Raw genomic sequence first — 230,686 nt, 5'->3', positions numbered from 1 at the left:
CGAGCTGGGGCTGCGCGGCTTCCCGAAGACCTCGGGCGGACGCGGACTGCACGTCTTCGTGCCCATCGAGCCGCGCTGGGACTTCGCCGGGGTGCGCCGCGCCGCGATCGCGGTGGGGCGCGAGCTGGAACGCCGGATGCCGGGCAAGGTGACGACGCACTGGTGGAAGGAGGAGCGCGGCGAGCGCATCTTCCTCGACTACAACCAGAACGCCAGGGACCGCACCATCGCCGCCGCCTACTCGCTCCGCGCCCGCCCGCACGCCCCCGTCTCCGCCCCGCTCACGTGGGACGAGGTCCCCGACGCCGATCCGCGTGACTTCGACCTGCGCACGATGGTGACCCGCTACCGCGAGCGCGGCGACGTGCACGCGGACATGGACGAGCGCCGCTACTCGCTCGAACCGCTCCTCGACCTCGCGGCGCGCGACGAGAGCGAGGGGCTCGGCGAGCTTCCGTACCCGCCGGACTACCCGAAGATGCCGGGCGAGCCCTCGCGGGTGCAGCCGAGCCGCGCCAAGAAGGAGACGGACTGAGTCATGGCCGACCCCGGCAGCCCCGGCCCCGACGAGGACACCGGGCGCCACTCCGGCGCCCACCCCGACCACGCCCACCGCCCCTCCGCCCGCGAGCGGTGGGCCGACTTCCGCACCTCCGCGTACTGGCCCGCCGCTGTGCTGTGCCTCATCCTGGCCGCCGCCGCCGGGCTCTTCGCCGGCTCGTACACGTACCAGATGGCGAAGCCGACGCCCCGCCACGTGCCGATCGCCGTCGTCGGCGAGCACCGCTGGCCGCAGGGCCTGCGGTTCGTGGACGGCATGGAGCGCGCGCTCGACGCGGGGCTGAGCCTGCACGCGTACCGCGACGACGGGGCCGCGCGCGACGCGATCGAGGAGCAGAAGGTGTTCGCCGTGCTCAGCCGCGACGGCGAGCGCGCGCGGCTCGACCTCTCGGGCGCCTCGGGTGCCTCGGTCGCCCAGCTCCTCGCCGAGGCCGCGCCGAAGGTCGGCAGGGCGACGGGGACGCCCGTAACCGTCCGGGACGTCAATCCGCTCCAGTCGGGGGACCCCCGCGGCCTCGCGCTCTTCTACATCTCGCTCGCCGCCGTCATCGTCGGCTTCGTCGGCGCCATCCAGCTCAGTGTGCACGCGCGGGGTCTGGACCCGCTGGAACGGATCGCGTGCACGGCCGTGTACGCGCTGCTCGGCGGGTTCACGATCGCGGCCGTCGTGGACTGGTGGCTCGGCGCGCTGCGCCTGCCCTTCACGCAGTCCTGGCTCATCCTCGCCTTCACGATGTTCACGTGCGGCATGGTCTTCACGATGTTCAACACCCTCGTCGGGCGCTGGGCGATGCTCCCGACCTGGGGCGTCATGGTGCTGCTCGGCAATCCGTCCTCGGGCGGCGCGGTCTCCTGGCCGCTGCTGCCCTCGGTCCTCGGGCACATCGGGCAGTGGCTGCCACCGGGCGCCTCGGTCAACGCGCAGCACACTGCCGTGTACTTCCGAGGCCACCAGCACCTCTTCCCCTACCTCGTGCTCGCCGCCTGGGCCCTCGTCTCCTGCGCGGTCTTCTGGATCTGGCGCCACCGGCACCCGGGTGGGCGCACCCCGAAGGCGGCGGCGCACGCCGCGCGCGGACAAGGGAGCGGCGACGGTGGGGGTGCCACCGCCGCCGCTCCCGGCTGAACCGTGCCGCGCGTCCGCGCCGGACTACAGCTCCTGAATCCGGATGTCCCGGTAGGAGATGACGTCGGACGTGCTGTGCACCTGGAGACCGACGTAGCCGGAGGCGTAGCGCCGCCCGTCGGTGCCCGGGTCACCGGACCGGGGCGGCTCGAAGAGCTGACCGCCCGTGTTGTCGAACTCGTTGATCAGCACCCCGTTGCGGAAGATCTGGAAGTGCTGGTCGACGGCCCGGATCTCGTAGTCGTTCCAGGTCCCCTTCTCGGTGACCCCGGCGCCCGCGAGACCGACCCGGTCGAAGCCGTACACGGACCCGGTCTTGTACATGTCCCCGGAGGGGGAGTCGAAGATCTGGATCTCGTGCCCGTAGTTGATCGCGACCCACTCGGGCCGCGACTCCTCCGGGTGGTCGTGGACGTTCGGGAAGCGGACGAAGACCCCGCCGTTGGCGTTGGCGGTGCCCGGCCCGTCGTCACGGAAGCGGAGCTTGAGCGAGAAGTCGTCGAACTTCCGCTCCGGGAACCACAGCATGCCCATGCCGTCGACGTCGGTGGAGCTGGTGATCGAGCCGTCGTCGTTCAGCTTGAACTTGCCGCCGCCCACCTGCTCCCACTTGTCGAACTGGGCCTGCGAGCCGTCCATGAGGTCCTTGTAGCCGGTCGTCTGCCCCGGCTTGCCGATCCCGGACGCCTTGGCGGCCTGGTTGATGGCCTTGCGCTCGCGCGCGTCGATGACGTTCTCGGCGCGCAGCTCGTCGAGCACCTTGGTGACGTGCTTGAGGAACAGGGCGTTCGACGACCAGTCCTTCTCGTCCTCGATGCGCTCGTTGATCCGGCAGCGGTTCTCCGTGATGCGGTTGGGCACCCCGGAGTCGACCGTGCCGACGAAGACGGTCTTCCGCTCGTCGAACTCGGCGCAGCCCGGCGCGGGGACGCCGCCCCCGGCCGCGACGGTGAAGGCCACCTGCCGCGCCTCGGAGGTGTTGCCCGCCTTGTCGCTCGCGCGGTAGTCGACGGTGTGCCGGCCGACGCGGTCGACCACGACCGGCTTGCTGTAGGCGAGGTAGGGGCCCGCGTCGAGCGAGTACTCGACCTTGTCGACGCCCGACTCCTCGTCGGTCGCGTTCAGGGTGAGCTTCGCCGAGGCGAGGTAGGCGCCGTCCGAGTTCTTCGAACCGGTCACCTCCGCGCCCACCACGGGCGCCGTGGTGTCCTGCGCGGGCGGCTCGACGACGGTGAACGAGACGGTCTTCTCGGCCGCCGCGTTGCCCGCCTTGTCGGTGGCCCGGTACCGCACCACGTGCTCGCCCGGCTCGTGGACCATGACGGGCCCGGTGTACTCCTGCCACGCCCCGTCGGCGCCGAGCGCGTACTCGATCTTGTTGACGCCGGAACCGGTGTCGGAGGCGGTGACGGTGACGGTCGCCATCCCGAGGTAGGCACCGTTCTCGTCCTTGTCGCCCGCGACGGTCGCCGAGGTCTCGGGCGCGTCCTGGTCGTCGGTCGGGGGGCCCGCGACGGTGAAGGAGACGGACTTCTCCTCGGCCGCGTTGCCCGCCTTGTCGGTCGCGCGGTAGCGCACGACGTGCTCGCCGACCTGGTCGACGACGACGGGCGCCGTGTACGGCTGCCAGGCGCCGTCCGCGCCGATCGCGTACTCGACGGTGTCGACGCCCGCGCCCTCGTCGCTCGCCTCGATCGCGACGGACGCGGAGCCGACGTAGGCCCCGTCGGCGTTCTGGTCGCCGCTCACCTTCGCCGAGGTGGTGGGCGCGGTGGTGTCCTCGCCGCCCCCGCCGTCGGTCACCACGAGGGTGCCCTCCATCGAGAGGTGCCCCGGGATCGTGCAGTGGTAGCGGTACGTGCCCGGGGTGAGCACGACGTCGACGCTGTGCTTGCCGCCCTCGGCGTCCGAGGGGTTGGCGAGGATGTTGACGTTGACGTCGTTGTTGTAGTCGGGGCTGGAGACGTCGAAGGTCAGCGTGTGCGGCATCCCGGTGGTGTTGCCGGTGGCCGCGCTGTTCTCGAAGACGATCGTGGCGGGCCCGGCGACCGCCTTCTCGGGCGCGGAGACGTAGTGCGTGATGTCGTCGCCCGCGCTCCAGTTGAGCACCTGCGCCGCCTTGGGCGCGGCGTCCTTCTCCGGGGCGGCGGTCTTCTGGGCGGCCGTGGTCCTGGCCCCCGTGTCGCTCGTCGCGCTGGTCGCGCTCAGTCCGAGGACGAGCCCGAACGCGGCGAGCAGGGTCAGCAGCAGCCGGGGGGCCCGGTGCCGCGCTCTCGTACGCCGTCGTGGTCGCACCGCTTACCTCCTCACGAGCTGGTCGGCGGCGGGGGTGGGGCCCCCGCCCTTGTAGGTCACGCGCCACAGCGCGGAGTGGCTGTCCGAGGTGAAGAAGCCGCGTCCGTAGTCGAGGACGTAGAGCGAGCCGTCGGGCGCGAACTTCCAGTCCATCAGGTTGCGGATGCCGTTCTCACCGACCGGGACGATCTTCCGCAGCGACTCGGCGTGGACGGGCAGTCCCCCGTCGCCCTGTGTCTTCGGGTCCATGAGCACCGCGTGCCGGGGCTGCGTGTCGTCGTAGAAGTCGCCGACGAACCACTTGCCGTCCCAGTACTCGGGCCACTTGACGGAGCTGGCGCTGTTCTCGTCGTACCGGTAGACCGGGCCGTCCATCGTGGCCTGGCCGCCGCCCTTGAGCCACGGCAGCTTGTACGTGGCCTCGCTCTGCTTGTACGAGGGCACCCCGGCCGCGTTGCGCGGGTAGTCCGGGCCGCCGCCCTGGGGCGAGTACCAGATGTTGTTGCCCGTGACGGGCGGGAGGTTGACGAGCCCGTCGTTGTTCGGGGACTCGTTCTTCGGGTGGTCGCAGTCGTACCAGCCGAGCGGCTTGCTCGGGTCGGGCAGGTTGCGGTCGCGGTACGGCTGCTTGTTGCCCATGCAGTACGGCCAGCCGCGGTTGCTCGCCTTCGTGATGACGGCGAAGGTGTCGTACTTGGCCGGGCCCCAGGTCTCGCTCGGGGCGCCCGCGTCGGGGCCGACCCAGCCCGCGTAGAGGGTGTCGGTCTTCTTGTCGATCGAGATGCGCGCCGGGTTGCGCACGCCCATCACGTAGATCTCGCCGCGCGTCTTGCCGCCGCCCTCGGCGGTCTCCTTGCCGGTGAAGAGGTTCCCCTCGGGGATGGTGTAGGTGCCGTCCTGCTCCGGGTGGATGCGCAGGATCTTCCCGTTGAGGTTGTTGGTGTTGCCCGCCGTGCGGCGCGCATCCGCGAAGGAGACGCCCTTGTAGTTGGGCTGCGGGTTGTTGCCGGAGTAACCATCGCTGAACTGCGAGGAGTTGTTGTCACCTACGGCGATGTACAGGTTGTCGTGCGAGTCCCAGGCCAGGCCGCCGCCCGCGTGGCAGCAGGAGTGCACCTGGACCGGCCAGGAGAGCAGGACCTTCTCGGAGGAGAGGTCCAGCTTGTTGGTCTTCTTGTCGAGCGTGAAGCGCGAGACCTGGCGGGTCGCCATCTGCTTGTCGCGGTCGAGCTTGGAGTGCGGCGTGTAGTGCAGGTACACCCAGCCGTTGTCCTCGAAGCGCGGGTCCAGCGCGATGCCGAGCAGCCCCTCCTCGACCTTGACCAGCTCGTCGCCCCCGCCCTTGTTGCCGAAGACGGAGAGCTTCCCGGCGAGCGTGACCTGCTTGGTCTTCGGGTCGTAGATGTGGATCTCGCCCTCGCCCTTGCCGACGTCGGGGTCGTTCCAGTCGGTCACGACCGGCTGGCTCCCGTCCTTGCCGCCGCGCCCGATGTAGAAGACGCGGCCGTCGGGGGCGGTGACGAGGCCGTGCGGCTCGCCGATCTGGTCGTTCTCGCCCGCCTTGTTCGGCTGCGTGAGCCGCTCGGCGACGTAGTTCGACTCGATCGTCGCCTTGCAGTCCGCTTGTACGAGACGCGTCGTCCACAGCAGGGCGCCGCGCAGGTGGGCGCGGAAGTCGGTCTCGGCGAAGCTGTCCGCCGTACCGCCCATCGCGGAGTAGAAGGACCGCCCGCCGTCGTAGTCGCGGCACCACGAGACCGGGTGGTCGGCGCCGTTGGCGCCCGCACCCGGGCTGTACGTGGACTCGCGGACCCGGGCGACGGTGTGCACCTTGCCGCTCGGGTTCGTCTGCCAGTTGAGCCACTTGTCGGGGTGCTTCCACTCCAGCGGCAGGTCCTTCGTCGCCGGGTTGAGCCGGTCGCCGACCTCGACGGTGGCGCGCTGGGCCTTCGCCCCGCTGCCCTCGACGGGCCGCGCCCCGATGAGCCCGGTGTACCAGTCGGAGTACGGCTCGGTACGCGCCGCGTCGTTCAGGCCGACGAAGCCGCCCCCGGCCTTGATGTACGCCTCAAGTCCCGCTTCCTGATCGGCGTTGAGGACGTCGCCGGGCCCCGTGAGGAAGACGACGGCGTTGGTCTTCCCGAGCTTGGTCGCGTTGGTGAAGACCTTCGCCTTGTCGGTCGCCTCGATCGTGAAGCGCTGACCGGCGGGCCCGGACTGGCCGATCTTCTCGATGGCCTCGATCCCCGCGTTGACCGCGGGGGACTCCGGGGCGGTGCTCCCGGTGTAGATGAGCACCTTGACCTCGTCCCCGCCGGGCGGCGAGGGCAGGGCGAGCGTGGCCTTGCCCGCGGCGCCGGCGGGCGGCCCGGTGAGCAGCCCGGTCGCGAGCGCGGCCGAGGCGAGGACCGCGGCCCCGGCGAGCCGTGCTCGCCGGCGGGCCCGGACCCGTGTGGGTGATGTTCTGGTGGCGCCGGTCCGTGTGGTTCCCGTGGGGGATGCGGAGTGTGTTCTCTCGGTGCCGGACACCTGAGTCGATGTCCGGTGGTGCGGTGTGAACCGCATGTGGTCCTCCACCCTCGTCAGTCGCAGCAACAGCGCCGCCGAAGCTAGACCCCTTTGCCCGGGAGGCCAATACCTATGACCTGAATGGCACAAACTTTGTCCTCACCGTGGATAAACGAGGCCCGCGCGGCTACCGTGTGCCCGTCCCTGGGGCCCTTGGGGTCCGGCAAGTCCGCACATCGGAAAAGGAGTTCGTGATGGCTTCGACGGACGAGGGCTCGGGAGGACGGCGCATCGGCAGGCGCTACCTGCTCGGCGGAGCAGCCGCGGCGGCCGGCCTCGGCGTGGTGGGCGCGAGTGCGACGAGCGGTACGGCGCAGGCCGCCGTGACGGCGCCGACCGCGCCCGCGGGGGGCGAGGTGCGCCGCATCACGATGTACGCGGAGCGCCTGGCGAACGGTCAGATGGGCTACGGCCTGGAGAAGGGCAAGGCGAGCATCCCCGGGCCGCTCATCGAGCTGAACGAGGGCGACACGCTGCACATCGACTTCGAGAACACCATGGACGTCGACGCGAGCCTCCACGTCCACGGCCTGGACTACGAGATCACCAGCGACGGCACCCGCATGAGCGGCAGTCACGTCCCGCCGGGCGGCCACCGCACGTACACCTGGCGCACCCACAAGCCGGGCAAGCGCGCCGACGGCACCTACCGCCCCGGCAGCGCGGGCTACTGGCACTACCACGACCACGTCGTGGGCACCGACCACGGCACGGGCGGCATCCGCAACGGGCTCTACGGGGGAGTGGTGGTCCGCCGCAAGGGCGATCTGCTGCCCGACCGCACGTACACGATCGTCTTCAACGACATGACGATCAACAACCTCAAGCAGGGCCCCGACTTCGAGGCCGTCGTGGGGGAGCGCGTCGAGATCGTCATGATCACGCACGGCGAGTACTACCACACCTTCCACATGCACGGTCACCGCTGGGCGGACAACCGCACGGGCCTGCTCACGGGCCCCGACGACCCCTCGGCCGTCATCGACAACAAGATCGTCGGGCCCGCCGACTCCTTCGGCTTCCAGGTCCTCGCGGGCGAGGGCGTGGGCGCCGGGGCGTGGATGTACCACTGCCACGTCCAGTCGCACTCCGACATGGGCATGGCCGGAATGTTCCTGGTCGCGAAGGAGGACGGCACGGTCCCGGGGCACGAGGGCCACACGATGAAGAAGAGCGGCGCCACGGGCAAGGGGACGGCGTCCGGGAAGAGCCCGGCCGGGGAGCACGCGGGGCACGGAGGCTGAGGGGCGGCGCCTGCGGGCGGGCGGGTCGGGCCCGTGGGTACGGGCTCTGAGAGGGGTCCCGGCCGCAGGCTGGGCGCGGGGGCCCCGTGCGGGGTTCGGGCGGGGTGCGGGGTTCGGGCGGGGGCCCGGAGGACGCCCCCGCCCACCGGCCGTCCGGGGGGGAAGGGGCGGCGCGGCGCCTGCGCGGGCGGGGGTCCCGCTCGTCGCGCGCCTCGCGGGCGGCGGTGCCAGACTCGGAGGGAGGGCGTCCGCCGTGCCCGTACCCCGTGGCGGCGGGCTCACGAAGCGAGCGAGGGAAGTTCCGCCATGCTCAACAGCGCACACTACGCCGACGGCGAGCCCGTCTGGCTCGAACTGTCCACGCCCGACCTCGACCGGGCCGAGGAGTTCTACGCGGGGCTCTTCGGCTGGTCGCTCCAGCGCATGGGCCCGGACATGGGGAACTACGGGCTGTTCAAGCTCCACGACAAGACGGTCGCCGCCGTCATGCCGATGCCGGCCGACAAGGTGCCGCCCGCCTGGACGATCTACTTCAAGACACCCGACGCGGCGGCGAGCGCGCGGACCGTCGAGCGGAACGGCGGCACCGTGACGACCTCGGCGACGGACGTCATGGACCTCGGCAGGCTCGCCGCCTGCACCGACCCCCAGGGCGCCGCCTTCGCCGTGTGGGAGCCGGGCACCAACACGGGCCTGGAGATCGTCACCGACACGAACGCCTTCTTCTGGGCCGAGCTGGAGAGCCCCGAGCCCCCCGCCGCCGTCACCTTCTACGGCCGGGTCTTCGGCTGGGAGACGACGACGATGCACATGGAGGGCGGCGACTACCTCATGCCGCACCCCGCCGGAGGCACCCCCGAGGACATGTTCGCCGGGGTCGCCCCGCTCGACCCCGCGACGAGCGGGCGCGGCCCGTACTGGCTCCCGTACTTCAACGTCTCCGACTGCGACGCGACGGCGGCGAAGGCGCTCGCGGGCGGAGCGAGCACCGAGGTGGAACCGCTCGACATCCCCGACGTGGGCCGCATGGCGCGCTTCACGGACCCGCACGGGGCGGTCTTCGCCGTGATGACGCCGAACCCGCGTAACTGAGCAGCGGCTTCGGGCGCCGCCGGGCGTGCCTCCGGACGACGCGGGGCGAACCGGCCCCGGTCCGCGCGGGGGCCTGGTCACCCGGTCCCGCGCCCTCTACCGTCCTGCCATGTCCGCACCAGCCGCCACCCCGCGCCCCCTCGCCCCCGCCGCCTTCGACCACGGCGACCCCGCCTTCCTCGCCGACCCCTACCCGGTCTACGCCGCGCTGCGCGAGGCGGGCCGCGTCCTCCACTACGCGCCGAGCGGCCAGTGGCTCGTCCCGCACCACGCCGACGTCTCCGCGCTCCTGCGCGACCGCCGCCTCGGCCGGAGCTACCAGCACCGCTACACGCACGAGGAGTTCGGCCGCACACCGCCCCCGCGCGCGCACGCGCCCTTCCACGAGCTGAACGACCTCGGGATGCTCGAACTCGAACCCCCGGACCACACCCGCATCCGCCGCCTCGTCTCGCACGCCTTCACCCCGCGCACGGTCGAGGCGCTGCGCCCGTACGTGACCGGGTTGGCCCGCGATCTCGCCGACGCGCTCGCCGAGCGGGGCGGCGGCGACCTCCTGACCGACGTCGCCGAGCCGCTGCCCGTCGCGGTCATCGCCGAACTCCTCGGCGTGCCGGAGGCCGATCGCCCGCTCCTGCGCCCCTGGTCGGCGGCGATCTGCGCGATGTACGAGCTGAACCCGTCCGAGGAGACGGCGCGTCGGGCGGTCGCCGCGTCGGCCGAGTTCTCCGCGTACCTGCGCGCCCTCATCGCGGACCGCGCGCGCCGACCGGGCGACGACCTCGTCTCGGCGCTCGTCGCCGCCCGCGAGGCGGGGGACCGGCTCAGCGAGGCGGAGATCGTCGCGACCTGCGCACTGCTCCTCAACGCGGGGCACGAGGCCACCGTGGGCGCGACCGTCAACGGCTGGCACGCGCTGCTCACCCACCCCGACCAGCTCGCCGCCCTCCGCGCCGACCACGGCCTCGTCCCCACCGCCGTGGAGGAACTGCTGCGCTACGACACGCCGTTGCAGCTCTTCGAGCGGTGGGTGCTCGACGACATCGAGATCGACGGCGTCACGATCCCGCGCGGCGAGGAGCTGGCCCTCCTCTTCGGCTCCGCCAACCACGACCCGACCGTCTTCGCCGAGCCGCACCGCCTCGACCTCACCCGCCCCGCCGTCCCGCACGTCTCCTTCAGCGCGGGCATCCACTACTGCGTCGGCGCCCCGCTCGCCCGCCTCGAACTCACCGCCTCGCTCGCGGCCCTGCTCGACCGGGCCCCGGGCCTCCACCTCGCGGGCGAGGCGAGGCGGCGACCGAACTTCGTGATGCGGGGGTTCGCCGAGCTGCCGGTGGGCGTGTGACGCCGTCGTGTCCAACCTCGACACGCCGCCCGGGACTCGGCGTTGAACGCGCGTTGATCGTTCGTCGATCGTTTGTTTCCGCGCCCACGGCAGCATGCTCGTCATGAGCGATCACGGGGACAGCACGAGCACGGGCGAGGAGCCCGAGGACTGGCAGGAAGCGGCCCTGTGCGCGCAGATCGGCCCGGACTTCTTCTTTCCCGAGCCGGGCGGTTCGGTCCAGGACGCCAAACGCGTCTGCCGCTCCTGCCCGAGCCGCCGCGCCTGCCTGGAACACGCCCTCGCCCGCGACGAGCGCTACGGGGTGTGGGGCGGCCTCTCGGAGAAGGAGCGGGGACGGCTGCGGAGGCTGCGGAGGGCGTGAGGGTGGGGACGGCGTGGGGGAGCCCCGGGCGGTGTGTGCGAACGGGGCGCCGGGCCGGAGTTCCGCGCGCCGCGTGAGGGTGGCAACGGTGCGGCGCGGGGTACCCCCTGCGCCGCGCGAGGGGGGAAACGGTGCGGCGCGCGGGGGTGTTCCACGCGCCGCGTGAGGGCGGGGGCCGTGCGGGGAGTTCCCGACTGCCGGGGGCGCCGCCGCCGCGTACCACCGCCCCCGGACCCGTACCGCCGCCCTCGTCCCGCCCGCTCAGCCCTCGGCCGCCGCCTTGGCCGCCAGTCGCGCTTTGCGCGCGGCGAGCTTCTCGTCGAACTCGCTCGCCTTGTCGTCGAGTCCGCCCATGAAGTAGCCCAGCTCCTCCTGCGCCTTGAGCCCCTCGGGGCCGAGCCCGTCGCGGTCGAGGACCTTGAGGTAGCGCAGCACGGGGGAGAGCACGTCGTCGTGGTGGATGCGCAGGTTGTAGACCTCGCCGATCGCCATCTGCGCCGCCGCGCGGCCGAAGTTCGGGATGCCGTGGCCCGGCATGCGGAAGTCGACGACGACGTCGCGGATCGCGGAGAGCGCGAGGTCGGGGGCGAGGTCGAGCGAGGCGCGCAGCAGGTTGCGGTAGAAGACCATGTGCAGGTTCTCGTCGGTCGCGATGCGCGCGAGCATCCGGTCGCACACCGGGTCGCCCGACTGGTGGCCCGTGTTGCGGTGCGAGACGCGCGTGGCGAGTTCCTGGAAGGCCACGTAGGCGACCGAGTGGAGCATCGAGTGCCGGTTGTCGGACTCGAAACCGGCGCTCATGTGCTCCATGCGGAACCGCTCCAGCGCGTCCGGGTCGACGGCGCGGCTCGCGAGCAGGTAGTCCCGCATCACGATCCCGTGCCGGGCCTCCTCGGCGGTCCAGCGGTGCACCCACGTGCCCCAGGCGCCGTCGCGGCCGAAGAGCGCGGCGATCTCGTGGTGGTAGCTCGGCAGGTTGTCCTCGGTCAGGAGATTGACGACGAGAGCGGTCCTGCCGACCTCGGTGACCTTCGACTGCTCCGGCGCCCAGGGCTCCCCGTCCACGAAGAACTCGGGGAAGTTCCTGGCCTCGCCCCACGGCACGTAGTGGTGCGGCATCCAGTCCTTCGTCACCGAGAGGTGCCGGTTCAGCTCCCGCTCCACCACCTCCTCCAGGGCAAGCAGCAGACGGCGGTCGGTCCAGCCGCCACTGAGGTCGTCGGGGGAGCGGCGCGGGGACACCAGACTCACGGATTCTCCTGGGGACGGAGGGGTGGGGAGCGGACGCAGGCGGGGCCGGGGCGCGGGGTGCGCGCGGCTACCTACGGACCCGTAGGTTACGACACCGTAGGTTAATGAGATGTAAGTGCCTGGCGCGGGGATTGTGTGTGCGATGCACGCGAGCGGGGTATGAGCAACTTTTCCGCGCGCGCGATTTCCCTCCCCCAGGGTCCCCGCTCACCTGCCGGATGTCACCCCCGTGCCACGCCCCACATCCTCCCTGCGCTCCCGCGCCTGTGCCTGTGCCTGTGCCTGCGCCTGTGCCTGTGCCTCCGCGCGGGCGGTGAGCGGGCCGGAGGCCGCGCCGGTGGCGAACCACATACGGGCCGGACGTGAGGGCGTCATGCGTCCACGCCGCCACCCGGGCGGAGCACCAAACTGGATTTGACAGTCCAATCTTGACGGCGCACAGTGGATCACGTAATCCATTCGCAGTTCCCCGCGACGCCCCAGGAGCATTCCGTGAGCGGACGACTGGCCGGAAAGACGGCCCTTGTCACAGGTTCCACCAGCAACATCGGCCGTGCGACCGCGCGGGCGCTCGCCGCCGAGGGCGCCCACGTCGTGGTCAGCGGGCGCAACGCCGAGCGCGGCAAGGAGGCCGTCGAGGCGATCCGCGCGGCCGGGGGGACCGCCGATTTCGTCGCGGCCGACCTCGACGGCAGCGCCGCCGCCTCGCGCGCGCTCGCCGAGGAGGCCACCCGGGTGCTCGGCGGTCGCGTCGACATCCTCGTGAACAACGCGGGGATCTACCCGCCGAACACGACGGAGACCGTCGACGAGGAGACCTTCGACCGGGTCTACGCGGTCAACGTCAAGGCCCCGTACTTCCTCACCGCCGCGCTCGCGCCCGCGATGGCCGCCGCGGGCGGCGGCGCGATCGTCAACCTCGGTTCGTGGATCGCCCGCCTCGGCGTCGGGGTCAGCTCGCTCTACTCCTCGACGAAGGGCGCCGTCGAGACCCTGACCCGCGCCTGGTCCGCCGAGTACGGCCCGCGGGGCGTCCGCGTCAACGCGGTCTCACCCGGCGTCGTGCACGAGCCCCTGCCCGAGGGTGTCGCGTCCCCGGGCGACGTGATGATGGAGGGCACCCCGGCGGGCCGCCACGGCCTCCCCGAGGACATCGCCGCGGCCGTCGTCTACCTCGCGAGCGACGAGGCCGGCTTCGTGCACGGCACGGTGCTCGACGTGGACGGCGGCAGGGTCGCGGCGGCGGTGGTACGGAACTGACAGCGCGACGCTGCGGGCGGGGGCCCGGGACGAGGTAGGGGTGCCGGTAGGCGGAACGGGCACGGGTGCCGATCCGGCGCCGGGGCCCGCCCCAACCCGTACCGCTGCCCCCTCCCCGTCCCGCCGCCCCTCAGCCCTCCCGCATGAGCGCCGCCAGGCACCTGTCGAGGTCCACCGTGATCCGCTCCTCACCCGGCGCGACGACGGCGGCCGTCCGCTCCAGGAAACCGCGCACCTCCGCGCTCGGCAGGTGCACGACGGCCATCCCCTCGGGCGCGTGGAACTCCACGATCAACCGTTCCCAGCCGTGCGGGCGCACCCGCACGTCACCCGTCCCGACGGGCCCCGTGAGGCCCTCGCGCAGGAGTTCGCGCGCGAAGGTCCAGCTCACCTCCGTGCCCTCCAGCGTGGCCGAGGCGGGGAAGTCGACGCGGACCGCGAAGGGGTCGCGCGCGTCGTAGTGGAACGTGGCCTCGACGGTGGGCAAGAAGGCGGCGGCGGCCACGACGTGGGCCTTGACAGCTTGTTCGATGGTGAGGGACAACGCCTGCTCCCCTGGTTGTCGACGGGCGGGACCTTCGGCCGTACACCAGGTAAAGACGTCGGAACGCCCCATTCAGTGGCCGGTCGGGGGCAGTGAACTTCGTCACCGCGCTCCCGGGAACCGCGTACCCCCAGGTGACGGCGGTCATGATGGGCGCGTGGAGATCTTGCGCACACCCGCCGACTGGCCACGTACCGAGACGGAGGCGCGCGCCGCGCAGGAGATGCTGCGCGCGCGACTCGTGCGCGACGAGGCGGGCCCCGCACCCGGCACCGTCCCCCTGACGGGCGTCGACGTCGCCTACGACGATGCCCGCGACCTCGTCGCGGCGGCGGCCGTCGTCCTCGACCCCGGGGGCCGCACCGTCCTCGGGCAGGCGACGGCCGTGGGACGCGTCGCGTTCCCGTACGTGCCCGGACTCCTCGCCTTCCGCGAACTCCCCGCCGTGCTCGCGGCCCTGGACCGCCTCCCCGTCGCTCCCGGCGTCGTCGTCTGCGACGGCTACGGCGTCGCCCACCCGCGCCGCTTCGGGCTCGCGGCGCACCTCGGCGTCCTCACCGGGCTGCCCGTCTTCGGCGTCGCGAAGAACCCGTTCCTCTTCACGTACGCGGCGCCCGGCGAGGAACGCGGCGCCCGCGCCCCGCTCCTGGACGGCGCGGAGGAGGTGGGCGCGGCGCTGCGGACCCGTACCGGCGTCAAACCGGTCTACGTCTCGGCGGGCCACCGCGTCACGCTCGACACGGCGTGCGCCCACACCCTCGCCCTGACCCCGCGCTACCGCCTCCCGGAGACGACGCGCCGCGCGGACGCCCTGTGCAGGGCGGCGCTCAAGGAGGCGGTGGGGAACTGAGGCACCGGCACGTGCCCGCCCGGAGGGCCGGGCCGCCTAGCGTGGGGGACGAACCTGCCCTCGCTGCCCGGGAGTCCGCCGCATGACCGCACCCCGCCCGCTTCCCCTGGAGGACGTCACCCTCCGCCGCGTCCCCGTCAACGGGGTCACGCTCAACGTCGCGCTCGCGGGCTCGGGGCCCGCCGTCCTCCTGCTGCACGGCTTCCCGCACACGTGGGAGCTGTGGCGCGTCGTCATGGCGGACCTCGCCGACCGGTACACGCTCATCGCGCCCGACCTGCGCGGGCTCGGGGCGAGCGACAAGCCCGCGAGCGGCTATGACGCGGGCACGCTCGCCGAGGACGCCGAAGCGCTCCTCGCCGCGCTCGGCGTGACGTCGGCCGCCGTCGTCGGCATCGACGCGGGCACCCCGCCCGCCTTCCTCCTCGCCCTGCGCCGCCCCGCGCTCGTCCGGCGGCTCGTCGTCATGGAGTCGCTGCTCGGACGGCTCCCCGGCGCCGAGGACTTCCTCGCGGGCGGCCCGCCGTGGTGGTTCGGCTTCCACGCGGTGCCGGGCCTCGCCGAAAGGGTCCTGGAGGGCCACGAGGCCGCCTACATCGACTGGTTCCTGACCGAGGGCACCCTCGGCGAGGGCGTCCCCGCCTGGGCGCGCGACGCCTTCGTCCGCGCCTACACCGGCAGGGATTCCCTGCGCGCCGCCTTCGCCCACTACCGCGCACTCCCCGAGAGCGCCGCCCGCATCGCCGAAGCGATCACCACGACCCGCCTCACGGTCCCGGCCCTCGCCCTCGGCGCCCACCCGGTGGGCGGGGCACTGGAGCACCAGCTGCGCGGCTGCGCGGACGACGTCACGGGCGGCCTGGTCGAGGGCTCGGGCCACATCATCCCGCTGCACCGGCCGGAAGCGCTGCTCGGACGGCTGCGGGGGTTCTTGGCGGGGTGAGGGGGCTTCACGGCGCGCCTCCTCACCCCGCTCAGCCCTCCCGCCGTGCCGCCTCCCTGATCACCAGCCCCGACCTCCGCAAGCGCTCGGTCAGCGTCTCGCCCATCGCCACGGCCGGTGTCAACTGGCCCGACAGCGCCGGGAGATCGTCCAGGGCGAGGCACAGGGCCGACTCGCCGAGGATGCGGGCCGTCTCGTCGTAGCCCGGGTCGCCGCCCCGCACCTCCGTGTACACGCGCCGGCCGCCGCCCTCCCCGATGAAGCGGAGCGAGAAGCTGCTGCGGGCGCGGCGCTCCTCGCTCGGGCCCGTGCCGGGGACGAGGCGCGCGGAGAGGGCACGGCGCAGCGGCGGGACCTGGGCGGCGGCGAGGAGAGCCGCCGCGCCCGCCAGTCCCGCGAGCGCGGTGGGGAGGCGGCGCGCGGTCACGTGGTGGCGGTAGCGGAAGTCCGGGCCGTAGCGGGGCAGGGCGCGGGCCGAGCGGGCGACGAGCAGCGGGTCGAGCACGGGCAGCGGCAGCGCCCAGGCGTCGAGTTCGCCCACGTAACGGGGCGGTCCCGGCGGGGCCGTGACGCGGCGCCCTGGCTCGGGCGGCGCCTCGACGGCGGCGCGCTCCCGGGCCGCGCGGGCCAGCGCGAGCGGGCGCCCGAGGGCGGTGAGCGTCGAGTCGACCGTGCCGCCCGAAGGCGCCGCGTCGACCGAGAGGAAGCCGTCGACCCGCAGCGGCACCCCCTCGGGCAGCAGCCCCACGGTGAAGTGCGCGCCGAGATCGGCGGGCACCGAGTCGAATCCGCAGCCGTGCACGAGCCGCGCCCCCGTGGCCCGCGCCCGCGCCTCGTGGCGCAGATAGCTCCGGTCGATGAACTCCGGCTCCCCGGCGAGGTCCGCGTAGTCCGTGCCCGCGTCCGCGCACGCCCCGACGAGCGCGTCCCCGTACCGCAGGTAGGGGCCCACCGTCGTCGCGACGACCCGGGTCCGCGCCGCGAGGGCGCGCAGCGCGGTCGCGTCCTCGGCATCGGCGGTCAGGACGGGCACGCTCTCCAGCCCCAGCGCGGCGCGCGTCCGCTCCAGCTTCTCCTCGCCGCGCCCCGCGAGCGCCCAGCGCAGCGAGGGCGGCGCGTGTTCGGCGAGGTACGCGGCGGTCAGCGCGCCGACGAAGCCGCTCGCGCCGTAGAGCACGAGGTCGAACTCGCGGTCCCTCCGGGCGGTTTCGTGGGGACGGCCGGGCAAGGTGTTCGGCTCCATGCCCCCACTCTCGCAGCTCGCCCCGGAATCGCGGAGAGCCCGGCCCGTGCCGTGGGCCCGGTTCCCCGCCGCGCGCTGTGCCCGGTCTGCTCCCCGGCTCGGCCCGGTCCCAGGGCCCGGCCTACGCCTTGCGGGCCAGGAGGTGGAGTGTCTGGAACTGCCGCTTGTCCGTGGGCCGCGGCTCGATCACGGTCCGGGCCGACTCGCGCAGCCCACGCTCGGCGAGGAGTGCGGCGAGGCGGTCGGGGGACCAGCGGTAGGCGGTGGTCACCGCGTGGTCGTACGACTGCGTCTCGTGCTCGGGCCCGTCGGTCGCCGCGAGGGAGAGCAGGAGGTGACCGCCCGGGGCGAGGACGCGGGCGAACTCGTCCAGGACCGCCGGTACTTCGGCCGGGAGGGTGTGGATGAGCGACCACCGCGACAGGACGCCGCCGAGCGCGCCGTCGGCGAGGCCGAGCGCGGCCGTCGAGCCGACCTCGAAGCGCACCCCCGGGTGGGCCTCGCGCGCGAGCCCGATCATCGCGGGCGAGGCGTCCACGCCGAAGGCGCGCAGGCCCAGACCGCGCAGGTGCGCCGTCACGTAGCCGGGCCCGCAGCCGAGGTCGCCGACCTCGCCGTCCCCGCCCGCCCGCACCAGCTCGGCGAACGCGCTCAACAAGGCGCGCTCGAGCGGGACGTCGCGCAGGGAGTCGCTGAACCGCTCCGCGTAGACGGGCGCGATGGCGTCGTAGGCGGTACGGGTGGCGGGCAGGCTCGCGAGTTCGGTCATCCGGTGAGGGTACGACCCGGACTACGCGGCGGCCTCGGCGACGACGACGTGGAGGGTCACGGCGGCGTGGAAGGGCTCCGTGGCGAGGTGGCCGAGCCACCGCTCGGCCTCCGCGGCGCTCAGCCGGCCGGCGGCCACGGCACGCTCGGTGGTGCGCCGCAGGCCGAGCACCCGGTCGGCGGCCTCGACCTCGCGGAAGACCGAGGTGACCGGGACGACGCCGCGCACCGCGAACCCCGCCTCGCGCGCGAGCCGGGGCAGTTGCCGCCCGATGACCCCGTTGCGCACGATCCGGTCCGCCACGTGGCGCGTGTAGGCGCGCGCGAGGCCGAGGTCGGGGTGGTCGATGGCGAGCGAGTCCCAGTCGGGTTCGCCCATGACGAGCCTGCCGCCGGGACGCAGGACACGCCGGATCTCCGCGAGGGCGCGGGCCGGGTCCACGACGTGCTGGAGGCCCCGGTCGGTACGGGCGAGGTCGGCGGAGCCGTCCGGGAACGGCAGGGCGTGGAGATCCCCGGCCACCACGCCGATGTGCGCCGTGGCCCTCGTCCGCTCGCGCGCCCGCTCGGCCAGGCCGGGCAGGAGTTCCACGCCGACGACCTTGCCGGTCGGGCCCACCGCGTCGGCGAGCGGGCCGAGATCCGCCCCCGAACCGCAGCCCAGGTCGAGCGCCGTCGCGCCCGGCCGGGCGTCCAGCGCGTCGAGGATGACGGCCTTGTAGGTACGCGCCGCGTCGGTCGCGGCCAGCCGGTCGAGGTAGGCGGCCGGGTCCGGTACGGCACGCTCGAACAGGTCGGTCATGGACGTGGCCCTCCGTCGGCGAATCCTCCGCTCCGAGGGCGAAGCCGTTGCCGCACGCCTCCCGGAACCCGGACCACGCTACGCCCGCCGCGCGTCCACGTCCTCGTCCACGTCCCCCAGATGCTCCACCACCGGCCAGTCCCCGCGCGCTCCCGCCGCGAGCAGCGCGGGCAGCCGGTCCGCGATCCCGCGCGGGCGCACCGTCTCCGCCGTCGTCGCGAGGGCCTCCGCGCTCCACCAGCGGTGGCCGTGCGTCGCCTCGCGCGTGTCGACACGCACGGCGGCGGTCTCGGCCGCGTCCAGGACGACCACGCGGAACTCCTCGTCCTGGTCGATCCGCACACCGTCCACCGTGAAGAGGGCCCGCCGCGTCCACACCACGGGGCCGAGCCGGCCGGACCGCAGCACGAGCCCCGTCTCCTCGGCCACTTCGCGCAGCGCCGCCTCCTCGGGCGACTCGCCCGCCTCGATGCCCCCGCCCACCGTGAACCACCACGCCGCGCCCGGCGTGCGCGGGTCGCGGGCGCACAGCAGGAGCAGACGCCCCCCGGGGTCGGTGAGCAGGACGCGAGACGTACGGCGCCTGCGGACGGCCGGGGTGCCACTCATACGCCCGGAGCCTCCCGTACGGCGATGCCGTGCCGCCTCAGCAGCGCGGCCGTCACGCCCTCGCCCGCCGTGAGCGTCCCCGTGAACGCGCCGTCGTAGACCCCGCCCGCGCCGCACGAGGGGCTGCGCGGCATGAGGACGGCCTCCGCGCAGCCCGTGCGGCGGGCCGTGGCCAGGGCGCGTTCGGCACCGGCGACGAAGGCCGCCGTCACGTCGTCCCCCGTGTCCTCCACGACCCGGGCCGTGCCCTCCAGCACCCCGTGCCCGTCCCCGCCGCGCAGTTCGGCGGGCCGGCGCGGCGTCGGAAGGCCCCCGGCCTGCTCGGGGCAGAAGGCGACGACGCGGCGCCCCGCGAGCAGTTCGTCCAGCGCCCCGCTCCGTTTGTCGCGCCCGTCGTAGCGGCACGCGACGCCGCGCAGGCAGGCGCTCACGAGGACGGGGGAGGGCTCGTTCAAGGTGTCCACGCCTTCACCGTACGCACCCCGCGCCCCTCGCGTACGACACTTCTGAGCGCTTGCTTTCCCGGGGCTTGTGCCGGGACCGCGCCGTTCATAGCATCGCCGGTGTTACATCAGTTGTGTCACAAGCCCTGGAGTCGTGCGGATGAGCGGAACAGCGGAGCGGGGCGGGCCCCTCGGCGGAGTGCGGGTCCTGGAACTGGCGGGGCTCGGCCCCGGGCCCTTCGCCGCGATGCTCCTCGCGGACCTCGGCGCGGACGTCGTACGGGTCGACCGGCCCGAGCGCGGCGGCATGTTCGGCATGGACCCCGCGCTCGACTTCACCAACCGGGGCAAGCGCTCCGTCGAACTCGACCTCAAGACCGAGGAGGGCGCCGCCGCTGTCCTCGCGCTCGCGGAGCGCGCCGACCTCCTCGTCGAGGGCTTCCGGCCCGGCGTCGCCGAACGCCTCGGCGTCGGCCCCGAGCAGGCGCTCGCCGCCAACCCGCGCCTCGTCTACGGGCGCGTGACCGGCTGGGGCCAGGAAGGCCCGCTCGCCCACCGCGCCGGGCACGACCTCACCTACCTCGCTCCAACCGGGGCCCTCGCGCTCGGCGGCGACCCCGAAGCGCCCCCCACCTTCCCGGCGAACCTCCTCGGCGACTTCGCGGGCGGCTCGCTCTACCTCGTCGTCGGTCTCCTCGCCGCGCTGCGGCACGCCGAGCGCACGGGCGAGGGCCAGGTCGTGGACGCCGCGATCGTCGACGGCGCCGCACACCTCACGACGCTCCTGCACGGCCTCATGGCGGCGGGAGGCTGGCAGGACCGGCGCGGCAGCAACCTCCTCGACGGCGGCAGTCCCTTCTACGGCTGCTACGAGACCGCCGACGGCAAGCACATGGCGGTCGGGGCCCTGGAGAAGCGCTTCTACAACGAGTTCACCGAACGCCTCGGCATCGCCGGAACGGCCCCCGCGCGCGAGGACTTCGACCACTGGGACGAGCTGCGCGCACGGATCGCGGCGGCCTTCAGGACCCGGACGCGGGCGGAGTGGACGAAGGTCTTCGCCGATTCGGACGGCTGCGTCGCACCCGTGCTGTCCCTGCGCGAAGCCCCCCACCACCCGCACCTCGCCGTCCGGAACACCTTCGTCCCCGGCCCCGACGGCACCCCGCAACCCGCCCCGGCCCCCCGCTTCTCCGCGACCCCGGCCCCGGCCCCCGGCCCGCTCCTGACCCCGGGCGCGGACACGGCGGCGGTGGCGGAGGAGTGGGGAGTCGAGGGCCTGACCGACCAGAGAAACAGCCCTTCCGGCGCTTGAGGAGCGGGGCCCGGGGCCGGAGCCCCGAAACGGGGCCGGGGGCAGTGCCCCGGCTTCGGGCCAACCCCTCGCCGGCACCCGCCCGCCCCCTCCCCGAAAGGCCGAGATGACCACCGAAGCGTACGTCTACGACGCCCTCCGCACCCCCCGGGGCCGCGGCAAGCAGTCCGGCTCCCTCCACGGCACGAAGCCGATCGACCTCGTCGTCGGTCTCCTCCACTCCCTCCAGGACCGCCTCCCCACCCTCGACCCCGCCGCGATCGACGACATCGTGCTCGGCGTCGTCTCGCCGCTCGGCGACCAGGGCTCCGACATCGCGCGCATCGCGGCGATCGCCGCCGGGCTGCCCGAGACCGTTGCCGGGGTGCAGGAGAACAGGTTCTGCGCCTCCGGGCTCGAAGCGGTCAACCTCGCCGCGGCGAAGGTCCGTTCGGGCTGGGAGGACCTCGTGATCGCGGGCGGCGTCGAGTCGATGTCGCGCGTCCCGATGGCCTCGGACGGCGGGGCCTGGGCGATGGACCCGATGACGAACCTGGAGACGGGCTTCGTCCCGCAGGGCATCGGGGCCGACCTCATCGCGACCATCGAGGGCTTCACGCGCCGCGACGTCGACGAGTACGCGGCCCTCTCGCAGGAACGCGCCGCGACCGCCTGGAAGGAGGGCCGCTTCGACCGCTCCGTCGTGCCCGTGCGCGACCGCAACGGCCTCGTCGTCCTCGACCGCGACGAGCACCCGCGCCCCGGTACGACGGCCGACAGCCTCGCGAAGCTCAAGCCGTCCTTCGCGGACATCGGCGAACTCGGCGGCTTCGACGCCGTCGCGCTCCAGAAGTACCACTGGGTCGAGGAGATCGACCACGTGCACCACGCGGGCAACTCCTCCGGGATCGTGGACGGTTCGGCGCTCGTCGCGATCGGTGGCGAGGAGGTCGGGCAGCGGTACGGGCTCCGCCCCCGCGCCCGTATCCTCTCCGCCGCCGTCTCCGGCTCGGACCCCACGATCATGCTCACGGGGCCCGCCCCCGCCTCGCGCAAGGCCCTCGCCAAGGCCGGTCTCACCGCCGCCGACATCGACCTGTACGAGATGAACGAGGCGTTCGCCGCCGTCGTCCTCCGCTTCGCCCGGGACATGGACGTCCCGCTCGACAGGATCAACGTCAACGGCGGCGCGATCGCCCTCGGCCACCCCCTCGGCGCCACGGGCGCGATGCTCCTCGGCACGCTCATCGACGAACTCGAACGCCAGGACAAGCGCTACGGCCTCGCCACCCTCTGCGTCGGCGGCGGCATGGGCGTCGCCACCGTGGTCGAACGCCTCTGACGGGCCCCGCCCCGCCCCCATTCGTACGCAACGGAGCCCAGGAGCCCACCCATGAGCGAGCCCACCCCCATCCGCTGGGAACGCGACGACACCGGCGTCCTCACCCTCGTCCTCGACGACCCCGCCCAGTCCGCCAACACGATGAACGCCGCCTTCCGCGCCGCGCTCGTCGCCACCGCCGACCGCCTCGAAGCCGAGCGCGACAGCGTCCGCGGCATCATCCTCACCTCCGCCAAGAAGACCTTCTTCGCGGGCGGCGACCTCCACGACCTGCGCGCGGCCCGCCCCGAGGACGCCGAGCGGGTCCTCGCCGACTCACTCGCGCTCAAGAGCGCCCTGCGGCGGATCGAGACCCTCGGCAAACCTGTCGTCGCCGCGATCAACGGGGCGGCGCTCGGCGGCGGTTACGAACTCGCCCTCGCGAGCCACCACCGCGTCGCGCTCGACGCCCCCGGCTACCGCGTCGGCCTCCCCGAGGTCACCCTCGGCCTGCTCCCCGGAGGAGGCGGCGTCACCCGCTCCGTGCGCCTCCTCGGCATCACCGACGCCCTCCTCACCCTCCTCCTCCAGGGCACCCAGCACACCCCGCGGCGCGCCCTGGAGAAGGGCCTCGTCGACGAACTCGCCACCGACCGCGACGACCTGCTCGCCAAGGCCCGCGCCTTCATCGACGCGCACCCCGAGTCCGCGCAGCCCTGGGACCGCCCCGGGTACCGCATCCCCGGCGGCACCCCCGCGCAGCCGAAGTTCGCCGCGAACCTCCCCGCCTTCCCCGCCAACCTCCGCAAGCAGACGGGCGGCGCTCCCTACCCCGCCCCGCGCGCCGTCATGGCCGCCGCCGTCGAGGGCTCCCAGGTCGACTTCGAGACCGCGCAGACCATCGAGGCCCGCTACTTCACGGGTCTCGTCACCGGCCAGACCGCGAAGAACATGATCCAGGCGTTCTTCTTCGACCTCCAGAAGGTCAACTCCGGTGCCGCGCGCCCCGCCCACGTCCCGCGCCGCGAGGCCGCGAAGGTCGCCGTCCTCGGCGCCGGGATGATGGGCGCGGGCATCGCGTACGCGTGCGCCCGCGCGGGCATCGAGGTCGTCCTCAAGGACGTCGACCCCGAGGCGGCGGCGCGCGGCAAGGCGTACTCCGAGAAGCTGCTCACGAAGGCCGTCGCGAAGGGCCGCAGGACCGAGGCCGAGAAGGCGGAACTCCTCGCGCGCATCACGCCGACCGCCGAGGCGAAGGACCTGGCGGGCTGCGACACCGTCATCGAGGCCGTCTTCGAGAACACCGCGCTCAAGCACCGGGTCTTCCAGGAGGTCCAGGACGTCGTCGCGCCCGACGCGCTCCTGTGCTCCAACACCTCCACGCTCCCCATCACGACCCTCGCCGAAGGCGTCGAGCGGCAGGCCGGCTTCATCGGGCTGCACTTCTTCTCGCCCGTCGACCGCATGCCGCTCGTCGAGATCATCAAGGGGGCGCGCACCGGCGACGAAGCCCTCGCGCACGCGGTCGACCTCGTGCGGCAGATCAACAAGACCCCGATCGTCGTCGCCGACGCGCGCGGCTTCTTCACCTCGCGGGTCATCGGGCAGTTCATCCAGGAGGGCGTGGCGATGGTCGCCGAGGGCGTCGAGCCCGCCTCCGTCGAACAGGCCGCCGCCCAGGCCGGCTACCCCGCGAAGGTCCTGTCGCTCGTCGACGAACTCACCCTCACCCTGCCGCGCAAGATCCGCGACGAGAGCCGCGCCGCCGTCGAGGCGGCGGGCGGCACATGGGCGGGACACCCCGCCGACGCCGTCATGGACCGCATGGTGGACGAGTTCCGGCGCCCCGGGCGCGCGGGCGGCGCGGGCTTCTACGAGTACGAGGACGGCAGGCGCGGGCGGCTGTGGCCCGGACTGCGCGAGCACTTCACGAAGCCGGGCACCGGGATCCCGTTCCGCGACATGAAGGAGCGGATGCTCTTCTCGGAAGCGCTCGACACCGCGCGCCTCCTGGACGACGAGCACGTGCTCGGCTCCGTCGCCGAGGCCAACATCGGCTCGATCCTCGGCATCGGCTTCCCCGGCTGGACCGGCGGCGTCCTCCAGTACGTCAACGGGTACGAGGGCGGACTGCCCGGATTCGTCGCCCGCGCGCGCGAACTCGCCGCCCGCTACGGCGAGCGCTTCGAGCCGCCCGCCTCGCTCGTGGCGCGGGCGGAGCGCGGGGAGCCGTACACCGACGAGGACTGACGCCGTACGGGGGAGTGGAGCCGGTCAGTCCGCGTCCGGCTCCCCTTCGCGCGCGCTCCCGCCCGCCGGGAACGCTCCCCGCAGCTCCGCGTTGAGCGAGCGCTGGAAAGCGGTGAGCAGCGCCTGGAGCACGAGCGGCTGCATGTGCGCCGACAGCGACCGCGCCTCGCCCGCCTCCCGCACCCCCACCTCGCCCCGGAACACCTCGCTCAGCTCGTGCGCCGTCCGCGCCGCGTTGCGCAGCAGCACCTCGCGCGCGCTCGCGATCGCCTCGCGCGACATGGGCAGGTCCAGGAGGCGCACGGCGAGCCCGACGAGGACGGTGTCGAGCACGTACCGCTCCCCGGCCCCCGGCACCGGCGTGAGCACCCCCATCGCCGCGAGCCGCTCCAGCTCGTCCGCCCCGAGGGGCCGCCCGATCCGCTCCTCCGCCTCCGCGCGCCCGCACTCCACGGCCGCGTCGGGCAGCCAGGAGGCGACCATCGCGCGGTGGATGGCCAGCTCGTACGCCGTCGTCTCCTCGGGAAGGCGTGCCACGTACCGCTCGATCGCGGCGAGCGTGAGGCCCTGCCGCCGCAGGTCGTCGACGAGCGCGAGGCGCGCGAGGTGCCCGGGGCCGTAGAGCCCGACGCGGCGCGGCCCGATCCGGGGCGGCGGGAGCAGCCCGCGCGTCGCGTAGAAGCGCACGGTACGGACCGTGAGGCCCGCGCGCGCCGCCAGCTCGTCGACCGTGTACGTGCGCCGCTCCTCCGGCTCGGGGGCGCCCGGCGTCGCGGGCGTGCGCGCGGTGCGGGTGACTGCCACGATCCTTCTCCCCGGGGGCTGCGGTGCGTCTGTGCGGTGGAACACTATTGCTGTCTCACCGATGTTGTGAAGATCCAGTCCGTCACCGAGGGTTGCGCACCCGCTCGTGCCGGGTAGCTCTTGGACATGCACCTGCTCCTCGCGGGATCGCTCCTGATCGCCTCAACCCTGCTCCTCGCCCGCGCGCTCTCCGTCCGCAGGCGCGGGCGCTGGGGCGCACCCGCCGCGGCGGCGCCCGCCGCGCCGCTCGCGGGCATCGTCGTCGCCGCCCCTGGCCCGCTGCCCCCGCCCGGTGGCCCCCGCCACACCGACCAGGCCCGCCGCGAGGCGGCCCGGGTCCGCGCCGAGGCCGAACTGCGCGACCGCGCGTCGGAACTCGCGGCCCTCCTCGCGGCCCGGAGCGCCTGAGCCCCGCCCGCACCTCCGGTCACTGCCCGTACCCGCCCCCCACCCCTGCCCTGGCCCCGCCCGCACCCCCGTCCCCCGGCCGTCACCGCCGCAACCCGCGCATACTGGAGGCACCCCGACCACCCCGAGGAGAGGTGCCCCGTGCCGCCCAGCGCCCCGCCGCCCGAGCCGCCCCCGCCCGGCGGGGTGCTGTGGAGTCTCGCCGGGGACGTGCGGATGCTGCTCGTGCTCCCCTCCGCGCTGCTCCTCCAGGTCGCGCACCCCGCCGTCGGCGCGGGCGTCGACACACACTCCGTCTTCCGCACCGACCCCTGGGGCCGCGCCGCGCGCTCCCTCGACTCGCTCCTGCTGTGGGTCTACGGGGGCGAGGCGGCCCGCGCCGAGGGCCGGAGGCTGCGCCGGATGCACCGCGACATCAGCGGCACCGACACCCGGGGCCGTGCCTACCACGCGCTGCGCCCCGAGACGTACGCGTGGGTGCACGCGACCGGCTACCCGGTCAACCGGCGCGGTCTCGCCCTCCTCGTCCGCCCCCTCACCCCGGCCCAGGACCGCGCCCTGTACGCGGAGTGGCTGCGGGTCGGGCGGCTGCTCGGGCTGCGCGAGCGGGACATGCCCGCGACGCCGGAGGAGTTCTGGCCGTACTACCGCCGGATGCTCGCCACGGAGGTGGAGACGAACGCGGTCGTGCGCGACCTCCTCGCCACGGACACCCGCGTCCCCGCCCCGGACCGCGGCCCGCTCGCCCTGCGCCTGACCCTGCGCGCCCTGTGGCCGCTCCTGCTGCCCCTCGCCCTGCGCGCCCGCCGCTTCCTGACGATCGGCTTCCTCCCCGCCGACGCCCGCGCCGCCCTCGGCCTGGACTGGAGCCCCGCGCGGGAACGCCGCCTCCGCCGTCTCGCGACGGCCTTCCGCCTCCTGACCCCCGCCCTGCCCGAACGCCTCCGCTATCTCCCGTACGCGCGCCGCGCTCGCGCGGAGGCCAGGCGGGGCCGCGCCTGAACCGCGGGCCCCCTCAGGCCCCCGGCACCTCCGTCACGAGCCGCGCGGCCTCCCGCGCGCACCCCCACGCCACCGTCACGCCCGCCCCGCCGTGCCCGTAGTTGTGCACGACCGGTGTGCCGTCCGCCAAGTGCTCCGCCGTGAGACGGACGCCGCCGGTGCGGGCGGGGCGCAGGCCGACGCGGTGGGCGAGGACGCGGGCTCCGGTGATCTCCGGGCGCAGCGCGGCGCAGTCGCGGACGATCGCCTCCGCCGTGGCCGGGTCCGGGCTCTCGCGGAAGTCGTGCTCCTCCGCCGTGCCGCCGAGGAGCAGCCCGTACGGCTGCGGTATGTAGTAGACCGAACGGTCGCCCCCGCCCGCCGTGGACGTGAACCACGTCGTCACGCCGGGGTTCTCGACGAGGACGAGCTGCCCGCGCACCGGGTGCACCGCCTCGTCGGGCACGAGGGAACGCGCGCCCAGGCCCGTGCAGTTGACGACGGCGCGCGCCCCGTCGGCCGCTTCGGCGAGCGAGGGGGCGGTACGGGGCAGGAGGCGGCAGCCCGCCGCGCGCAGCCGCTGCTCCAGCCAGGCCAGGTGGTGCGGCATGTCGACGACGGGCAGCCGGCCGAAGAGCCCGGGGGAGTGCGGGGACTCCGCCGCCGTCGCCGTGCGCAGACCCCGTACGGACCCGGCCCACGGCCCCAGCGTGTCGAACGACGTCTCCGCGTGCACGCCCTCGACGAGCCGGACGCCGGTCTGCTCGGGCTCCGCCGCCCACTCCTCGTACACCGCGAGCGTCTCCAGCGCCCACGCGCCGACCCGCTCCTCCGGCTCGATGTGGTACGGCCACCACAGGCCGCCCGCGACCGCCGACGTGGCCCGCGCCGCGGGCCGCTGCGCCCACACCTCCACCTCGTGCCCGGCGGCGCGCAGCTCCAGTGCCGTACTCAGCCCGATCACCCCCGAGCCGAGGACGCGGACCGGGGCCGAGATGCCGACAGAAGGTGAGGTCATGGCCCAAGACCGTACCGCCGGGGTGCTCGGCACACCCGGCCCACCCCTGGAGAGAGCCCGCCGCGCGGCACGACGCGTGCGGGAGCGCCGCCTTTGTCCCGCCTTGTGGCCGTGACGAGCCCGGGGGCCGCGAGGCCGGGCCCGTCGAAGAAGCGGTCTTCGGCGGTGCGGGTAACGGGCTTGCCGGGCCCGCGCACGTCGGCGGGCAGGCAGCGCGTCGCGCCGTCCGGACGCGGGACGAGCGGGGCCTGTGCGTGCGCGAGGGCGGTACTCGTCGACTCCTGCCCGAACACGGCCGCATACAGGGGCCGTTGGAGGCAAGACGCAGGGCAGGGGACGGGGGCGGCTCGTACGGGAGCCGCCCCCTCGTATCCCTTGTGCGGGGGGAGTCGTACGGGCTCAGCGCCCGGAGCGCCCCCCGCGCCGCTGACCGCCCTGGCCCCCCTGGCCGCCGTTCTGGCCGCCGCCGGTGAGGCCCGCGCGCCGCAGCGCGTCCGCCATCGCCGAGTTGACCGGCGCGGGGCCGCCCGCACCGCCGGAACGCGTCGAGCCGCCGGAACGCCCCGCTCCGCCGGAACGCGCCGCGCCGCCCGCGGTCCCCGTACCGCCCCCGCCACCGCCACCGCCACCGCGCTGGCGCGGCGGGCGCTGACCGCCCCCGCGCCGCTCGCCGCCGTTGGCGTCCTGACCCTGCGGGGCGCGCGGTCCGCGCTCCTGGCGGCCGGCGCCGCCGCGCCGTCCGCCGCGCTCCGCGCCGATCTCGTCGTCGAGCCGCAGCGTCAGCGAGATCCGCTTGCGCGGCAGGTCCACGTCGAGGACCTTGACCTTCACGATGTCGCCCGGCTTGACGACCTCGCGCGGGTCCTTCACGAACTCCCGCGAGAGCGCCGAGACATGCACGAGCCCGTCCTGGTGGACGCCGATGTCGATGAAGGCCCCGAAGGCCGCGACGTTCGTCACGACACCCTCCAGGACCATGCCCGGCTCCAGGTCGGAGAGCTTCTCCACGCCCTCCTTGAAGGTCGCCGTGCGGAACGCGGGCCGCGGGTCGCGCCCCGGCTTCTCCAGCTCGCGCAGGATGTCCGTCACGGTCGGCAGACCGAAGGTCTCGTCCACGAACTCGTCCGGGCGCAGCGAGCGCAGCGTCCCCGTGTCGCCGAGAAGCGCGGCGACCTCGCCGCCCGTCGCCTTCGCGATCCTGCGCACGACCGGGTACGCCTCGGGGTGCACGCTGGAGGCGTCGAGCGGGTCGCTGCCGCCGCGGATGCGCAGGAAGCCCGCGCACTGCTCGTACGCCTTGGGGCCGAGCCGCGCGACCTTCTTCAGCTCCGCGCGGGAGCCGAAGGGGCCGTTCTCGTCGCGGTGCCGCACGATGTTCTCGGCGAGCGTGGCACTGACCCCGGAGACCCGCGACAGGAGCGGCGTGGACGCGGTGTTGACGTCGACGCCGACGCCGTTGACACAGTCCTCGACGACCGCGTCGAGCGAGCGCGAGAGCTTCACCTCGGACAGGTCGTGCTGATACTGGCCGACGCCGATCGACTTCGGGTCGATCTTGACCAGCTCGGCGAGCGGGTCCTGGAGGCGGCGCGCGATGGAGACGGCGCCGCGCAGCGAGACGTCCAGCTCGGGGAGTTCCTGCGAGGCGAAGGCCGAGGCCGAGTAGACCGAGGCGCCCGCCTCCGAGACGACGACCTTCGTGAGCTTCAGCTCCGGGTGCGCCGCGATGAGTTCGCCCGCGAGCTTGTCGGTCTCGCGCGAGGCGGTGCCGTTGCCGATCGCGACGAGGTCGACGTGGTGCCGCTCGGCGAGCCGGGCGAGGGTCGCGAGCGATTCGTCCCAGCGGTTGCGCGGGGCGTGCGGGTAGATCGTGTCGGTCGCGACGACCTTGCCCGTCGCGTCCACGACGGCGACCTTCACGCCCGTGCGCAGGCCCGGGTCGAGCCCCAGCGTCGCGCGGGTCCCGGCGGGCGCGGCGAGCAGCAGGTCGCGCAGGTTCGCCGCGAAGACCGTGACGGCCTCGTCCTCGGCCGTCGTACGGAGGCGGAGGCGCAGGTCGATGCCGAGGTGCACGAGGACGCGGGTGCGCCAGGCCCAGCGGACCGTCTCGCGCAGCCACGCGTCCCCGGGCCGCCCCCGGTCGGCGATCCCGAAGCGGTGCGCGATGACGCCCTCGTACGAGGAGGGCGTGCCCGGCTCGGCGGGCGGCTCCTCGGGCTCCAGGGTGAGGTCCAGGACCTCTTCCTTCTCGCCGCGCAGGAGAGCGAGGACGCGGTGCGAGGGGAGCTTGGCGAAGGGCTCGGCGAAGTCGAAGTAGTCGGAGAACTTCGCGCCCGCCTCCTCCTTGCCCTCACGGACCGTCGAGGAGAGGCTGCCGCGCGTCCACATGCGCTCGCGCAGTTCCCCGATGAGGTCGGCGTCCTCGGCGAAGCGCTCCGAGAGGATCGCGCGGGCCCCGTCGAGCGCGGCCTGCGTGTCCGCGACGCCCTTGTCCGCGTCCACGTAGGCGGCGGCCACCTCGGCCGGCTCCCGCGAGGGGTCGGCGAGCAGCCCTTCCGCGAGGGGTTCGAGCCCGGCCTCGCGGGCGATCTGCGCCTTGGTGCGGCGCTTGGGCTTGAAGGGGAGGTAGACGTCCTCCAGGCGCGCCTTCGTGTCCGCGCCGAGGATACGGGCCTCGACCTCCTCGGTGAGCTTGCCCTGCTCCCGTACGGAGTCGAGCACCGCCGCGCGCCGCTCCTCCAGCTCCCGCAGGTAGCGCAGCCGCTCCTCCAGGGTCCGCAGCTGGGCGTCGTCGAGCGTGCCCGTGACCTCCTTGCGGTAGCGCGCGATGAAGGGCACCGTCGAGCCGCCGTCCAGCAGCTCGACGGCCGACCTCACCTGCCGCTCCTGAACTCCGAGTTCCTCGGCAATGCGTCCCTCGATGGACGCTGATTCGGTGGACCCCGTGCGGGCTGTCGTCACGTTCCCGTACCGCCTTCTGACTTGCGAAGCTTGGGGCCATTCTGGCAGGCGGCACCCGGACGGCGGGGCAGGGCCGAGGGGCTCAGGCGCGGTGGGCGGTGCTGGAGGCGCCGCCGAAGAGCCGTGCGACGGCGCGGAACGGCAGCGTGACGACGGTGGCGATGGCGGAGCCGATCTGTCGCAGGACGTCGGCGATGGCGCGGAACATGGTGTTCTCCTTCCGGGGGTGTCGCCGGGGGAGTCCCCTCTCCGGCGTACGGAACGGGTTGCCCCGCGCCGTACGCCTAAACCCCCGGTGATCACAAGCCCCCGCGCGGGCCTAGTCCTTGCCAAAGATCCCCGCAGGGAAGGCCCCCGCCGCGATGCCCGCGCGCGTGAAGCCGGTCGCGAGCTCGGTGAGGCGGGCGACGTCCTCGGCGCCGAGGTGCGCGTACGGGGCCTCGTCGAGCGCGTCCGTCTCCGTCTCGACACGGGTGCGCAGGGCCTGCCCCGCCTCGGTCAGTTCGCCCTCCGCGTCGAGCAGACCGCGCTCCCGCAGCCGGTCGGCCGCCGCCTCCCAGTCGGCGCGGCGCCAGCCGCGGCTCGCGATGACGAAGCGCGGCACCATGCCGCGTCCGGTGGCGGTGTGCGTCACGAGTGCCTCGACCGGGTCGAGCCCGGCCCGGAGCAGGACGTGCACGTGCCCGTCGCCCCGGTGCTCGCGCAGCAGCGTCGCCGCGTGCCAGTACGCGAGGTGCGGCTCCTCCGGCACGGGGAGGTCGGCGTGCGCCGCGTAGAGCGGGCGCCCCTCGGGACGGCACGCCTCGGCGGCCCGGAGCGCGAGCCGCGCGGCGTCCTTCATCTCGGCCGACTCCACGGCGTCGTCGCCGAGCAGCCGCCGCAGCAGGCGGTCCACGGTGCGCAGCCGGGCCGCGAGCACGACGTCGGGTGCGGCCGTGTCCCACGCGGCGGGCAGATGGCGGGCGACGAGTTCCGGCGAGAAGTTGTAGAAGCTCGCCGTCACGGCACCGGCCCCGACCGGGCCGAAGGCGGCGGCGCGCGTGGCGAGGTAGACGGCGGAGGAGTCGGTGAGCCCGGCCTCGCCCATCTCGGCGGCGAGTTCGGGCGAGAAGTAGTGGAAGGAGTGCAGCGGATTGACGGCGTTGTGACAGCGGCGCGCGGCACGCTCGGGCAGCGGGGTGCGGGTCGGTTCGCTCATACCCGTACGTTACCTACTGGTAGGTACGTGATGGCAGTGGCCGGGAGGACGGGATTCCCGTTGTCGCCGCGCGGACGGCCCCCGGGCACGTACCGTCGCGCCGTACCCGCACCACCCGAGAACCGGGAGCCCCCGTGCCGCTCATCGCCCTCGCCCTCTTCGACGGCTTCACCGCGCTCGACGCGATCGGCCCGTACGAGATGGTGTGCCGCGTCCCCGGGGCGCGCACCGTCTTCGTCGCCGACCGCCCCCGGCCCGTCCTCGCCGACCGCGGCGAGGTGACGTTGGGCGCGACGCACGCGTACGAGGACGTCGCGGCGCCCGACCTGCTGCTCGTCCCCGGCGGCCCCGGGCAGAGCGCGCACATGACCGATCCCGCGCTCCTCGGCTGGCTGCGCGCCGCGGACGCGCGCACGCGCTGGACGACCTCGGTGTGCACGGGCGCGCTGCTCCTCGCGGCGGCGGGCCTCCTGACCGGGCGGCGCGCCACGACCCACTGGCTCTTCCCCGACGTGCTCCGGGAGTACGGGGCCGAGCCGGTCGCCGAGCGCGTCGTGCGCGACGGCAAGTACGTCACCGCCGCAGGCGTCTCGGCCGGGATCGACATGGGCCTCGCGCTCGTCGGCGAACTCGCCGGGCGGGCCCGTGCCGAGGAGGTCCAGCTCGCCACCGAGTACGACCCCGAGCCGCCCTACGACGCGGGCTCCCCGGCGAAGGCCCCGGCCGCGCTCGTGGCGCGGTTGCGCGCCGGGCGCAGGCCCGTCGTCGACGACGGGACGTACAGTCCTGTGCGGGCGGCCCGGCCTGGGGCGGTGAGCGAGGGACGGCGGGATGAGTGAGGTGGCGGGGGGCTGCGGGCCCGCGGGGACGGGTCGCGCGCCGCTCGGCGCGATGGTGGTGCGCGTGGCGCGGCTGCACCGGGTGCTCGCCGGGCAGTTGCTGCGCGAAGTGGGGCTCCACGTGGGCCAGGAACTCGTGATGCTGGAGCTGTGGGAGCGCGGCAGGCTGCGGCAGGTGGACCTCGCGGAGGTCCTGGGCGCGGAGGCGGCGACCGTGACCCGCACCGTACGGCGCCTGGAGCAGGCCGGGTTCGTCCGCAGGGTGCCCTCGCCGACCGACCGGCGCTCCGTCCTCGTGGAGGCCACCGTCGCCTCGCTCGGCGTACGGCGCCGGGTCGAGGAGCTGTGGGACGAGCTGGAGTCCTGGCTGACCGAGGACCTCGGCGAGGACGAGAAGGCGGAGAGCGTCCGGGTCCTGGAACGCCTGGAGGAACGCTTGCTGCGGCGGGTGGAGCCGGGCGGGAGGGACTGAGCGGGCGCGCGGGCGGGGGCTGGGCTGATGGGGCCCGAGCGGGGCGTGCGCCGCGTCGCGTTCCGGGCGCTCGCCGCGCGCCGGGCCGGGCGGGAAGGGACCGGCCCGGCCGGGGAGCGTGCGTCCCCGGTGTGCCGACAGGCGGTCCCGCCCGGCCGCTCGGTCAGGCGCCGAGGGGCGGGTAGTCCGTGTAGCCGCGCGCGTCGCCGCCGTAGAAGGTCGTCAGGTCCGGGGTGTTGAAGGGGCCCCCGGCCCGCAGGCGGGCCGGGAGGTCCGGGTTGGCGAGGAAGAGCGCGCCGAAGGAGAGGAGGTCCGTCGTGCCGTCCTCGACGAGCTTCAGGCTCTCGGCGCCGGTGGGGGACCCGGCCGTGAAGGGGTTGAGGACGAAGGCCCCCGGCCACTGCTTCCGCAGGCGCAGCAGCAGCTCGCGCACCCCGGGCGCCTCCATCTGGTGCAGGTAGGCGAGGCCGAGCGGGGCGAGCGCGTCGACCAAGGCGGTGTACGTGGCCTCCAGGTCCGCCGGGTCGGTCTCGGCGATGTCGTTGAACGGGTTGCCGGGCGAGATCCGGAAGCCGACCCGCTCGGGGCCGATCGCCCCGGCCACGGCCTTCGCGACCTCGACCGCGAAACGGATGCGCCCCTCGGGACCGCCGCCCCACGCGTCGGTGCGGACATTGGAGTTGGGCGCGAGGAACTGGTGGACCAGGTAGCCGTTGGCGCCGTGGATCTCGACCCCGTCGAAACCGGCCTCGATCGCGTTCCGCGCCGCGCGCGCGAAGTCCGCGACCGTCTCCTCGACCTCCGCCCCGGTCAGTGCGCGCGGCTCCACGAAGTCCTGCGGGCCCTCGCCGGTGAACACCTGCCCGGCGGCCCTCACGGCCGAGGGCGCCACGGGCGTGAGCCCGGTCAGGCTCGGGTGGCCGATGCGGCCCGTGTGCATGATCTGGAGGAAGATCACGCCGCCCTCGGCGTGCACCGCCTCGGTGACCCGGCGCCAGGCCGCGACCTGCTCGGCGGAGTGGATGCCGGGCGTGGCCGGGTAGCCCTGGCCCGCGGGGGAGGGCTGCACCCCCTCGGTGACGATCAGCCCGGCGCTCGCCCGCTGCGCGTAGTAGAGGGCGGTCAGCTCGGTCGGCGTACGGCTCTCCGCGTCGGCGCGGCTGCGCGTCATGGGGGCCATGACGACGCGGTTGGCCAGGGTGGTGCCGGCGAGCGGGAAGGGCTCGAAAACCTGGGACATGGGCTGCTCCTCAACGTATTTCCTGTCCGGACAAGTGAAACCGCCCGGAGAAGCGGCGGGCAAACGGCCCGTGGACGCTTGGCACCTCAAGCGGTGCTGCGATGAGCGAAGTTATCGCGTCGGTCCCAGGTGCGATCCGTACGGGAATAGAAAGCTGACCGGGCAAGTTGAAGCCCCGAAATCGGTACGGGTTCCCGGGCGACCGGGGCGGCGACCGGGCGATCCGGACCGGGCAGCATGCGACCCGTATCGTTCAGCGCGTGGCCAAAGATGGTCGAAGACCGTCGATCCCCGGCCATTTGCTGTCAGTGGGGTGGTACGGACCTGCGAGGTGCCGACACTCGGGCGCGTGGTGACTACCGAACGCGACGACGACGAGCCGGACATGGACACAGAAGGGAACGGGGGCGACGGGCCGAGGCCCTGGGAAGGGGTGTGGCGCTTCACCGCCCCCGCCGTCGACGTCTCCGTGCCGCAGGCCAGGCACGCCGTACGCGACCTGCTGCGCCGCCAGGGCGTTCCGCTCGCCCCCGACCTCGCCCAGGGCCTCCTGCTCATCGTCTCCGAACTCGTCACCAACGCGGTCCGGCACGCGGCCGTCGTCTCGCCCGAGCTGGCCGTCGAGGTCGCGGCGGGCGCGGACTGGGTACGGGTCGCCGTCGAGGACGGCCACCCCTACCGGCCCACCGCGCTGGAGGCCGACGCGGGACAGACCGGGGGGCGCGGGCTGCTCCTCGTCCGGGAGATCGTCCGCGAGGAGGGCGGCGCCTGCGACGTCGAGCACACGGCGGGCGGCGGAAAGGTCTGCTGGGCCGCCCTGCCGCTCACCCCGCGCACGTGAGGACCGCCGCCGTCACGACCCCGGGCGCCGCGCGGGCGCGGGTCACACGGGCGCGGGCCACGCACGCGGGGGCCGCCGTTGTACGGACCGCGACGGCGGGAGCCGCCGCGGGGCGGGCTCACCAGTCCGCCGTACCGCCCGTCAGCTCCCGCACCGCGGGCCGCACCGCGTCCAGCACGGTCGGGAACCATGTCGAGAAGGTGTCCCGCGCGTGCCGCTCGGCCAGTTCCCGCGGCGTCACGAAGACGGTCTCCGCGATCTCCTCGGGGTCCGGCGCCAGCGTGCTCGGCGAGAGCCCGACGAAAAGGTGGTTGTACTCCTGCTCCACGAGCCCGGAGAGCGGGTCGGGGTGGTTGTAGCGGACCGTGCCGGCCTCGGCGAGCAGCGTGGGGGCGACCCCCAGCTCCTCGAAGGTGCGGCGCGCGGCGGCGGCGAAGGGGGCCTCGCCCGGGTAGGGGTGGCCGCAGCACGTGTTCGACCAGACGCCGGGGGAGTGGTACTTGCCGAGCGCGCGGCGCTGGAGCAGCAGCCGCCCCTCGCGGTCGAAGAGGAAGACGGAGAAGGCGCGGTGCAACTGGCCCGGGGGCTGGTGAGCGGCGAGCTTCTCCGCCGTACCGATGGTGGCCCCGCTCTCGTCCACCAGCTCCAGGAGGATGTCCTCGGTGCTGGTGGAGGGGGAGGAACTGTCGGCCGCGGTGGCTGATGAGATCGGCATGCGCATCCTTCGCTTCTGGCTTGCCCCAAGTCTGCCGTACGCCGCGCGCGCGCCCCGCAACCGCCCGCCCACGCGTCGTGCCCGCCCCGACGGGTCCCGCGAGGGCGCGGCCCCCGCCTACAGACAGCTTCCGGCCTCGTGCTCCGCGTGCCCGCCGGGCTCCAGCTGGAAGGTGCAGTGCTCCACGTCGAAGTGGTGCCCGAGGCAGCCCTGCAGCTCGTGGAGCATCTTCTCGTGGCCGACCGAGTCGAGGACGGCCGAGTCGACGACGACGTGCGCCGAGAGCACCGGCATCCCCGAGGTGATCGTCCACGCGTGCAGGTCGTGGACCGCCCGCACCCCGGGCGTGCCGAGGATGTGCGCCCGTACCTCCGCGAGATCGACCCCGCGCGGCGCCGCCTCCAGGAGCACGTTGAGCGTGTCCCGCAGCAGCCGCCACGTGCGCGGCACGATCATCAGCCCGATCAGCAGCGAGGCGATCGTGTCCGCGTACGGCCAGCCGGTGAGCCACACGAGGAGCGCCGAGACGATCACGGCGAGCGAGCCGAGCGCGTCGGCCATGACCTCCAGGAAGGCCCCGCGCACGTTGAGGCTCTCCTCCTGGCCGCGCAGCAGCAGGCCGAGCGAGACGCAGTTCGCGACGAGACCCACGACCCCCACCAGGAGGGCGAGCGAGCCGTCCGTCTGCGCGGGGTCCATGAACCGCCGCACCGCCTCGTAGACGACGTACCCGCCCACCCCGAGCAGCAGCAGGCAGTTCGCGAGCGCCGCCAGGATCTCCGCCCGCGCGTACCCGAACGTCGCCGTGTCGCTCGGCGGGCGCGCGGCGACGTGCACCGCGAGCAGCGCCATGCCGAGGCCGAGCGCGTCCGTCGCCATGTGCGCCGCGTCGGCGACGAGCGCGAGCGAGTGCGAGAGGAGGCCGCCCGCGATCTCGACGACCATCACGGCGAGGGTCAGGACGAGGGCGAGGCGGAGCCGGCCGCGGTGGGCGTGCGTCGCGGTGCCGTGCGCGTGGTCGTGACCCATGGGTGCCTCCCCTTCTCGCGGTCAGTGAACCCTTACCCGCCCGCGTGAGGCAACACGAGGCTGAACACCGTTGTCATTGCGCTCATCAGCGGCTTTGGCGGAACGCCGCCCCGCACTCCGCTCCCCGGGCGCCGGAGGGGCCTGATCAAAGGGAATCCCCTTCGTCCGGATACGCCCCCGCGCGTTTGGGAACCCGCCACCCGATCGCGCATGATGATCACGCGCTTCGGCGGTCCTCGGGCCGTGAACGGGTGGTGAACCCCCGGTACACGGCATCGGATAACCTCAGCCGACGCCCGCCCCTCACGCTCCCCCCGGTGTGGTCCGCGGTGCACGTCACCCCCTTCGCTGCCCGGCCCGGCGCCGGGCCGGCCCCCAAGGAGTGAGTTCCTCTGTCGACCGCCATCCTCACCGGTCCGCCGGTGCCCGGCTCACCCCTGGAGGGTGAGCTGCGGGCGCTCGGCTTCGGGGTGCGGGTCGTCACCGAACCGTCGCAGACCCCGAGCGCCCTCGCGAGTGTCCCCGCCGGGGAACGCGTCGCGCTCGTCGACTCCCGGTTCGTGGGCCACACGCATTCCCTGCGGCTCGCACTCACCGACCCCCGGTTCCCCGCCGCCGCCGTCCCCGGCGCCGTCACCGCGCAACCCGAGGCCCGCCCCGCCCTCGCCCACGCGCTCGACACCGCCGTACGCGGAGCGGCCCCGGCCGTCCCCGGCGCCCCCCTCGCGCCCGCCGCGCACCCCCTGCGCCAGCCGATGCCCGCCGAGGGCGGAGCCCCCGGCACCGAGGTACTCCCCCAGACCGACACCGGCGACCCGCTGCCCGACCGGCTCGCCGGACTCCTCGACGCGGACGGCACCGCCGTGCACCGCCCCGACCTCGGCTCGCTCGTCGCCGCCGTACCCGCGAGCCCGCAGCAGCGCAACGAGGCACGGCAGTCCGTCGAGGCCGTCGATGAGGAGGCGGTCCGGCTCCGCTCGGCCGTCAAGGCCCGCGACGGCTTCTTCACCACGCACTTCATCAGCCCGTACTCGCGCTACATCGCCCGCTGGTGCGCGCGCCGCGGCCTCACCCCGAACCAGGTCACGACCGCCTCGCTGCTCACCGCGCTCATCGCCGCCGCCTGCGCGGCCACGGGCACGCGGCCCGGGTACGTCGCGGCCGGCGTGCTGCTCCTCGCCTCGTTCGTCCTGGACTGCACCGACGGCCAGCTCGCCCGCTACTCGCTCCAGTACTCGACGCTCGGCGCCTGGCTCGACGCGACCTTCGACCGCGCCAAGGAGTACGCGTACTACGCGGGCCTCGCCCTCGGCGCGGCGCGCGGCGGGGACGACGTCTGGGCGCTCGCGCTCGGCGCGATGGTCCTCCAGACCTGCCGCCACGTCATCGACTTCTCCTTCAACGAGGCCAATCACGACGCCGCGGCCAACACGAGCCCGACCGCCGCGCTCTCCGGCAAGCTCGACTCGGTCGGCTGGACCGTGTGGCTGCGCCGCATGATCGTGCTGCCCATCGGCGAGCGCTGGGCGATGATCGCCGTGCTCACCGCGTGCACCACGCCGCGCGTCACCTTCGTCGTGCTCCTCATCGGCTGCGGCCTCGCCGCCTGCTACACGACCGCGGGCCGCCTGCTGCGCTCGGTGACCCGCAGGGCCACCCGCACCGACCGCGCCGCCCAGGCCCTCGCCGACCTCGCCGACTCCGGCCCGCTCGCCCGCGGCCTCGCCCGCGCGCTGCGCCCGCTCGGCCGCGCCCTGCCGCGCGTCGCCGTGCCGCTGCTCGCCCTGCTCGGCGCCGCCGCCGTCACCGCGAGCGCCGCCTTCACGTCGTACGGCTCCGCCTGGCCCGTCCTCGGCGCCGCGGTCTACACGCTCTTCTCCGCGCTCGCCGTCTCGCGCCCGCTCAAGGGCGCCCTGGACTGGCTCGTACCGCCCTTCCTGCGCGCCGCCGAGTACGGCACGATCCTGCTGCTCGCGGCGCGCAGTGACACGCACGGCGCGCTTCCCGCGGCCTTCGGGCTCGTCGCGGCGGTCGCCTACCATCACTACGACACGGTGTACCGCATCCGCGGTGGCACCGGCGCTCCGCCCCGCTGGCTCACCCAGGCCATCGCCGGACACGAGGGCAGGACCCTGCTGGTCGCCCTCCTCGCGGCGGTCCTCGGCGGGAGCGGTTTCGCCACCGCGCTCACGGCCCTGGCCGTGCTCGTGGCCCTCGTGGTGCTCTTCGAGAGCATCCGCTTCTGGGTGTCCGCAGGGGCACCCGCCGTACACGACGAAGGAGAACCCGCATGATCGGCCTCGTGCTCGCGGCCGGCGCCGGAAGGCGTCTGCGCCCGTACACCGACACCCTGCCCAAGGCGCTGGTGCCGGTCGGGCCCGAAGGCCAGGAGGAGAGCCTCACGGTCCTCGACCTGACCCTCGGCAACTTCGCCGAGATCGGCCTCACCGAGGTCGCGGTCATCGTCGGCTACCGCAAGGAGGCCGTCTACGCCCGCCGCGAGGCCTTGGAGGCCAAGTACGGGCTGAAGATCACGCTGATCGACAACGACAAGGCCGAGGAGTGGAACAACGCCTACTCCCTGTGGTGCGGCCGTGACGCGATCAAGCACTCGGTGATCCTCGCCAACGGCGACACCGTCCACCCCGTCTCCGTCGAGAAGACGCTGCTCGCCGCGCGCGGCGAGGGCAAGAAGATCATCCTCGCCCTCGACACGGTGAAGAAGCTCGCCGACGAGGAGATGAAGGTCGTCGTGGAGCCCGGCAAGGGCGTCCGCAGGATCACCAAGCTCATGGACCCGGCCGAGGCGACCGGCGAGTACATCGGCGTGACCCTCATCGAGGGCGACGCCGCCGAGCAGCTCGCCGACGCGCTGAAGACCACGTACGAGCGCGACCCGCAGCTCTACTACGAGGACGGCTACCAGGAGCTCGTCAACCGCGGCTTCACCATCGATGTCGCCCCCATCGGCGAGGTCAGCTGGGTCGAGATCGACAACCACGAGGACCTGGCCAAGGGGCGGGAGATCGCGTGCCGGTACTGACGCGGCTCATTCCCTCGCCGCTCGCCGTCGACATCCGCCCCGGCGCCCTGGACGATCTCGCGACCGTCCTGTGCGACCAGCGGATCTCGGCGTCGGGCAAGCTCGCCATCGCGATCAGCGGCGGTTCCGGGGCCCGGCTGCGCGAGCGGCTGGCCCCGGCCCTGCCGGGCGCGAGCTGGTACGAGGTGGGCGGCGGCACCCTCGACGACGCGATCCGGCTCGCCGACGCGATGAAGTCGGGGCACTACGACGCGGTCGTGGGCCTCGGCGGCGGCAAGATCATCGACTGCGCCAAGTACGCCGCCGCGCGTATCGGGCTGCCGCTCGTCGCCGTCGCCACGAACCTCTCGCACGACGGGCTCTGCTCCCCGGTGGCGACCCTCGACAACGACGCGGGCCGCGGCTCCTACGGGGTGCCCAACCCGATCGCCGTCGTGATCGACCTCGACGTCATCCGCGAGGCCCCGGCCCGCTACGTGCGCTCCGGCATCGGCGACGTGATCTCCAACATCTCCGCGGTCGCCGACTGGGAGCTGTCCCACCGCGTCACCGGCGAGTCGATCGACGGCCTCGCCGCGGCGATGGCGCGGCAGGCCGGCGAGGCGATCCTGCGCCACCCCGGCGACGTCAGCCAGGACGACTTCCTCCAGACGCTCGCCGAGGGCCTCGTCATGACCGGCATCTCGATGTCGGTCGCCGGGGACTCGCGCCCCGCCTCCGGCGCCTGCCACGAGATCAACCACGCCTTCGACCTGCTCTTCCCCAAGCGCGCGGCGAGCCACGGCGAGCAGTGCGGGATGGGCGCGGTCTTCGCGATGCACCTGCGCGGCGCGGGCGAGCAGGCCGGCTACATGGCCGAGGTGCTGCGCCGCCACCAGCAGCCCGTACTGCCCGGCGACATCGGCTTCTCGGTGGACGAGTTCGTCCAGGCCGTCGAGTTCGCCCCGCAGACCCGACCGGGCCGCTACACGATCCTCGAACACCTCAACCTGTCGACAGACCAGATCAAGGACGCGTACGCCGACTATGCCAAGGCCATCGGTAGCTGAACTCCGCCCCGTCGTCCACCCCGCCGGGGTCAAGGACCGACGCAGCGGCGAGCACTGGGCCGGCCGGATCTACATGCGCGAGATCTCGCTGCGCATAGACCGGTACCTGGTGAACACCAAGGTCACGCCCAATCAGCTGACCTACCTGATGACGTTCTTCGGTGTCCTCGCCTGCCCGGCGCTGCTGTGGCCGGGCATCCCGGGGGCCGTGCTCGGGGCCGTCATGGCCCAGCTCTACCTGCTCCTCGACTGCGTGGACGGCGAGGTCGCCCGCTGGAAGAAGCAGTTCTCGCTCAGCGGGGTCTGGCTCGACCGCGTCGGCGCCTACCTCACGGACGCCGCCGTCCTCGTCGGCTTCGGGCTGCGCGGCGCCGACCTCTTCGGCACCGGCCGCATCGACTGGCTGTGGGCCTTCCTCGGCACGCTCGCCGCGCTCGGCGCGATCCTCATCAAGTCGGAGACGGACCTCGTCGGCGTCGCCCGCCACCAGGGCGGACTGCCCGTCGTCAAGGACGCCGCGGCCGAGCCGCGCTCCTCCGGGATGGCGCTCGCCCGCCGGGCCGCCGCCGCCCTCCAGTTCCACCGGCTGATCCTCGGCATCGAGGCCTCGCTGCTCATCATCGTGCTCGCGGTGATCGACCAGGTCCGCGGCGACCTCTTCTTCACCCGTCTCGGGATCGCCGTTCTCGCCGCCATCGCGCTCGTGCAGACGCTGCTGCACCTCGTGTCGATCCTCGCCTCCAGCCGGCTGAAGTGAAGCTGTCCGTGACGAGCGAACACGTGCGACGAGCGATATGAGCGCCGCGTCCCGGGCACCGGGTTGTCCCGGGCTCGGGGGCGCAAGAAGGAAGAGGAAGCAGCCATGAGTCAGTCCGCGCCGACGGTGGGCGCCGTCATCATCACCATGGGCAACCGGCCCGAGGAGCTGCGACTGCTCCTCGACTCGGTCGCCAAGCAGGACGGCGAGCCCGTCCAGGTCGTCGTCGTCGGCAACGGCTCCCCGGTGCCCGAGGTGCCCGAGGGCGTCCGCACCGTCGAGCTGCCCGAGAACCTCGGCATCCCCGGGGGCCGCAACGTCGGGATCGAGGCGTTCGGCCCGGCCGGGCGCGAGGTCGACATCCTCCTCTTCCTCGACGACGACGGGCTCCTGGAGCGGACCGACACCGCGGAGCTGTGCCGCGAGGCGTTCCTGGCGAACGAGAAGCTCGGCATCATCAGCTTCCGCATCGCCGACCCCGAGACCGGTGTCACGCAGCGCCGGCACGTCCCGCGCCTGCGGGCCTCGGACCCGATGCGCTCCTCCGAGGTCACGACGTTCCTCGGCGGCGCCAACGCGGTCCGCACCCGGGTCTTCGCCGAGGCCGGACTGCTGCCGGGGGACTTCTTCTACGCGCACGAGGAGACCGACCTCGCCTGGCGTGCCCTGGACGCCGGCTGGTCGATCGACTACCGGGCCGACATGGTGCTCCTGCACCCGACGACGGCCCCCTCGCGGCACGCGGTCTACCACCGCATGGTGGCCCGCAACCGGGTCTGGCTCGCGCGCCGCAACCTGCCGCTGCCCCTCGTCCCCGTCTACCTCGGAGTGTGGCTCCTGCTCACCCTCGCGCGGCGCCCGAACGGTGCCGCGCTGCGGGCCTGGTTCGGCGGTTTCCGCGAGGGCTGGGCGAAGGGCTGCGGTCCGCGCCGCCCGATGCGCTGGCGCACGGTGTGGCGGCTCACCCGGCTGGGCCGTCCGCCGATCATCTGACACGCTGTCCCGCACAGCCGTACCGCGGCGGTGCCGGTGCCCCGGACGCGAGCGCGCCCGGGGCACCGGCGGACCGCAGTCCCCGCAGTCCCCGCAGACGAAGGTTCCCCCGTGAGTGACACAACGCAGGAGAAGGGCGTCACGGTGAGCACACCCACGCTCCCGCCCTCGCCCGACGAAGGGCTCAGCCGCCCCGAGCTGGCGGCGAAGTACGGGCTGACGGTGAGCGGCGCCCGGCCGGGGCTGCTCGCGTACATCCGTGAGCTGTGGGGCCGCCGCCACTTCATCCTGGCGTTCTCCCGGGCGAAGCTCACCGCCCAGTACAGCCAGGCGAAGCTCGGCCAGCTGTGGCAGGTCGCGACGCCGCTGCTCAACGCGCTCGTCTACTTCTTCATCTTCGGGCTGCTGCTCGGGGCGCGGAAGGGCATCGACAAGGACATCTACGTCCCCTTCCTCGTCACCGGCGTCTTCATCTTCTCCTTCACGCAGTCCTCGGTGCAGGCGGGCGTACGGGCCATCTCGGGCAACCTGGGTCTCGTGCGCGCCCTGCACTTCCCGCGCGCCTCGCTGCCCGTCTCCTTCTCGCTCCAGCAGCTCCAGCAGCTCCTGTACTCGATGATCGTGCTGGTCGTGGTGCTCTTCGCGACCGGCTGCTGGCCGAACATGCGCTGGCCGCTCGTCGTCCCCGCGCTCGTGCTCCAGTTCGTGTTCAACACGGGGCTCGCGCTGATCTTCGCGCGGGCCGGGGCGAAGACCCCCGACCTCGCGCAGCTCATGCCCTTCGTGATGCGCACGTGGATGTACGCCTCGGGCGTCATGTTCAGCCTCCCCGCCATGCTCGCGGACAAGGACGTGCCCGGCTGGGTGGGCGACGTCCTCCAGTGGAACCCGGCGGCCGTCTACATGGACCTCGTGCGCTACGCGCTCATCGACGGCTACGGCAGCAGCTACCTGCCGCCGCACGTGTGGGCCTTCGCGCTGGGCTGGGCCGTGGTCGTCGGGGTCCTCGGGTTCGTGTACTTCTGGAAGGCGGAAGAGCGGTATGGCCGTGGCTGAGGGACGCAACGCGGGCCGTGAGCACATGCCCACGGTGATCGCGGACGAGCTGCACATCGTCTACCGGGTGCACGGGGCCAAGGGCGGGAAGGGCAGCGCCACCGCGGCGCTCAACCGCATCGTCAAGCGCGGCGACTCGCCCGGGGTGCGCAAGGTGCACGCGGTGCGCGGGGTCTCCTTCACCGCGTACCGGGGACAGGCCATCGGCCTCATCGGCTCCAACGGCTCGGGCAAGTCGACGCTCCTGCGCGCGATCGCAGGGCTGCTGCCCGCCGAGAGCGGCAAGGTCTACACGGACGGGCAGCCCTCGCTGCTCGGCGTCAACGCGGCGCTCATGAACGACCTCACGGGCGAGCGCAACGTGATCCTCGGCGGCCTCGCGATGGGCATGAGCCGCGAGGAGGTCAAGGCCCGCTACCAGGAGATCGTGGACTTCTCGGGGATCAACGAGAAGGGCGACTTCATCTCGCTGCCGATGCGCACCTACTCCTCCGGCATGGCGGCCCGCCTGCGTTTCTCCATCGCGGCGGCCAAGGACCACGACGTCCTGATGATCGACGAGGCCCTCGCGACGGGCGACCGCTCCTTCCAGAAGCGCTCCGAGGCCCGGATCAGGGAGCTGCGCAAGGAGGCCGGGACCGTCTTCCTCGTGAGCCACAACAACAAGTCGATCCGCGACACGTGCGACCGCGTGCTGTGGCTGGAGCACGGGGAGCTGCGGATGGACGGGCCCACGGCCGAGGTGATGAAGGAGTACGAGAAGTTCACCAGTAAGTAAATAGCTGAAATGCCGTAAGAGAGCTTTTCGTCCCCTCTTCGCGGCATCAGGAGCGAAAGCGGAACCCCTGCCGGACAAATCCGGCGGGGGTTCCGTCGTGTCACGGCGGCGGGCGCCGTTTATTCCCCGCGCGCGGCCGAGCGGGTCAAAGATCAGTCAACTAAGTCGCAGGTCGGGAAGGTTGACGGCAATCGGTGTGTTCTTGTGACGTGCCGAACACCCCGCCGTGAGCGGTTGAGTTGTACAACGTAAGCTGTGCCGGTGCCGAATCGCGACGAGTGGTGCGATACCGCACAGGGGAACATGCTGCACCGAAACGCCTGGGCGGCGGCCGGGCGGCGTGTCCGAAATAGTGAGTTTTGTGTGCGCAGTGTAGAACGGGAGATGTGACGGCATTGGCTACGGACGACCTCCGCCTCCACGCTGTACCCGCCGTCCCCGCGACGGGCGGTCGCCGATGAGCGCCCCCCGCCCCGCGGCGCCCGGCGCCGGGACGGCGCACGCCACCGCGACGGAGAACGCCACGCTCGGCAAGGCCGGAGCGGAGAACTTCCCGGTGGCGCCCTTCTTCGTGCCCGGATCCTGGCGCGCCGACCTCATGGCCGTCTACGGATTCGCCCGGCTCGTCGACGACATCGGCGACGGCGACCTGGCCCCCGGCGGCGCCGACGCCCGCTACCTCGACGTGCCCGAGGACCAGGCGGGCGACCGCCTCGTCCTCCTCGACGCGCTCGAAACCGACCTCGCCCGCGTCTTCCGCTCCACCGGGACCCCCCACCACCCCCTGCTGCGCGCCCTGCGGCCCACCGTGCGCCGCCGCGGCCTCGTCCCCGAGCCCTTCGAGGCGCTCATCGGCGCCAACCGGCAGGATCAGAAGGTCGCCCGCTACGCCACCTGGGACGAACTGGCCGCCTACTGCGAGCTGTCCGCGAACCCGGTGGGCCGCCTCGTCCTCGGCCTCACCGGGACCGAGAGCGACGAGCGAGTGCGCCGCTCGGACGCCGTCTGCACCGGGCTCCAGCTCGTCGAGCACCTCCAGGACGTCGCCGAGGACCTGCGGCGCGACCGTGTCTACCTGCCCGCCGAGGACATGACGCGCTTTCACGTCACCGAGGCGGACCTCGCGGCCCCGCGCGCGAGCGCCCCGGTCCGCGCCCTCATCGCCTTCGAGGCCGACCGCGCCCGCGCCCTGCTCGACGAGGGACTGCCCCTCGTCGCGAGCGTGCGCGGACGCCTCCGGCTCCTGCTCGCCGGTTTCGTCGCCGGAGGCCGCGCGGCCCTGGCCGCGATCGCCGACGCGGGCAACGACGTACTCGCCACCACGCCGAAGCCCACCAAGGCCCGGCTGCTGCGCGAGATGGGAGCAGTACTGCGAGGAGAGGGGTGAGTCCGACGATGAAGGAGCAGGACGTACTGCCCGCGGCGGTGAGCGCCGCCTACGGCTACTGCGAGACCGTCACGGGCGCCGAGGCGAAGAACTTCGCCTACGGCATCCGCCTGCTGCCCGGCGACAAGCGCCGCGCCATGTCGGCCGTCTACGCCTTCTCACGCCGCGTCGACGACATCGGCGACGGCACGCTGGCGCCGGAGGAGAAGACGCGCCGGCTCAACGAGTGCCGCGCGCTCCTGGAGCGCGTACGGACCAAGGACGTCGCCGAGGACGACACCGACCCGGTCGCCGTCGCCCTCGCGGACACCGCGCGGCGCTTCCCGGTCCCGCTCGGCGCCCTGGACGAGCTGATCGACGGCGTCCTGATGGACGTACAGGGCCGCGCCTACCGCACCTGGGACGAACTCGCCGACTACTGCCGCTGCGTCGCCGGGGCGATCGGCCGGCTCTCGCTCGGCATCTTCGGCGTACGGCCCGGCGCGCGCGACCGCGTGCGCGCCCCCGAGTACGCCAACACGCTCGGTCTCGCGCTCCAGCTCACCAACATCCTGCGCGACGTGCGCGAGGACGCCGCGAACGGCCGCACCTACCTGCCCGCCGAGGACCTCGACAAATTCGGTTGCTCCGCGGGCTTCGGCTCGGCGACGCTGCCCGAGGGCGCGGACTTCCCGGGTCTCGTCCACTTCGAGGTGCGCCGCGCCCGCGCGCTCTTCGACGAGGGCTACCAGCTCCTTCCCATGCTCGACCGGCGCGGCGGTGCCTGCGTCTCGGCCATGGCCGGGATCTACCACCGCCTCCTGGACCGCATCGAGCAGGACCCCGACGCCGTGCTGCGCGGCCGGGTCTCGCTCCCGGCGCGCGAGAAGGCGTACGTCGCCGTGCGCGGCCTCGCCGGTGTCGACGCCAAGGCGGCGGCCCGTCAGAGAGCCGGGGGACAACCGTGACACGAGAGGCCCCGCGGCAGGGCCGCGCGAAGGCACCCGTACCCGGTCACGACCGGGCAACCTCCGGGCTGAGGTCCGCGTCCCTCACTGCGCACGCCACCACCCCGGGGGCAGGCAGGGAGGACGCATGACCGAACAGGCCGATTCAGCCACCACCCCCACCGGCGGCGCGGGACACGCCGTCGTCATCGGCGGCGGACTCGCCGGAGTGACCGCCGCGCTCGGCCTCGCCGACGCCGGCGTCCGCGTCAGCCTTCTGGAGGGCAGGCCCCGCCTCGGCGGACTCGCCTTCTCCTTCCGGCGCGGCGACCTCACCATCGACAACGGCCAGCACGTCTACCTGCGCTGCTGCACCGCCTACCAGCAGTTCCTGCACCGCATCGACGCCGCCCACCTCGCCCCCGTGCAGGACCGGCTCGACGTCCCCGTGCTCGACGCCGACACCTGGCGCCTGGGCCGACTGCGGCGCACCCAGGCCCCGGTACCCCTGCACCTCGCGGGCGGCCTCGCCACGTACCCCCACCTGAGCCCGCGGGAACGCGCGTCCGTGGCACGCGCCGCGCTCGCGCTGCGCCGCCTCGACCCCGCCGACCCGGCGCTCGACCGGCGCGACTTCGGGAGCTGGCTGCGCGCGCACGGGCAGAGCCCCCGCACCATCGCGGCCCTGTGGGACCTCGTCGGCGTCGCCACGCTCAACGCCCGCGCCGACGACTCCTCACTCGCCCTCGCCGCCAAGGTCTTCAGGACCGGGCTGCTCACTGAGCCGGGGGCCGCCGACATCGGCTGGGCCCGCGTCCCGCTCGGCGAACTCCACGACACCCTCGCCCGCCGCGCCCTCGACAAAGCGGGCGTCACCACCCGGCTCCGCGCCAGGGTCGGCGCCGTCGAGCGCGCCGAGGGGGGCGGCTGGCGGGTGCGCACCGAGGACGGCATGCTCGACGCGGACACCGTCGTGCTCGCCGTGGCCCAGCAGGAGGCCCACCAACTGCTGCCCGACGGGGCCCTCGACCACCCCGAGCACCTCACCGCGCTCGGCACCTCGCCCATCCTCAACGTCCACGTCGTCTACGACCGCAAGGTGCTGCGCAGGCCCTTCTTCGCCGCGCTCGGCAGCCCGGTGCAGTGGGTCTTCGACCGCACCGCGCCCTCCGGGCTCACCGGGCCCGGCCAGTACCTCGCGGTCTCGCAGTCGGCCGTCGGCGAGGAGATCGACGCGCCCGTGAGCACCTTGCGCGAGCGGTACCTCCCCGAACTGGAACGGCTCCTGCCCGCCGCGCGCGGCGCCGGAATCCGCGATTTCTTCGTCACCAGGGAACGCACGGCGACCTTCGACCCGGCCCCCGGCGGCAGACGGCTGCGGCCCGGCAACACCACCCGTGCCCCCGGGCTCTACCTCGCCGGGGCGTGGACCGACACCGGCTGGCCCGCCACGATGGAGGGCGCCGTGCGCAGCGGCAGCGACGCGGCCCGCGCGGCGCTCGCGAGCCTCGGCCGCACCGGCGCGCACCTCTTCCACTTCCAGGAGGCGGCATGAGCACCGAGGCCCCCGCCGACCGGGTGCCGCTCGGCACCCCCAAGACCAGCACCGCGAACAGAGGAGAGAAGAACGTGCCGACTGTGCCCTCGGCCGAAGCCGCCGCCGACGCCCCGGACGTGACCGCGCTCGTCGAGCGCAGCCGTGCCCTCGTCACGCCGGTGCTGCGGTCCGCCGTGGACCGGCTCGCGCCGCCCATGGACTCGGTGTCCGCCTACCACTTCGGCTGGACCGACGCGGAGGGCAGGCCCGTCTCGGGCGACGGGGGCAAGGCCGTGCGCCCCGCCCTCGCGCTCATCTCCGCCGAGGTCACCGGGGCGAGCGCCGGGACCGGCGTGCCCGGCGCCGTCGCCGTGGAGCTCGTGCACAACTTCTCCCTGCTGCACGACGACCTCATGGACGGCGACGAGCAGCGCCGCCACCGCGACACCGTGTGGAAGGTGCACGGACCCGCGCAGGCCATCCTCGTCGGCGACGCGCTCTTCGCCCTCGCCAACGAGATCCTCCTCGAACTCGGCACCCCCGAGGCCGGCCGCGCGACGCGCCGTCTCACGCGCGCCACGCGCGCCCTGATCGACGGTCAGGCCCAGGACATCTCCTACGAGCACCGCGACCGGGTCACGGTCGAGGAGTGCCTGGAGATGGAGGGCAACAAGACCGGCGCCCTGCTCGCCTGCGCCGCCTCCATCGGCGCCGTGCTCGGCGGTGCCGACGAGGCCACCGCCGACACGCTGGAGCGCTACGGCTACCACCTCGGGCTCGCCTTCCAGGCCGTGGACGACCTCCTCGGCATCTGGGGCGACCCCGAGTCCACCGGCAAGCAGACCTGGAGCGACCTGCGCCAGCGCAAGAAGTCGCTGCCCGTCGTCGCCGCGCTCGCCGCGGGCGGCCCGGCCTCCGACAAGCTCGCCCAGCTCCTCGCCGCCGACGCCGCCGCCACCGGGCCCGACTCCGTGCCGCAGGAGGAGTTCTCCGAGGAGGAGTTCGCCGCCCGCGCCGCCCTCATCGAGGAGGCCGGGGGCCGCGAGTGGACCTCGCAGGAGGCGCGCCGGCAGTTCGACATCGCCATCGGGGCCCTCGACAGCGTCCCGATGCCCCCTCACGTGCGGGCGTCCTTCGTGGCGCTCGCGGACTTCGTCGTCGTACGAAAGAGATGATCACCATCAGACGGACATGCCAGCGATGACGCGCAGTCGCCGACCGGTGCGGTCCGCCCGACGTCCCCGCCCCCTGCCGGCGGACGCCGGGCGGGCCGCGGCTCCGGCCGACGGCGGACCCACAGCAGATGATCGAGACTGCACGAAGGGGAAGCCATGACAGCGACGACCGATGGAAGCACCGGGGCGGCGACGCCCCCGGCTACCACGGCCAGTGCTCCTTTGCACCTCAGCCCCGAGGCGAGTGAAGCCCACGAGGCCACCGCCCGCGCCACCCGGCGAGCCGTGGACTTCCTCCTCGACCGGCAGAGTGACGAGGGCTGGTGGAAGGGCGATCTCGCCACCAACGTCACCATGGACGCCGAGGACCTCCTGCTGCGGCAGTTCCTCGGCATCAGGGACGAGGCCACCACCCAGGCCGCCGCGCTCTTCATCCGTGGGGAGCAGCAGGAGGACGGCACCTGGAACACCTTCTACGGCGGGCCCGGGGACCTGTCGGCCACCATCGAGGGGTACGTCGCGCTGCGCCTCGCCGGGGACAGCCCCGAAGCGCCGCACATGCGCAAGGCGGCCGCCTTCGTCCGCGCCCGGGGCGGGGTCGCCCGCGCACGGGTCTTCACGCGGATCTGGCTCGCCCTCTTCGGCTGGTGGAAGTGGGAGGACCTGCCGGAGATGCCTCCGGAGCTGATGTTCTTCCCCAAGTGGGCGCCGCTCAACATCTACGACTTCGGCTGCTGGGCCCGCCAGACGATCGTGCCGCTCACCGTCGTGTGCGCCCAGCGTCCGGTGCGGCCCGCGCCCTTCGCGCTCGAAGAGCTGCACACCGACCCGGCCGACCCCAACCCGGCCCAGCCCGCTCCGCCGGTCGCCAGCTGGGACAACGTCTTCCACAAGCTCGACAAGATGCTCCACGGCTACCGCAAGGTCGCCCCGCGCCGCGTGCGCGAGGCCGCGATGCGCGCCGCCGCCACCTGGATCGTCGAGCGCCAGGAGAACGACGGCTGCTGGGGCGGCATCCAGCCCCCCGCCGTGTACTCGATCATCGCCCTGCACCTGCTGGGCTACGACCTCGACCACCCCGTGCTGCGCGCCGGGCTCGAATCGCTCGACCGCTTCGCGGTGTGGCGCGAGGACGGCGCCCGCATGATCGAGGCGTGCCAGTCCCCGGTCTGGGACACCTGCCTGGCCACCGTCGCGCTCGCCGACGCGGGCGTCCCGGCCGACCACCCGCAGATGATCAGGGCCGCCGACTGGATGCTCGCCGAGCAGATCGTGCGTCCGGGCGACTGGGTCGTGCGCCGCCCCGACCTGCCGCCGGGCGGCTGGGCCTTCGAGTTCCACAACGACAACTACCCCGACATCGACGACACCGCCGAGGTGGTCCTCGCGCTGCGCCGCGTCGCCCACCCCGACGCGACGCGGGTCGACAAGGCCGTGCGCCGCGCCGTCGACTGGAACGCGGGGATGCAGTCGAAGAACGGGGCCTGGGGCGCCTTCGACGCCGACAACACCAGCCCGTTCCCCAACCGGCTGCCGTTCAGCGACTTCGGCGAGGTCATCGACCCGCCCTCGGCGGACGTCACCGCGCACGTCGTCGAGATGCTCGCCGAGGAGGGCCTCGCCCACCACCCGCGCACCCGGCGCGGCATCGAGTGGCTGCTGGAGAACCAGGAGGCGAACGGCTCCTGGTTCGGCCGCTGGGGCGTCAACTACGTGTACGGGACGGGGGCCGTCGTCCCCGCGCTCGTCGCGGCGGGCATCCCCGCCGCGCACCCGGCGATCCGCCGCTCCGTCTCCTGGCTCGGCCAGGTGCAGAACGAGGACGGCGGCTGGGGCGAGGACCTGCGCTCGTACCAGGACACCGCCTGGCACGGCCGCGGCCACTCCACCGCCTCGCAGACCGCCTGGGCGCTGCTCGCGCTCCTCGCGGCCGGGGAGCGGGACTCGGAGCAGGTGCGCCGCGGGATCGCGTACCTCGTCGAGACCCAGACCGAGGACGGCACCTGGGACGAACCCTGGTTCACCGGGACCGGCTTCCCCTGGGACTTCACCATCAACTACCACCTGTACCGGCAGGTGTTCCCCGTGACGGCGCTCGGCCGTTACCTCAACGGCACGGGCCCGGGGGAGAACTGATGGCACAGGCCCCCGGAACCGGGACCGATCCCGGATCAGCACCGCTGCTCGTCGCCTGCGCGCTCGGCATCGAGCACTTCGCGCTGCGCAGCGGCGGGGGCCGCACCCTGCGGCAGGCCGGCGGCGCGGTGTCCGTGCTGCGCACGGGCATGGGGCCCCGGGCCGCGGAGCGCGCCGTCGAGCGCGCGCTGCGGACCGCACCCCCCACGACCGCCGTCCTCGCCACCGGGTTCTGCGCCGGACTCGCCCCCGGGATGCACCCCGGCGACCTCGTGGTCGCCGAACGCACCGAGGACGCGGCCGGCTCGACCTCGTGCTCCGCCACCGCCGCGCTCGCCGCCGCGCTCGCCCGCGCGATCCCCGGCCGCACCGTCCACACCGGGGTGCTCGCGGGATCGGACCACGTGGTGCGCGGCCCCGAGCGGGCCACGCTGCGCGGGACGGGCGCCGTCGCGGTGGACATGGAGTCCGCCGCGACCCTGCGCACGGCCCGCGCGCAGTCCACCACCGCCACCCGTCCGGTGGCCGCCGTCCGGGTGGTGGTGGACGCACCGGAACACGAACTCGTCCGTATCGGCACGGTCAGCGGGGGAATATCTGCCTTCCGCGTACTCCGTGCCGTCCTGCCTGCTTTCTCTGAATGGCACCGTACTTTTCTGCTCCCCAGGAGGTGAGCCAGATGGCCATGCCGCTTCGCCAGACCATCAGGATCGGGACGTATCTGATGGAACAGAAGCTCCGCAAGCGGGAGAAGTTCCCGCTCATCGTCGAGCTCGAACCGCTCTTCGCGTGCAACCTGAAGTGCGAGGGCTGCGGCAAGATCCAGCACCCTGCGGGAGTCCTCAAGCAGCGCATGCCGGTCGCCCAGGCCGTCGGCGCTGTCCTGGAGTCCGGCGCCCCGATGGTCTCCATCGCGGGTGGTGAGCCCCTCATGCACCCTCAGATCGACGAGATCGTGCGGCAGTTGGTGGCCAAGCGGAAGTACGTCTTCCTCTGCACCAACGCCATGCTGCTCCGCAAGAAGATCGAGAAGTTCACCCCCTCGCCGTACTTCGCCTTCGCCGTGCACATCGACGGCCTCAAGGAGCGGCACGACGAGTCGGTCGCCAAGGAAGGCGTCTTCGACGAGGCCGTCGCGGCGATCAAGGAGGCCAAGCGCCGCGGCTTCCGCGTCACGACCAACTCGACCTTCTTCAACACCGACACCCCGCAGACCGTCATCGAGGTGCTCGACTTCCTCAACGACGAACTCCAGGTCGACGAGATGATGATCTCGCCCGCCTACGCCTACGAGAAGGCCCCCGACCAGGAGCACTTCCTCGGCGTGACCCAGACCCGCGAGCTGTTCAAGAAGGCGTTCGCGGGCGGCAACAGGCAGCGGTGGCGCCTCAACCACTCGCCGCTCTTCCTGGACTTCCTGGAGGGCAAGCAGGACTTCGACTGCACCGCCTGGGCGATCCCCAACTACTCCCTCTTCGGCTGGCAGCGCCCCTGCTACCTCATGAGCGACGGCTACGTGCCCACGTACCGGCAGCTCATCGAGGAGACCGACTGGGACAAGTACGGGCGCGGCAAGGACGAGCGCTGCGACAACTGCATGGCGCACTGCGGCTACGAGCCGACCGCCGTCATGGCCACCATGGGCTCCCTGCAGGCCTCGCTGCGCGCCGCCCGCGAGACGATCGCGGGCAACCGCTCCTGACCGTGACGGGCCGCGCCCGTCCCGACCGGCCCCCACGCGGCCCCGGCCTCGCATCCCCGCGAGGCCGGGGCCCCGTGCCTGCCGCTCCGGTGCGCCGCACGGCCCCGCTCACGCATCCCGCCGACCCGACCGGGCCGGACGTCCGAAGAGAGAGGGCCCGAACGTGACACTGCTCGAAAGCATCCGGGGGCCGCGCGACCTCAAGGCCCTTGGCAGCGACCGGCTGCCCGAACTGGCCGCGGAGATCCGGGAGTTCCTGATCCAGGCGGTCGCCAGGACCGGCGGCCACCTCGGCCCCAACCTCGGGGTCGTCGAGCTGACCATCGCCCTGCACCGGGTCTTCGACTCGCCGCACGACCGCGTCCTGTGGGACACCGGGCACCAGGCGTACGTGCACAAACTCCTCACCGGGCGGCAGGACTTCTCCAAGCTGCGCTCCAAGGGCGGCCTCTCCGGCTACCCCTCGCGCGCGGAGTCCGCGCACGACGTCATCGAGAACAGCCACGCCTCGACCGTGCTCGGCTGGGCGGACGGCCTCGCCAAGGCGCGCGAGCTGCGCGGCGAGGACACCCACGTCGTCGCCGTCACCGGGGACGGGGCGCTCACCGGCGGCATGGCCTGGGAGGCGCTCAACAACATCGCCGCCGCCAAGGACCGCCCCCTCGTCCTCGTCGTCAACGACAACGAGCGCTCCTACGCGCCGACCATCGGCGGCCTCGCCCACCACCTCGCGGCGCTGCGCACCACGGACGGCTACGAGAAGGTCCTCGCCTGGGGCAAGGAGGTGCTCGACCGCACCCCCGTCGTCGGCAGGCCGCTCTACGAGTCGCTGCACGGCGCGAAGAAGGGCTTCAAGGACGCCTTCGCCCCGCAGGGCCTCTTCGAGGACCTGGGCCTCAAGTACGTCGGCCCCGTCGACGGCCACGACATCGCGGCCCTGGAGTCGGCCTTCGCCAGCGCCAAGCGCTTCGGCGGGCCCGTCATCGTGCACGTCATCACCGAGAAGGGCCGCGGCTACGAGCCCGCCCTCGCCAACGAGGCGGACCGCTTCCACACGGTGGGCGCGATCGACCCGCTCACCGCCGAGGCGCTCACGCCGTCCGCCGGGCCCTCCTGGACGGCGGTCTTCGGCGAGGAGCTGGTGCGGATCGCCGAGGAGCGGCACGACGTCGTCGCGCTCACCGCCGCGATGCTCGACCCCGTCGGCCTCACGCCCTTCGCCGAGCGCTTCCCCGAGCGGATCTGGGACGTCGGGATCGCCGAGCAGCACGCGACCGTCTCGGCCGCCGGGCTCGCGACCGGAGGACTGCACCCCGTCGTCGCCGTCTACGCGACCTTCCTCAACCGGGCCTTCGACCAGCTCCTCATGGACGTCGCCCTGCACAAGTGCGGGGTCACCTTCGTCCTGGACCGGGCGGGCGTCACCGGGACCGACGGCGCCTCGCACAACGGCATGTGGGACATGTCGGTGCTCCAGGTGGTGCCGGGGCTGCGCATCGCGGCGCCGCGCGACGCGGGCGAGCTGCGCGCCCAGCTGCGCGAGGCGGTCGCCGTGGACGACGCGCCGACCCTCGTGCGCTTCCCCAAGGAGACGGTGGGGGCGGACCTGCCCGCGCTGCGGCGCGAGGGCGGCCTCGACGTGCTCGCGGAGGACGCCGGGGACGAGGAGGAGGCCGACGTCCTCTTCGTCTCGGTCGGTGTCATGGCGCCCGTGTGCCTCGCCGCCGCCGCCCTCCTGCGCGAGCGGGGCATCCGCTCGACCGTCGTGGACCCGCGCTGGGTCAAGCCCGTCGACCCCGCCCTCGCGCCGCTCGCCGCGCGGCACCGGGTGGTCGCGGTCGTCGAGGACAACAGCCGTACCTCCGGGGTCGGCGCCGCCGTCTCGGTGGCCCTCGCCGACGCCGAAGTCGACGTCCCCGTACGCCACTTCGGCATCCCCGAGCAGTTCCTGCCGCACGCCAAGCGCGGGGAACTGCTCGCCGACCTCGGCCTCACGCCGGTGGAGATCGCCGGACGCATCGGGGCCCACCTGGCCCGTAAGGAGAAGACGCAAGGATGACCACCGGCACGACGGACGCCGCGGCTCCCGGGGGCGAGGGCACGCAGGGCAAAGGTTTCGACCTCAACGGACTGCTCGCCGCGCGTGGCGGCGAGCGCTACGAGCTGCACACCAAGCACCTCAACCACCAGTTGCCGCGGATGCTCCACACGATCGGCTTCGACAAGTACTACGAGCGCGGCGAGGGCGCCCACTTCTGGGACGACCAGGGGCAGGACTACCTCGACATGCTCGCGGGCTTCGGCGTCATGGGCCTCGGCCGCCACCACCCGGTCGTCCGCCAGGCGCTGCACGACGTGCTCGACGCCCAGCTCGCCGACCTCACGCGCTTCGACTGCCAGCCGCTGCCCGGCCTCCTCGCCGAGAAGCTGCTCTCGCACAGCCCGCACCTGGACCGCGTCTTCTTCGGCAACAGCGGCACCGAGGCCGTCGAGACGGCCCTCAAGTTCGCGCGCTTCGCGACCGGGCGCCACCGCATCCTCTACTACGACCACGCCTTCCACGGCCTCACCACGGGCTCCCTCTCCGTGAACGGGGAGAAGGGCTTCCGCGACGGCTTCGCGCCGCTGCTCCCCGACACCGCGCTCCCCGTGGGCGACCTCGCCGCGCTGGAGCGGGAGCTGCGCAGGGGCGACGTGGCCGGGCTCATCGTCGAGCCGATCCAGGGCAAGGGCGTCACCGAGACCCCGCCGGGCTACCTCAAGGCCGCGCAGGACCTGCTGCGCAAGCACAAGGCGTTGCTCATCGCCGACGAGGTGCAGACCGGGCTCGGGCGCACCGGGGACTTCTACGCCTACCAGCACGAGGAGGGCGTCGAGCCGGACCTCGTGTGCGTCGCGAAGTCGCTCTCGGGCGGCTACGTCCCGGTGAGCGCGACGCTCGGCAAGGAGTGGATCTTCAAGAAGGTCTACTCCTCGATGGACCGCGTCCTCGTCCACTCCGCGAGCTTCGGCGCCAACGCGCAGGCGATGGCCGCGGGCCTCGCGGTGCTGCACGTCATGGAGGACGAGAACATCGTCGCCCACGCGCGCCGCACGGGGGACTACCTCAAGCAGCGCCTGACCGACCTGATCCCGACGTACGAGATGCTCGCCGACATCCGCGGGCGCGGCCTCATGATCGGCATCGAGTTCGGCCGCCCCGACTCGCTCAAGCTGCGCAGCCGCTGGGCGATGCTCCAGGCCGCGCGCAAGGGGCTCTTCGCGCAGATGGTCGTGGTGCCGCTGCTCCAGAAGCACCGCATCCTGACGCAGGTCTCGGGGGACCACCTCGAAGTCATCAAGCTCATCCCGCCGCTCGTGATCGACGAGAAGGACGCGGACCGCTTCGTGGACGCCTTCACGGCGGTCATGGACGACGCGCACAACGGCGGCCTCATGGGCGACTTCGCGAAGAACATCGTGAAGCAGGCGGTCGCCCACCGCTGACCCCGTGTTTTGCCTCTCGGGCAAAAAATTTGCCCGAGAGGCACGACGGTGGCTGAATGGAGGCATGAGCACCGAGCCCGAAGGCGCGTCCGAAGAACTCGCCGTCACCGTCGCCCCGCACCTGCGGGAACTGCGCCGCCGCGCGGGCCTCACGCTGGAGGCGGCGGCGAAGGCCGCGAGCCTCTCCCCGGCCCACCTCTCCAGGCTGGAGACGGGCCGCAGGCAGCCGAGCCTGCCGATGCTGCTCGCCCTGGCACGCACCTACGGTACGACGGTCTCCGAACTCCTCGGCGAGACCCCCGCCGGACCGGGCTCGGTCGTCCGCGCCGGCGCGATGGAACCCACCGAGGCGGGCGGCTGGACGTACTGGCAGGCGGGCGGCTCGGGACGCGGGATGCAGGCGCTGCGCGTACGGGTCCCGTACGGCAGCCAGGGCGACATCGTGCGCGTGCACCCGGGGGAGGAGTGGCTGCACGTCCTGACCGGACGGCTCCGGCTGCGCCTCGGCGACAGCGCGCACCTGCTCGGCCCGGGGGACAGCGCCCACTTCGACTCGCTCACCCCGCACCGCATCGCCGCCGCGGACCCGGACGGCGCGGTGCTGCTCTTCGTCCACACGCTCTTGCAGAGCCCGCTCGGCGCGCTCTGCCTCGGCGACGTCCACCCAGGAGGCGCGTAATGCCCGAGTCCGAGTACCAGCCCGAGCCCGCAGGACGGGCCACGGCGGAGGAGCCGAAGGCCCCCGAACCGCAGTCGCCCCCGTCCCCGCGGGCCCCGGAGTCCTCGCCGGAGGACAGCCCGATCCGCCGCTTCGTCGAGGACAAGATCCCGACCGGGCTGTGGGTCCGCGTCTTCGTCTACGTCGTCGCCGCGCACGGCGTCGCGGCCTTCCTCTACCTGCTCTTCGTGCTGGGAGCGAAGAACCAGTAGCGGAGAGATCAGCCCCTCCACCCGCGCGATGCCAGCCCCTCCGGCGAGTGAGGAGCGGGGGTGTGGGGGCGGGGCCCCCACGGTGGGGTCATTCCACGAGCCGTTCCCTCAACCGCTCGCGCAGCGCCCCGTCCATCCCCAGGACTTCCCCGAAATACCGCTCCCGGCCACCCCAGTGCGTGTCGATCGTCTCGAACGCCGCCCGCAGATAGCTCGCCCGCGCCGCGAAGAGCGGATCGAGCAGCTCGGCCACCTCCGGCGCCGTCGGTGCCACCGCGTCCTTGCCGCGCGAGACGCGGTAGCGGCGGTGGCGCGCGTCCGACTTGAGGTAGTCCTCCTCGATCGCCTCCTCCTCCACGCCCACGGCGAGCAGGACGAGCGCGATCGAGGTGCCCGCCCGGTCCTTGCCCGCCGCGCAGTGCAGCAGCGCGGGCACGCTGTCCTCGGCGATCGCCCGCAGCAGCCGCCCGTGCTCGGCGGTACGCTCCTTGATCAGCTGCCGGTAACTGGCCTCCATGCGGGCCTCGGCGCGCCCCTCGCCGAGCGCCGCTCGCAGTTGGCCCACCTCCCCGTCCCGCACGATCCGCCAGAACTCCGCGCCGTCCGCCGGGTCGTTGAGCGGCAGGTGCACATTGCGCACGCCGGGCAGTTCGACGTCGGGGCCTTCGAGGGCGCGGTCGGCGGCGTTGCGGAAGTCGAAGACGGAGTGGAGGCCGAGGCCCGCGAGGTAGGCGGCATCGGTGTCGGTGGCGTGCGCGAGGTGGCCACTGCGGAAGAGGACGCCGCGGCGGGTGCGGCGGCCGTCGCGGGTGGGCAGCCCGCCCACGTCGCGGAAGTTGCGGACGGCGCTCAGCGCGGGCTCCTCCGGCCCCGCCGAGGGGGTGGCGACGGGCTCGGGCGCGGTCCCCGGGGACGGCTGCGTCACGGGACTCCTTCCGGTCGGCCGCCGGCGCGGCTCGCCGGCGGGGGCGCGAGGCCGAGACTCGCACGGACCACGGGGCCGGGCAAGGTACCCGAGCGCGGGAGAACCCCGAGGTGAGCAGCGTCATAGCGGTGACGGACGGTGCCGGATGGGGGTCCGGGGCGGGGTGGACCGTTTTCGCTGCAAACGGCGTACGTCCGGTTCTGTCCGTATCGAGCTGTTTCCACGGAGAGTGACGGAAATCTTCGGAATGGATCACCAAATGTGATTCACAGCGCAAAAAGGCTGCTTGTCCGGCGTGTCGCATTGCCTTTACGGTCACCACCAGTCCGGCCGGAACGCCGAATCCTGCCGCCGCCCCGGACTCTCACGCTCACTCACACCCGTACCGGCAGGAGCGGGGGACCCACACGCTTCACGCCGTTCCCGGTCCTCCCGGGACGGCTCGGGGTGAAGTCACCGCGCGCACCGCGCCGGTGGCCGGGCAGCTCCAGCCCGAACCCGACAGCTCACCCCGCAGGCGACGGAGAAGGAATCCGCATGTCCGCCACGGCCAACCGCCGCTCGTTCACCCGTCGCCTCGCGCTGCTCGGCACCACCGGTGCCGCCGTCGTGGCGCTCCCGCTCACCGCCCTCGGCGGCGCCCACGCCGCGAGCCCCGCGAAGGACGCGACGTACACCGTCAAGACCGGTGACACGCTCATCAAGATCGCCAAGAAGGAGAAGGTCTCCGGCGGCTGGAAGAAGCTCTACGAGCAGAACAAGGGCACCATCGGCGCCAACCCCGGCATCATCAAGCCCGGTTCGAAGCTCGTCGTGAAGAAGGCCGCGACCCCGGCCCCCGCCGCCAAGAAGGCCACCACGGGCTCCGGCTGGACCGCGCCCGTCGACGGCGTCAAGGGCAGCGGCTACGGCCGCAACGGCAGCCTGTGGTCGCACGGCCACACGGGCGCCGACTTCCCGGTCAACACCGGTACCCCGGTCAAGTCCGTCGCCGCCGGCACGGTCGTCACGGCGGGTTGGGGCGGCGCCTACGGCAACCAGATCGTCATCAAGCACGCCGACGGCCACTACAGCCAGTACGCCCACCTCTCCGCCTTCAAGGTCTCGGCCGGGCAGAGCGTCGGCGAGGGTCAGCAGATCGCCGTCTCCGGCGCGACCGGCAACGTGACCGGCCCGCACCTGCACTTCGAGGTCCGCACGGGCCCCGACTACGGGAGCGACGTCAACCCGATCACCTTCCTCGCGCAGCACGGCGTCAACGCCTGAGCGCCGTACCACCGAGAGCCGCCGCGGCCCGTTCCCCCAAGGGGCGGGCCGCGGCGGCCGTTTCGGGACACGACCGCCAAGGGGTGCCGTTTATTCCGGGGTTGGGGCTTTCTTGACCGGTGGTCTTTCTCACTCCGTGTCACCCCCTCCCTACGGTGGCGTAAGTCTGGCGTAAAGGTGAAGGATGCCGAGGTGGCACGAGAAGCGAGGATTCCCAGCAGCAAGGCCCTCCGCGCGGAGGGCACCGTGACGTCCTACGTGGCCGTGGGCGACAGCTTCACGGAGGGCGTGGGCGACCCCGGGCCCGACGGGCTCCTCACCGGCTGGGCCGACCGCCTCGCCGTCCAGCTCGCCGACCGCCTCCCCGAGCGCTCCGCCTTCCGCTACGCCAACCTCGCCGTGCGCGGCAAGCTCCTCGACCAGATCGCCGGGGACCAGGTCCCCCGCGCGGCGGCGCTCGCCCCCGACCTCGTCTCCTTCGTCGCGGGCGGCAACGACGTCCTGCGCCCCGGCAGCGACCCGGACGACCTCGCCGAACGCTTCGAGAAGGCGGTCGCCACGCTCTCCGGCGCGGCGGGCACCGTCATGATCGCGACCGGCTTCGACACGCGGGACACGCCTGTCCTGCGCCACCTGCGCGGCAAGATCGCCACGTACAACGCGCACGTACGCGCCGTCGCCGACCGCCACGGCTGCCTCGTCCTGGACCTGTGGGCCCTGCGCTCGGTGCGCGACCGCCGCGCCTGGGACAGCGACCGCCTCCACCTCGGCCCCGAGGGCCACACCCGCGTCGCCCTGCGCGCCGCCCAGCTCCTCGGCCTCGACATCCCCGCCGACCCCGAGCAGCCCTGGCCCGCGCTGCGCCCGCGCGGCACCTTCGAGGAGCGGCGCGACGACATCGCCTGGGCCCGCGAGTACCTCGTCCCCTGGATCGGCCGCCGCCTGCGCGGCGAGTCCTCGGGCGACCACGTCCACGCGAAGCGCCCGGATCTGCTGCCGCTGTAGAGGGAAGCAGAAGCAGCCCCGCCGGCGGAACCAAATCCGGCCCCTCCGGCGTTTGAGGGGCGGGGGCCCGGGGGCGGAGCCCCCGCAAGGCCCACCCCGGCGAGCGCCGGGCCGACGGACCCGCCGAGTATTGACACGTACCGCCCCGGAACTTCCGCACCCGAGGAGACACCCGTGCCCCCCACCCGCCGCCTCCCCACTCCGCCGGCCTTCGGGGCCGATCCGCGCGGCGCCCGCATGGCCCGTATCCGCCGCTCCCCGCACTTCGACCCGGCCAAGGGCGTCTTCACCAACCCGGAGGGTCCCGCGGGCGAGATGACGGGCGGCGCCCCGACGCCGGACCGCAAGGAACTCCTGCGCACGTACTTCCGCTCCGAGGACCGCGCCCGGCGCGCCCCCTCCGGCGTCCTCCCCGTGCATCCCACGACCCTCGCCGACCTCGCGCGGCCCCCGCGCGAGGGCCTGCGCGTCACCTGGACCGGGCACTCCTCGGTGCTCACCGAGATCGACGGCGCCCGCATCCTCTTCGACCCAGTGTGGGGCGAGCGCTGCTCCCCCTTCTCCTTCGCCGGGCCCAAGCGCCTGCACCCCGCCCCCTTCCCGCTCGCCGCGCTCGACCGCGTCGATGCCGTGGTCATCTCGCACGACCACTACGACCACCTCGACCTGCCCTCGATCCGCACCCTCGCGGCGAGCGGCACGACCTTCGTCGTCCCGCTCGGCATCGGCGCCCACCTGGAGCACTGGGGCGTGCCCGACGCGCTCGTGCGGGAGCTGGACTGGCACGAGTCGACGGAGCTGGCCGGGGTGCGGCTGACCGCGACGCCCGCCCGGCACTTCTGCGGACGCGGCCTGCGCAACACGCAGCACACGCTGTGGGCCTCCTGGGTCGTCGCGGGGCCCGAGCACCGCGTCTTCCACAGCGGGGACACCGGCTACTTCCCCGGCTTCGCCGGGATCGGCCGCGAGCACGGCCCCTTCGACGTGACGATGATCCAGCTCGGCGCGTACAGCGAGTACTGGCCCGACATCCACATGACCCCCGCCGAGGCGCTCCGCGCTCACGGGGACCTCGGCGGCGGGGTCCTCCTGCCGATCCACTGGGGCACGTTCAACCTCGCCCCGCACCCGTGGGCCGAGCCCGCCGAGTGGACGAAGGACCTCGGCGACGCCTCCGGCTCCCGGATCGCCTTCCCGCGACCGGGCCAGCCCTTCGAGCCCGCGGGCGAGCTGCCGGAGGAGCCGTGGTGGCGCGCGGTCTCGCTGCCGCTGGAGCGCCACTGGGAGTCCGCCGGGCCCACCGGTCCGGCCGCGCACCCGGGCGGCGAGCCGGCCCAGGGCCCGGCCCTCGGCCTCGCCGCCGACCGGTGAACGCGGTCCCCACCCCGCGACCGGGCGCGCTCCAGCCTCCCGGCGCGCTCACGCCCCCGGAGGCCGTCCGACCTCCCGGCGTCGCGCCGTCCTCGGTCGCGCCGTCCTCCGTCGCGCCGTCCTCCGTCGCGGCCGACGGGGACGCCTTCCGGGGCGACTGCCCGGGACGTACGGTTCTCGACCACGTGACGAGCCGGTGGGGCGTCCTCATCCTCGCCTCGCTGCGCGCGGGACCGCTGCGCTTCTACGAGCTGCGGGACCGCATCGGCGGCATCAGCGAGAAGATGCTCTCGCAGAACCTCCGCGTCCTGGTCCGCGACGGCCTCGTGGACCGAGAGGTGGAGCCGACCGTGCCGCCGAAGGTGAGCTACGCGCTCACCTCCCTGGGGCGTGAGCTGTCCGACCCCCTCCAGAGCCTCATCGACTGGATCGCGACCCGCACCCCCCAGATCGTCGCCGCCCAGCGCAGCCACGACCTGGGCACCCCGGAGTCCTGAGGCCGGGCCGCACGCTCTCGCCCTGCCGTTGCCCGCAGCCGACGGCCTCGGCCGCCCGGGTCATCCCGGAGCGGGTCCCCGGGACCCGGCTCGGGCGGCAGGCCGAGGAGACCGCTCAGGACCGCCGGGTCCGTCGTGACGAAGAAGGCGCGCACGAGCCGGAGGGCGAGGTCCGGGCGCTCGGCCGGGCGCGCCCCGGGGGCGGCGAACACGCCCTCCGCCCCGGCGGCGGCCGTCCCCGTGTCCCGCGCGCGGCCCGCCGGTGCCTGGCGCGGGTATTTCTCGCTCGCCGGGCGCGGCTGCCGCCGGGGCGGTGCGCGGTGGGCCTCCGTGTTCCGGGGTGCCTGGGGCATCGGCTTCCTCCTCCGTCTCGGGACCGCGGGTCCCTGCCACCGTGGGCCGGGCCGCTGGAGAGCCGGTCGAGCAGGGGTCGGGCCGCCTCTCCAGTCCCGCTTGAGCGGTATCCAGATCCCTTTCCGATACTCGGGGCGCAATCGAGCCTCGACCGGGAACGGGAGTGCCCCCATGAGCAGGCAGACACCACGCGCGGTCGCGGTGATCGGCACCGGAACCATCGCCCTGGGCTGGATCGCCCTCTTCGCGGCGACGGGCCGCGACGTACGGGTCAGCAGCACCCGCACCGACGCGCGGGAACACCTCGACGCGGCGCTCCCCGCCTACGCGGCCTCGCTGCCCGGCGGGGCGCGCGAGCCGAGGGAGATCCTCGCCCGGGTCCGCGTCGTCCCGGAGGCGGGGGAGGTGCTGTCGGCGCCCTCGCACCCGTACACGCGCGCCCCGCTCGCCGCGGAGGCGGACCCTTCCGACACGCCCGGAGAGGAGTGAGCCGCGTCACAACGTGGGGGGTCGGCGCGGCTCTCGCCAGCCTGCCTACGCGAAGGGAGGGGGCTTACCTGGAGGTATGGGCTTACCCGGGGAAAGTCTTCAGCCTAGGCTCGCCCCGTGAACGAGATCACTGTCGAGATCTGGACCGACGTCGTCTGCCCGTGGTGCTACATCGGCAAGCGGCGCTTCGAGCGGGCGCTGGCCGCCTTCGACGCGAAGGAGGACGTGCGCGTCCACTGGCGCAGCTTCGAACTCGACCCCGCCGCCCTGCGGGTCACCGACGAGACCATCCCCGAGCGCATGCTGCGCCGCCAGGGCATCCCGCCCGAGCAGGCCGCCGAACTCCTCGCCGGGGTGAGCGCCCAGGCCGAGGCCGAAGGGCTGGAGTACCACCTCGACCGCGCCCGGCCCTGCAACACCTTCGACGCGCACCGGCTCGTCCACCACGCGGGCACGCGGGGCCTCGCGGAGACCTTCCAGGAACGGCTGATGCGCGCCTACACCGCCGAGGGCGTCTCGGTGGGCGACCACCCCACCCTGCTGGCCCTCGCCGAGGAGGCGGGGCTCGACGCGGCTGCCGCCGCCGAGGTGCTGGCCGGTGACGCGCACGCCGAGGACGTACGGGCCGACGAGGACCGGGCCGCCCGGCTCGGCGTCGGCGGGGTGCCCGCCTTCGTGATCGGAGGACGCTGGTCCGTCTCGGGCGCCCAGCCCGCCGAACTCCTCACCGGTCTCCTGGAACGGGCCCGGACCGGAGCCACCGCCTGACGGTCACCCGGTCCGTCCGCGGGGTGGGCGCGGCCGGGTGCCGTCGCGCCCCGCCGTCCGCGCACCCCACCTCGCCCCTCCGCGCCCGCACCGCCCCCGGGCCGTCCCGCCCGGGGGCCGGTCACCCGGGTCACCACGACCAGCGCGTAGGACTCCGTCTCGACGGCGCCGTCCGCACCCGGGCGCACGTCCCAGCATCGAGAACCAGTGCCGCCGCTGGACGGGGTCGTCGGCGAACCGGCGGGCGTTGAAGCCGCGCACCTCCTCCGCGATCGCCGCCCTGCCCCGGGCCGCCGGGGTGTCGGGGGAGTGGGCGAAGACGCCCTCCGCCGCGAAGGTGGCCGCGAACTCCTCGGCCCGTACCGCGTCCAGGTGGTGTGCCTGGCGCGCGTAGAACGCCTGTACCTCGGTGTAGAGCGCCGCGGAACGCGCCGCGTCGCCCGGCAGGGACCCGGCCCTCACGTCGTCCGGCGGGGTGGTGGTCGTCACGGGAGCCTCCCAGAAGGTGTCTGACCTGTCCCGGCAAGCCTCCGCGCCGTGGCTCGACGGCCCCTTGAGCCCCCCTCAAGGGAGCGCCGCGAGGCTGGCACCAGCACCGCGGCGTCACCACCGACGCCCCCGCGCCGAGGAGGAAGGCCATCATGACCACAGCAGCTCCGCACACCCGCCCCGGGGAGGCAGGCACCACCCGGGGACCCGCTCTCGTGACCGGCGCGACCCGGGGCATCGGCCTCGCTGTCGCCGAGGCGCTCGTCGCGCGCGGCTATCCCGTGGTGGCCCGCGCCCGCGACGCCGAGGCGGTCGCGCGTACCGTCAAGGAGCCGGCAGCGGGCGGCGCCCGCGTCGAGGGCGTCGTCACCGACGGCGCCTCCGTGCACGAATACGTCGCCACCCAGTGGCCCGCCCGGCTCCCGCACGTCAGCAGCGTCGCCTTCACGACCACCCCGGCGACGCCGCTCACGGCGGGCGCGGAGGTGCAGCACCTGGAGATGGAGACGCGCGCGGACGACGGCACGCGCCACCTCACCCGCTCGATCCGCCTCGGCTTCGCCACCCTCGGCCTGCCCCTCCTCGGGCAGGTACGCGGCGTACCGCCCGGCGTAGGCGGAGAGCGAGGCCGCCCACGCGGCCGAGGTGCAGCCCGTCCCGAGGCGCAGGACGGCCTCGGCGAGTCCCCCGAAGCCGCCTTCGGCGCCGCCGTGGGCCGCGGGCACGAAGTGGCGGGCGAAGCCCGCCGCCACGATGCCCGCGACGACTTCCCCGGTGAGACCCCGCTCCTCCTCACCGCGGCGCGCGTGCCCGGCCGCGAGCGCGGCGAGCGCCCCGGCCCGTTCCGCGAGCGCTCCGGGGGGCGTCCCGGCCCCTTCGTCCGCCGCCCCGGTCCGCTCGGCGTGTGCGGGTGCGGCGAGGGTGGTCGATTGCTCCGTCATCGGTACGTCACCTCCACGCCGAACATCTCCCGGCCTGCTGGAGGCGCGCTCGACTCGCGCTGGACGAGGCGGGGACCGAGCGCTCAGACGAGGGGGTCCTCGGCCGGTGCGCCGGGCGTGGGCACCGGGGCGTGGACCTGCGGCGCGGTGTGGGCCTCGGCGCGCAGCCGCGCGAAGGCGGGCCTGATGCCGGGGGCGCTCGCCGCCGCCCGGTGGGCGGCGGCGTCGCTCCAGTCGGCGAGCATGGCCCACCGCTCGGGGTGGTCGGGCGAGCGGTGCAGGCGCAGGGAGAGGAAGCCGGGTTGCGCGCGCATGTGGGCGCAGATCTCTTCGAGGACCGCGAGGAAACGGCTCTCGTCGCCGTGCAGGAGCACCTGGTTGATCATGGTCACCATGTGTCCACCCGACACCGTCCCGCTTGAGTCCCGCTCGAAGAGGCACCGCCGACACGCGGGCGGGCGCGGGGAGTGAGGGGTACGGAGGCGTCGTGGTGACGCTTTCGGAGGCGGCCGGTGACGCGCGGGGGCCGCCTGTGGGGGTTCCCCACCGGCGGCCCCGGGCCGTGCGTGCTCAGCCGAGCGGTGCGGGGAAGGTCGGGTACTCGACGCCTGAGACGTGCTGGACGACCCGTACGACCTGGCACGAGTAGCCGAACTCGTTGTCGTACCACAGGTAGAGGATCGCGTTGTCGCCGTCGACCTTGGTCGCCCCGGCGTCCACGATCGAGGCGTGGCGCGAGCCGACGAAGTCGCTGGAGACGGCGTCGGCGGAGGTGGTGAAGTCGATCTGGCGGCGCAGCGGCGAGGTGAGGGAGACCTCGCGCAGGTGGGTGAGGACCTCCTCGCGGCTCGTCCCGCGGCTCAGCCGGAGGTTCAGGATCGCGATCGACACGTCGGGGACGGGGACGCGGATCGAGCTGCCGCTGATCTTCGCCTCGAGGTCCGGCAGGGCCTTCGCGACGGCCGAGGCGGCACCCGTCTCGGTGAGGACCATGTTGAGCGGCGCGGACCGCCCTCGCCGGTCGGACTTGTGGTAATTGTCCAGCAGGTTCTGGTCGTTGGTGAAGGAGTGCACCGTCTCGACGTGGCCGCTCTCGACGCCGAACTCGTCGGCCATCGCCTTGAGCGGCGGCACGATGGCGTTCGTCGTGCAGGAGGCGCAGGAGATGATCCGCTCGTCCGGCTTGATCGTCTCGTGGTTCACGCCGTGCACGATGTTCGGCACGTCGCCCTTGCCGGGCGCGGTGAGGACGACCTTCGCGACACCCGGGCGCAGGTGCTGCGAGAGGCCCGCGCGGTCGCGCCAGCGGCCCGTGTTGTCGACGAGGATCGCGTCGTTGATGCCGTAGGCGGTGTAGTCCACGGTCGCCGGGTCGTCGGAGTAGATGAACCGGATCGTGTTGCCGTTCGCGATGAGGGTGTCGTTCTCCTCGTCCACGATGATCGTGCCCTGGAACTGGCCGTGCACGGAGTCGCGGCGCAGCAGTGAGGCGCGCTTGACGAGATCCTGACCGGCGGCCTTGCGGACCACGACGGCGCGCAGGCGCAGGCCGTTGCCCGAGCCGGCCTTCTCGATGAGCAGCCGGGCGAGGAGCCGCCCGATCCGCCCGAAGCCGTAGAGGACGACGTCGCGCGGGGCGGCGCGCTCGATCTTCCGCTCGCCGGTCGCGCCCTCGACGGCCCGCGCGGTGAACTCGGCGACGCTCAGGCCCCGGTCGTCGCTCTTGTAGGTCTCGGCGAGCATGCCGATGTCGATCTGGGAGGGGCCGAGGTCGAGCGTCGTGAGCGCCTGGAGGAACGGCATGGTCTCGGTGACCGACAGCTCCTCGCCCGCGATCTGCCGGGCGAATCGGTGGGTCTTGAGAATCCCGACCACCGACTTGTTCACCAGCGAGCGGCTGTGCAGCAGCACGGTGACGTCCCGTTGCCGCTGGAGCCTGCCGATGACGGGGATCATCGATTCCGCGATCTCCTCGCGGGTCTTCCAGTTGGTGAACGAGTCCTCGTTGACAGTCACAGATCCATCTTTCGAGCTAGGCAGCGCTCATATGTTAACCCGATGGGTGTGATCATCTGCCGGGCGCGGGTGTGATGTACGACCAGTTCGGGGCGGGTGCGGGACGCAGGGGGCGGGGCGCAGGGGCGGGGCGCGTCGCTCAGCCCGCGTACGTCCGCACATACCCGAACCGTGCCGTCGCGCCCGCCGTGTTGAGTGCCACGAGGCCGATCCGCAGCGGCGCCGAGGCGTCCGGGAGCGTCCACGTGCCGGTCCACGTCCAGTGCGTGCCGTCCGTGCTGCTCGCCGCGCGCACCTCGTGCAGATCGCGCGCCCTGTCGACGTGCCGCGCGAGGCGCAGCCACACCGTGGCGCCCGGGGCCCCGCCGAACATCGGCCCGTACGCGTTCGCCGCCGGTGGCCGCGCGGCCGGGAGCGCGCCCTCGCGCGCGAACTCGGTGACGTGGGTGACCTGCCCGTCCTTGTGGCTCACCGGCAGCACGGCGTGGACGAGCTTCACGTACCGGTCGTCGTCCCCGTACAGGACGAGCCCGGCCTGCTGATTGCCGGGACCGTTGGTGATGCTCAGCTTCGTCTCGACGACGAAGTCGCCGCTCGGCGCGGGCCTGTTGAGGACGGACGCGGTGTTCGTGCCGAGGTTCAGCTCGGCGTTCTGGGTGGGGAGGAGGAAGTCGCCGCCGCTCGTGCCCGCGCCCGTCGTGGGACCGCGCACCCAGCTCCAGCCCGCGTTGGGGGCCGGACCGTCGAACTCGTCCCCGTAGAGGCCCAGTTGCGGTCCCGTTCTCGGGTCGGGGACGCGCTCCGGCACCGGGGTGTACAGCCGCGCGCCGCCGACGTTGTCCGCCTGCGCGCCCGCGCCGCGCGCGGCGATCCCCACGTGTCCCGCGCGGACGGCGGAGTCCGGCACGGTACGGGTCTGTGTCGCCACCGCGTCGTGCAGCCGGTCGGCGCTCACCTCGACGGTGAGCCGGGTGCCGCGCAGCTCGGCGGCGACGTTGCGCCAGGCGCCCCACTGGAAGCCGGAGGGCAGCGGCGTCGACCACCGGCCCGCGCTCCTCCCGTTCACCAGGACGTCGGTGACGAGGCTGTTGGTGGGCCGGTCGAGCCACGCGACGATCTGGTCGCCCGCGTCCTGGTGCGCGAGGACGAGCCCCGCCGAGCCGCCCGCCGCCGTGACGCGCAGGTCCGCCTCGGCCCGTACGCGCGCGGGCGCCGAGCCGGGGGAGACGAGGTACCCGGCCTCCCGGCCCGCACCCGTACGGCTCACGAGGCCGCCCGCGTCGCGGTCGCTCCCGGGCGCCCAGGCCCCGGTGTCCGCGCCCCGCGCCTGCCAGCCGTCGAGGCCACCGCTCGCGAAGGTGCTCCCGGTGTCCCACGCGGTGACCGGTGCGGGCCGCGCGTCGTGCGAGGGTCCCGCGCCCGCGCGGACGACGGGCCAGCCGTCGATCCAGTCGAGCCGGTCGATGAGCAGCGGGCGCCTGCTGAGCGTCCGGTCGATGCCGGGGACGCGCGCCAGATCCGGGTCGGCGGCGGGGATCGCGTGGTAGACGAGCCAGTCCTGCCCCGACAGGTCGGTCTGGAGCGCGTTGTGCCCGGCGCCGATCCAGCGCCCGTCACCGCCCACCACCACCGTGCCCTTGCTGCTCGCCGCCATGAGCGGGACGCCCTGGTCGTCGCTGAAGGGGCCCGTGGGGCTCTGGGACCGGCCCACCTTCACCTGGTAGCCGCTGGCTCCGCCGTCGCAGCACCCGGCGTCGGAGTAGAAGAGGTAGTACCAGCCCTCGCGGCGCACGACGAACCCGCCCTCCACGCGCCGCCCTTGGGCCACCTCGGTCACCTGGCCCTCGACACGGGTGCGGTCGCCGTTGAGGCGGGCGACGCAGATCGTGTCGTAGCTGCCCCAGTAGAGGTACGGCTGCCCGCCCACGTCGGTGAACTGCGCCTGGTCGATGTTGCCGCTCGCGCAGCCGCTCGGGCTCGGCAGCACGGCGCCCCGGTCGGTCCACGGCCCTGTCGGCGTCGGCGCGGTCGCGACGCCGACGGTGTTCCGGTCGGGCACCGAGTAGTACAGCGTGTACTGCCCGTCCGTGTAGCGGATGTCGGGCGCCCACAACCGCGAACCGCCGTGCCAGGCGGGCTGGTCGGCCGGGGTGAAGACCTCGCCCGCGTACGTCCAGTGGGTCAGGTCGGCGGAACGCAGGATCGGCAGCATGCGCTCGCCGGTCTCCCCCTTGCTCTGGAAGACGGGGTTCTGGGTGCCGTACGCGTACCAGTAGCCGTCCTTGCCCCGGATCATCGCGGGGTCGGGGAAGGTGTCGACGGCCTGCCCGGAGACGGGGTTGGTGTACGTGGCCGGGGCGGCCTCGTACCGTACGCCCGCCTCCGCCGCGTGCGCGCGGCCCGCCGGGGGCAGCACGCCGAGCAGGAGCGCGGCGAGGGCGGCGAGGAGGAGTTGGGGCCGTAGGAGTGCGGGTCTGCGCTGCACGGCGGATGGAACCTTTCCGTGAGGTGAAGTGCGCGGTGGGGCAGAGGAGTTCAGTCGCGCTCGAAGGCGCTCAGCGTCGGGTCGTGGTCGGGGGCGCCGATGTCCGCCATCGAGGTCATCCAGTGGTGGAAGTTGTCGCCGCGCTCCCGCAGCAGTTCGTACAGGCGCCGCGACAACCTGCCGCGTACGGCGAACAGTTCGGGGTCCTCGTAGCGGTTCACCAGCTCGTGCGGGTCCGTCTCCAGGTCGTACAGCTCGTTGAACGAGTCGGGATTGACGACGAGTTTGAAGCGCTCCTCGCGGATCATCCGTTGCGGGTACGGGAAGTGGTGGCCGTGGAACTCGGCGAGCACCTCGGCCGGCCACTCCGGGTGCTCGCCGCGCACGAGCGGGAGCAGGCTGCGGCTGTCGGTCGCGGGAGTGGTGTCGCAGCCCGCGAGGTCGAGCAGGGTCGCCGTGCAGTCGGTGAGCGTGGCGAACTCCTCCCGCACTTGTGCCGGTTGACCGGGCACCCGGATGATTCCCGGGATGCGGTAGATGTCCTCGTACATCGCCGGGCCTTTGTCGTGCAGCCGGTGCGCGCCCGTGAACTCGCCGTGGTCGGCGGTGAAGAAGACGGACGTGCTGCCGGCGAGCCCCAGCTCCTCCATCCGCGTCAGGATGCGCCCGATCTGCTCGTCGATGAGGCTCACGTACCCCCAGTAGACGGCGACGAGTTTGCGGCTCACCTCCTCGGGCATCGTGTCGAAGGCCCAGTGCGCGCTGTAGTTGCGCTGGACGGGCGGTTTGCCCGCGAAGGTCTCGGCGACCGAGGGCGGCAGCTCGACGAGCGCGGGGTCGTAGCGGTCGTAGTAGGCGTCGGGCAGCAAGTAGGGCAGGTGCGGGCCGAAGAAGTGGGTCGCGAGGAAGAACGGCCGCCCGTCCTCCGCCCCTTCGGCCGCGTACCGCTCCAACCGCTCGATGGCGCGCGTCGCGAGGTAGTGCTCGAAGGTGGCCTCGACGGGCTGGTCGAGGCGCGCGGCGAGGAGATTGCCCGGACTGCCGTTGGGTGCCGTGCCGCGCACCGGGTCGGTGATGCGGTACGGGGGCAGCCCGCGCTCCGCGAGGTACGCGAGGTAGTCCGGGTGGTCCACGGGGTTGTGCCAGCCCGGGAGCCGGGGGCCCTCGAAACCGTACGAGGCGGCGTCGCGCCGCGTCCCCACGTGCCACTTGCCGATCAGCCCGAGCCGGTACCCGCGCGCGGCGAGCGCGGCCGGGAAGGTGAAGGCGTCCTCTGCCAGGTCCTCCAAGTACCCGACGTTCCGCTCCTGGTTGGCGAGGAGCCGGTGCCGGAAGGGCGCCTGCCCGGTGAGCAGGCTCGCCCGTGCCGGGGTGCAGATCGCCGTCGGCGTGTAGAAGCGGTCGAAGCGCGTGCCGCTCGCCGCGAGCCGGTCCAGGTGCGGGGTCGCGACGTGCGGATTGCCGTACGCGCCGAGGGTGTCGACCCGGTGCTGATCGGTCATGAGGAACAGGAGGTTCACTTGCCCGCCTTCACGAACTTCTCGCCCGCGTAGAACGACGACGCCTTCGGCGCCTTCTTCAACTGCCCTGTCCCGACGAAGAATTCGCTCATGGCGTCGAGCCAGCCGTCCACCGTGCCGTCCTGCGTGCGCGCCACGAGTTCCTTCGTCGGGAGCGTCTTGACGTGACTCGCGTCGGCCTTGACCTTCGCCTCGTCCACCTTGAGCAGCTTCGCGCTCAGCGCCACCGACTCCCTGGGGTGCGCGGCGCGCCAGTCGTTCGCCTCCTTGAGGACCGCCACGACCTTCGCCTCGGCCGTCGCGTCCGTCTTCGGCCCCGCGACGAAGGCGGTGGGGAAGCTCCCGCCGATGTCCTCCGTGCTCGCGACCTCCACGAGCTTCGGCACCTTCTCCTTGATCGTGTCGATGAGCGGGTAGTTGATCCCCGCGCCGTCGATGCGGCCGGAGGAGAAGGCGGCCACGATCGTCGGCGCGTCCATGACGACCTTCTGGATGTCGTCCATCGTCATCCCGGCCTTCTCGAGCGCGAGCCGCAGCACCATCTCGCCCGAAGTCCCCTCCGGCACACCGACCTTGCGGCCCTTGAGCCCCTGGATCGAGCTGATGCCCGGCTTCGCGATGACCCGGTCCGCGTAGGTGAGCGTGTCGATCGCGACGATCCGGGCCTTCCCCGAAGCGGGCAGCCACATCGCGCCGGGGCCTATGTACCCGTAGTCGAGATCGCCGGTGCCGAGTGCCTGGATCTGCACGGGGCCGTTGACGAAGACGCTGTACGAGGCGGTCAGGCCGTGCTTCTTCCACAGCTCCCGCTCCCGCGCGATGGCGAGAAGGCTCGCACCGTTGTAGTCGGCGATGTAGCCGAAGCGGACGTGCCGCGTACCGCCCCCGGAACCGCTGTCCGACGAGTCGTCGGAGCAGGCGGACACGGCGAGTGCCAGCGGGGTCGCGGAGAGTGCCGTGAGCAGGGCGCGGCGGGAGAGGGACATGGCGGCGGGGGCCTTTCGGGAGGTCGGGATCGCTGAAGGAGGAATGAAGGGGGCGCCGAGGGGGCCCGGCGGTCGGAGTGCAGGGGCCTCAGGCAAAAGGGAGTCGGGGGAGGGGAGAGGGCATCAGGCGTCCGGTGTCGCGGGCTCCTGGTGGTACACCGCGTGCCACACCTCGTTGCGCACCTCGGCGAACTCCCGCGAGAGCCGCAGCTCCTCGGTGCGCGGCCGGGGCAGCGGCACCTCCACGACGCGGTGCACCCGGCCGGGCCGGGCGGCCATCACGACGACTCGCCCGGCGAGATACACCGCCTCGTCGACATCGTGCGTCACGAACAGCACCGTGCGCCGCTCGCGCGTCCACGTCGCGAGCAACTGCTCCTGCGAACGCACCCGGGTGAGCGCGTCGAGCGCGCCGAAGGGCTCGTCCATGAGGAGGACCGCGGGATCGACCGCGTACGCCCGCGCCAGCGCGCACCGCTGCTTCATGCCGCCCGACAGCGTGCGGGGCAGCGCGTCGGCGAAGTCGCCGAGCCCGACGAGGCCGATGGCGTGGTCCGCGCGGCGGCGGCGCTCGGCGGCCGGCAGCCGGGTCAGGCGCAGGCCGAACTCGACGTTGCCGCGCACGGTGAGCCACGGGAACAGGGCGTACTGCTGGAAGACGACACCACGGTCCGGACCCGGCCCGCGCACCGGCACCCCGTCGACCAGTACCTCGCCGCCGCTCGGCGCGTCGAGCCCCGCCGCGAGGTTGAGCAGCGTCGACTTGCCGCACCCCGAGGGGCCGACGACCGCGACGAACTCGCCCTCGGCGATGTCGAGCGAGAGCCGGTCGAGCGCCGTGAACGCGCCGCCCTTGACCGGGTGGTGGCGGCTCACCTCGCGGAAGGAGATCTTCGCGCGGTCCGGCGCGGGGGTGCGCGTGAGCGGGGCGCCGGTCTCCTCGCGGGACTTTTCGCGGGTCTCCTCGCGCGTCTTTTCGCGGGTCCGGTCACGTGACGCGTCGCGTGTCTCGTACGGGGGCCGTGTCATCGTCGTTCCTGCCAGGAGGTGAGGTGCCGCTCCGCCCGCAGCAGCAGGCGGTCCATCACGAGTCCGACGACCCCGATGGTGAGGAGACCGACGAAGATCGTCGGCAGGTCGTAGTAGGTCTGCGCGTGCGTCATCTCGTAGCCGAGTCCCTTGTCGGCGGCGATGAGTTCGGCCGCCACGAGCGTCGCCCACGAGGAGCCGAGCCCGATCCGCGCCCCCACGAGCAGGAAGGGCGTCGACGCGGGGATCACCACCTTGAGGAAGATCACCCGGTCCGGGGCACCGAGCACCCTTGCCGCGTTGATGAGCGTGCGGTCCGTCGCCGTGACGCCCTCAAGCGCCGCCACGACCGTCGCGAGGAACGAGGCGAGGAAGATGACGAACACCTTCGGCGTCTCGCCGATCCCGAGCAGCACGATCGCGAGCGGGATGATCGCGAGCGGCGGCACCGCGCGGAAGAACTGCACGTACGGTTCGAGCAGCGCCCGCACGGGCGGGTACCAGCCCATCAGGAAGCCGACGGGCACGGCGAGCACGACGCCGAGGACGAAGCCGATCAGCACCCGGCGCAGGCTCGCCAGCGTGTCGGTGAGGAGCGAGCCGTCGGCGATCATCTCGCCGGCCCGCCGCGCCACCGGCCAGGGCCCCGGCACGTCCACGAGCCCGGTCGCGGCGAGCACCCACCACACCCCGATCCCGAGCACCAGCGCGAGCAGGTTGAGGAGCGGCGCGGGCGGCAGCCGCCGCGCGCGCCGCGGCGCGGGCCCCTTCTCGGGGACGGTGGCGCTGTCGGGGGCGGGGATCACGGCCACGACGGCCTCCCCCGGGACGGGACGGGCACGGTTGCTCCCTGGGGTCGCGCGGCGGCGGCCGGGCGGCGGACGGCGGTCGGGTCGGGTACGGGGACGGCGGGGCCGGTCGGCGGCGGGGACTCGCGCAGGACGAGCGCGAGCGCGCCGAGCGCCCCGCCCGCGTCGCCGAGCCGCGCGGGGCGCACGTCGGGCGCGGGGCGCCCGGCGGGCATGAGGTGGGCGTCGAGCGCGCGGCGCACCGCACCGAACAAGGGCTCGCCCGTCGCGGTGAGTTCCCCGCCGAGCACGACGGCGGACGGGGCGAGCGCCTGGCACACGGCGGCGAGCACCCGCCCGGCCCGCTCCCCGGCGAGTGCCACGGCGCGGACGGCGGCGGGCTCGTCCGGCAGCGCCGCGAGCAGCCCCGCGAGGTCGCCCGCGGGCGGGTACGCGTCGAGCACGGCGCCCAGCGAGGCCGCCGACTCCAGGCAGCCCCGCTTGCCGCAGGAGCAGGGCGCGCCGTCCTCCTCGACCGTGATGTGCCCGAACTCCCCGGCGAGCCCGCCCCGGCCCCGGTGCAGGTTCCCGGCCACGACGAGCCCGCCGCCGACGCCGTACGAGAGCCGCAGGTACGCCACGTCGGGCACCCCGGCCGCCGCCCCCCACGTCGCCTCGGCGAGCGCCGCGAGCCGCGTGTTCGTGTCGAGCAGGACGGGGGCGCCGAAGCGTTGGCGCAGAAGCTCCGTGACGGGGGTCAGGTGCGGCGCGGGGCCCGCGCGCCCCACGGCGCCCGCCGGGCCCACGACCCCCACCCCGACCCCGCTCAGCGAAGCGAGCCGCACACCGCCGCCCGGGAGTTCGCCGACGAGGCGCGTCGCGAGGTCGAGGCGCTCGGCCCACGTCACCTCGGCCCCGTGCGCCGCGCTCGCGGTGCCCACCACCTCGTGCGCGACGTTGACGGCGGCCACGTGCACCGCGCGGCGCGCGAAGTCGATGCCGAGCGCCTGCCCGGCCGCCGGGTCGAGGGACAAGGTCTCGACGGGACGCCCGCGACGGCGGCCCTCGGCGGGCGGTGCCGCGCCGACGAGCGCCCCGCGTGCGACGAGGTCGCCCACGATGGCGTACAGCGTCGTGCGCGAGAGCCCGCTGAGCCGCGTCAGTTCGGCGCGGGACAGCGGGCCGTGCGTGCGCAGCAGGGACAGGACGAGTTCCTCGTGACCGCGGCGCAGCCGCGCCAGCGGTCCGCCCTCAAGGTCGGTCGGCATGCGGGTCAGGGTGCGCGGCCACCCCCTTTAGGTCAACGCCCCGGAAAAAATCCCCGGTCGCGTTCCACGCGCTGTTTTCGCAGCTCAGCGGTGTGTGCGGGGAGGCCGCGCGCGGACGGGTTTTCACGAGCCCGCAACGCGCGGCAACAGCGCGGCCGGGATCAGGCGTCCCAGGCGCAGCGGAAGCCGAGGTTCCCCGCGCTGCTGTCCGGCGTGTTGGAGGTGCGCGCCGCCACGCGGTAGCGGTTGCAGTACGAGTGGTGGCACAGGTACGAGCCGCCGCGCATGACCCGCGAGGTACCCCGGCGCGGGCCCCTCGGGTCGCTCGCCGGGCGGGCGGAGTGGTCCGTGCCCCAGCGGTCGGCACACCACTCCCAGACGTTGCCGGCGACGTTGTGCAGCCCGTGGCCGTTGGGCGGGAAGGCGTGGGCGGGCGCGGTGCCGCGGTAGCCGTCCTCGGCGGTGTTCGTGGTGGGGAAGCGGCCCTGCCAGATGTTGCAGCGGTGCTCCCCGTCCGGGGTCAGCTCGTCGCCCCACGGGTAGCGGCGCCCCGCGAGGCCGCCGCGTGCCGCGTACTCCCACTCCGCCTCCGTCGGCAGCCGCCCGCCCGCCCACCGGCAGTACGCCGCCGCGTCGGCCCAGCCGACGTGCACGGCCGGGTGGTCCCAGCGCTCCGCGAGACCGCTCCCGGGCCCCTCCGGTGCCCGCCACGTCGCACCGCTGACGCCGCACCACCACGGCGTCGCGTCCGGGCGCGGCGAGACGCGGCGCAGCGCGCCGGGCAGGAACGCGGCGAACACGAAGGACCAGCCGAAGCGTTCGGCCTCGGTGACGTGCCCCGTCGCGGCGACGAAGGCGGCGAAGCGCGCGTTGGTCACGGCGAGCGTGCCGATCCGGAACGGCGACAGGCGCACCTCGCGCACGGGCCCCTCCCCGTCGGCGGCGAAGCCGTCCGCGTCCTCGGCGCCCATGAGGAAGGTGCCGCCGTCGAGCGCGACGGAGGGCTCGGGTCCCGGGTCCTCCGGCGGCGCGGGGACCCCGGCCGGCGCCCCGCCCCGCAGCGGCACCGAGAACGAGAACAACTCCCCGTCCGCGCCGGGCGCGCAACAGCCGCCCCCGTGCGCCTCTTCGCGCGCTCCCTCAGGTGACCCGTGCGGCATCCGTCTCCCCTTCCCCTCCCCGTCCGACATCGGCGGCCCGAGGCTACGGGACGGCACGGGGACCTCCCGTGCGAGGGGGCGCACGCGTGTTCCCGTACGGGTGTACGAGGAAAAGCATGGGTACGCACTGGTGTTCGCCATGGTGTCCGTACGCCTGTTCGTCACCTCCCGCTGAAGCGGGACCTCGGCCGTACGGGTTTGTCAACAGGCCCCCTTCGTTGTTCAGTTGGTCACTACCGTGGGCTGCCGTCGCCCCCCGCCGCACCAGCGCCGGGAGTGGCGCGAGATCCGTGCCCGCAGCATGTAATCCCCCCGTACCGAGGACGTCGATGACACACCTCCGCGCCTCCGCCGGGCGAGCGGACCGCCGAGACGGCGGGGCCCGTCACGGCAGACCGGGCGCCCTGCTGCCCGAGTCGCACATACGGACACTGCTGCTGCGCACCGCGGTCCTGCCCGCGCTCGCGGTCGCGCTCAGCGGCCTCGCCGCGGTGCTGCTGCTCCTCGGCGCCGAGGACGACCTCGGGGGCGCGGTCCGGCTCGGCGTCGGCCTCTGCGCCGGGGTCGCGCTCGCCGCGCTGTGCGGTGCCGTGCTCGCCGCGCGCCGCGCGACCCGCACCGTGCTCGACCGCGTCGGCGCCCTGCGCACCACGAGCGCCCGCCGCCAGACCGAACTGCGCGGGCTCGTCGACCGCTTGCGGCGCGGCGAGCTGCCCCCGGTGCGCGAGGCGCCCTCACGCCCGGATCGCGGCGGCGACGGCCTCGACCTGCTCGCCGACGAACTCCACCGCTTCCACGACGTCGCCATGGCCTCCGTCGTCCGCGCCTCGCAGCTCTCCAGCCACGCGGGCCACGAACAGAAGGTCGAGGTCTTCGTCAACCTCTCGCGGCGGCTCCAGTCCCTCGTGCACCGGCAGATCCAGGTGCTCGACGAACTGGAGAGCGGCACCGAGGACCCCGCGCTCCTCAAGGGCCTCTTCCACATCGACCACCTCGCGACCCGCACCCGCAGGCACGCCGAGAACCTCGCCGTGCTCGGCGGCTCCGTCTCGCGCCGCCAGTGGAGCACCCCCATCCCGCTCCAGCAGGTGCTGCGTTCGGCGGTCGCCGAGGTCGAGCAGTACCCGCGCGTCCGCCTCGTGCCGCCCGTGGACGGCGCGGTGCACGGCCAGAACGTCGCCGACATCGTCCACCTCATCGCCGAACTCGTCGAGAACGCGACGCTCTTCTCCGCGCCGCACACCCCCGTCCTGCTCCGCGCGGGCCGGGTCGCGGCCGGGCTCGCGGTCGAGATCGAGGACCGGGGCCTCGGCCTCGACCCCGCCGAGCGGCACCGCATGAACACGGTCCTCGCCGACCCCGACCAGGTGAACCTCGCGGGGCTCCTCCAGGACGGCCGCATCGGCCTCTACGTCGTCGCCACGCTCGCCCGCCGCCACGGCATCGCCGTCCGTCTCCAGAGCAACATCTACGGGGGAGTCCAAGCCGTCGTCGTGCTGCCCACCGCCCTCCTCGGCGAGGAGCCCGCCACCCCGGCGCAGGTCGCGGCGGGCGGCAGGGCGGCGGAGGCCATCGCGACGGAGCCCGCCGGGGCCGAGCCCGTCGAGGCGGAGGTCGTCGACGAAGACGAGGACGGCGCGGGGGCGGGGGCCCCGGAAACAGAGGCCGTCCCGGTCGCGGCGGAGGCCGCCCCGGTCGTACGGGAGGACTCCTCGCGTACAGGCGGGACGCCGCTGCCGGGAGGCACGGACCGGACGCCCCCGCCGGGGGAGCCGGAGCCCGCGCCCGCGCCGGTCGGCACGCCCGCGACGCCCGCGCCGGACGGGACGCCCGCGCCGCACGAGACGCGTGGCGCGCCCGCCGCGCCGGAGCCGCCCACCGCGCCCCGCAGCCCCGACGCCCCTGACTCCCCGTCCGCCGCCGGACACCCCCCGCTCCCCGTCCGCGGCACGATCGACTCCCTCCCCTCCCGCCGCACCCCGCACCCGCGCGTCCCCGAAGAAAGCCCCCGACCGCCCGCACCCGCCCCCGAGCCCGCGGCAACCGAAACCACCGACGAGCCCGCCGTTCCGAAGCCCCGTCCCACCGCGCCGCTCCCCAAGCGCGGCGCGCCCGGCGCGCCCCGCGCCACCCCCGCGGAGGCCCGTCCCGGCACCCAGCCGGGCGCGCCCCGCGTCTCGTTCGCCGACGCGGGCGCGATCCTCGCGCTCACCCGCCGCGACGGCAGCCCCGTCAACGATCCCGAGGGCCCCGCGCCCGGACTCCCCAAGCGCGAGGCGCAGACGCACATGGTCCCGCAACTGCGGCGAGACAGTGACGAGTTCGCCGAGGTGCGCGCGGAAGTGGCGGGCGGGGACGACACCTTGCACACGCCCGACCTCATGGCCGCCTTCCGGCAGGGCTACGACCGCGCGCTCTCCACACCCGAAGAGATGCCCACACACGAGGAGTTCGCCGACCGCACCCCGGCCGACCGCACCCCCACCGACCGCGCCCTGGCCGACAACGCCCCCGCCGAGCCTCCCGCGCGGGCCGACTGAGCCGCCGCCCCGCGCCGGAAGGCGCCCCCAGGGCCGCACGGCCCCACCGTCCGTACCCGTACGCAAGGAGCGACACCCCCATGGCGAGCGAAGCCCCCGGAGCGGGCAGCGTGTCCGACCTCGACTGGCTGCTCAGCGGCCTCGTGCAGCGCGTCGCGCACAGCCGCAGCGCCGTACTCCTCTCCGCGGACGGACTCGTCAAGTCCGTGCACGGGCTCGACAAGGACAGCGCCGACCACCTCGCGGCGCTCGCCTCGGGCATCCACTCCCTCGCGCGCGGCGCGGGCGTCCGCTTCGCGGACGGCGGCGAGGTCCGGCAGGTCGTCATCGAGCTGTCCACCGCGCTGCTCTTCGTCTCCGCCGCCGGCTCCGGCACCTGTCTCGCCGTCCTCGCCGGGCCCGAGGCCGACCCGGGCGTGCTCGGCTACGAGATGGCGATGCTCGTGAAGAGCGTGCGCCCCTTCCTCGTGACCCCCGCCCGGCGCCCCGCGCGCGTGGCGAGGACGAGCTGAGCGGCCCCGTGACACTTCAGCCCGCGGGCGGCCGGCGCCGCCGCAAGGAGGGCAGGGCCTGGTACGACGGCGAGGCCGGGCGCCTCGTCCGCCCCTACACCGTCAGCGGCGGGCGCACCACGCCCCGTACCGCCTTCGGCCTGCTCTCGCAGGTGCGCGCGACCGGCACCCCGGCCCCCGCGCACCTCGGGCCCGAGCACAGCGAGGTGCTCGGGCTGTGCTCCGTACCGGCCTCCGTCGCCGAACTCGCCGGGCGGCTGCGGCTGCCCGTCGTCGTCACCAAGGTGCTGCTCTCCGACCTCGTGGACTGCGGCTCCCTCGTCAGCAAACAGCCGGACACTTCCCCCCACCCCACGGACCGGTCCCTACTGGAGGCATTGCTCGATGGACTACGACGACGGCTCTGAGACCTTCCCCACCGCCCTGAAGATCCTGGTCGCCGGTGGTTTCGGAGTGGGCAAGACGACGTTCGTCGGCGCGGTGAGCGAGATCGCCCCGCTGAGCACCGAGGAACTGCTCACCAGCGCCAGCGCCGGAACCGACAGCCTCGAAGGCGTCGAACGCAAGACGACCACCACCGTCGCGATGGACTTCGGCCGCATCACCCTCGACCGCGACCACGTCCTCTACCTCTTCGGCACCCCCGGCCAGGAACGCTTCTGGTTCATGTGGGACGAACTCTCCGAGGGCGCGCTCGGCGCCGTGATCCTCGCCGACACGCGCCGACTCGCCGACTGCTTCGCCGCCGTCGACTTCTTCGAGGAACGCGGCCTCGGTTTCGTCGTCGCGATCAACGAGTTCGACGGCGCGCACCGCTACGAGGCCGAGGAGGTGCGCGCCGCGCTGTGCCTGCCGCCGCAGGTCCCCGTCGTGCACTGCGACGCCCGCATCTCCAGCTCGGGCATCCAGACGCTGCTGACCCTCGTCAAGCACCTGCTGACGGCCGCGCGCCCCCCGGCGCCCGCCTCCGTTCCGGGCGACCGGGCCAGCGCATGAACACAGGCCGCCTCCTGCTGCTCCCCGACGACCCCGAGGCCCCCGAGCGCGAACGCCGCCTCGCCGCCCGCGGCCTCGGCGCCGCGCCCGTGCCCGCCCTCGACGCCCACGCGGCCCGCCTCGCCGCGGGCGCGGGCGCCCCCTTCGCCGGGGTCAACTTCGTGCACACCGACCACCAGTACCTCGCCGGGCTCCACCCCCGGGGCGTTCCCGCCGCCGCCCGCCGCGTCGCGCGCGCCCACGGCTTCTCCCCGTACGTCGTCGTCCGCCGCAAGGCCCTCGTCCTCGACGACGTACGCGACTACCCGCGCTTCTCGCCCAACGAGGCCGTCGACTTCTCCGGCATCCGCGCCTACCTCGGCGCCCCGCTCACCGACCACGACGGCTTCGTCCTCGGCACGCTGTGGGCCGCCGCGCGCGAACCGCGCGACTGGGGCCGCGAGGCGCTGGCCCTCGTCAAGACCCTCGCCGCGGAGGTCGCCCCCCTCGTCCGGGGGACGGCCGGGGCATGAGCGGGCCGCCGCGGGGGAGGGGACTTCCCAGGAAGCCCCCACGCGAAGGAGCAGGACCACCATGACCGCACCCACCCCCGGCGTGCTCCAGAGCGGCGACGGCGCCCAGATCGCCACGTACACCTGGCTGCCGCCCGAGGGCCGCCGGCCCCGCGCCTTCCTCCAGCTCGTCCACGGCGCCGCCGAGCACGCCCGCCGCTACGAGCGCTTCGCCACGCACCTCACCGCGCGCGGCTACGCCGTCCTCGCCTCCGACCACCGGGGCCACGGCGCCACCGCCCCCTCGACGGGCGGCTACGGCGTCACCGGCACCGACGAGGGGACCGAGGCGGACGGCTGGCTCGCGATCCTCGCCGACCTCAAGGCCGTCGGCGACCAGGCCCGCGCCCTGTACCCCGAGGTGCCCGTCCTGATGCTCGGCCACAGCCTCGGCTCGATGCTCGCGCGCGAGTACGTCCAGGAGTACCCGGACGACCTCACGGGACTCCTCCTCACGGGCGTCTTCCGCTCCCTGCCCGGCGCCGAGTACGCGTCGAGCACCGCCCGCCTGGAGGAGGAGATCGCCGCGCACGGGCGCGCTTTCGTCAGCGACTTCGTGCCCCGCCTCTTCGCCTCCTTCAACGACGGCTTCGCGCACCGGACCGGCTTCGAGTGGCTCTCACGCGACGAGGCCGAGGTCGACGCCTACGTCGCCGACGAGCGCTGCGGCTTCCCCTTCTCGGCGGGGCTCGCGTACGACTGGGTGCGCGCCGCGTACCGCGTCAACGACCCGGCCCGCCTGGCCCGGATGCCCCGCGACCTGCCCGTCCACCTCGCCGCGGGCACCCTCGACCCGTGCAACCAGCGGATGACCCTCGTCAACGAACTCCTCGACGACTACCGCTACCACGGCGTGAGCGACCTCACCTGGACGGGCTACGAGGGCGCGCGGCACGAGATCCTCAACGAGACGGAACCCGACCGGAGCAGGGTGTACGAGGACCTGACGGCCTGGCTGGACGCCCACACGCTCTGAACCGGCGCCCGGGGCACGCGCGCATCCCCCGGCCCGCTCTCCGTGCCCCGGCCCGCACTCCGCGCCCCGACCCCCCGCTCCGTGCTCCACGCCCCGGAACGCGCCGACGCCTTCGGGCGCGCGGTGGCATGATCTCCGGCGGCGGCATCAGGGCCGCGCGGGCACGGAGGGACGAGCGGTCATGGCGGCTGGACGGGAAGCGACGCGGGAGCGGACCGGAGGGCGCGGGGGCCGGGGAGCGGGGAAGGGGAGGGCCGGGCGGCGGGAGGAGCCGCGTACCGGCCTGTGGACCCGCGACTTCGGCCTCTTCTTCACCGCGCGCGCCGTCGCGAAGCTCGGGGACACGATGCTCCCCGTCGCCCTCGCCGCCGGGCTCCTCCAGGAGGGGTACGGGGCGGGCGCCGTCGGGCTCGCGATGGCCTCGTCGGTGGCACTCTTCGCCGGGCTCGTCATCTTCGGCGGCGTCATCGCCGACCGCTTCGACACGCGCAAGCTCATGACGGCCGCCGACTCGGTACGCGTCCTCACGCAGTCCGTCGCGGCCCTGCTCTTCTTCACGGGCAGCGCCCAGCTGTGGCAGATCTGCGTCATCGGCGGCCTCAACGGCATCGCGTCGGCGCTCTTCCAGCCCGGTGTCGCCTCGACCGTGCCGCGACTGGCCGCCGACGTGCAGAAGGCGAACGGCGCCGTGCGCGTCGCCGAGTCCGTCGCCGCCCTCCTCGGCCCCGCCTTCGCCGGGATGCTCGTGGGCCTCGCCTCGCCCGGCGCCGTCTTCCTCGTCCACGCGGGCACGTACCTCGTGAGCGCGCTGTGCCTGATCACGCTGCGTCTCCCCGCGGCGGCGCCGCGCGCCGAGACGGCGGCCCCGAGCCGTTTCCGCGCCGACCTCGTCGAGGGCTGGCACGAGTTCCGCTCGCGCGTGTGGCTGTGGGGCGTCATCTCGGTGTGGGGCCTGTACATGGTCGCCGCCTGGGGCCCCACCGTCCCGCTCGTCGCGACCCGCGTCGTCGACGAGCACGGCGCGGGCGCGTACGGCCTCATCAACACGGCGCTCGGCGCGGGCACGGTGCTCGGCGGGCTCATCGCGCTGCGGCTGCGCCCCCTGCGGATGCTCCGCGCGGGCGCGATCGCCTTCTTCTCCGTGAGCGTGTTCCCGGCCGCGGTCGGCGCGGGCCTCCCGGTCCCGGGGATGGCGGCGGGCGCCTTCGTGGCGGGCGTCGGCACGGCGTTCTGGGGCGTGATGTGGGCGACGACGGTGCAGACCCAGGTCCGCCCCGAGGTACTCAACCGCATCCACGCCTACGACGTCGCGGGCTCCCTCGCCCTGCTCCCGGTCGGCCAGGCTCTCGCGGGCCCTGCGGCCTCGCTCTTCGGCACCGACGCGGTCCTCCTCGCGGGCGGCGTCGTGATCCTCGTCTGCGGCACCGTCCTCCTCCTCGTCCCCGGCATCCGCCGCCTGCCCCGCGCCGAGCCCCGGCTCACCCCCGCGGCGAGCGGCGGCACGCTGCCCGCGCAGGACGAGCCCAGGCGGCAGGCGACGGCCTGAGCGGAAGCGAGCGGCGGCGGAGAAGGGGCACGGCTTCGGTACGGGCCGCCACAGGCGCCTCAGCCGCCGGTACCGAGGAAGCCCCCGATCCGTCCGCGCAGCCCCGCCGCGTCGAGGCCGTGCGCCGCGACGTGCTCGGCCGGGGAGCCGTAACGGCGCAGCTCCGCGCGGCCGACACCGAGACCCAGGACGCGGTGCGGCCTGTCGACGAGCGCTTCGGCGACGGCCGCCGTCGAGGTCCCCGCGAGGTACGGCTCGACGAGGACGACGTCCGCCGTGTCGGCGGCGTCCACGGCGGCGCGCAGTGCCGCCCCGTCGAAGGGCCGCACCGTCGTCGCGTAGAGGACGGTGACGTCGAGGCCCTCGGTCGCGGCGAGCACCTCGTCGAGCAGCGGCCCCACCGCGAGGACGACACCCGCGCGCCCTTCGCGCAGCAGGAGCGGGCCGCTCCCGTCGACGGGCCGCCCCCGCTTGTTCGTCTGCTCCGAGAGCCGTACGTAGACGCGGTCCTCGCCGCGCACGGCATGGCGCAGCAGCGCCTCGGCCTCGTCGGGGTGTCCGGGGACGTGCACGGTCCACCCGTCGAGCGTGTCGAGGAGGGCCACGTCGCCCGGCGACATGTGCGTGAAGCCTCCGGAGGAGATGTCGTACGAGGCCCCGGAGCTGACCAGGACGCCGCCGACGCCCTGGTGCCCGAAGTCGAGCTTGACCTGCTCGAAGGGGCGCTCGACGAGGAAGCTCGCGAAGGTGTGCAGGACGGGCCGCATCCCGGCGAGCGCGAGCCCGCCCCCGGCGCTCACCAGGAGCTGTTCGCGGATGCCGAGGTCGATGACCCGGTCGGGGTGGCGCTTCGCCGCCTCGGTGAAGCGGTCGCCGCTGATCACGGCGAGGACGACGGCGAGGCGCTCGTCCTCGCCGAGCAGGGGGGTCATGGTGGTGCCGAAACGGTCGCGCATGGATTCCACGGTGGTGCTCCTCGTTCAGTTCTTGGCTTCGACGTGGGCGACGACGGCGAGGGGGCGGCCCGCGTGCGGGGTGGTGAACGCCGCGTACAGCGCCTCGTGGTCGCGGCCGTCGACGTCCTCGACCGCCCAGCCGCCCGCGGCGAACCGTGCGGAGAGGGCGCCGGGCCGGCCCCAGCGGGCCGAGGAGTTGTCGATCACGACGGTGTGCAGCCGGTCGAGTCCGGAGGCGCCCGCGAAGGCGACGGCCTCCTCGTTCGAGCCCTCGTCGAGTTCGGCGTCGCCGACGAGCACCCACACGGCCGCGTCGTCCAGCCCGCGCGCCTTGAGCCCGAGCGCGACCCCGACCCCGAGCGGCAGCCCGTGCCCGAGGGAACCGCTGCCGATCTCGGCCCCGGGCACGAGCGTGCGGTCGGGGTGGAAGCCGAGCGGCGAGTCGAAGCCGCCGAAGTCGTCGAGCCACTCGACGGGCACGAAGCCCTTCGCGGCGAGCACGGCGTAGTACGCCATGGGCCCGTGCCCCTTGGACAGCAGGAACCGGTCCCGCCCCGGCTCGTCCACCGTCTCCGGCGTGATCCGCAGCACCCGGTCGTAGAGCACCCACAGCGCGTCGAGCGTCGAGGTCGCCGCGGGCCCGTGCTTCTCGTCGCCGGTCAGCCGCGACATGAGTCCCGGCAATTCCGCGTACCCCTCGGATCCGGCCCGAGCCGGCGTGAAGATCGTCATGCGGACGACGATAAAACCTCAACCAGACTTGAGGTCAACGTCCGCCGCCCCCGGAAACACGGCACGACCACACCCCGGAATGCGGTAAGCTTTCCGTGCGCGTCCGGCCCCGGGCCTTCCACCCGAAAGCCCAGGTCACTCGCGCATCGGGACGTGGCGCAGCTTGGTAGCGCACTTGACTGGGGGTCAAGGGGTCGCAGGTTCAAATCCTGTCGTCCCGACTGTACGAAGTCGGCTTTTCAGGGCCGGTACCGGAATTCTCCGGTACCGGCCCTGAGGCGTTTCCGGGGACCAGGGCCCGCTCGACCGGTGTTCCAGCGGATCATGGCGATGGGGTGGGGGAGGGGGTGTGGATAACGCCCACGAACACGAGGCCGTCCTCGCCGCATGCTCCCACGATCCCGCGCCCGGCCACCCCGGCTGCCCCGTCCGGCTGTGCGGTGGAGGCAGGTCATCAGGGCGGCTGGGCGGGACAGGGGCAGGAACGGGGACACGCGGAGGATGAGCGACGCGAGCATGTGAACCGCCCCGGGGCCTGCTTGAACCGGCGGGCCGGTTCGGCGGGCGCCCCGCCTTCAGCCGAGGCGCGCCGTGGTGCACAGCTCTGCCGCCGGGTCGTCGGCGCCGTCCAGCTCCAGGACCACGATCTCGTTGCGGCCCGGGCGCAGCAGAGGCCACGGCAGGTACAGCGTGCGCTGGGGGCCGCGGTCCGGCCAGTAGCGGCCCAGGCAGAAGCCGTTGATCCACAGGTAGCCCTTGCGCAGTCCCGGCAGCGCCACATGGCTGTCCGCCGGTTCGGTGACGTCGAGGAAGCCGCGATGGAAGGTGGGGCCGGGGCCGGGATCCGCCGTGTCGCGCCAGGGCAGGCCGTCGGGTGTGCCGTGGCCCAGGGGGACGGGGCGGGCGGTCCAGTCGTGCAGGATCTGCTGGGTGTGCAGCACCCGGCGGACGCCCTTGCGGTCGGCGGGGCCGCTTCCGTAGTTCACCCGGCCCATGGACTCGACGAGCAGTTCCAGGTGTGCCCGCGGTCCCGGGACGGCGAGGCCGGGCAGCGACTCGGTGGCGTCCCGTTCCAGTACGCCCGCCTCCCCTCCGTCGACGAAGACGTGGGCGCGGTCGGCGAGTCCGTGCACGGACAGCGTGTGGGGGCCGCGCGGACCGGGGATGCCGGCGGAGTACAGCACGAGCCCGTGGGCGATGCCCAGTTCCTCGAAGGAGGGCGGCTGCGGGGCCCGCGTCTCCTCGCCCGCCAGATCGTCGAGTACGTCGAAGAGCCGCACGGACTCGTGCAGCGCGATTCGTTGGGGAGGCAGCAGGGGCGCGGGGGCGGGCGGTTCAGGCAGGGGGCCCTCGGCGTACGTGGCCAGTACAGCGCGAAAGCTCTCGAACTTCGCGGTGACGGCGCCCCGTTCGTCGATCGGCGCGTCGTAGTCGTAGGACGTCACCGTGGGCAGGTAGCCCGCGCCGGTGGCGGGGTCCTCGGTGTTCGCCCCGGCCCAGGTGGAGAAGTTGGTCCCGCCGTGTGCCATGTAGACGTTCACCGAGCCGCCCGCGCCGAGGGTGGCCGCCAGCTCCTCGGTGGCCTCCGCGGCGTCGCGCACCGTGCGGGGGGCGCCCCAGTGGTCGAACCAGCCGCACCAGAACTCGGCGCACATCGGCGGGTCGTGGGGGCGCAGCCGCTTCAGACCGGCGAATGCCTGGGCGGGCCGGCTGCCGAAGTTGACGGTGGCCAGGTGGCCGGGGAGCGTGCCGCCGGTCAGGAAGAAGTCGTCGGGGCCGTCGGAAGTGAACAGCGGGACGTCGATGCCCCGGCGCCGCAGTCCGTCGGCGAGGTGTTCCAGGTAGCCGGTGTCGGTTCCGTAGGAGCCGTACTCGTTCTCGACCTGCATCATCACCACGTTGCCGCCCCGGGTCACCTGGTGGGCGGCGAGGCGGGGGATGAGCGCGTCGTACCAGCGGTCGACGTGGGCCAGATAGGCGGGGTCCTGGCAGCGCAGCGCGCGCACTTCGGGGTCGGCGAGCAGCCACCAGGGCAGACCGCCGTTCTCCCACTCGGCGCAGATGTACGGCGAGGGGCGCACGATCGCGTGCAGCCCGGCGTCGCGGGTGGCGTGCAGGAACGCGTCCAGGTCGGCCTGGCCGGTGAAGTCGTGGTGGCCCGGGCGCGGTTCGTGGAAGTTCCACGGGACGTAGGTCTCCACAGTGTTCAGGCCGAGGGCGCGCAGCATCCGCAGCCGGTGCGGCCATTGCTCGGGCAGCACCCGGAAGTAGTGCAGAGCGCCGGACAGCAGGCGCAGGGGACGCCCGTCGAGGCTGAAGCCTTCGGGGGACACCTGGAACATGGGGGCTCTCCGTGCGGGTGTCGGAAACGGGAGGGGGAGGTCGGGGTGCGGAAGCGGGAGGTGTGCGGGTGGGGGACGCGAACGGACGAGGGGAGGTCCGGTCATACAGCGCGGGCGCGCCCCCGGGTCAGGTTCTCGCGGGCCGCCAGTCGGCCGTCAGGTCCGCGAGGGCGGTCAGGAGGCGGCGGCCCGGGGCCGCGGCCGGCGAGGCCGGGGACGGTGCGAGCGCCACCCGGCAGCCCGCCGCCTCGGCCGCGGCCACACCCGTGGGGCTGTCCTCGACGACCAGACACGCCTCGGGCGGGACACCCAGCCGGGAGGCCGCCTCCGCGTAGGGGTCGGGCCAGGGCTTCGAGCGGACGGTCTCACCGGCGGCGACGGTGGTGCGGAACGGAACGCCGCCGAGAGTTTTGAGGACGGTGTCCACGACGGGCCGGGAGGAGGCGGAGACGAGCGCGGCCGGAACGTCGAGGGCGGTCAGTGTGTCGAGCAGGTCCCGGACGCCCGGCAGCACGTGGGCCCGCGTCTCCACCGCTGTCAGGAAGAGCTGTTCCAGTGCGGACTCCAGCGTGGCCGGATCGTCCGGTGCGGCGTCCGGTGCGGCGCACAGCCGCGCGAGGTAGGCGGCGGTGTCGGCCGAGGTGCGGCCGAGGACCTGGGCGCCCTCGTCGTCGGTCAGGGTGTGGCCACGGGCGGCGGCCACGTCACGGGCGGCACCGAGCCAGAGGGGCTCCGTGTCCACGAGGGTGCCATCCATGTCGAGCAGGACCGCCCGCGGCAGCGTCGGCACGACGGCGCCGTCGAGCGTCCAGTGCGAGTCGGGGGTACGGCCGAGGGCCGCGTACACCTGAGCGGCCACGTCCTCGTGCCGCACCGGGCGGGTCGGCCGGGCGCCCGCCGTGAGGTCCGGGCCCGCCGCGGCCAGCCACGCGGTGCGCTCCTGTGTGCCGTAGCCGCCGTGGCCGCCCTCGTCGCGGTGCCCGTGGTCGGTGACGACGAGGACGGTCCACGCCTCCTGGTCGTACGCGGGCCGGGCGCGCAGCGCGGCGAGGAGACGGCCCAGGCGCCGGTCGGCCGCCTCGACGGAGCGCCGGTAGGCGTCGCCGCAGCCCAGGTGGTGAGCCGTCTCGTCGGGCGCGCCGAGGTAGACGAAGGAGGCCGTCGGGTCCTCGTGCGTGAGCACCTGGACCGCGTCGCGCACGATCGCCTCGTCGGCGTCCTCCCAGTCGGCCGGCGTGTCGGCGGCGGGCGCGTGGTGGCTGAGCCGGGAGGGGTGGCGGAACATCGGGCCGCCGTCGGCGAGGGTGACCAGGGGTTCCCAGGCGGCGGCGACGTAGGTGCGCAGCCCGTCCTGCCGGGCGAGGCGGGTCGTGAAATCGGGGAAGACGCCGAGGCGGTGGCCGCTGAAGTCGTTGCTCCACACCGCGTGCTTGGCGATGCGTACGCCGGTCACGACGGTCGCCCAGCACGGCCCGGACATGGTGGGGGTGTCGTCCGCCACCGTGACCGGCGTCAGGAACCCGGCGCGGGCCACCTTGTCGAGGTGCGGTGTGCCCGCCCGGGTCAGGGTGTCGAGGCGGACCCCGTCGATGCCGACGACGAGGACGTGGCGGGCGCGGGACATGGTGGTCTCCTGAGAGGGACGAGGAGGGGCGGTCAGGCGGAGCGGTGGAGGGTGTCCGGGTCGACGCGGTGCGCGAAGGGCAGCCCCCGCGCGTACCGTCCGACCTCGTCGACGGCGGCGTCGGCGAGCCGGTGCAGCTCGCCCCCGAGGGAGCCGGCGAGGTGCGGGGTGAGCAGGACGTTCGGCAGGTCGTAGAGCGGCGAGTCGGCGGGCAGGATCTCCGGCTCCGTGTGGTCGAGGACCGCGTGGAGCCGTCCGGAGGCCAGTTCCTTGACGAGCGCGTCGGTGTCGACGAGCGAGCCGCGCGCGGTGTTGACGAAGGTGGCGCCGTCTCGCATCGAGGCGAGCCGTCCCGCGTCGAACAGGTGGCGGGTCTCGGGGAGTTCGGGCGCGTGCACGGAGACGACGTCGCTGAGCCGCAGCAAGGTGTCCAGGTCGACGGCGCTCACACCGAGGGTGTCCGCCTCGTCCGGGGTCAGATAGGGGTCGTGCACCAGGACGCGCAGGTCGAAGGGGCGCAGCAGCTCCACTACGCGGCGCCCGATGCGGGAGGCGCCGACGAGGCCGACTGTCCGGCGGTAGTTGCCGACATCGGGGAAGCGTTCCAGCAGGTTCACCCGGGAGCGGGCCTCGCGGTAGGCGCGGGCTCCGTCCAGGACGCGCTTGTTGGCGAGAAGGACGGCGGCGACCGTGTACTCGGCCACGGGCAGGGCATTGGCCGCTGCGGCGGTGCTCACCGCGATGCCGCGGTCCCACACGTCCCGGGTGATGTGGTGTTTCACCGAGCCCGCCGCGTGCACCACGGCGCGCAGCCGCGGCAGGAACTCCAGGGCCGAGGCGTCCAGGGCGGGGCAGCCCCAGCCGGTGAACAGGACCTCCGCCTGTCGCAGCGCCTCGACGGCGCCCGAGCTGCCCGGGGTGAAGTCGGTGACGAGCAGGCCGGGTTCGAGCGTGGTCAGCTCCTCCAGGCGGACCAGTGAGGCGGGGGACAGGATCGCGTCGCGGGTCTCGGCGCTCATCGCCAGGACCGTACGCGGCCGGTGTCGTGGAGCGTGGGGGGTCACTTGACGGCTCCTGCGGTCAGACCCGAGCGCCAGAAGCGCTGGAGGCAGAGAAAGGCGACGATGAGCGGGACGACGGCCACGAGCGAGCCGATGATGACCAGCGGGTAGAGCTGGGGCTGCTGGTAGACGTTCTGGTTCCACATGTAGAGGCCCAGGTTGACGGGGTACAGGCGGTCGTCGTTGAGCATCATCAGAGCGCCGTAGAAGTTGTTCCAGTTCGCGGTGAACGAGAAAAGGAAGATGGTCACGAAGCCGGGTGCCAGCATCGGCAGGGACACCTTGGTGAAGGTGCGCAGCTCCCCCGCGCCGTCGACGCGCGCCGCCTCCAGGACCTCGTCCGGTACGTAGCCCTCGGAGAAGACACGGGCGAGGTAGACGCTGAACGGGTTGACGAGGCTCGGTATCAGGACCGCCCAGTAGGTGTTGACGAGTCCGAGCCCGGAGGCCATGAGGTAGAGCGGCAGCTGGACGACGGTCGAGGGGATGAGGACGCCGACGAGGACGACGCCGAACAGCTTCTCCTTGCCGCGGAAGGCGTACTTGTCGAAGGCGTAGCCGCAGGCCACCGAGATGAGGGTGGACAGGATCGAGCCGGCCAGGGTGTACAGGAGGCTGTTGAGCAGCCAGCGGCCGAACACCCCGTCGTCGTAGTCGAACAGCGCCCCGAGGTTCGAGAAGAGGTGGAAGGAGCCCAGGCTGAACGGGTTGGTGGCGAACAGGTCGCGGTAGTTCTTCGTGGCGGCGATGATCAGCCAGGTCAGCGGCATGAGGGTGTACACGGCCACCACGGCGAGAATCGCGTTGACCACGGTCTTCGAGGTGCGGCCGCCCGCCGGGCCGGTGCGTCGCGCCCGGCGTGGAGGGCGGGCGCGCGGGGGGCGTCCGGTGACCGGGGCGGGCGCTTCGGGAGGGGCTGTCCGGGTGCTCATGATGCCTTCCACCGGTTGCCGAGCTTGGTGACGACGAAGGACAGCAGGCCGGCGACCAGGGCGAGCAGCAAGGAACTCGCGGCGGCCAGTCCGTAGTCGTGGCCCTTGAAGGCCGCGGTGTAGATGAACATGGTCGGGGACCAGTCCTCGCCCATCGCGTTGGCCCGCAGCTGCACCAGCTTGGGCGCGTCGAAGAGCTGGATGGCGCCGACGCAGGTGAACAGCAGGGTCAGGACGACGGTGGAGCGGATCATCGGCACCTTGATGCGCAGCGCGGAGCGGACGGCGCCCGCTCCGTCGACGGTCGCGGCCTCCAGAACCTCGCGCGGGACCGCCTGCAACCCCGCGTAGAAGATGATCATGTTGTAGCCGATCCACTGCCAGGCGGAGATGTTGACGACCGAGAGGATCGCCTCGTCCTCACCGAAGAAGTTCCAGTGGGCGCCCAGCGATCCGAGCACCTCGGTGACCGGGCTGAGCCCCGGCGTGTAGAGGTAGAGCCAGATGAGCGAGGCGATCAGTCCGGGGACCGCGTGCGGCAGGAAGTAGGCGATCTGGAAGAAGCGCCGGGCGCGCGCCAGGGCCGAGTCGAGCAGAAGCGCGAGGATCAGCGCCCCGCCGACCATGGCGGGGATGTACAGCACGCAGTAGAGCGCGATGTGCCCGAACGAGCGCAGGAAGTCGGCGTTGCCCAGCGCCTCGGTGAAGTTGCCGAGCCCGGAGAACACCCGGCGCGTCCCGCCGAAGCCGAGGCCGGAGGACTCCTCGCGGAACAGACTCATCCACGCGGCGTAGCACAGCGGCGCCACGGTCGCGGCGGCGAACAGGACGAAGAACGGCACCATGAACAGCGCGGCGGCGCCCCGCTGTCTGCGGCGCGCGGCCGGGCTGCCCGGACGCCTCGGTGCGGGCCGGCCGGTCGCGGACTTGGCCGGCCGGGCAAGAGGGACTGCCACCTGATACTCCTTCGGCAGAGCGGCTGGGGGAACGGCGAGTGGTGCGCCGGCACGGGGCGCCACGGATGGCCTGGTGCCGGTCACGAGGGGGCGGGGACGGGTCGGCGGCTCCTGAAGAGGCCGACGGGGGACGGCACTTGCAGTGAGAGAGCTGCTCCCCGGCGGGGGTGGCACTTGCAGTGAGAGAGCCGCTCCCCGGCGGGGGTGGCACTTGCAGTGAGAGCGCCGCTCCCCGGTGAGAGGGCACCGGTTTCGGTGAGAGAGCACCGGCGGGACCGGTGAGGGGGCACCGGGTGCGTGCGAGCGCGGTGGTGGTCGGCGCCGCTGCTCGCCGCGCCCGCGCTCCGCCCCTCCCTCGCGCCGTGCCCCGTTTCGTACGGCGCCTCTCCCGCGCGCCGACCGCGGTGTTCCGGCCCCCGCTCCGGAGGAACCGCGGGGCTACTTCGCGAGCTTCAGGCCGCGGTCCGTGACCGCCTTCTCGCCCTTGGCCTGGCCGTCGCGGAGCATCTTGGTGTGGTCGCCGCCCGCGGCCATCTGCGCCGAGGTGACCTGCTGCTGCACGGGTCCCCAGGTCCAGCCGGGCACGATGGAGTCGGCGGCCCGGCCGGCGAGCGCGTAGACGTCCTGACCGCCGAAGTAGGAGCTGTCGAACTCCTTCGCCGCGACGGCGCGCATTTTCTCGTTGGCGGGCAGCGCGCTGCTGGGGGTCTTCAACGAGGCGAGGCGGGCCTTCATCGCCTGCGGGTCGGTCGTGACCCACTTGATGAACTCGGCCGCCTGTTCGGTGTGGCCGCTGCCCTTGGGCACGACGTAGGAGGTCCCGCCGTACATGCCGGTGACCGCCTTCCCGCCCCAGGTCGGCAGCGGGGCGACGCCCCACTTGCCCTTGCTGTCGGGGTAGCTGACGGGGAAGTTGCCCGCGCTCCAGGCGGCGCCGATGACGGTGGCGATCCTGCCGGTGGCGCGCTCCTTGGTCTCGCCCTCGCCCCACAGTGGCGTCTTCGAGGCGAGGCCGTCCTTCAGCAGGTCGTCCCAGTAGGCGGCGACCTTCTTCGAAGGGGCGCTGTCGATGTCCAGCTCCCAGGAATCGCCCCGCGTGCTGTACCAGCGGGCGCCCGCCTGCCAGGCGAGGCCGGCGAGGAGTGCGGGGTCGCCGCCGCCGAAGTTGGTGATCGACACCTCCGGGTCGGCCTTGTGGATCTTCTCGGCCGCGGCCCGGTACTCGTCCCAGGTGCGCGGCACGTCGACGCCGAACTTCTTGAAGAGGTCCTTGCGGTAGTAGAGCTCCAGTGGCGTCACGTCGAAGGGGACCGCCCAGGTCTTGCCGCCGAGGTTGACAAGGGACTGCACAGCCTGCGGGAACTCCTTGTCGACGAATTCGCCGGAGGAAGGGCTGAGGTCCTCCAGGTTGCCCTCGCTCGCGTACTCGGGCAGCGCCGAGTAGTCCATGGTCGCGATGTCGGGGGCGTTGCCGCCCTTCACCGCGTTGGACAGCTTGGTGACGCCCTCGGGTCCCGCGGGCACCAGCGAGAAGCTGACCTTGACGCCGGTGTGCGTCTTGTTGAAGGCGTCGACGGTCTCCTTGGCGCCCGCGGTCGCCGACCAGAAGGTGAGAGTGACGGGCTTGCCGTCGGCCGCGCCGGCCGAGTCCGAGCCGCCGCCGCACGCGGTGGCGAGCAGGGCCAGCGAGGCGGTGGACGCGGCGAAGGCGATGCGGGACGTGCGGGTGTTACGCGGCATGGGTCGGCTCCTGGAGACCTCGAACTGCGGGAGATGAGGCGAACGGGACACATCATTTTGCGCGTCATCGATCACGTCAAGAGCTAAACGACCAATTCAATCGACTCGATCAGATCGTGATGTCACAGTTCCGGTCACCGAAACCGCCCCTCCCCATGCGAAGAGCCGCGCCCTGGACGCCTGTGGGGCGCGGGGCACGGCTCACGGTGGGGTCGCCGGGTCGCCGGGTCGCCGGGTCGCCGGGTCGCCGGGTCGCCGGGTCACGGGGGCACGGCCCCGGCCGCCCGCCGTCACGCGGGGACGGAGCGCGGGGCCGCTGGGGGTCAGGACACCGCGTCCCGCGCCCCGCAGGAGACGCGGACCCGCAATGCGGGCAGGATGTCCAGGTGGCGCCGGGGCGGTTCCGTCTCGCCCTCCGGCGCCGTCAGCCGGGACAGCAGCAGCCGCGCCGAGGCCGCGCCCACCTCGTACTTGTCCGGGGCCACGGCGGTGAGCGGCAGGTCCGCGAGCCCGGCCACCTCGTCGTCGTAGGCGATCACGGCCAGATCCTCCGGCACCCGCACGCCGCGGGCCTGGAGGCGCGGGATGAGGACGATCGCGTCGGCGTCGCTGTGCACGAGCGCGGCCGTGACGCCGTCGCGCGCGACCGCCTCGCACAGGTACTCCAGGGTGCGCTCGAAACGGTCGGTCTCGGAGTGCGGCGGCTCTCCGTCGAGGGGGGAGTCCGGGGCCCTGTCCAGGCCGAGCGCGCTGACGGCCGCCTCGTAGCCCGCCCTGAGCTGCGGGGCCGTGGGGCTGTCCTGCACGGCGAGGGCGACGGCCCGGTGCCCCAGTGCGGCCAGGTGGGTCACCGCCTCGGCGGCCCCGTGCGCGTGGTCGGAGCGCACCCGGTCCAGTGCTGCCGCGGGGTGCCCGAGCGGCGCCCAGCGCTCGACCAGGACGACGGGCGCCTCCTGGGCGACGGTCCACAGCCCGGCGCCCGCTTCGGCGTGGCCGTGCTCCCAGCTGGGGGTCAGGAGCAGTCCGTCGGCGCCGGTGGACAGCAGCCGGCGGACCTGGGCGGCGTCCTCGTCCGGCAGGTACCGGGAGAGGCCCACGGCGAGGCGGGCCCCCGCGGCCTCCACGGTCTCCCGGGCGCCGCGCACCACGTCGGCGTAGTAGTAGCCGGTGGTCGGCACGACCATGCCCACCACGAGACCTTCGGCGGAAGGCGCGGTGGGCGCCAGGTCCTCCCGCTGCCCACCGGGCCACACCACGGCACCGTGCAGCCGCCGCACCAGCCCCTGCGCGGCGAGGGACTCGACGTCCCTGCGCAGGGTCACGGCGGACATGCCCAGCTCCTTGGCGAGCTCTGCGACGCGCAGGCTGCCGCGTGCGCGGACGAGTGCGAGCACGCGCTCGTGGCGCTGGTCAACGTGGAGTCGCATGGAGCCCCCTGGTCTCGGCGCTGAACAGTGGGACGGTCTCGCGGACCCGGTGCCCACGACCGGATCGCCCCGACGCCCGCCAATCATATCGATCGCATCCGATCAAATCGATGACGCCCGTCCCCGGGGCCCACAGGGCTGGAGCGCGGGTTCGCTGCCGGGCGCGGACGGGCGCCGTCGGCAGAACCGACCGGTCGGCGGCGCTCCTCCAGGCAGATGGTCAAAACGATCGATTGAGTCAGATGTATTGAGCGACCGGGTCGCGGGCTGTTAGAAAAGCGCCAGCTCGCTCAGAACAGTCGGTGCGTGGGGCTCACCCGGCGACTCGCCGCTTCGTGTCCCGGCACCGCGTTCCGCGGATCCAGACATCCCACCGGAGCCCTCATGTCGCCCGCTTGGTCCCGCCGCACCTTCCTGGCCGCCGCCGGCGGCGCCGCGCTCACCGCCGGCTCGCTGCTTCCCTCGTCGGCCGCTGCCGCGACCGCCGCCGATCCGTACACCGCGCTGCGCGCCACCTGGCGCACCCTGATCCTCGGGGAGGGTTTCAGCCCGACCGCGGAACCGTTCAAGAGCCGTCTCGCCGACCTGGGCAGCCAGGCCGGCACCTGGCACGACAGCATGACGCCGGCCACCGGGTCCCTCTGGCCCGACGCCGTGTTCGCCGACCCGGACCCCGACACCGACGCCGAGTCGTACGCCTTCTCCGCGAAGATCGTCGACAGCTACACCCGGCTGAGCACCATGGCCCAGGCGTACTCCCAGCAGGGCACGGGCCTCACCGGGAACACCGCCCTGCGCGACGCCGTCGTCACCGGCCTGGACCACCTCCACGCGCAGGTCTACAACGACCGGCAGACGCGCTACGGCAACTGGTACAGCTGGCAGATCGGCGCGCCACAGGCCCTGCTCGACACCTGCGTGCTGATGTACGACGCCCTCGGCGCGGCCCGGATCGACGCGTACTGCGCCGCGGTCGACCACTTCGTCCCGGACTCGGCCGTGGGCTCCTACACCGGCACCAGCACCGGCGCCAACCGCGTCGACCTGTGCCGGGTGCTCGCCCTGCGCGGGGTCGTGGGCGCCAGCTCCGCCAAGCTCGCGCTGGCCCGCGACGCCCTTTCCCCCGTCTTCCCGTACGTGACCAGCGGCGACGGTCTGCACTCCGACGGTTCCTTCATCCAGCACACCACCGTGCCCTACACCGGCAGCTACGGCTCGGTGATGCTGGGCGGGCTCGGGATGCTCTTCGCCCTGCTCAAGGGAACGCAGTGGGAGGTCACCGATCCCCGGCGGCAGATCGTCTTCGACGCGGTGGAGGGGGCCTGGGCGCCCTTCCTCTACAACGGGCTCGTCATGGACTCCGTCGCGGGCCGCGCCATCAGCCGCGGTCTCACCTCGACGGCGCCGGACGCCGTCCAGCAGAACGATCATCTGCGGGGTCACCCCATCCTCGCGTCCATCGTGCTGCTCGGCCAGGGCGCCTCGGCGACCGAGAACGCCCGGTGGCGCGCGCTGGTGAAGGGCTGGGCGCGGCGTGACTACTACAGCCCGCCGCTGGAGAACCCCACGCTGGGCCTCACCGCCCTGTCCCGCCTCGCGTCCGTCCTCGACGACTCCTCGGTCACCGCCCTCCCCGAGCCGACCGGCCACCGGCTCTTCACCGACATGGCGCGCGCCACCCACCGCCGCCCCGGCTGGGCGGCCTCGCTCAGCATGGCGGACCGGCGCATCACGTACTACGAGACAGGCAACGGGGAGAACCTGCGCGGCTGGCACACCGGCTCGGGGATGCTCTACTGGTGGGGCGACACCTATGCCAACGGGCAGTACAGCGACGCTTTCTGGCCCACCGTCGACCCCTACCGGCTGCCAGGCATCACCGCGTCCCGCAAGGCGCTGGCCGACGCGGCGGGCGGGGACTGGGGCGCGTCGCTGCCCGACGTGAACTGGGTCGGCGGCGTCACCGACGGGCAACGCGCGAGCGTGGGCCAGTACCTCAAGGGCCTCTCCAGCACGCTGCTGGCGAAGAAGTCCTGGTTCTTCCTCGACGACACGGTCGTCGCGCTCGGCGCGGGCATCACCGGCACGGACGGCGCGGCGGTCGAGACGACCGTCGACAACCGCAATCTCGGTCCCACCGGGGGCAGCGCGTTCACGGTCGACGGCGCCACGAAGCCGCTCGCCTACCCGTGGTCGGCGACGCTGACCGGCGCCTCCTGGGCGCACCTGGCCGGCCACGGTGGCTACGTGTTCCCGGGCGGCGCGACCGTCAAGGCCCTGCGGGAGAGCCGGACCGGGAGCTGGCGCGACATCAACACCGGCGGGGCCACGACATCCGTCTCGCGCAAGTACCTCACCCTGTGGTTCGACCACGGCAAGGACCCCCGGCAGGCGTCCTACGCCTACCAACTGCTGCCCGGCGCGGACGCGGCCCGTACCGCGGCGCGCGCGGCCGACACGACGTGGCTGCGTGTCCTGGCCAACACGGACGACCAGCAGGGCGTGTCGGTGCCCTCGCTCGGCCTGACCGCCGTCAACTTCTGGTTCGGCGGCACGGTCGGCACCCTCGTGGCGGACAATCCCTGCTCGGTCATGGTGACGGAGCACCCCGACGGCACGGCGACGGTGTGCGTCAGCGACCCGATGCGGATGCGGACGAACCTGACGGTCACCTGGAACCGGGCGGTCGCCGCGGTGGTCTCGAAGCCTTCCACGGTGTCCTCGGCCACCACGGGGGCCTCCCTGCGGCTCGTCTTCGGGGACCTGTCGGGCACCCGCGGCACGACCCAGACCGTCAAGGTGCGCTTGGACTGAGCCCACTCGCCGCCCCTCGACCCTCCGGGTGGAGGGGCGGCGGACGAGCCGTGCGGGTGTGCCCGGTCCGGTCGCCGGGCCGGGCACACCCGTCCCCCGGTGTCCTCAGGCCCCAGGCGGCGGACAGAGCGGTGAGCGCGGGCCGGCCCGAGCCCGGCCGCGCGCGGCGCGGAGACGGTGAGGGCCGCGGTGTCCTCGTGTGCGAACCGGCGCGGAGACCTGCCCTCGGGAACGCGGGTGCGGGCCGTCGTTTCCGGCTCTTCGCCGTCGGCTTCCGTCCCTGCGACTTCCGGGGCGTGGTGTGCTCGGCAGTGCCCCTACTGCCGGTCGGCGACCTTGCGGGGAAGGCCGGCCGAGGCTTGCGGGAGCGACTCCTCCGGCCGGGCCAGCAGCAGTTCGGTACCGCCGGCCCGGATGCCCTCGGCGGCGGCCTCCGCCAGGTCCTCGTCGGTGATGACCACGTCGAAGGAGGTCAGGGGCGCGACACGGTACTTGCCGAAGGTGCCGTACTTCGAGGAGCCCGCCACGAGGACGGAGCTTCCCGCGCACTCCATGGCCGCCTTCTTGACCTCGACCTTCAGCTCGGAGGGGGTGGTCACCCCTCGCAGCCGGTCCCAGGAGCTGGTGCTGACGAAGGCCAGGTCGAGGGCGAGCTGGCGCAGGGTGCGGGCGGCGAGGCGGCCGACGCTGGAGCGGTTGGCGGGTTCGACCCTGCCTCCGACGTGGATGACGTCGATGTGGGGGGAGGCCATGAGGAGGTCGGCGGTGGTGAAGTCGTTGGTGACCACCGTGAGCGACTCGCGGCGTGCGAGCAGCGGCACCATGGCCGACAGAGTGGTGCCGGCGTCCAGGTAGACGGTCATCCCGTCCTGGACGAGCTCGGCGGCGCGCGCCGCCATCGCCTGTTTCTGCGGCTGCTCGACGGCGGTCTTGGTCTGGTAACTGGGCTCGGTCTGTACCGGACTGGCGATGCGGACGCCGCCGGGGACGGAGAACACGAGCCCCTGGCGTTCCAGTTCCGCGATGTCGCGGCGGACCGTCATGTGGGAGACGCCGAAGAGCTGGGTGATCTGCTGGACGCTGAGCACACCCTCCCGCCGCAGGTGCCGCACCAGCAGTTCGCGTCGTTGATCGGGGATCAGGGACGGGGCTGCCTCTTCGGCCATGGTGTTCTTTCCTCCTGTCGGCCGGACCCGGCCGGTGCGGGTCCTGATCGATTGTGCCGCCTCGTCCGGGCTGCCGTGCCCGGACGAGGCGGCGCGGGTCTCCCGGGGGGCCGGTCCCGGGGTCTCCTCAGCCGCTCACGAAGGTACTCAGGAGCAGGACTCCGCCCAGGCTCAGCAGCGACTGGAGGGAGAGCATGAGGGTCCAGGTGCGGAACGTCTGCGGCACGGTCAGCTGGAAGTACTCCTTGAAGAGCCAGAATCCGGAGTCGTTGACGTGGGAGAGCATCACGGCGCCGGAGGCGGTGGCGAGGACCAGCAGCTCCGGGGAGAGCCCCGGGTAGGCACCGATGAGCGGAGCGACGATCCCGGTGGCCGCCGCGACGGCGACCGTCGCGGAGCCCAGGCAGACGCGCAGCAGCGCGGCGACGAGCCAGGCCAGTACCAGCGGCGGGATGGACCAGTGGACCGCGTAGTCGGAGATGAGCTTGTCGATCCCCGTGGCGGTGAGCATGGCCTTGAGGCCGCCGCCGGCTCCGAGGATGAGCACGATCCCGCCGACCGGTCCCAGCCCCTTGCCCGCCATCTTCTGGAGCTGGCCCAGGCCGAAGCCGGAGCGCAGGCCCAGCGCGAAGAAAGCGAAGACCACCGCGACCAGCAGGGAGATCACCGAGGAGTCGCACGCCTCGAAGAGCGCGTAAGGGATGGTGCCCTTGGCCGTGTTGGAGGTCCCGACGGTGCCTATGAGCATGAGTACCGGCGGCAGCAGCACGGTGATCAGCGCGAGCGGGAACGAGGCCGGACGGCGGCGGTTCTCGGGCGCCGGGTCGGGCTCCGGTACCGGGCCCCGGTCCAGGTCGGGGGCGGGCCCGAACCAGCGGCTGGCGACCTTGGTCAGCAGCGGGCCGCTGAGGACGGCGATCGGGATGCCGATGATCAGGCCGTACATGATCGTCAGGCCGGTGCTCGCGTGGTACGCGGAGACGGCGAGGGTGGGGGAGGGGTGCGGGGGCAGCAGCCCGTGCGAGATGTACAGCCCGGCCGCCATGGGCAGCCCGACGTACAGCAGGTGGGTCTTGGTGCGCTTGGCGACCGCGTACACCAGCGGTACGAGCATGACGAAGCTGACGTCGAACAGGTGCGGCATCCCGATCAGCAGGGCCGCCGCGGTGATCGCTGTGGGAACCCACTTGACGGGGCGGGAGCCGATGAAGGCGGTGGCGATGCGGTCGGCACCGCCGGAACCGAGAAGGATGCCGCCCAGGATCGTGCCGAGCCCGATGGTGGGGCCGGTGCTCTTGAGCGCGTCGCCGAAGCCGTCCTGGAAGTGCCCGACCGTGTCGGCGGGGCCGATGCCGGCCGCCAGCCCGAGGCCGAGCGCGGAGAGCATCAGGGCGATGAAGGGGTGCAGCTTCGCCTTGGTGATCAGCAGGATGAGGACGACGACGGCGGCCGCGCCGAGGAAGAGGTGTTGCAGGTCCGTGCTCATGGCAGTGTCACCGTCGTCGTGTCGGTGTCGGTGTCGGTGTGCGTGGACCGGGTGGCCAGGCCCTCGGTCCAGGCGGTGAGAAGCTCCGTGTCGGGGTTCGCGAGATCCGCGATGCCGATCAGCTCGCCTGCCCGCACGTCCCTCGCGAGGGTGGTGTGGGCGGCGAGGTAGAGAGGCGCGACACCGGCGGGCGCGTCCTCGTCCCGCAGCAGGACCGCCCGCACCCCGGTCACGTCGTGGTGGTGGCCGCCCATGTCCAGGACGGTGCCGGCGGGCAGGTCGCGCCGCGCGCGCCCGGCGAGGACGGCGTGGGCGCGCGGGTCGGTGCCACCGGAGGGCCGGTGGTGCACGACGGCCGACAGGAGGGAGACGGGGGTCTCGACACCCATGAGGTGGTACGGCAGGTAGATCGCCGCGTACCGGCCGTCACGGCTGAGCACGTGTCCCTTGCCCCGCAGGGTCTCCCAGGTCCCCGGGTCAGTGGTACGCACCACCACGAACACGCCGCCGGCGAAGGACGCCTCCCCGGGCAGCCGCAGCGCCCGGAAGACGTCCACGGCACCGGTCCGGTTCAGGACGCCGCCGTCCTCGCGCGGCGCGTAGATGTCGGCCAGCTCCGCGATCCGGGCCACGGGGTAGTGCAGCAGCTCCGTGTCGGGACGGAATCCGGTGTTGGTGGCGACGACCGCCATCTCGCAGTAGTCGGCGGTGGCACCGACCGGCAGCGCGGCCACGGCCTCGGCCCGCGCGGCCAGCGTGGCGGGTACGTCCGCGTCCAGTTCCAGCAGGCCGTTCAGCCCGGGGGCGGGCACGGTGGAGTCGAGCTGGGTGACGGTCTCCGCGGCGGGGTCGAGGACGAGGTCGTACTCGCTCGACTTGCCGACGGCCACGATGTCCAGGCCCAGCAGCTGGGCCCAGGTGATCAGGCCGATCAGGTTGGCGGGCTGGTCGCCTTCCGCCGTCGTGTAGACGACGCCGTTCTCCTCGGCCAGGTCCGCCAGGCGGAGCCCCGCGACCGAGTCGACCTCTTTGCTGACCATCGCCACGTGGCGCTTCGAGGCCAGCGCCGCACGCGCCATGGCGTAGCCGTGCACCGGGCTGCCGGTCGCCTCCACCAGGATGTCCCACTCACCGGCGCCCAGCAGCGCACCGTCCGCGACGAGGGCGATGGCGCCGTCACGGCCCGCGACCGCGACCTCGTCCTCGTCCGCGCACACCCGCAGCGCGTCCGGCTCGTAGCCCAGCTCGATCAGCATGTCCCTCAGCCGCGCCACCTCCCGGTCGCACAGCACGGCGGGGGCCAGGCGGTCGACACGAAGGGTCTGGGACAGCAGGGTCCTCGCGAAGCCGCCACCGGCGCCGGACAGTGCGTAGCGCACTGTCCGGTCGCTGCCTTCGGCGAACAGATGGCGCAGGTTCATAGGGATTCTCCTCAGTGTTCGCGCTCGTACACGGCGTAGTTGGCGCGTAGCGCGATGGCTCTGCCCCCTGTGGCCGCCGGGCACGTCCGCCCCGTGAGCGGGGCGCGTGCGGGCGACACAGACGAGCTGATTAACAACATGTATCAGGAGATCCCATATACGTAAAGACTGGTAACATAATTTCACATCACGCTGTTCAGGCGTCCTCCCCTGGTGGAGGGGCGGCCCGGAACGGCTCATGCCCGCCAACGCAAGGAGCGCCCCGATGCCGACCCTCGGAGCCATCGCCGACGACTTCACCGGAGCGACGGACCTCGCCACCACGCTGGTGGCGCGCGGCTTCCGAACGGTGGTGACGGTCGGTCCCACGCCTCTCGTCCCACCCCCCGCGGGTGGCGGCGGAGGCGAGGAGGACGCGGTCGCTCGCGCGGTGCTCGACGCGGACGCCGTGGTGGTCGCCCTCAAGTCGCGTTCGGCCCCCGTCGAGGAGGCCGTGGGCGACTCGCTGGCCGCGCTGGAGGGCTTGCGGGCCGCCGGGTGCACACGCTTCTACTTCAAATACTGCTCCACCTTCGACTCGACCCCGCAAGGAAACATCGGCCCTGTGACGGACGTCCTGCTCGACGCCCTCGGGGCGACGGGGCCCACCGTCGTCGTCCCGTCCTTCCCCGCCACGGGGCGCACCGTGGCGGACGGGCTGCTGTACGTCCACGGCGAACCGCTGGAGCGCAGCCCGATGCGGCACCACCCGCTCACCCCCATGCGGGACTCCGACGTGGTCCGGCTCCTGAGTCCGCAGACCCGCCGCCCCGTCGCCCTTGTCGCGCTGGGGAAGGTCCGGGAGGGCGAGGCGGCCCTGCGGGACGCTCTGAACGCGCCGGAGCTGTCCGGGTCGCTCGTCGTGGTAGACGCCGTCACCGAGGAGGACCTGGGCGCGATCGCCGCGGCGACGGCGGATCACCCCCTGGTCACCGGCGCCGCCGGACTCGCCGTAGGGCTCCGGGGCCCGCGCGCGACCGCGGCGGCGGCGCCGGACCCGGACGCGGCGAGAGCCCCGGCCGCCTCCCGGCCCGGCGACCCGGCTCTCGTCCTCTCCGGGAGCGCGAGCTCGGCGACCCGGGCGCAGGTGGCGCACGCACGCGATGCCGGACTGCCGTCCCGCAAGCTGGACCTGGACGCGCTGCGCGCGGACTTCGAGGCGGCCGTGGAGGACCTCGTCGCCTTCGCCCGGTCCTGCTGGGAGGAGTCCACCGGCCGGCCACCACTCCTCTACGCGGTGGCCGACCCGGCCGACCTGGAGACGGGGGACGGTGACGCGGCGCCCGGAGGCGTTCCCGCCTCGGCGCTGGTGGAGAAGGCGCTCGCCGCCTGCGCGAAACGTCTCGTCGCCGCGGGGGCGCGCAGGGTCCTGGTGGCCGGCGGCGAGACCTCGGGCGCCGTGGTGACCGCGCTGGCGGTGCGCGCCCTGGCGATCGGGGCGCCGATCGCCCCCGGCGTCACCTGGGCGAGCGCGCGCAGCCGCGTGGACGGCCGGGAACACGAGGTGGACCTGGCCCTGAAGTCGGGCAACTTCGGCAGCACCGACATCTTCACGGAAGCATGGAGCACCCTCGCATGACCTCCCAGCGGGCCGCGCTCGCGGCAGCCGGCGCCCACCTCGCGGCGCTCGGGCTGAGCCCGGGCTCCTCCGGCAACCTCAGCGTCCGGGAAGGGGACCGCGTCTGCATCACCCCCACGGGGACCGACCTGTCGCGCATCGACCCCGACGCTCTCAGCGTCCTCGATCTGGACGGCGCTCTCGTGTCCGGCCCCCGCCCGTCCAAGGAGTTCCCGCTCCACACGGCCTTCTACCAGCGCGACGCGGAGGCGCGGGCCGTCGTGCACCTCCACTCCCGGCAGGCGACCGGGGCCTCCTGTCTGGAACCCTGGTCGGACAAGAGCGCCCTGCCGCCCCTGACGCCGTACTTCGTGATGCGCGTGGGCCAGACACCACTACTGCCCTACGCGCCTCCCGGGGATCGCGAGCAGGCCGAGCGGATGCGCGCGCTGCCCTTCCCCTTCCGCGCCGCACTCCTCCAGAACCACGGCCCCGTCGTGACGGGCACGAGCGTGCGGGCGGCCGTCGAGACGGTCGTGGAACTGGAGGAGACGGCCGCGCTCCTCCTCGCCCTGGGGAGCAGCGCCGCGCGCTTGCTGACGGCCGAGGAGGCCCGGGAGCTGGCCCGCCGGTACGAGTCCCCCTGGGGGGACTGAGCAGACCCCGCCCGGGCCGGGTGTCCCCTCGCCCCTGGTCCGGGCGGCCGTTGTGACCGAGCAATGATCTTCAGAGCGCTGACGACGAGGGCCGCACATCGGCGACCGCCGCTTCCCGTTGCGGCAGAGGACGGCGGATGAAGCGGTTCCACTGCCTCCCCTCGGCAGCCGAGTCGCACCAGTCGTCAGGGGAGATGAGGGCGTCCCCTTCTGGAGTCCGGCCACAAGCGAGACAATGCCCCTTCCCAGGCCGGGGCGGCCAGGACCCACCGGACCTCCAGGGTGAGGTCGTGAGACCTCGGTCGCGGCCCTGGTGCCGACAGCCGGGGGAGTGAGCCCGGCCCGTGAACTGCCCTGCGGGGTCCGTCGCATACGGCTGCACGGATGCCAGGGCGCCAGCGGCAGACCCGGCCCTCCACCTCCACCACGCCGTGCACCGTCCTCGCACGCGGCGTGAAGCCGTTGGTGTTCGTCTTCCAGGGGAACGCCGCGCGTGCGGTACAACTCAACCGTCTGGTCGACGCCTTGGGGACGGAATCCTTCTCGTCGCCGCGCGGCGGGCGGGCAACGGCCTTTGGCCCGCCGGGTCGAGGCATGTGGACTCGGCCTGGCCGCAGTGCGGGTGCACCACCCGGTCGTTCTCCTTGGACCGGCAAGGCCGACCACCGCTTCCGTGACGCAGCCGCCCCCGCCCGACGAGCGCCCCGGGAGTCTGCGCGCCGCACCGTCGAATGTCCTCCCAGGAGGCCGGGTGAACGGACCGGTCGCAGCGGGCGGCGGGACGCGGAGGCCGGCCACCGCGTCAACTCCCCAGGGCACGAAGGGCACTCAGAGGGTGTCCACATGCCGGACGGTGTCTTGATTCAGGACGGCACCAGCCCGACTCTGTTACGCAACAGTCTTCTTAAGCAATAAGAAAGCTGCTGCGAAACCCGTGTGTCGTGTCCTGGCGGTGCGAGCGAGGAGGCCGTTGCGTGGCAAGTTCGGACGGAAAGCGGGTGAACGGTTCCCGGGCGCTCTGCGTCGCCGCGATCCGGGACCTCGGCCGGGCCACCGTCGCCGAGACAGCGGCCCGGGCGCGGCTGTCGCGGCCGACCGTCGAGGCGGCGCTGGCGGATCTCACCGCCGAGGGCCTGGTCGAGACCGCGGCGGACCAGGTACAGCACGGCGAGGCCGGTGGGCGGCCGGCCAGGCAGTCCAGGTTCCGGGCCGAGACGGGCGTCGTCGTCGGCGTCGACCTGAGCGGGGCCGAGATGCGCGTCCTGCTCACCGATCTGGCGGGACGTACCGTCGCGCTCGGCCCTTCGGGGCGGCCCAGTTGCACCGATGCCGCCCCGGAGCTCGGGCCGGTGGTGGCCGTCATCGAGGAGACGCTCGCTCGCGCCGGGTTCAGCCGTGCCGACCTGCGGGCCGCCGGGATCGGGGTGGCGGGGCTCGTGAGCCGGGACGGCGAGATCCTGACGTCACCGGTCGGCTCCTGGGTCGGCACCAACCTGGCGGCACGCTTCACCGACCTGCTCGGCGTCCCCGCTGCCGTCGACAACGACCTGTCGCTCGCCGCCGCGGCCGAGTCGCGCTTCGGCGCGCTGGAGGGCGCCGGGACCGGCGTGTACGCGCTCACCTGGCACCACGTCTCGGCCCGGATCACGGTCGACGGAGCGGTGCTCCGGGGCCGCCACAGCAGCGCCGGTGAGGTCGGCCTCCTCCGGTCGTTCAGCGACATCGAGGTCCCCGCCGGGCCGCTGAACGAGTCCATCGCCCGGATCTCACGGCCCCTGGAGCGGCTGCTCGCCGATCCGTCGGACGCCGAGGGCATCAGGACGCAGCAAGTGCTGGTCTCCGCCATGACCCCCGCGATCGCCGCACTCGTACTGGCCGTCGATCCCGACGTGGTCGTGCTCGGCGGCGAACTCGCCCGGTACGGGCAACTGCTCGGGCCCGACCTGGCGGCGGCGGTCGGCGAGTTCGCCGAGGGCGCGGGCGAGCTCGACGTCGTGATCACCCCGGCCTCGCTCGGCCGGGACGGGGTCAGCGTCGGTGCCGCCCATCGTGCCTTCGAGGACTTCTCCACCGCGATCTACGGCACCGACGGAGTGGCGCCGCCGCGCGTGCGCCCCGACCTCAGCCGCGGCGACGACCGGTCCCCGGCCGTGCCGCGGCTCGCCCTGCTGGACGGCGGCGGCGCGCTGGGCGAGGCGGTCAGGGCGGCGCCGTGGGCGAGCGGCATCCGCGGCCACGCCGACGTGGCCGACCTGCTGGCCCTCGACCCCGCGCCCGAGCACGTGTTCGTCGATCTGGCGGGACCTGCGCGCGCCGAGGCGGCGAGGGCCGTACTGGCGCGCGGGATCGCGGTCACGCTCGCGGCGCCGCCGCCCGCGCTGGACGAGCTGGACGAGCTGCTGGAGGTGGCGGTCCGCGACGGCGTGTCGCTGGCCGTCGACCACGCACCGCGCAGATCCCCGGCCGTCCGCACCCTCAGGGCCTGCGTCGACGCCGGACTGGTCGGCGACGTCACTGCTGTCTGGTGCCGCCATCTCGCCGCTGACGGAGAAGCGGTGACAAGGGATCAGCTCGCCTCGGATGTCGACGTGCTCCACTGGCTCGCCCGGGGCACCACCGAGTCCTGCGGCGCTGTCGGTTCCGCGCCCGGCCCGGCCGGGCGGGAGGGCGGCGAGCCGCAGGTCTCGGCGATCGCGTTCACGCTGGACAACGGGGTGTCCGCCGGGTACTTGCGCGGCTGGGCTGCCGGTCCCGGCCGGCGCTTCTACACCGTCGTGGGAACGGCGGGGCGGCTGGAGGGCGTCGGCGACGACGTGCGGTTCATCCGGGCCGGGGGTTCCGAACCGCCGGGACCTGTGCCCCTGTCCCCGCCCGAGCCGCTGCCGCACCCGTCGGCGGCCACCCCCGGACCCGCCCGCTCGGTCCTGGAGGCGCGGGCCACGCTGGCGGCGGTCCAGGCGGCCTGGCTCTCGCTGCTGCGTGACGGGGAGCGCTGCCGCGTCGACCCGCCAGCCGCCCCCGTCACCCACTCCACCCGCGAGAACGAGGAGGAAAGCCGGTGCTGAGGTACACGATCACGCGCGTGCTGTTCATGATCCCGACCGTCGTCGGCTCGACGCTCCTGATCTACCTGCTGGTCTTCCTGGTGCCCGGCGATCCGGTGCTCGCCCTCGCGGGCGGCAACAAGCGGCTCTCGCCGTCGAGCATCACCGCCATCCGGGACCAGTACAACCTGGACGACCCGTTCTTCGTGCAGTACGGGAAGTACCTGGGCAACGTCCTGCACGGGAACTTCGGCTACGACTTCAACGACAACTCGGTCACCGAGCTGATCAAGACCGCCTTCCCCTACACCCTGGCGCTCGCGCTCTCCGCCTTCGTGCTGAAGATCGTCATCGGTGTGCTGATGGGGGTATGGGCCGGGCTGCGCAAGGACGGCATCCCGGAGAAGTTCAACCTGCTCTTCACCGTCCTCTTCCTCGCCGTACCGAGCTTCCTCGTCGCCTACTTCGCCCAGTACCTGGTCGGCATCAAGGGACACTTGCTGCCGATCGCGGGAGTGCAGTCCGGCTTCCCGAAGGCGTTCGTGATGCCGGCGCTGGTACTGGCGCTGGAGACCGCCGCACCGCTGGCCAGACTCACCCGGACGAGCCTGGTCGACGTCCTGAAGGCGGACTACATCACGACAGCACGGGCCAAGGGCGCGTCACCGGGCCGCGTGGTCTGGCTGCACGCACTGCGGAACGCGTTCCTGCCGGTGGTGACCTACCTGGGGCTGAGCCTGGCCAGTCTGCTCGGCGGCTCCGTACTGATCGAGACCATCTTCAACCTGCCCGGCCTCGGCGGCACCCTGTCCACCGCGATCGCGCAGCAGCAGGGGCCGGTCGTCGTCGGCGTCTCGGTGTTCCTGCTGCTCTTCTACCTGGTGACCGCGCTCCTGGTCGACCTGCTCTATCCGATCATCGACCCGAGGGTCCGTCATGTCTGATGCCGTCGAGGCCCTGGTCGCGACCGGGGCCGTACCCGAGACACCGGTCCCCCCGCGGGGCGGCGAGAAGCGCCGCGGGCTGATGGCCGAGGGCTTGCGCCGCACCCGGAGCCAGCCGTTCTTCATCCTCTCCGTCCTCATCATCGCGGCGGTCGGGCTGATGGCCGTCGCACCGGGGCTCTTCACCCGCACCGACCCGCGGGACTGCTCGCTCATCCAGTCCAGGCTGGGCCCCCGTGAGGGGCACCCCTTCGGCTTCGACATGCAGGGGTGCGACTACTTCTCCAACGTGGTCCACGGAGCGCGGATCTCCCTGGAGGTCGGCCTGCTGGTGGCGCTCTTCACGTTCGTCATCGCGACGGTCGCCGGTGCGCTCGCCGGATACTTCGGCGGCCTCGTGGACACCGTCATCTCCCGTATCGCCGACATCGTGCTGGGCGTTCCGGTCGGGATCGCCAGCCTGGTGATCCTCTACCAGTTCAGGTCCCGGACCGTCTGGACCATCGTCTTCGTCCTGGTCCTCTTCACCTGGGCCGGAACGATGCGGTACCTGCGCGGCTCGGTGCTCCAGGTCAAACAACTCGAATACGTACAGGCCGCCCGTGTGCTGGGGGTCGGGCACTGGGGAATCCTGCGACGGCACGTCGTCCCCAACGCGATCACACCGCTGGTCGTGATGTCGACTCTCGGCGTCGGCGCCGCCATGACGGCGGAAGCGGGCTTCTCCATCCTCGGAGTCGGGATCAAGCTCCCGACGTTTTCCTGGGGCGTCCAGATCGCGGCCGCCAGTACCAACGGCAACTGGCAGATCGCGCCGCACCTGATGTTCTTCCCGGCCGGAATGCTCGGCCTGACCACCCTCGCCTTCGTCGTGCTCGGCGAGAACCTGCGTGACGTGCTCGACCCCAGGGGGCGTTGATGAACAACCCGCGGCAACACCCGCTGCTCCACGTCGAGAACCTGGGCATCGAGTTCCGCTCCGGCGACCGCCGGCTGCCCGCCGTCCAGAACCTCAGCTTCAGCATCGAGCGCGGCAGGACCCTGGCCGTGCTGGGGGAGTCCGGTTGCGGCAAGAGCGTCACCGCCAAGGCGATCATGGGCATCCTGCCGACGCCACCGGCGCGCGTCACCGGCGGGCGCGTCCTGCTCGACGGCGTCGACCTGCTGGCCCTCGCGCCCAAGGCGTTCCGCAAGGTGCGGGGCGCCGACGTCGCCATGGTCTTCCAGGACGCGCTCTCCGCGCTGAATCCCGTGGTGCCGGTGGTCCGGCAGATCGCCGAGGTGTACCGCATCCACCGCGGCGCGAGCCGCCGGGACGCGGAGACCGCCGCCGTCGACATGATGCGGGCGGTGAAGATACCGGACGCCGCGAACCGCGCCAGGCACTACCCCTTCCAGTTCTCCGGTGGCATGCGGCAGCGGATCATGATCGCCATGGCGCTGGCCCTGGAGCCCAGACTCCTCATCGCCGACGAGCCGACCACCGCGCTCGACGTCACCGTCCAGGCACAGATCCTCGACCTGCTCGCGGAACTCCAGCGGGAGCGTGACATGAGCCTCATGCTCATCACCCACGACCTCGGAGTCGCCGCCCACATCGCCGAGGAGGCACTGGTGATGTACGCGGGCGGCGCGGTCGAACAGGCACCGATCGCCGAACTGCTGGACCGGCCGGCGCACCCGTACACGATCGGCCTGCTCGGCTCGATCCCCGGGCCGGAGCACCGGGGGGCGGACCTGCCGACCATCCCGGGGCTGCCCCCTCAGCTGGACAACCGGCCCACCGGATGCGGCTTCCACCCCCGCTGCCGTTTCGCCACCGATCTGTGCCGCGGGGAGGCCCCGCCCGCGCACCGGGTGTCCGCCGGCCGCACGGCGGCCTGTCACCACTGGAAGGAGGCCATGGATGACTACCAGGTTGCTGGCGCTTGAGGACGTCAAGCAGGCGTACAAGCCGAAGAGCTCCACGTTCGGTGCCCGCCGGACAGGCACGGTCCGGGCAGTCGACGGCGTGACGCTCGACGTGACGGCCGGTGAGACCGTCGGCGTCGTCGGCGAGTCGGGCTGCGGGAAGTCCTCTCTCGCCAAGCTGATCGTCGGGCTGGAGCAACCGGCCTCGGGGCGGGTGCTGTGGAAGGGACGCGACGTCGCCGGGATGAGCCGCGCGGAGAAGAGCGCCTTCCACCGGGGCGTCCAGCTGATCTTCCAGGACCCGTTCGCCTCGCTCAACCCGCGCCGGACGATCCGTGAATCGATCGCGGAGGGCATCCTCACCCACAAGTCGCTGCCGCGGCAGCGCGTCCACGACCGGGTCGACGAGCTGATGGCCGACGTCGGGCTGGACCCGGCGCACGCGGACAAGTACCCGCACGAGTGCTCCGGCGGCCAGCTCCAGCGCGTCGGTATCGCGCGGGCGCTGGCGCTCGGCCCCGACCTGCTGGTCTGCGACGAACCGGTGTCCGCGCTCGACATCTCCGTCCGGGCGCAGGTGCTGAACCTGCTCAACGGGCTCAAGCGGAAGCACGGCCTGACCATCGTCTTCATCGCGCACGACCTCGACGTGGTCCAGCACATGTCCGACCGGATCGTCACGATGTATCTCGGGAAGATCGTGGAGGAGGGCCCGTGCGACGCCGTCTACGGCACCTCGGCGCACCCCTACACCCGGGCACTGCTGTCGGCGGTGCCGAAGCGGCTGCCACCGGGGCACCGCATCGACCGCGTGGTGCTGGAGGGTGACCCGCCGTCGCCGATCGACCCGCCGCCGGGCTGCCCGTTCCACACCCGCTGCTACACCGCCGTGCCCGACTGCGCCAGTACCGTCCCCGCGCTGACCGAGATCGGCGCCGGTCACCGGGCGGCCTGCCTGCGCGCCGATGACGTGCGGTCCTCCCAGATCGGCCTGCCCTACCGGGCCTCCTGACCCCGTCGCCCGCCCGGACCCGCGCACGCGGCCCGGTCCTCCCGAGAGGAACACCATTGCGAGTCGCCAGAACCGCCGTCGCCGCGGTCGCGGTCGTCGCCGTCTCCACAGCCCTGACGAGCTGCGGCAGCCTCGACGGCACCTCGGGCAGCGACCTCCGGTCGGGTGCCCTCACCGCCGTGCAGATGGCGACGATCGCCCGGATCACCGGCCCGCAGAACCCGGGCAGCCAGATCGGCATGGCCCTGTGCGAGGGGCTGACCAGGATCGACGACGCCGGCAAGGTCCACATGGACGCGGCGGAGAGCGTCACCAGCTCCGACCGGGTCACCTGGACGATCAAGGTCGCGCCGGGCCGGACCTTCTCCGACGGCACGCCGGTCACCGCGAAGACCTGGGTCGACTCCTTCAACTTCACCGCGCTCGGGTCCCACGCGATGGCCAGTAACTTCGCCTACGCGCACGTGGCGGGCTATCCGGCGCTGAATCCCGCCAAGGGGAAGGCGAAGAGGACCACCTTGTCCGGCCTGAAGGTGACCGGCAAGGACACCTTCACCCTGACGATGGACGCCCCCAACAACGACCTGCCGTACATGCTGGCGACTCTGCCGTTCTGCCCCATGCCGGAGTCGGCGTTCAAGAACCCGATCGCTTACGACAAGAAGCCGGTCACCAACGGTCCCTACGTCCTCACCAAGCTGAAACCGCAGTTCGAGGCCGTCGTGGAGCGGCGGAAGGACTACAAGGGCTGGATACCCGAGGGGGCGGCGGACAAGATCACCTTCCGGGTCTACAACGACGCCAACACCGCCTACCAGGACGTGGTCGCCGGGAACACCGCCGTCCTGCGCAGCCTGCCACCGGGCCTGATCGCCCAGGGCAGGAACGCGCTCGGCGCCAAGGCCCTGACCCCCGTTCCCAGGAACACGCTGGAGACCTACATCACCTGGCCGACCTACCTGGACAAGAAGTACCCCAAGGAGGTCCGGGAGGCGTTCTCGATGATCATCGACCGCGACGCCATCTCCAAGAACCTCTTCCTCGGCTCCAGTCAGGCAGCCCGCTCGCTGATGCCGAACTCGGTGTCCGCCTACCGCCCCGACCCCTGCGGCACGACCTGCTCCTACGACCCCGCCGCCGCCAGGAAACTGCTCGACAAGTCGGGGTTCAGGGGCACCATCCCGCTCCTCTACGACTCCACGGACACCACCTTCGCCGAGGCGGCGCTGGCCATCTCCAACGAGGCGAAGAGGATCGGGCTGAAGGTCGAGCCGCAGCCCAGGCCGACGGCCGCGCTCGGCGCGGACACCAACAACTACGCCCTGGACGGGCCCAGCCTCGCCCTGTGGGGCTCGTCCTTCCCGAGCGCGTCGGAGTGGGTGGCCTCCATCATGGTCGACGCCAACTACCGCCTGAAATACACGAATCCGACGGCCTCCTCCGAGGTCGCCAAGGCGTGGGCCGCCAGAAGCCCGGCGGAGGCCGACCGGCACTGGCGGGCGGCGGAGAGCTCCATCCTTTCCGACCAGGTCATCCAGCCCCTGTACTACCAGGTGATGTACATCGCGCACGACCCGTGCCTCAAGCCGCACTCCGCCGGCGGCGACATGCAGATCTACCGGACCCAGATCACTTGTGGAACGGGCCACTGACCCCCGCGCCGGGGGCGAGGGCCGCAGCGGGCCGCCGCACCCGGTCGCGCCCCGGCGACGGACGACGGCCACCGAGCAACACAACGAGGAGTCATCGCACATGGTTGACGCACGTATCGGCATCATCGGCTTCGGGCTCAGGTCGAGCCTGTGGCGGTATGCCCACAACCCGGGGAACGGCTCGCGGGTGGTCGCCGTGTGCGACACCGACGAACGCGGTCGCGCCGACGCGGCGGAGAAGATCGGCGACGGCGTCCGGGTGACCGCCGCAATCGACGAGTTGCTGGCCATGGACCTCGACGCGGTGATGGTCCTGACGCCCGACCACCTGCACGCCGAGCACGCGGTGCGGACGCTGGAAGCGGGGGTGCCGACCTTCCTGGAGAAGCCGATGGCGATCACCGTCGCGAGCGCGGACCTGATCCTGGAGACGGCGTACCGCACCGGGACCCGTCTCTACATCGGGCACAACATGCGGCACATGCCGGTGATCAGGGCCATGCGCGACGCGGTCCTCGCCGGCCGGATCGGAGAGGTCAAGGCCGTCTGGTGCCGCCACTTCGTCTCCACGGGTGGCGATTTCTACTTCAAGGACTGGCACGCCGACCGCACCAAGTCCACCGGGCTCCTGCTCCAGAAGGGCGCCCACGACATCGACGTCATCCACTGGCTGGCCGGTGGCTACACGACGACCGTCTCGGCCGTCGGGGCGCTGAGCGTCTACGGCGACATCACCGACCGGCGGGACAATTCCGACCGCCGGATGTGGGACTGGTACGACAAGGAGAACTGGCCGCCCACCGCCCAGCGGGAAATGGCCCCGCAGGTCGACGTCGAGGACATCTCGATGGCCAACCTGGTGCTGGACAACGGCGTACTCGCCTCCTACCAGCAGTGCCACTTCACGCCCGACTACTGGCGCAACTACACCATCATCGGCACCGAGGGCCGACTGGAGAACTTCGGCGACGACGACGCCGCGACGGTCAAGCTCTGGAACAAGCGCTCCGACTCCTATCAGGGCGAGGCCGACGAGATCATCGAGGTGCCGCCTGCCGAGGGCGGCCACGGCGGGGCCGACCCGCTGCTGATCTCCGAGTTCGTCCGTTTCGCCCTCACGGGCGGCCCGACGATGACGTCCCCGGTCGCCGCGCGGCAGTCGGTGGCGGCCGGTGTCGCCGGAACGCGGTCTATCCGCAGCGGGGGAGGAGTGGTCCCGGTCCCGCCTCTCCGCCCGGAGATCGAGGCGTACTTCCACGGTGACCAGGTGAGGAAGGCGGTCGAGGCCGAGCCCACGGTGAGCTGAGCCACCCGGCGGGGCGTGTCGGCGCGGGGGTCGGCGTCCACCGGATCGGCGTCGGGAGCGATCTCCCTCGCCCTGGACGACGGCACGATGACCGAGGTGACCGCGCCGACGTGATCGCCGGGGCCAGCGGTTGTGCTGACGGCTTCAACGACGCCCCACGATCCGCACCGCACGGACCGAAGTACGGACGCGGGCCCGGAGGTTGGCGGTGCGGGGGGTGCGGGTGGTGCGGGTGGTGCGACTGCCGATGGCCAGGTGGCCGTCGGCAGTCGCGGCGTCCTGCTCAGCGGTGAGTGGCGGATACCGCCGCGTGCGCCTCGGCCCGCAGAACTTCGGCGTCGGGCTGTTCGCTCGCCCAGGCGACATGGCCGTCGGGGCGGACGAGCGCGGCACGCACGGTGGACCAGGCGGGGCGCGGGTCGGGCCGGTGTGTGGTGTGCGTGATGACGTGCGGGGAGGGCGGCGCCGGGGTGCCGGTGAAGTCCAGCAGGACGTGGCGGCCGGTGCGGAGCAGCGTGAAGAGGTCCGTGCTGTCGGAGAGTTCGAGGTTGGGCGCGCGGTGGCCGGTCAGGGGGTGGTGGGGTGCGGGGGCCGGGTAGTGGACGGCCAGCGCGGAGAGCCGTTCGGCCAGGCTCCGGGAGAACTCGGGGACGGTGGCGATGAGTTGGCTGAGCAGTGCGCGCAGGTCCTGCCCCTCCGCCGAGTAGGCGTTCATGAGTGCCGTCTGGGCGCGGGTGCTGAGCAGCAGGTCGGCGCCGACCGGGTGGCGTTCGGTGTGGTAGCTGTCCAGGAGTCCGGTGGGGGCGGTGCCCGCGACTGTGGCGGCCAGTTTCCAGCCGAGGTTCATGGCGTCCTGGACGCCGACGTTGAGGCCCACGCCTCCGGCCGGGTAGTGCATGTGCGCCGCGTCGCCCGCGAGCAGGACGCGGCCCCTGCGGTACTCGGCGGCCTGGCGGGTGGCGTTGCCGAACCGGGAGAGCCAGCTCGGGTCACGCATGCCGAAGTCGGTGCCCGCGATCCGGGTCACCTTGGCGCGCAGCGCGTCGAGGGTGAGTTCGCCGGGGTGGCCCGCGCCGGTGCTGTCCGGGTCGCCGCCGACGATCCGGTGGATGCCGCCCGGCATCGGGACCACCATGACGCCGCCTGTCGGGCCCGACACGGCGGACACCGCTGCCTGTGGCGGGTTGTCCAGGACGACGTCGCCCAGGAAGCCCCAGGTGGTGGCGTCGTCGCCGGGAAAGTCGATGCCCGCCGCTTCGCGCACGGTGCTTCGGGTGCCGTCGCAGCCGACGACGTAACCGGCGCGCAGTGTGTACGGGCCGTCGGGGCCGCTTGCCTCGACGCTCACCCCGTCCTCGTCCTGGACGAGTCCGGTCACGTGGTGCCCGCGCCGGATTGTGGCTCCGGTCGCCACCGCGTGCTCCTCCAGCAGCTCCTCGGTGCGGGCCTGCGGCAGGGCGAGTGTGAAGGGAAAGGGGGTGTCGAGGGCCTCGAAGTCCATCCGGTCGTCGAGCCCGCCGAAGTGGCCGCTGGGGATGCGCCGCCCCTCCGCGAGGAAGGGCTCCTGCACGCCCCGGGTGGCCAGGACCTCCAGGGTGCGCGGGTGGAGGGTGAGGGCCTTGGAGTGGGAATCCTGCTCGCGACGGGTTTCCAGGACGGTGACGGGTGTGCCGCCCAGCCGCAGTTCGGCGGCCAGCCACAGCCCGGTGGGGCCGCCCCCTGAGATGACTACGTGTTCGTGTTCCATGGCAGCTCCTCGAAAGAGCCTTGGTCGGTGACCAAGGTGTGACGCGTCCAGTAGACTGGGTCAGTGACCAAGAAGCAAGCGGAGGATCTCGCCCGGACCCGGCTCGACCCCGCGACGGTGGTGCGGACGGCCCTGGAACTGCTGGACGAGAAAGGTGCGGACGGGCTCTCGATCCGGGGCATCGCGGACCGGCTCGGCGTCCGGATGAACACAGTCCTCTGGCACGCCAAGACCAAGGCACGGCTGCTGGAGTTGATGGCGGACGCGATCGTGGCCGGGGCGCCGGTGGACGGGCTGCCCGAGCCCTGGGAGCCACGGGTCCGCGAACTCTTCCGCCGCTACCGCCGCGCCCTGCTGGCCCACCGGGACGGGGCCAGGATCGTGGCCGGTACGTACGCCGCGGAACCCGCCACACTCCGCTTCGCCGACCTCATGACCGAGGCGCTGCTGGCCGGCGGGCTGACGGAGCGCGAGGCGGTCTGGACCGGCTGGAGCCTTGTTTACTTCACCCTGGGGCTGGCCCAGGAGGAACAGGCGCAGCCCGACGTGAGGGGCCCGGCGTTCGTACGACGGCTGGAATCGGGCGAGTACCCCTCACTCTCCCGGGCCGCCCCCTACTTCGAGGACACCTCCTTCGACGAGCGCTTCGACTACGGGCTCTCCCGCATCCTGGGGGTGTGAAACGGAAGGGCGCTCAAGCTCGTTCCGTGTCTGTCCGCGTGGCCTTGCGGTCGATCCGACGCCGATCGTGTGCGGGGTGGGGAAGGCGGGTCCAGGTGTTCCCTCGACCGGGGTGTGCTCACGCGGCGGTCCGCCGTGTGGACGCGGCGGCGGGCATTCGCCCGTTGACGGGTCCGGTCCGTGGCGACCGGGAACGCGCGCGGGACGGGGCATGGCGTGGAGGGCCCGGCCGGCACATCCCCGTTTCGCGCCCGGCGTGTCTCTCGTCACGCGGGCTCGCGGGGTACCCGGGGGGCTACCCGGCTGCGGCGAGTCGCCGGGTGAGGCCGGCCTTCACCTGGGGCACTTCGCCGTACTCGGGGTCGTCGCTGTCGACGGGAAGCTGGTGGATGATCGCCGCCAGCCGTGGGGGGAGGCGCACGTCGAGCCCTTCGTGGCAGCGGTTGATGATGTCGGCGCGCACGTGCTCGGGCAGGAGCTTGTCCGCGGTGTCCGCGATCCTGGGTGCCTGCCCGCGTCCGGTGGCCAGGGCTTCGGCTGCCCGCCGCCACACCTCCGCATCGCGGAGCTCGGCCAGGCTGCGGTGCAGCAGGCTGAGGAGCGAGGCCGCGGTGTAGCTTCCGGCGCCGGCGGCGAACTGGAGCCAGAACTGACAGGCGTCGCGGTGGTCGGCGAGGTAGAGGAGCGCTCCGAAGACGAGAGCGCCTTCGGGGTGGATGTCCCCGTTGTTGACGAGCAGGTCGAGGGAAGCGGCGGCCGTCGGCATCGCAAGGACGAGCGCGGCCGCGAGGTCCATCTCGTGAGCGGCCTGTTCCTGATCGGAAGGCAGGAGAACCGGAGCCGACAGGAGCCGCTCCATCTCTCTTCCCTCTCCCGGATATGCCTGTTCGGGCAGGGGACGGGGGCTGCTGGTCACATTTCTCCCTGCCTGCCGTCGAGAATCCTGGCCAGCCGGTTGAGGGCCTGACTCGCGGTGGAGCGCACCGTGGTCTCGGTGGTGTTCAGGTAGTCGGCGATGTCCGCGTCCGGCAGGTTCAGGACGTACCGCAGGACGATCACATCATGGCGCCGCTCGGACAGCCGCCGGATCGCGGCGTACAGCTCCTCGTGGCTGCCGTGGCTCTCCGCGAGGTCGAGGGCGCGAACGGTGGCGCCGCGCACGCTCTCCACCCAGTCGGGAGCCGGAGTGGTATCGGCGCTCACCTGGTGTTCGGCCAGCGCCGCGACGATCTCCTCCTTCAGGAACCCCCAGGCGTGGAGCGCCGGGACCGCCTGCCGCATCAGCCAGCTCCATCGGAGCTGGACCCGTTCCCGGGTCCGGGCCACGACCTCACGTGCCATGCCCTCCTCGCGCAGCCGCGCGAGGGCGAACCCGCTCCAGGCCCGTTCGTGCGTTTCACAGAACGCGTCGAACGTCACGCGCAGACCCCGCACCATCCGGTCGCTCTCGTTCACAGCCCATCCTCTCCTGGTGACACCCGTGCAGGGCACCACCCGGTACAGGCGGCGGCGGGCGGGGCGGGAATCCGCAACGTCCGGCACCGCGGCCAACGGGGAACTGGCCGTCCCCACAGGCATATTGGAGCGCAGAATCATCCCCTTCGTTCACGTACCGCAGAGGTAATCAGCCAATCTCCGCGTTCGAACACCGGAGGACAACTGTGATCGATTTGTTCGAACCTGTTCGCGCGAAAAGCGATCACTTCTGATCGATGAGGGATGTGATGATGCGGTGACTTTTCCGGGGGTTGAATGTCGGGCCGCCGGTGTGGGCATAGTGCTGGTGGTTGCGCCAGGGTTCGCCAGCACGCGCCACCCCGACGCAGCCCCGTCGCGCCGCCGCAGCGGCGCGCGGGCCGGTGACTGAGGGGGAGCAAGTGGCTGAGGGCACCAACCATGCCGACACGGAGCTGGACGTAGAGGTCACCCTGGACATTCACGTGCCGCATTCGGCACGGATGTACGACTACTTCCTCGGCGGGACGACGAATTTCCCTCCGGACAGGGAGGCGGCGGGCCGTGCGCTGGCCGTCTTCCCGTACGCCCGGACCGCCGCCCGCGCCAACCGCGGATTCATGCGCCGGGCGACCCGCTACCTCGCCGAACACGGTTACACGCAGTTCCTCGACATCGGCACCGGCATCCCCACCTCGCCCAACCTCCACGAGGTCGCCCAAGAGGTGAACCCCCGCGCGCGCGTGGTCTACGCGGACAACGACCCCATCGTCCTGCTGCACGCCGAAGCCCTGCTCCGGGGCTCATCGCAGGGGCGCACCGCCTACGCGCAGGCGGACGTCGGCGATCCCGAGGCCGTGCTGAAGGCCGCCGCCGAGACCCTCGACTTCACCCAGCCGGTCGCGCTCAGCATGAACGCCTTGCTGCACTTCGTCCCTGACCGCGCCCATCAGCTCTGCGAGACCTTCAAGGCGGTGCTCCCCCGGGGCAGCGCCCTGGTGATCAGCCACCTCACAGGTGACTTCGCGCCCCAGGAGACCGCCCATCTCACGCAGGTCTACACGTCGGCCGGAACGCCGACGCGCGCTCTCGACCGCGCCACCTTCACGCGCTTCTTCGACGGCTGGGACCTGCTCGATCCCGGCGTCACCTCCACCCCCCGCTGGCGCCCTTCCGCCGCGGACGAACCGCTCACGGATCCGGAGGCCTCGTGCTACGGGGCGGTCGCCCAACGCCCCTGATCTACTGGCAAGTCTGCCAGCCGAGAACCCGGTTTGTTGAAGCGGCCGCGAACTTTTACGCGTGAGCGCGAGGGCGACCTCGTGAGGGGTGCCGACGCCTTCTTGGACGGGAGTGGGGCGGAGCGTGAGGGGCGGCGGTGGAGCGTGTCGCGGGTGGTGCGGGAGCGGTCGCGGCCCGCACCACCTCACGGCCGACGCGCTCCCGTCGCCGCACACGCGGCCCGCTGGGGAAGGGATCTCCCTCGCGATCACGCGCCCCGGGGAATAGTGGTCCGGGTGCTCATGAGCGGGATATCCCTTGGTGGGTTCACGTGCGGCGGAGGGAAACCCGGGCACTCGTGGGGTGCCGGGTCGCCCCCGCGACGTGCCGGTCAGCCCCGCGTCGTGCACGTCTCCGCCTCCGTACGAGATGGCGCCTCCGCCTCCGCCTCCGCCTCCGCCTCCGCCGCCGCCTCCACCGCCTCTGCCGACGCGGGGCGGTCGCGCAGTACCGCCGTTGCCACCACGAGGGCTGTCAGGACCAGGGCGGCGCCCACCCGGAACGCGAGTTGGTAGCCCTCGGTGAGTGCGGTCGGCTCGGTGGTGCCCTCGGCGCGGAGTGTGCGCGTGTGGGAGGCGGCGAGGGTGGAGAGGACGGCGAGACCGAGGGCCGCGCCGATCTGCTGGACCGAGTTGAACATCCCGGAGGCGAGGCCCGCATCGCTCGGGGTCGCCCCCGACATCGCGAGTCCGGCGAGCGAGGGCATCGCGAGCCCGAAGCCCACGCCGAGCGGAACGGTGGCGGGGAAGACGTCGGTCAGGTACGCGCCGTTCGCGCTGACCTGGCCGAGCAGCGCGAGGCCGGCGGCGATGAGGACGAGCGCCGCGGCGAGCATCCGGCGGGCGCCGATCCGGGCGATGAGGCGCGGCGCGACGAAGAGCGACATCGCCCCGATGAGCAGCGAGACGGGCGTGACGCCCAGCCCCGTGCGGATCTCGTCGAAGCCGAGAACGCGCTGCATGTACAGCACCGCGAGGAACTGGAAGCCGAACATCCCCGAGATCAGGAGCAGATGCGTGCCCAGGGCCCCCGACACATTGCGGAAGCGGAACATGCGGGGCGGCAGGAGCGGATCGGTGCCACGGGCCTGCCGGACGAGGAACGCCGCGAGCAGGACGAGGGCGCCGAGCCCGCAGCCGAGGGTGCGCGAGGAGCCGAAGCCGTGATCGCCGCTCTCCACGATCGCGTAGACGGCGGTCATCAGCGCGGCCGTCACGAGGATCGCGCCCGGCGCGTCCAGGCTGCGCCCCGTGCGCGTCGTCTCCTCGATGCCCAGCTCGCGCCGTGCCAGCAGGAGCACCACGAGACCGATCGGCACGTTGACGATGAAGATCCAGTGCCAGCCGACGAGTTGGGTGAGTGCTCCGCCCAGCAGCAGCCCCAGTGTGCCGCCCGCCGATTGCACGAAGCTGTAGACGCCGAGCGCCTTCGCCCGCTCCTTCGGCCCGGAGTAGAGCGTGACGACCATCGCGAGGGTCACGGAGGAGGCGACCGCGCCGCCCACCCCCTGGAGGAACCGGAAGGCGAGGAGCGTCCCCGCGTTCGGCGCGAGGCCGCACAGCAGGGAGGCGAGGGTGAACAGGGCGAGCCCCGCGAGGAACACCCGGCGGCGGCCGAAGAGATCGCCGAGGCGCCCCGAGAGGAGCAGCAGCCCGGCGAAGGGGATGAGGTACGCGTTGACCACCCAGGCCAGGGCCGGGGCCGACATGGCCAGGTTCTCCTGTATCGCGGGCAGGGCCACGTTCACGATGGTGCCGTCGAGTATCACCATCAGTTGCCCGACGCACAGCACGGCCAGTACCAGCCGACGTGACATGGCGCCCGCCTCCGGGGACGCGGCTGCAGAAAACACAGAACTCCCTTTCATGGGTGCGTGTTTGTTACGGGAGCCATCATGTGTAACCATGGCGCCCGCCGTAAGGAGGCACTTTTATGTCCCAGGGGCACACGGATGTGACGGACCAGGCCGAGACGGTGAACCCCGCGTGCCCGGTGGCCGAGGTCCTCGACCGCGTCGCCGGGAAGTGGGCCGTCGGCATCCTCGTCGCCGCCGCCAAGGGCCCCGTGCGTTTCACGGAGTTGGAGCGTCAGGTCGAGGGGGTCAGCCGCCGTATGCTCACCCTCAATCTGCGCAAGCTGGAGCGCGAGGGCCTGCTCGTGCGCACCGTCCACCCGACCGTGCCGCCCCGCGTCGAGTACGCGTGCACGCCGATGGCGCTGGAACTGTACGAGACGCTGCTCTCCCTCGTGAGCTGGGCCGAACGGCACGCCGTGGACATCGCGCACGCGCACCTCGTCTACGACACCGAGCACGCCGCCCCGGCGGAATCCCCCGAGCGCGCCTCGCGTTCTAGGGTCCCCGCCACGAAGTAGGCGCGGTCCGGCGCCTGGCGAGAGGAGAAGTGCGGGGCGCGGAACGACCCACGGTGGCCCGTGAGGTCGCCGGTCCGCCGGACACCGTCCAGGAGGTCATGCGGCCACCGCGACCGTCCCGCCTGACACCGGCACTCCCGAAACAAACGCGACCGGCGCCGGTTCGCGGCAACCGGCGCCGGTGCATCGGCTGTTCGGGCCTGCGGGGTGCGGAGCCGGTCAGCCCGGCAGCGTCCACCGCTGGTTCGTCGCGCCCGAGCAGGTCCACAGTTGGAGGCGGGTGCCGTTGGCCGTGCTCTTGTTCGTGGCGTCGAGGCACTTGCCCGACTGCGGGTTGACCAGGGAGCCGTTGGCGCCGGTGCGCCAGGTCTGCGAGCCCGTGCCGTTGCAGTCGTAGAGCTGGACGGTCGTGCCGTTGGCGGTTCCGGCGGCGGTCACGTCGAGGCACTTGCCGAGGGCGCGGAGCGAGCCGTCAGCGGCCACCTGCCACGTCTGGGCGCCGGTGCCGTTGCAGTCGTAGAGCTGCACGGCCGCGCCGTTGGCGCTCGACGCGCCCGCGACGTCGACGCACTTGCCGCCGTTGCCGACGATCGCGCCCGAGGCGCCGCCGCCCGGCGGGTTCGAGGGCCCCGGGGCGCCGCCGAGCCACCGCAGGCCCTGGAGCAGGAACGTGTTCTGCCGCGCGCTCGCGAAGGTCGAGGAGAGGCGGGTGTTGGTGCTGTAGTTCATCGCGTTGTGGCCGAAGTTGTTGTAGATCATGCGGTAGTCGCGGTTGGTCCACGAGATCGGGTAATACCCGCTGTACCAGGTCTGGTTGGGGTCCGTGCCGATCGGGAACGTGGACGGGTCCATCGCGGCGAGGATGTCGATCGCCGGGTTCTGCCGCAGGTCGTTCTGCCAGCTGTACCACTCGCTCACCGACGAGGTGATCGTCGCGGGGAGACCGGCGGTGGCCGCGTGCCCCGCGTCCTCGATGCGCAGTGTCTCCTGGGTCGGTCCCCAGGTGTTGCCGCGGAAGGCCCCGGTGCCGAGGAAGGTGTTGTGGTACCAGGGCCAGTCGCCCGGGTCCGTGGTGAACGCCGAGACGTGGAAGCCCATCCAGCCGCCGCCGTTGTCCATGAAAGTCTTGAACGCGGCCTGCTGCGAGGCGGTGTGGGGGTAGTTGTCGAGGAAGATCACCACCTGGTACTTCGCCAGGTTGGCCGTGTTGAGCTGCCCCCAGTCGGAGGTCGAGGTGTAGGTGAAGCCGTTCGCCGCGCCCTGCTGCGGGAACCAGGCGTTCGCCTCGTGGACGAAGTCGATGTGCGCGGCGTCGTAGGTGCCGTCGTAGAACGCGAGCACCTTGAAGGGCTCGGCGGCGCGGGCGTCGGGGGCCGGGAGGGTCTGGAAGCCGAGGACCACGGCGAACAGCGCGAGCAGACCGACCAGGAGACGTCTCGGGAACGCGGCCGTACGGGTGGGGGTCATGGGGGAAGTACCTCCTGTGCGGGGCGAGTTGGGGGTGCGGAGCCCCGCATCAGGATTCAAGGGTTGAAGGCGTGTGCACGTCAATAAGCGCGTCGGTGTGAGTCCGGACCAGTCGCGGGATGGCTTGCCGGTCGCGCCCCGGGGCGGGAACGACCCCTCGCTCCCGCCCCGCGGGCCCCCGTACCCGCTCAAGCGCACGGCCGCGCTCCTCGCCACCGTGCCCGTCGCCGTCCTCTTCTTCGTCTTCCAACGCCACTTCGTGCGCGGCGCCCACGCGGGCGCGGTCAAGCAGTGACCCGCCGCTGAGTACGCGCCGCCCCCTCGCCCGGCGGGCGCCCCACCTGACGGGGGCGCCCGCCGTACGTCCCTCTTCCGGGGGTACGTACCGCGCGGCCGGTTCGCGCGGCCGGGTGCCGGGGCAGGTGAGCCCCGCGGGGCACGGCGACGAGGGAGACGGCGGATGGCGGAGCACACGGTCCTGGAGGCGCTGCGCGAGCGCGCGCACGAAGCGCTCTTCGCGCGCGTGGCCGGGCCCTCGGCGCGCGCCGTGCGGGCCCGTATCCACGAGACGCCGGGGCCGCGCTGGTTCGGGCCCGGACGGCCGATCCGCGTCGTGCACGGCGACGCCTCGATGTTCGTCGGCGGCCTCGCCGCCCTCCTGCTCCAGTCGCTCCACCCCCTCGCGATGGCGGCGGTCGCGGCGCACTCGGGCTACCGGGGCGACCCCTGGGGCCGCTTGCAGCGCACGAGCACCTTCCTCGCCACCACGACGTTCGCCACCGCCGACGACGCCGAGTGCGCCGTCACGCGGGTACGGGAGGTCCACGAGGGCGTGCGCGGCACGGCACCGGACGGCCGCCCCTACCACGCGGCCGACCCGGAGCTGCTGCGCTGGGTGCACGTCGCCGAGGTGAGCTGCTTCCTCGGCGCGCACGAGCGGTACGGCGCGCACCCGCTCGACGCGGCCGGCGCGGACGGCTACGTCGCGGACGCGGCCCGGGTCGCCGAGGCGCTCGGCGCGACGGAGGTGCCCCACGACCGGGCCGCGCTCGACCGCTGCCTCGACGCCTACCGCCCCGCCCTGCGCCGTACCCCCGAAGCGCTCGACGTCGCCCGCTACCTGCTGCGCGAGCCCCCGCTGCCCGCCCCCGCCCGGCTGCCGTACGCGGGGCTCGTCCTCGGCGCGATCGAGACGCTGCCGCCGTGGGCCCGCGCCCGCCTCGGCCTGCGCCCGCTGAGCGCGCCCGGGGCGGTGGTGTCGCGGGCGGCGGGTCGCGGCGTGACGCACGCGATCCGCTGGGCGCTCGGCGGCTGACGGCACCTGGCGGGGGCGTGGCGCGGGGTGGGTGCGCGGCACCGGGCGGGCGCGGCACGACACCCGGCGCCCGCGCGACATGGGGAGACGCGACGCCCGGCGCCCGCGCCACGACGCCCGCGCCACGACGTCCGGCGCCCGCGCGACACGCGGGGGGAGCCCCCGGTCTCCGCCGGGAACGCCCCCCGCCCCCGAGCCGAGCGGATCAGCCGTAGACCCGCATCTCGTAGAGCGAGTAGCCCCATTGCCCGGACTTCTCGGTCCCCTGCATCCGCACGTAGCGCGCGGAGCCGCTGACCGGGATCTTCTCGGTGCCGCCGGAGCCGTTCGTCCGCGTGGCGAGGTCGCGCCACGTCCGCCCGTCCGCCGAGCCCTGGAGCTTGTAGCCCTTGGCGTACGAGTCCTCCCACGCGAGCTGGACCTCGCTGAGGGAGTGCTCCGCGCCGAGGTCCACCTGGAGCCAGCTGTCGGCCGCCGGGCCGGCGCTCCAGCGGGTGCCCATGTCGCCGTCCACGGCCTTGGCGGCGCCCTGTTCGGCGTTGGACTCCGAGGAGGCCGTCGCGGTCCGGCCCTGCGCCAGGTTCTGCTTCGCGGCGGCCATGGTGAGGTCGACGGTGACCTTCTTGCCCTTCTTGAGTGCGAGGACACGCGCGATGTTCCCGAGCGGCGAGGTGCGGATCGTGACGCCGTCGCCGCTGATCGCCTGGATGCCCGCGCGCTGGATGAGCGTGAGGTCCTGGTCGATGCCGGAGGTGAGCGTGACCTTCGCCGTGCGGGCGTTCGTGTCCCAGCTCAGGTCGTCGATGGTGAACCGGCCCTTGCCGAGCATCCCCTTGACCGAGCCCTTGTCGAGCCCCTGGGGCAGCGCGGGCAGCACCTCCAGGGTGCCGGGCCCGGTGGCGGCCAGCATTTCCATCATCACCGAGGGCACGGAGTTCACGACGTCCGTGGCGAAGGTGTTGTGGTTGTCGTAGTGCGAGGTCGCCATGCCGCTGTAGTAGTAGTCGTCCTTCGCGAACCGCAGGAGCTTCGCGCCCACCGAGCCGGCCTCGCCGAGGTCGGCGGCGACGAGGGCGCCGTGCAGCAGGCCGTGGCCCGCGTTCTCGTAGCTGCCGCCGTCCTTCTTGGCGAGGAAGACCCGCGCCGCGTCGTAGAGCGGCTTGTTCTTCTCCGGCGTGATCTCCCGGTAGGGCCACACCGGCATGAGGCCGCTGGAGTGGCGGTGCTGGTAGTTGTTCTTGTCGGCGAGGTCGGGCCACGCCCACTCGGCGAGCGCGCCGTCGTCGTTGACGAGGTACGGCGGCAGGTTGTCGAGCTTCTCCTGCCACACCGCGATCCGGTCGGCGTCGCGGCCGAGGGTCTTCGCCGTCTCGATCAGCGTGGAGAGCGCGAAGCGGGCGCCGGAGATGTCGTACACCGAGTTGACCGAGAGCGGCACTCCGCCGGGCGGGGTGTTCTCCGGCGAGATGGAGCCCGCGAAGACGTACGTGCCGTGCGCGTCCTTCCTGGTGAGGAAGTCCTCGTAGAAGTCGCCCATGTCGCGGACGAGCGGGTAGTACTGGTCGGCGAGGAAGGTGGTGTCCCCGGTGACCTGGTAGTACTCCCAGAACGGCTGGAGCAGCCAGGACTCGCCGCCCGTGACGTACTGGTAGGGGTAGTCGAAGTTGATGTTGGAGATGAGGCCCTCGCCGTTGGGCGTGTTGCCGCCGGTGAGCATGCCCCGGGTGCCGAGCAGCTTCTTCGCGTTGGTCCGGAAGTCCTTCTGCCACTGCCGGTTGAGCGAGAAGTAACCGGCCATCGCCTCCGGCATGTTGCCGACGTTGCCCCCGGATATCTGGAGGTTGAGGTTGGCGTCGAGGTGGTAGTAGCCGTCCCAGCCGACGTCGCTGTCCCCGGTCCAGTTGCCGAGCAGATCGGGCGCCGCGGTCGTGTTGCTGGAGCCGAGCAGGTGGTAGCGGCCCGCCGCGAACATCCGCTCGTACAAGGCCGGTACGGGGGTGGAGCGGGTCTTCTGCTCGGCGAGGAGCTGCTCGGTGGACTTGGCGCGGTCCGCGTCGCTCGCGCCGAAGTCGGCGGAGACCCGGCCGAAGATCTTGCTGTGCTCGGCGCTGTTGCGGGCGAGGAGGGTCGCGTAACTGTCGTTGACGCCCGACAGCTTCTGCTGGAGGAGCTGCTTGTCCCACTCCTGCTCGGCCGGGACCCCGCCGTTGTACGTACCGTTGTAGCGCTGCGTGAGCGACAGGAGTGTCACGTAACTCGCCCCGGTCACCCGCACCTTGTCCCCGGAGACGGTCTTCTTCCCGTCGGTGACGATGCGGGTGACGCCCTCGTAGCCCGCGTTGTAGCTGCCGTTGGGGTACTTGGCGCGCAGGTCGAGGAAGTCGGCGCTCGTGCGGTTGGTGTACGTGACGCCCTTGGTCAGCAGGTGCATCCCGGGGTCGATCGAGAGGCCGAGCGTGACGTCGAGCTTCTGCCCGGAGGGTGCGGGGAGGTGCTGGACGGTGACGCCGTCGGTGCGCGAGACGAAGGAGTCGCGTTCCCATTTCCCCTTGTCGTCGGTCCAGTTCACCTTGACCACGCCGTTGGAGTAGTCGGTGGAGCGGACGTAGTCGCGGACGGTGCCGCTGTCCGGGAGCGTGAGGCTCATCTTGTAGCCGGGGTGCTTGCTGCCCTCTCCGCCGCCCTGATAGCCCTGCACGTCGGCGGCGAGCTGGTTGGCGGCCCGGTAGTCGCCGGCGATCAGCCCGTCGCGGATGCGGTCGAGGTCGCCCGTGCCGACGGTGTTGAAGGTGCGGTGCGGACGGGCCTCGGTACGGGACATGAAGAAGTCCTTGTCGTCGAAGACGACGGTGTCGTTCCTGGGGTCGCCGAAGACGATGATGCCCTGCTTGCCGTTCCCGGCGAGCAGCCCGTTCTGCCAGTCGCCGTAGGCCGTCGGGTACGTGGTCGAGGGCGCGACCACGGGGGAGCCGGCCGCGACCGGGCGCGGGGCCTCGGCCGGGCTCCCGAGGACCCGGAACTCCCGGACCGCGTAGCCGTGCCGGGTGGCCGGGGTGGTGCCCTGCATGCGCACGTAGTGCGCGTCCTCGCCGAGACGCACGCGCGTCGTCCCTCCCTTGCCGCCGGTCGTGGACCAGGCATCCGTCCAGTGCGTGCTGTCGTCGGAGACCTGGAGCCTGAACGCCTTGGCGTAGGCGGCCTCCCAGACGACCTCCACCGTGTCGACGTGGTACTCCGAACCGAGGTCGACGGAGAGCCAGGCGCCCGGGTCCCCGCCGGGCCCGCTCGACCAGTGGGTCCCCTCGTCGCCGTCGATCGCCTCGGCCGCCGTGGCGGAGCCGTCCTCGGAGGAGGCCCCGGCTCTCGCACCCGGGCCGAGCGCCACGTTCACCGCTGCCGCTGACGGCGGTTCGGCGGCCCCGGCGTCCAGGCCCGTGGCGAGCACCAGGGTGAGGGGGAGGGCGGCGCCGAGCAGTCGCCTGGTGACGGCGCGGCCCGGTCGGGTTCTTCTCGTGCGCGGTCTCATGCCGGGGCCTTCTCTGTGGGAGGGGGGTGAGGGGAGGAGAAGTTTCATTATTAATCTATTTAATCGGCGCGCGTCATGCGTCGGAAACGGTGCTGTGGCGGCGCAAGCACGGTAGCGACGGGCGCCGGTCGCCATCAAGAGGTCGGACCATACCGATTCAACGGGTCCCAGCGAGCCGGTCGTCGGGGAGTGGGGGCGGGGACGTGATCGCTGGTGCGCGGAAGGGCAGTTGGGGCGTCCGTGGCGGCCGGGGGTATGGCGCGTGGGCCGTGGATGGGGCACCGTGAAGGCGTCGCGTCCGGCGAATCCGGGTGGTGGTGCGGCGTGGTGCGGAAGGGGGAGTCGTCGTGCTGATCGGTGTGGTGCGGGAGGACGTGGCGGGGGAGACCCGGGTCGCGGCCACGCCCGAATCCGTCGCCCGCTTGCGGGAGTTGGGCTACGAGGTGGTGGTCGAACCCGGAGCGGGGGAACACGCCGGGTTCCCCGACGCCGCCTACGCGGAGGCGGGCGCCCGCACCGGGGCGGCGCGCGGGGCGGATGTCGTACTCGCCGTGCGGACACCACCGTTGGACGGACTGCGGGCCGGGGCGACCCTCGTCGGGCTCCTCGATCCCGCGCACGAGCCCGAGCGGCTGGCGGAGCTGGCCCGGCGCGGGATCACCGCGCTCGCGATGGAGGCGGTGCCCCGTATCTCCCGGGCGCAGTCGCTCGACGTGCTCTCCTCGACCGCGAACATCGCCGGGTACCGGGCCGTCGTCGAAGCGGCGCACGCGCTCGGGCGGTTGTTCGGCGGACAGGTCACGGCGGCGGGCAAGACACCGCCCGCGACGGTGCTCGTGGCGGGCGCGGGCGTCGCCGGGCTCGCGGCGATCGGTACGGCGGGTGCTCTGGGCGCTGTCGTACGGGCCACCGACCCGCGCCCCGAGGTCGCCGAGCAGGTCCGCTCGCTCGGCGGTGAGTACCTGCCCGTCGCCCCGGCGGGCGAGGAGGGGGCCGGGACCGGCTACGCGCGCGAGATGGGCGCGGAATACCGGGCCCGGGAAGCCGAGTTGTACGCGCGCGAGTGTGCCGGGGCCGACGTCGTCATCACCACCGCGCTCGTCCCCGGGCGGCCCGCGCCCCGCCTGCTCACCGCCGGGACCGTGGCCGCGATGAAGCCCGGTAGCGTCATCGTCGACATGGCGGCGGCGAGCGGCGGCAACGTGGCCGGGACCGTGCCGGGCGAGCGCGTCGTGACCCCTGGGGGCGTCGTGATCCTCGGGTACACCGACCTCGCGGGCCGCCTCCCCGGCCAGGCATCGCGCCTCTACGCCAACAACCTCGTCGCCCTCCTCACCCTCCTCACCCCGGACCGGGACGGCACACTCGTCCTCGACACGGACGACATCGTGCAGCGCTCCATCGCCGTGGTCCGCGCGGGCGAGGTGCACTGGCCGCCGCCCCCCGTCCCCGTATCGGCGACACCCGCCCCACCCGCCGAAGCGGAGCGGACGGCACCCGCCGAAGCCGCTCCCGCGCCTCCGCCCCGGCGCGGACGCCGCTACGCCCTCGCCGCCCTGGCCGCCGCCCTGCTCCTGCTCGGCGGGGCCACCGCGCCGGCCGCCTTCCTCGGGCACCTGACCGTCTTCGCGCTCGCCGTCGTCATCGGCTTCTACGTGATCGGCAACGTCCACCACGCGCTGCACACCCCGCTCATGTCGGTCACCAACGCGATCTCGGGGATCGTCGTCGTGGGCGCGCTGCTCCAGATCGGGCACGGCGACACCGCCGTCACGGTGCTCGCGGCCCTCGCGATTCTGCTCGCCTGCGTCAACATCTTCGGCGGCTTCGCCGTCACCCGCCGCATGCTCGGCATGTTCTTCGGGAGCGGGTCATGACCGTCGCGACCGCCGCGCAGGGCGCGTACATCGTCGCCGCGCTGCTCTTCGTCCTCGCTCTCGCGGGGCTCTCGAAGCACGAGACCGCTCGTGCGGGGAACGGCTTCGGCATGGCCGGGATGGCGCTGGCCCTGCTCGCCACCGTCGCGCTGGCGGCGGACCGGGACATCGAGGCGAGCGGTACGGGGCTCCTCGTGGTCGCCGCCGTGCTCGGCGCGCTCTTCGGGCTGCGCAGGGCCCGCGCGGTCGAGATGACGGCCATGCCCGAACTCATCGCGCTGCTGCACAGTTTCGTCGGTCTCGCCGCCGTCCTCGTGGGCTGGAACGGCCACCTCCAGGTCGAGGCGCACCCGGGCGGTGCCGAGGCGCGGGCGCTGAGCGAACTCGGGACGCTCGGCATCCACCACGCCGAAGTACTCATCGGCGTGAGCGTCGGGGCCGTCACCGTCACCGGGTCCCTCGTCGCGTTCCTCAAGCTCTCGGCGCGGATCGCCTCGGCGCCGCTCTCGCTGCCGGGCAAGAACGCGTACAACCTCGGCTCCCTGCTCGTCCTGCTCGGCCTGATCGCCTGGTACGTGGCCGCTCCGCACCTCGCGCTCCTGATCGCCGCCACCGCGCTCGCCCTGCTGCTCGGCTGGCACCTCGTCGCCTCGATCGGCGGCGGGGACATGCCCGTCGTCGTCTCGATGCTCAACAGCTACTCGGGGTGGGCCGCGGCGGCCTCCGGCTTCCTGCTGGAGAACGATCTGCTGATCATCACGGGCGCGCTCGTCGGCTCGTCGGGCGCCTACCTGTCGTACGTCATGTGCAAGGCCATGAACCGCTCCTTCCTCTCCGTCATCGCGGGCGGCTTCGGCGCCCCCGCGGTGGGAGGCGTGGCGACGGAGCTGGGCGAGCACCGCGAGATCCGGGCACCGGAGGCCGCCGCGCTCCTGTGCGCCGCCGAGTCCGTGATCATCACCCCCGGCTACGGCATGGCCGTCGCGCAGGCGCAGTACGGCGTCGCCGCGCTGACCGAGCGGCTGCGCGAGCGCGGCGTGCGCGTCCGGTACGGGGTGCACCCCGTGGCGGGACGGCTGCCGGGGCACATGAACGTGCTGCTCGCCGAGGCCAAGGTGCCCTACGACGTCGTCCTCGACCTCGACGAGATCAACGCCGACTTCGCGAGCACCTCCGTCGTCCTTGTGATCGGCGCCAACGACACCGTCAACCCTGCGGCGGAGGAGCCCGACAGCCCGCTCGCCGGGATGCCCGTCCTGCGGGTGTGGGAAGCCGGGCAGGTCGTCGTCTTCAAGCGCTCCATGGCCTCCGGCTACGCGGGCGTGCCGAACCCGCTCTTCTTCCGCGAGAACACGGCGATGCTCTTCGGCGACGCGAAGGAGGGGGTGGAGGGCATCCTCCGTGCCCTCTGAGAGCCCGGCGCGCCCCCGGGCCCCCGGGCCCCGGGCCCCCGGGGCGCATCGGGCGCCGCACCGCTCAGGCCCGGGGGCGCCCGGAGCCGAACCGCCGCTCGGCGACGGCGCCCGGCACGGCAAGGCGTCCCGGGCGAGCGCGGACCCCGCCTCCGTGACCGACGCCACTCCCCGTACCCCATGGACTTCCCGGCCTCCCCGGCACTACCTTCTAGACATGCCTGGACAGGTTCAGAAACATCACCGCATCGCCGAAGTGCTCGCCGCCGAGATCCGTTCCGGTGTGCACGGCCGGGGCAGTCGGCTGCCGGGGGAGCACGCGCTCACCAAGCGCTTCGGCGTCAGCCGGACCACCCTGCGGCAGGCGCTGCGCACGCTCGGCGAGGAGGGTCTCATCGAGACCCACGCGGGCATCGGCTCGATCGTCACCTTCGACGGTACGCCGCTCGACCACCGACTCGGCTGGGCGCACGCGCTCGCCGGGCAGTCCCGCGCCCTGCGCACCGAGGTGCTGCGCCTGGAGACGGCGAGCGAGCCCGCGCTGGCCGCGGAACTCGGCTGCGCCACGGACCGCTTCCTCGCCCTGGACCGCGTACGGCGCTTCGCCGAGGACGGCACCGCCGTCTCGCTCGAACGCAGCCGGGTCCCGGCCGTCGGTGCCGTCGCCGACATCCCCCGCACGGGGCTGCGCGAGAACTCGCTCAACCGCACGCTGATCGCCCTCGGCCGCGTCCCGCACTCCAGCGAGGGCACGGTCTCGGTGCGCGGCCTCTCCGCCGAGGACGCGACGCTCCTCGGCCGCGCTCCCGGCGAGCCCTTCCTCCACCTGTCCCAGGTCTACCGGGCCGCCGACGCCTCGCTCGTCGAGCGCGTCGTGAGCCTCCTCGACCCGGCCCACTTCGAACTGCACGTCCGCTCCACCTCCGGAGGCACTCCGTGACCCCGCCCCCCACCACCCCCGCCCTCGACCGCGCGCTCGGCGCCTACTACGGGCTCGCGCTCGGCGACGCGCTCGGGATGCCGACGCAGGTCATGTCCCGCGCCGACGTCGCCCGCGTCTACGGCCACGTCACCGGCTTCGAACCGGCCCGCCCGGACAACCCGGTGAGCGCCGGGATGCCCGCCGGGGCGGTGACGGACGACACCGACCAGGCGGTCATCGTCGGCCGGCTCATCGACGAGGGCGAGGGCCGCATCGACCCGCTCCGGCTCGCCCGCGCGCTCGTGGAGTGGGAGGACGGGATGCGGGCGAAGGGTTCGCTCGACCTCCTCGGCCCCTCCACCAAGGCCGCCCTGGAGGCCGTGCAGCGCGGCGTCTCGCCCGCCGAGGCCGGGCGCAGCGGCTCGACCAACGGTGCCGCCATGCGCGTCACCCCCGTCGGCATCGCCTTCCGCGCCGAGCCGCTCGACACCTTCCTCGACCACGTCGTGGAGTCCTGCCAGGTCACGCACGACACGACGGTGGGCATCGCGGGTGCCGCCGCCGTCGCCGCCGCTGTGAGCCGGGGCATCGACGGTGGCACCCTGGAGGACGCGGTCGAGGCCGCCGTCACCGCCGCGCGGGCCGGTGCCCGGCGCGGCCACTGGATCGCGGGCGCCGACATCGCCACCCGGATCACGTGGGCGTACGACCTCGCGCGGAACCTCGACGAGGCCACGGCGCTCGACCGCATCACCGACCTCGTCGGGACGAGCGTGGCGAGCCAGGAGTCCGTCCCGGCCGCCTTCGCCGTCCTCGCCCTCACCGGCGGCGACCCCTGGCGCACCGCGCTGACCGCCGCGAACCTCGGCGGCGACAGCGACACGATCGCCGCCATCGCCGGGGCGATCGCGGGCTCCGTGCACGGGCTCACGGCCCTCCCGGCCGAGGCCGTCCGCACGCTGCGCGAGGTCAACGCCCTCGACCTCGAAGCCCTCACGGCGCGCCTCCTCCGCTTCCGCTGACCTCTTCCACGGACCCGTACTCGCTCCGCTCCGTCACCACCGCACCCCCGCACTCCTCCCGCTCCCACCCCCCGTCCCCACCGCACCACCACACCGCAAGGAGGTCCGTCATGAACGACTCGAAGGCGAGCGCTCAGGTCGGTACCGTCGAGACGCGCGGCATCGAGCCCGTGCCCGACAACGAGCGGCACGGCCACGCCGGCCAGATGTTCTGGACGTGGTTCGCCGCCAACATCTCCCTCCTCGGGCTCCCGCTCGGGGCGACGCTCGTCGCCTTCCGGGGCCTCAACATCTGGCAGGCGATGCTTGTCGCGCTCATCGGCTCCTTCGGCTCCTTCGCCCTCGTCGGCGTCCTGAGCCTGGCCGGCAAGCGCGGCGGCGCCCCTGCCCTCACGCTCTCGCGCGCCGTCTTCGGCCAGCGCGGCAACACCGGGCCGACGCTCATCAGCTGGCTCAGCCGCGTCGGCTGGGAGACGATCACCACGACGACCGCCGCCTTCGCGCTGCTCGCCCTGCTCAAGCAGGTCTTCGGCGTCGAGCGCAACGACGTCCTCGTCGTGGTCTGCCTCCTCGTCTTCATCGCCTGCACGCTGCTCATCAGCGGCCTCGGGCACGCCACGATCATGTGGATCAACAAGTGGGCGACGGTCGCCTTCGGGCTCCTCAACCTCGTCGTGATCGGCTTCCTCGTGGACAGCGTGGACTGGCACAAGGTGACGAGCGCCCCCGCCGGTCCGCTCTCCGCCGTCATCGGCGGCATCGGCTTCATCGCGGCCGGTACCGGCATCGGCTGGGCCAACGCGGGCGCCGACTACGCCCGTTACCTGCCCCGTTCCGTCCCCGGCTCGCGCCTCGTGACCGCCTCCGCCTTCGGCGCGGGCATCCCGCTGCTCGTCCTCGTCTCGCTCGGCTCGCTGCTCTCGGCCGGTGACTCGACGCTCGCCACCGCCTCCGACCCGGTCGCGGCGATCAACGGGATGCTGCCGTCCTGGATGGCGATCCCCTACCTCATCGCGGCCTTCGGCGGCCTGCTCATGTCGAACCACCTCTCGACGTACTCCGCCGGGCTCACGATGATCACCCTCGGGGTGCGCGTGCCGCGCCCGCTCGCGGTCGGCATCGACGTCCTGCTGATGTTCCTCGGCGGCATCTACTTCATGCTCATCGCCGGTGACTTCTACGGGCCGTTCTCGACCTTCCTCACTCTGCTCGCCGTGCCGATCTCGGCCTGGGTCGGCATCGTGCTCGTCGACTCCGGACGCGGGCGCCGCTACGACCCCGAGGCGCTCATGGACCGGGGCCGGGGCAGCCGCTACTGGTACACGGCTGGTTTCCGGCTCCCCGCCGTCGCCGCCTGGGTCCTCGCCATCGTGGTCGGCCTGCTCTTCACCGAGGCGTCCACGAGCGCCGACGACGTGTGGTTCGCCGGTCCCTTCGCGCACACCTGGCTCGGCACCAACGGCCTCGGCTGGGCGCTCGCCATCGCCACCGGGGCCCTCGCCTACGCGCTCGGCGCCCCGAAGGGCCCGCGCACGCCGGAGGACCCGGCCGACGACGAGCCGGGCGAGCGCGCCGCGAGCCGCCACGAGGTGCTGCGATGAGCCGCCGCCTCGTCCTGCTCGGCAACGTCATCGCCGACCTCGTCCTCGACGTGCCCGCCCTCCCCGAGCGCGGCGGCGACGTCGTCGCCACCGGAGGCGGCCTCACCGCGGGCGGCGGCTTCAACACCCTCGTCGCCGCCCGCCGCCTCGGCACCCCCGCCCTCTACGCGGGCCCGCACGGCACCGGCCCCTACGGCGACCTCGTCCGCGCGGCGCTCGACCGCGAGGACGTCACGACGGTCCTGCCCGCGCACCCCGGCACGGACACCGGCTTCACCGTCGCGCTCGTCGAGCCCGGCGAGCGCAGCTTCGTGACCCGCTTCGGCGTCGAGGACCTGCTCGACGCCGGGAACACCGCGCGGATCGCCGCCGCCCTGCGCCCCGACGACCTCGTGATCCTCTCCGGCTACGCGCTCGCGCTGCCCACCGCCGGGCCACTCCTCGCCGCCCTCGCGGCGGGGCTCCCGGCCGAGACGCTCCTCACCCTCGATCCGGGGCCGCTCGTGGACACGATCCCGGACGCCGTCCTCGCGCCGGTCCTCGCCCGTACGGACTGGCTCAGCTGCAACGCCCGCGAGGCCGCGCTGCTCACGGGCGCGCACGGCGAGACGGCGCTCCCCGCGCTGCGGGCCCGGCTGCGCCCCGAGGCCGGGGTCCTCGTCCGCGCCGACAAGGACGGCTGTTTCCTCGCCGCCCCCGGCGAGGAGCCCCGCCACCTGCCGGGCTTCCGCGTGGACGCCGTGGACAGCAACGGGGCCGGGGACGCCCACGTCGGCGCCTTCCTCGCCCTCCTCGGCCGCGGCCTGCCCGCCCCCGAGGCGGCCCGCGCCGCCAACGCCGCCGCCGCCTACGCCGTGGCCCGGCGCGGCCCCGCCACCGCCCCCACCACGGCCGAACTCCTCGCCTTCCTCGGCCCCGACCCCCTCGCGGAGCGCCTGACCGCCACCGCGTGACCCCCGCCGCGCTCCGGTCCCGAACGGGACACGCGGCGGGGGCGCGGTCGTGTCCCCGGCACCCGGCCCCGGGGCCCGCCTCGTCACCAGCGCCCCTGCCCGCGGTCGGCGCCGCGCCCTCGACGGCGGGCGGCTCGGCCGCACCCGTTCCGCGCGCCTTGACGTACCGGCCGCGGCCAAGGCGCGCGCCTTCACGAGCGGGTTCAGCGCCGGTCTGCCCGAGCTGCACCTGCTGCGGCTCATCACCCTCAGCACCTCCGGCGGCCGGGTCCTTTCCGAGAACACCTACTGGCGCCACCGCTCGCCGGAGGCGATGCGGGCCCTCGGCGGCCTCCCCGACGCCCGCCTCACCGTCACCGCTCTCGGCCGCGCGCGCAAGGGCGACCGCGAGGAGGTGCGGGCACGCGTCGGCAACCGGGGCCGCGCGGTCGCCGCGATGACCCGCCTGTCGCTGCGCGAGGCGCGGGGCGGGGACCGTGTCCTGCCCACCCTCTACAGCGACAACTACCTGTGGCTCCTGCCGGGCGAGTCGCGCACCGTCACGGCCGCCCCCGCGGGCCTCACCGTCCGCGCCGAGCCGTTCAACGGGAGCCCGGTCAGCGCCGGGGCCTGACGCGCGCTCACGGCCCGCACCGCGCTTGTCCGGTGCGGGCCGTGGTTCTTTTCGGTCCGGGAGCCGGTGCTCAGGGTGTCCCGTCCGCCGTGCCGGGCACCACGCGCATCCCCAGGCCGCGTACGCGGTAGATGCACGTGTCGTCGTTCCACAGCGTCGCCTCCGCGAGGGCAAAGGCGCCCTCCGGGGTTCCCTCCGCCTCCAGGATCTCCATCTCGATCCGGACCCGGCGGCTCGCCGGGGTGACCTGGCCCCGGTAGGTCCAGCTCAGCTCGGTCCCCGGCGGCGTCGTCACGAACCGGGGAGAGGCGATCCCGGCCGTCAGCCCGCCTTCCCGCAGGTGGTGCCGGAGGAGCTGGCACATCGCCTCGATGCCCAACGAGCCTGGCTGCACCGGGTCCTGGAAGAAGTGGGACCGGAAGAACCACGCGCCCGGGTCCACCTCCTTCTCCGCCCGGAGCCGCCCGCGTCCCGCCCGGCCGCCCTCGGGCCAGTAGCCCGTGACACGGTCGAGCATGCGCAGCATGGGACCGGGCTGCCCGAGGTCCCGGCGCGCGGTGAGATCCGCCTCGTACGCGCACGGTTCGTCCAGGCGCGCCCGGTCCGCGGCGGACACCGGGAGGCCGGGCTGGTCGGCGAAGGACGAGGACGGGAAGTAGCCGAACACCGTGGACACCGCGAGGAGCGGCGCGCCGTCCGCCGTGCACGCGACGTCGAAAGCCTCGATGATCATGTCCCCGACCCGGGAGACACGCGTCAGGCGGGCCCGCGTGCGCACCGTCCCGGTCCCCGGCGTGACCTCGCCCGAGACGGTCCCGGAGCCGTCCAGATTGCGGAACCGCAGGTCGGTCGCGGTGGTGAGGGCGCTGCCCACGTACGAGGCCAGCCACCCGCAGGGTTGCAGCGCCACCTCCAGGAGCACGGCGAAGGGCATCGCGCGCCCGTCGCCCTCCCGGAAGTACCAGGCGTCGGCGGGCACGTCGTACTCCGCGACGACCTCGCTCCCCTCCCTCATGCCGCCCTGCCGACCGGTCACGGAGGTCACGCGGCTCATGAAGTGGTACGGCGGGCCGGGCAGCCGCGCGACCTTGCGGGTCCCGTCGAAGACCGCGTACGGCGGACCGAACGCCTCGCTCGGCCTGCCCCACGCGCACGCGAGCAGGGAGTCGCGGCCGAAGGAGAAGCCGTCGGCCTCGGCCACCGGGCGCGGCTCGCCGCGCGCCTCCCGCGGTACGGCGATCCCGCCGCCCTCCACGGCGGGCCCGCCCGTGTGCCGCCACTGCGAGAGCGGCCAGTCCGGCACCAGGCGCAGCGCCACGTTCCGGCCGTGGAACGCCTTCACCCCGTCCACCGAGCCGAGCACCTCGGCGTACAGCGTCGGCTCCGGACCCGCCGAGACCCCGCGCACGAACACCTCGTACACGATCCGCCCGCTCCCCGGCGTCGCCTGCCCCCGGCAGTCCGCCGTGAAGGGCGCCTCGCCGACCGGCTCGAACCGCCAGCCGTCCCGCTCCACGGTGAAGCCCATGGCCGTCAGGTAGAAGGCCATCGCCTGGAGACCGCCCTGGAGCATCAGGGTCCCCGGCATGCACGGGTCGTTCTTGAAGTGCCCCGCGAAGAACCAGTCGCCGGGCGACACGGGCGTCTCGGCGCGCAGATAGCCGCGCCCCCAGGGCCCACCGGACGGGTCGAACGCGGTGACCTCGTGGAGCAGCAGCAGGCGGCCCTCGTCGATCCTCGGCGTACGGACGTGCGCGGCCGTGGCCTCCCAGCCGCGCCCGAAGCACGCGGCGGGCCGCCCTTGAGCGAGCGACCGCACCTGGGCGGCCGTGAAGGACGCCGCCGGGCAGCGCACGTGCGGCGGGTCCTGCGGCAGTTCCTCGCCGGGCGGGCTGTCGGCGGGCGACCAGCGGACGCCGCCGCTCGCGGCGAGTTCGGCCGGGGTGAAGAAACCCGCCCGCCCGTCCCGGACGCTGAGCCGCCGTTCGCCGTTCACGGTGCAGTCGTAGTGGAAGAAGAAGAGCAGCACGCCGTCGTGCTCGGCGTGGCCGTCGACGTGGATCTCGTAGCGCGCCGTGTCACCGGGACCCGGCGGCGGGCCGTGGAACGTGACCTCGCAGCCCAGCAGCCGGTACGCGCGCTCGCCCCGGTTGAGGAGGTCCACACCGAGCCAGCTCAGCAGCAGCAGATCGGCCTGGCCCGCCTCGATCATCAGCCCGGCGGGCATCCGTCCGGTGGCGTCCAGGTACCAGCTGTCCCCGCGCACATCGGTCTCGGTCCAGACCGTCCCGCCCACGCGCGCCCCCGGACCGGCGACGAGCGCGGCCGGTTCCGCGTCGATGCCGGTGACGCGGTCGGCGAGGAGCATGGGCGGCTCGGGCATCCGCGTCTGCACCGCGTACGCGTCCTGCGCGGCGAACCGCGCCCCGAAGAGGGCGGAGATCTCCCCGGAGGCGAGGTGTTCCAACTGCGCGCGGCCGAACTTCGGGCCGGGGAGGACCGGAGGGGGCGAGGCGGGGGCGGTCCCTGCCAGGTCGGGGGAGGGGAGGGGCACGAGGGGCCGGGCGAGGGCGGTCGGAGGGAGGGCGAGGCGGGGGCGCTCCGTGGCGGCTCGCGGGGGCACGGGAGAGTCCGCCCCGGTCTGCGCCAGCGCGACGACCACCCGCGCCGACAGACTCAGGAACGCCTGGTGCGCGGCGACGTGGTGGGCCGTCACCTCCTGGTGCAGCGCGACGACCCGACCACTGTGCCGGGCGGCCAGGGCGCGGAGATCCGCCGGGGCCGGGGCGGCGGCGGGTGGCACCGCGGAGCCGGGTTCCCGGACGGCGGGGGCTGGCACGGGTACCAGAGCGGGCGCTCGCGGCATGGTCAGCGGGGGCACGTCTGCCGCGGGAGACATGCGGACCGCCACCTCGGAGGCGGGCGTCTCCCCGGCCGCCGGAGGCCGGGTCGCCTCGGCCGCCGTACGGGCGAGCACCTCCGCGACCGCCGGGGAGGGCGGCCCCGGGACGCCGACGGTACGGACGGGGCCGGGCGCGGCGACATCCGTGACCGCCCCTGCGAGCCCGTCGAAGAGCGCGTCGGCCCGTACCGGCACCCCCGCGACGACGAGTTCGGCCACCGCGAGGCACACCTGCCGCAGCCCCGGGTCGCCCTGCGCGTCGAGCGCCACGGCCACGTGCTCCCTGTCCCCGAGCACCCGCCCGATCCAGCCGGTGCACAGCCCCCGGGGACCGTGCTCGACGAAGACCCGCACCCCGTCGGCCCACGCCTGTTCCACCGTGCCCGCGAAGTCGATCGTCCCGAGCCCCTGCGCGGTCAGCGCGTCGGCGACCCGTTCGCTCGTCGGCTCGTACGCGCGCCCGCTCGCCCCGCTGTAGAACCGCACCCCGGGCACCGCGACGGTGGGCCGGCGGTGGATCTCGCGCCAGGAGTCCCGTACCGCCGCCAGCTCCGGGGCGTGCGCGGCGATGTCGTAGTCGATCGGGAAGGCCCGGTCCGTGCCGAGGCGTTCCACGACGGCCCGGCACGCCCGCTCCTCGCCCCCGACGACGCAGACGCCAGGTGCGTTGACCGCCATCAGGTGGACGGCGGCCTCGCGGGCGAGTTCCGCGCGGACCGTGTCCAGCGGCGCGGTGACCAGGTAACTCGCCCAGCGCTCGCCCCGTAGCCCCGCGCGCTCCCACACCCGGCGTACCGCCCGCAGCTCCCCGGTCAGCTCCGTCGTGAACAGGCCGCTGTCCCGCGTGGCCGCGTACAGCCCCGCCGCGTCCGGCCAGGCCCCCAGGGCGATCAGCGCGGCGGACTCGCCCGAGGAGTAGCCGATGGCCGCGTCCGGCCGGAGGCCGAGCACGTCCCTGGTGAGCACGGTGTGCAGGGTCGCCAGTTCCGCCGCTCCCCAGATCCGGCCGAGCACCCCGCCGCCGGCCCCCGCCCGCTGGGGTCCGCCGAGCGGCCCGTGCGCCGCCCGGACCGCCTCGCCGAGCGAGGGCAGCGCGAGCGCGAGGGCGCGCCCCATCCCCGGGTACGAGGCGGAGCCGTTGGTGTACACGAAGGCGGTCCGCCCGGCGACGGGCCGTTCCCGGTAGCGCACCCCGCTCGGCCGGACCCCGCCCCGCTCCAGCCAGCGCCGGGCGGCGGCACGGCGGGCCGGGAGGTCGGCGTCCCGCTCGACCAGGAGCGCGAGCCGCGCCGGACCCGCCGGGGACTCGGCCCCGGTCTCCAGCGCGGCGAGCACCTCCCCGCGGTCGTTCCCCGAGTAGACGTGCAACCGCGGCGCCGGGCCGGGGGACCACGCCCGCGCGTCCCCCGCCCGCAGCCCCACCCGCACGGTGTCGCCCTCCAGCGGCGAGACGACGGCGACGGCGGTGCGGGGCGGCACGGAGCTGTCGGCGGGCAGCCCCGCGCACGGCACCGCGCGCGCCTGGAGCGCCGTCACGGCGACGGCCACCGAGACGAGTCCCTGCGCCGCGTGCGCCCGGCCAAAGGCGGACACGGGGTCGAACGCCGCCCCGGGAGCGTCGCCGATGACCATGTCGGGCGCCCCGGCGGCCTCGTCGTCGAGAACGGCCAGCACCGTGTCGCCGTCGCGGCGCGCCGCGTCGAGCGGCTTCACGACAAGGACCACGGCGGCGTCGCCGGGCTCCGCCTCCTCGCCCAGCTCCCGCAGCGCGGCCCGGTGCACGGGCTCGGTGGACAGGTCGACCGCGCCGACGAGCGCCACGTCCGCCTCGCCCGCCCGCAGCGCCCGCGCCGCGAGGTCCAGCGCCACGAGCCCCGACGCCTCCTCGGCCGACACCGCGAACCCGGGTCCCGCGAGGTCGAGTTGTGTGCTGATCCGGTTCGCCACGAGGTTGGGCAGGCTGCCCACGACCCGCTCCGCCGCCATGGGCGGCGCGAAGGCGTCCCGGATCTCCGCCGTCCGCGCCCCCGCGTCCACTCCGCCCCGCTCCAGCCAGTACGGGACCCGCCAGCGCGCACCGGCCCGCGCCACCCCGGGGTCCACCCCCATGCCGATCACGACCATGGTCCGCTCGCGCGGCAGCGACAGCCCCCGCACGGCCTCCCGGGCGGCCTCCAGGACAAGGAGCTGCGGGGGCATCGTCCGGTCCATCGACAGCGGCGGGAAGGCGAGGCCCGTCAGCTCGACGGCGATCTCCGCGACGGGACCGCGCCGCTCACCGCCCAGCACCGCGCGGCGGAAGTCCTCGGTGCCCCGCCCCTCCCCGACGCGCGCCCCGAGCGCGACGACCGCGAGCGGCGCGGGCCTCTCCCGTACCGGCACAGGCACCGGCACCGATACCGGCACAGGCACCGGCACCGATACCGGCTCAGGCACCGGCTCCGCCGCGTCGGGGCGCGCGTGCGCGAGCGGCGGCTCCCGGAGTGCGGCGGCCGGGGACGTGCGACGCGGCGAGGGACCGTCCCGCTCCGGCTCGAAGTCCGGGGCGTCCACGATCAGATGGGCGTTCGTGCCACCGAATCCGAAGGCGCTGACCGCCGCCCTGCGCGGTCCCGGCCACGGTTCCGGCGCGGTCAGCAACCGCAACGGGGAGCCGTTCAGCGCGTCGATCGGCCGCTCGGCCCCGAGCGAGGCGGGACGGACCCCCGCCCGCAGGGCGCCGAGGACCTTCAGCAGCCCGGCGATGCCCGCCGACGCCAGGAGGTGCCCCACATTGGACTTGGCGGAGCCCACGGGCACGTCCGTGCCCCGGGCGTAGACCTCCGCCATGCTCCGCGCCTCCACGGCGTCCCCCACCGGGGTCCCCGTCGCGTGGCACTCCACGAGCGACACCGACTCCGGAGCGACCCCCGCCGCCGCGTACGCCTGCCGCATCGCGCGCACCTGGCCCTCCGACGCCGGGCTGAGCAGCCCGCCGCCCCGCCCGTCGTTGGACAGCCCGACGCCCCGGATCACACCGAGTACGGGCAGGCCCTCGGCGCGCGCCCGCGACAGCCGCGTCAGGGCGACGAAACCGGCGCCCTCCCCGTGCGTCAGCCCGTCCGCCGCGCGGTCGAAGGGACGGCCGCGCCCGGTCGCGCTGACCGCCGACAGGCCGCAGAACCCGACGTGCAGGAACAAGTTGTCGACGCGGTTGACCGCGCCCGCCACCATCAGGTCCGCCGTCCCGTCGTGCAGCCGGTCGCACGCCAGCTTGATCGCGTAGAGCGAGGAGGCGCACGCGGCGTCGAGCGCCCACGCGCCCGCCCCCAGCCCGAGGGCGCGGGCGGCGAGACGCGCCGGGAGACCCGACGAGAAGCGGTTGCGCGCGTCGGGCCGCTCGCGGCGCCCACCGGTCAGCAGCGCCTCGCGCGACGAGGGCGGCAGCGCGGACAGCCACACGTGCTCGGCGAAGGCCGATCCCGCCGCGGTGGGGTAGGACAGGTTGCCGAGGACGAGCCCGGCGCGGGGCAGCGGGCCCGCGCACCCGGCCTCCCCGAGCGCCTGCCGCGCCCCGTGCATGACCCAGTGGAACAAGGGGTCCAGTGCCAGGATCTCCTCCGGCGCCATCGCGAAGCCGCCCGGGTCGAAGACCGCGTCGAAGCCCCGTACGTACCCGCCGCGATCGGTCCACGTACGGTCCAGGTGCTCGTCCACCGAGCCCATGGCGAACCGGTGCGGGAGCCGCCAGCGGCCCTCCGGGACGGCAGAGAGGCTGTCCCGCCCGGCGGCGATGTTCTCCCAGAACATGTCGGGATCGAGCGCGTCGGGCAGCACGCAGCCCCGGCCGACGACAGCGATCGGTTCGCGTCCCACGCGTACTCCTTTCAGAAGGGACGGCATACGGGTCCCCGTCCGGACGAACGGCGGTCCCCTCCGGAGGACAGCGGTCCCCTCAGGAGGGGCGGCGGACGAGTTCCACGCCGAGGAGGGCGAAGCGCACCGCGCCGTCGGGGTCCAGGACGGCGACGTCGCACCGCGCGCCCGTCTCGTGCGTCTTGCGCGCCCGGACCACGCACCGCGCGGGGCCTCGCGCCGGTCCGCGCCGGTACACCCCGCACTCCGCGACGGCCATCGGCAGCGCCGCCTCACCGAGCACCCCGTGCGCCCAGAGCAGGGTGACCTGGAGGGCGGCGTCCAGCGCCGCCGCGTCCAGCGGCCAGGCGTTCCCCGGCCAGCCGAGCTCCCCCGCTCCCACGACGGTCGCCTCCGCCCCGTGCCGCGAGACTCCGCGCAGCGAGCGCACGGACCGGAACAGGGGGCCGTGGAAGAGGACGTGTCCGTCGTACACGTCGGCCGACGCGGGCCCGTCGAGTCCCTCCGGGGTCGTCCACTCGCCCGGATCGGGGACGGCACCGGCCCGCTCCAGGACGGCGCCGACGTGCGGAACGCCCGTCTCGTCGCGCAGTTCCGCCTCCCAGCGCGAGGGGGCGCCGGTCGTGGCGGCGGCGACGCGCACGTCCAGCCGGTGCCCGGCGCCGCCGAGCCCAGACAGCACGCACTTGCGGTAGACGCGCACGTCCCGCAGCACCAGCGGCTCGTCCGCCCGCCACCCCGAAGGGGCCGCGCCGGTCAGCCAGTTGAGGGCCATCGCCAGGGGCAGGACGGGGACCCCGGCGATCTCGTGGTCCGCGAGCTGCGGAAGGCGGCTTCCCCGGACGAGGACCCGCGCGGCGCGCGGCGCGGTGTCGGCGGCCGGGGCCGCGTCACCCGCCGCGATCACGACCCGTGCGGCGCCGCCGGGGTCGCCCAGCTCGGCCGAGAAGGCGGCGGCCCCCTGGTCCACGGGGAGGAGCGCGACGCCGGAGCGGCCGAAGTGCCCGGCCAGGGCGGGGGTGACCATGCCGCCCTGCCAGGGGCCCCAGGCCACGGAGCGCACCAGGCAGCCGGGGCGCCGGACGCTCTCCGCCGAGGCCACGTGGTCGAGCACCCCGTTGGCCATCGCGTAGTCGGCCTGCCCCGCGTTGCCGAACGCGGCGGCGACGGAGGAGAAGAGGCACAGCAGGTCGAGCGGGTCGTCGGCTGTCGCGGCGAGCAGCGCGCGCAGCCCGTCCACCTTCGTCGAGAGGACCAGGTCGAACTGGGCGTCGGTCTTGTCGGCGAGGTGCTTGTCGGCGAGCACCCCCGCACCGTGCACGAGGCCGGTCACGGGGCCCCACGACGCGCGCACGTCGCCCAGCGCGGCACGCAGCGCGGCCTCGTCGCGTACGTCGACGGTCACGTAGCGGACGGGGGAGCCCGCGGCCTCCAGCGCCGCGACCGTCGCCCGTACCTCGCGGGCGGCCAGGATCTCCCGGGCGCGGGCGGCGAGCGCGGACGGCGAGCGGCCCTCCTCGCGTTCGGCCTCGCGTTCGGCGAGCAGACGGACGAGCGAGGGCTCGTCGTCGGCGCCCTCCAGCCCGGCGGGCTCCGGCTCCGTACGTGTCCGGCCCAGCAGGACGAGGCGCGGGCGGTGGGCCTTCGCGAGTGCCAGTAGCGCGGCCGCCGTCACGCCGCGCGCGCCGCCGCTCGCGACGATCACCGCGTCGGACGTGACGCGGGACGGCCCGGCGGTCGCGGGAGGTGCGGGGACGGCGCGGGGGACGGCGCGCGTGCCGTCGGCGCGCAACCCCACCTGCCCCTCGGCGCCGCCCTCCAGCACCTCCCGCACGAGCGCGTCGGCGACGGCCTCGGGCGCGCGTCCGCCCGCCTCGCAGTCGACGGCCCTGACGGTCGCCCCCGGCCACTCCTTCCCGGCCGTCGCGGCCAGAGCGGCGATCCCGCCGAGCCAGGCACGCCCCGGCGCACGGCCGTCGAGGCCGAAGTCGCCGCCCGTGTCCTGCACCGTGACGAACACGCCGCCGTCCGAGGACATGCGCCGCGCGACCGCCCGTGCGGCACGGAACACCGAGCGCCGCACCTCGCCCGCCTCCTCGGGCGCGCCGGAGGAGGTCAGTCCGCCGAGGTGGATCACCCCGCGGGCGTCGTCGGGGACCTCCGTCACGGCGGTCGCCTCTACGCCGTGCTCGGTCAGGCGCCGGGCCACGAGAGCGGCGAACTCCCCGCCCGAGTCCCCGGTCACGCCCCCCTCGGTCACCACCAGCGGCCCGTCACCGAGACCCGCCGGAGCCAGGCCGGACGCGGGCGTCTCGACCATGCGGGTCACCAGGCGGGTCGGGGCGGGTGGCGCGGGAGTTGGTTCGGAGGCGGGTGACGGCGTCGGTGCGGGGGCGGGCGTCGCGGCGGGGTCGGGCAGCGTCACAGGGGCGGGCGCGGGCCGCTCGGCTGTGAGCGCGTCGCGGGCGGGCGGGTACCCGGTCTCCGGCGTCGTGCCGGTGGTGAGGGCGCGCGTGATCTCGCGCAGGGTGCGCAGCTTGCCGAGTTCGGCGACGTTCCCGGTCGGCACGTCGCCGAGCTGCCGTCGTACGGCGGACAGGATCTCGACCCGCTTGATCGAGTCCACCCCGAGGTCCGCCTCCAACTCCATGTCCAGGCCGAGCATCGGCGCGGGATACCCGGTCAGCCGCGCCACGACCGAGAGCAGCAGCTCTTCGAGTTCCCCCGTGGACAGGGATCGGCCGTCGGCGTTCCCACCGGGCGTGTCCGCCTCGGGGCCGGGGACGGCGGGGACCGACGGCGGGGGTACGGGGGAGGGGACGGGCGCGGCGAAGGAGGCCGGGGGCCGGGGGAGGACGTCGGGCGCGGGGACCTCGTGGGGCGGGGCCGGGTGGTCTTGCGCGGAGGGCCACGTCCCTGTGTCGGCGAGGGGCGGGGGAAGGGGGGACGGCGCGGGGACGGACAGCGGCGAGGGAGCGGACGGCGAGGGGGGAAGTGCCGGTGAGGGCGCAGTGAGACCTGCCGCTCCCGCGCCGCCCTGGACCCCGAGCATCGCGCACAGCGTGCTCTCCGACATCCGCAGGAAGGCCGTGTGGCTGTCGATCAGCATGCGTTGGCAGGCGGTGTGGGCCTCGGCCGTCTGCCGCTGCACGCTCTCGACGAGGGCGTACCAGTCCGCACTGCGGGAGGGGACGGGCACGGCGGGCGGGATCGGCGCGGACGGGGGTGGGACCGGGGCGGACGGGAACGGGACCTGCCCGTGCGCAGGCGCCGTCGCTCCGTACGTGGGCACGGGCTGCCCGTACGCAGGTGCCGATTGCCCGTACGCGGGCACCGGCTGCCCGTACGCGGTCGGAGCGGCCCCCTGCGAGGGCGCAGCCTGCCCGTGTGAGGGCGCCGCCTCCCCGTACGCGGTCGGAGCCTCCCCGTACGCCCGCGTCCGCTCGTACCCCGGAGCCTCGTCCCCCGGCGCCTGTTCGTGGCGCGGTTCCGGCACAGTGGGCGGCGTCGTGGGGGCGGGCGGTACCGTGTGCTCCCGGCGCTCCGTGACGTGAGCCGTGTCCGTCGCCGTGCCGGGGCCGGTCTCCGGCGGCACGGGGTCGCGGTGGTTGGCCCCGCCGATCTTCACTGTCATGCGCGGTTCGCGCTCCTTCTCGGGTGTGCGGGCCGGTCCGTAGGGTGCCCAGAGGTGTGCGAAGTCGAGGGGGACGCCCGCGACCGCGAGGCGGCCGAGCGCGGAGTGCAGGCCCGTGACGCCGTCGGTGTCCGGGCGTTCCAGCGCGACGGCCGTGTGGGCGCGGTCGCCGAGGATCTGCCCCACCAGCCCCGTCAGGGTGTGGCCCGCGCCGACCTCGACGAAGGTCCTGACCCCCGCGGCGTGCATCGCCTCGACCTGCTCGCGGAAGCGCACGGGCGAGGTGAGGTGCCGCGCGAGTGTGCGCCGCACCTCGTCGGGCGGCGCGGGATAGGGCGCCGCGTCGGCGTTGCCCCAGACCTCCAAGTCCGGTTTTGAGAGCGGAAGTTCTTCCAGATACGCGGCGAGTGCGTCGGCGGCCGGGGCCACCAGCGGGCTGTGGAAGGCGAGGGAGGTCCGGAGTCGGCGGGTGGTGATGTCCTCGGCCGCGAAGACGCGTTCCGCGTCGGCGATCGCCGCGAGGGTGCCCGAGAGCACGACCTGACGCGGGGCGTTGTCGTTGGCGGGCCACACGTCGCGCGCGCCGGACGCGGCCAGCACGGCGCGCACCCGGGCGCGGTCCGCGGCGACGGCCAGCATCGCGCCCGGGGCGACGGCCGTGTCCCGCAGCACGACACCGCGCCTGCGGGCCGCGGCGAGCAGGGACTCGGCGTCCAGGACGCCCGCGCAGTGCAGGGCCACCAGCTCCCCGAAGCTGTGGCCCGCGACGCAGTCCGGCCGCAGCCCGAGCCCGCGCAGCACGTCGAGCAGTGCCAGAGCGTGCACCGCGAGAGCGGGCTGCGCCCACTCGGTGGCGTCCAGCGCGGCAGCGGCCCGCGCGCTCTCCCCGGAATTGAAAGCGGGTGGCGGGAACACCACTTGGTGCAGGGGGATGCCCTCGAACTCCCCGCCGCCCAGCCGGTCCCACACCCGCTGGGCGTCCGGCGAGTACATCGCGAGATCCGCGCCCATGCCGGTGAACTGGGCGCCCTGGCCCGGGAAGAGGAACGCGATCCGGCCGGGCTCGGGGCTTCCGGCCGCGTAGTGCGTACCGGCCGGTGTCGAGAAGGACTCGTCCGGGTTGCGCCGGATCTCCGTGAGGGCCGCCGCGTACTTCCCCGCCAGGTCCTCGGTGTCCTCGGCGACGACGGCCAGCCGTACCGGGGCGGTCGGGGAGCAGGCACTCTGGCTCCCGCGCGCCACTTCCGCGAGCGACCGGCCGTCCGCGAGCGCTTCCGGGGCGGGCAGTGCCGCCACCGACGAGGCGCTGAACAGGACGAGTTCGGTGGGGGCGGTGCGATGGCGCCACGCGGTGCGGCCCGAGGCACGGGAGGGGACGTACTCCTCCAGCGTGACGTGGAAGTTGCTCCCGCCGAAGCCGAAGCTGGAGACCGACGCCCGCCGGGGGTGGTCGTCCGGGCGCACCCACGGCCGGGCCCGGGTGCTGACGTAGAAAGGGCTGCCGGGCGCGGTGACTTCGGCGGCCGGGCGCTCGACCTTGATCGTCGGGGGCAGGACCCTGTGACGCAGCGCCATGACGGCCTTGAGCAGTCCCGCCGCGCCCGCCGCGCACTTCGTGTGGCCGATCTGCGATTTGACCGAGCCGAGGGCGCACCACGGCCGCTCACCGTGTCCCGGTGAGCCGAACACCTCGCGCAACGCGGCCAGTTCGGAGGCGTCCCCGGCCCGCGTCCCCGTGCCGTGCGCCTCCACCAGCTCGACGGTGTCCGGCCCGTACCCCGCCTCCTCGTAGGCGCGGCGCAGGGCGCGGGCCTGACCGGCGGGGAGCGGGGCGTAGATCGCCGTGCTCCTGCCGTCGGACGACGTACCGATCCCGCGGATCACGGCGTGGACGCGGTCGCCGTCCCGTTCCGCGTCGGAGAGGCGCTTGAGCGCGTACATGACGACGGCCTCGCCCAGCATCGTGCCGTCCGCCGCCTCGGAGAACGGGCGGCAGTCGCCGGTGGGCGAGAGCGCGGGCGTCTTCGAGAAGCAGACGAACATCCCGATGTCGTTGCCGGTGTCGACGCCGCCGCTGATCACCAGGTCGGAGCGGCCGAGCGAGAGCTCGGCGACCGCTGTGGAGAGCGCGGCGAGGGAGCTGGCGCAGGCCGCGTCGGTGGTGTGGTTGGTGCCGTGCAGGTCGAACCTGTTGGCGATCCGGCCCGCGACGACGTTGCCGAGCAGCCCGGGGAAGGTGGACTCCCGCCAGGGGGTGTACTGCCCGGCGATGCGCTCGCACGCCGCCCGCGCCGCCGCCTCCGTCAGCCCGCTCTCGCGCAGGGCCTTGTGCCACACGGGCCGGTGGGTGCGCGCGTACATGTGCGGAAGCAGCTCCAGCGCTGCGGCGCCGAGCACCACGCCGACCCGCTCGCGGTCCACGTCCTCGAGGCCGCCCGCGTCGGCGAGCACCTGCTCGGCCACCACGAGGGCGAGCAACTGGGCGCTGTCCGTGGCCGACAGGTTGGTGGGCGGAATGCCGTGGGCGAGCGGGTCGAAGTCCACCTCGGGCAGGAAGGCGCCCCTGCGGGCGTAGGTCTTGTCGGGCGCGGTGGGATCGGGGTCGTAGTGGTCGGCCACGCGCCAGCGGGACGCGGGGACGTCCGTGATCATGTCGCGTCCCGCGACGACGGCCCGCCAGTACCCCGCCGCGTCCCGCGCGCCGGGAACCAGCGCACCGATCCCGACCACGGCGATCGGCACCTGGCGGTGGGTGTCGGACACGGTCTCTCCCCGCTGTCGAAGGTCGGGCACGGCTGCCGGTACGCCGTGGGGCGGGCCCGGTGGTGCCTCGTCGGGCGCGGCTGCTGGTACGCCCTCGGGCGTCGCGGTCCGTACGCCCTCGTCCGCCGTCGTGCGCGCGGACGCCGGTACGTCGCCGTTCGCCCTCATGCGAGCGGGCGCGGCGCGTAGGCGAACGCGGCGGCCGGGACGGGCACGCCGTAGGTGCGGGCCTGGTGGGCGCGCGTGAGCACCGCCGCGCCTTCGAGGAGGTTGAGCGCGATCTGGGTCACGGACCGGTGCGCGGGATCGGCCAGGAAGGTGCCGGCCACCCACCGGTTGAAGGCGCCCGTCGCGGGCCCGCACCAGATCTGGTAGTCGGCGCGGCGCGCGGGGTCCCCCGCGATCGCCCACTTGCTGGAACTCCCCAGATACCAGCGGAAGACGAGCGCCATACGGTGCTTGGGCTCCGCCCGCGCGCGGGTGAGCTGGGCCGGGTCGCGGACCTCCCAGAAGGCTCGCGTACGGTCCCAGACCTCGTCGAGGGAGGCGCCGAGGACGTCCCGTTCGAGCGCCGCCCGCAGGGGCGCGGGAAGCGATTCCAGCCCGTCGTGCTCCTGGTAGGCGCGGTACAGGCGGTCCGCTCGGCGCGCGAACATCGTTCCCCGGGACAGCACTTGGAGGCGGACGCCCCACTCGAACATGTCGGCGGCCGGTGCCATGGTGACGTCGGCGACGTCCGCCGCGCGGAGCATCGCCTTCGCCTCGTCGGACAGCCCCGCCTCGGTGGCGGTCTGGTGCGCGGAGCCCACGACCACGTACGAGGCCCCGAGCGCGAACGCCGAGGCCACCGCGTCCGGCGTGCCCAGCCCGCCCGCCGCGCCGATCCCGATCGCCTGGCGGTAGCCGAGGTGCCCGGCGATCTCGTCGCGGAGCCGGGCGATGCGCGGCAGCAGGGCCGCGAGGGGCCGGTTGTCGGTGTGCCCGGCGCTGTCGGCCTCCACCGTGAGGTCATCGGCCACCGGCACGCGACCGGCCAACTCCGCTTCTTCGGCTGTCAGTTCGCCTTGGGAGACGAGTGCGCGCAGGAGCGGCGGGGGAGCGGGGGAGAGGAAGGCGCGGGCCACCTCGGGGCGGGAGACCTTCGCCAGCAGCTTGCGCGCGCGCAGCACCCGCCCCTCGGCGTCCCTGCGCAGCCCCCGCGCGGAGCACAGCACGACGGCGGGGGTCAGCTCCATGTACGCCGAGGCCGAGACGCGCGGCACGCGATGGCGCAGCAGCAGCTTCGCGACCTCGCACTCCAGCGCGGGCTCGGCCGGTGTGTGCAGCAGGTTGACGCCCCAGTTGTCCCGGTCCGGCAGCTCCGCCGTCAGCGCGCGCACCGCTCGCTCGACCTCGTCCGCCCGCAGGCCGCCCGCGCCGAAGAAGCCGAGCATCTCGGCCCGTGCCATCGCGGTGACCATCGCCGTGGTGGCGATGCCGTTGGCCATCTCGCCCGCCACGTAGGGGAAGCGCACGCCGTGCGCCTCGCAGAAGGTCCGTCCGCCGAGCCACTCGGGGTACAGCGGAGGCAGGGTGCCGAGCGTCACGGTGCCGGGTGGCGGCTCCGGGGCGAGCCCCCTTTCGCGGCCGTCCGGGCCCGTGACGACGTGCGCGGGTTCCCGGACGCGCTGGGCGCAGGCGGTGATGCCCTCCGGCGAGAAGGCCGAGGCGGTGGGGGAGTGGGGGTCGGTACCGGCGAGGACGGACAAGGGCGGGCTCCCAGCGCGCTGGTGACGTGGTGTTCCGTGGACGGGTCCGGGGACGGGCGTTCCCGGACCGCTCGTTGCCGGGCGGGACAGGAGGGCCGGGGCGCGCGTCAGCCCCGCACCGGCCGGCCGCGGAGCAGCCCCGCGCACAGGTAGTCGAGATCCACCCGGTACCCGGAGGGCCGGGCCCCGAAGAGGGTCCGTACGCGGGTGTCGTCGAAGCGGCGGCGGTGGCGGAGGTAGGAGGTGAAGCCCGGGTAGAAGTCCATCAGGGCCTCCAGCGGTGTCGCGTCCCCGGGCCGCTCGGGGACGACGTCGAGGTCCAGCGGCACGAGCCGTTCCAGGAGCGCGACGATGGCCGGGACGGGGACGTCGTGGTGGTGGACGACGTGGTACGTGGCGACGCCGCCCGAAGTGGCGAATCCTGGCCCGGTGACCTCCGGGGTGGTGACCTCCGGGGTGGTGGGTCCCGGGGTGGTGGTGATTCCCGGGTTGGTGGCCCCCCGGGTGGAGACCTCCGGCGCGGGGTCCCTCGCCGCGTGGTGCTCGGAGAGCCGCACCATGACGTCGGCCGCCTCCTCCACCGGCATGAGGTTCAGGTGGCCGTACGGGTGCCCCACCATCCGCATCCGCGCCCGGTCCGCGCCCGGGACGTCCTGGTGACCGGTGGTGCGCAGCGAGTCCCGCAGGATCTGCTCGATGACCTGCAAAGGGTGCGTGGGCAGCTCTGGGTCCGGCGGCAGGTCGGTGACCAGGATGCTCGGCCGCAGCACGAGGACGGGGCGGCCGTGCGTCCGCGACCAGTCCCGTACCAGCCTCTCCGCCTCGAACTTGGAGCGCTCGTAGGCGTTCTCGAAGCCGTGGGAGCCGCTCAGCTCGTCCTCGTACGCGACCCCTTCCCGCCGCGCCCCCGCCACGAAGGCCGTGCTGACGTGGTGGACGAGGGGGGCGTGCCGTCCGGCGGCGGCCAGGTCGAGAACGTGCCGGGTGCCCTCCACGTTGGTGCGGCGCAGGTGTGCCAGGTCGCCCTCGAGGTTGATGCTGCCCGCGCTGTGCCAGATCGTGCCGAGGCTGTCGGCGAGTTCGCGGAAGGCGGACCGCGACAGCCCCAGGCGCGGCTCCTCCAGAGAGGTCTCCACCACGCGCAGGCGGCCGGGGAGCGCCCGGATCAGCTCCTCCGGGGCGCCCGACAGCGCGAAGAACCTGGTGATGCGGGAGAGGGCGTCGCCCGAGCCCGCGTGGGTCAGGACCGTCAACGAGGGGTGAGTGGTGAGGAGTCGGCGCAACAGCCGGAGTCCGAGGAATCCGGTCGCGCCGGTCAGGGCGACATGCACGGCCTGGACCCCCAGGGGCTCCGAAGCGGAAGTGGCGAGGAGAACCGTCGCAGATGACGACGAGGGGAGCGGAGCCCTCGTCCCGCAACTCACCCGAACGACGTAGCGCGAGGTGGAGGAGGTGACGAACAGCCGTTCTCGCGAGCGGCTCAACAGGCCGTCCGGGAAGGTGCGATGGCGCCCGCCCGGCCCGCCTCCCCCGCTCCACCCTTTCGAGTGAACCCCGCCGGCGGGGTGCGGCACCCTCGTGGAGGGCGCGCACAGGGGCTGACGTGGGCGCGAGGGAAGCGCGGGCCCGTCACCTTACCGATGGTCACAGCGGCCGGGGGCCGCGCGCACGGGTTCCGGCGCGACAACTGCCGGATATAACCCAGGAGGTACGCACCGGGCCGGTGCGCCGGGCGCACCGGCCCCATCGGACGGTTGCCCGCATCCCCCGGGAGCGCGCGGGCCGACGAGAACGGGAACGTCCATGCCCACGTCCACCACCTCCGTCCCGGCCCTCCGCCACCCCGCCCACTCCGTGGACCGCGCCTTCCTCGACCTGGAGCGCACCCGCCCCGACGTGCGCTGGGACTCCGGCGGCGTCGCCTACCTGAGCGGCCCCCCACCGACCCTCGACGAACTGCGCGCCTACGTGAGCCTCTGCCTGCCTCGGCTCCCGCTCTTCACGAGCCGCGTGGAGGGCGGGGCGCGGCGTTCCCGCTGGGTGACCGACGCGGACTTCACGGTCGAACGGCACGTCCACGAGGCCGTCGCCGAGGGCCCGGACCAGGAGGAACACGCCCTGGACACGGCACTCAACGCGCCCTTCCCCGCCGGGGCGCGCTGGGGGATCTGGCTCGTCCACGGGCACGCGCCCGACGCATACGCCATCTGCTACCGCTTCCAGCACGCCTGCCAGGACGGCTCCGCCGCCGCGCTCGCCTTCCGCACGCTGCTGAGCGGCGGAGAACCCTCCGCCCGCCCCGTGCCCCGGCAGCGCACCGGCAGCGGAGCGCCGCCCCGGGTCGCGCGCGCGGCGGGCCTCGCCGCGCGCGCCGCGCTCACGGCGTTCACCACCCGTCGCCGCGGACCGGTCCTCCCGTACACGCCGACGGGCGACAGGCGGCTGTGGCGGGGCCGCGTCCCCCTGGACACCCTGCGGCGGATCGGCGACGCGCGTGGCGGCTCCGCGCACGACGCCCACCTCGCGGCGCTGGCCGGAGCGTTGTCCGCCTGGTCGACGAGGACGGGCGTACCGCTGCCGCGCGTCTCGGCACTGGTGCCCCTCGACGCCCGGCGCGGGGAGGAGGAACAGACCTGGGGCAACCGCTGCTTCGCCCTGCCGCTCCGCCTCCCCGTGCGCGCCCCCGCGCCCGCGGCCGGGGGCCGCGAGGAGCGGGACGTAGCGCTGTGGCGCCTGCGGCGGGTCACCGAGACGACCGCGCGGCTGCGGACCGAGCCGTGGCGGCAGGCCGTGCAGGACGTGGTGCGGTTCATGCCCGACCGCCCGACCGCCTGGTACATGCGCGGGATCTTCTCCTCGCGCGTCACCGACATCCTGGCCACCTCGATGCCCCTCGCCGAGGAAGGTGCCCTCGGCGGCACCACGGTGACGGGCACCGCTCTCCTCCCGCTCCTCCTGCCCGGACACCTCTTCGGCGTCGGCCTCTCGCTCTTCGGCACCTGGGCGGACGTGTCCTTCGTGACCGACCGCGCGCTGCCGGGAGCGGAGAGCCTGCCCGGGCTGTGGGAAGAGGCCGTCGCGGAACTCGACGCGGCCACCACCCCCGCGGACACCGCATGAGGTGGACGCACCAGGGCGGGCGCGGGCGCGGCGGCCTCCTGGAAACCGCCGGCCGGTCAAAAGGCTCGGTCCGGCCGGAGGACATCGGTCGGCCGGAAACCGCCGGCCCGTTGGAACCCGCCGCCTCGTCCGAACGTGCCGCCCCGCCGGAAACCGCTGGCCCGGCCGAAGCCGCCTTGTCTGAACCCCCCGCTCCGCCCGAAGCCGTCTCGCCCGAACCCCCCGCGCTGCCCGAACCCCCCGCGCTGCCCGAACCCCCCGCTCCGCCCGAACCCGCCGCCCCGCCGGAAAGCCGCGACGGCCCGCCCGGAGCCGGGGCCCTGCTGAAGGTCGGCAGCCTGCACCACTCCTACCGGCGGCGCCGCGTCCTGCGCGGAATCGACTTCGCCCTGCGCCCCGGCGTGCTCGCCGGGATCGTGGGCGAGAACGGCGCGGGGAAGTCGACCCTCCTGAAGGCGCTCTCCGGCGAGCTGCGACCCGATCGCGGCACGGTCGGGCGCCGGGGCAGCCTCGGCTACTGCCCGCAGACCGTCGTCCTCGACGACGCCTTCACGGTCCGCCAGCACCTCGATCTCTTCCGCGCCGCCTTCCGTCTCCCGGACCTGCGCCGGGCCCACGAGGTGCTGGAGACATTGGCCTTCACCGAGTACCTCGACGAGCGCGCGGGCCTGCTCAGCGGCGGCTCCCGGCAGAAACTGAACCTGACCCTGGCACTCATGCACGACCCGGACGTCCTCCTCCTCGACGAGCCCTACCAGGGCTTCGACTGGGAGACCTACCTGCGCTTCTGGGAACTCGCGGGCGCGCTGCGCGACGCCGGGCGCTCCGTGCTCGTCGTCTCGCACCTGGCCTACGACGCGGGCAGGCTCGACGAGTTGTGGCGCCTGCGCGAGGGCAGGCTGACCCGCCAGGACCCGCGTGCGGGGGAGGTGACGTGAGCGGACACCTCTCGCTGTTCGCCACCGCCACCCGGTACGCGCTCACCGGCCACGCCCGCAACCGCTTCGCCATGCTGCTCGTGGCCCTCTACATCCCCACCTGGATCACCCTCGCCTACGTCACCATCCCCGACCGCCCGGCGCCCTTCCGGCTCCGCGCCACGGGGCAGGTCCTCTCGCCCGCGGGCAACCACCTGACGCAGATCACCGGGGCGCTCAACGCCGTCACCCTGATCGCCGGGTTCATGATGTTCGCCGCCACGTTCACGGGCGGCGCCTTCGACCGGCGCCTGGCGATGGCGGGCTACCCCCGCTTCCACCTCGTGCTCGCCAAACTCTCCGCGCTGACCCTGGTCTGCGCCGCGATCTCCGGCTACGCGACGGCTGTCACGGGCCTGGCCTGGTCCCCCCGGCAGCCCCTCCTCCTCACCGCCGCGCTCTTCTGGGCCGCCCTGACGTACGGCGCGCTCGGCGTGGTCTTCGGATCGGTCCTCCGGCACGAGGTGGAGGGGATGTTCGCCATCCTCATGATCAGCATCCTCGACGTCGCCCTCCAGAACCCGCTGTCCAGCTCGGGTTCCGACAGCACCCTCGTACGCTTCCTGCCGTCGTACGGGGCGGTGCAGGCGGGCATGGCCGCCGCCTTCTCGACCGACTCCTCCCTCCAGGGGCTGGGCATCCAGATCCTGTGGTGCGCGGCGGCCGTGTCCTGCGCCTTCCTCGTCTTCCGCCGACGCACCCGCGACGCGCTCCCCGCCCGCCGCGCACCCCGCCGCCCCGCACCCGACGGCGCCCCGGCCACCCCCGCCCCCGCCCGCCCCTGACCGCTCACGCGGGCGACCGGCGCACGCCCGACCGGTCCCGCACCAACCGGCGCACACATCTCACCGGTCCCCATCCCGACCGGCGAACGTCCCGGCCGCGCACCGTCGCGCCCGGCCGGGGCACCACCACCCCTCCCCAAGGAGCACACCGCCATGGCCCTTCGCCGCCCCCTCCGCCGCACCCTTCTCGCCGCCGCCGTCCTCTCCGCCTCCGTGCTCACCACCCCCTCCGCGCACGCCGCCCCCCTGCCGCCCGCCTGCCAGGACGCCCTCCTGAAGACGCTCGACAAGTTCCCCGTCACGTACTTCACCGTGCCCGAGAAGGCGAAGACCGCGCTGTTCGACGAGGTCGGGGCGCTGAGCGAGGCGGACCAGGAAGCGTTCACCCAGCCCGCCTGCACGGCGTGGAACAACTGGGCCACCGCGAACGGGCAGGCGGTGGCGACGGACCTGGACAACCGCTACCAGAAGGCCGGGGGAGGGGCGTGCGTCAAGTTCGCCGCCTCCTCCGTCGGCACGCTCAAGAAGTTCGCGCCGCAGATCCCCGAGAAGACGCGCGGACTGGAGAAGGTGGCCAAGAAGGTGTGGAAGAACGCCATGCGGAAGCTCTCCACCGAGGCCACGAACGCCGACTGCCGCAAGGCGTACGACGGCGCGAAGGCGGGCTGGTAGCCCCGGGGTTGTACGGGGCGGGGCGGGGCCCTCACCGCGCGGCGAGGGCCCCGCCGCTGCTCAGCGCGAGGAACGGGCCGCCCGTCGTCCCCGCCGGGGCGCGCGGAGGCGTGAACACCGCGCCGACTGCCTCCGCGCGACCCCGTCGGGCACTGCCCGCGCCCCCGGTCGCCGGGCCAGACTCGGCCGGCGCCGCTTCGTGGCGCACGGGCTTCGGGAGGGTGCTTTGGCCGAGGTGTCACAGGCGACCGGGGAGGGCGTGCCGCAGGCGCGGACGGGGGAGCCGGACCCCGCTCCCACCCCGCTCATGCGGTACGTGGATCTCAGCGGCAGCAAGGAGGCCGCCGGACGCACGATCCGGATGCGGGACATGGCTCGTCGGCTGCCCGTGCTCGTACGGCGCTCGCTCGCGCTCGCGTGGCGCGTCGACCGGCGCGCGACGGTGGGACTGCTCGTGTGCCAGGCCGGGGCCGGGGTGATGCAGGCGCTGGGCCTCGTGGCCATCAGCGGGACGCTGACCGCGCTGCTCACCGGCGGGGACGTGTACGAGCGGCTGCTCGACGCGTGGCCGTCCGTCGCGCTGCTCGCCGCCGCCGCGGGGGTACGGGCCCTGCTCGGCATCACCGTGGTGTGGCTCTCCTCGCGGCTCGGGCCGCTCATGTCGCGCGAGGCCGAGCAGATGCTCCTCGCGGCGTGCGCGGAGGTCGAGCTGGCCGCGTACGACGACCCCGCCTTCAACCGCGACCGGGAGGCGGCCGACCGGGGCGCGCAGGTGACCGGTGAGCTGATCGACGAGGGCCAGGACCTCATCGCCTCGGCGGCCTCCTTCGTCGCGGGGGCCGTCGTGCTCGCCGGGGTGCACCTGGCGCTCCTGCCGCTGCTCGTCCTCGCGAGCCTGCCGCAGGCGCTCGCCCAGGTGAGCGCCGCGCGTGTGCGCTACCTCGCCAACATGCGCAACAACGGCGACATGCGCCTGCTCTCGGTGCTGCGCTGGCACATCTACACGCGGTACGCGGCCGACCAGATCAGGGCCGGGACCATGTCCGGCTTCCTGAGCGGCCGTTACCGGCAGACGGTCCTGCGGATCAACCGCGAGGACCGGGCCGCCGCCGACAAGGGCGCGCGCATGTCGCTCGTGGGCGCGGTGTGCGGCGGCGCGGGCTCGGCGCTCGTGTGGGGCGCGGTCGTGGTGCTCCTCGCGACCGGGCGGATCAGCGTGGGGCACGCGGGCACCGCGGTCTTCGCGCTCCAGACCTCGGGCCAGTCCGTGCGCGGCCTCGTCGCGATCGGCGCGCGCGCCATGCGCACCGGGCTCTACATGGACGACTGGCGCGACTTCCTGGACCTCGCGGGCGGCCACCGCATGCGGCGCGGCGAGCGGGACCCGAGGGCGCCCGAGGCCATCGAGGTACGAGGCGTGACGCACCGGTACGCGGGCAAGGACACCGACGCGCTGACCGACGTGTCGCTGACGCTGCGGCGCGGCGAGGTCACGGCCCTCGTCGGCTACAACGGCTCGGGCAAGTCGACGCTCTCGAAGCTCGTGAGCGGCCTCTACCTGCCGACCGGCGGCGAGATCCTGTGGGACGGGGAGCCGACGACGGGCGCCGATCCGCAGGCGCTGTGGCGGCGCGTCGCGCTCGTACCGCAAGACTACGCGCAGTGGCCGCTGACCGTGCGCGAGAACGTCACGCTCGGGCAGCCGTCGCCGCGCGGGGACGCGGCCGTGCGCGAGGCGTGCGAGGCGGCGGGGGCCGACGAGGTCGTGGCGGGGCTCGGCGCGGGGCTCGACACGCTGCTCGCGCGCGAGTGGCTCGGGGGAGAGGAGCTGAGCGGCGGACAGTGGCAGCGGATCGCGCTCGCGCGGGCCTTCTTCCGCGAGGCGGGACTCCTCGTGCTCGACGAACCCACGGCGAACCTCGACCCGCGCGCCGAGTACCGGATCTTCCAGCGGCTGCGCGGGCTCGCGCGGGAGCGCGTGGTGCTCCTCGTGACGCACCGCATCACGAACGTGGCCGTGGCGGACCGGATCGTGGTGCTCGACGAGGGGCGGATCGTGCAGGAGGGCACGTACGAGGAACTCTCGCGGCGTCCGGGCCAGTTCCGTGACCTGCTCGCCTATCAGGTGACGGCCCGTCCGCCGGAGGCGGCGGGGGAGGAGGGGGCGCGCTGAGGGGATTGCCGGGGTTCCGGGCCGGGGATACCCTGGGTGACCCCGTACGGGGGTGCGACGCGGCTCCTCGGGGACGCGGGGGAGATCAGGGGGACCCGTCATGGCCACGATCGGAATCCTGCTCGGAACGATGGTGCTCCTCGCCGTCGCGCTCGTCGTCAAGGTGCTGTGGCGCCCCTACTCCAGGACGGAGCACGCCGAGGGCCTGCGCCTGGAGGAGAAGGCCCGCCGCGAGGTGCGGGCCAACCGCTCCCAGTACGGCTCCCACTTCGTGCACAACGCGATCGTCCCGCCCAGGAGCGACCGCAGGCCCTGAAACACAGGTCGCCCCCGCTCCGGCGGTGAGCGACCCCTTGACACGAATGCTGTAGCAAATACGGTACTGCCCATGGGACAGCTACCTCACCTCGCCGCTTCCGAGACGCTGGGCGACCAGGCTTACGCCGCGATCCGTGACGCGATCGTCTCCGGGGACCTCGTGCGCGGGCAGAAGGTGACGGAGCGGGGGCTCGCCGAATCGCTCGACATCAGCGCGACGCCCGTACGGGAGGCCCTGCGGCGCCTGGAGCAGGACCGCCTCGTCGAGCGGACGGGGCCGCGCTCCGTGCGGATCGCGAAGTTCGCGGCCGAGGAGTTGCGGGAGTTCACCCTGATCGGGGATTCGCTCCGCGCGCTCGCGGCCCGGCTCGCGGCCGAGAAGTCGACGGCCGCCGAACGGCGGGCCATGCGCGCGGCGCTCGACGGGGCGGACGCGCTGCTCGCCCGCGCCGCCGGGATCGAGGCGGGCGGTGAGGAGGAGCGGGCGGCGATCGAGGAGATCCTGGAGCGCATGCGCGCCTTCCACGCGCTCGTCGACCGCGCGAGCGGCAACGCGACGCTGCTGCACATGCTCGACATGGTCGACGCCTTCGGCACCGACGAGCGGCGCGGCGCCGTCCTCTCCGAGATCGGCGGGGACCGCCGCGCCGCCGTCGAGGAGCGCTACCAGCAGCACCGCGCGATCTACGAGGCGATCGCCTCCGGTGACGGCGACCTGGCCGCCGCACTGATGGGAGCCCACAGCCGTGCGGCGGGCGACTCCCTGATCGCGGGCCGCTTCCCCGCCTGAGCCGGGCGGGGCGGGACCGGCCACGCGGCCCCCGGGCCTCTTCGTTCCGGGGGTCCCTCCCCGGGCCCTACGCACCCCCGCCCCACGCATTCGCATGAAGCTATAGCAAACAGCAAGCGGGCTTGCTATGGCATATGGCAAAGGAGCCGCCATGCCGCACCACGCACCCCCTGAAAACCTGTCCCGCACCCCGCTCCGGCCCGCGCGGATGCGCCCGGACACCGTCCTGTGGGTCACGCTCGCCGTCTTCGCGCAGGAGTCCGTCTGGAACTTCTACGACGCCCAAGTGCCCGCCCAGTTGCGGCAATACCTCACCTCGGCGGGCCTCATCGGCCTGATCATGGGCCTGGACAACGTGCTCGGCGTCCTGATCCAGCCGTGGACGGGCTTCCTGTCCGACCGGCGCGCGCGGCAGGGGCGGAGCCGCTGGGGGATCATCCTCGCGGGCGCCGCGCTCGCCTCCGTCCCGTTCGCGCTGATCCCCTGGGCGGGCGGCCTGCCCGCGCTGATGCTGTGCGTCATCGCCTTCGCCGCCACGGCCAACGCGTTCAAGGGCGTCACGGAGACCCTGGTCTCGGACTACGTGTCCCCCGTGCACAGGGGCCGGGCCCAGGGCTTCGTGAAGGCGGGCGTCGGCCTCACCATCGTCGTCTCCTCGCTCATCAGCCTGCTCGTCGTCGACCGCGGCATCGGACTCGCCTTCGCGATACCGCCCGCGCTGCTGCTCGTCCTCCTCCTCACCTCCTGGACCTTCCTGCGCCACCGCCCGACCGGCGGCGGCGCGAGCGACGTGACGACCGGGCCGGAAGGCGACGAGGGCCGGCGCACGGGACCGGACGGGCCCGCGCTCACGCCGCCGGACGGAGCCGCCGGTACGGGACCGGACGGGGCCGCGCGCACGGGTCGCGCACACGGCGCCATCACCGGGCGCGACGAGGGCGCCGTCCTGGCCTCGCCGTGGGCCGTCGTCAGGGACCTCGTACGCGACCCGTCCCGCGCCAGGGTCCTGCTCATGCTCGGCATCTTCTGCTTCGCCGGCATGTGGTCCGCGCTGCGCACGCTCCTGACCCCGTACGGCACCGAGACGCTCGGCCTCTCGCGGGGTGCGGCGGGCGGGCTCGCCCTGCCGGGCGCGATCGTCTTCCTCGTCTGCGTCATCCCGCTCGCCTACCTCTCCTCGCGCCTCGGGCAGATGCGCGCGATCCGCCACGGCGTGGCGCTGTTCGTCGCCGGGCTGCTCGTCGGTGCCGCCGTGCCCACCGTGCCCGGCACGGTCACCGCTCTCGTCCTCGCCTCGGCCGGGTACGCGACCTTCGCCGTCAACGCCCTCGTCGTGCTCTGGGACCTGGCCCCGAGCCGCCACGTCGTGGGGACGTACACGGGTCTGTACACGGTCGCCTCCTCAGCGGGGGCCACGCTCGGGCCCGCGCTGCTCGGCCTCGTCGTCGACGCCACGGGCTGGCGGTTCATGTTCCTCGACGGCCCGGCCTTCGCGGCCGTCACGTACCTCGTCTTCACCCTCCTCGCCCGCCGCGTCACACCCGCCCGGACCTGAGCACGCCGCACCCCTTCGCGGACCCCGGCCCACCACGCAAGGAACCACTCATGGAACTCCGTATCCTCGCCCCCACCGGTGCCCTCGGCGCCGGTTTCGACGCCGACGCGTTCCGGCGCGGGGTCGCCGCCCGTCCGCACGTCATCGCCTGCGACGCGGGATCGACCGACTCGGGCCCCGCCGCGCTCGGTTCGGGCACGCCGAAGCTCTCCGACCAGGCCGTCGCCCGGGACCTGCGCCTCCTGCTGCGGGCCCGCGCCGAGCTGGGCGTCCCGCTCGTCATCGGCTCGTGCGGCACGAGCGGACGCGACGACGGCGTGGACCGCGTCGCCCGTCTCGTACGGGAGATCGCGACGGCCGACGACCTGCGTCTCACCCTCGGCCTGGTCTACTCCGACCAGCCCGCGGCCCGCCTGGAAGCCCTCCACGACGCGGGCCGGATCAGCCCCCTGCTCCACGCCCCCGAGATCGACAGGGACGTCTTCGCGCGGAGCCACACCGTCGCGATGATGGGCGTCGAGCCGATCCAGGAGGCCCTCCGCTCCGGCTGCGACGTCGTCCTCGCCGGGCGCGCGAGCGACACCGCGCTCTTCGCCGCGCTCCCGCACATGGAGGGCGCGGAACCCGGGCTGACCTGGCACATGGCCAAGACCATCGAGTGCGGGGCCGCCTGCGCCGTACCGCCCTCCGCGAACGGCCTCCTCGTCCACCTGCGCGACGACCACTTCGACGTCACCACCCTCGCCGAGGGCAGCCGCCTCACGCCCCGCTCCGTCGCCGCCCACACGCTCTACGAGAACGCCGACCCGTTCCGCGTCGCCGAGCCCTCGGGCACGCTCGACACCACCGACGCCACCTACGAGGCGGTCGACGAGCGGACCGTACGGGTGCGCGGGGCCCGCTTCGTACCGGCGGACGGCTACACGAACAAACTGGAGGGCGCCGCACTCGTCGGCCACCAGACCGTCATCGTCGGCGGCGTGCGCGACCGGGTCGTCATCAAGCACCTGCCCGCCCTCGTGCCGTACGCCCGGAAGTACTTCGCGGACAAGATCCTCGACGTCTTCGGCGGCACCGTCGACCCCGCCGACGTGGACATCGACTTCCGTCTCTACGGCGCCGGAGCGGTCCTCGCCGTGCCCGAGCCCGAGCCCGAGCCCGAGCCCGGCCCGGCGCGTGAACTCGGCGTCCTCATCACCGTGACCGCCCCCTCGCAGGAGACCGCGCACGCCGTCGCGACCTTCGTCGCGCACGCGAGCAGCCACCTCCCGATCCCCGAGTACGACGGCCTCGTCTCGACGCTCGCCTACCCCTTCTCGCCCCCCGAGACGGACCGCGGCCCGCTGTACCGCTTCACCCTCCACCACGTCGTCACCGGCGTCACCCCCACCGAACTCTTCCGCACCGTCACCGAGGAGATCTGAGCATGGCGACCCTGCTGGACCTCTGCTCCCTCGTCCGCTCCAAGAACGCGGGCCCCTTCACCCTCACCTTCGACTTCATGTGTCATGACGAGGCGGCCTACGCGGCCCTCACCGCGAGCGGCTTCCTCACGAAGGACCTCTTCTCGCGCCTCTACGGGGCCGATCCGGCGCGCATCCTCCTCGTGCACCACCCGCGCGCCCTCGCCGTCAAGGTCTCGCTGCCCCGCCCGGAGATCCAGGGCGCCCTGCGGGACGCCGACTGCTACGCGGGCCAGCAGTACGCGCCGCTCATGGACCTCGCCTTCGAAGCGGCACCCGCGATGACCCCCGCCACCTCCCGCCCCGTCGCGACGGAGCCCGCCTCATGACCTCCCCACGTCCCCTGTCACCCTGGGACTTCCCCCCGGGCCACCCCGGCACCGCGCTCCTGACCGGCGCGACCCCGCAGTTCGCCCTCTCCACCGACCCGCGCTTCTCCTTCTGCCTCCAGGTCCCCCGCTGGCACACCCCCGACGGCCCCCCGCGCGCGCTCGTGGTCGCCGTCCACGGCACCGGGCGCCGCTCCCAGGCCCTGCGCGACGCCTTCGCCGACTTCGCCGAGCGGCACGACTGCGTGGTCCTCGCACCGCTCTTCCCGGCCGGGATCGACGGGCCCGACGACGTGGACGGTTACAAGCTGCTCTCGCCCTCCGGGTACCGGGCGGACGCACTGCTCCTCGCGATGGTCGAGGAGGCGGCGGCCCGCTGGCACATCCGTACCGACCGCTTCCACCTGCACGGCTTCTCGGGCGGCGGCCAGTTCGCCCACCGCTTCGCCTGCCTGCACCCCGGCCGCCTCGCCTCGCTCTCGGTCGGCGCCCCCGGCCGCGTGACCCCCTTCGACCCGGCCACGCCGTGGCCCCGGGGCACCGCCGACGCGAAGCGGCTCTTCGGGTACGAGGCCGATCCCGCCCGGCTGCGGGAGGTGCCCGTCCAGTTCGTCATCGGCGCCGACGACACCCGTACCGAGGAACTGGCGCCCGGCGACGAGGCCCCCACGGTCCACCGCCTCGCCCGTCTCCGCGCGCTGCGCGCCAACTGGCACGACCACGGGATCGCCTCGCGGCTCGACACGGTCCCCGGCACCGGGCACGACCACTTCGCCGTGCTCCCGGCCGTGCGGGACTTCCTCGCGGAGTGCGTGGACGATCGCGGGGGTAGACGGCAAGGACGGTGCTCCACCGGCCCGTGAACCGAGCGGGCGGGGGGACACCCGCAGCACCCCGTCCCCCTCCCTGTCCACCCCCCGGACCGCCCCATGTTCCGATACGCCGCCGACTGGTGGCCCGCCCTGCGCCGTACTCCGCTCAGCCTGTGGAACGACGACGTCACCGACGACGCCGCCGCGCTCACCTACTACGCGATGCTCGCCCTGCTGCCCGCCCTGCTCGTCACCGTCGTCGCCTCCGCCCTCCTCGGGCCCGACACGGCACGCACCCTGATCGCCTATCTGACGGACTACGCTCCCGGGCAGGCGGGCCCGCAGTTGCACGACCTGCTCACCCGGATGCTCACCGAGAACGCCACGGCGTGGCCGCTCATCGCCACCGGCGTCTTCAGCGCCTTCTGGTCCGCGTGCAGCTACCTCGCGGTCTTCCGGCGCTCCCTGCACCGGATGCACCGCACGACGGACGCCCGCACCCCGGTGAAGCGCGCCCACCGCATCGTGCTCACGGCCCTCGCCCTGCTCGGCCTGCTCGTGCTCACCGCGCTGCTGCTCGTGCTGAGCAACCCCGTCGTGGACGCGATCGGCCGCGCGCTGCACCTGGACGAAGGGGTCGCGCTCGCCTGGCGGGTGCTGCGCTGGCCCGCCCTGCTCTGCCTCGTCTCGGGGCTGGCCTGGGTCGCCTTCAGCAACGGCCCGCGCATCGCCCGGCGCCGCCGCTACAGCCTGCCCGGCGGCGTACTCGCCACCGTCCTGTGGCTCCTCGCCACCGCCGGCTTCACCCTCTACACGAGTCTCATCGGCACCTACAGTGCCCTGTACGGCTCGCTCGCCGGGATAGTCGTCTTCCTCATCTGGCTCTGGCTCTCCAACCTCGCCCTGCTCGCGGGCGCCCAGTTCGCGGCCGAACTCGGCAAGGCGGACAGGGCGGAGGCCGAGGCGGAGGCGGGGGACGGGGCTCGAAAGGAAAGTGAGCTTAGGCTAACCTAAGGCCATGGCGAAGAATCCCCGGCTGATGCCGAAGAACCCGGCCCTGTACCGCGGTGAGGTGCTCCGCAGCGCCCGCCTCACCCCGTCCATGCAGCGCGTGACGGTGACAGGTCCCCAGTTCGCGGACTTCCCCTACCTCGGCCACGACCACTGGTTCCGCCTCTTCGTACGCCTCGCCCACCAGCCGCGGTTCGAACTGCCCGAACTCTCGGGTCAGCGCTGGTGGGAGCCGTACTTCGCGATTCCCGACGAGGTCCGCCCGCACTGCGCCAACTACACCGTCGCGGGCTTCCGCCCCGAGACCGGCGAGCTGGACATCGACTTCGTCGTGCACTGCGGCACCGGCGGCGAACCCGAGGGCGCGGCGGCGATCTGGGCCTGCGCGGTCCGGCCCGGCGACCCCGTCGCGCTCTACGACCAGGGTGCCATCTTCGACCGTCCCGAGGACGCGAGCGAGGTGCACCTCGTCGCCGACGAGAGCGGACTGCCCGCCGTCGCCGGCATCCTGCGCTCGCTGCCCGCGCACACGACGGGCCGCGCCCTCGTCGAGGTCCCGCTCGCCGCCGACCGCAGGGACCTCGAAGCGCCCGCGGGCATGGAGATCGTCTGGGTGGTCCGCGACGACGTCCACGCCGTCCCCGGCGAAGCCGTCCTCGCCGAGCTGCGCCGCCGCACCGCCTTCGCCCCGACCGGCTACGCGTACGTCGTCGGCGAGTCCCGCCTCGCCACCGAGGGCCGCCGCCACCTCGTCGCCTCCGGCCTCCCGAAGGACCGCATCACCTTCTCCGGCTACTGGAAGCACGAGCGCGGCAAGGTCCCGGCGGCGGTCTGACGGGGCCCCACCCGCAGCGGTACGAGCCGGCGCGAGCGGGCCGGGACGCGGTCCCGCCGCGCCGGGCGAGCGGCCCGGGACGCGAGTCCGCCCCCGGTCAGCCCACGCCCCGCTCCCACGCCGCCACGTATCGCCGCGCCGCCGTCTCGGGGTCGGCCGCCGCGCAGATCCCCGAGACGATCGCCGCGCCGGCCGCGCCCGCGCGCCGCAGCGCGGGCAGGTCGGCGGGGACCACGCCGCCGATCGCGACCGCCGGGGGGAGACCGGCCGGGGCGAGCAGGCGCGCGAAGCCCTCGATCCCGAGCGCGGGCGGCGCGTCCGCCTTGGTGGTCGTCGCGTGCAGCGCGCCGACCCCGACGTGGTCCACCCGCGCGGCGGCGGCCTCCGCCAGCTCCCCGGGCGTCGCCGCGCTCAGACCGAGCAGCGCGTCCGCGCCGACCAGGTCCCGTACCGCCGCGACCGGCAGGTCCGACTGGCCCACGTGGACCCCGTGCACGCGCGCCCCGGCGGCGCGGGCCGCGAGGTAGACGTCGACGCGGTCGTTGACGAGGAGCGTCACGTGCGCGGGCAGCACGTCCGCCACCGCGCGCACCTGCTCCAGGAACGCCCGCCCGCCCGCGTCCTTCTCCCGTACCTGCACCGCCGTGACCCCGCCCGCGACGGCGGCGGCGACCGTCTCCGGGACGGTCCGCCCCCGTGCCGCGCACTGCGCCGTGTCGGTCACCAGGTACACCGACAGATCGGGCCTCACGACAGCGCCGCCCGCGCGACGAGGTCCGCGTCCCCCACGGCGGCGAGCGCGTCCACGAAACGGACCGCGAAGGTCCCCGGACCCGGGCGGCCCTCCGCCGCCAGCTCGGCGGCGACCGTGTACGTCGTCACCGCCGCCACGGCCGCGTCGAACACGTCCTCGGTGACCGCCGCGAAGGCCGCCATCACCGCGCCGAGCGCGCAGCCGCCGCCCGTCACCTTCGTGAGCAGCGCGTCCCCGTTCGCGATCCGCACCGTCCGCGCCCCGTCCGTCACGAGGTCCACGGGCCCCGAGACCGCGACGACCGCGCCACTCGTCCGGGCCAGCCCGCGCGCCGCCTCCGCCGCCTGCTCGACCTTCTCGGCCGCGTCCACGCCGCGCCCGCCCGCACCGGCCCCGGCGAGCGCCAGGATCTCCGAGGCGTTGCCCCGTACGACCGCGGGTCCGAGCGCGAGCAGGGCGTGCGCGAGTGGCGTACGCACCGGGAGCGCGCCGATCGCGACCGGGTCGAGCACCCACGGCGTGCCCGCCTCGCGCGCGGCCGTCGCCGCCTCCGTCATCGCGGCGCGCTGCTCGGCGTGGGGCGTGCCGAGGTTGACGAGGACGCCGCCCGCGACCCGCGCGAAGGCGTCCGCCTCCCCGGGGACGTCGACCATCGCGGGCGAGGCCCCGAGCGCGAGCAGCGCGTTCGCGGTGAAGTTCGTGACGACCGTGTTGGTCAGGCACTGCACGAGCGGCTCGGCGCCGCGCACCCGCGCGAGCGCGGCACGGGTGGCTTCCAGGGGCTCAGTGGTCATGGCAGGACTCCCAGGGGTGGTACGGGGATCACGCGGCCTCGCGGCCGGCGCGCAGCCGCAGCGGGGCGTAGACGAGCAGCGCCACCACGAAGGCGACGTAGTACGCGAGGTCCGCGCCGTGCAGCGCGTCGGCGACCGGGCCCGCGTACAGCGAGGTGTTCATGAAGGGCACGGCGGCGGCGAAACCGACGAGGAACGCGAGGGGCGCGGGCCACCACGGCACGGGCCGCGCGCTCTCGACGCCGAGGTCGAGCCCCGTACCCGTACGGGCCCTCGCCCCGGCCCGCGCGCGCCAGTCCACGACGACGACGGCGACGAACCCCGGAATCCAGTAGCCCACGAAGAGCAGCACGTTCTGGAAGCGCGCGGTCGTGTCGGCGGCGTGCATCCACAGCACGAGCGGGAAGCCGAGCGCCGCCGCGCCCGCCGCGGCGAGTGGGCGCGGGACGCGCACGCCGACCGTCTGGAGCGCGAGCGAGCCGCTGTAGTCGTTCATCGCGTTGCTGCACAGCGCGGCGAGCGCGACGGCGAGCAGCCCGAAGGCGCCGAGCCAGCCCCCGCCGAGCAGCTTCTCGACGCCGCCCGCCGTCTGGTCGGTGAAGACCGAGGCGCCCCACAGACCGAGCGTCTGCACGACGACGAAGGACAGGCTCACACCGAGCAGCGTGTACCAGAACATCCGCGTCCGCGAGGTCTTCGTCGGCAGATAGCGGCTGAAGTCGCTCGCGTACGGGGCCCAGGACAGCGACAGGCTCAGCGCGACCGTGCTGGTCAGCATGATCGCGCCGAAGCGGTCCATGCCGTGCGCGCTGCCCGAGGCCGCCGGGCTCACGCCGTCGAGCATCTTCACGGCGAGGATCACGAAGGCCACCGCGAGGACGAACGACATGAGCTTCTGGAGCCGGTGGATCGCCTCGTAACCGAGCGCCCCCACGAGGCCCTGCCCGGCCATCATCACGAGCACCCCGAGCCAGAACGGCCAGTCGAACAGCCGCGCGAGCGCGTCCCCGCCGAAGAGGCCGATGAGCGCGTCCCACGCGACCGACGAGAGCCACTGGAGGACCCCCGGCAGCACGACGGCGGGCCCGAAGGCGAGCCGCGAGAGCGGGAGCTGACCGGCCCCGGTCCCGCTGCCCCACGTACCGAGGTACGCGACGGGCACCGCCCCGAGGAGCGTGCCCGCGACGACCGCCGCGAGCGCGGTCGCGAAGTCGAGACCGAGGACGATGCCGAGGGTCCCCGTGAAGACCCCCGTCATGGTGAGGTTCGGCGCGAACCACACCGTGAAGAGCCTGCCCGGACCGCCGTAGCGCCGGTCGTCGGGCACGGGCGCGATGCCGCGCGCCTCGACGCGCAGATCGCCGGGGGCCTCGGGCATCCGGCCGCCGAAGACACGGGAGGCCGGGTCCGAGCGCTGAAGGGCCGTGCCCTCCGGGGCGTGACCGGGGGCATGCGGCAATGACATGGAAGACATCCCTCCGCCAGTACGAGCTGGTTCAGGTTCGACGGGTGTGATCTCAGCCCCTGGCGGGGCACCCCGTGTCCGGTGATGCCGCCAGCGTAACGCCTGGTCGCGCGGCGCCGCGAAGGACCTTCGCGCCCCCGGATCGCGGAAGCACGGCCTCCGTGCGCCGGGGCGCCCCGTATGCGCTCTCCTGCGACCTTTCCGCCGGCGGCAAAGTGGATAGGCCCGGCCCCGGGGCCCGCCGTTCGGGCCTCCCGCGTCCCACTCCACTTCACGAGGAGCTGCCGCATGCCCGCCAGCGCAACGCAGAGCGGGGGCGCGGGCTTACCCGCGGCCCACAGCGCACCCCCCACCCTCGGCGCCGAGGAGGAGTTCCTGCTGGTCGACGCCGAGACCCTGGTCCCGGTCGACGCCGCCGAACGGGTGCTCGACGTGCACCACAGGCTCCACCCCAAGGGAGCGGTGACGGTCCCGCAGCGCGAACTGCTCAGCAGCATGATCGAGACCACGAGCCCGGTGTGCGCGGGCCTGCCCGAGCTGCGGGCCGAGGTCTCCGCCGCGCGCGAGCGCCTCGTCGAGGCGGCGGGAAAGGCCGGCTGCCGTGTCCTCGCCCACGGCACGGCGGCACGCCAGGCCCCGCCCCGCACCCCGACGGAGGCTCCGCACTACCGCGACGTCGCCGGGCTCTACCGCCTCCTCGCCCAGGGCACCGAGACCTGCGGCTGCCACATCCACGTCGGCGTCCCCGACCGCGAGGCCGCGGTGCACGCCCTCGACCACGTCCGCCCCTGGCTGCCCGTGCTCCTCGCCCTCTCGGCGAACTCCCCCTACGAACACGGCGTCGACACCGGCTTCGCGAGCTGGCGCACCATGGTCCTCTCGCGCTGGCCCACCACGCAGATCCCGCCGTACTTCACGGACGCGGCCGACTACGACGCGACGCACCGCAGGCTCTTCGCGACCGGTGTCCTCCCTGAACGCGCCCGCAACGCCTACTGGCTCGCCCGCCCGTCCGCGCACGTCCCGACGCTGGAGGTGCGCGTCGCCGATGTCATGCCGACCGTGCGCGAGGTCGCCGCGCAGGCAGGGCTCACGCGCGCGCTCGTCGTCACGGCGCTGCGCGAGCGCGCGGCGGGCCGCGTCCCGGCGCCGGTCCCGGCGCACGACGTCGCCGCCGCGCTGTGGACCGCGGCGCGGTACGGGCTCGGCGGCTCGCTCGTCCACCCGGAGAGCGGCACGGCCGTACCGGCGGGCGAAGCGGTCGCGGCCCTGCTCGCCCACGTCGGCGAGGCGCTCGCGGACCTCGGGGACGAGGAGGAGGTCAATGCGGTGGTCCGGGACCTCCTCCACCGGGGCGAACCGGCCCGGCGGCAGCGGGCGGCGGCGCGGGGGCAGGCGCCGGGGGACGTGGGGGAGTGGGGAGTGGTGGGCTGACGGACGCCCGGCACAGAGGGGAAACCCCCTTTCGGTAAAGGCAGTTGATACGGGACGACGCCCCGGCCACCTGAGGTGGCCGGGGCGTCGCGTCCGGCGGGGGGTCCAGTTCCGCCGAGATCTTGCGAGGGGGTTTACGGGAAGGTCAGCGACCAGCCGTTGATGGTGCCCTTGTCGCCCGAGTAGACGTCCTGCACCTTGAGCTTCCACGTGCCGTTGGCGGCGACCGAGGAGGCGTTGACGGTGTAGGTGGCCTTGACGTTGTCCGCCGAGTCCGAGGAGCTGGAGTTCTTGAGCCGGTAGCTCGTGCCGTTCGGGGCGACGAGGTCCACCACGAGGTCACCGCGGTAGGTGTGCGTGATGTCCACCGCGACCGACAGGTTCGACGGCGCGTTGCCGCTGCGACCCGTCACCGCGAGCGAGGAGGTGACGGCCGAACCGGCGTCCGGTATCGCGACCTTGGTGGTGGAGGTGAACACCGTCCCGCCGCCGTTGCCCGGGTCCGTGCCGCCGCCGGAGCGGGCGCCGACGTTGATCGCCGCCCAGGCGTCCTGCACCGCCTTGTACTCGGCCGAGGTCGCCCCGTAGAGCGAGGAGGCCGCCGCGAGCGTGCCGGTCCTGGCGCCCGCGTAGTTGGTGGTGGAGGTGAACTGCGTGGTGAGCGCCTTGTACCAGATCTGGAGCGCCTTGTCCCGGCCGATGCCGGTGACCGGAAGCCCGTCGTACGTCGGCGAGTTATAGCTCACGCCGTTGACGGTCTTGGCGCCGCTGCCCTCCGAGAGGAGGTAGAAGAAGTGGTTCGCGGGGCCCGAGGAGTAGTGCACGTCCTTGTTGCCGAGCGTGGACGACCAGTTGTCGGCCGAGGCGCCGTCCTTGCTGGGCTTGTCCATGTAGCGCAGCGGGGTGCCGTCGCCGTTGATGTCGATCTTCTCGCCGATGAGGTAGTCACCGGGGTCGGTCGCGGTGTTGGAGTAGAACTCCACCCCCGTCCCGAAGATGTCGCTCGTCGCCTCGTTGAGACCGCCGGACTCGCCGCTGTAGTTGAGGCCCGCGGTCTCCGAGGTGACGCCGTGGCTCATCTCGTGGCCCGCGACGTCGAGCGCGGTGAGCGGCGCGGCGTTGCCCGCCCCGTCCCCGTACGTCATGCAGAAGCAGCTGTCGTCCCAGAACGCGTTGACGTACTGGTTGCCGTAGTGCACCCGCGAGTAGGCGGCCACGCCGTCACCGCGGATACCGCTGCGCCCGAAGGTGTTCTTGTAGAAGTCCCACGTCTCCTGCGCGCCGTAGGCCGCGTCGGCCGCCGCCGTCTCGGGAGTGGTGCCCTTCCCGTCGCCCCACACGTCGTCGGGACCGGAGACGAGCGTCCCGGTGCCCGAGGTCTTGTTGGCGAGGGTGTACGTCTTGTGGCCGCCGCGCGTCGCGTCCGTCAGGTTGTACGTCGAACCCGACTTCGTGGTGCTGATCGTCACTGTGCCGCTGTACTGCGTGTTGGCCGTGCCGTTCTCGATGCCCTGGTACTCGTACAGCTTCGCGCCCGTCGCGGCGTCCGTCACGACGTGCAGTTCGTTGGGCGTGCCGTCCTCCTGGAGCCCGCCGATCACGGTCTCGTACGCGAGTACGGGCTTGCCCTCGGCGAGCCACACGACCTTGCGCGGCGCCTGGTCGGTCGCCGGCTTCGCGGCGCCCTGCGCCTTCGCCGCGCCGAGCGCCTGCTTCTGCGCCGTCGCCGCGGGGACCTTCGCGGTGGTCTTCACGCCGCTGAGCTTCGCCTGCGAGGCCCGTACGACCTTGCCGGTCTCACCGGCCGGGTTCGTGGTGACGACCAGGTCGCCGCCGAGGACGGGCAGTCCGTCGTACGTGCGCTCGTAGCGCGTGTGCAGCGTGCCGTCCTGGTCCTTGATCACATCGCGGGCGACCAGCTTCTCCTGGGCGCCGAGGCTCAGTTCGCCCGCCGTCGCGGCGCTCTTCTTCTGTGCCTTGGCGATGAGTTCGGCGCGCTGTGCGGGGGACAGCTTCGCCGGCAGGGCTCCCGGCCTGGCCGCCGAGGCGGCTTTCCCGGTGGGGGAGGGCGCGGCGGTGGCCACGCCCGTCTGCATCGCGGCGGTCAGCAGCGCGGAGACCGCGAGCAGTGCGCCGCCGGTGGCGGCGGCGCGGCGGGAGGAGGTTCGTCTCAAGGAAGGGCTCCTTCAACGGGCCGCGCACAGGCGGCCGGTGGGGTGACGAAGGGCCCGCGGTGGGCGGTGGGGAAGGAGCGTGCCGACCGCTGGCCGAGGGAGACTGTGGCAGCCCCGGCCGCTGAATGTCAGGTGCGCATCACGAGGTTGGCGGATTCCGTTCGGCTCCCGGACGCGCGGGGTCGCTATGCGGACCCGTTCCCGGGGAAAGAATTGGAAAAGAAGCCGCTTGCCGTCCGGCCGGGAAAGCCCCGCTTCGTCCCCCGTCGACATGTGCCCGCAATGTCGCCGCCCGCTGAATCGTCCGGACCGCCCGTTTCCCTCCTCTTCCTCCCGGGACCCGCACCTTTGACGCGCATAGATCACCAGGTTTGAGCCCTGGATGGCCGGAAACTGCGGCGGCAGGCGTCCCCGCGCGGCCGAGGGCGGCGCGCGCCGCCCTCGCGTCTCCCCGGACCGGCGTACGCCCGCGTGGTCGGGCCCGCTTAACTCACTTACTGAGACGGGGCGTTGGGGCGAAGGCGGGGCGCCGTACACGGGGGCGGTGCGGCACGTGCGAGGGGGGTGCGGCGTGTGCGAAGGCGGCGCGGCGTGTGCGAAGGCGGCGCGGCGTGTGCGAAGGCGGCGCGGCGTGTGCGAAGGCGGCGCGGCACGGACCGGGCTCACGCCCTTGTCCGTGCCGCGCCGCCGTTCCTCCCGCGCGGGTCCCGCTCAGTCGTCGTAGTGCGTGGGCGGGTACGGGTCGCGCTCCTTGCGGGCCTCCAGCTGGTCCGGGCGCGCCTCGCCCCTGCGGACCTCGCGGTCGAGCTCCGTCTTCTCGTCGCGGTACTCGGGGCTCTCCGTCACCCGCCCGGGCGGATTCGTGTCCGTCGCCGGAGGTACGTCGGCGGGGTCGTACGCGTCGAGCCCGGCCCGCACCCGCTCCTCCTCCGCACGCGCGGCGAGCCGGTCGTCGTCGGGCCTGCGGGGCATCCCGCGACGGGGGCTGTTCTCCTCGGACTGGGAGCGGTGGTGCTTCGACATGCGGCCTCCTGGGTGGTGCGGGGCCCCGGCCTACGGGGCGCGCGACTGCGGTACCCGCACTCTCCAGCGTCCCATCGCGGCCATATCTGTCAAACGGTACGAAGGTGTCGAAGTGGTCCCGTGCGCCCCGGGCCGCCGGGATGTGTCTCGCCGGGATGCGTCCCCGGCCCACCCGGAGCAGCCTGGAGGCGGAGAGAGGCGGAGAGGAGAACGCGCATGCGCAGCTACCAAGGTCCCGCCCTGCTGCTCGGCGAGGGCACGGGGGTGAGCGCGGCCGGCATCGACGTGGTCGTGTCCCTCACGGTCCTGGAGCCCTCGGACGGCCCCGAGGGCCGCGGCGAACCCTGGACCGCGACCCTGGAGGCGGCGGCGGGCTCCCGCGCCCTCGCGGACCTGAGCGGCCTGGCCCTCCTCCTGCGCCTCCCGACCGGCGCCGAGGGGGAGATCCTGCTGGAGTGGGTCAGCGAGGACACGCGGGAATCGGGCCGGGCGACGGGGAACGGCGCGCCGCCGCTGTGAGGAGCGGGCCGCGGCTCGTCCAAACCGTCGTTCCCCTCCCGTGCCGACCTGGCACTCGCCGTTGGGCTCTGTGGTGAGGTGCACCCGCTTCCGCGAGCCGGGGCTCAACAAGCTGATCCCGCCGCACCCCAGTCGCCCCGCGTCCGCGCGCTGTTGCTCCGGCTGACCGCCGGGCCCTCGCCGTGCCCGGCGCGCGGAGGCGCCGTTCGCGCTGGTCGACCGCCCGCACGCCGGAGCATTTTGCAGACTCTGCATTTTTGCCTACTATGCAGGGCGTGACGAACGACCACGCGCCCGGCGGCGGGCTCCGGCAGCGGAAGAAGCGCGCGACCCGCGCCGCCCTCGCCGAGGCCGCCATCCGGCTCGCCGCGGAGCACGGGGCCGAGAACGTCACGGTCGAGGCGATCAGCGAGGCCGCCGGGGTCTCGCCCCGTACCTTCTTCAACTACTTCGCCAGCCATGACGACGCGTTCGTCGTCATCGACGAAGGCGTCTCGGAGCGCATTCACGAGGCGGTCCGCGCCGCCCCCGCCGAACTGTCACCGCTGGAGGCGGTCCGCTCCGCGTTCGTCGGCGAGCTGACGGGCTTCGAGGAACGGCAGGAACTGCTGAACCTCCAGTTCGAGGTCTTCCAGCGCTCCCCGCACCTCATCGTGCGCGGCCTCAACGCGTACTCCAGCGACGAGCGGGAACTCGCCCGCGCCGTCGCCACCTGGCTGGAGCGGACCTCGCCCGGCACCGCGCCGGCCCCGGCACCCACCCCGCCGAGCCCTCCCGAAGGCGCGGCGGACCCGGGGGAGTGGGCGGGCGCCGACATCCCCCTCTTCGCCCGGCTCCTCGCCGCCGTGGCCCACACGGCGGTACGCGTCACCTTCGAGCACTGGTGCGCGCGCCCCGCCGACACCGACCTCGCGGAGACCTTCGCCGAGGTCTTCACCCACCTCGCCGCCGGACTGCGGCGGCCCACCGACTGACGGGCGGACAGCCCCCACCGGGAAGCGGTGCCGGTCCGCCGCCCCGGGTGTCCTCGTCCCGTATCCCCGTACCGACCGCTCGACCCCGACCGTCCCGGGAGCCCGGCGACCCCGCCCGTTCCCTCCGGGGCCCGGACGCGGCACCGCCGCACGGGCTCCGCCCTGTCCCCCCACGTACCACCGTCTCCCTCTCAAGAAGGACAACGTGAGCACAGCCGAGGCGACCGCGCCGTCGCCGACCTCCATGACCAACCGCCAGATACTCCAGGCGATGTCGGGCCTGATGGCGGGTATGTTCGTCGCCATCCTCGCGGGCACCGTCGTCGCCAACGCCCTGCCCCGCATCATCGCCGACCTCGGCGCGAGCCAGTCCTCGTACACCTGGGTCGTCACCTCCGAACTCCTCGCGATGACCGCGACGGTGCCGCTGTGGGGCAAGCTGGCCGACCTCTTCAACCAGAAGCTCCTCCTCCAGCTCTCGCTCGGCCTCTTCGTCGTCGGCTCGCTCGTGGCCGGCTTCTCGCAGGACGTCGTCACGCTGATCATCAGCCGCGTCCTCCAGGGCATCGGCGGCGGCGGTCTCACCGCCCTCGCCCAGGTCGTCATGGCCGCGATCATCCCGCCGCGCCGCCTCGGCAAGTACGCGGGCATCTTCGGCGCCGTCTTCGCGGTCGGCACCGTCGCGGGCCCGCTCGTCGGCGGCGTCCTCGTGGACACCTCCTGGCTCGGCTGGCGCTGGTGCTTCTTCATCGGCGTGCCCTTCGCGCTCGCCGGGATCGTCCTGCTCCAGCGCACCCTGAAGCTGCCCACCATCCGCCGCGAGGTCCGCATCGACTGGCTCGGCGCCTTCCTCATCGTCGCGGGCGTCTGCGACCTGCTGATCTGGACCTCGCTCGCGGGCGACAAGTTCGACTGGGCCTCGACCGAGACCGCGCTCCTGGTCGGCCTCGGCGTCGTCCTGCTCGGGCTCGCCGTGTGGGTCGAGACCCGCGCGAAGGAACCGATCATCCCGCTCGGCATCTTCCGCAACCGCACCGTCACCCTCACCACCGTGGCGAGCTTCCTCGTCGGTATCGCGATGTTCGCGGGGACCGTCTTCCTCTCGCAGTACTTCCAGGTCTCGCTCGGCAAGTCGCCGACCGTCGCCGGGCTCATGAGCCTGCCGATGATCTTCGGCCTGCTCGTCTCCTCGACCGTCGCCGGGCAGATCATTTCCGCCACGGGCAAGTGGAAGATCTACCTGGTCGCGGGCGCGATCGTCATGACCGCCGGTCTCGGCATGCTCTCGACCATCGGTTCCGACACCCACTTCGGGCTGCTCAGCGTCTACATGGGCGTCATGGGCCTCGGCGTCGGCATGCTGATGCAGAACCTCGTGCTCGCCGCCCAGAACGACGTGGACGCGCACGAACTCGGCGCGGCCACCTCGGTGCTCTCCTTCTTCCGCTCCCTCGGCGGCACGATCGGCACGAGCGTCCTCGGAGCGGTCCTCGCCAACCGGGTCAGCACCGAGCTGAGCAAGGGCTTCAAGGACGCGGGCATCCCCGCGGCCGAGGGCGGCGGCAACTCCGTCCCCGACATGACGAAGCTCCCGCCGCAGGTCAAGGGCATCGTCGAGCACGCGTACGGCGTGGCGACCGGCGACCTCTTCCTCGTCGCGACGCCCTTCGCCTTCCTCGCGATCATCGCGGTCCTCTTCATCAAGGAGAAGCCGCTCAAGACCACGAGCGGCATGGAGCGCCTCGCCGCCGAGGGCGGCGCCGACCCCGTCGTCCCCGAGCAGGCCGCGGCTCCGCGCGACGCCGTCGCGCTCGGCAAGGAGACCTCCGACAGCGGCACGGCCCCGGGCACGCCCCGCGACTGAGCCGCACCGCCGACGCACGCCGCCCCGTCCCGCCCGCGCGGGACGGGGCGGTCGTGCGTACGGCGACGCGGAACAGGTCGCGTGCGCGGGCCGAGCGGGCGCGGGGCGGGATGGCCGCGTGTGTGTAAGGCGAGCGGGCGCGGGGCGGTCGGGCATGTACGGCGAGCGGGGCGCGGGGCGGGGCGGTCGCGCGGGTGCGGCGTACTAGCCTCGGCGGCATGGAGTACGACGAGCAACAGCGCGACATCATCCTCCGCATCATCAGCCTCCTCACCGCGTCGGCCGAGTGGATGCGGGCCGAGGAGGGCACGGAGGACGAGGAAGACGACCTCAGCAGGCTCGGACTCGTCGGCGACCTCGTCAAGGAGGTGCTGCCTGCCGTCGAGATCCCCGAGGGCACAGCGATCTCCGACCTCGGGGCGGTGATCGGGGAACAGATGAGCCATGCCCTGACGCGGCTGGCGGCGGGGTTCGTCTTCGCCTGGTCCGAACTGGCGGAAGTGCACGACGAGGGACGGGGGGACATCAGCTCGGCGGACGTCCTGAGGGAACTGGCGCTGGAGGTGGAGGCGCGCCGGGGCTGACGCACCGCCTCCTCCGGCGTCCGCGGCCGACATGCCGGCCCCTCCGGCGTACGAGGAGCGGAGCGCAGGGGACGGAGCCCCCGGCAGGGGCGCCCCCGCACGACCGTCAGCCCGCTCCCGCTCCCGCCCCGGAGGGGCTCGGCCTCCCGGCCGCCACCGGCGAAGCCATCCGGCCCTCCGCCAGGTCCTCCGCCAGCAACCGCTTCGTGATCGCGTCCAGAGCCGCCCGGACCTCCGCCTCGTCCGGCCGTTTCAGCGTCGCGCCGGTCGGCGCGCCCTCGCGCACCGGCTCCTCCATGCCCTCCAGCTGGTCGCGGAGCCACTCCGACCAGGCTCCCGTGATGAGGGCTGTCTCGCGTTCGCCCGCCGGGGTGTGCGAGAGGACGGAGCCGTGGCGTGTCACGTACCCCTCCTCCACCATCCGGTCGAAGACCGGGACGAGGACCTCCGGCGGCAGCCGGTGGCGGGAGGCGATGACGCCGACGCTCGCGAAACCCACGAGCCGCGTGAACAGGTAGATCTGCATGACCGCCCACGCCCCCGCGATGTCGAGCCGGGTGTCCGACGCGGCCACGAGCCGCCGCCCGGTGTCCTTGGGCGTCCTCAGCATGATCCGGGCCACCGCGAGTTCGAGCACCTCCTGCGAAGCCCGTACCGCCGGGGCCTGGAAGCCCTCGCCGAGATCCGTCGAACCGCTGCGCGCCGGGTCGTTGAGCTTCACCTGCTTCAGGAACAGCGCCACCAGGAAACCGAAGACCGCGACCGGCACCGTCCACAGGAACACCGTCTGGAGCGATTCCGCGTACGCGTGCACGATCGGCGCGCGCGCCGCCGCCGGGAGCCTGTGCACGCCGTCCGGACTCCCCGCGCCGCGCGCCACGACCGCCGGGTCGAGCCCCGCCGCGCGCGCTCCCTCGCCGACCCCCGTCCGCAGTCTCGGCGTCAGCGCGTTGGCGTAGATGGTCCCGAAGACAGCCGTGCCGAAGGAGCTGCCGAGGGTTCGGAAGAAGGTGACGCCCGAGGTCGCCGCGCCGAGGTCCGAGTAGTCCACGGTGTTCTGCACCGCGATCGTCAGGACCTGCATCGAGAGCCCGATGCCGACCCCGAGCACGAACATGTACAGGGACTCGCGCCACGCCCCCGAGTGGTTGTCCATGCGGGACAGGAGGAACAGCCCGACTCCCATCACGAGCGTCCCGACGATCGGGAAGATCCGGTAGTGACCGGTCTTGCTCACCACGTTGCCGCTGAAGATCGAGGCGATCAGCAGCCCGATCACCATGGGCAGCGTGCGGACGCCGGAGATCGTCGCGGAGTCCCCGTCCACGTACTGGAGGTAGGTGGGCAGGAACGTGAGCGCGCCGAGCATCGCGAAGCCCACCACGAAGCTCAGGATCGCGCACACGCCGAAGACCGGATTGCGGAAGAGCCGCATCGGCAGCATGGGCTGCCGCGCCCGCGTCTCGACGAGGCAGAAGAGCCCGAGACCGGCGACACCGGCCGCGAAGAGCCCGATGACGACGCCCGAGCCCCACGCGTACTGGTTCCCGCCCCAGCTCGTCGCCAGGATCAGCGCGCTCGCCCCGATCGCGACGAGCGCGATGCCGAGGTAGTCGATCACCGGCTTGACGCCCGAGCGCACGGAGGGGATCGTGCGCGCGGCGGCGATCACCACGACGATCGCGATCGGCACGTTGACGTAGAAGGCCCAGCGCCACGTCAGGTGGTCGGTGAAGACCCCGCCGAGCAGCGGACCGACGACCGTCGAGACCCCGAACACGGCCCCGATCGCGCCCTGGTACTTGCCGCGCTCGCGCAGCGGGATGACGTCCGCGATGAGCGCCATCGCCGTCACCATGAGCCCGCCCGCGCCGATTCCCTGGAGCGCGCGCCACATGATGAGCAGCAGCATGTCCGAGGCGAGCCCGCACAGGAATGAGCCCGTGATGAACACGATCGCCGAGACCTGGAAGACGACCTTGCGCCCGAAGAGGTCGCCGAACTTGCCCACGAGCACGGTCGAGACCGTCTCGGCGAGCAGGTACGAGGTGACCACCCACGACATGTGCTCGCCGCCGCCGAGGTCGGCCACGATCGTCGGGAGCGCGGTGCCCACGATCGTCTGGTCGAGCGCGGCGAGGAGGATGCCGAGCGTGATCGTCGCGAAGACGATGTTGCGGCGGCGTTTGTCGAGCACCGGCGGCTGCGGGGCTGCGGGGGCCTTCTCGGGAGCGGTCGTCACCCTGCCAGGCTCACACCGGCCCCCACGGGCCGCACGAGGTGCGCACCCGGAAGGCGGAAGGCGGGGCCGCAGGGCGGGGGCGGTCGCGCGGCGGACCTCGGAGCCCCGGGCACGCGGCGGATCTCGTGGCCCCGGCACGCGGCGCACCCCGGGGCTCCGGGCACACGGCGGGCGTGGGCGCGGCGCGCACCCCGGAGCCCCGGGGCGGTTCCTCCGGGTCAGGCTCCCGGCAGGACCACCGGCGCGCGCTCGGCGCCCGCGTCGCGGTGACGGCGCAGCAGATACGTGTCCATGATCCAGCCCTTGCGCGCCCGTGCCTCCTCGCGCAGCCGCACGAGCGGCGCCGACACCTCGGAGAGCGGCCCCGAGACAAGCAACTCGTCCGGGGTGCCGAGGTAGGCGCCCCAGTAGATGTCGAGGTCCTCGCGGGCGGCGTACGCGGCGAAGCGTGTGTGCGCGTCGAGCATCACGACGACGTCGTCGGCCTCCTCGGGGAAGCCCTCGGCGAGCCGCCGCCCGGTGGTGATCTGCACGGCGCCGCCGATCCGGTTGAGGACGGTACGGTGCCGCGCCGCGAGCGTCGCGGGAGCCGTGACCCCGGGCACGACGGTCGTCGCGAAGTCGATCCCGCCCGCCCGCACCTCGGCGAGCATCCCGAGCGTCGAGTCGTACAGCGCCGGATCGCCCCACACGAGCAGCGCCCCGACCCCGTCCTCGCCCAGCTCGGAACGGAAGAGGCGGCCGAAGAGCGCGGCCCGCGCGGCCCGCCACTCGTCCACGGCCCGCGTGTACCGCTCCCGCCCGGCCCCCCGGTCCCTGTCCCGCTCGGGATCGGGCACGCCCACCACGCGGTACGCGCCGGGGTCCGGCAGATGCGCGTCGAGCATCCCGTACCGCAGCGCCGTGAGGTCGGACTTCTCCTCGCCCTTGTCGAGCACGAAGAACACCTCGGTGTCCCGCATGGCCTCGACCGCCTCCAGCGTGAGCTGCCGCGGGTCCCCCGCTCCGATCCCGATGACGTGAATGGTTCGCACGGGAGGAGTCTGCCGCATGGGGGTGGGGCGAGCGGGGGGCGGGGTACGGGGGTGGAGGCGCGGTAGGGGCGGGGACGGCGGCGTCCGGGCGGGGACGGCGCGGTACCGGGCGGGGACGGCGCGGTACGGGTGCGGAGGCGGGGTACGGGCGGCGGCTCAGCCGCGCAGCCGTGGTGCCTCGGCCACCGGGTCCACGCCGTCCCCGTCCCGTACGGCGGCGTCCAGGCGATCCGCGAGCGCGTGCGCCCAGCCGACGAGCCCGGTCAGGTCGAGCCCGTACCCGCCCCGGCACCCCTCCAGCCCCGCCGCGCCGCGCAGCAGCAGCCGCGCCCCGCCCCGCCCGTTGCCGCGCGCGGCGTGCGTCAGCCCCACGGCGAGCTGCGCGAGCGCCCGCCACAGGGCCCGCTCGCTCTCGGGCCCGCTCTTCCAGGCGTCCTCGAAGACCTCGTGCGCGTGAAAGGGCCGCCCGGCGTCGAGCAGCGCCTGCGCCTCGCGCACGGTCTCCGCCCCCGCCCGCACCACCCCCTCGGGCTGCCGCGCCACCCCGCCGGTGTCCCCGTACCGAAGAGGCCGGCCCAGCCCGTCCCGCGGTCGCGCACTCCGCGCCCGCCCCTCCGCGTCCCGGTCCCGCTCACCCAAGGCCCCCACACTCCCTCCGTGTCACACGACCCCCGGACGTGCGGTAATGTACTTCTCGCACGGAGCGGGGAACACCTCGACCGGGCATCGGGACGTGGCGCAGCTTGGTAGCGCACTTGACTGGGGGTCAAGGGGTCGCAGGTTCAAATCCTGTCGTCCCGACTTTACGAAGTCGGCTTTTCAGGGCCGGTACCGGAGAATTCCGGTACCGGCCCTGAGGCGTTTCCGGGGACCGATGGGGGACCGGGGGCACTTGACCGGTGTTGCAGCGGGTCGTGGCGACGGGCTGTGGCCCTTGCCATGGCCGAGCTGCTGTCGAACGCCGAACGCCACCCCGCCGGGAGCTGGCGGCTCGTGACCAGGCACAGCACTCGCCTGCCGAGCATCGCCGTCCACGACCTGGGCCGCCCCCTCCCGCCGCCGCCCGGCAAGACGGCCTTCGACGGCACCGGGCAACTCGGTTCGCGCATGGAACGTCTCCCTCGTGGGGGCTCGCCCTCTCAGCGGTGGCACGCGGCGACCTGCTGCCCCCCCCCGCGCGGACCGGGCCGGGCTCTGAGCGTTCAGAGCTATCATCCCGGCGCATCGCCCGCCTGCTCCGCGCGCTCCGATGACGGGTTCGAGCCCGTCGCCGCGTCGAGGGGGCCCAGCACGTTGGCGAGGTACACGTTCTGGATTGTGACACCGGCCGCGTACCCGGCGACGCGGCCCGGCGCGGCCGATGAGAGGCCGGCCATCTCGATTGGGCAGCTCGGCTGAGTGGTGGTGGGGAGAGTCGAGCGGCTGGTGCCGGAGGCGCCGCCGCGGTCGCCGGGCGGTGCCGGTGGAGGCACGGCCCGTTGTCGCTCGCTGCGACTGGGTGGTGCGACGTCCTGGTCTGAGTGCGCGTACTCATGAGGGCGGTTGCCGTCGGGGCTGAGAGTGGGGGTCCGCCCCGAACACGAGGAGATGGCGATGACCGCCACCCGCCCCGTCCCTGTCCCGACGCCGAAGGCGAGTCCGTCTCGGCGTCGTCTGCCGGTCGCCCTTGCCGTCGCGGTGACCGCGGCGCTCGTCGCGTCGCGGTTCGGCGCTGCCGATCCGACGACCTGGGTGCTGGAGACGGTGTGGGTGATGGCTGGCCTGCCCCTGGCGATCCTGATGCGCCATCGCTTTCCGCTGAGTGACCTGTTGTGCGGGCTGCTGGCGGCGCACGCGCTGGTCCTCATGGTGGGCGGTCACTACACCTACGCGGAGGTGCCGGCGGGGGACTGGGTGCGTGACTGGCTCGGATGGGAGCGCAACCCGTACGACCGCCTCGGCCACTTCGTGCAGGGATTCGTCCCGGCCGTCCTGGTACGCGAACTCCTCGTCCGTACCTCCCCGTTGCGCGGCAGCCGCTGGCTGGCGCCGCTCACCGTCTGTGTCTGTCTGGCCTTCAGCGCCGTCTTCGAAATGCTGGAATGGCTCGCGGCGGTCACCGGAGGTGAGGCCGCGGACGCGTTCCTGGGCACACAGGGGGATGCCTGGGACACGCAGTGGGACATGTTCTGCGCCCTGATCGGGGCTGTCTGCGCCCTGCTGCTCCTGAGCCGCGTCCACGACCGCGCCCTCGTCCGCCTGGGCGTTGACAGGCCGGCCGCCGCCTCCTGAGGGAGGCCGCTGAGTGGCAGGACACACCCGTGATCGCCATAGCAACCGCCGTCGCGCGGATCATCGTGATCCTGCGGCATCGCAAGCGGACCTACGTCGACAGCGAGGTCCACCACAACACCCTGGGCCTACATGGCTGCCTGCCTGATTGCTTGCGCAGCAGGGTGGCTCGTCATCGGGCGACCCGCTATCGGATGGGGAGACCTGTTCCTCACCATCATGTTCGGGGTACTGCTCGGCTCGGAGAGTGCAAAGGCGGTCGACGAACTCCCCACCCACCGCTGGGCAGCCTGGACAGCGGCTTGCGTCTCCGGCATCGGCTCGGCCACCTGGCTCTCCCAGAGCCCCTGGTCCTTCACCTGGCCCGGGGAAGGATTTCCGCTACCACTCCCGCACCGACCCCCAGATGGAATGAGCGTGTGTCACGCACGACGGCCAGTGACGACGGCCTCGTAAACGAGGGCCTGGGGCCATCAAGGCCCTGAGCCCTTTCGCGGATGTCGGGGTGTGGGTAGCGCTGGGTGGTGGTGAGGGAGCCGTGGCCGGGTGATGCGGCGCAGGATGTGGGCGGGGGTGCCGGCGTCGGCGATGTGCTGGAAGCGGGGCCCGGTGTCGGTGGCTTCGCATCCTCGTAGGACCACACGGAGGGTCGCCGCGTGCGCGGGGAGGCCGACGGGGCGAGCGGATGGAGGGTCGCCGTCCGGTCAGATCCCCTCTCACGCGCATGCGAATGGATCGCGCCTGCGCCCGCCCCCCGAGCCCCGGTCGCTGTTCTCCCCCCGTGGGACAGCGGCCGGGGCCGGCGCGTGCCTGCCTGGCACTCCGAGGGTGGAGCGCGTGAGGCGTCTACCGGGAGTTCGGTGGGTGGATGTTCGTGGCGTCCGCCCTCCAGGTGTCAGCCCCAGTACACGCGGAACTGCTTGGAGTCACCCGTCCAGCCCGGCGTGCACGCGGCCTCACCGCCGATGACCTGGAGGTAGCAGCCCTTGTTCTCGTTGTAGAAGTTGGTGTACGAGCCGTTGAGCGAGTCGACCTTCCAGTCCTGTCCCCACGTACTGCTCGCACCGCAACCGGCTGTGAAGACCCCGCCGTAGCTGTCCGCGCTCATGCAGAGGCTGACGAGCCCGCCGGCGGTCATGACGAAGTTGGACTTGGTGTTGGCCCATCGCTGGGTGTTGCTGCTTCCGCAGGGAGCCTCGTAGATCTGGGCGGCGTGGCCGGGGCTGTCCACCGTCCCGGCCAGACACAGGCCGGTCGCCTTGTTCTGGATCTGGAAACCGGTGACGGCCTGGGCCTGTCCGGCGGTCGCGGCCAGGCCCGCGAGGCTCAGTGCCGATGCCCAAATGGCGGTGCGTGCGATGCGGTTCATCCCTGTCTCCCCTGATCTGCGCGCCGCTCACGATCGGCGGCGCCGAGGAGAATGCTTCCAAGCAAAGGATCACCGGAGTTGACACGGAGTCGCCTCGCATTAGCATCGCGTCTACGAATTGTGCCCCTTGCACGGAAGCCGCCGCGGACGAGGTCCGCGAAAGGGGCGGATGGGGGAAGCCTGCCGTCGGGCAGCCGGATCAGCGGGGATGCCATGCAGGCCGGGACGACTGGTAGCGAGTCCTTCGAGCAGTGGCGCGAGACGATGCGGCACACCCGCGCGGCCGAGCTGACCAGCGACCACGCCGACACCTTCACGGCGGTCGTACACCAGACCCAGGTGGGGCCGGTCTCCGTCCTCAAGACCTCGTTCCCCTCGATCCAGGTCAGGCGCACCCAGCGGATGATCCGTCGCTGCGACCAGGAGCTCTACCACTTGACGCTCCTCACCTCCGGAAGCGGCCTGGTGGAGACCGGCGGTGCACCACAGCCACTGACCGCGGGGAACCTGCACCTGGTAGCGAGTCCGCAACCGTACGATGCCCGTTTCCGCGGCGAGCCCGGCGCGAGCGGCGAGCGCGCCCACGTCGACGGCGTCGGTGTCGACCTGCCCATGTCGATGCTGCCGCTTCCCGCCCGTCGCGTCCGTCCTTTGCTCGGCCGGGCGCTTCCCGCCGACCGGGGCGCGGGAGTACTGCTCGCCACGTTCCTGACCGGCCTGGCCGCTCAGGCGGCCCTGCTGCGGCCCGGTGAAGCGGCACGCCTGAGCACCGCCACGGTCGACCTCCTGTCGGCATGGCTGGCCGGCGAACTCGACATCGAAGGCTCGCTGCCCCCGCAGACGCGGCAGGCGGTCATGCTCCACCGCGTCAAGTCGTTCATCCACCAGAACCTGCACCACCCCGACCTGACGCCGTCCGTGGTTGCCGCCGCCCACCATGTCTCCCTCAGCTACCTCCACCGGGAGTTCACCCGGGACAGCCAGGGCGAGACGCTGGCCGCCTTCATCCGCCGACAGCGCCTGGCCAAGGCGTACCGTGATCTCGCCGACCCCGCCTTGCACGACCTGCCCGTACACGTAGTGGCCGCCCGCTGCGGAATACCCCAGGCATCCGTCTTCACGCGCGCGTTCAAGGCGACTCACGGCATGACTCCCAGCGACCATCGACGCCGAGCCAGGACCGTGGTGCCTCCCGGGAGCGAGCAGGCTAAGGCTGATGAGTAGCTCGCTGTCCACCGGGGTGGTGCCCGCCGTCCCGGACGGCGATGGAGACCGTGACGGGCTCGTCCACCTGCTGACCATGCGAGGCAGCGCGGGGACATCGGCCCCGGACGCCGGTACGGCCGGTTCGGCTGGAGTATGCGCGGCAGTGGCCCGCCCGTCGTCGGCCGGTCGGGCCACTGTCCAGGCGTGGGCGCGCTTCCCCGGCGTCACCCACGCCCGCGTCGCTCAAGGCCGGCTCGGTGGGAGCGGCCACTGCCGCTTCGCGGGAACGAAGGTGCCCGCACCCGCGCCGAGTCCCGCTTCCGGCGCACCCAAAAGATCAGGACCGAGGCCACGGCCGGCCCCGGCCCGCCGCTCGCTCGTCGTGTCAGTCTCCTCGACCGGGGAGCGTGAGCGAGGAGGGCCGGCTGTGGGCGTACTCAGCCGAGCCGTCGTGATGCGGCGGCGATCAGCAGGGTGACGTGCTCGCGCCGGTCGTCGGCCCTGCGGGCGATGACGATCCGGCTCGGCCCCGCGTCGGGAACGGGGATGCACACGAGGCCCGGCGCCACGGGCGTGACGAGTGAGCGAGGCAGTACCGCGACGACGCGGCCGATCCTCACCAGAGCGGTGAGTTCGCTGGCATTGGCGATCTCCGGGCCGCTCCCGCCGCCGGGGACCCCCGCCCACCGCGGGAAGACCTCGTCGCGGAGGTCGCCCAGGGAGATGCTGTCGCGTCCGGCGAGCCGGTGGTTTTCGGGGAGGACGGCCACGCGGTCCTCGACGTGGAGGGTCTCGCCGGTCAGTCCGCCGAGGTCGTCGAACGGGGTGTAGAGCAGGCCCGCGTCGGCGCGCCCGTCGAGAAGATGATCGGTGCGGTCAGTGGCGCCACTGAAGAGGATGTCGACCCGCCGGGCACCGGGCTGCTCCGCGTACGCGGCGAGGATTCCGGAGAGCAGGTTCGCGTCCCCTCCGGGTTTGATCACGAATCTGAGCGGTGCGTCGTCGGCGGCGCGTTGGGTGTTCCGCACGGCGACTGTCATCGCGTTCAGCGCATGTCGGCCGTGCTCCAGCAGGGCCGTTCCGGCGGGCGTCAGTACGACGCTGCGGCTGGTGCGGTCGAAGAGCGTGACGCCCAGCCGGGACTCGATGCGTTTGACGGTCTTCGACAGGGCTGGCTGCGCGACGGCGAGCCTGTCCGCGGCGCGGCCGAAGTGCAGCTCCTCGGCGACGGTGACGAAGTACCGCAGCTCCCTTACCTCCAACAGATCCATTCCTGCAGGTTATCGAACCTTCGTAGAAGAGATCTTGGACGTGGCCGGGTAACCGGTGTTCCTATGGGGTCATGATGCAGCACACCATGTTCGTCCAGTTCACCGAACCGATTCCCGACGCCGACCTGAACCAGTATCTCGCGGACCTCGAAAAGGCCGCGAAGGGCACCGGCGTGCTCCAGACGTTCGCCGCACAGCGTCACATCCCGGTCCCCGGAGAGGAGCGGATTCCGGCGTTCATCGCGACCGCCGTCGTCCAGCTCGGCGCCGCCGATCTGGAGGCGCTCGGGGCCCTGTTCGCCGCGCCGGAGGTCGGCGAGGTCTTCAGCACGTGGCGCGCCCGCTACCCGTTCAAGGCGGCGTGGGCGAACCACGAGGTGCTGGCGTGAGCGACTTCACCGACAGGGTCGGCCTGGTCACCGGGGCGGGCAGCGGGATCGGGCGGGCGATCGCCTCCGGTCTCGCCCGCCGCCGGGCGGCGGTGGCGGTCCTCGACCTGGACGAGGCGGCGGCGTACGGGACAGCCGAGGAGATCACCGAGGCAGGCGGGCGGGCGATCGCCGCCCGGGTCGACATCGCCGACGAGGACTCCGTCCGGTGGGCGATCGGCCGTACGGTCGCCGAGTTCGGGCAGCTGGATGTGGCGGTCAACAACGCGGGCGTCCCGTCGAGCGGCCAGCAGCTGACCGGGATGCGGGCGCAGGAGTGGGACCGCGTGCTGCGGATCAACCTGACCGGCACGTTCTTCTGCCTCAAGCACGAGATTCCCGCACTGCGCCGGGCCGGGGGCGGAGCGATCGTCAACATCGCCTCCGGCGGCGGCCTGCACGCCATCCCGCTGTCCCCGGCATACGTGGCCGGCAAGCACGGCGTCGTCGGACTGACGAAGGCTGCCGCCGTCGACTACGCCGTTGACGGCATCCGGGTCAACGCGGTCGCCCCCGGGATGACCCGCACCGCGCATCTGGACCGGGCCACCGAGGGCACCGGCATGATCGCCCGGCACCAGGAACTGACCCCGCTCGACCGACTCGCCACCCCGGACGAAATCGCCGATGCCGCCGTCTGGCTGTGCTCGGACGAAGCCTCCTACATCACCGGAACCACCCTGTCGGTCGACGGCGGACGCCGCACATGACCGCACGAAGACGCCCACACGCTGCGCGCCGTCCGAGGCCGAGGACGAGAGGAGTGAGGCCGCGGACGGCCACCCGTCACCGCCCGCCTTTTCAGGGGCGGCATGGGCTGGGCGCTCCGAGGGCAGTTGCGTAGGCGGGTGGGGGTGGCGTGGCCTACCGCGTGGTGCCCGCGAGAACCCTCACCACGGCTGCGCCGTCGGTGAGGCGCCGGGTGCCGGGGGCGTGAGCGGCGCCGGTGTCGTGCCCGAGAGGCAGACGACGGAGTTCGACGGCGAGCGCGGCGGGCAGTCGCTGCGAGCGCTCGGTCGCCTCTCGGCCAGGAGGACGAAGGGGCGCCCGGGGTCACGAGGGCGGTTCCCGGCAGTCGGTCATGACGGGGTCGACGGTGCCGGCGCGACGGGCTTTCGCGCAGAGCCGGCCCGATGCTCGTCATCCACGCGGTCACGACCTCCGGTCGTGGGTGGTCGCCGCGGCCCGGAGCGGCGGCCACGACGGTCGGGAGCAGAGCGCGGCGCGCCCCATACGGCAGGGCGCACGTCGTGACCTATCGCGTGCGGACATCGAGGGCCCCATAGCTGGGCGTCTGGCGGGCGGCGACATCCTCCAGACGGCACCCGCGACCGGCGGCCCCCACGAACCGCTCCGAAGTCCAGGCTCCCTGGTGGTGGATGACGAGCCCGCCGTCGGGGACCGTCTTCGACGGGAGCACCGCCGGGATCGCGATGTCCGGCCCCCAGTCGGTGACATCGCGGCCCGTGCGGGGCTACAGCTCCATGGTCTTCCACCGCCACGGCAAGTACCGGTCGCCCGCTGCTATCCCGGGCCTTGAGGATGTTGGGCCGCCCTGCGCGTCGGCCGGGAGCCGCCTCGGCACGCTCAGCCCACCTGGGGTCCGCGCGTGATACGCGAGAGCACGGGGTTGACGCGGAAGATCCGGCCCCGGATGCCTGACATCCCCCAGGCGCCGAGCCGAGCGGTGTGCTTGTCGAGGTAGGTCCGTGCGTCCTTCTCGGTGCGGAAGACGTAGACGCCGCCTGCCTCCTGGGTTTCCGGGCTCTCCGTCCACAGCTTCCGGACGAAGCCGGGCTCGCGCGTGATGGTGTGTGCCAGTTCTTCGTACGCCGCGGCCGTCTCAGCGCCGAAAGGGCCCTCGGAGGGAAAGTCGACCTGGACGAGCCAGGAGGTCTCGTCGGACGGGGAGGTCGGGGGAAGGGGGTCATACACGTCTCACCACTTCGTTGATCAGGACGAGGAGGGCGGCACCGTGGCCGAAGCCGACGAAAGGGGCACGGACGGACTCGGGCGACGACTGTCCGCGCTGCGCGCCCGCGCCGGTCTCACGATCTCGGCCCTCGCCGCGGCGGCGGGCGTGAGCCAGGGACTCGTGAGCCAGATCGAACGGGGGGCCGGCAATCCCTCATACACGACCCTGATCAAGCTCGCCGACGCGCTGCGGGTGCCCGTGGGGGCCTTCTTCGACGGCAGCGAGATTGCCTGGGAGCCCGCAGCGGTCGTGCGGGCGGGGGGCCGCCGACGGCTTTCACTGAGCGACGAGGGGCTGGTCTACGAGCTGCTCACCCTCTCTCCTGCACGGCCGCCTCGGCATGATGCGCGCCGAGATCCCGCCGGGGTACAGCAACGCCCTCGCGCCGCACCGGCACGAGGGCGAGGAGGTGATGCTGCTCCTGGAGGGAGCCCCGCACGTCACCGTCGGCGGCAAGGAATCCGTCCTGGAGGCCGGCGACGCGATCACCTACGACGCCTCGGTGCCGCACCGTTTCCACAACAAGGGAACCCGGCCTGCCGTCATCGTCGGGGCCATGACCCCGGCCTCCTTCTGACGAGGCCCGGAGGGCCGGTGATCGCCGACGGTCAGGAGCTGGTCGCCGTCAGGCTGTGGGCAAAGCCACCGCGATCCCGTCGTCACCGCCGGCCGGTTCGGCCTCCCATGCCCACCCACCCCACCAAGGAAGACGATGACCGGGCCGAAGCGCTCCGGAACCTCTTGTCGCGGGCTGAGGCGACACCGAGCGCTTGCGCTCGGGCAGCTCGTACGAGGGCTGGCCCACGGCACCGGCACCGCCCAGCCGGCCTGGCAGGTCCGCTCGTCAGGCTGCGGGCGGCCGTACCTCGACTGATATCGAGGAGCCCACCGAGGAGGCGCGGTAAGGGGCCCGGAGTGCCTGAGCCGGCGGATGCCCTCGCCGTCAGTGCCGCCCGCGTGCGCTGTCGGAGGCGCCGCCGAAGAGTCGGGCGACGGCACGGAAGGGGAGGGTGACGACGGTGGCGACGGCGCTACCGATCGAGCGCAGTACGTCCGCGATGGCCTTGAACATGGTGTCTCCTCATGGGGGTGGTGGGAGCGGCTGTACGGGACGGGCCTGTCGGCCGCTTGCGGCGGTTCAGGAGCCGACCAGGGCCTTGCCGACGGCGCCGAGGAAGTCGTCGAGGTCGTCGGGTGTGCGGGAGGTGACCAGGGTGTAGCCGCCCTCGCTGTCGCTGACGACGGACTTGTCGACCCAGGACGCCGCTCCCGCGTTGAGGATGTCGGTGCGCAGCGACGGGTAGGAGGTCAGGGTCTTGCCCCGGACGAGGTCGGCCTCCACGAGGGCCCAGGGGCCGTGGCAGATGGCGGCGATCGGGCGACCCGAGGACGCGAACGCCTTGACCAGGGCGAGCGCCTTGTCGTCCAGGCGCAGCTGGTCGGCGTTGAGGGTGCCGCCGGGCAGCAGCAGGAGCTGGTGGTCGCCGGGGTCGACGACATCGAAGGTGGCGTCGGGCTCCACCACCTCGCCCGGGTCCTTGTCGCCCACCAGGGTCTGTACGGGCTCCGCCTCGGCGGCGGCCACGGTCACGTCCGCGCCGTCCTCCCGCAGCCGCTTGAGCGGCACCAGGAGTTCGTCCTGCTCGACTCCGTAATTGGTCACGAGGGCCAGTACGCGATGTCCGTTCAGGGGCCGGTCAGCCATGATGCGCCTTCCTTCCGACGAGGTGGTGCCCCAGCAATGTCGCCCGGACCGAGCGGCCTGGCCTTGGGGGCTCTCCTCCCGGTTGCTCGCTACGGCGCGGGTCACACTCCCGTTGCACCTCCAGTGCACGCCGTCCGGCCGCCCGCCGCGACCGGGAGCCGCCCGAGCCCCGGCCCGGCCACCCGCCCAGATGCGGCACGGGCCAGGAGGGCTCACCATGGCGACTGGCCCTGAGCGCCGTCGGCACTCGGAGCGCGTGAGCGCGGATCGGACACCTGGACAACTGGACAAGGGGTGTGACCGAGACGCGCGCCAGAGGGACCCTCGCCACTCCGCGCGATCGCTGACAGGCGGCAGGCCGCCCCCCCGGCGTACGCGACGAGCCGACCGCCAGGGCGCGCAGCGGGATGAGGCGAACCGAGCCGCAGCGTGGACGAAGCCGCGCGGCGACGGTACGGGCCGCGCGCGGGGCGGCGGCGATCGCTTCCGCCCTCGTCCTCGCGCGCCGCCCACCCCGGGGCTTGTCAGGCTGCGGGCCGCTGCCCGGCAGGTGTGGCCGCTTCGCGGAGGAGTGGGCGCCGAAGGCCGGAAGGTGTCCCAGCCGCGTACGGGCGTCGGGAGCGGTCCCGGCGTGAGGGCGGAGAAAACCACCCACGCCCTCCTCCTCACCGAACTCCGCGATGCGGACGCTTTGGACTCCTCCCGGGCGGCGATCGACGCTCCCGCATCCTGGCCTTGGAAGGATGGTCGATCGACCGGGAAATCCTTCGTCCCGGCAACCGCTTGCTCCTCCACGTGCGTCTGGACGTGCATCAGGCGCGCATGTGAGAAGGCACGCCGTACCGAGCACGAAGGAAGTCAGCATCTCGTGAAGACCACCCGCGCCCTCGTCGCCCTGACCGCCGTGGCAGCCGCCGGCCTCGCCACCGCCACGCCCGCCCTCGCCGCCTCCGCGAAGGCCGCGCCGACCCGTTGTCACACCGCCGACCTGAAGGCCGGTTTCGCCACCGGTGGGGACGCGGCACCCGAGATGGACAAGGTCAACAGCCAGACGCAGGCGTTCATCTGGTTCACCAACAAGAGCACGCGCGCGTGCACCCTCTACGGCTTCCCGGGCGTGGACATGGTCGGCGCGCAGAAGACCGACGGCACGTGGTCGCTGGTCCGCTCCTCGCGGAAGCCCACGAAGATCACGCTCGGCAAGGGCGACACCACCGACTTCAGCGTGAACCTCCTCCCGGTGGCCAAGTCGACCGCCGCGAAGGAGAAGTTCGTCCCGGCGAAGTTCCTCGTGACGCCGCCCGACGAGACCACCCACTTCACCCTCAAGTGGCCCTTCGGCGGCCAGATCCTCAAGCAGGACGGAGCCACCCACCCGGGCACCTTCCTCAACCCGGTCGGGTTCTGAGCCGGAAGGCAACCTGAACCCCCGCAGCCGACGGGCCGCGCGCGAAGTGCCACGTCTCACGCCGCCGCGCGCGTGTCCGCCGGTCGACGGCGCGGTTCCGCGCGGCGGAGAGCGGGCGGTACGTACGAGACGTCGAGCGGGCCGACCCCGGTGCCGGGCGGGACGACTGCGCGGATGCGGTCGAGGACCTCGCCGTCCGGCGTGAGCCCGGCGCCTGCCAGGAGGCCGTCGAGCTGGTCGAGCGTGCGCGGCCCGATGACGGCGGCGGTGACGTCGGGTGGGCGTGTGCTGTACGTGACGTGAGCGGCGTCGGCCGTACGTGACGCCGCGTGCGGCCGGGGGAGGGGCGCCGCCCCCGGCCGCACGGGCGACGCGTCAGCCCTCGTACGGCGCGGTGACGTCCAGGACCCACGTGACGCCGAAGCGGTCCGTGAGCATTCCGTACAGCGGCGCCCACGGCGCGGGGCCCAGCTCGCGCACGAGCGTCGAGCCCGCGGCGAGCCCGGCCCACAGGGCGCTGATCTCCTCGGTGTCCGCGCCGCGCACGGAGACGAAGAACGGGTTCTCGCCCCGGTCGAACGGGAGGGCCGAGGGCACGTCGTACGCCATGACGTGGAAGCCGTTCTCGCCCGTCACCTGCCCCCACATCACCCAGTCGGCCTCCTTCTCCTCGCCGACAGCGCCCGCGTCCCGGTACGTGACCGCGACGAGGTGGCCGCCGAAGACCGACCGGTAGTAGTCGAGCGCGGCGCGCGCCTCGCCCCGGAAGTTCAGGTGCGTGGTGGTCGTGACGGACATGATCCGCTCCTTGCCTCGGTGGTGCGCCGCTCGTGCGAACGGCTCGGGGACCACCTTGGCGGGGGTACAGGACAGGGTGTGTCCTGTACTGCGGGGAGGATGGGCGCCATGCAGAAAACCTCCTCCCGGCTGCTGGCGCTCCTTTCCCTCCTCCAGGCGCACCGCGACTGGTCGGGCGACGCCCTCGCGCAACGTCTCGACGTCACCTCACGCACCGTGCGCCGGGACGTGGACCGGCTGCGCGAGCTGGGCTACCGCATCGCCACCGTCAAAGGACCGGCCGGCGGCTACCGCCTGGAGGCGGGTGCGCAGATGCCGCCCATGCTCTTCGACGACGGGCAGGTGGTCGCCCTCGCCGTCGCCCTGCGCACGGCAGCCGCCGACGCCTCGGTCGCCGAGGACGCCGCCCGCGCCCTGACCACGCTCCGCCAGGTCATGCCGCCCCGCCTGCGCCGGAGCGTCGACCTGCTCCGCGTCACCGCCGTCGAGCCGCCCACCGCCCGCGACTCCCCGCCGGCCGACCCGAGGGTCCTCCTGGAGCTGAGCCGCGTCATCCAGGCGCGGGAGGAACTGCGCTTCGACTACGTGCCGCTGCCGGTACCCACGGCCGGAAGGGGCCCCGGGGCCGCCACCGCCGGGGAGGCCGCACCGGCCGCCGGGGGCGCTCCGGGGACAGTGGCCGACGAGGCGTCACCGGTCGGCGCGCCCGCCCCGGCCGATGCCGACGAGGCGTCACCGGTCGGCGCGCCCGCCCCGGCCGATGCCGACGAGGCGTCACCGGTCGGCGAGCTTGCCCCGGCCGAGGGGGCCGTACCCGTCCCCGCCGGGGAGACCGGACCCCGGGAGCCCACACCTCCGGCCCCCGCCGGTCCCCGCCTCGACCCGGAACCGCCCCGCCGTGTGCGGCCCCACCACCTCGTCACCCGCCGACACCGCTGGTACCTCGTGGCCTGGGACCTCGACCGCGCCGACTGGCGGGTCTTCCGCGTCGCCCGCATCCGCCCCCGTACCCCCACCGGGCCCCGCTTCACCCCGCGCGAACTCCCCGGCGGCAGCACCGCCGCGTTCATCACCAGCCGGTTCCGGGGGAACGACGGGAGCACCGCGGACTGGCCCTGCCACGGCGAGGTCGTCCTGCGTCTCCCGGCCGCCGAGGTCGCCCCGTTCGCCGGGGACGGGATCGTGGAGGAGCTGGGCCCGGACCGCTGCCGGCTCGCCCTCGGGTCCTGGTCCTGGGCCGGGCTGGCCGCCGCCTTCGCCCGCTTCGACGCCGAGATGGAGGTCATCGGCCCGCCGCGCCTCGCCGCCGCCTTCGCCACACTCGCGGCGCGCGCCTCCCGTGCCGCGCACACCACGGAACCGGAGCCGGAACAGGACGGATGAGCGGCGCCGGGCCGACCGGTCACCCCGCGTGCGAGGTACGGCCGACGGACGGCACCCAGGGACGGGGTTCGCCGCCGTTCCGCACCACGTCCCTCCCTCATCCGGACGACGGCGACGGCGACGGCGACGGGCGACGGGCGACGGACGAGGGACGACGGACGACCAAGATCCAAAAACCCGGCGCGGCGCGGAACCGTTTCCCGGGACACGGCGTCCTCCGCGACGCATGCCTCCCGCACCCTGTCGTCGGTGGCAGGGCGCATATTCGGACGGAGAGAAGGATCTTGCACGAACGGAAGTCCAAGCGGTGGCTCACCCAGGCCGTCGCCGCCGGCGCCGTCGCGGCGGGAACGCTCGCGTTCCTGCCCGCTCCGGCCCAGGCACAGGGCGCACCCCCTCACGACGGGGGCCTCCAGGCCGACTTCGCGGCGGCGGCGGCCTCGTACGGCGTGCCCACGTCCGTACTGATGGCCGTCACGCACGAGGAGTCGGGCTGGCGGTGGCACAAGGGGTACAGCGAGAGCGGCGGTTACGGGCTCGCGGACCTCACCGACGTGACGGCGGACATGCTCGTCGACGGTGACGCGGGGGCCGGGGGACGCGCGGACCTCGCCGCCATGGTCGACAAGCCCGAGCTGCACACGTTGCGGAAGGCCGCGAAGCTCACCGGCATCCCGGCCGCCAGGCTCCGGACGGACCGCCGCGCGAACCTCGACGGCGCGGCGGCGCTGCTGGCCTCGTACCAGAAGTCCCTGAGGGCCGAGGCGTCGAAGGACCCGGCCGACTGGACGGGCGCCGTGGCCGAGTACAGCGGCCTGAAGGACGAGAAGGCCGCGCGCGGCTACGTTGACAACGTTTTCCGGACCATCAGGTCCGGGGCGAGCCTGCGGCAGGCCGACGGCAACACCGTGCGGCTCGCGGCGGACCCGTCCGCGCGTCCGGCCGTCGGGCGGCCGGCCGGGCTCAAGCTCCGCACGACGGCGGCGGCTCCGGACGCGGAGTGCCCGGCCTCGCTGAGCTGCGCGTTCGACCCGGTGCCGATCGCCGCCAACGGCCAGGTCTCCGACCGGCCCGCGAACGGTATCGCGATCGACCGCATCGTCCTGCACACGGCCGAGGGCTCCTTCGCGAGCGCCAAGCAGTCGCTCTCCGCGCCGGGCGCGGTCTCGGGCGCGCACTACCTGATGGACACCGACGGCACGACCACCCAGCTGATGGCGAACAAGGACCTCGCCTTCGCCGTCGGGAACTACCACTACAACCTGCACTCGGTCTCGATCGAGCAGGCGGGCTTCACCGCGCGCGGCGCCGACTGGTACACGGACGCCGTCTACCAGCGGACCGCCGAGCTGGTGAAGTACCTGGCGGAGCGGTACGACGTGCCGCTCGACCGCCAGCACGTCCTCGGCCACGACAACGTGCCGGGCTCCCTCGACTCCAACCTCGCGGCGCAGCACTGGGACAAGGGCACGGCCTGGGACTGGAACCGCTTCATGCGGCTCCTCGGCGCCCCGACCGACGCGGGTACGCGCGGCGTCGGCAAGGCCGGCTCCGTGGTGACGATCGCGCCGCAGTTCGGCACGAGCGCGGAGCAGACGTACACGGTGTGCCCGGCGGACGACCCCTCGGGCGCCACTCCGGCGTGCGCGAAGGTGCCGCAGCCCTCCAACTCCCTCTTCGTGCGCACCGCTCCGGCCGCCGACGCGCCGCTCTTCCTCGACCCGGTCGTCCACCCCGGTGACCAGGCGGGCACGGACGCGATCAGCGACTGGAGCGACCGCGTCCAGGCCGGCCAGCAGTTCGTGGTCGCGGGCCGCGAGGGCGACTGGACGGCGATCTGGTACGGCGGCCAGAAAGGCTGGATCCACAACCCGGGCGGCAGGAACACGATCCCGGCCAAGGGCGTGAAGGTCATCAAGGCCCGTGGCACCACGGCCGCTCCGGTCTACGGTCAGGCGTACCCGGAGGCGTCCGAGTACCCGGCGGGCCTCTCCCCGTCGACGCAGAAGCCGCTCACGGCGGCGAACTACGGCATTCCGGTCGGCCAGGCGTACGTGGCCGACCAGCCGCCGACCCCGGCCGACGACTACTTCACGTCGGGCGGCGAGGTGGTCACGGGCAGCCGCACGTACTACCAGGTCCAGTTCAACCACCGCACCATCTACGTCAATTCGGCGGACGTCACGGCGACTCCGGCCTGCTGACGCGTCGCGCTCCCCAGCGGGAGTACGAGGAAGCGCCCGGAGCACAAGGCTCCGGGCGCTTCCGGCTGTGCGGAGAGGATCGGTGGCCGGCGCGGTCCGGCGGCGGAGCGGTGGCATCCGGCGCATTCCGCGGCGGCGTGCGCTCAAGACGCCCCCGACGACGCGGCAAAAGGCGGGGGACCGTCCCACCGGAAGCAGACCCACGCCGACGCGACTTCGGACCGAGGAGCGGCGGGAATCCCGTGACCTGTCGGCTGCTCGGGGCCCCGCCGCCCCGTCCCCGGCGGCACTCCGCTGCCGTGTCAGCCCGTGCGTGCGGAGCCGGTTGACAGGAGAAGTCGCTGGAGTTCGGCGGTGCACATCATGTAGCCGTCGGGCGTCGGCAGGTGTGCGAGGTAGTGGTCGAGGTCCGACGCCAGGGAGAAGACCCGTACCGGCGTGCCCGCCGCGCGGGCGGATTCCACGACGTGGCGTACGCCGTCGAGAACCGCCGGGTGGCGGGTGCGGTAGGAATCGGCGACCAGGTGGTTGCCGCGGTCGGCGGCGAGATAGAACTGCACCAGGTCCTTGAGGCCGACGAACAGCTCACTGGCTCCGGCGAGGCACAGCGCGGTAGTGGCGTGGACGGCGGAGGGTGTCTCGACGAAGGCGGACAGGGGGGTGCCGTCGGGCAGGCCGAGATGGTCCCTGAGCTGTACGAACTCCGTCTCGTCGCTGACGAACGGCACCGACAGCCCCACCCGGTCCGCCTCCTCGCCGAGGTGTTCACGCAGGGTGGCCAGCACCGCGTGGAGGGCTTCGCGGTAGCCAGCGGAGCCGAGGAGCCAGCGCGCGCCGTGCAGGCCCATCTCCGGGTTCGGCTCGACCGCGACGGGGGCGGTCGCGGTGACGTCGGCCGCGTGGTCCGAGCGCAGGTCGAGCATGCGCAGGACGAGCCGCTGGCCGGGCAGGAGCGCTCCGACGAAACTGCGGAGCCGTTCCCCGATGGCCCGTCCGTAGGCCGCGATGTCCGCGGCTCCGCCGGCCATGGCGTCGAGCGGGCTCAGCCCCAGGGCGAGGCAGAGGAACTCCTCCCGGATGAAGAAGGACTCGACGCGGGCGGCGTCGGGCCCGCAGGCGTTGATGGTCGTGATGTCCTGCAGGTCCGCGATGACCGCGCACGCCGAGCCGACGGCGTCCAGCGCGGGCTTGCCGGACCCGGGCGGTGGGGAGGGCCGGGACCCGACGACGATGGACGCGCTCTCCAGGTAGAGCGTCACCTCGCCGACGAGATCGGCGAGGTCCTCCTCCTCGACGCGGAGGACCGGTATCCCTCTGCCGCGGCAGAGGGACTGCATGTGGCCGGTCATGCCGCCGGAGCCGCACACCACCGCCCGCGCGGCCACGATGGCGTCGTACAGCCCGGCTTCCAGGGAGGGCGCTATCAGGATGGTCCCCTCACGCGGGCTGCGCGTGCGGTTGCAGGTGCCCCGGAGCACACTCTCGGTACCGCCGGCCAGGAGGGATCCCCGGATGCGTCGTCCGGTCCCGTTCACCTAGTCCTCCACATGTTCGTCGTTCTCCAACCCCAGTTGTCGACGTAGTTGCCGTGGTGTCACGGAGACGTCGTTGAGCCGTTCCACGGCGACCCGGTTGACGACGGCCCTCATCAGGCGTTCATCACGGGGGACGTCCGCCGGAAGGACGGGGAGGCCGCCCATGGAGCGAATGCGGGCGTTCAGGCGGGACTCCAGCGCTTCCCTCCTCCTTCGTTCGCGGGCGGCCAGCCTCCGTACCTCCAGTTCCACAGACTCCTCCAGCGCCTCCCTGACCGCTTCCTCCGGATTGCTGACGTAGCTCCGGTAATGGGGGTGTCGTGCGGCGAGGTCGTCGAAGCCGTCCCTTCGCAGCTCAAGCTGTTCGACGACATGGGCGGCGACGGAGACGGACTGGTTCTTGATGGCCGCGAGGTTGAACGCGAACGCGCCGGTCCGGCCGTGCCGGACGATCTCGTCCCCCTCTCTCGGTACTCCGACGGTGGAGATCGGCCCGGCCGGGGTGCCGTCGGCACTCAGCAGCGTTCCGCACTCGTCGACCTCCACACCGCGCCCGGTGCGCGCGTGGGGGACCGCGATGCCCTTCCGGAGCAGGTCGCGCCAGAGCGGCTGCTCGACCTTGGCGTAGTCGAACTCCCTGCCGAAGTTGGACACCACGAGGTCGGCTTCGAGGCTGTGCCGCCCGTGCCGCCCGGCGACGGTGACCGTCAGCCGCCCGGACTCCGTGGGGGTGATCTCCCGCACCCGGCCGACAAGCAGCTCCACGCGCCCGTCCTGGGGCCGCATCGCTTGCTCGATGATCCCCATCGTGTACTCCACCGCCCCGACGCGCAGGGCGGCGAGGCCGGTGGCGAACTCGTCGAGCAGACCGCGCAGGTCGTCGGTCGGGATGCGCGCGATGGCCTCCGGGAGGTACGGCTCCCAGGCTTTGGCGACGCGTTCGGAGACGACCACGGGGTCGATGCCGGGATGCCGGTCCTGGACGGCCTGGCGGGCCTCCTGCCAGGCGGTCCCGAGGCGGTCGAGGAACTCCTCGCGGTCGCGGTAGGGCTCCATCAGGAGGCCGGGGCGCGGCAGTCGCAGCACTCCGTGTTCGTGGGTGCCGGGGTAGGTGCGGAAGATCGTCCCCGACCCGGAGATCAGACGGATACGGCCGACGTGTCCGTTGCGCAGCAGCAGCCCTGCCGAGTCGTACGCGCTCAGCACGGAGCCGACGATGGCCACGGAGGCGTCGGGCGGGAGCTGGGCGAGGGTGCGGACGGCGGACGCGGAGTACGGGTCGCGGACGAAGGCGGGGTGCCCGGCGACGCGTGCCGCGAAAGGAGGTTCCTTGAGTTCGAGGCCGGTGGCGAGAACGACATGGTCCGCTGCGAGTACCCGCGTGTCCGCGAGCGGGCCGGGGCGCGGCTCTTCGGTCTTGTACGAGGTGAGGCCCCTGACGGTGACCTCGAAGCCGCGGTCGCCGGGCCGGGTTTCGAGTGCCTCGCCGTCCGCTTCCACGAGGACGACTCCGGGGCAGGCTTCCCGCGCGGCCTCGGCCAGCCGGTCGTCGAGGTAGTCCTGGAAGATGCGGCGCGGTGCGGGTCCCTGCTCGGTGAACTTCCACGAGGCCCAGCGTGGGGGCCAGTCCCGGCGGTCGGCCTCCTGGTTGGCCCAGTTGATGAAGTCGAGGACGTCCTCGCGGAACACCGACATCCGCCCGGCCTGGATGTTGAAGACGTGGTCCCAGGGATTGCCGTCGCGGTGGTAGGCGACACCGGCCGAGCGGTAGTCGGCCCGCCGCTCCAGGAGGACGACCTCCAGCGGTCTTCTCGCGAAATGGAGCAGCCGTATCGCGGTCGCCGTACCGGCCAGGCCCGCCCCTACGACCAGCACCCTCGGGCGCACACCCGTCTTGCCCATGAAGCCTCCCCGCTGACCCGGGGAGCGCCCCGCCGTGCGCTCCCCGTCATTGTCCCCACTGACTGGAAGTTCCCTGACCAGACATCAACTGTGCTCATGCTGAATGAAATTGAGCTGGAATGACGATGCCTGGACAGGGTCGTGCACGATCGTGGCGCCGACGATACCGCAAGGCACCGAAGAAGAAGCCCCCATCGGTGAGCCGCCTTGGAGGCTGAAAAGAGCGGGTCACCGACAGGGGCGTCGCGGGGTTCGCCGGAGTCCGTCCGGGGTCGTGGAGGCGGACCGTCAGCCGTCGATGCCGGGAGCGGCGGGGACGTCGATCTCGGTGCGGGCGTAGTGGTTGAAGTAATTGGTGTAGAGGTTCACGGCCACATGGACGAAGAGCTCGGCCAGCTCGGTGTCGGTCCACCCCTGTGCCACGGCCGCGTCCCACGAGGCGTCCGACGCTTCGCCCACCTCGCCGGCGATCTCCCGCGCGACCTGGACGAGCGCTTCGAGCCTGGCGTCGTCCCCGGGTACCCCCCGGCGTATCGCCACGGTCTCCTCCGGCGTGAAGCCCGCCGCCTTCGCCGACACCGTGTGCGCCGCCTGGCAGTACGCGCACGCGTCGACCGCGCCCACGGCGAGGGCGATCGCCTCCCGTGTGCGGGCGTCGAAGGTCCCGTGTTCCGCGACGGCTCCGGTGATCGCCGCGTAGGTCTCCAGAACCACGGGCGAATGGGCCATCCCTCCGTGGATGTTGAGCACGCGCCCGAAGCGCTTCTCCAGGCGGCGCAGAATCTCTCCGCCGCCTTCGGGCGCGGTCTCGATGGTGTGGACGGGAATCCGCGGCATGGGAATGCCTCTCCTCGTAGTGGTGGGAGTTCCTCGTCCTCGCAGTCTGCCCACGTGCCCTCCGCCGTGAACGGTCTTCGCCGCCGGGCGGCCTTTTCCGAGAAGGCCGCCCGGCGGCCCGGCCCGACGAGGCCGGGCCGGGCCGCCGGGGGCGCGGAGGGGAGCCGGGGTCAGAGGCCGAGCGCCTCCGCGGCCAGCGCGGTGCCCCGGACACGGGCGTCGATCTTGGCGAAGGCCACGTCGCGGCTGGTGGAGGAGTCGTCGGCGAACGGGGCGAAGCCGCAGTCGTCACACGTTCCCAACTGCTCCACCGGGATGTAGCGGGCGGCGAGCAGGACCCGGTCGCGTACCTGCTCGGGGGTCTCGACGGCGGGATCGATCGGGTCGGTCACCCCGACGAAGACGCGGGCGGTGGCGGGCAGGTGGTCGCGGACGATGCTCAGGACCCGCTCGGGGTCCGCTTCAGCGGCCAGTTCGAGGTAGAAGTTGCCCGCTTTCAGCTGGAAGAGCTTGGGCAGGAGTCCGGCGTAGTCGATGTCGAGACTGTGCGTGGAGTCCTGGTCGCCTCCGGGGCACGTGTGCACGCCGATGCGGGCGCGTTCCTCGGGGCTGAAGCGTCCCAGGACCTCGTTGTTGAGGGCGATGAAGTCGTCGAGGACTCCGCCGCTGGGGTCGAGCTTGAGGGAGAGCCGCCCTTCGGTGAAGTCGAGCTGGACGACGTGTGCCCCCGCGTCCAGGCAGCCGCGGATGTCTGCCTCGGCCTCGTCGGCGACGTCGCGCAGGAACTCCTCGCGGGGGTAGCCCTCGATGGGCGTGGCGGGGTAGAGCAGGCTGAGCGCGGAGGGCGCGATGACCGCCTGCTTGAGGGGGCGGTCCGTGAGCCGCCGCGCGGCGCGCAGGAAGGTCTCGGCCCGCACCTGGTAGCGGAAGGGCCCTTGCGTGATGCTGGGGAGCTGCCGGGTGTGCCCGTCGGCGAAGGGGATGACGGCGCCGTCCGGGGAGAGGGTGTCGAGGCCGGTCACGGGGTAGGTGGCGAAGCTCGGCTTGGACTGTTCGCCGTCCACGAGGACAGGGCTGCCGACCCCCTCCAGCCGGGCCAGGGTGTCCGCGACTGCTTGCTCCTGCTCCTTGGCGAGGTCCGCGTCGTCCAGGGTCCCCTGCGCGTGTGCGGTGAGGGCGTCCCTGAGGGTCGCGGAACGAGGAAGGCTGCCGATCGGCTCTGTGGCGATGGTCATGATCCGAAGGATAGGAAGAGGGCGTAGCCGGTACCACCCGAACGCCTGATTGCCGCGAATACAGGGGAAGTTGAGGCAAAAGAGCCACGAGAAGGGACGGGGTGGTGTAACGGGGGAGGGGAAGCGTCGGCGGAGTTCGGGGATCAGGTCGCGGCCACGGAGATCCCGGCGGGGAACGCCTTTCCGGGGTCACGTGACGGGGACGAGGCGGCCGTTCGGCGTTTGAGGAGTTCGTGGGAGTGTCCCGCCGACAGGCCCTCTTCCTCGCCACGGCCGTCGCGCTCCTCGCGGCCGGATGCGGCACCTCGTCCGACAGCTCCTCCGGCGGACCGGTCACCGTCGAGGCGATGGACTACTTCACCGCCGAACCCCAGCGCGGCGCCGCGGAAGATCTCCTCAGGACGTGCGGCCGGACGACCGGCGTCAAGGTCGAGCACCAGAGCGTCGCCAACCCGCAGCTCATGCCGAAGGTGCTCCAGCAGTTCTCCTCGCACCCGCTCCCCGACCTGCTCGTGCTGGACAACCCGGCCCTCCCACAGATCGCGGAGACCGGCGCGCTCGCCGAGCTGAGCAGCGCGGGGGTCGACCTCGACAACTACTACCTCGATCCTGTCGGCGGGCACGTACGAGAAGAAGGTCTACGGCCTCGCCCCCGGCGTGAACTCGGTCGCACTCTTCTACAACAAGGACCTGCTCGCCGCCGCGTGCGTCGAACCGCCCCGCACCTGGGCTGAACTGACCGCCGCGGCGAAGAAGCTCACGAAGGGCGACCGCTACGGCTTCGCGATGTCCGCCGACAACGACGGCGAGGGCGCCTGGCAGTTCCTGCCCTTCCTGTGGTCGCGCGGCGGCGACCTCGACACGCTCGACTCCGCGCCCTCCGTCGCGGCCCTCGACCTCGCCTCCGGACTCGTCGAGCAGGGCCTCACGCCGAAGTCGGCCGTCACCTGGGCGCAGAGCGATGCCAACGACCAGTTCGCCGCGCGCAAGGCCGCCATGATGATCAACGGCCCCTGCAGTGAATGGTCCTCTCCCGCCCCGTCAGTCACGAGCCCGCGTGGTCGCGCGCTCGTCGGGCGGGCGGCGCGTCCCGGCGAGACAGGCCCGCCGACCGGCGGCTCTTCGCCGTCCTGGGGTAAAGCCTTTTTCTGCTGTCGCGGCATTCTCGACGAAAGGTGGAAGAGAATTAGCTTTCCCGCGTACATGGCAGAGAATTCGCTTTCTGCCCTCTGGTGTCAGGGATTTCATTGACACGGCACCCGAAGCGAGCGGTCAGGAGTATTGACCACATCCATTGAATGGCCTTTCATGCTGTCACGTGCGGCCCCTGAGCGGCCGTCACCTCCCCCCACTGACGAAGGCAAGGTGCTGCATGCATCACCGTAAGAAGCGAAGAGTGACCCTGTGGGTCGCCGGTGCCGCGGTCCTCGGTTGCGGCGCCTATGCCGTACTGCCCGGGGCGCGGAGCGAGGCCGACGCCGCGCCCGCCCCCGCCGCCGGGGCGGCACCGGCGGCCGAGCAGGCCGGTGCGCGGACGCCCTTCGTGATCGCCGAGGCGGAGAAGGGCGAGCTGGGCGGTGGTGCCACCACGCACGCGCTCAAGCCCGGCGATCCCGCGCCCACCAAGGCGAGCCCGGAGACCGAGGCGTCCGGTTACTCGTACGTGAGACTGGCGAAGACGGGCCAGGCGGTCGCGGTGGCGAACACCAGCGGCAAGCCCGCCAACACACTCGTCGTGCGCGCCTCCGTTCCCGACGCGCCCCAGGGCGGCGGCATCGACGCCTCCCTGAACCTCTACGTCGACGGCGCGTTCCGGCAGGCCGTCACGATCAGCTCCAAGCAGGCGTGGAACTACCGGGGGGCCACGACCAACGCGGACGACCCGAACGCGGGCGGCGTCGCGTACCGCTTCTACAACGAGTTCCCCGTCCGGATCACGGGCGCCCCGATTCCCGCGGGCAGCAAGGTCACGCTGCGGAAGGACGCCGCGAACACGGCCGCCTACTACGACGTCGACTCGCTGGACTTCGAGAACGTGGGGGCCCCGCGTACGCGCCCGGCCGACTCGCTGTCGGTGGTCGACCAGGGAGCCGACCCCGCTTTCGCGAAGGACTCGACGGTCGCCATCCAGAAGACCGTCGACCTCGCCCGGCAACAGCACAAGTCCGTATGGATACCCGAGGGCAAGTACCTGACCAACAGCTACGCCGGTGCCGCGCCGCTGGACTTCAGCGGTGTGACCGTGCGGGGCGCCGGGATGTGGTACACCACGATCTACCGCAGGCCGCCGCTCCCCGCGCAGCAGCGCACGAAGATCCAGGTCGGCTCGCACACCGTTCTCAGCGACATCCAGATCGACAGCAACGCCGTGTACCGCGACATCGGCGGCCCGGGAGGCGCCGACTACGGGATCGCCGCGAACGGCTCCGAGGGCTGGCTCGTGGAGCGGATCTGGACCCGCCACACCGACGCCAACTGGCTCTCCGGGACGGGCGGCACGGTCCGCGACAGCCGTACCTCCGACTCCTACGGCGACGGCTTCAACATCAACAACGGCGGCAAGCCCAGCCCGGACGGGCGCGGCGACGACATCACCGTCCAGAACAACTTCGCCCGCAACACCGGCGACGACTCCTTCGCCGTCTACTCGGACGCGGGCGCGAACGGCGACAACGGTCAGCTCACCGGCGCCCGGGTGCTCAACAACACCGCCATCGCGCCGTGGTGGGCCAACGGCCTCCGGATCGCGGGCGGCAAGGACATCCAGTTCAAGGACAACCTGGTGCAGAGCGTGTCCTCCAACAGCGCCATGGAGGTGGGCATCTTCGGCGACACCGGCCACCCGCTGGAGTCCGCCACGGTCAGCGGCAACGTCCTGATCGGCGGCTCCGGGTGGAACGGGACGCGGCACGGCGTCCAGATCACCTCGCCCGGCCCGAACTCCCGGTTCCCCGACGCCTACACGAACGTCACCATGACGGGGAACACCCTGCGCGGGTCGCTGCGAGCCGGTCTCTTCGTCAGCAAGAGCCACGTCCGCATGACCTTCACCGACAACGTCATCGACGGTCCGGCGAAGCAGGGCATCTGGATCGGCGAGGGAGCCGTCGGAACCGGCACGTTCGCGCGCAACACCGTGCGGAACCTGCTGCCGGGCCAGGCGGAACTGCAGAACGACGCGAAGGACACCTTCAAGCTGACGCAGTAGCTCACGACCGGCGCCGGAGAACATCCCTCCAAACCGCCGCACACCGTCAGCCCGACCAGGCCGTACCCGGGGCCCCGTACCCCGGGTACGGCCGGCCTTTCGCGTTCGGGCACCCGGTGCGGGCCCCAGGGGCCGCACCGATCGCGGCGTCGATGATGGTGGCGAGCCGGGCGAGGTCGTTTCCGACGCCTTCGCGTACGCGCACGCCGAGCGCGGTGGTGAGGAGCAGCCCCGTCGAGGCGTCCGGGCCCCCGGCGACCTCGTCGCGGGGTCGTCCCTCGGTCGGCGGGGCGCGCAGTGCCGCGCGGGTGGTCTCGAAGGCCGTCTTGGCCCGCTCGCGCGCCTGGTTGTCGCGGGCTCCGATCCCGGCCGCCGTATCGACCACGGAGCGACCGGGCCCCGTCTCCCGGAGGCGCGGAGCCGACCACCGCCCCCGGGCACGAACGCGCGAAGGTGCCACCAGGCGGCGCGGCCCGGTGGCACCTTCGCGCGTTCTCACTCCACGGAGGGGGCCGTTTCGGCGCCGGACATGAAGGCGTCGCTGTCGGACACCGCGGCGACCTCGGAGTCCTGGGCGGGGCTGGTGATGGCGACGCCCGCCCCGTTGTTGTTGCCGGTCTCCCTGACGCCCCTGCTGTTCTTGTCGAGGTGGCTGGCCTCGTGGGCGAGGATCTTCGTATCGCCGAGGGCGGACGGGCCGAGGAAGACGTCCATCCCGACCGTCATGGCCTCGGCACCCATGGCCGCGGTCGCGCGCTGCGCGACGGGGTCCGCGTGGACGCGCCCGGCGGCGATGCCCGGATTCTGGTAGAACGACGTCGCCTTGGCCAGGAACGAACTGGGAAGCGGCGAGCCGGGGGTCTTCTGGGCGGCTGCCAGGAGCTGGCTCTGCCCCTCCGGGCTCCTGTCGGCGTCGTCGTGCCCGCAGCCCGCGCCGTGCTGGTGCTGCTCCGGGTCCATCCGGCGCTGGATGGTCCGGCTCACCGCCGCATTGCCCGCCCGGCTCTGCAGGGCCAGTACGCGGGCCGCCGCCGTTCCCGGCGAGCCGACACGGCGGACCGGGTTTCTCCCGTCGGCCTGCTGGGCAGCCTCGTTCTCGCGCGCTCGCACAGCACTCCTCCGGTGAATGACGGGTCGGCACCTCGTGATGGCCTTCGCAGGTCTACCCGGAGCGCGCGCCCGGTGCAAGAGCCGAGGGGCAGGCTTGAGGGCACATCGGGGAGCGACCGGCGGGGCAGGCCGGGCGGCGGAGACCCCCGGCCTCCCGTGCGCCCACGACCGCCCGGCGGATGTACCCGCGCGCGCTGCCCCCGCAGACACGGTGAATGCCCCGGAGGCCCTGGACCGGGTACGGGCGAAATGATCATGATGCAGGACTCACCGACGAAGGCGCAGAGGAGCCCGTCGCCTTGCACGCACATGAAGAACAACAGACCGGGGTGCGACGGCCACCCCTGCGGCGTCCGTCGTCCCCGGCGGACGCCCGGTCCGCCGCCGCGGACCTTTCCGCTTCGCCCACGTCGATCCTCAGCCTGCAGCGGTCGGCGGGCAACGCCGCCGTCACGCGGGCGCTCTCCGGCCAGTCGGGCGGCCTGCCGGTGCAGCGCGTCACCGGCGCTCCCGTACAGCGGGTGAGGGACGACGAGTACCCGGACGGGACCTACGGGCGGCGCGGGAAGGACAGGAAGTACCTGGAGGACGAGTACGACCTGGACATGGGCGGTTCGAACTTCCAGGTCGAGCACGCTCACGGCTACGCGTCCACCGCGCGCCGCGCCCCGCGCTCCCGTAAGAGCAACACGCGGCACGAGGGCGAGATCCTGGCGTACCACGAGACGCTGAGAGCCCACCGCGACCACCCGGGCACCGGCTCCAGTCTCAAGCGCCGGACCACCGGTCTCAACAGCAGGGACTACCGCGACCGGCAGGAGGAGTACCTGCTCGACGACGACCCGTTCAGCTCGCTGGAACTCAACCAGCTCGAGTACAACCCGCTGCCCTCCTTCCACGCGGCGAGCGGGTCACGAGAGGCGGAGGCGGCGGACACCAGCTTCCGGCGCTCGATCAAGGCCAACCCGCGCACGCCGATCTACGACAGGAACGGCGAACGCCGCTACACCCGTTCGCTGCGCCCCGGCGAGCAGGCACAGCTCGACATCGGGCGCACCTCGATGCGTGAGCGCAGAGAGGTCCCCCACGCGGAGCGGGTGCGCGTGCTGCGCGAGGAGTACGGCGGCTCGCGCTTCGACGAGTACCCCACGCGGTCGCGTGGCGCGGCGGACGGCGACGAGCTGACCGAGTTCTTCGACGCCCCCCGCGAGAGGGAGAGCTCTCAGCGCAGGGCGCTCAGGAAGCTCGCGAAAACTCCGTACAAGCGGGACTACGACCTCGACCTCGACGACCGGGACCGGAGGCGCAGCCGGAGCCCGTACGTCGACGACCGCGACTACGAGCGGCCGAGCAGGCGGGACAAGAGCAGGGGACGCGGGCTGTCCGAGCGGGACTACTACGACGAGCCGCCGAGGCGGAGCAAGAGCAGCGGGCGCGGCTTGTCCGACCGGGACGCCTACTCCAGCAGCAGACGGTACGACGCTCCTGAGGAGGACGACTTCCAGCTGAGCCAGCCCAGCGAGATGCCGTACAGCCGTCGTTACGACAAGTACGACGACTACGACGACTACGGGAGCCGCAGGTACTGAACCGCTGCCGGTTCCGGCAGAACCGGATGCCTCGGGCGGCCTCCGTCGACGGGCTCCACGTCGGCGGGGGCCGCCGTCTTCCTTCACGGTCGAACCGTGCCGGGTGGATTCGGCCGGGGTCAGGCGCTGCCGAGGATGAAATCGGTGAGCGCGGCGGCGACGGCTTCGGGCTGCTCGTCCGGGATGAAGTGTCCGGCCTCGGGCACCACGACTCCGGTGGTGTCGTCGGCCCAGGGGCTGAGGGAGGCCGCCATGTCCGGGATCGAGCCGTGGCTGCTGGAGATGCCGAGGACGGGCAGCGTCAGATGCCGTCGTTCGAGCGCTTCGTGGTTCCGCCGTGCCGACTCGGCGGCCTCCCGGTAGTAGGCGAGGGAAGCGCGGAGGCCGCCGGGGGCGGCGAGGGCCGCCGCGTAGTGGTCGATCTCGGCTTCGCCGAACGTGTCGGGGGAGAGGGCCTTCTTCCTCAGGAACCAGCCGACGTACTCGCGTTCGCGGCCGGTGAGCAGGGTCTCGGGCAGCTCCGGCACGAGGTGGAAGGCGAAGTGCCAGGTCTTCCACGCCTGGTCAGGGTCGGTGGGAATCGCTTCGGGGAGGGTGATGCCGGGGATTCCGGCGTCGAGCAGAGCGAGCCCGCGCAGTCGGCTCTCGTGTCCGAGCGCGAGGGAGAAGGCGACCCAGGCGCCGATGTCGTGGGCCGCCAGCCAGTAGGACGGCACCCCGAGAGCCTGCACGGCGGGATGGACGTGCGCGGCGACCGTGTGCGTGTCGTAGCCCCTCGCCGGGCGCTCGGAGTGGCCCTGCCCCGGCAGGTCGATCGCGAGGACGCGGAACCGGCGGGCGAGGAGGGGCATGACCTCGCGCCACGCCCACCAGGTCTGCGGGAACCCGGCGAGGAGGACGACCGCCGGGCCGGTCGCCGGGCCGCCTTCGACGGCATGGAGGCGGACGCCGTCGCCGTCGACCCAGCGGTGGGTGAATCCCGCCAGGTCGTGCGGGGGCAGTTCGCGCACGGGGTCGCTCGCGGAGAGGTGCCGGGCGGTGCGGGCGGGGTCGGTCACGGAATCCTCCATCGGCGTCGGGAGCGCTGGTGCGGGACGCTCACACATCTTGAACCGTTCGGTTCAGGATAAGGTGGGCCCGACGCAGGCTCGGACATCGACGCACCGCGAGGAAGTGCCACGTGGCAGGCAAGAAGCAATTCGACATGGACACGGCGCTCGACGCCGCGATGATCCAGTTCTGGCGCGCCGGCTACGCGGACACCTCGGTGGGCGACCTGTCCCGGGTGACCGGGCTGAACCGCAGTTCCCTCTACGCCTCGTTCGGCGACAAGGACACGCTCTTCTTGCGCTGCCTGGAGCGCTACGCCGCGCGCTACGGCGCCGCGTACGACGCGGCCCTGTCGTGCGCGGCCACGGAGCCCGTCGCGGCCGTGCGCGCGTTCTTCGACGTCACCCTTGAGCGCATCGCCGATCCCGCGCTGCCGGACGGATGCCTGGTCGCCCAGTCGGCCATGGCGATCCCGGTACTGAGCCAGAGCGTCGCGGCCCACGCGAAAGAGGCCCTGGGCTTCCAGCGCCGCCGCCTCCGCGCCGCGCTGGAAGCGGGCCCGCTGGGCGACCGGGACGCGGAGGCGTTCGCCGAGCACACGGCCGCGGTGAACCAGTCCCTCGCCGTCATGAGCAGAGCCGGGGCGAGCCCGGCCCAGCTCCTCGCCGTCGTGGGCGTGACGCTGGACGCGCTCTCCGTGGCCCTGGGCGGGCGCTGACGCGGTGAGCGGGCCCGTCCTCGGCTCCGCTGCTCCAGCAGGAGCGCGGGAAGCCGGCTTCCACCGGGCCGCGCCCGTCACCGCCTCCCTCATCGGCCCCCAGGGCGAATACGTCGCGATGCGGAACGTCATCGCGGCCGGTTCCGCCGTCGCCGCGGACCCGACGGGTCTGGTATTCCTGCGCTTTCAGCGCTACTTCGTCGCCGGACTCAACCTGGGAGCCGTCAAGTGAGCACCTACGAGACCACGAGCGGGCCGAGCGGGACCACCACCGGGAAACCGCGCTGGGTGCTGCGCACCGAGCGGACCGTCTACGCCGTCACCCTCGGCGGCGACGGGGACGGCGACGGGCCCGCCGCCGGACGGTGGCCCGAGCTGTCCGTCTGGGGACCGCGGGGCCGAGGACGGGCCCTCGCCGCTGGACTGGTCGCGCCGCACCCACTACCTCACCCCGGCCGACATCGCCCCCGCCGAGTACATCCCGGCCGGACAGCGGCCCTTCACCGGCGCCGACCTCGTCGTGGCCCGCCCGGACGGGGAGCGCGGCGTGTGGTGGCGCTTCGAGACCGCCGAGCAGGACGACGACCGCTCCCTCGCGCTCACCTTCCTCGACGAGCACCTCGGCCTGCGGGTCGTGCTGCGCTACGAGAGCGTGCCGGACACCGACGTCGTGCTGCGCTGGACCGAGCTGAGCTGCGCGGGCGCGGACCCGCTGCGCCTGGAGCGGCTGGACTCGGCGGCCGTGAACGTACCCGTCGGCGCGCGCGGCGCACGGCTGACCGCGCTGAGCGGCCAGTGGGCGCAGGAGTTCACCCGTACCCGCACCGAACTGATCCGGGGCCGCTACGAGATCGGCAGCACGCAGGGCGTGCCGGGACACGCCTACGCCCCCTGGCTCGCCGTCCAGGACGCGGCCCTGCCCGAGGAGGGCGACACCCCCACCTACGGGATCGCCCTGGAGTGGTCCGGGAACTGGCACATCAGCGCCGACGCGGAGCCTCCCGGGCTGGTGCGCGTGCGCGCGGGGCGGGTGCCGCACGAGGGCGCGGTGCTGCTCCGCCCCGGACAGGCCCTCAGCACCCCGCGCCTCGCCTGCGCCTTCAGCCCCGACGGGCTCGGCGGGCTCTCCCGCGTATGGCACCGCTACGAGCGGCGCCTCTCGGGCGACCGCCTGGAGCGCACCCGCAAGGTGCTCTACAACTCCTGGGAGGCCACCTCCTTCGCGGTGGACGCCGACTCGCAGCTCGAACTGGCCCGCGCCGCCGCCGACATGGGCGTGGAACTGTTCGTCGTGGACGACGGCTGGTTCCCCGGCCGCGACGACGAGACCGGCGGACTCGGCGACTGGTACCCGGACCCGGCGGCCTTCCCGCGCGGCTTCGGCGCCTTCGTCGACGACGTACGCGCCCTCGGCATGGACTTCGGCCTGTGGGTCGAACCCGAGGCGGTGAGCCCGCGCTCGCGCCTGTACGCGGAGCACCCCGAGTGGGTGTACCGCGTGGAGGGGCGCCCCTCGCGGCGCGTGCGCGAGCAGTTGCTGCTCGACCTCGGGCGCGAGGACGTCCAGGAGTTCGTCCTCGCGACGCTCGACCACCTGCTCGGCGAGTACGCCGTCTCCTACCTCAAGTGGGACATGAACCGGCCCCCGACCGAACGCGGCAGGCCCGGCACCCGCCCGGCCGACACCGATCTCGACGCCGAGCACGTCGCGGGGTACCTGCGTGTGCTCGACCACCTCAGGGAGCGCCACCCGCACGTCACGGTCGAGGGGTGCGCGAGCGGCGGCGGTCGCGTCGAGCACGCGACGCTGGCCCGGACCGACGTCGTCTGGCCCAGCGACAACACCGCCCCGCTCGACCGCCTCGCCATCCAGTACGGCTACCTCCACGCCCACGCCCCGCACACCATGAGCGCGTGGGTCACCGACTCGCCCGGCGTCTTCGACCCCCGGCCGCGCTCGCTCGACTTCCGCTTCGTCAGCGCCCTGTCCGGCGTGCTCGGCATCGGCGCGGACATCCGGCAGTGGCCGGCCGCGCGGCGCGCCCGCGCCGCCGAGTGGATCGCGCGGTACAAGGACGTGCGCACCCTCGTGCACCACGGCGACGTCCACCTGCTCGGCACCCCCGAGGACGCCACGTACGGGACCCAGCACACCGCCCCCGACGGCGGCAGGATCGCTGTCACGGCCCTCGCCACAGGCCGCCTGGACGGTGCCCCGCTGATTCCCGGCCGCCCGGCGCGGCTGCGGCTGCGCGGACTCGACCCGGCCGACCGCTACCGGGACGAGCACTCCGGCCGCGAGTACGGCGCCGCCCACCTCCTGCACGCCGGGCTGCCCTTCACCTGGAGCGCGGACCACGACGCCGAGCTCGTCGTCCTGTCCCGGCTCGCGCGCGAGAGCGCCGCCACCCCCGCCGCTTCCCGCGCGGCTCGTCCGGAGGAGCAGACCCGCCCCTGAACAGCGCGGGCCGTTTCACCGGCGAAGTGGCCGTCGTCACCGGTGCCGCCTCCGGCATCGGCGCGGCGACCGCGCGCGGGCTCGCCGACGTGGGCACCGCCGTGGTGCTCGCCGATGTCGCGGAGACGGCCGGTGAGCACGTCGCCGCCGGGATACGCGACACAAGGTGACGCTCGCGTCGCGGGAGCGCCGGCTCTCGGCCGACCTCACCCGCGCCTTCCTCGGCGTCAAGGCGCTCCTGCCCGACGTGCGGGAGCGGCGGAGCGCACGGGCAGACCCCGGAAAGGCTCGTGCGCCGGATGCCCGGCGAAAGTTCCCCGCGGGGCTCGCCCCCGACCCGGTCGGTCTCCGGACCGAGCTGGACGCGAGCCCGACCACGCCGCCTGAGTCCCCGAAGGCGCTCGCGGCGCCGCGCCGACGCAGCGCGGCGCCGCGCCGGAGGCGATGGGCACGGACGGCGACGCGCGCCGCTGGGTCCCGGCGGGTGGTCCCGCTGCGGTACGCGTCAGGCCGTGGGGTCCGCGCCGTGGACGAGTTCGTGCTGCCACTGCTCGCGCGGCTGGGTGTGCAGCCGCCAGTAGTGCGCGGCGATCTCGTCCGGGTCGTTCTCGCCGCCGGGCGCCACCGCGCCCGGCACGGTCACCGAGGCCACGTGGACCCCGGCCGCCCCGTACGCCCCGTGCAGGAGGCCGACGAGTGTGCGCACGCCCGCCTTGCCGAGCGACAGGCTCACGTACTCCGGCTCGGGCTCGGGCATGCCCCCGGTGACGAGGATCGTCCCCCGGCCGCGTGCCGCCATGCCGGGGGCCACGTGCGCGGCGGCGGTCAGCGCGCCGACGACGTTCACCGCCCACGCGTCGAGCTGGCCCCGGGCGTCCAGTTCTCCGGGGGCGTCGGGGCGGATCAACGCCGCGTTGTAGACGAGGAGTTCGACCGGACCGTCAGCGCTCGCCGCCGTGTCGAGGGCGGCGCGCAGGGCCTTCTCGTCCGTGCTGTCGGCGATCAGCCCCCGTACGGTCCCGCCGCCCCGCCCGATGCGCTCGGTGACGTCCCGCAGGGTCCCGGGGCTCCGCGCGACCACCGTGACCGCCAGTCCCTCGCGGGCGAGCCGCGCCGCCACCGAGGCCCCGGTGCCCGGCCCCGCCCCGACCACCACCGCTGACGCCATGTCCGCCCCCGCTCGTCCGCCCGGCGTTCCCTCCCGGACCACCGGCACACGGGCGGAACATCGCCCGCCCGCGCGGCATTCCCCGCGCGAACGCTCAGTCCGCCGCGACGAGTTCGATCTCGAAGCCGTCGCGGTTCTCCAGGTAGGCGGCGTACTGGTCGGGGCCGCCCGCGTGGGGGTGGCGGTCGGGGAAGAGGAGCGTCCAGCCGTGCGCGAGGGCCTTGTCGGTGAGCGCGTCGACGGCGGCGCGGGGACCGGCGTGGAAGGCGAGGTGGTTGAGGCCGGGGGCGAGGCGGTCGTGGCGCGGCCCGGAGAGCGCGGGGGACTGCTCGAAGACCAGGTACGTGCCGCCCAGGCGCCAGCTCCTGCCCCCGTCCCACTCCTGGTGGAGCGTGTGGCCGAGCGCTTCGAGGAGCCAGGCCCAGTCCGCGACGGCGCGGGGGAGGTCGGGGACCCAGATCTCGACGTGGTGCAGGGTTCCGGGAGTGGGCGGCACGGCGGGCTCCAAGGGGGCGGCTCGGTGGAGGAGGTACCGGCACTGTACGCAGCCGGGTGGCGCCCCGTCGGGGAAGCCGCCGACCGCCGTGCGCAAGGCGCCCCTGCCACCGTGCCGCCCGGCACGGGAGCGTGCGCGGTGCCGCCCGCTCCCGTGCCCCGTTACGGCGTGCGCACCTCGAAGGCCAGGTTGTGCGCCCCCGTGAAGAAGACGCGGGCCTCCGTGCCGTCGCGGCGGGTCGCCGGGACGAGGTCCGTCTTGTTGCGGTCGATGATGTCGCCGCCGATGCGGCCGAGCGCGACCGGCACCTCGTGCGCCGGGACGCGGAGGTAGAGGTCCCAGCGGGAGTGCGGGGCCGCCACGGGTCTCGCGTGCGGGAGCGTGAAGACGAGACCCGTGCCGTCCGGGGTCACGGGGAGGCTGAAGTCGCCGGACTCGCCCTGGCGCGAGACCGCCACGACGACCGCGCCCGTCGCGGGCACGGACAGCGCGGCGCGTACCGTCGTCCCCTCCGGGCCCACCGCGATCCGCGTGACCTCCGCGTGCGCGGGACGCCGCCAGGCCCGTACCGCCAGGAAGCCGTCCACGGTCGCGTACGGCAGCGCGCTCACCGTCTCGCCGTCGGGCGCGGTCAGTGGCGCGCGCCCGACGCGGCGCGCGCGCTCGGCGACCTCGCACACGAGCCGCTTGCGTCCCCGCGTCGCCCCGCGCGGCACGACGTAGCAGTCCCAACGTCCTTCGGCGAGCGGGTGCGTGAGCGGGTCGAGCGTGACCCGGACCTCGCTCGCGCGTCCGGCCGGGAGCGGTACGCGCACCTCGCGACCCTTCGGGTCGCGGCGCAGCCGGGCGAGGAGGTCGAGTTCGCCCCACGGGAGGGACGCGGCGGGGAAGCGGAACACGATCTCGCCGTCCGCTCCCGAGCGCGCCGAGGCGAGCGGGCGGCTGTCCGTCGCGCGGCGCGGCGGCCTCGCCCGTACGGGGAGGAGCGCGGCGCGCAGCCTGCGCCACCACGGGGCGGGGGCGGCCTGTGCGGGGACGCGCCCGGCGCCGAGCGCGTGGAAGAGGTCCTCGTACCGCTCGGCGACCCGCTCCGGCGCGAAGTCGGCGGCGCGCCGCAGCGCCCCGGCCGCGAGCCGCGCGCGCATCTCACGGTCGCTCATGAGCCGGTCGAGCGCGTGGGCGTAGCCCTCGGCACCCGAGTCGAGCGGGACGAGGACGCCGTCGTGGTCGTGCGTGATGATCTCGCCGGGGCCGTGCGGGCAGTCGGTGGCGATCACGGGGACGCCGCAGTGCATCGCCTCGACGATCGTCATCCCGAAGGACTCCTTGTCCGAGGAGACCGCCGCGATCGAGCCCTTGGCCCACTCCGTCTCGATCGGCGCGAAGGACCCCATGAGCTGGACCCGCTCGTAGAGGCCGAGGCGGTCGATCTGTTCCCGCAACTGCGCCTGCTTGGGGCCGCGCCCGTACAGCCGCAGCGTCCACGTCGGGTGCGCGTCGGCGACGCGCGCGAAGGCGTCGACCAGGCGGTCGTAGCGCTTGACGGGGATGAGCCGCCCGGCCGCGACGATCACGTCCGCGTCCCGCGCCGAGCCCTCGACGACGGGCGCGGGCACGCCGTTGGGGATGCAGCGGATACGGGTGGGCACGTCGGGGAGCGCGGCGCGGTAGGCGGCGGCGTCGGCCTCGGAGACGGTGACGAAGGCGTCGAGCCGCCCGATCACGCCGTTCTGCGCCGTACGGACCGCGTCGCTGTGCCCGGCGAGGCTGAGGTGCTCCTGCCCGACGCGTACGCAGCGGCTCTGTCCGTCGCGCGCGAGGTAGCCGTTGAGGTCGGGCCGCGTCGCGATCACGACGTCCGCGTCCGTCGTACGGAGCCAGCGGCCGATGCGGTCGTCGTGCAGCGCCGAGTACGGGGTCCTGCCGGAGACGCGCGGCGCGGCGGGCCCGGGGAACATCGTGCAGGGGCGCTGCGTGAGCGGGCCCGTGGTGAGCGCGCGCGAGCCGGGGCGCGTGTCGATGAGCGTCGTCAGCTTCACGCGGGGGTCGAAGGGGATCGCCGGGGTGTCCTTCGAGCGGTGGACGCTCACGACCTCCACCTCGTGGCGGTCGGCGAAGGCGCGGGACAGGTTGGCGGTGGAGCGGATCGTGCCGCCGATGCCGTAGGCGTTGTTGATCAGGAAGGCGATCTTCACGTGGCTTCTCCTGGCACGGAGGGGCGAGTCGGGGGAGGGGAGCGGGGGAGTGGACGCCGGGGGAACAGCGGGGGTCCTGCGGGGGGAGGCACGGCGAATTCACATATCAGCACAAAACGGGCATAACGCGAAGGTCGGGGAGGGGCGGGCGTGTCCCCGCGCCCCCGGTCCGGGACCGTGTCGTGGCGCGGACCCTGGTCAGGCGCGGCGGGTGGCGGGACGCTGTCCGGTCCGTGCCCGTGCAGCGGGCTCACGCCGACGAAGGGGCACGCCGTGGTGGACCCGACCGCTCTGCTGACCGACCTGGCCGAGGAATCGGCCGCACTGGACCGGGTGGTCGCCGGCCTGCCCGCGACCGCGTGGGAGCGCGAAACGCCGTCGCCCGGCTGGACCGTCGCCCACCAGATCGCCCACCTCGCCTGGACCGACCACGCGGCCCTCCTCGCGGTGACGGAGCCCGAGGAGTTCGCCGCGCGCCTGGCCCGCGTCCGCCCGGAGCGGCTCGCCGACGAGGGCGCCGAGGAGTTCCGTACCGCGCCCGCCGCGCTCCTGGAGGGCTGGCGCGCGGGACGTACCGCGCTCGCCGAAGCCCTCGCGCGCGTCCCCGGGGGGACGAGGATCGCGTGGATCGGTACCCGCATGGCCCCCGCCTCGATGGTCACGGCACGGCTCATGGAGACCTGGGCGCACGGACAGGACGTCCACGACGCGCTCTCCCTCACCCGTCCCCCGACCGCCCGCCTGCGCCACATCGCGCACCTCGGCTTCCGCACCCTCGGGCACGGCTTCGCGACGTACGGACGCCCCGTGCCCACCGCTCCGGTACGGGTCGAACTGGCCGCACCCGACGGGGACACATGGGCCCACGGCCCCGCCGACGCCGCGAACCGCGTGACGGGCCCGGCGCTCGACTTCTGCCTCCTCGTCACCCAGCGCCGCCACCGCGCGGACCTCGCCCTGACCGCCACGGGCCCGGTCGCCGCGGAATGGCTCGACGTGGCCCAGGCTTTCGCGGGCCCGCCCGGCGGGGGACGCCGGGCGGGCGGGGGCGCGGGGCGTCTTCCCGGCGGGGGCGCGGGGCAGGGACCCGTCGGCGCGGGGGCTTGAGGGCGGGTGCAGGCGCGTACGGGGACACCGCGCCGGGAGCGGGCCCCACGCGAGCGCCCCGGAGGACGGCGGGCGAGGTGGCGCGCTTCGACGGGGACGGCCTCGGCCCTGTCGGCGCACGCGAAGCCGTGTGCGTCTCAGGCGGCGAGAACATGCCCCCCGTCGGCGACGCGCGCCTGCCGGGGGTACGGACGGGGTGTCAGCGGGACGCCCCGACGTCCGGACCCGGTCGGGCGGGCTCCCCGGACTCCGGCAGCACGAGGCGGAAGACGCAGCCCGCGCCCGGCCGGTTGTCGAGCGTGAGGCGGCCTCCGTGAGCCGTCGCGATGGCGGAGGCGATGGCGAGGCCGAGCCCGGAACCGGGTTCTGCCTCGCCATCGGGTCCGTCTCCGGCCGCGGGGCCCGCTCCGGGCGGTCGCGCACGGTAGAAGCGGTCGAAGACGTACGGGGCCGCCTCCGGCGCGATGCCGGGGCCGTTGTCCGCGACCTCCACGACGCAGACGGCGGCTCCCGCCTCGCGGCGCGCGCCGACCCGCACCGTGACCGCGCGGTCCGGCGGGGTGTGGACGCACGCGTTGCCGAGGAGATTGCCGAGGACCTGGGCGAGTTGGTGGGGATCGCCGGGCGCCTCGATGACGTTCAGGTCGTGTGCGGGGGACGCGGTGAGGGGCTCCAGGGTGATCGGGCGACGCGGGTGGCGGATCGCGGTCGTGGCGATGGCGTCGGCCGCGAGCGAGAGCAGGTCCACGGGCTCGCGGTGCGCCGCGGGCGTGTCACCGAGTTTCGCGAGGAGGAACAGGTCGTCGACGAGGCGGCTCATGCGGTCGGCGTTGCGCGCGACGAGAGCGAGCGCCTCGGCACGCCGCTCCGGCGCCGTCGCGGGCTCGTCGAGGAGGAGTTCCGCGAAGCCCTGCACGGCCGTGAGCGGCGTGCGCAGTTCGTGGCCCGCGTCCGCCATGAAGCGCCGCAGCCGGGTCTCGGACGCCTCGGTGCGGCGCAGCGCGTCGCGCAGCCGGTCGAGCATCGTGTTGAGAGCGAGGCCGAGCCTGCCGACCTCGGTGTCCGGGTCCGCGACCGGCACACTGAGCCCGAGCGCGCCTCTCGTGATGTGCCGTGCCGTGTGCTCGACGCGGGTGAGCGGGCGCAGGCCGAGGCGTACCGCGCCGCCGCCGAGGACGACGACACCCACGGAGACGGCGAGGCCGAGCCCGAGGCTCAGCCACAAAAGCTTCGCCGTCGCGCCGTCGACGGTGTCCAGGGGGAGCGCGACGACGGTCCGGATTCCGCCGGGGCCGGTGAAGGTGACGGCCCGCCACGCGGAGCCGCCCTCGTCCTCGGCGGCGAGCGTGCGGGGCTGACGCCCGGTGAGCCGCAGCGCGGCGGCCTGCCGCGGGAGCTTCGGCCCGGGACCGTCGTCGGTGCCGAGGCTCACCCGGGACAGACGGCCGTTCTCGTCGTAGAAGAACACCCGGTAGTCGCTGGGCAGGGCGTCCTCGGCGCCGGGGCCGTGCGGCTCCCCGCCGGTTCTGAGGTCCTCGTAGACGCCCGGTGGCGGCCTGAAGTGCGAGAGCCGTTCGTCGACCTGGTCGGTGAGCCAGCCGCGCAGCACCACGAGCCCCGCGAGCTGGCACAGGAGGACGGCGCTCGTGGCGAGCAGCGTCGCGATGAGGACGAGGCGGGCGCGCAGGGAACGGGGCCGCAAGCGGCGCGCGACCGCACCGGCGCGGGAGACGGAGCGACGGACGCGGGAGCCGACGCCAGGGAGGCGGCGCGCGGTGGCGAGGGGCGGTCGCACCCGGTCGTGCGGGCTCATCGCGTACCGGCCCCCGGCTCGTCGCGCGGCAGCCGCAGGCAGTACCCGACGCCGCGCACGGTGTGGAGGAGCGCGGGTGCGCCGCCGTGGTCGAGCTTGCGGCGCAGGTTCTTCACGTACGTGTCCACGATCCGTGTGTCTCCCGAGAAGTCGTACCGCCACACCCGCTGAAGGATCTCCGCCTTCTCCAGCACGCGTTCGGGGTGCGCGAGGAAGCACGCGAGGAGGCGGAACTCGGTGGGGGACAGGCGCAGCGGACTGCCCGCGTGCCGCACCTCGTGGGTGCTCTCGTCCAGCGAGAGACCGGCGTACCGCAGTGGGGGCCGCACGGGCGCGGTGGAGGCGGGCGCGCCCGCGCGGCGCAGGATGGCGCGGACGCGGAGCAGCACCTCCTGGACGTGGAAGGGCTTGGTGACGTAGTCGTCGCCGCCCGAGCTGAGTCCCGTGATGCGGTCCTCGACCCCGGCCCGCGCGGTGAGGAAGAGCACCGGCGTGTAGACGCCCTGGGCGCGCAGTTCGCGGGTGAGCCGGAAGCCGTCCGTGTCGGGCAGCATGACGTCGAGCACGATGAGGTCGGGCCTGCGGCTGCCCGCCTGGAACATGGCTGCCTGGCCGTCCACCGCGCTCGCCACGGTGTACCCGGCCGCGCCCAGTGCTGTCGTGAGGAGGGTGCGGATGCTGGCGTCGTCCTCGACGACCAGGACGGTGTGTCCGGTGGCGGGGGAGCGGGGGACGGTCACGGACGGCACCTCGGGGGACGGCGAAGGGAGTGGGAAACGGGGAGAGTCCCGGACGGCCGCGCGTCGCGGCCGTCCGGGACATCGGGGGGGGTGTCAGCCCGTCACCTCCTTGTCCTTGCCGAGGGCGGTGGCCCGGTCGGTGACGGTCTTCCGCAGCTTCGCCACGGCGCTGTCCAGCGCCTTCGACGCACCGCCCGCCGCCCGCGCCTGCCCGGCGATCGACGTGAGTCGCTCCGCCGCGGTGCCGGAGCCGTAGAACGTCTCGTACAGCTCCCGGTAGGCGTCGTGGTAGACGTCGTCGAACGCGTCGGACGCGAGGAACTTCGTCTTCAGCACGTGTTCCATGCGGGCGCCCATGCCGCCCTTGGCGTCCTTGCCCGCTTCGCCGGTACGGGCGCCGTCCCCGCCGGGCGCTCCCTCCGGTTCCCCGGCAGCCGCACCGTCCCTGGGAGCCGCGCCGTCTCCGGCAGCCGCGCCGTCCCCGGAAGCCGCGCCGCCGCCCGGCAGCGTGCCGCCCGGACCGCCCATGCCGACCGAGTCGTCGGGGCCGGTCGACGCGTCCCCGCTGAACGTGAGGTTGTAGTCCCAGCCGAGCACCGAGAACTTCTTCGTGTCGAGGTCGTACCACAGCAGGTAGTTCTTGCCGGGGCCCGCCATGTCGTCGAAGTTCAGCAGGAGGTTCTGCGCGGCGAGGTAGTGGGCGAACGAGTCGACGTCCACGTACCGGTGAAGGTCGCGGGCGAACTCCTTGTCGGACGCCTTGTTCGCCCATTTGATGAGCTTCATGACCGGTTCGAGGTCCTGACTGCCCACCTTGTTGAGCTGCTTGAAGGAGTCCTCGTAGTCGGTCGGGTCGTCGCCCTGGTACGCGAAGCTCCCGCTCGCCTTCGCCTTGTACAGCACGCCGTTCCCGTCCGCCACGTCCTCGGCGTAGTCGGTGTCGGGCGCCTCGACCATGAGCCGTGTCGCCGCCGGGCGGTTGTTGACCTTGAGTTCCGTGAATCCGTACCGCTCGGCCTTCTGCCCGCTCTTCGCCGTCAGCGACAGCGCCAGGGCCTCGTTGAGCGGGACCTGGTCGTTGCTCCCCGGACGCAGCGAGATCTCCCGCTCCCCCTGGTAGGCCCGGCCTTCGACGAACTCGTCGATCTTGACGAGCCAGGGCAGTTCCTCGGGCTTGGCGGCGGAGAGGTCGTACTGGACCATGCCGCCCATGCCGCCGCCCGCGCGCGCACCGGCCTTCGCGTCGTCACCGGCCTTCGCCTCGTCACCGGCCTTCGCGCTCTCACCGGCCTTCGCGCCGCCCCCGTCCGGCGCTCCGGACGGGGCCGTGCCCCGGCCCTCCTGCCCGCCGCCGGGGAGCCCGCGCCCGCCGCCGGGCATCCCCTTCGACCCGCGCAGGGACGAAAGCGTGGAGTTGCCTTTCAGCCGGAGCCCCACGTCGTTGAGGGAGACGCCGTCGATGGTGAGATCGGCCTTGATGTAGTCCTTCGTCCCGTCCTTCTTGAACTCCTTCATCATCTTGTCGAAGTCGGTCTGCTCGTACGTCAGCTGGATCGCGTGCTGCGCCGAGGTGTCGTAGAGCCCGACCGTGCCCTTGACGTCCTCCGTGACGGGGTCCGCCTCGGCGCGCGAGGCGGAGGTGACGTACGGGGAGATCCGGGCGTCACCGAGGAAGGCGACCATCGCGGCGAGCCCGACACCGAGCGCGGCGGCCGGCTTCCAGTGGTGCCGCAGCCGGACGGGCACCCGGTCGCGCAGCCGCGGCCGACGCCGCTCGCGAGCGGGGAACCCCGGTTCCGCGCCGCCGCCCATCACAGGTCCGTCGTGTCGTAACCGGTCAGGACCGTGACCCGCTGTCCGGAGGTCCGTTCCTGGAGGGCAGCGACCAGGTCACCGGGCTCGGCGCCCTTCTTGAGCCGCACCGTGTAGAAGACCTCGCTGAGCGCGCCGCCGCGAATCGTCTCGGTGCTCACCAGCTCGAACTCCGTCGTGTACTTGATGAGGACGTCACGGATCCGCGGGGTGTAGTCGTCACCCGCGGGGACCTGCACTTTGACGACCTGGCGCTGCACGTTGAGCGCGAACCAGTCGAACTTGAACATGATGAGGACGACGGCGCAGACGACCACCGCGCCGACCGCCGCCAGCGTGTAGAAGCGGGCACCGCAGGCCATGCCGATGGCCATCGCCAGGAAGATGAAGCCGACGTCCCTGGTCTCCTTGACCGCGTTGCGGAAACGGACCACGGACAGCGCCCCGACGAGTGAGAAGGCGCGCGCGAGGTTCGAACCGACGACCAGCATGATCAGGGCGACGATCATCCCGACGACGACGAGCGTCTGCACGTAGGACTGGCTGTACGAGACGTTGCGGTGCGTGTAGCGGTACACGAAACCGATGAGCGCGGACAGGACGAAGGACAGGGCCATCGCGGCCACGACGTCGGCGACGCTGAACGTGCCGCTCAGTTCCTGCAGATCGAGATCGAAATTCACTGTGCTCCTGCTTTCGACGGCGCGTCGTGCCGCGCGGGCCGCTGCGCGAGCGGCTGCTTCTCGGTGGGGACGGTGTCGGTGGGGACGGTGTCGTTGGGGAGGGTGCCGTCGGCGACGGGCTCGACGGGGGGAGGGCAGTCCGCCTCGTGGACGTGGAAGACCGAGCGCGGGGCGAGCCCGAAGGTCTCGATGGACTGCACGTACTTCGAGATGCGGACGAGGTGGAGATCGCGCCGGGCCGCGAGGTCCGTGATCCAGTGCGGCGTGCGCTCGTTCACCTTGATCTCCATGACCGTCATGTGCGGCGGGAGGGTGAAGCGGTTCTCGGGGGTGGGGGTGGCGAAGTGGAAATCGCGGTCCCGGCCGCGAATCCGCCGGTCGAAGGTGACACGCAGGCCGGTGTCCGCGTCACGGCCGACGAGCGCCTCGCGCTGGTAGCCGGTGATCGCGGTGGGCCGCAGATCGAGCCGCACGACGAGTTCGAGCACCTCCTGCACGAAGGCGCTCTCGCCGGGAGAGTGGTCGACCAGCTCACGCCCGTCGCACAGGCGCCGCGCCTCGCCGTAGGGCAGCGTGATGCGGCGCTTCTGCGTGACGCGGTTGACGCGCTGCTTGATCTCGACGCACACCGGGGAGGTGTCGCTGACGCCGTCGAGATCCCCGTAGTGGCGGATGCGCAGCTTGCGCCGGAACTTGAGACCTTCGATCTTCTCCCAGTAGAAGCGGAGCTGCGGCGTGTCGTAGTAGAGGCTCCACACGCCGTAACCGCCCACCGGGCTGTGCGCGTCGGTGTCCATCCGCTCGGCGAGTTCCTCGCGGATCTCGGCGGCTTGCCCGACCGGGACGAGGTACTTCAGCTCGAACCGGTTGAACGCGTGCAACCGGCTGGCGACGTGCGGGGGTTGCGCCGCGTCGGGAGCCGCGGTGTCGGCGGCGGGCGTCGTCGCTTCCGGACCCCGCGTCCTCTGCTCCGCTTTCCTTCTCGTGGCTGCCCTCGACAGGAACACCATGCGCCTCCTCGCTCGTACGTCGTGGTCCGACCGGCCACGGCCACGTAACCAGCGGCGTATGAGGAGGCAATGAGAACGGCGGGTGCATCGCGGGAGAACCGGGGAGGGCGGTGAGGTGAACGGGAGGCGGCGGAAGGGTGGTTGAGGCGGAAAGTGAGGCGCGCCTCAGAGACCCCCCGGGTGCGCGCCTCTCGGCGGTGCCCGGTCCCGCGCGACTCACCGGCCCCGCTTCCCGCGCCCCTCGGCCGCCGCCTGGTCCCGCGTCCCTCAGCCGTTCCCCGCCACGCGCACCGTCAGGACCGTCACTCCCGCCGCCGTGAGTGCGGCGACCTCCTCGGGCGGGGCGTCCTCGTCGGTGACCACCGTGTGGAGCGCGGTCGCCGGGGCGACGTGGGCGAGGGCGGTGCGGGAGAGCTTGGCGCCCTCGGTGACGGCGACGACGCGGCGGGCCGAGGCGATCGCGGCCCGCTTGACGGCGGCGTCCGCGAGGTCGTACGCGGTGAGCCCGTCCGCCGTCGTGAGGCCGCAGCAGCCGAGCACCGCCGTGTCGAAGCGGAGCGCGGCGAGCGAGGACTCGGTCAGCGGCCCGGTGAGGGCGAGTTCCCCGGGGCGCGGCTCGCCGCCCGCGAGGAGCAGGCGCGTCGCGGGGGGCTCACCCCCCTCGTACCGCTCGGTGAGGACGTTCACCGCGTGCAGGGAGAGCGGCATGACGGTCAGGCGGCGCCCCGCCAGCGCGCGGGCGACCTCGACGCACGTCGTACCGCTGTCCAGGACGACCGACTCGCCGTCCGCGAGCAGCGCCGCCGTCTCGGCGGCGATACGGAGCTTCGCCTCGTTCCCCTCGCGGGCGCGCGCCGCGAAGGGCTCCTCCTCGCCGCGCGGCACGAGGCTGCGCGCCCCGCCCCGGTAGCGTTCGAGCACTCCCTGGCGCGCGAGCGCGTCGAGGTCGCGGCGGATCGTCATCTCCGAGGCGCCGGTGAGCGCGGCGAGTTCCGCGACACCCAGCCGCCCTGCCTCACGCACCGCGTGCGTGATCAGCTTCCATCGATCGGTCCCAGACACACCTCCAGTAAACACGCCACGTGTGAGAAACGCCGTCGCCGCATGCCTTGGTCGCGGCTTTACGCACAGAAATCGTGTGCGCTATGTTCGTTCCATGAACAAAGTGCTGCGGGCCGGGCGCCGCGCGACCTTCGCCGTCTTCCTGCTCAACGGCTTCGTCATGGGCATGTGGGTCGTCCACATCCCCGCTGTCGAGGACCGTGCCGGAATCGATCACGCCCTGCTCGGCTGGCTCCTGCTGCTCCTCGGTGGTGGCGCCTTCCTCGGGATGCAGGCCGCGGGTCCGCTCAGCGACCGCTTCGGTCCGCGCCGTACGGTCCCCGCCGGGCTCGCGCTGTGCGCCGCCGCGCTCGTGCTGCCCGGCCTGGCGACGAACGCGTGGACGCTCGCGGGGGCGCTGCTCGTCCTCGGCTTCGGCAACGGGTGCCTCGACGTCAGCATGAACACGCACGCCGTGCAGGTCGAGCGCGGGTACGGGCGGCCGATCATGTCCGCCTTCCACGCGGTCTTCTCGGTCGGTGGCGTCCTCGCCGCCCTCGCGGGCTCGCAGACCCGGCGCCTGGACTGGTCCCCGGTCGCGGTCTTCGCGGCGACGGCGGCCGTGGGGGTCGCGCTGGCCGTGGTGGTGGCGCCGATGCTGCTGCGGCCGGAGGCGGGGGAGACGGGCGCGGCCGGGGAATCCGGTGAGGCGGCGACGCGTACCGGTGCCGCGTCACCGGAGAAGGCCGCTTCCCGTACCCGTACGCCCGGACGTATCTGGCTCCTCGCCGCGCTCGCCCTGATGCTGATGCTCAGCGAGGGCGTCGCGAACGACTGGAGCACGCTGCACCTCAAGGACGTCCTCGACGCCCCCGAATCCACGGCCGCCTTCGCCTACGGCGCCTTCGCGACGGCGATGACCGCCGGGCGCTTCCTCACGGACCGCGTCGCCGCGCGCTTCGGCTCCTTCGCGGTACTACGGTACGGGGCCGCCCTCGCGGCGGTGGGCATGACCCTCGCCGCGCTGTCGCCCTCCGTCTGGGCCGCGCTCGTCGGCTGGACGGTCTTCGGCGCGGGCCTCTCGGGCTGCATCCCGCAGCTCTTCAGTGCGGCGGGCCACGCCGACCCGGCCGGCGCGGGCGTCAACGTCTCCCGCGTCGCCGGCCTCGGCTACCTCGGGATGCTCGCGGGCCCCGCCGTCATCGGCCCGATGACCCACCTCATGCCGCTCAACCTCGCCTTCTTCCTCCCGGTCGCCTTCTGCGTGATCGCGGCGGTGGCGGCGGGCGTCCTGCGGACACCGGAGGGCGCCCCGGCGGGGGAACCGCGTACCGCCCTGAGCGAGAGCTCTTCCTGACGACCGCGCACGCCGCCGCGCGAGCCGCAGGGGTCCTGCCTTGTCACCGTGCCCGGCCGGGCACGTGACGGGCCGCCGCGAAGCCCCGGCCGCCATAGGGGTTTCGCGGCGGCCCGGGACGTGGCGCGGGAGCCGGGCCGCCGGACTCCCGGGGCCGGACTCCGTACGGCGGAAGCCCGCTCCGGCCCGAGCCTGACGCCCGAGGTCTCGTACCGTTGACCCGCGCTGCCGACTCCTGGGGGGACCACATGTCCGGCCACTTCTTCTCCGAGCCCGAGCCCCTGCCCGTGTCCGAGCCCGATCCCTTCGCGCCCCGCTTCGTGGAGCCGGGCGAACACCCCGGCTGGGACACGGCCTTGGCGGTCGTCAACAGGGACGTCGCGGCGACCTTGCCGGACGAGGCGCCGCTGCGCCTCCTGACCTGCCCCGGCGACCCCGATGAGCCCGAACGCCTCTACGTGGCCCGCGCGAACGGCGAGTGGCACGGCAACGGCCTCCCCGCCGAAGTCGCCGGTTCACTCCCCGACGCCTGCGACGCGGTGGCCGCCGCCGCCCAGGACACCCTGAGGGAACTCCTCCACAGGGCCTGGCCGGTCTGTCCGGACCACCGCCTTGGCATCCACCTCCGCGCAGCGCCCGGCGCCGGGACCGCATGGTGGTGTGCGGGGCGCACCGCGAGCGACCCGTCCCCCCACGTACTTGCTCCGGTCGGAGGTCTGGCCGACGAAGGTGGCCGCGCCGCCGGAGCGCGGGAGCAGTAGCGAGCGCCCGGCACGCCCCGCACGCGCTCCTTCGGCTCCCCGGCGTAGAAGCGGGGCAGCGCTCATCCATGACGTCGGCGCCGAAGCGGGCCGTCGCGTTCGTCAGCCCCTTGAAGGCGCTCAGCGCCGACCAGCTCCCACCCCGGCCGGGCCCCCGGCCTTTCGCCTCGCGTCGGACGGGACCACGGACGACCGGGCGGTATCACGCCTTCGTCGCCGTCCGCAGGGCGGCAAGGGCCTCCGCGTACAGGCCCTCCTTGATCTCGGCGCGGACCGGGACCGCCTTCGGGGCGAGGGTGCGGGCGCGGGTCAGGGCCTCGGTGACGACCTCGTCCGCCGCCGCCACGGCGTCCACCAGGCCGGAGGCCATGGCCTCGGGGGCGGGATAGCGGCGGCCCGTCGTCATCGCCTCGTGGGCCGTCGCGGGGGTGAGGCGGGACCGGATGAGGGCCGTCATGCCGGGCTGGAAGGGAAGGCCCAGGTCGACCTCGGGCAGGCAGAACCAGCCCCGGTCCGCGCGCATCACGCGGACATCGTGGGCCAGCGCCCACATCGCGCCCGCCGCGAAGGTGTGCCCCGTGAGCGCCGCGACCGTCACGACGCGCGAGGCGAGGGTACGGGCCAGGAGGGCGTGCACCCGGTCGAGGTAGGCCGCGTACTGGTCCCCGTGCGCCATGAGCCACGCGAGATCGAGCCCGTTCGACCAGTACTTGCCCTCGCCCGCCGTCACCAGCGCGCACGGCCCCTCGGCCGCCTCCACCTCGTCGAGCGCCCGCTCCACCGCGCCCAGCCAGCCGGGGTGGAACAGGTTCTCGCTGTCCGCGTCCAGACGCAGGACGAAGACGTCCCCGTCACGGGTGAGTTCAGGCATGGCGTGGTCCTTCCAGCGGGATGGCCGGCGGGCGGCCGGGACGGCGCCCACATGTTAACTGGTGAGTAACTTACGGGGAAGCGGTGCCGACCGGCGGAGTGGACCCAAGCCGCCGCCCACCTGTCGCGCCCGGCGCGACCCGTAACTCCTGCTACCTTCCTGCCGATTCCGACGGTTTTGTCACCGTCGACCGAGAGAAGCCACAGAAGCGACAGAGCGGGAGCGCACGTGAAGATCGTCTGTGCCGGAGGCGGCCCCGGCGGGCTGTACTTCTCGATCCTGATGAAACTCCAGGACCCCGCGCACGAGATCAGCGTGCACGAACGCAACCCCGCCGGCTCCACCTACGGCTGGGGCGTGACCTACTGGGAGGAACTCCTCGACCGGCTCCGCGCCCACGACGAGCCCAGCGCCCACGCCCTCCACGCCGCCTCGCTCCCCTGGAAGAACGGCCGCGCCCGCATCCGCGAGCAGGTCACCGAGCACCACGGCGACCAGGGTTACGGCATCGGCCGCCACCGCCTCCTCGCCCTCCTCACCGCGCGCGCCCGCGACCTCGGCGTCGACGTCCGCCACGGCAGCGCGATCGACCCCGCCGCACCCCCCGCCGCCGACCTCCTCGTCGCCGCGGACGGCGTCGGCAGCACCCTGCGCCGCCACCACGCGCACCACTTCGGCCCGCGCCTCACGGAGGGCCGCAACGTCTACGTCTGGCTCGGCACCCCCAAGGTCTTCACGAGCTTCAGCTTCGCGTTCGTCGACACCCCGCACGGCTGGATCTGGTGCTACGCCTACGGGTACGGGCCCGAGGGCAGCACCTGCGTCATCGAGTGCGCCCCCGCCACCTGGCGCGGCCTCGGTCTCGACACCGCCAAGGAGGACGTCCAACTCCGCACCCTCGAAGGGCTCTTCGCGGGACTCCTCGACGGAGCCCCGCTCCTCGGCCAGGACGCCACGCACCCCGCCCCCGACTGGCGCCCCTTCCGCACCCTCACCACCCGCCGCTGGCACCACGACAACCTCGTCCTGCTCGGCGACGCGGCCCACACCACCCACTACTCCATCGGCGCCGGGACCACGCTCGCCCTCGAAGACGCCATGGCCCTCGCCGACGCCCTCGGCGAGGGCGGCCCGCGCGAGGCCGCCTTCGCCGCGTACGAACGCCGCCGTCGCAGGGAACTCCTCTCCGTCCAGAGCGCCGCGCGCCACAGCGCCCACTGGTACGAGAACCTGCCCCGCTACATCGACCTCCCGCCCGAGCAGATGTTCGCGCTCCTCGGCCAGCGCCACTCCCCGCTCCTGCCCTACGTCCCGCCCCAGCTCTACTACCGCGTCGACCGTGCCGCCGAACGCCTCGAAGCCCTCCGCCGCCTCAAGCGCTGGCTCGGGCCGCGCCTCGCCCGCGGCCTCCAGGCCCGCGACACGGAACGCCGCTGAACGACGCCGCTTCCACCGGCCTCCGGCGGGAGGGCGTCGACCGGGACACGGGAAGGGCGCGACGGGGGAAGCCGTCAGGGCTTTGACGGCGCCCCCGTGCCCCGGTAGGTTGCCGATTCCGCGGCCGGGCGGGGGACTTGGCGCACGCGGTACACGGGGGAAGCATGGAGACGACCACTGGCGCGGCCCTGTTCCTGGCCGTCCTGGCCACCGGTCTCATGGCGGGGCTCTTCGCCGCCTTCGCCTACGCCGTCATGCCCGGACTCGGCAGGAGCGGCGACCGGACCTTCGTCGAGGCCATGCGGAACATCAACAAGGCCATCCTCAACGGCTGGTTCCTCACGCCGTTCGGCGGCGCGCTCCTCGCCCTGGCCCTCGCCGCGACCGGTGCCTGGACGAGCGGCGAGCACCGCGTCTTCTGGTGGGTGCTCGCCGCACTCGTCCTCTACGTCGTGATGTTCGCCGTCACGGGCGGGATCAACGTCCCGCTCAACGACCGCCTCGCGGACGGCGAACTCCCGCGGGCCGCCGACGCGCTCGCCGCCGCCCGCGAGCGCTTCGAGTCCTCGTGGGTCGTCTGGAACGTCGTCCGCGCCCTCGCCGCGACCGGCTCCTTCGCCTGCGCCGCCTGGGCGCTCGTGCAGTACGGGCGCGGCACGGCCTGAGCCGGACACCTCAGCCCAGGAGCAGACGGCGCAGGTGCGTGCACGCCTCCGGCTCCTCGGCGTGGGACGCGTACGGCGTCCAGTGGCCCCGCTCGTAGCCCCCGGTCTCCCACCGTCCCGCGTCCCCC

At 73.4% G+C, this 230,686-nt stretch carries 191 protein-coding genes, 2 tRNA genes, 3 pseudogenes and 2 riboswitches (2 of these 198 running past the window's edge); of the genes and pseudogenes, 112 read left to right on the top strand and 84 right to left on the bottom strand.

Annotated features, from left to right (window positions below):
- Positions 1 to 535: the 3' portion of a non-homologous end-joining DNA ligase gene (gene ligD / locus STTU_RS03550; protein WP_007819906.1), read on the top strand. It extends 479 nt beyond the left edge of the window; the window shows 535 of its 1,014 coding nt (coding positions 480-1,014); the start codon falls outside the window, past its left edge; its stop codon occupies positions 533 to 535.
- A 3-nt stretch (positions 536 to 538) separates the two neighbouring features.
- Entirely contained in the window at positions 539 to 1,687 is a 1,149-nt protein-coding gene (locus STTU_RS03545) for a hypothetical protein (RefSeq protein ID WP_007819904.1), read from the top strand.
- A gap of 24 nt (positions 1,688 to 1,711) precedes the next feature.
- On the opposite strand, the gene STTU_RS03540 is transcribed toward STTU_RS03545, so the two are convergent.
- Entirely contained in the window at positions 1,712 to 3,982 is a 2,271-nt protein-coding gene (locus tag STTU_RS03540) for an OmpL47-type beta-barrel domain-containing protein (protein WP_007819902.1), read from the bottom strand.
- 3 nt (positions 3,983 to 3,985) lie between these two features.
- Complete coding sequence (locus STTU_RS03535) at positions 3,986 to 6,547, bottom strand: ThuA domain-containing protein (protein ID WP_234019127.1); 2,562 nt, start codon at positions 6,545 to 6,547, stop codon at positions 3,986 to 3,988.
- A 197-nt stretch (positions 6,548 to 6,744) separates the two neighbouring features.
- On the opposite strand from STTU_RS03535, the gene STTU_RS03530 reads away from it, so the two are divergent.
- From STTU_RS03530 to STTU_RS03515, 4 genes are all read left to right on the top strand, one after another.
- Positions 6,745 to 7,794: a multicopper oxidase domain-containing protein gene (locus STTU_RS03530; protein ID WP_043253989.1), complete on the top strand. Its 1,050-nt coding sequence runs from the start codon at positions 6,745 to 6,747 to the stop codon at positions 7,792 to 7,794.
- A 306-nt stretch (positions 7,795 to 8,100) separates the two neighbouring features.
- Positions 8,101 to 8,886, top strand: coding sequence for a VOC family protein (locus tag STTU_RS03525; protein ID WP_043253987.1), 786 nt, complete (start codon positions 8,101 to 8,103; stop codon positions 8,884 to 8,886).
- 109 nt (positions 8,887 to 8,995) lie between these two features.
- Positions 8,996 to 10,234, top strand: coding sequence for a cytochrome P450 (locus STTU_RS03520; protein WP_043253985.1), 1,239 nt, complete (start codon positions 8,996 to 8,998; stop codon positions 10,232 to 10,234).
- Between the two features lie 94 nt (positions 10,235 to 10,328).
- The gene (locus STTU_RS03515; protein WP_007819895.1) at positions 10,329 to 10,598 is read left to right on the top strand and encodes a WhiB family transcriptional regulator; all 270 of its coding nucleotides are present in this window, start codon (positions 10,329 to 10,331) and stop codon (positions 10,596 to 10,598) included.
- Between the two features lie 261 nt (positions 10,599 to 10,859).
- Here the strand turns inward: STTU_RS03515 and STTU_RS03510 are convergent, their stop codons facing one another.
- Entirely contained in the window at positions 10,860 to 11,840 is a 981-nt protein-coding gene (locus STTU_RS03510) for an acyl-ACP desaturase (protein ID WP_007819893.1), read from the bottom strand.
- A 501-nt stretch (positions 11,841 to 12,341) separates the two neighbouring features.
- On the opposite strand from STTU_RS03510, the gene STTU_RS03505 reads away from it, so the two are divergent.
- Positions 12,342 to 13,109 (top strand): SDR family NAD(P)-dependent oxidoreductase, encoded by a 768-nt coding sequence (locus STTU_RS03505; RefSeq protein WP_043253982.1) that lies wholly within the window; start codon positions 12,342 to 12,344, stop codon positions 13,107 to 13,109.
- A 130-nt stretch (positions 13,110 to 13,239) separates the two neighbouring features.
- Here the strand turns inward: STTU_RS03505 and STTU_RS03500 are convergent, their stop codons facing one another.
- Complete coding sequence (locus STTU_RS03500; protein WP_009069909.1) at positions 13,240 to 13,653, bottom strand: SsgA family sporulation/cell division regulator; 414 nt, start codon at positions 13,651 to 13,653, stop codon at positions 13,240 to 13,242.
- A gap of 157 nt (positions 13,654 to 13,810) precedes the next feature.
- On the opposite strand from STTU_RS03500, the gene STTU_RS03495 reads away from it, so the two are divergent.
- On the top strand, positions 13,811 to 14,503 hold the full coding sequence (locus tag STTU_RS03495; protein WP_007819885.1) for an endonuclease V: 693 nt from the start codon (positions 13,811 to 13,813) through the stop codon (positions 14,501 to 14,503).
- 82 nt (positions 14,504 to 14,585) lie between these two features.
- Positions 14,586 to 15,446 carry an alpha/beta fold hydrolase gene (locus STTU_RS03490; protein WP_007819883.1) on the top strand — a complete coding sequence of 287 codons (861 nt, stop codon included), beginning with the start codon at positions 14,586 to 14,588 and terminating at the stop codon, positions 15,444 to 15,446.
- 31 nt (positions 15,447 to 15,477) lie between these two features.
- Here STTU_RS03490 and STTU_RS03485 read toward each other — a convergent pair whose 3' ends face one another.
- The 5 genes from STTU_RS03485 to STTU_RS03465 form a co-directional block, all read right to left on the bottom strand.
- Positions 15,478 to 16,689, bottom strand: a complete 1,212-nt coding sequence (locus STTU_RS03485) for a saccharopine dehydrogenase family protein (RefSeq protein ID WP_007819881.1) — start codon at positions 16,687 to 16,689, stop codon at positions 15,478 to 15,480.
- Between the two features lie 121 nt (positions 16,690 to 16,810).
- Entirely contained in the window at positions 16,811 to 17,458 is a 648-nt protein-coding gene (locus STTU_RS03480; protein ID WP_007819879.1) for a class I SAM-dependent DNA methyltransferase, read from the bottom strand.
- A 21-nt stretch (positions 17,459 to 17,479) separates the two neighbouring features.
- A complete protein-coding gene (locus STTU_RS03475) occupies positions 17,480 to 18,259 on the bottom strand; it encodes a methyltransferase domain-containing protein (RefSeq protein ID WP_007819877.1) in 780 nt (259 codons plus the stop codon).
- Between the two features lie 78 nt (positions 18,260 to 18,337).
- The gene (locus STTU_RS03470) at positions 18,338 to 18,868 is read right to left on the bottom strand and encodes an NUDIX hydrolase (RefSeq protein ID WP_043253980.1); all 531 of its coding nucleotides are present in this window, start codon (positions 18,866 to 18,868) and stop codon (positions 18,338 to 18,340) included.
- Complete coding sequence (locus STTU_RS03465; protein ID WP_007819873.1) at positions 18,865 to 19,332, bottom strand: DUF523 domain-containing protein; 468 nt, start codon at positions 19,330 to 19,332, stop codon at positions 18,865 to 18,867. The genes STTU_RS03470 and STTU_RS03465 overlap by 4 nt, the downstream gene beginning before the upstream one ends.
- 139 nt (positions 19,333 to 19,471) lie before the next feature.
- Between STTU_RS03465 and STTU_RS03460 the strand changes: the two genes are divergently transcribed.
- The 3 genes from STTU_RS03460 to STTU_RS03450 all read left to right on the top strand — a co-directional run bounded on the left by STTU_RS03460 (position 19,472) and on the right by STTU_RS03450 (position 24,176).
- The gene (locus STTU_RS03460; RefSeq protein WP_007819871.1) at positions 19,472 to 20,626 is read left to right on the top strand and encodes a CaiB/BaiF CoA transferase family protein; all 1,155 of its coding nucleotides are present in this window, start codon (positions 19,472 to 19,474) and stop codon (positions 20,624 to 20,626) included.
- Positions 20,627 to 20,732: 106 nt separating this feature from the next.
- Positions 20,733 to 21,947 (top strand): acetyl-CoA C-acetyltransferase, encoded by a 1,215-nt coding sequence (locus tag STTU_RS03455; protein WP_007819870.1) that lies wholly within the window; start codon positions 20,733 to 20,735, stop codon positions 21,945 to 21,947.
- 51 nt (positions 21,948 to 21,998) lie between these two features.
- Complete coding sequence (locus tag STTU_RS03450) at positions 21,999 to 24,176, top strand: 3-hydroxyacyl-CoA dehydrogenase NAD-binding domain-containing protein (RefSeq protein WP_007819869.1); 2,178 nt, start codon at positions 21,999 to 22,001, stop codon at positions 24,174 to 24,176.
- Positions 24,177 to 24,200: 24 nt separating this feature from the next.
- On the opposite strand, the gene STTU_RS03445 is transcribed toward STTU_RS03450, so the two are convergent.
- Complete coding sequence (locus tag STTU_RS03445; protein ID WP_007819868.1) at positions 24,201 to 24,980, bottom strand: MerR family transcriptional regulator; 780 nt, start codon at positions 24,978 to 24,980, stop codon at positions 24,201 to 24,203.
- Positions 24,981 to 25,106: 126 nt separating this feature from the next.
- Here STTU_RS03445 and STTU_RS03440 point away from each other — a divergent pair, with 126 nt between their 5' ends.
- Together STTU_RS03440 and STTU_RS03435 are read left to right on the top strand one after the other, a co-directional pair.
- A complete protein-coding gene (locus STTU_RS03440) occupies positions 25,107 to 25,388 on the top strand; it encodes a hypothetical protein (protein ID WP_007819866.1) in 282 nt (93 codons plus the stop codon).
- A 141-nt stretch (positions 25,389 to 25,529) separates the two neighbouring features.
- Entirely contained in the window at positions 25,530 to 26,390 is an 861-nt protein-coding gene (locus STTU_RS03435; protein ID WP_007819865.1) for an oxygenase MpaB family protein, read from the top strand.
- A 13-nt stretch (positions 26,391 to 26,403) separates the two neighbouring features.
- Here STTU_RS03435 and STTU_RS03430 read toward each other — a convergent pair whose 3' ends face one another.
- The 4 genes from STTU_RS03430 to STTU_RS03420 all read right to left on the bottom strand — a co-directional run bounded on the left by STTU_RS03430 (position 26,404) and on the right by STTU_RS03420 (position 31,546).
- Positions 26,404 to 27,387 carry an FAD-dependent oxidoreductase gene (locus tag STTU_RS03430; protein WP_043253977.1) on the bottom strand — a complete coding sequence of 328 codons (984 nt, stop codon included), beginning with the start codon at positions 27,385 to 27,387 and terminating at the stop codon, positions 26,404 to 26,406.
- A gap of 399 nt (positions 27,388 to 27,786) precedes the next feature.
- On the bottom strand, positions 27,787 to 30,348 hold the full coding sequence (locus STTU_RS03425) for a Tex family protein (RefSeq protein WP_007819862.1): 2,562 nt from the start codon (positions 30,346 to 30,348) through the stop codon (positions 27,787 to 27,789).
- 82 nt (positions 30,349 to 30,430) lie between these two features.
- Entirely contained in the window at positions 30,431 to 30,556 is a 126-nt protein-coding gene (locus tag STTU_RS35830) for an LPFR motif small protein (protein WP_010266821.1), read from the bottom strand.
- 111 nt (positions 30,557 to 30,667) lie between these two features.
- On the bottom strand, positions 30,668 to 31,546 hold the full coding sequence (locus STTU_RS03420; RefSeq protein WP_007819861.1) for an SCO6745 family protein: 879 nt from the start codon (positions 31,544 to 31,546) through the stop codon (positions 30,668 to 30,670).
- Positions 31,547 to 31,680: 134 nt separating this feature from the next.
- On the opposite strand from STTU_RS03420, the gene STTU_RS03415 reads away from it, so the two are divergent.
- Complete coding sequence (locus tag STTU_RS03415) at positions 31,681 to 32,385, top strand: DJ-1/PfpI family protein (protein ID WP_007819860.1); 705 nt, start codon at positions 31,681 to 31,683, stop codon at positions 32,383 to 32,385.
- On the top strand, positions 32,378 to 32,857 hold the full coding sequence (locus tag STTU_RS03410; protein WP_052862311.1) for a MarR family winged helix-turn-helix transcriptional regulator: 480 nt from the start codon (positions 32,378 to 32,380) through the stop codon (positions 32,855 to 32,857). Before STTU_RS03415 ends, STTU_RS03410 begins: the two co-directional genes overlap by 8 nt.
- A 163-nt stretch (positions 32,858 to 33,020) precedes the next feature.
- Here STTU_RS03410 and STTU_RS03405 read toward each other — a convergent pair whose 3' ends face one another.
- Positions 33,021 to 34,097 carry an alkene reductase gene (locus tag STTU_RS03405; RefSeq protein WP_007819857.1) on the bottom strand — a complete coding sequence of 359 codons (1,077 nt, stop codon included), beginning with the start codon at positions 34,095 to 34,097 and terminating at the stop codon, positions 33,021 to 33,023.
- A gap of 385 nt (positions 34,098 to 34,482) precedes the next feature.
- Between STTU_RS03405 and STTU_RS03400 the strand changes: the two genes are divergently transcribed.
- Positions 34,483 to 34,938, top strand: a complete 456-nt coding sequence (locus STTU_RS03400; RefSeq protein WP_050794860.1) for an ATP-binding protein — start codon at positions 34,483 to 34,485, stop codon at positions 34,936 to 34,938.
- 118 nt (positions 34,939 to 35,056) lie between these two features.
- Here the strand turns inward: STTU_RS03400 and idi are convergent, their stop codons facing one another.
- Positions 35,057 to 35,653 carry an isopentenyl-diphosphate Delta-isomerase gene (gene idi / locus STTU_RS03395; protein WP_009069947.1) on the bottom strand — a complete coding sequence of 199 codons (597 nt, stop codon included), beginning with the start codon at positions 35,651 to 35,653 and terminating at the stop codon, positions 35,057 to 35,059.
- A 117-nt stretch (positions 35,654 to 35,770) separates the two neighbouring features.
- Complete coding sequence (locus STTU_RS03390) at positions 35,771 to 36,682, bottom strand: cation diffusion facilitator family transporter (protein WP_007819852.1); 912 nt, start codon at positions 36,680 to 36,682, stop codon at positions 35,771 to 35,773.
- Between the two features lie 392 nt (positions 36,683 to 37,074).
- Between STTU_RS03390 and STTU_RS03385 the strand changes: the two genes are divergently transcribed.
- The 18 genes from STTU_RS03385 (at position 37,075) to STTU_RS03300 (ending at position 57,637) form a co-directional block, all read left to right on the top strand.
- On the top strand, positions 37,075 to 38,976 hold the full coding sequence (locus STTU_RS03385) for a DUF5941 domain-containing protein (RefSeq protein ID WP_043253973.1): 1,902 nt from the start codon (positions 37,075 to 37,077) through the stop codon (positions 38,974 to 38,976).
- Complete coding sequence (locus tag STTU_RS03380; RefSeq protein ID WP_043253972.1) at positions 38,973 to 39,725, top strand: sugar phosphate nucleotidyltransferase; 753 nt, start codon at positions 38,973 to 38,975, stop codon at positions 39,723 to 39,725. The genes STTU_RS03385 and STTU_RS03380 overlap by 4 nt, the downstream gene beginning before the upstream one ends.
- Positions 39,713 to 40,774, top strand: coding sequence for an iron-containing alcohol dehydrogenase family protein (locus STTU_RS03375; protein WP_009069955.1), 1,062 nt, complete (start codon positions 39,713 to 39,715; stop codon positions 40,772 to 40,774). Before STTU_RS03380 ends, STTU_RS03375 begins: the two co-directional genes overlap by 13 nt.
- Entirely contained in the window at positions 40,752 to 41,531 is a 780-nt protein-coding gene (locus STTU_RS03370) for a CDP-alcohol phosphatidyltransferase family protein (RefSeq protein ID WP_029396710.1), read from the top strand. The genes STTU_RS03375 and STTU_RS03370 overlap by 23 nt, the downstream gene beginning before the upstream one ends.
- Before the next feature lie 105 nt (positions 41,532 to 41,636).
- Complete coding sequence (locus tag STTU_RS03365; RefSeq protein WP_043253970.1) at positions 41,637 to 42,524, top strand: glycosyltransferase family 2 protein; 888 nt, start codon at positions 41,637 to 41,639, stop codon at positions 42,522 to 42,524.
- Between the two features lie 111 nt (positions 42,525 to 42,635).
- The gene (locus tag STTU_RS03360; RefSeq protein WP_007819842.1) at positions 42,636 to 43,580 is read left to right on the top strand and encodes an ABC transporter permease; all 945 of its coding nucleotides are present in this window, start codon (positions 42,636 to 42,638) and stop codon (positions 43,578 to 43,580) included.
- Complete coding sequence (locus tag STTU_RS03355; protein WP_010266784.1) at positions 43,567 to 44,358, top strand: ABC transporter ATP-binding protein; 792 nt, start codon at positions 43,567 to 43,569, stop codon at positions 44,356 to 44,358. Before STTU_RS03360 ends, STTU_RS03355 begins: the two co-directional genes overlap by 14 nt.
- A gap of 457 nt (positions 44,359 to 44,815) precedes the next feature.
- Complete coding sequence (gene hpnC, locus STTU_RS03350) at positions 44,816 to 45,745, top strand: squalene synthase HpnC (RefSeq protein WP_007819838.1); 930 nt, start codon at positions 44,816 to 44,818, stop codon at positions 45,743 to 45,745.
- Positions 45,746 to 45,753: 8 nt separating this feature from the next.
- Entirely contained in the window at positions 45,754 to 46,692 is a 939-nt protein-coding gene (hpnD, locus tag STTU_RS03345) for a presqualene diphosphate synthase HpnD (RefSeq protein WP_007819836.1), read from the top strand.
- 127 nt (positions 46,693 to 46,819) lie between these two features.
- Positions 46,820 to 48,226: a hydroxysqualene dehydroxylase HpnE gene (gene hpnE / locus STTU_RS03340; RefSeq protein ID WP_007819833.1), complete on the top strand. Its 1,407-nt coding sequence runs from the start codon at positions 46,820 to 46,822 to the stop codon at positions 48,224 to 48,226.
- Positions 48,223 to 49,383, top strand: a complete 1,161-nt coding sequence (locus STTU_RS03335) for a polyprenyl synthetase family protein (protein WP_043253968.1) — start codon at positions 48,223 to 48,225, stop codon at positions 49,381 to 49,383. Before hpnE ends, STTU_RS03335 begins: the two co-directional genes overlap by 4 nt.
- A 156-nt stretch (positions 49,384 to 49,539) precedes the next feature.
- Positions 49,540 to 51,519, top strand: a complete 1,980-nt coding sequence (shc, locus tag STTU_RS03330; protein WP_043253967.1) for a squalene--hopene cyclase — start codon at positions 49,540 to 49,542, stop codon at positions 51,517 to 51,519.
- Positions 51,519 to 52,193, top strand: coding sequence for a hypothetical protein (locus STTU_RS03325; protein ID WP_007819826.1), 675 nt, complete (start codon positions 51,519 to 51,521; stop codon positions 52,191 to 52,193). The genes shc and STTU_RS03325 overlap by 1 nt, the downstream gene beginning before the upstream one ends.
- A 5-nt stretch (positions 52,194 to 52,198) precedes the next feature.
- Complete coding sequence (gene hpnH, locus STTU_RS03320) at positions 52,199 to 53,221, top strand: adenosyl-hopene transferase HpnH (RefSeq protein WP_007819823.1); 1,023 nt, start codon at positions 52,199 to 52,201, stop codon at positions 53,219 to 53,221.
- Between the two features lie 163 nt (positions 53,222 to 53,384).
- The gene (gene dxs / locus STTU_RS03315; protein ID WP_007819821.1) at positions 53,385 to 55,280 is read left to right on the top strand and encodes a 1-deoxy-D-xylulose-5-phosphate synthase; all 1,896 of its coding nucleotides are present in this window, start codon (positions 53,385 to 53,387) and stop codon (positions 55,278 to 55,280) included.
- Entirely contained in the window at positions 55,277 to 56,707 is a 1,431-nt protein-coding gene (locus tag STTU_RS03310; protein WP_052862310.1) for an aspartate aminotransferase family protein, read from the top strand. Before dxs ends, STTU_RS03310 begins: the two co-directional genes overlap by 4 nt.
- A gap of 64 nt (positions 56,708 to 56,771) precedes the next feature.
- Complete coding sequence (locus STTU_RS03305; RefSeq protein ID WP_007819819.1) at positions 56,772 to 57,386, top strand: helix-turn-helix domain-containing protein; 615 nt, start codon at positions 56,772 to 56,774, stop codon at positions 57,384 to 57,386.
- The gene (locus tag STTU_RS03300; RefSeq protein ID WP_007819818.1) at positions 57,386 to 57,637 is read left to right on the top strand and encodes a DUF6126 family protein; all 252 of its coding nucleotides are present in this window, start codon (positions 57,386 to 57,388) and stop codon (positions 57,635 to 57,637) included. The genes STTU_RS03305 and STTU_RS03300 overlap by 1 nt, the downstream gene beginning before the upstream one ends.
- Before the next feature lie 88 nt (positions 57,638 to 57,725).
- Here STTU_RS03300 and STTU_RS03295 read toward each other — a convergent pair whose 3' ends face one another.
- On the bottom strand, positions 57,726 to 58,562 hold the full coding sequence (locus STTU_RS03295) for a tyrosine-protein phosphatase (protein WP_007819817.1): 837 nt from the start codon (positions 58,560 to 58,562) through the stop codon (positions 57,726 to 57,728).
- Between the two features lie 357 nt (positions 58,563 to 58,919).
- A riboswitch (cyclic di-AMP (ydaO/yuaA leader) is annotated at positions 58,920 to 59,097 on the top strand.
- Between the two features lie 2 nt (positions 59,098 to 59,099).
- Between STTU_RS03295 and STTU_RS03290 the strand changes: the two genes are divergently transcribed.
- From STTU_RS03290 to STTU_RS03265, 6 genes are all read left to right on the top strand, one after another.
- Positions 59,100 to 59,828, top strand: coding sequence for a M23 family metallopeptidase (locus tag STTU_RS03290; protein ID WP_043253965.1), 729 nt, complete (start codon positions 59,100 to 59,102; stop codon positions 59,826 to 59,828).
- Positions 59,829 to 60,020: 192 nt separating this feature from the next.
- Positions 60,021 to 60,833, top strand: a complete 813-nt coding sequence (locus STTU_RS03285; RefSeq protein ID WP_043253963.1) for an SGNH/GDSL hydrolase family protein — start codon at positions 60,021 to 60,023, stop codon at positions 60,831 to 60,833.
- A gap of 237 nt (positions 60,834 to 61,070) precedes the next feature.
- Positions 61,071 to 62,204 (top strand): MBL fold metallo-hydrolase, encoded by a 1,134-nt coding sequence (locus STTU_RS03280; RefSeq protein WP_007819814.1) that lies wholly within the window; start codon positions 61,071 to 61,073, stop codon positions 62,202 to 62,204.
- The gene (locus STTU_RS36010) at positions 62,201 to 62,701 is read left to right on the top strand and encodes a winged helix-turn-helix transcriptional regulator (protein ID WP_043253960.1); all 501 of its coding nucleotides are present in this window, start codon (positions 62,201 to 62,203) and stop codon (positions 62,699 to 62,701) included. Before STTU_RS03280 ends, STTU_RS36010 begins: the two co-directional genes overlap by 4 nt.
- Before the next feature lie 525 nt (positions 62,702 to 63,226).
- Entirely contained in the window at positions 63,227 to 63,544 is a 318-nt protein-coding gene (locus STTU_RS03270; RefSeq protein ID WP_007819809.1) for a 3-hydroxyacyl-CoA dehydrogenase NAD-binding domain-containing protein, read from the top strand.
- A 117-nt stretch (positions 63,545 to 63,661) separates the two neighbouring features.
- Positions 63,662 to 64,312: a DsbA family oxidoreductase gene (locus STTU_RS03265; protein ID WP_007819808.1), complete on the top strand. Its 651-nt coding sequence runs from the start codon at positions 63,662 to 63,664 to the stop codon at positions 64,310 to 64,312.
- A 3-nt stretch (positions 64,313 to 64,315) separates the two neighbouring features.
- On the opposite strand, the gene STTU_RS03260 is transcribed toward STTU_RS03265, so the two are convergent.
- On the bottom strand, positions 64,316 to 64,801 hold the full coding sequence (locus STTU_RS03260; RefSeq protein WP_234019126.1) for a nuclear transport factor 2 family protein: 486 nt from the start codon (positions 64,799 to 64,801) through the stop codon (positions 64,316 to 64,318).
- Positions 64,802 to 64,953: 152 nt separating this feature from the next.
- Between STTU_RS03260 and STTU_RS32575 the strand changes: the two are divergent.
- A pseudogene (locus tag STTU_RS32575) lies at positions 64,954 to 65,148 on the top strand (SDR family NAD(P)-dependent oxidoreductase); the annotation flags it as partial.
- A 677-nt stretch (positions 65,149 to 65,825) separates the two neighbouring features.
- On the opposite strand, the gene STTU_RS03250 reads toward STTU_RS32575, so the two are convergent.
- The 9 genes from STTU_RS03250 to STTU_RS03210 form a co-directional block, all read right to left on the bottom strand.
- Complete coding sequence (locus STTU_RS03250) at positions 65,826 to 66,137, bottom strand: antibiotic biosynthesis monooxygenase family protein (protein ID WP_043253953.1); 312 nt, start codon at positions 66,135 to 66,137, stop codon at positions 65,826 to 65,828.
- Positions 66,138 to 66,312: 175 nt separating this feature from the next.
- Complete coding sequence (locus STTU_RS03245; RefSeq protein ID WP_007819802.1) at positions 66,313 to 67,758, bottom strand: glyceraldehyde-3-phosphate dehydrogenase; 1,446 nt, start codon at positions 67,756 to 67,758, stop codon at positions 66,313 to 66,315.
- Between the two features lie 139 nt (positions 67,759 to 67,897).
- The gene (locus tag STTU_RS03240) at positions 67,898 to 70,243 is read right to left on the bottom strand and encodes a family 43 glycosylhydrolase (RefSeq protein ID WP_007819801.1); all 2,346 of its coding nucleotides are present in this window, start codon (positions 70,241 to 70,243) and stop codon (positions 67,898 to 67,900) included.
- Between the two features lie 50 nt (positions 70,244 to 70,293).
- Positions 70,294 to 71,763, bottom strand: a complete 1,470-nt coding sequence (locus tag STTU_RS03235) for a sulfatase-like hydrolase/transferase (protein ID WP_043253951.1) — start codon at positions 71,761 to 71,763, stop codon at positions 70,294 to 70,296.
- The gene (locus tag STTU_RS03230; RefSeq protein ID WP_007819799.1) at positions 71,760 to 72,749 is read right to left on the bottom strand and encodes an aliphatic sulfonate ABC transporter substrate-binding protein; all 990 of its coding nucleotides are present in this window, start codon (positions 72,747 to 72,749) and stop codon (positions 71,760 to 71,762) included. The genes STTU_RS03235 and STTU_RS03230 overlap by 4 nt, the downstream gene beginning before the upstream one ends.
- A 123-nt stretch (positions 72,750 to 72,872) precedes the next feature.
- Entirely contained in the window at positions 72,873 to 73,778 is a 906-nt protein-coding gene (locus STTU_RS03225) for an ABC transporter ATP-binding protein (protein WP_078518899.1), read from the bottom strand.
- Positions 73,775 to 74,590 (bottom strand): ABC transporter permease, encoded by an 816-nt coding sequence (locus STTU_RS03220; RefSeq protein WP_052862309.1) that lies wholly within the window; start codon positions 74,588 to 74,590, stop codon positions 73,775 to 73,777. Before STTU_RS03220 ends, STTU_RS03225 begins: the two co-directional genes overlap by 4 nt.
- Positions 74,581 to 75,834 (bottom strand): ROK family transcriptional regulator, encoded by a 1,254-nt coding sequence (locus STTU_RS03215; protein WP_007819790.1) that lies wholly within the window; start codon positions 75,832 to 75,834, stop codon positions 74,581 to 74,583. Before STTU_RS03215 ends, STTU_RS03220 begins: the two co-directional genes overlap by 10 nt.
- A gap of 161 nt (positions 75,835 to 75,995) precedes the next feature.
- Positions 75,996 to 76,916, bottom strand: a complete 921-nt coding sequence (locus STTU_RS03210; protein WP_043253949.1) for a formylglycine-generating enzyme family protein — start codon at positions 76,914 to 76,916, stop codon at positions 75,996 to 75,998.
- Between the two features lie 407 nt (positions 76,917 to 77,323).
- Here STTU_RS03210 and STTU_RS03205 point away from each other — a divergent pair, with 407 nt between their 5' ends.
- From STTU_RS03205 to STTU_RS03175, 7 genes are all read left to right on the top strand, one after another.
- Positions 77,324 to 79,534, top strand: coding sequence for a sensor histidine kinase (locus tag STTU_RS03205; protein WP_007819788.1), 2,211 nt, complete (start codon positions 77,324 to 77,326; stop codon positions 79,532 to 79,534).
- An 80-nt stretch (positions 79,535 to 79,614) separates the two neighbouring features.
- Positions 79,615 to 80,046 (top strand): roadblock/LC7 domain-containing protein, encoded by a 432-nt coding sequence (locus STTU_RS03200; protein WP_007819787.1) that lies wholly within the window; start codon positions 79,615 to 79,617, stop codon positions 80,044 to 80,046.
- Between the two features lie 8 nt (positions 80,047 to 80,054).
- Positions 80,055 to 80,453: a DUF742 domain-containing protein gene (locus STTU_RS03195; RefSeq protein WP_007819784.1), complete on the top strand. Its 399-nt coding sequence runs from the start codon at positions 80,055 to 80,057 to the stop codon at positions 80,451 to 80,453.
- Positions 80,431 to 81,042, top strand: a complete 612-nt coding sequence (locus STTU_RS03190; protein ID WP_009070058.1) for a GTP-binding protein — start codon at positions 80,431 to 80,433, stop codon at positions 81,040 to 81,042. Before STTU_RS03195 ends, STTU_RS03190 begins: the two co-directional genes overlap by 23 nt.
- The gene (locus tag STTU_RS03185) at positions 81,039 to 81,554 is read left to right on the top strand and encodes a GAF domain-containing protein (RefSeq protein ID WP_043253947.1); all 516 of its coding nucleotides are present in this window, start codon (positions 81,039 to 81,041) and stop codon (positions 81,552 to 81,554) included. The genes STTU_RS03190 and STTU_RS03185 overlap by 4 nt, the downstream gene beginning before the upstream one ends.
- A gap of 61 nt (positions 81,555 to 81,615) precedes the next feature.
- Entirely contained in the window at positions 81,616 to 82,569 is a 954-nt protein-coding gene (locus tag STTU_RS03180) for an alpha/beta fold hydrolase (RefSeq protein ID WP_007819777.1), read from the top strand.
- Positions 82,570 to 82,750: 181 nt separating this feature from the next.
- Positions 82,751 to 84,115, top strand: coding sequence for an MFS transporter (locus STTU_RS03175; protein WP_043253945.1), 1,365 nt, complete (start codon positions 82,751 to 82,753; stop codon positions 84,113 to 84,115).
- 59 nt (positions 84,116 to 84,174) lie between these two features.
- Here the strand turns inward: STTU_RS03175 and STTU_RS03170 are convergent, their stop codons facing one another.
- Together STTU_RS03170 and STTU_RS03165 are read right to left on the bottom strand one after the other, a co-directional pair.
- A complete protein-coding gene (locus tag STTU_RS03170; protein WP_199784992.1) occupies positions 84,175 to 85,080 on the bottom strand; it encodes a transketolase family protein in 906 nt (301 codons plus the stop codon).
- A gap of 15 nt (positions 85,081 to 85,095) precedes the next feature.
- Positions 85,096 to 85,803 (bottom strand): transketolase, encoded by a 708-nt coding sequence (locus tag STTU_RS03165; protein ID WP_043253942.1) that lies wholly within the window; start codon positions 85,801 to 85,803, stop codon positions 85,096 to 85,098.
- A gap of 147 nt (positions 85,804 to 85,950) precedes the next feature.
- Here STTU_RS03165 and STTU_RS03160 point away from each other — a divergent pair.
- Positions 85,951 to 86,024 (top strand) — tRNA-Pro (locus STTU_RS03160).
- A 354-nt stretch (positions 86,025 to 86,378) separates the two neighbouring features.
- Here STTU_RS03160 and STTU_RS03155 read toward each other — a convergent pair.
- From STTU_RS03155 to STTU_RS03125, 7 genes are all read right to left on the bottom strand, one after another.
- The gene (locus STTU_RS03155) at positions 86,379 to 88,145 is read right to left on the bottom strand and encodes a glycoside hydrolase family 35 protein (RefSeq protein ID WP_007819772.1); all 1,767 of its coding nucleotides are present in this window, start codon (positions 88,143 to 88,145) and stop codon (positions 86,379 to 86,381) included.
- 127 nt (positions 88,146 to 88,272) lie between these two features.
- Positions 88,273 to 89,769 (bottom strand): HAD-IA family hydrolase, encoded by a 1,497-nt coding sequence (locus tag STTU_RS03150; RefSeq protein WP_007819770.1) that lies wholly within the window; start codon positions 89,767 to 89,769, stop codon positions 88,273 to 88,275.
- Between the two features lie 32 nt (positions 89,770 to 89,801).
- Positions 89,802 to 90,788: a hydroxyacid dehydrogenase gene (locus STTU_RS03145; RefSeq protein ID WP_007819768.1), complete on the bottom strand. Its 987-nt coding sequence runs from the start codon at positions 90,786 to 90,788 to the stop codon at positions 89,802 to 89,804.
- A gap of 41 nt (positions 90,789 to 90,829) precedes the next feature.
- Positions 90,830 to 91,762, bottom strand: coding sequence for a carbohydrate ABC transporter permease (locus STTU_RS03140; protein WP_043253938.1), 933 nt, complete (start codon positions 91,760 to 91,762; stop codon positions 90,830 to 90,832).
- Positions 91,759 to 92,718: a carbohydrate ABC transporter permease gene (locus STTU_RS03135; RefSeq protein WP_420713544.1), complete on the bottom strand. Its 960-nt coding sequence runs from the start codon at positions 92,716 to 92,718 to the stop codon at positions 91,759 to 91,761. Before STTU_RS03135 ends, STTU_RS03140 begins: the two co-directional genes overlap by 4 nt.
- A 438-nt stretch (positions 92,719 to 93,156) precedes the next feature.
- Positions 93,157 to 94,458 carry an ABC transporter substrate-binding protein gene (locus STTU_RS03130; RefSeq protein WP_043253937.1) on the bottom strand — a complete coding sequence of 434 codons (1,302 nt, stop codon included), beginning with the start codon at positions 94,456 to 94,458 and terminating at the stop codon, positions 93,157 to 93,159.
- Between the two features lie 323 nt (positions 94,459 to 94,781).
- Complete coding sequence (locus STTU_RS03125) at positions 94,782 to 95,885, bottom strand: substrate-binding domain-containing protein (protein ID WP_007819762.1); 1,104 nt, start codon at positions 95,883 to 95,885, stop codon at positions 94,782 to 94,784.
- Between the two features lie 384 nt (positions 95,886 to 96,269).
- Here STTU_RS03125 and STTU_RS03120 point away from each other — a divergent pair, with 384 nt between their 5' ends.
- Positions 96,270 to 98,699, top strand: a complete 2,430-nt coding sequence (locus STTU_RS03120; RefSeq protein WP_007819761.1) for a polysaccharide lyase 8 family protein — start codon at positions 96,270 to 96,272, stop codon at positions 98,697 to 98,699.
- Positions 98,700 to 99,016: 317 nt separating this feature from the next.
- Here the strand turns inward: STTU_RS03120 and STTU_RS03115 are convergent, their stop codons facing one another.
- The 3 genes from STTU_RS03115 to STTU_RS03105 form a co-directional block, all read right to left on the bottom strand.
- Positions 99,017 to 99,865, bottom strand: coding sequence for a DeoR/GlpR family DNA-binding transcription regulator (locus tag STTU_RS03115; protein WP_007819760.1), 849 nt, complete (start codon positions 99,863 to 99,865; stop codon positions 99,017 to 99,019).
- A 127-nt stretch (positions 99,866 to 99,992) separates the two neighbouring features.
- The gene (locus STTU_RS03110; protein WP_043253935.1) at positions 99,993 to 101,351 is read right to left on the bottom strand and encodes a gluconate:H+ symporter; all 1,359 of its coding nucleotides are present in this window, start codon (positions 101,349 to 101,351) and stop codon (positions 99,993 to 99,995) included.
- Positions 101,348 to 102,772: a hypothetical protein gene (locus tag STTU_RS03105; protein WP_007819756.1), complete on the bottom strand. Its 1,425-nt coding sequence runs from the start codon at positions 102,770 to 102,772 to the stop codon at positions 101,348 to 101,350. The genes STTU_RS03110 and STTU_RS03105 overlap by 4 nt, the downstream gene beginning before the upstream one ends.
- Before the next feature lie 265 nt (positions 102,773 to 103,037).
- On the opposite strand from STTU_RS03105, the gene otnK reads away from it, so the two are divergent.
- The 9 genes from otnK to STTU_RS03060 all read left to right on the top strand — a co-directional run bounded on the left by otnK (position 103,038) and on the right by STTU_RS03060 (position 114,894).
- On the top strand, positions 103,038 to 104,390 hold the full coding sequence (gene otnK, locus STTU_RS03100; protein ID WP_007819754.1) for a 3-oxo-tetronate kinase: 1,353 nt from the start codon (positions 103,038 to 103,040) through the stop codon (positions 104,388 to 104,390).
- Positions 104,387 to 105,025: a class II aldolase/adducin family protein gene (locus STTU_RS03095; RefSeq protein WP_043253933.1), complete on the top strand. Its 639-nt coding sequence runs from the start codon at positions 104,387 to 104,389 to the stop codon at positions 105,023 to 105,025. Before otnK ends, STTU_RS03095 begins: the two co-directional genes overlap by 4 nt.
- A gap of 974 nt (positions 105,026 to 105,999) precedes the next feature.
- On the top strand, positions 106,000 to 108,090 hold the full coding sequence (locus STTU_RS03090) for an ROK family protein (protein WP_234019125.1): 2,091 nt from the start codon (positions 106,000 to 106,002) through the stop codon (positions 108,088 to 108,090).
- The gene (locus tag STTU_RS03085) at positions 108,084 to 109,013 is read left to right on the top strand and encodes an ABC transporter permease (RefSeq protein WP_043253932.1); all 930 of its coding nucleotides are present in this window, start codon (positions 108,084 to 108,086) and stop codon (positions 109,011 to 109,013) included. Before STTU_RS03090 ends, STTU_RS03085 begins: the two co-directional genes overlap by 7 nt.
- A complete protein-coding gene (locus tag STTU_RS03080) occupies positions 109,006 to 109,932 on the top strand; it encodes an ABC transporter permease (protein WP_043253931.1) in 927 nt (308 codons plus the stop codon). Before STTU_RS03085 ends, STTU_RS03080 begins: the two co-directional genes overlap by 8 nt.
- Positions 109,932 to 110,945 (top strand): ABC transporter ATP-binding protein, encoded by a 1,014-nt coding sequence (locus STTU_RS03075; RefSeq protein WP_009070104.1) that lies wholly within the window; start codon positions 109,932 to 109,934, stop codon positions 110,943 to 110,945. Before STTU_RS03080 ends, STTU_RS03075 begins: the two co-directional genes overlap by 1 nt.
- On the top strand, positions 110,920 to 111,936 hold the full coding sequence (locus tag STTU_RS03070; RefSeq protein WP_007819738.1) for an ABC transporter ATP-binding protein: 1,017 nt from the start codon (positions 110,920 to 110,922) through the stop codon (positions 111,934 to 111,936). Before STTU_RS03075 ends, STTU_RS03070 begins: the two co-directional genes overlap by 26 nt.
- Before the next feature lie 56 nt (positions 111,937 to 111,992).
- Complete coding sequence (locus tag STTU_RS03065) at positions 111,993 to 113,588, top strand: peptide ABC transporter substrate-binding protein (RefSeq protein ID WP_007819736.1); 1,596 nt, start codon at positions 111,993 to 111,995, stop codon at positions 113,586 to 113,588.
- A 100-nt stretch (positions 113,589 to 113,688) separates the two neighbouring features.
- Positions 113,689 to 114,894 (top strand): Gfo/Idh/MocA family protein, encoded by a 1,206-nt coding sequence (locus STTU_RS03060; RefSeq protein ID WP_007819734.1) that lies wholly within the window; start codon positions 113,689 to 113,691, stop codon positions 114,892 to 114,894.
- Between the two features lie 283 nt (positions 114,895 to 115,177).
- Here the strand turns inward: STTU_RS03060 and STTU_RS03055 are convergent, their stop codons facing one another.
- On the bottom strand, positions 115,178 to 116,641 hold the full coding sequence (locus STTU_RS03055; RefSeq protein ID WP_007819732.1) for an FAD-dependent monooxygenase: 1,464 nt from the start codon (positions 116,639 to 116,641) through the stop codon (positions 115,178 to 115,180).
- A 63-nt stretch (positions 116,642 to 116,704) separates the two neighbouring features.
- Here STTU_RS03055 and STTU_RS03050 point away from each other — a divergent pair, with 63 nt between their 5' ends.
- Positions 116,705 to 117,322 (top strand): TetR/AcrR family transcriptional regulator C-terminal domain-containing protein, encoded by a 618-nt coding sequence (locus tag STTU_RS03050; RefSeq protein WP_007819728.1) that lies wholly within the window; start codon positions 116,705 to 116,707, stop codon positions 117,320 to 117,322.
- A gap of 295 nt (positions 117,323 to 117,617) precedes the next feature.
- Here STTU_RS03050 and STTU_RS03045 read toward each other — a convergent pair whose 3' ends face one another.
- Positions 117,618 to 118,238 carry a hypothetical protein gene (locus STTU_RS03045; protein WP_234019124.1) on the bottom strand — a complete coding sequence of 207 codons (621 nt, stop codon included), beginning with the start codon at positions 118,236 to 118,238 and terminating at the stop codon, positions 117,618 to 117,620.
- Complete coding sequence (locus tag STTU_RS03040) at positions 118,235 to 118,777, bottom strand: RNA polymerase sigma factor (protein ID WP_007819726.1); 543 nt, start codon at positions 118,775 to 118,777, stop codon at positions 118,235 to 118,237. The genes STTU_RS03045 and STTU_RS03040 overlap by 4 nt, the downstream gene beginning before the upstream one ends.
- A 422-nt stretch (positions 118,778 to 119,199) precedes the next feature.
- On the opposite strand from STTU_RS03040, the gene STTU_RS03035 reads away from it, so the two are divergent.
- Positions 119,200 to 120,018 (top strand): SAM-dependent methyltransferase, encoded by an 819-nt coding sequence (locus tag STTU_RS03035; RefSeq protein WP_007819725.1) that lies wholly within the window; start codon positions 119,200 to 119,202, stop codon positions 120,016 to 120,018.
- Positions 120,019 to 120,389: 371 nt separating this feature from the next.
- Here the strand turns inward: STTU_RS03035 and STTU_RS03030 are convergent, their stop codons facing one another.
- Positions 120,390 to 121,874, bottom strand: a complete 1,485-nt coding sequence (locus STTU_RS03030) for a DHA2 family efflux MFS transporter permease subunit (protein ID WP_007819724.1) — start codon at positions 121,872 to 121,874, stop codon at positions 120,390 to 120,392.
- Positions 121,875 to 121,990: 116 nt separating this feature from the next.
- On the opposite strand from STTU_RS03030, the gene STTU_RS03025 reads away from it, so the two are divergent.
- Positions 121,991 to 122,431, top strand: a complete 441-nt coding sequence (locus STTU_RS03025) for a winged helix-turn-helix transcriptional regulator (protein WP_043253929.1) — start codon at positions 121,991 to 121,993, stop codon at positions 122,429 to 122,431.
- Positions 122,432 to 122,650: 219 nt separating this feature from the next.
- On the opposite strand, the gene STTU_RS03020 is transcribed toward STTU_RS03025, so the two are convergent.
- Entirely contained in the window at positions 122,651 to 123,898 is a 1,248-nt protein-coding gene (locus tag STTU_RS03020; protein ID WP_007819721.1) for a ThuA domain-containing protein, read from the bottom strand.
- Between the two features lie 97 nt (positions 123,899 to 123,995).
- Here STTU_RS03020 and STTU_RS35175 point away from each other — a divergent pair, with 97 nt between their 5' ends.
- Positions 123,996 to 124,193, top strand: a complete 198-nt coding sequence (locus tag STTU_RS35175) for a hypothetical protein (RefSeq protein ID WP_234019123.1) — start codon at positions 123,996 to 123,998, stop codon at positions 124,191 to 124,193.
- A gap of 165 nt (positions 124,194 to 124,358) precedes the next feature.
- Complete coding sequence (locus tag STTU_RS03015) at positions 124,359 to 125,213, top strand: oxygenase MpaB family protein (RefSeq protein ID WP_007819718.1); 855 nt, start codon at positions 124,359 to 124,361, stop codon at positions 125,211 to 125,213.
- 205 nt (positions 125,214 to 125,418) lie between these two features.
- Here the strand turns inward: STTU_RS03015 and STTU_RS03010 are convergent, their stop codons facing one another.
- Positions 125,419 to 128,739, bottom strand: a complete 3,321-nt coding sequence (locus STTU_RS03010; RefSeq protein WP_007819717.1) for a glycosyl hydrolase family 95 catalytic domain-containing protein — start codon at positions 128,737 to 128,739, stop codon at positions 125,419 to 125,421.
- A gap of 347 nt (positions 128,740 to 129,086) precedes the next feature.
- Between STTU_RS03010 and STTU_RS03005 the strand changes: the two genes are divergently transcribed.
- From STTU_RS03005 to STTU_RS02975, 7 genes are all read left to right on the top strand, one after another.
- Complete coding sequence (locus tag STTU_RS03005; protein WP_043253925.1) at positions 129,087 to 130,616, top strand: Re/Si-specific NAD(P)(+) transhydrogenase subunit alpha; 1,530 nt, start codon at positions 129,087 to 129,089, stop codon at positions 130,614 to 130,616.
- Positions 130,613 to 132,028 carry an NAD(P)(+) transhydrogenase (Re/Si-specific) subunit beta gene (locus tag STTU_RS03000; protein ID WP_043253924.1) on the top strand — a complete coding sequence of 472 codons (1,416 nt, stop codon included), beginning with the start codon at positions 130,613 to 130,615 and terminating at the stop codon, positions 132,026 to 132,028. The genes STTU_RS03005 and STTU_RS03000 overlap by 4 nt, the downstream gene beginning before the upstream one ends.
- 217 nt (positions 132,029 to 132,245) lie before the next feature.
- On the top strand, positions 132,246 to 132,968 hold the full coding sequence (locus tag STTU_RS02995) for a GntR family transcriptional regulator (protein ID WP_043253922.1): 723 nt from the start codon (positions 132,246 to 132,248) through the stop codon (positions 132,966 to 132,968).
- Positions 132,965 to 133,972 carry an ADP-ribosylglycohydrolase family protein gene (locus tag STTU_RS02990; protein ID WP_007819700.1) on the top strand — a complete coding sequence of 336 codons (1,008 nt, stop codon included), beginning with the start codon at positions 132,965 to 132,967 and terminating at the stop codon, positions 133,970 to 133,972. Before STTU_RS02995 ends, STTU_RS02990 begins: the two co-directional genes overlap by 4 nt.
- A gap of 110 nt (positions 133,973 to 134,082) precedes the next feature.
- Positions 134,083 to 135,573, top strand: a complete 1,491-nt coding sequence (locus tag STTU_RS02985) for a purine-cytosine permease family protein (RefSeq protein WP_007819698.1) — start codon at positions 134,083 to 134,085, stop codon at positions 135,571 to 135,573.
- Entirely contained in the window at positions 135,570 to 136,526 is a 957-nt protein-coding gene (locus STTU_RS02980) for a PfkB family carbohydrate kinase (RefSeq protein WP_043253920.1), read from the top strand. The genes STTU_RS02985 and STTU_RS02980 overlap by 4 nt, the downstream gene beginning before the upstream one ends.
- A 49-nt stretch (positions 136,527 to 136,575) precedes the next feature.
- Complete coding sequence (locus tag STTU_RS02975) at positions 136,576 to 137,139, top strand: glycoside hydrolase family 2 protein (RefSeq protein WP_007819695.1); 564 nt, start codon at positions 136,576 to 136,578, stop codon at positions 137,137 to 137,139.
- Between the two features lie 70 nt (positions 137,140 to 137,209).
- On the opposite strand, the gene STTU_RS02970 is transcribed toward STTU_RS02975, so the two are convergent.
- The 4 genes from STTU_RS02970 to STTU_RS02955 form a co-directional block, all read right to left on the bottom strand.
- A complete protein-coding gene (locus STTU_RS02970) occupies positions 137,210 to 143,896 on the bottom strand; it encodes a type I polyketide synthase (RefSeq protein WP_043253918.1) in 6,687 nt (2,228 codons plus the stop codon).
- A 79-nt stretch (positions 143,897 to 143,975) separates the two neighbouring features.
- Positions 143,976 to 150,293 carry a type I polyketide synthase gene (locus STTU_RS02965; RefSeq protein WP_043253916.1) on the bottom strand — a complete coding sequence of 2,106 codons (6,318 nt, stop codon included), beginning with the start codon at positions 150,291 to 150,293 and terminating at the stop codon, positions 143,976 to 143,978.
- A 164-nt stretch (positions 150,294 to 150,457) separates the two neighbouring features.
- Positions 150,458 to 152,041 (bottom strand): PfaD family polyunsaturated fatty acid/polyketide biosynthesis protein, encoded by a 1,584-nt coding sequence (locus STTU_RS02960; RefSeq protein ID WP_007819689.1) that lies wholly within the window; start codon positions 152,039 to 152,041, stop codon positions 150,458 to 150,460.
- Between the two features lie 107 nt (positions 152,042 to 152,148).
- On the bottom strand, positions 152,149 to 153,372 hold the full coding sequence (locus STTU_RS02955) for an SDR family oxidoreductase (RefSeq protein WP_043253915.1): 1,224 nt from the start codon (positions 153,370 to 153,372) through the stop codon (positions 152,149 to 152,151).
- Positions 153,373 to 153,844: 472 nt separating this feature from the next.
- Between STTU_RS02955 and STTU_RS02950 the strand changes: the two genes are divergently transcribed.
- The 13 genes from STTU_RS02950 (at position 153,845) to STTU_RS02890 (ending at position 166,881) form a co-directional block, all read left to right on the top strand.
- Entirely contained in the window at positions 153,845 to 155,161 is a 1,317-nt protein-coding gene (locus STTU_RS02950) for a wax ester/triacylglycerol synthase domain-containing protein (protein ID WP_007819683.1), read from the top strand.
- Between the two features lie 338 nt (positions 155,162 to 155,499).
- Entirely contained in the window at positions 155,500 to 156,099 is a 600-nt protein-coding gene (locus STTU_RS02945) for an ATP-binding cassette domain-containing protein (RefSeq protein ID WP_420713569.1), read from the top strand.
- Complete coding sequence (locus STTU_RS02940) at positions 156,096 to 156,923, top strand: hypothetical protein (RefSeq protein ID WP_043253913.1); 828 nt, start codon at positions 156,096 to 156,098, stop codon at positions 156,921 to 156,923. Before STTU_RS02945 ends, STTU_RS02940 begins: the two co-directional genes overlap by 4 nt.
- 153 nt (positions 156,924 to 157,076) lie before the next feature.
- Complete coding sequence (locus tag STTU_RS02935; RefSeq protein ID WP_007819676.1) at positions 157,077 to 157,595, top strand: hypothetical protein; 519 nt, start codon at positions 157,077 to 157,079, stop codon at positions 157,593 to 157,595.
- A 307-nt stretch (positions 157,596 to 157,902) separates the two neighbouring features.
- Entirely contained in the window at positions 157,903 to 159,768 is a 1,866-nt protein-coding gene (locus STTU_RS02930; protein ID WP_043257012.1) for an ABC transporter ATP-binding protein, read from the top strand.
- A 100-nt stretch (positions 159,769 to 159,868) separates the two neighbouring features.
- Positions 159,869 to 160,084, top strand: a complete 216-nt coding sequence (locus tag STTU_RS02925; protein WP_007819671.1) for a hypothetical protein — start codon at positions 159,869 to 159,871, stop codon at positions 160,082 to 160,084.
- Positions 160,085 to 160,156: 72 nt separating this feature from the next.
- Complete coding sequence (locus STTU_RS02920) at positions 160,157 to 160,876, top strand: GntR family transcriptional regulator (RefSeq protein WP_007819669.1); 720 nt, start codon at positions 160,157 to 160,159, stop codon at positions 160,874 to 160,876.
- 151 nt (positions 160,877 to 161,027) lie between these two features.
- Positions 161,028 to 162,431 carry an MFS transporter gene (locus STTU_RS02915; protein ID WP_063894596.1) on the top strand — a complete coding sequence of 468 codons (1,404 nt, stop codon included), beginning with the start codon at positions 161,028 to 161,030 and terminating at the stop codon, positions 162,429 to 162,431.
- A 50-nt stretch (positions 162,432 to 162,481) separates the two neighbouring features.
- Positions 162,482 to 163,855 carry an acyclic terpene utilization AtuA family protein gene (locus STTU_RS02910; protein WP_007819666.1) on the top strand — a complete coding sequence of 458 codons (1,374 nt, stop codon included), beginning with the start codon at positions 162,482 to 162,484 and terminating at the stop codon, positions 163,853 to 163,855.
- Between the two features lie 2 nt (positions 163,856 to 163,857).
- Positions 163,858 to 164,223: a DUF4387 domain-containing protein gene (locus STTU_RS02905; protein WP_007819665.1), complete on the top strand. Its 366-nt coding sequence runs from the start codon at positions 163,858 to 163,860 to the stop codon at positions 164,221 to 164,223.
- Positions 164,220 to 165,086, top strand: coding sequence for a poly(aspartic acid) hydrolase (locus tag STTU_RS02900; protein ID WP_043253911.1), 867 nt, complete (start codon positions 164,220 to 164,222; stop codon positions 165,084 to 165,086). Before STTU_RS02905 ends, STTU_RS02900 begins: the two co-directional genes overlap by 4 nt.
- Positions 165,087 to 165,152: 66 nt before the next feature.
- A complete protein-coding gene (locus tag STTU_RS02895) occupies positions 165,153 to 166,049 on the top strand; it encodes a YihY/virulence factor BrkB family protein (RefSeq protein ID WP_007819662.1) in 897 nt (298 codons plus the stop codon).
- Between the two features lie 4 nt (positions 166,050 to 166,053).
- On the top strand, positions 166,054 to 166,881 hold the full coding sequence (locus STTU_RS02890) for a siderophore-interacting protein (protein ID WP_007819661.1): 828 nt from the start codon (positions 166,054 to 166,056) through the stop codon (positions 166,879 to 166,881).
- 97 nt (positions 166,882 to 166,978) lie between these two features.
- Here STTU_RS02890 and thiE read toward each other — a convergent pair whose 3' ends face one another.
- The 3 genes from thiE to STTU_RS02875 form a co-directional block, all read right to left on the bottom strand.
- Complete coding sequence (gene thiE, locus STTU_RS02885; RefSeq protein WP_043253909.1) at positions 166,979 to 167,632, bottom strand: thiamine phosphate synthase; 654 nt, start codon at positions 167,630 to 167,632, stop codon at positions 166,979 to 166,981.
- Positions 167,629 to 168,429, bottom strand: a complete 801-nt coding sequence (gene thiM / locus STTU_RS02880) for a hydroxyethylthiazole kinase (protein ID WP_007819659.1) — start codon at positions 168,427 to 168,429, stop codon at positions 167,629 to 167,631. Before thiM ends, thiE begins: the two co-directional genes overlap by 4 nt.
- Positions 168,430 to 168,457: 28 nt before the next feature.
- Positions 168,458 to 169,894, bottom strand: coding sequence for a purine-cytosine permease family protein (locus STTU_RS02875; protein WP_420713542.1), 1,437 nt, complete (start codon positions 169,892 to 169,894; stop codon positions 168,458 to 168,460).
- A riboswitch (TPP riboswitch) is annotated at positions 169,886 to 169,979 on the bottom strand. (Overlaps the previous gene by 9 nt.)
- Before the next feature lie 203 nt (positions 169,980 to 170,182).
- Between STTU_RS02875 and STTU_RS02870 the strand changes: the two genes are divergently transcribed.
- Positions 170,183 to 171,328 carry a carboxylate-amine ligase gene (locus STTU_RS02870; RefSeq protein ID WP_007819657.1) on the top strand — a complete coding sequence of 382 codons (1,146 nt, stop codon included), beginning with the start codon at positions 170,183 to 170,185 and terminating at the stop codon, positions 171,326 to 171,328.
- 134 nt (positions 171,329 to 171,462) lie between these two features.
- Here the strand turns inward: STTU_RS02870 and STTU_RS02865 are convergent, their stop codons facing one another.
- Both STTU_RS02865 and STTU_RS02860 read right to left on the bottom strand, forming a co-directional pair.
- Positions 171,463 to 173,502, bottom strand: coding sequence for a M4 family metallopeptidase (locus tag STTU_RS02865; RefSeq protein ID WP_007819656.1), 2,040 nt, complete (start codon positions 173,500 to 173,502; stop codon positions 171,463 to 171,465).
- Positions 173,503 to 174,213: 711 nt separating this feature from the next.
- Entirely contained in the window at positions 174,214 to 174,525 is a 312-nt protein-coding gene (locus tag STTU_RS02860) for a hypothetical protein (protein WP_007819654.1), read from the bottom strand.
- Positions 174,526 to 174,741: 216 nt separating this feature from the next.
- On the opposite strand from STTU_RS02860, the gene STTU_RS02855 reads away from it, so the two are divergent.
- The 4 genes from STTU_RS02855 (at position 174,742) to STTU_RS02840 (ending at position 178,466) form a co-directional block, all read left to right on the top strand.
- Positions 174,742 to 175,044, top strand: coding sequence for a hypothetical protein (locus tag STTU_RS02855; RefSeq protein ID WP_007819652.1), 303 nt, complete (start codon positions 174,742 to 174,744; stop codon positions 175,042 to 175,044).
- A 266-nt stretch (positions 175,045 to 175,310) separates the two neighbouring features.
- Positions 175,311 to 176,018: a TetR/AcrR family transcriptional regulator gene (locus STTU_RS02850; protein WP_007819651.1), complete on the top strand. Its 708-nt coding sequence runs from the start codon at positions 175,311 to 175,313 to the stop codon at positions 176,016 to 176,018.
- A 244-nt stretch (positions 176,019 to 176,262) separates the two neighbouring features.
- Positions 176,263 to 177,882, top strand: coding sequence for an MDR family MFS transporter (locus STTU_RS02845; RefSeq protein WP_086021169.1), 1,620 nt, complete (start codon positions 176,263 to 176,265; stop codon positions 177,880 to 177,882).
- 218 nt (positions 177,883 to 178,100) lie between these two features.
- Entirely contained in the window at positions 178,101 to 178,466 is a 366-nt protein-coding gene (locus tag STTU_RS02840) for a hypothetical protein (RefSeq protein WP_007819647.1), read from the top strand.
- A gap of 106 nt (positions 178,467 to 178,572) precedes the next feature.
- Here STTU_RS02840 and STTU_RS02835 read toward each other — a convergent pair whose 3' ends face one another.
- From STTU_RS02835 to STTU_RS02825, 3 genes are all read right to left on the bottom strand, one after another.
- Entirely contained in the window at positions 178,573 to 180,708 is a 2,136-nt protein-coding gene (locus STTU_RS02835; protein WP_007819646.1) for an MDR family MFS transporter, read from the bottom strand.
- A 218-nt stretch (positions 180,709 to 180,926) separates the two neighbouring features.
- Positions 180,927 to 181,742 (bottom strand): precorrin-6A synthase (deacetylating), encoded by an 816-nt coding sequence (cobF, locus tag STTU_RS02830; protein WP_007819644.1) that lies wholly within the window; start codon positions 181,740 to 181,742, stop codon positions 180,927 to 180,929.
- A 156-nt stretch (positions 181,743 to 181,898) separates the two neighbouring features.
- Complete coding sequence (locus STTU_RS02825) at positions 181,899 to 182,390, bottom strand: DUF309 domain-containing protein (protein WP_234019122.1); 492 nt, start codon at positions 182,388 to 182,390, stop codon at positions 181,899 to 181,901.
- Between the two features lie 79 nt (positions 182,391 to 182,469).
- Between STTU_RS02825 and STTU_RS02820 the strand changes: the two genes are divergently transcribed.
- Positions 182,470 to 182,543 (top strand) — tRNA-Pro (locus STTU_RS02820).
- A 410-nt stretch (positions 182,544 to 182,953) separates the two neighbouring features.
- Here STTU_RS02820 and STTU_RS34825 read toward each other — a convergent pair.
- Positions 182,954 to 183,118 carry a hypothetical protein gene (locus STTU_RS34825; protein ID WP_007819638.1) on the bottom strand — a complete coding sequence of 55 codons (165 nt, stop codon included), beginning with the start codon at positions 183,116 to 183,118 and terminating at the stop codon, positions 182,954 to 182,956.
- Between the two features lie 217 nt (positions 183,119 to 183,335).
- Between STTU_RS34825 and STTU_RS02815 the strand changes: the two genes are divergently transcribed.
- On the top strand, positions 183,336 to 184,013 hold the full coding sequence (locus STTU_RS02815; RefSeq protein ID WP_043257010.1) for a DUF2238 domain-containing protein: 678 nt from the start codon (positions 183,336 to 183,338) through the stop codon (positions 184,011 to 184,013).
- Positions 184,014 to 184,908: 895 nt separating this feature from the next.
- Here STTU_RS02815 and STTU_RS02805 read toward each other — a convergent pair.
- Positions 184,909 to 185,382 (bottom strand): ricin-type beta-trefoil lectin domain protein, encoded by a 474-nt coding sequence (locus STTU_RS02805; RefSeq protein ID WP_007819631.1) that lies wholly within the window; start codon positions 185,380 to 185,382, stop codon positions 184,909 to 184,911.
- Between the two features lie 213 nt (positions 185,383 to 185,595).
- Between STTU_RS02805 and STTU_RS02800 the strand changes: the two genes are divergently transcribed.
- On the top strand, positions 185,596 to 186,606 hold the full coding sequence (locus STTU_RS02800) for an AraC family transcriptional regulator (RefSeq protein WP_007819629.1): 1,011 nt from the start codon (positions 185,596 to 185,598) through the stop codon (positions 186,604 to 186,606).
- A gap of 419 nt (positions 186,607 to 187,025) precedes the next feature.
- On the opposite strand, the gene STTU_RS02795 is transcribed toward STTU_RS02800, so the two are convergent.
- On the bottom strand, positions 187,026 to 187,859 hold the full coding sequence (locus STTU_RS02795; RefSeq protein ID WP_007819628.1) for a LysR family transcriptional regulator: 834 nt from the start codon (positions 187,857 to 187,859) through the stop codon (positions 187,026 to 187,028).
- A gap of 71 nt (positions 187,860 to 187,930) precedes the next feature.
- On the opposite strand from STTU_RS02795, the gene STTU_RS02790 reads away from it, so the two are divergent.
- Both STTU_RS02790 and STTU_RS02785 read left to right on the top strand, forming a co-directional pair.
- Positions 187,931 to 188,248 carry a hypothetical protein gene (locus STTU_RS02790; protein WP_007819625.1) on the top strand — a complete coding sequence of 106 codons (318 nt, stop codon included), beginning with the start codon at positions 187,931 to 187,933 and terminating at the stop codon, positions 188,246 to 188,248.
- Positions 188,245 to 188,997 carry an SDR family NAD(P)-dependent oxidoreductase gene (locus STTU_RS02785; protein WP_043253903.1) on the top strand — a complete coding sequence of 251 codons (753 nt, stop codon included), beginning with the start codon at positions 188,245 to 188,247 and terminating at the stop codon, positions 188,995 to 188,997. The genes STTU_RS02790 and STTU_RS02785 overlap by 4 nt, the downstream gene beginning before the upstream one ends.
- 877 nt (positions 188,998 to 189,874) lie before the next feature.
- Here STTU_RS02785 and STTU_RS02775 read toward each other — a convergent pair.
- On the bottom strand, positions 189,875 to 190,222 hold the full coding sequence (locus STTU_RS02775; protein WP_043253901.1) for a monooxygenase: 348 nt from the start codon (positions 190,220 to 190,222) through the stop codon (positions 189,875 to 189,877).
- Between the two features lie 40 nt (positions 190,223 to 190,262).
- Here STTU_RS02775 and STTU_RS35170 point away from each other — a divergent pair.
- Both STTU_RS35170 and STTU_RS35165 read left to right on the top strand, forming a co-directional pair.
- Positions 190,263 to 190,403, top strand: a pseudogene (locus STTU_RS35170) (helix-turn-helix domain-containing protein); the annotation flags it as partial.
- 199 nt (positions 190,404 to 190,602) lie between these two features.
- On the top strand, positions 190,603 to 190,839 hold the full coding sequence (locus tag STTU_RS35165) for a cupin domain-containing protein (protein ID WP_007819618.1): 237 nt from the start codon (positions 190,603 to 190,605) through the stop codon (positions 190,837 to 190,839).
- 366 nt (positions 190,840 to 191,205) lie between these two features.
- On the opposite strand, the gene STTU_RS35825 is transcribed toward STTU_RS35165, so the two are convergent.
- Together STTU_RS35825 and STTU_RS02765 are read right to left on the bottom strand one after the other, a co-directional pair.
- On the bottom strand, positions 191,206 to 191,334 hold the full coding sequence (locus STTU_RS35825) for an LPFR motif small protein (protein WP_252120220.1): 129 nt from the start codon (positions 191,332 to 191,334) through the stop codon (positions 191,206 to 191,208).
- Positions 191,335 to 191,400: 66 nt separating this feature from the next.
- On the bottom strand, positions 191,401 to 191,967 hold the full coding sequence (locus STTU_RS02765) for a type 1 glutamine amidotransferase domain-containing protein (protein WP_007819614.1): 567 nt from the start codon (positions 191,965 to 191,967) through the stop codon (positions 191,401 to 191,403).
- 868 nt (positions 191,968 to 192,835) lie between these two features.
- On the opposite strand from STTU_RS02765, the gene STTU_RS02760 reads away from it, so the two are divergent.
- Complete coding sequence (locus STTU_RS02760; protein ID WP_007819610.1) at positions 192,836 to 193,375, top strand: DUF4232 domain-containing protein; 540 nt, start codon at positions 192,836 to 192,838, stop codon at positions 193,373 to 193,375.
- Between the two features lie 56 nt (positions 193,376 to 193,431).
- On the opposite strand, the gene STTU_RS02755 is transcribed toward STTU_RS02760, so the two are convergent.
- A complete protein-coding gene (locus STTU_RS02755) occupies positions 193,432 to 193,740 on the bottom strand; it encodes a hypothetical protein (protein WP_007819606.1) in 309 nt (102 codons plus the stop codon).
- Positions 193,741 to 193,750: 10 nt separating this feature from the next.
- Positions 193,751 to 194,173, bottom strand: coding sequence for a VOC family protein (locus STTU_RS02750; RefSeq protein WP_043253899.1), 423 nt, complete (start codon positions 194,171 to 194,173; stop codon positions 193,751 to 193,753).
- Positions 194,174 to 194,281: 108 nt separating this feature from the next.
- Here STTU_RS02750 and STTU_RS02745 point away from each other — a divergent pair, with 108 nt between their 5' ends.
- Positions 194,282 to 195,556, top strand: coding sequence for a helix-turn-helix transcriptional regulator (locus STTU_RS02745; protein ID WP_007819603.1), 1,275 nt, complete (start codon positions 194,282 to 194,284; stop codon positions 195,554 to 195,556).
- Positions 195,557 to 195,840: 284 nt separating this feature from the next.
- Positions 195,841 to 197,760 carry an N-acetylmuramoyl-L-alanine amidase gene (locus tag STTU_RS02740; protein WP_007819601.1) on the top strand — a complete coding sequence of 640 codons (1,920 nt, stop codon included), beginning with the start codon at positions 195,841 to 195,843 and terminating at the stop codon, positions 197,758 to 197,760.
- A gap of 302 nt (positions 197,761 to 198,062) precedes the next feature.
- Here the strand turns inward: STTU_RS02740 and STTU_RS02735 are convergent, their stop codons facing one another.
- The 4 genes from STTU_RS02735 to STTU_RS02720 all read right to left on the bottom strand — a co-directional run bounded on the left by STTU_RS02735 (position 198,063) and on the right by STTU_RS02720 (position 203,269).
- Positions 198,063 to 199,238, bottom strand: coding sequence for a putative PEP-binding protein (locus tag STTU_RS02735; RefSeq protein WP_234019121.1), 1,176 nt, complete (start codon positions 199,236 to 199,238; stop codon positions 198,063 to 198,065).
- A 57-nt stretch (positions 199,239 to 199,295) separates the two neighbouring features.
- The gene (locus STTU_RS02730; protein WP_007819597.1) at positions 199,296 to 201,197 is read right to left on the bottom strand and encodes an FAD/NAD(P)-binding protein; all 1,902 of its coding nucleotides are present in this window, start codon (positions 201,195 to 201,197) and stop codon (positions 199,296 to 199,298) included.
- A gap of 288 nt (positions 201,198 to 201,485) precedes the next feature.
- Positions 201,486 to 202,034: a carboxymuconolactone decarboxylase family protein gene (locus STTU_RS02725; RefSeq protein WP_043253896.1), complete on the bottom strand. Its 549-nt coding sequence runs from the start codon at positions 202,032 to 202,034 to the stop codon at positions 201,486 to 201,488.
- Between the two features lie 170 nt (positions 202,035 to 202,204).
- Positions 202,205 to 203,269, bottom strand: a complete 1,065-nt coding sequence (locus tag STTU_RS02720; protein ID WP_007819594.1) for a cobalamin-independent methionine synthase II family protein — start codon at positions 203,267 to 203,269, stop codon at positions 202,205 to 202,207.
- 606 nt (positions 203,270 to 203,875) lie between these two features.
- Here STTU_RS02720 and STTU_RS35160 point away from each other — a divergent pair.
- Together STTU_RS35160 and STTU_RS02710 are read left to right on the top strand one after the other, a co-directional pair.
- Positions 203,876 to 204,520: an ABC transporter substrate-binding protein gene (locus tag STTU_RS35160; protein ID WP_324607902.1), complete on the top strand. Its 645-nt coding sequence runs from the start codon at positions 203,876 to 203,878 to the stop codon at positions 204,518 to 204,520.
- A 145-nt stretch (positions 204,521 to 204,665) separates the two neighbouring features.
- A complete protein-coding gene (locus tag STTU_RS02710) occupies positions 204,666 to 206,477 on the top strand; it encodes a glycosyl hydrolase family 28-related protein (RefSeq protein WP_007819587.1) in 1,812 nt (603 codons plus the stop codon).
- 46 nt (positions 206,478 to 206,523) lie between these two features.
- On the opposite strand, the gene STTU_RS02705 is transcribed toward STTU_RS02710, so the two are convergent.
- Both STTU_RS02705 and STTU_RS02700 read right to left on the bottom strand, forming a co-directional pair.
- A complete protein-coding gene (locus STTU_RS02705) occupies positions 206,524 to 206,862 on the bottom strand; it encodes a hypothetical protein (protein WP_007819585.1) in 339 nt (112 codons plus the stop codon).
- A 110-nt stretch (positions 206,863 to 206,972) separates the two neighbouring features.
- On the bottom strand, positions 206,973 to 207,587 hold the full coding sequence (locus STTU_RS02700; protein WP_043253894.1) for a DUF4157 domain-containing protein: 615 nt from the start codon (positions 207,585 to 207,587) through the stop codon (positions 206,973 to 206,975).
- A 299-nt stretch (positions 207,588 to 207,886) separates the two neighbouring features.
- Between STTU_RS02700 and STTU_RS02695 the strand changes: the two genes are divergently transcribed.
- Positions 207,887 to 209,176, top strand: a complete 1,290-nt coding sequence (locus STTU_RS02695) for a hypothetical protein (RefSeq protein WP_234019120.1) — start codon at positions 207,887 to 207,889, stop codon at positions 209,174 to 209,176.
- Between the two features lie 119 nt (positions 209,177 to 209,295).
- On the opposite strand, the gene STTU_RS02690 is transcribed toward STTU_RS02695, so the two are convergent.
- Positions 209,296 to 210,246, bottom strand: a complete 951-nt coding sequence (locus tag STTU_RS02690) for an alpha/beta fold hydrolase (RefSeq protein ID WP_007819581.1) — start codon at positions 210,244 to 210,246, stop codon at positions 209,296 to 209,298.
- 110 nt (positions 210,247 to 210,356) lie between these two features.
- Between STTU_RS02690 and STTU_RS02685 the strand changes: the two genes are divergently transcribed.
- The 4 genes and pseudogenes from STTU_RS02685 (at position 210,357) to STTU_RS36005 (ending at position 213,572) form a co-directional block, all read left to right on the top strand.
- Positions 210,357 to 210,944 (top strand): TetR/AcrR family transcriptional regulator, encoded by a 588-nt coding sequence (locus tag STTU_RS02685; protein WP_007819580.1) that lies wholly within the window; start codon positions 210,357 to 210,359, stop codon positions 210,942 to 210,944.
- 4 nt (positions 210,945 to 210,948) lie between these two features.
- Positions 210,949 to 211,176 (top strand): hypothetical protein, encoded by a 228-nt coding sequence (locus STTU_RS02680; protein WP_007819579.1) that lies wholly within the window; start codon positions 210,949 to 210,951, stop codon positions 211,174 to 211,176.
- Positions 211,173 to 213,402, top strand: a pseudogene (locus tag STTU_RS02675) (alpha-galactosidase). Before STTU_RS02680 ends, STTU_RS02675 begins: the two are co-directional and overlap by 4 nt.
- Positions 213,403 to 213,428: 26 nt before the next feature.
- On the top strand, positions 213,429 to 213,572 hold the full coding sequence (locus STTU_RS36005; RefSeq protein ID WP_007819575.1) for an SDR family NAD(P)-dependent oxidoreductase: 144 nt from the start codon (positions 213,429 to 213,431) through the stop codon (positions 213,570 to 213,572).
- A gap of 335 nt (positions 213,573 to 213,907) precedes the next feature.
- Here STTU_RS36005 and STTU_RS02670 read toward each other — a convergent pair whose 3' ends face one another.
- The 3 genes from STTU_RS02670 to STTU_RS02660 all read right to left on the bottom strand — a co-directional run bounded on the left by STTU_RS02670 (position 213,908) and on the right by STTU_RS02660 (position 217,261).
- On the bottom strand, positions 213,908 to 214,570 hold the full coding sequence (locus STTU_RS02670) for an SDR family NAD(P)-dependent oxidoreductase (RefSeq protein WP_007819574.1): 663 nt from the start codon (positions 214,568 to 214,570) through the stop codon (positions 213,908 to 213,910).
- Between the two features lie 94 nt (positions 214,571 to 214,664).
- Positions 214,665 to 215,066, bottom strand: coding sequence for a VOC family protein (locus STTU_RS02665; RefSeq protein ID WP_007819571.1), 402 nt, complete (start codon positions 215,064 to 215,066; stop codon positions 214,665 to 214,667).
- A 161-nt stretch (positions 215,067 to 215,227) separates the two neighbouring features.
- Entirely contained in the window at positions 215,228 to 217,261 is a 2,034-nt protein-coding gene (locus STTU_RS02660) for a glycosyltransferase (protein ID WP_007819570.1), read from the bottom strand.
- A gap of 273 nt (positions 217,262 to 217,534) precedes the next feature.
- Here STTU_RS02660 and STTU_RS02655 point away from each other — a divergent pair, with 273 nt between their 5' ends.
- Positions 217,535 to 218,368, top strand: coding sequence for a TIGR03084 family metal-binding protein (locus STTU_RS02655; RefSeq protein ID WP_043253890.1), 834 nt, complete (start codon positions 217,535 to 217,537; stop codon positions 218,366 to 218,368).
- A gap of 199 nt (positions 218,369 to 218,567) precedes the next feature.
- Here STTU_RS02655 and STTU_RS02650 read toward each other — a convergent pair whose 3' ends face one another.
- The 6 genes from STTU_RS02650 to STTU_RS02625 form a co-directional block, all read right to left on the bottom strand.
- Positions 218,568 to 220,181, bottom strand: a complete 1,614-nt coding sequence (locus STTU_RS02650) for a sensor histidine kinase (protein ID WP_043253888.1) — start codon at positions 220,179 to 220,181, stop codon at positions 218,568 to 218,570.
- Positions 220,178 to 220,921 (bottom strand): response regulator transcription factor, encoded by a 744-nt coding sequence (locus STTU_RS02645; protein WP_043253886.1) that lies wholly within the window; start codon positions 220,919 to 220,921, stop codon positions 220,178 to 220,180. Before STTU_RS02645 ends, STTU_RS02650 begins: the two co-directional genes overlap by 4 nt.
- 93 nt (positions 220,922 to 221,014) lie before the next feature.
- A complete protein-coding gene (locus tag STTU_RS02640; RefSeq protein ID WP_007819562.1) occupies positions 221,015 to 222,733 on the bottom strand; it encodes a CotH kinase family protein in 1,719 nt (572 codons plus the stop codon).
- Entirely contained in the window at positions 222,733 to 223,416 is a 684-nt protein-coding gene (locus STTU_RS02635; protein ID WP_043253884.1) for a DUF4956 domain-containing protein, read from the bottom strand. Before STTU_RS02635 ends, STTU_RS02640 begins: the two co-directional genes overlap by 1 nt.
- On the bottom strand, positions 223,413 to 224,426 hold the full coding sequence (locus STTU_RS02630) for a polyphosphate polymerase domain-containing protein (RefSeq protein WP_043253882.1): 1,014 nt from the start codon (positions 224,424 to 224,426) through the stop codon (positions 223,413 to 223,415). The genes STTU_RS02635 and STTU_RS02630 overlap by 4 nt, the downstream gene beginning before the upstream one ends.
- Before the next feature lie 267 nt (positions 224,427 to 224,693).
- Positions 224,694 to 225,488, bottom strand: coding sequence for a DeoR/GlpR family DNA-binding transcription regulator (locus STTU_RS02625; RefSeq protein WP_007819558.1), 795 nt, complete (start codon positions 225,486 to 225,488; stop codon positions 224,694 to 224,696).
- Positions 225,489 to 225,582: 94 nt separating this feature from the next.
- Here STTU_RS02625 and STTU_RS02620 point away from each other — a divergent pair, with 94 nt between their 5' ends.
- Both STTU_RS02620 and STTU_RS02615 read left to right on the top strand, forming a co-directional pair.
- On the top strand, positions 225,583 to 226,824 hold the full coding sequence (locus tag STTU_RS02620) for an MFS transporter (protein WP_199784991.1): 1,242 nt from the start codon (positions 225,583 to 225,585) through the stop codon (positions 226,822 to 226,824).
- A gap of 215 nt (positions 226,825 to 227,039) precedes the next feature.
- Complete coding sequence (locus STTU_RS02615) at positions 227,040 to 227,585, top strand: hypothetical protein (protein ID WP_234019119.1); 546 nt, start codon at positions 227,040 to 227,042, stop codon at positions 227,583 to 227,585.
- Between the two features lie 202 nt (positions 227,586 to 227,787).
- On the opposite strand, the gene STTU_RS02610 is transcribed toward STTU_RS02615, so the two are convergent.
- Positions 227,788 to 228,456 (bottom strand): enoyl-CoA hydratase/isomerase family protein, encoded by a 669-nt coding sequence (locus STTU_RS02610; protein WP_007819555.1) that lies wholly within the window; start codon positions 228,454 to 228,456, stop codon positions 227,788 to 227,790.
- A 228-nt stretch (positions 228,457 to 228,684) separates the two neighbouring features.
- Here STTU_RS02610 and STTU_RS02605 point away from each other — a divergent pair, with 228 nt between their 5' ends.
- Complete coding sequence (locus tag STTU_RS02605) at positions 228,685 to 229,893, top strand: FAD-dependent monooxygenase (protein WP_043253879.1); 1,209 nt, start codon at positions 228,685 to 228,687, stop codon at positions 229,891 to 229,893.
- A gap of 164 nt (positions 229,894 to 230,057) precedes the next feature.
- Positions 230,058 to 230,558: a DUF1772 domain-containing protein gene (locus tag STTU_RS02600; RefSeq protein WP_007819553.1), complete on the top strand. Its 501-nt coding sequence runs from the start codon at positions 230,058 to 230,060 to the stop codon at positions 230,556 to 230,558.
- Between the two features lie 10 nt (positions 230,559 to 230,568).
- Here the strand turns inward: STTU_RS02600 and STTU_RS02595 are convergent, their stop codons facing one another.
- Positions 230,569 to 230,686, bottom strand: the end of a protein-coding gene (locus STTU_RS02595) for a hypothetical protein (RefSeq protein ID WP_043253877.1). 149 nt of this gene lie beyond the right edge of the window; 118 of the gene's 267 nt are visible here — the last part of the coding sequence; the start codon falls outside the window, past its right edge — the gene reads right to left on this strand; its stop codon occupies positions 230,569 to 230,571.

Source organism: Streptomyces sp. Tu6071 (assembly GCF_000213055.1).
Taxonomy (GTDB): domain Bacteria; phylum Actinomycetota; class Actinomycetes; order Streptomycetales; family Streptomycetaceae; genus Streptomyces; species Streptomyces evansiae.
The sequence above is the reverse complement of the archived record's forward strand: the minus strand, read 5'-3'. Positions and strand labels throughout refer to the sequence as shown.

What these genes read in the sequence shown, in the direction of transcription:
- STTU_RS02630 (WP_043253882.1), bottom strand. Translation starts at nt 224,426, where the DNA reads ATGGTGTTCCTGTCGAGGGCAGCCACGAGAAGGAAAGCGGAGCAGAGG.
- STTU_RS02870 (WP_007819657.1), top strand. Translation starts at nt 170,183, where the DNA reads ATGCCCGCCAGCGCAACGCAGAGCGGGGGCGCGGGCTTACCCGCGGCC.
- STTU_RS03095 (WP_043253933.1), top strand. Translation starts at nt 104,387, where the DNA reads ATGACCTCCCAGCGGGCCGCGCTCGCGGCAGCCGGCGCCCACCTCGCG.
- STTU_RS03335 (WP_043253968.1), top strand. Translation starts at nt 48,223, where the DNA reads ATGAGCACCGAGGCCCCCGCCGACCGGGTGCCGCTCGGCACCCCCAAG.
- STTU_RS03400 (WP_050794860.1), top strand. Translation starts at nt 34,483, where the DNA reads ATGGACACAGAAGGGAACGGGGGCGACGGGCCGAGGCCCTGGGAAGGG.
- STTU_RS02800 (WP_007819629.1), top strand. Translation starts at nt 185,596, where the DNA reads ATGCAGGCCGGGACGACTGGTAGCGAGTCCTTCGAGCAGTGGCGCGAG.
- hpnC (WP_007819838.1), top strand. Translation starts at nt 44,816, where the DNA reads ATGAGCGCCCCCCGCCCCGCGGCGCCCGGCGCCGGGACGGCGCACGCC.
- STTU_RS02840 (WP_007819647.1), top strand. Translation starts at nt 178,101, where the DNA reads ATGGAGTACGACGAGCAACAGCGCGACATCATCCTCCGCATCATCAGC.
- STTU_RS03420 (WP_007819861.1), bottom strand. Translation starts at nt 31,546, where the DNA reads ATGAGCGAACCGACCCGCACCCCGCTGCCCGAGCGTGCCGCGCGCCGC.
- STTU_RS02805 (WP_007819631.1), bottom strand. Translation starts at nt 185,382, where the DNA reads ATGAACCGCATCGCACGCACCGCCATTTGGGCATCGGCACTGAGCCTC.
- STTU_RS35165 (WP_007819618.1), top strand. Translation starts at nt 190,603, where the DNA reads ATGATGCGCGCCGAGATCCCGCCGGGGTACAGCAACGCCCTCGCGCCG.
- STTU_RS02790 (WP_007819625.1), top strand. Translation starts at nt 187,931, where the DNA reads ATGATGCAGCACACCATGTTCGTCCAGTTCACCGAACCGATTCCCGAC.
- STTU_RS03055 (WP_007819732.1), bottom strand. Translation starts at nt 116,641, where the DNA reads ATGGAACACGAACACGTAGTCATCTCAGGGGGCGGCCCCACCGGGCTG.
- STTU_RS03470 (WP_043253980.1), bottom strand. Translation starts at nt 18,868, where the DNA reads ATGAGTGGCACCCCGGCCGTCCGCAGGCGCCGTACGTCTCGCGTCCTG.
- STTU_RS03390 (WP_007819852.1), bottom strand. Translation starts at nt 36,682, where the DNA reads ATGGGTCACGACCACGCGCACGGCACCGCGACGCACGCCCACCGCGGC.
- STTU_RS03490 (WP_007819883.1), top strand. Translation starts at nt 14,586, where the DNA reads ATGACCGCACCCCGCCCGCTTCCCCTGGAGGACGTCACCCTCCGCCGC.
- STTU_RS02910 (WP_007819666.1), top strand. Translation starts at nt 162,482, where the DNA reads ATGGAACTCCGTATCCTCGCCCCCACCGGTGCCCTCGGCGCCGGTTTC.
- hpnE (WP_007819833.1), top strand. Translation starts at nt 46,820, where the DNA reads ATGACCGAACAGGCCGATTCAGCCACCACCCCCACCGGCGGCGCGGGA.
- STTU_RS03105 (WP_007819756.1), bottom strand. Translation starts at nt 102,772, where the DNA reads ATGAACCTGCGCCATCTGTTCGCCGAAGGCAGCGACCGGACAGTGCGC.
- STTU_RS03250 (WP_043253953.1), bottom strand. Translation starts at nt 66,137, where the DNA reads ATGGTGACCATGATCAACCAGGTGCTCCTGCACGGCGACGAGAGCCGT.
- STTU_RS03010 (WP_007819717.1), bottom strand. Translation starts at nt 128,739, where the DNA reads ATGAGACCGCGCACGAGAAGAACCCGACCGGGCCGCGCCGTCACCAGG.
- STTU_RS02860 (WP_007819654.1), bottom strand. Translation starts at nt 174,525, where the DNA reads ATGTCGAAGCACCACCGCTCCCAGTCCGAGGAGAACAGCCCCCGTCGC.
- STTU_RS03365 (WP_043253970.1), top strand. Translation starts at nt 41,637, where the DNA reads ATGAGTCAGTCCGCGCCGACGGTGGGCGCCGTCATCATCACCATGGGC.
- STTU_RS03355 (WP_010266784.1), top strand. Translation starts at nt 43,567, where the DNA reads ATGGCCGTGGCTGAGGGACGCAACGCGGGCCGTGAGCACATGCCCACG.
- otnK (WP_007819754.1), top strand. Translation starts at nt 103,038, where the DNA reads ATGCCGACCCTCGGAGCCATCGCCGACGACTTCACCGGAGCGACGGAC.
- STTU_RS03525 (WP_043253987.1), top strand. Translation starts at nt 8,101, where the DNA reads ATGCTCAACAGCGCACACTACGCCGACGGCGAGCCCGTCTGGCTCGAA.
- STTU_RS02915 (WP_063894596.1), top strand. Translation starts at nt 161,028, where the DNA reads ATGCCGCACCACGCACCCCCTGAAAACCTGTCCCGCACCCCGCTCCGG.
- STTU_RS03450 (WP_007819869.1), top strand. Translation starts at nt 21,999, where the DNA reads ATGAGCGAGCCCACCCCCATCCGCTGGGAACGCGACGACACCGGCGTC.
- STTU_RS03070 (WP_007819738.1), top strand. Translation starts at nt 110,920, where the DNA reads ATGACTACCAGGTTGCTGGCGCTTGAGGACGTCAAGCAGGCGTACAAG.
- STTU_RS03310 (WP_052862310.1), top strand. Translation starts at nt 55,277, where the DNA reads ATGACCACCGGCACGACGGACGCCGCGGCTCCCGGGGGCGAGGGCACG.
- STTU_RS02985 (WP_007819698.1), top strand. Translation starts at nt 134,083, where the DNA reads ATGAACGACTCGAAGGCGAGCGCTCAGGTCGGTACCGTCGAGACGCGC.
- STTU_RS03485 (WP_007819881.1), bottom strand. Translation starts at nt 16,689, where the DNA reads ATGGAGCCGAACACCTTGCCCGGCCGTCCCCACGAAACCGCCCGGAGG.
- STTU_RS35830 (WP_010266821.1), bottom strand. Translation starts at nt 30,556, where the DNA reads ATGTTCCGCGCCATCGCCGACGTCCTGCGACAGATCGGCTCCGCCATC.
- STTU_RS02650 (WP_043253888.1), bottom strand. Translation starts at nt 220,181, where the DNA reads ATGAGCCCGCACGACCGGGTGCGACCGCCCCTCGCCACCGCGCGCCGC.
- thiM (WP_007819659.1), bottom strand. Translation starts at nt 168,429, where the DNA reads ATGACCACTGAGCCCCTGGAAGCCACCCGTGCCGCGCTCGCGCGGGTG.
- hpnH (WP_007819823.1), top strand. Translation starts at nt 52,199, where the DNA reads ATGGCCATGCCGCTTCGCCAGACCATCAGGATCGGGACGTATCTGATG.
- STTU_RS03060 (WP_007819734.1), top strand. Translation starts at nt 113,689, where the DNA reads ATGGTTGACGCACGTATCGGCATCATCGGCTTCGGGCTCAGGTCGAGC.
- STTU_RS03110 (WP_043253935.1), bottom strand. Translation starts at nt 101,351, where the DNA reads ATGAGCACGGACCTGCAACACCTCTTCCTCGGCGCGGCCGCCGTCGTC.
- STTU_RS03325 (WP_007819826.1), top strand. Translation starts at nt 51,519, where the DNA reads ATGGCACAGGCCCCCGGAACCGGGACCGATCCCGGATCAGCACCGCTG.
- STTU_RS02690 (WP_007819581.1), bottom strand. Translation starts at nt 210,246, where the DNA reads ATGGAGGATTCCGTGACCGACCCCGCCCGCACCGCCCGGCACCTCTCC.
- STTU_RS02930 (WP_043257012.1), top strand. Translation starts at nt 157,903, where the DNA reads ATGCGGTACGTGGATCTCAGCGGCAGCAAGGAGGCCGCCGGACGCACG.
- STTU_RS03380 (WP_043253972.1), top strand. Translation starts at nt 38,973, where the DNA reads ATGATCGGCCTCGTGCTCGCGGCCGGCGCCGGAAGGCGTCTGCGCCCG.
- STTU_RS03155 (WP_007819772.1), bottom strand. Translation starts at nt 88,145, where the DNA reads ATGTTCCAGGTGTCCCCCGAAGGCTTCAGCCTCGACGGGCGTCCCCTG.
- STTU_RS03115 (WP_007819760.1), bottom strand. Translation starts at nt 99,865, where the DNA reads ATGGCCGAAGAGGCAGCCCCGTCCCTGATCCCCGATCAACGACGCGAA.
- STTU_RS03025 (WP_043253929.1), top strand. Translation starts at nt 121,991, where the DNA reads ATGTCCCAGGGGCACACGGATGTGACGGACCAGGCCGAGACGGTGAAC.
- STTU_RS02610 (WP_007819555.1), bottom strand. Translation starts at nt 228,456, where the DNA reads ATGCCTGAACTCACCCGTGACGGGGACGTCTTCGTCCTGCGTCTGGAC.
- STTU_RS03305 (WP_007819819.1), top strand. Translation starts at nt 56,772, where the DNA reads ATGAGCACCGAGCCCGAAGGCGCGTCCGAAGAACTCGCCGTCACCGTC.
- STTU_RS03290 (WP_043253965.1), top strand. Translation starts at nt 59,100, where the DNA reads ATGTCCGCCACGGCCAACCGCCGCTCGTTCACCCGTCGCCTCGCGCTG.
- STTU_RS03000 (WP_043253924.1), top strand. Translation starts at nt 130,613, where the DNA reads ATGACCGTCGCGACCGCCGCGCAGGGCGCGTACATCGTCGCCGCGCTG.
- STTU_RS02720 (WP_007819594.1), bottom strand. Translation starts at nt 203,269, where the DNA reads ATGACCATCGCCACAGAGCCGATCGGCAGCCTTCCTCGTTCCGCGACC.
- STTU_RS03180 (WP_007819777.1), top strand. Translation starts at nt 81,616, where the DNA reads ATGACCGCACCCACCCCCGGCGTGCTCCAGAGCGGCGACGGCGCCCAG.
- STTU_RS03410 (WP_052862311.1), top strand. Translation starts at nt 32,378, where the DNA reads ATGAGTGAGGTGGCGGGGGGCTGCGGGCCCGCGGGGACGGGTCGCGCG.
- STTU_RS03405 (WP_007819857.1), bottom strand. Translation starts at nt 34,097, where the DNA reads ATGTCCCAGGTTTTCGAGCCCTTCCCGCTCGCCGGCACCACCCTGGCC.
- STTU_RS03520 (WP_043253985.1), top strand. Translation starts at nt 8,996, where the DNA reads ATGTCCGCACCAGCCGCCACCCCGCGCCCCCTCGCCCCCGCCGCCTTC.
- STTU_RS03545 (WP_007819904.1), top strand. Translation starts at nt 539, where the DNA reads ATGGCCGACCCCGGCAGCCCCGGCCCCGACGAGGACACCGGGCGCCAC.
- STTU_RS03430 (WP_043253977.1), bottom strand. Translation starts at nt 27,387, where the DNA reads ATGACCTCACCTTCTGTCGGCATCTCGGCCCCGGTCCGCGTCCTCGGC.
- STTU_RS03080 (WP_043253931.1), top strand. Translation starts at nt 109,006, where the DNA reads ATGTCTGATGCCGTCGAGGCCCTGGTCGCGACCGGGGCCGTACCCGAG.
- STTU_RS03460 (WP_007819871.1), top strand. Translation starts at nt 19,472, where the DNA reads ATGAGCGGAACAGCGGAGCGGGGCGGGCCCCTCGGCGGAGTGCGGGTC.
- STTU_RS03280 (WP_007819814.1), top strand. Translation starts at nt 61,071, where the DNA reads ATGGCCCGTATCCGCCGCTCCCCGCACTTCGACCCGGCCAAGGGCGTC.
- STTU_RS03535 (WP_234019127.1), bottom strand. Translation starts at nt 6,547, where the DNA reads ATGCGGTTCACACCGCACCACCGGACATCGACTCAGGTGTCCGGCACC.
- STTU_RS02950 (WP_007819683.1), top strand. Translation starts at nt 153,845, where the DNA reads ATGCCCACGTCCACCACCTCCGTCCCGGCCCTCCGCCACCCCGCCCAC.
- STTU_RS03370 (WP_029396710.1), top strand. Translation starts at nt 40,752, where the DNA reads ATGCCAAGGCCATCGGTAGCTGAACTCCGCCCCGTCGTCCACCCCGCC.
- STTU_RS02855 (WP_007819652.1), top strand. Translation starts at nt 174,742, where the DNA reads ATGCGCAGCTACCAAGGTCCCGCCCTGCTGCTCGGCGAGGGCACGGGG.
- hpnD (WP_007819836.1), top strand. Translation starts at nt 45,754, where the DNA reads ATGAAGGAGCAGGACGTACTGCCCGCGGCGGTGAGCGCCGCCTACGGC.
- STTU_RS03455 (WP_007819870.1), top strand. Translation starts at nt 20,733, where the DNA reads ATGACCACCGAAGCGTACGTCTACGACGCCCTCCGCACCCCCCGGGGC.
- STTU_RS03190 (WP_009070058.1), top strand. Translation starts at nt 80,431, where the DNA reads ATGGACTACGACGACGGCTCTGAGACCTTCCCCACCGCCCTGAAGATC.
- STTU_RS03075 (WP_009070104.1), top strand. Translation starts at nt 109,932, where the DNA reads ATGAACAACCCGCGGCAACACCCGCTGCTCCACGTCGAGAACCTGGGC.
- STTU_RS03530 (WP_043253989.1), top strand. Translation starts at nt 6,745, where the DNA reads ATGGCTTCGACGGACGAGGGCTCGGGAGGACGGCGCATCGGCAGGCGC.
- STTU_RS03440 (WP_007819866.1), top strand. Translation starts at nt 25,107, where the DNA reads ATGCACCTGCTCCTCGCGGGATCGCTCCTGATCGCCTCAACCCTGCTC.
- STTU_RS02935 (WP_007819676.1), top strand. Translation starts at nt 157,077, where the DNA reads ATGGCCCTTCGCCGCCCCCTCCGCCGCACCCTTCTCGCCGCCGCCGTC.
- STTU_RS03230 (WP_007819799.1), bottom strand. Translation starts at nt 72,749, where the DNA reads ATGTCCCTCTCCCGCCGCGCCCTGCTCACGGCACTCTCCGCGACCCCG.
- STTU_RS03140 (WP_043253938.1), bottom strand. Translation starts at nt 91,762, where the DNA reads ATGAGCACCCGGACAGCCCCTCCCGAAGCGCCCGCCCCGGTCACCGGA.
- STTU_RS03515 (WP_007819895.1), top strand. Translation starts at nt 10,329, where the DNA reads ATGCTCGTCATGAGCGATCACGGGGACAGCACGAGCACGGGCGAGGAG.
- STTU_RS03300 (WP_007819818.1), top strand. Translation starts at nt 57,386, where the DNA reads ATGCCCGAGTCCGAGTACCAGCCCGAGCCCGCAGGACGGGCCACGGCG.
- STTU_RS03480 (WP_007819879.1), bottom strand. Translation starts at nt 17,458, where the DNA reads ATGACCGAACTCGCGAGCCTGCCCGCCACCCGTACCGCCTACGACGCC.
- STTU_RS03125 (WP_007819762.1), bottom strand. Translation starts at nt 95,885, where the DNA reads ATGCGACTCCACGTTGACCAGCGCCACGAGCGCGTGCTCGCACTCGTC.
- STTU_RS02895 (WP_007819662.1), top strand. Translation starts at nt 165,153, where the DNA reads ATGTTCCGATACGCCGCCGACTGGTGGCCCGCCCTGCGCCGTACTCCG.
- STTU_RS02995 (WP_043253922.1), top strand. Translation starts at nt 132,246, where the DNA reads ATGCCTGGACAGGTTCAGAAACATCACCGCATCGCCGAAGTGCTCGCC.
- STTU_RS03150 (WP_007819770.1), bottom strand. Translation starts at nt 89,769, where the DNA reads ATGTCCCGCGCCCGCCACGTCCTCGTCGTCGGCATCGACGGGGTCCGC.
- STTU_RS03270 (WP_007819809.1), top strand. Translation starts at nt 63,227, where the DNA reads ATGAGCAGGCAGACACCACGCGCGGTCGCGGTGATCGGCACCGGAACC.
- STTU_RS03120 (WP_007819761.1), top strand. Translation starts at nt 96,270, where the DNA reads ATGTCGCCCGCTTGGTCCCGCCGCACCTTCCTGGCCGCCGCCGGCGGC.
- STTU_RS02890 (WP_007819661.1), top strand. Translation starts at nt 166,054, where the DNA reads ATGGCGAAGAATCCCCGGCTGATGCCGAAGAACCCGGCCCTGTACCGC.
- STTU_RS02670 (WP_007819574.1), bottom strand. Translation starts at nt 214,570, where the DNA reads ATGGCGTCAGCGGTGGTGGTCGGGGCGGGGCCGGGCACCGGGGCCTCG.
- STTU_RS02850 (WP_007819651.1), top strand. Translation starts at nt 175,311, where the DNA reads ATGCAGGGCGTGACGAACGACCACGCGCCCGGCGGCGGGCTCCGGCAG.
- shc (WP_043253967.1), top strand. Translation starts at nt 49,540, where the DNA reads ATGACAGCGACGACCGATGGAAGCACCGGGGCGGCGACGCCCCCGGCT.
- STTU_RS02900 (WP_043253911.1), top strand. Translation starts at nt 164,220, where the DNA reads ATGACCTCCCCACGTCCCCTGTCACCCTGGGACTTCCCCCCGGGCCAC.
- STTU_RS03200 (WP_007819787.1), top strand. Translation starts at nt 79,615, where the DNA reads ATGGCGAGCGAAGCCCCCGGAGCGGGCAGCGTGTCCGACCTCGACTGG.
- STTU_RS02815 (WP_043257010.1), top strand. Translation starts at nt 183,336, where the DNA reads ATGACCGCCACCCGCCCCGTCCCTGTCCCGACGCCGAAGGCGAGTCCG.
- STTU_RS02980 (WP_043253920.1), top strand. Translation starts at nt 135,570, where the DNA reads ATGAGCCGCCGCCTCGTCCTGCTCGGCAACGTCATCGCCGACCTCGTC.
- STTU_RS03215 (WP_007819790.1), bottom strand. Translation starts at nt 75,834, where the DNA reads ATGCCGACCGACCTTGAGGGCGGACCGCTGGCGCGGCTGCGCCGCGGT.
- STTU_RS02600 (WP_007819553.1), top strand. Translation starts at nt 230,058, where the DNA reads ATGGAGACGACCACTGGCGCGGCCCTGTTCCTGGCCGTCCTGGCCACC.
- STTU_RS03225 (WP_078518899.1), bottom strand. Translation starts at nt 73,778, where the DNA reads ATGACACGGCCCCCGTACGAGACACGCGACGCGTCACGTGACCGGACC.
- idi (WP_009069947.1), bottom strand. Translation starts at nt 35,653, where the DNA reads ATGCCGATCTCATCAGCCACCGCGGCCGACAGTTCCTCCCCCTCCACC.
- STTU_RS03020 (WP_007819721.1), bottom strand. Translation starts at nt 123,898, where the DNA reads ATGACCCCCACCCGTACGGCCGCGTTCCCGAGACGTCTCCTGGTCGGT.
- STTU_RS02795 (WP_007819628.1), bottom strand. Translation starts at nt 187,859, where the DNA reads ATGGATCTGTTGGAGGTAAGGGAGCTGCGGTACTTCGTCACCGTCGCC.
- STTU_RS34825 (WP_007819638.1), bottom strand. Translation starts at nt 183,118, where the DNA reads ATGGCCGGCCTCTCATCGGCCGCGCCGGGCCGCGTCGCCGGGTACGCG.
- STTU_RS03145 (WP_007819768.1), bottom strand. Translation starts at nt 90,788, where the DNA reads ATGAGCGCCGAGACCCGCGACGCGATCCTGTCCCCCGCCTCACTGGTC.
- STTU_RS02905 (WP_007819665.1), top strand. Translation starts at nt 163,858, where the DNA reads ATGGCGACCCTGCTGGACCTCTGCTCCCTCGTCCGCTCCAAGAACGCG.
- STTU_RS02750 (WP_043253899.1), bottom strand. Translation starts at nt 194,173, where the DNA reads ATGTCCGTCACGACCACCACGCACCTGAACTTCCGGGGCGAGGCGCGC.
- STTU_RS02920 (WP_007819669.1), top strand. Translation starts at nt 160,157, where the DNA reads ATGGGACAGCTACCTCACCTCGCCGCTTCCGAGACGCTGGGCGACCAG.
- STTU_RS02845 (WP_086021169.1), top strand. Translation starts at nt 176,263, where the DNA reads ATGACCAACCGCCAGATACTCCAGGCGATGTCGGGCCTGATGGCGGGT.
- STTU_RS03185 (WP_043253947.1), top strand. Translation starts at nt 81,039, where the DNA reads ATGAACACAGGCCGCCTCCTGCTGCTCCCCGACGACCCCGAGGCCCCC.
- STTU_RS02725 (WP_043253896.1), bottom strand. Translation starts at nt 202,034, where the DNA reads ATGCCGCGGATTCCCGTCCACACCATCGAGACCGCGCCCGAAGGCGGC.
- STTU_RS02745 (WP_007819603.1), top strand. Translation starts at nt 194,282, where the DNA reads ATGCAGAAAACCTCCTCCCGGCTGCTGGCGCTCCTTTCCCTCCTCCAG.
- STTU_RS02875 (WP_420713542.1), bottom strand. Translation starts at nt 169,894, where the DNA reads ATGTCATTGCCGCATGCCCCCGGTCACGCCCCGGAGGGCACGGCCCTT.
- STTU_RS03165 (WP_043253942.1), bottom strand. Translation starts at nt 85,803, where the DNA reads ATGACGATCTTCACGCCGGCTCGGGCCGGATCCGAGGGGTACGCGGAA.
- STTU_RS03130 (WP_043253937.1), bottom strand. Translation starts at nt 94,458, where the DNA reads ATGCCGCGTAACACCCGCACGTCCCGCATCGCCTTCGCCGCGTCCACC.
- STTU_RS03475 (WP_007819877.1), bottom strand. Translation starts at nt 18,259, where the DNA reads ATGACCGACCTGTTCGAGCGTGCCGTACCGGACCCGGCCGCCTACCTC.
- STTU_RS02765 (WP_007819614.1), bottom strand. Translation starts at nt 191,967, where the DNA reads ATGGCTGACCGGCCCCTGAACGGACATCGCGTACTGGCCCTCGTGACC.
- STTU_RS03015 (WP_007819718.1), top strand. Translation starts at nt 124,359, where the DNA reads ATGGCGGAGCACACGGTCCTGGAGGCGCTGCGCGAGCGCGCGCACGAA.
- STTU_RS02925 (WP_007819671.1), top strand. Translation starts at nt 159,869, where the DNA reads ATGGCCACGATCGGAATCCTGCTCGGAACGATGGTGCTCCTCGCCGTC.
- STTU_RS03030 (WP_007819724.1), bottom strand. Translation starts at nt 121,874, where the DNA reads ATGTCACGTCGGCTGGTACTGGCCGTGCTGTGCGTCGGGCAACTGATG.
- STTU_RS03205 (WP_007819788.1), top strand. Translation starts at nt 77,324, where the DNA reads ATGACACACCTCCGCGCCTCCGCCGGGCGAGCGGACCGCCGAGACGGC.
- STTU_RS02640 (WP_007819562.1), bottom strand. Translation starts at nt 222,733, where the DNA reads ATGGGCGGCGGCGCGGAACCGGGGTTCCCCGCTCGCGAGCGGCGTCGG.
- STTU_RS35825 (WP_252120220.1), bottom strand. Translation starts at nt 191,334, where the DNA reads ATGTTCAAGGCCATCGCGGACGTACTGCGCTCGATCGGTAGCGCCGTC.
- STTU_RS02620 (WP_199784991.1), top strand. Translation starts at nt 225,583, where the DNA reads ATGAACAAAGTGCTGCGGGCCGGGCGCCGCGCGACCTTCGCCGTCTTC.
- STTU_RS02730 (WP_007819597.1), bottom strand. Translation starts at nt 201,197, where the DNA reads ATGGGCAAGACGGGTGTGCGCCCGAGGGTGCTGGTCGTAGGGGCGGGC.
- STTU_RS03175 (WP_043253945.1), top strand. Translation starts at nt 82,751, where the DNA reads ATGGCGGCTGGACGGGAAGCGACGCGGGAGCGGACCGGAGGGCGCGGG.